The sequence below is a fragment of the Acinetobacter sp. 778_lipA genome (assembly GCF_058242985.1).
Window position 1 is genome coordinate 518,871 of the sequence record NZ_JBZAYT010000001.1, and the last position, 230,686, is coordinate 749,556.

The following is a 230,686-nucleotide window of genomic DNA, read 5'->3' on the forward strand; positions in this document are numbered from 1 at the left end:
TCCAATAAAGTATTGTTTTGATTTTGCTTAGGAAGAAGGGCTTAGGTTTAGATTAAGAGGAGAGGGGGCAGACTAAGCCAACTCATCGTCTTCTGGTCGCGGTGTTTTACCGTGTGGTAATGATTTTTCAGTGTGCTTATCACGAATAACAGAAGGATATGTCCAAGAAGCATATCTCACGATCAAAATTGCAATGGCTAAGATTAAAACTGACCCTGTGATAATCACTAAATCCATATCGGCTTTATGGTCATGCTGAATATCTGAAATTAGTAATCGCGTGAGTGCGGTGATTGCGATATAGATTAAGAAACGTACAGGCATGTGATTGGTCTTAAAATAGATCCCCACCATTGCGCCTAATTCCAAATAGATGAATAACAACAAAATATCATCAATACTGGCGTATTGTTTCATGGTTAAAATTTCAATAATTGTATGTACCGCTGACCAAGCGATCATACAGCCAATGATAAACAACGCAATATAATGAAATGCTTCTACTGCAATATTGCCCAATTTATCGAGGAAGTTTTCTATTTTTTCTATACGTGGATCTTTATTCATAACATCCTCCATTTGCGTGTGTTCTTTATCATTAAACACTATGCAAATTTCATGCACATGAAAAGTGAAGTAAAATGTTTATGGCGAATAAATAACAACTATTTAATTAAGAAATTGATCATTTCACCTGATTAGTCTATAGATAGATTATTTTCAATACAATTAAAGGAATAACAATGTATTTGTACCGACCAATTGGACTTTTTGAATATCAATTAATTGAAAAGAGTGGCTTTAAAAATTTCCCACCAAGATTGTATTGGCAACCTATTTTCTATCCTGTTTTAAATCAGAAGTATGCTGAAAAAATTGCTTTAGATTGGAATACCAAAGATCAAGCAAGTGGTTATATTGGCTATGTCACACGGTTTGAATTGAATGATGAGTATCTGGCTCAGTTTGAAGTACATACGGTTGGTGATGATTTTTGTCAGGAGTTATGGATCCCAGCTGAGCGACTAGACGAGTTTAATCAGCAAATTATAGGGGAAATTGAAGTGGTTAATATTTTTAAAGGTGAAGCTTTTACTGAAAATGCTGAATTACCTGAAATATTTAAAACCAGCCCAGATGGCTCGAAAGAGTATTAGGAAAAAACATGTATCTTCCTACTCATTTTAAACAAGAGAATCTCACTGAACTTTTCGATTTAATTGAACAGAATCCATTGGGAAGTTTGATGGTTACTTATGACGGTGAAATTGAAGCGAATCATATTCCTTTTGAATTGGATCGTTCAGCTGGCAAGTCTGGATTGTTACGTGGACATATCGCCAAAGCCAATCCTTTATTTAACTTGTTAGAACAGGTTGAATCGGCTTATGTGATTTTCCATGCTGAGCAAAGTTATATTTCACCGAATTGGTATCTAGGAAAATTTGAGCATCATCGGGAAGTACCGACATGGAATTATCGTGTTGTGCATGTGAAGGGAACAATTCGAAAAATAGATGATGAAAAATATTTGCGGGGTATTTTGGCGCGATTGACACGTCAGCATGAAGCACCACAGATTGTACCTTGGAAAATGGGGGATGCGCCGAATGATTATATCGAAGAGCAATTAGAAAAAATTGTGGCGATTGAGATCGAAATAGATTCAATCTTAGGAAAATTTAAAGTCAGTCAAAATCGCAGTGCTGTGGATGCCACAAGTGCAGCAAATGCTTTGCAAACCCAAACTCCAGAGATGGCTGAATCAATTCGGAAGTTTTATCCAAAGTAAGATTTTCTGATGCAACTTGATTTATATTGCGGTCAACTTTTATAGCCACACGATATAATTTTTCTTAATTAATATTTTTAATTAAATCAACTGTATGGAAAAATAAAATTGTTTGAGTATAAAAAGCTTGCAATGTCACATCTTACAACCAAAGTTTAAATTGCTTTGCGTAGGCGATGCCAAACCTTGCGCTGCAAACAAAGCAGTGCTTTGTTTTTGCTCATGGGCGAGGGGTACGTCCTGTACTCCCACCCAACAGCGACATCCATGTCGCTCCACGGTAGGATAATCATCTAGGATTCAAAAGTACAAAATTGAATCGATAATCAACAGTTTCTAAAAGTTTATACAAAAACGTAAATTTCATTTCTGATCAATGACTTGATAGAAATTACTTGTATGAATAATTAGGTGGTTTGACTATAGAGCAGTAAATGTTCTAAAAAAAAGCATTAGTTGTAAATAAAAAAACGCCCGAATGATCGGGCGTTTTAATGTCTTATTTCAGTTGATGATGAAATTAAGCCTGATTCGTAAAATAATCTTCGCTGAAATTCATAATAACTTCTGCCCCTGCTTTGATTTTAGCAACACGTGCATTTAAATCAGGCAAGAGGCGTTGGATGAAGTAATGAGTCAATGCAAGTTTGTCTTGGTAGAATTGACCTTGCTTATTTTTTGCAGCATTGGCAATACGAGCAAACATATAAGAGAAGCTTAATAACCCAACGACATGTAAATACTCTACTGCCGCAGCATTTGCGAAATCAGCATTTTCTTTAGCCCGTTCTAAAATATGCTGCGTAATCATATCTACTTCAGTTGCAATATCTAAAGTCGCATCTTTAATGAAGTTTAATTCTGTATCTAGACCATTAGCAAAATCACGGATTTCTTCAATATATTCAGCAATGAATTCACCATTACATTTAATTGTTTTACGACCAATTAAATCTTGTGACTGAACGCCATTGGTGCCTTCATAGATTTGTGCAATACGTAAGTCACGAACACATTGTTCCATACCCCATTCACGAATATAGCCATGGCCACCAAACACCATTTGCGCGTCAATCGTGGCATTAAAAGCTGTATCCGTTAAATAGGCTTTAGCAATTGGTGTTAATAACGCAACACGATTATTTGCCTTCGCTACAGCTTCAGGATCGGTTGAAAATTTAGTAATGTCAAGTTGTTGACCAACGTAAACAGCAAATGCACGAGAAGCTTCATTGTTGGCACGCGCATTGAGCAACATACGACGTACATCACCATGTACAAGGATGCTGTCAGCAGGTTTATTTGGTGATTTAACACCTGTTGCACTACGACCTTGTACACGATCAGTCGCATATTGTGCTGCATTTTGGTATGCATATTCAGAAGCACCTAGGCCCTGAATACCCATCGACAAACGTTCGTAATTCATCATCACGAACATCGCTGCTAGTCCTTCATTTTCTTTACCAACAAGGAAGCCTTTGGCTGCATCAAAGTTCATGACACATGTTGCAGACGCTTTGATTCCCATTTTGTGTTCAATTGAACCAGGACCCGCTGTATTACGTTCGCCCAATGAACCATCAGCATTAACAAGGAATTTAGGCACGATAAAGAGTGAGATCCCGCGTGAACCCGCAGGTGCATCAGGTGTTTTTGCTAAAACAAGGTGAATGATGTTGTCAGCAAGATCATGGTCACCACCAGTGATGAAGATTTTAGTACCAGTAATGTTGTACGTGCCATCTTGGTTGCGTTCAGCTTTAGTTTTGATAATCCCTAAATCTGTACCTGCATGAGGTTCAGTTAAACACATCGTTCCAGACCATTCACCTGAATAGATTTTAGGTAAATAGGTTTCTTTCTGCTCTTGAGATGCATAGCTGTTTAACGCCATACCAGCACCGACAGAGAGAAGCGGGTAGAGCATGAATGATGGATTGGTAGCAAATAACATTTCATCTGCAAGTACAGTCAGCATTTTTGGCATTGCCTGGCCGCCCCATTCCTCTTCAGCACCTAGGCCAATCCAACCGCCTTCAGCATATTGTTGGAATGCTTCTTTAAAACCAGCAGGTGTCGTGACTTTGCCATTTTCATAATGAGCGCCTTCTTCATCACCTGTACGGTTTAAAGGAAGCGTAACATTTTGTGCAAATTTAGCCATTTCTTCTAAAATTGCTTCAGCCGTTGCCGCATCAACATGTGCAAGCTTTTCGTTGGCTTGCCAGAATTGCTCTGCATTGAAAACGTCATTCAGAATGAATTTCATATCTGCAAGTGGCGCATTATAAATTGGCATGTTCGTTCACCTGTTTATTGTTTGAATCTGTAGACTTAGATCAGTTTAACCAACAAACATGTATGTTGTTAGATGGTCTAAGTAAATAACGCTCTATTTATAAAGAAAAAGGACTGCCAAAGCTATGACCGTCCTTTCTCTATTTCTGCACTCTTGAGTACAGTTTTTTAAATGCCTAACTCGACATTCTAATTAGAATGCAAAGTCTTCTGCGTCTAATGACATCAATGGATCTAAGCCACCCGCGATCACGTCAACATGTGAGCGAACACGTGGTAAGATTTTCTTGAAGTAGAAACGCGCAGTCTTAATTTTTGCATTATAGAAGCCAGTTTCAGTAGAACCTTCAGCAAGCTTTTGTTGTGCAACAAGCGCCATGCGAGCCCATAAGAATGCAAGTGTTACATAACCAGAGAAGTATAGGTAGTCAACCGCAGCTGCGCCAACTTCATCCGGGTTTTGCATTGCTTTCATACCGATTTGCATGGTTAAATCACCCCACTCTTTGTTTAGAGTAGCAAGTGGTTCAACAAATTCTTTCAGTTCAGCATTGTCTTTGTTTGCTTCAGCAAATTTATGGATGATCTTGGTGAAGTCTTTCAACATTGCACCTTGCGTGCCCAATACTTTACGGCCTAACAAATCAAGTGCTTGGATTTCAGTTGTACCTTCGTATAAGCAAGAGATACGTGTATCACGTACAATTTGCTCCATACCATGTTCAGAAATAAAGCCGTGACCACCAAATACTTGTACACCGTGTTTCGCTGATTCAGAACCTGTTTCAGTTAAGAACGCTTTCGCAATTGGTGTTAATAATGACAAGATGTTGTCAGCAAATTTACGATCTTCTTCAGTGACACCTTGCTCTACGATATCTGCATATTGAGATAAGAAGTAAACCAATGCACGACCACCTTCAGCAAATGCCTTTTGCGTCATCAACATGTTACGTACAGCTGGGTGAACAATGATTGGATCAGCTTCTTTCTCTGGTGCTTTAGGACCAGAAAGTGAACGCATTGCTAAACGATCTTTCGCATATGCAAGTGCGCCTTGGAAAGATGATTCAGATGCTGTTAAACCTTGAACAGCAGTACCAATACGTGCAGTGTTCATAAAGGTAAACATTGCATGTAAACCACGGTTTTCAGGTCCAATCAAGAAACCTTTTGCGTTATCAAAATTGATCACACACGTTGCGTTACCGTGGATACCCATTTTGTGTTCAATTGAACCACAACGAACTGCATTACGGTCTGCAATAGAACCATCTGCATTTACATTGAACTTAGGTACGATGAATAACGAGATACCTTTAGTACCTTTAGGAGCACCTGGTAAACGCGCCAAGACGATGTGAACGATGTTCTCCGCCATATCGTGTTCACCAGCAGAGATAAAGATTTTCTCGCCAGAGATTGCATAGCTACCATCTGCTTGTGGCTCAGCTTTAGAGCGGATAATTCCTAAGTCAGAACCTGCATGAGATTCTGTTAAGCACATAGTACCAGTCCACTCACCTGAAACAAGTTTAGGTAAATATGTTGCTTTTTGCTCAGCAGAACCATGATGCTCAATCGTACGAACCGCACCATGTGAAAGACCTGGGTACATACCCCACGCCCAGTTTGCCGCACCCACCATTTCAGAAATAGCTGTTGCTAAAGAACCAGGTAAACCTTGACCGCCATGCTCTTCTGGAACTGAAAGAGAAGGGAAGCCTAATTCTACATATTTGTCATAGGCTGCTTTAAAGCCTGTAGGTGTGGTGACTACACCATCATTCCATTTACAGCCTTCACTGTCACCGATTTGGTTAAGTGGAGATAATTCATTTTCACAGAAATCCGCGCCAGCTTCTAAATATTGATCAATCAATTCACGGCTTACGGTTTCTTGGAATGCAGGGAGTTTCGCGTAATGTTCTTCAGCATTTAATAACTCATGCAAAACGAAGTGCATATCACGTAAGGGTGCTTTGTATTGTGGCATATCGGTTTCCTCAATACTGGTTAAACCAGATTTATAATCTTCATAAATACGACGTGTGTCTTCTATGACACATATTTGTTCCGCTACATCGTGCAACATCTTATAGTGACGTACAAGTATTTCATGGTTAATTCTCTGTGACTGTAAAGTCAAAGAAAAAAGGCTTGAAAGCTGTAAGTATATTGAGTGTAAACACTTTTCATTGAAAAATAAGGATACAAATAGTCAAAATCGTAAAAACTTGTGTCCAATAAAATGCCAGTCAAAATATGCCTCTCAATGATTTAAACCAATAGACGAATTGCATGTTTTGTTGATGGTGATATTTTTATGGCAATCATTGACTCCAAAGCCGATCCACAATGTCTTCTACCGAATATTCAAAGTATCGTCCTGCTTGATCTTTATTACGTTGAAACAATTGATGTTTAAATGCTTTAAAATTGAGTTTTAAAAAGTTATAAAAATACCCGCCTGAGAAAATGGTGCGGAGGTAAAAAGCATTGATGAAATCATTTGCGTGTTGAGTATTAAAATCTGAGCTTTTAATCCGCTGGACAATTTCAGTAAGTTCTTGTTTTGAAATATTGTGGATGATTTTAGGCTCAGGTAGGCAAATATCAAAGCTTAAATTTTCAATACCTTCGGCTTCCCACCACTCCCAAAGTTCATATTGAGAAATGTCTTTACTGGTAATTTCTGTAAGTGTTTCACTGAGTTTTTGATATTCAAGCGAATCTTCATCACCAAACTCATCGCAATAGTCTATGTAATTGGTAATCAATTCGAACACAGTTGGATAAAGTTGTTGTGCTGTTTCAAAATCGGGTTCTATTTCTGTACGAAGTTTATTCATCGTTTACTATGTTTAAATGATCAAAAAGTTTTAATGATGCTATCAATAAGCGACAAGAAAAGCATAATTTCTAAAATGAAGTCGAGAAATGAGAAATTAAAGTTTTAAGCCCATTTTTACCAATTTATTTTATTCTTTCAGCAATTTACCTCTCTCTCCAGGATGACCTTCTAAATAAAAACAGTCGTTTATTTTTACTGGGAAGAGGAGGGTAAATTGGATGATTCAAACGGGTAGGCTAATTAAACTCGCCCACTGAGCGCTCTTTTGCCCAGTCACGTAAGATAAATTTTTGCAATTTACCTGTCGATGTTTTTGGAATCTCACAAATCACTACACTTTTAGGGACTTTAAAGCGTGCCAAATGCTGTTTACAGAATTCAATCACCTCTTGAGGTGTGGTCTCTGCACCTTGTTTAAGTTCTATAAAGGCACAAGGAACTTCTTGCCAACGCGGATCGGGTTGCGCAACCACTGCCGCTGTCATAATTGCAGGATGAGTATAAAGAACCTCTTCAACCTCTAAAGATGAGATATTTTCACCGCCTGAAATAATGATGTCTTTTGAACGGTCCATAATTTTTGCATAACCATCAGGTTGGCAAACCGCTAAATCACCGGTATGAAACCAGCCACCTTTAAAGGCTTCTTCTGTGGCTTTAGTATTTTTTAAATAACCTTTCATGACGATGTTGCCACGGAACATGATTTCTCCCATGGTCTTGCCATCATTAGGCACAGGTTGCATCGTTTCAGCATCCAACACACGCATACCATCTTGTAATGGATAAGGTACACCTTGGCGCGAGTGTAGTTGAGCTTGCTCTTGAATAGACAGTTCACTCCAACCTGCTTGAGATGCACACAATGCAGAAGGGCCATAAGTTTCAGTGAGACCATAGACATGATTGACTTGAATGCCGATATGATGCATTCCTTCAATAATTGCCGCAGGCGGTGCAGCCCCAGCCACCATTACTTCTACATGATGTTTAAATTTAATTTGTTGCTCTTTTGGAGTGTTGATCAACATTGAAAGGACAATCGGTGCACCACAGAAATAGTCAACTTTGTATTGATCAATGAGTTGATAAACCAACTTAGGATCAATTTTACGTAAACAGATATTGGTACCGCCATTGGCTGCAACAGTCCAAGCAAAACACCACCCATTGCAATGGAATAGCGGAAGTGTCCATAAATATTTACAACGTGGCGTCATACCGCAGGCAATGATATTACTGGCAGCATTGATATAAGCGCCACGATGGTGATAAACCACTCCTTTTGGATTGCCTGTGGTCCCTGAGGTATAATTTAGACTAATCGCATCCCATTCATCCTGAGGTAAATGCCACTCAAAATCTGCATTGCCACCTTTTAGCCATTCCTCATATTCAATTTGACCAATACGCGCTGTAGCCTCATTATTTTCGTATTCCTCATCTGCAACATCAATGATATAGATTTGTTGATCAATAAGCGCTACAGCTTCTTTAGCTAAAGCCGCAAACTCTGGATCAACCAAAAGGACTTTGGTTTCAGCATGTTCTAACATAAATGCAATGGTTTTGGCATCTAAACGAGTATTGAGGGTATTTAAAACAGCGCCAGCCATGGGTACTGCAAAATGTGCTTCGACCATCGCAGGGATATTGGGTAAAAGAACAGAAACAGTATCGTTTTTTTGAATCCCAAGATTTTGTAATTGATGGGCAAATTGACGACAACGGGTATAGGTATCACGCCAAGAGATATGACGAGCGCCATGTACAATCGCATCTTGATTTGGATAAATGTAGGCTGCACGTTCTAGATAACGTAAAGGTGATAATGCTACAAAGTTTGCAGGGGTACGTGGTAATTGATCATAGGCACTAACCATGTTTAGCTCCATCTATATTTGTTCTAATTTCCGTGTTTAAAAGATATGCATAAGCCTATAAGAATTCATTTAGGCTTTAGTCGAGTATTTCAGCTAAATATGCATCGTTAGACATCTTTACCATTGTTTAAATATTTTGTAATATTTAATTTATTGAATTAAATTAATATTTTGGACATTTGATGTAAATATTAATCCTGATTTTATTCAGAATCTTATTTAAAATCTCATCATTTAAATACGAATAACTGAACCCATCAGTTTCGCTTTTTTGTATTCCGTTGGCGAAGATCCAGTCCATTTTTTAAATGCACGACGAAATTCCCTTAACTCACTAAAACCAAGATTGAAACTGATTTCACTAATCGATTGATTTTCTTCAATCCACTGTTTGGCTTTTTTTTCTAACACCAGTTGCTTTAATAACTGAAAATTTAGCCCCTCATTGAGTAGTAAACGCCGTAAATGACGTTCGCTAAAATGAAAATATTGCGCTGCTAGTTGCATATCAAAGCGTTCAGGTAGATGGCTTTCAATCAAATGTGCTAATACCTTTGCCAAACTGTGCTGATTCATTTGATCAAATTGTTTTAAAGCTTGATCACAAATCAGAATTGCGCTTTGATAATTGACAGGGCTATAGTTTTTGAGTCTTCTCGACAAGAGTGTTTTGTTAAATCTGATAATATTTTTAGTCGATTTAAAATAAATTGGGCAATTGAAAATTCTTTTATAATCATTGAGGTATGCTGAATGATCGTAGCTAAGTTCCAGACTCACCAACTCATAGCTATCGTCTAGCATCATATTGACACAGGTAATAATACTGGCAAATACTTCATCACAGAAAAATGCTTTTAGCTCACCACAGTTACTTCGCTCAGAAAGTTCAATTTCACAATAATCATCAACAAGATTGACGGTTAAATCTAAGACACTACCTGAAATGGGATGATAGTGCAGTGCGGTCTCCAATGCTTCAGCTACTGTTTTGCAGGCTTGCATGGCAAAGCCCAAAATACCAATTGAAATCTGACCTTCACTACTGCCCAGCAATAAACCTAAATTTTGTTGCTGAGTATCTTTAACTGCGAGATGAATAACCTCACACAGTTCTGAAAAACCAACAAAACCATGCCCTTGGCGAATTTTTTCCAAATCTAAATTTTGTGCTGTAAACCAAATGTCATATTGCCAGTGTCGTTGTTCGGCATAATGAATCAAACTCGTCAATATCATTGGTGGAATATAAAATTGAGAATTGGCAATTTCCTTTTGCTGCAAGCTCATAAAGTCCGCTTCGCCCCCCATATTATTGTTGCTTTTACCCTAGTTGGTATCGCATATTTTTGATTAAGATTCAATCTACTTCTCGTGTTCGCTGATATAAAAAAGATAAAGGATGATCGCATATGTTTTTGGTGGGGTGGGATAAGCAAGAAATAAACATTCAGCCGCAAGGTTATGCCATGTTTGGTTATGGTATGTGGTCGCATCGTGCTTATGAAAAGCGTACAGCTTTGTTTGCTCGATCATTTAGTATCCGTAGTTTAGCTTTAGAACAGCCGATTATTTTTTGTTGTCTGGATTTTGGTTGTATTACATATGCGATAAGAAGCGCCGTTGTTGAGCGCTTAAAGCAAAAATTTACAGACCAATTTAATGAACAGCATTTGGTATTGATGGCAACGCATACTCACTCTGGGCCAGGCGGTTGTGCGTATGAAGCGTTATATAATATGCCGACTCCGGGTTTTGTAGCAGAGCATCTCGAAACTGTGATTAATGCGGTCATGCTCAGTATTTCCAATGCTATAGGCACAGAGAAAGAAACTGAAATTCGTTATCAATGTTGTCAATTTCCTCACGATATTCCTGTGGCATGGAATAGATCCTTGCAGGCTTATAATCGTAACCCAGATGTGATTCAAAGAACCGAAGCAGAAACTCATCTCGCCTTAAACCGTGAAATGCAATTAATAGGTTTTTATCGGGACGATCAATTATGTTCTTTTATTTCATTATTTGGGGTGCATGCAACATGTTTGAGTAGCCAACTCAAAGCACATGATGGTGATAATAAAGGCTATGCTTCGGCATTAAGTGAGCAATACTTATTAACACAAGGCATTCAACAACCTGTTGCAATTTTTGCACAAGCAACAGCAGGTGATGTATCGCCACATTTTCATGGTCCTAAACAAGATGCGATTCGCAAGAAAGTTAAGGGTGAAAAAGAATATCAATATGCTGAGCAAAATGGGCGTTTTCAAAGTGAAATTGCGCTTAAAGCACTGACTACACCGATTGAAAAAAATACCAACATAGTAATGGAAGCATGTTTACTCCAAGGTGGTATCGATGCTGTTTTATCCTATGTAGATCTGAGTCAAGTTGATGTGCCAAGTGAATTTAGTCAGGGAATCCAAGGGGCTAAAACCAGTGCAGCTTGTCATGGTGTCGGCTTCTTTGGGGGAACGCCTATAGATGGTAAGGGGACACCTAAAGCGATTCTTAAAGTGATGTCTTTACTGGCTAAGCGAGTACGTAAGCAACGTTTAGTAAACTCGAATTCTCCACATTACAGCAAATATAAAGCACTCTATGACTCACAATTCCCGAAAGAGATTGTTTTAGAAAGTCCTGACAATCAGTTGTTGGGTCAACATTTAGATTTTCCCCCAAGTATTTTTGATCCTTTAATTGCAGAAATGAATCGCCAAGTCAAAGCTGGTGCCATTCAAGATAGCCCACTGGTTCCGAGTGTTATTCCGCTACAGATAATCCAAATTGGTCAATTGGCCTTGATTTGTTGCCCCGGAGAAATAACTACAACAGCAGGGCAACGAGTGATTCAGACTGTGACAAAACAGTTTGCAATCTATCGGGGTATTTCAAAGGTTGGTTTGGTGTCTTATTGCAATGATTATATGGGCTATATCACCACCAATGAAGAATATCAGCAACAAGCTTATGAAGGTGCACATACCTTATATGGCCAATGGACACATGCTGCAATTCAGTACAAATTTTGGCAATTAGCAGCGCAGTTAGATCTAGATAAATCTCAACGCGAATATGATCAAGTCACACGCCCATCAACGATTCCACTACACGAAATAGAAAAAAGAACAAATCACGGCAATTTAAAAACTGCTGTACGCTAAAGGATGAGCATTATGAATCAGTTGATTAATCAAGCACCAAACAAGCACAAATCAAATCAGCAAAAATGGAACAATTGGTCGGGCTATCAACAGTCTCACCCTGAGCTGATTTTAAAGCCTGATAGTCTTGACGAGTTAAAACACATTGTCGAAACCCAAGCAAAGATTCGGGTGGTGGGAGCAGGTCATTCATTTACACCTTTGGTGTGTACTGATGCAACATTGCTGTCTTTGGATGGTCTTTCTGGTGTGGATCAAGTCAATACTGAATTTGCTCAAGCCAGTATTTGGGCGGGAACACGATTATTTAATTTAGGGCAATATTTAGAACCGATGCAACAGTCATTAATGCAACAGGGTGATATTGACCAGCAAAGTTTAGCTGGTGCTGTTTCAACAGGAACCCATGGTACTGGCATAGGCTTATATTGCATTTCCGGTTATGTACAAGCATTTGAATTACTCACAGCATCAGGAGAAACACTTCATTGTAATCACCATGAAAATCCAGATATTTTTGCTGCAGGACGAGTGTCTTTAGGGAGTTTAGGGATTTTGACTAAAATCACCATGCAAAATAAACCACGTTATAAACTCAAAGAGCAAGTTAGACTGTGCGCGGTCCAAGACTTTATTCAAAATATTGACCAATGGAAAGCACAATATCGGCATATTGAGTGTTTTGCATTTTCTCATGCAGATAAGTTGATTTTAAAAACCTTAGATATTACTGAAGATGAGATTCAACCAAGAACTGAATCATGGCCTTCTGAAGATACGTTATTAACCTTATGTTGCGAGTTAACCAAATCTTTTCCGGCATTGAATCCAAAACTACAAAAGCTCTTAGGCGTTTTTATTAAGCCAAGCACATTTGTTGATTGGTCAGGCAAGATTTTCCCGACACCGCGTGAAACGAAATTTAATGAAATGGAATATCAGGTTCCAGTTGAATTGGGTGTGGAATGTTTGCAAGCTGTTCTAGCAGCGCTAAAAAACTCAAAAATACAAACCTTTTTCCCTGTGGAGTTTCGATTTGTCAAAGGTGATGATATTTGGTTGAGTCCGTTTTATCAGCGGGACTCTATTTCCATCTCAGTACACCAATATCATAAGCAAGCACCTAGACAATTATTTGATGAAGTTGAGTCGATTTTGCAACATTATCAGGGACGACCACATTGGGGGAAAATGCATAGTATGACAGCAACACAACTTCAGACCTTATACCCTAAGTGGGATGCCTTTATGCAGTTGCGAGAACGACTTGATCCAAGCGGAAAGTTTTTAAATCCTTATTTAGAAAAGCTATTCTTATCTGAATAATGGATAAAATTAAGTGAATGGGTAAAACTAAAATAGACCATAAAGGTAGACTATGAACAACTTTTTTGAGCAATTAAATCGTGATTTAAAACAGTCAAATGGTGCATTACCTCGATTAATTGTTGATGATCAGGCGCTTGAACAAAATCTACAGTACGTTGCCAAAAAGCTTAAATACGCTAGCCATTTGCAACCACGCCTCGTGGTAAAGTCTTTGGCATGCTTAGCATTATTAAAAAACATTAGTCTAAAGCTTTCGACTCAACGATTTATGCTATTTCACATGCCACAGCTTTCCCCCATCCTTGAGAACTTTTCGGATGCAGATGTATTGTTTGGGAAACCGATGCCTGTGAGTATAGTTCAGCATTTTTATGCGATGAATCACAATTGCAGACAAGCCGATATACAATGGTTAATTGATTCTAAAGCACGTTTATTACAATATCTTGATGTTGCAAAACAGTTTAGTTTAAAGCTTAAAATCAATATTGAAATTGATGTGGGTTTACATCGCGGTGGTGTTCGTTCTGATTTTGCACTGATCGAAATATTAAGATTGATTGAGCAACATCCTGAGTATTTAGCACTTGCTGGCTTGATGGGGTATGATTCTCATGTGACGAAGCTGCCTTCAGTGATTAAAAAGATTGATGTTGCCTATCGAGAGTCACAAGACATTTATCAAAATTATAAAAATATTATTCAACAGCAATTTCCACATTTATGGCGAGCTAATCTTTGTTTTAACGGTGGCGGTAGCCCTACATTTTACCTCCACGTGGAGCAAAGTGTCTGTAATGATCTTTCTTTTGGCTCTATGTTACTCAAACCAAGTGACTTTGACAGTGATGGTTTAAGTGTTTTACAAGCTGCACTATGGATTTCAACCCCTGTTTTAAAAGTGCTGCCATTTACCCAGTTACCTGGATTAGCCGTTTTAGATAAATTACCACATAGCTCTAAAGCCTTATTTGTGTATGGTGGATATTGGATGGCCCATTATGTTTATCCGCGGGGGATTCATCCGCATGCACTTTATGGGCGAAGTACCAATCAAGAAATGGTTAATGTGCCTAAAAATACTGAAATAGCTGTTGATGATTTTGTATTTTTAAGACCCACGCAAAGCGAAGCGATTATTCCTCAATTTCATAAATTATATTGTTATAAAAATCGAGATTTTGAAGCGTGGGAAACCTTAAGAGAGTAATTTGCTAAAAAGGGAGAGTCGATGGATAATCAAAAGTACAATTTAAATCAGAATAAAGAATAATTTTAAGACAAAGGTTTATAAATATGCTGTAAAGGTGTAAAATTTGACACACTTTTATTTTGTTCCACCGATTTTATCTTGAGGATTTTCCTCGATCATAATCTCGCGGTGACATGCTCCATTGTACGGGGCATCACTCCTTAAGGATTTTTAAATATGCCTATTATCACATTGCCAAATGGCGATCAAAAAAGTTTTGATCAAGCTGTTTCCGTTATGGAAGTTGCTCAAAGTATTGGACCTGGACTGGCTAAAAATACAGTTGCTGGGAAAGTAAATGGTCGCTTAGTCGATGCAAGTGATTTAATTACCGAAGACTCAACCTTACAAATCATTACTCCAAAAGATCAAGACGGTGTAGAAATTATTCGTCACTCTTGTGCACATTTGGTGGGTCATGCGGTAAAACAACTCTTCCCTGAAGCAAAAATGGTGATTGGCCCTGTCATTGAAGAAGGTTTCTACTATGACATCTGGATGCCCCGTCCATTTACTTTAGATGATATGGCTGCAATCGAAGCGCGCATGAAAAAGCTCATCGATCAGGATTATGATGTCATTAAAAAAATGACACCTCGTGATGATGTGATTGCTGAATTCACTGCACGTGGTGAAGATTATAAGTTACGTTTGATTGCTGACATGCCTGAAGAAACTCAAATGGGCTTGTACTATCATCAAGATTATTTAGATATGTGTCGTGGTCCACACGTACCGAATACCAAATTTTTAAAATCATTCAAATTGACTAAAATCTCTGGCGCATATTGGCGCGGTGATGCGAAGAATGAACAATTACAGCGTATTTATGGTACTGCTTGGGCAGACAAAAAAGAATTAGCAGCTTATATCAAGCGCATTGAAGAAGCTGAAAAGCGTGATCATCGTAAAATTGGTAAAGCTTTAGATTTATTCCATATGCAAGAAGAAGCGCCAGGTATGGTGTTTTGGCATGCCAATGGTTGGACGATCTACCAAGTGCTTGAACAATACATGCGTAAAGTTCAACAAGACAATGGCTACCAAGAGATTAAAACACCACAAATTGTAGACTTCACTTTGTGGGAAAAATCGGGTCATGCTGCCAACTATGCAGAAAATATGTTTACGACACATTCAGAAAGTCGTAACTATGCGGTAAAACCAATGAACTGCCCATGTCACGTTCAAGTGTTTAACCAAGGTTTAAAATCTTACCGTGATCTTCCAATTCGTTTGGCAGAGTTTGGTTCATGTCACCGAAATGAGCCATCAGGTTCGTTACACGGGATTATGCGTGTACGCGGCTTTACTCAAGATGATGCACATATTTTCTGTACAACTGAACAAATTGGTAAAGAAGTTGCAGACTTTATTAAACTGACTTTAGATGTTTATAAAGATTTTGGCTTTGAAGAAGTACAAATGAAATTGTCTACACGTCCTGAAAAACGTGTGGGTGCGGATGAACTTTGGGATGTTGCAGAAAAATCTTTAGCAGATGCTTTAGATGCTGCAAATCTTAAATGGGAAGAACAACCTGGTGAAGGTGCTTTCTACGGTCCAAAGATTGAATTTTCATTAAAAGACTGTTTAGGACGTATCTGGCAGTGCGGTACAATCCAGTGTGATTTTAACTTACCGTTACGTTTAGACGCTTCATATGTAACAGAAGATAACGATCGTGACCATCCTGTGATGTTACATCGTGCAATTCTTGGCAGTTTTGAACGTTTTATTGGTATACTAATTGAACACTACGCAGGCTTTATGCCACCATGGTTGGCTCCAATCCAAACATGTGTCATGAATATTACGGATTCTCAAGCGCAAGCTTGTGAGCAAGTCGTCGCAAAACTCAAAGAAAATGGAATTCGAGCAATTTCAGACTTGAGAAATGAGAAAATCGGCTTTAAGATTCGTGAGCGTACACTAGAGCGTATTCCATACTTATTGGTACTTGGAGATCGAGAAGTAGAGGAAGGGACTGTGAATGTTCGTACTCGCTCTGGAAAAAATTTAGGTACTATGTCAATAGACGCATTTATTGACCTAGTGAAAGCAGCCGTAGCCGAACGCGGCCGGTATATTGTGGAGTAAGAAAGATTAAACAGCCTGACCGTAACCAACAACAAGGTGCTAAAAGTAATCGTCCTGCATTAAATGATGAGATCAAAGCGAAAGATGTGCGTCTCGTTGCTGCAGATGGAGAGCAAAAAGGCATCGTTTCACTTGCTGAAGCTTTGCGTGCTGCTGAAGAGGTTGATCTTGATCTTGTTGAGATCGTGGCGAATGCAGAGCCACCTGTTTGTAAAATCATGGATTTCAACAAACATTTATTTGATCTGAAGCAAAAGCAAAAAGATGCGAAAAAGAAACAGCATCAAGTTCAAGTGAAAGAAATCAAGTTGCGCCCTGGTACAGACATTGGTGATTACAATGTTAAGTTGCGTGCTATTCTGAAGTTTCTTGAAGAAGGCAACAAAGTCAAAATTACTCTACGTTTCCGTGGTCGTGAAATGGCTCACCAACAGTTGGGTCTTGCACAATTGCAAAAAATTGAAGCAGACGTAGCAGAGTTTGGTATTGTTGAACAAGCACCAAAAATGGAAGGCCGTCAAATGGGTATGTTACTTGGACCTAAAAAGAAAAAGTAATTATTCATCTGTTAAAAAAGCACTGCATTAAGCAGTGCTTTTTTACGTTAAAATGGTAGTAAATCAATCTGAATCGAGTGGAATTGATATGTCATCTATCCAAAATTCAAATGAATTATCGAGTATTAACCAAAAAATTATTCAAGCAGGTGAGGTCTTGCCTGTGGTTAAATTAAAGGATGGTAGTGCTGTACAAACTGGTACAGTGGCAACCATGTTGCATAATATCAATCTGTATAACTCAGGTTTACGTGGAGAGATTGAGCAAGAACTGATACTCGCTATCCCTACCTTAGTGAAAGTCGGTTTATTTGACTTATTTAATCCCGATGAGTGGATATTGGGAAACAATGCTGGGCGTAAATTTGTGGGTGAAAAGGCCAAAACATATATAGATGCAATTGCTGAAGTAGATATTTGAAATTAGTATCATAATATGAGAACGTGCTGTATTTTATAAAATGCAATAACATAATTTTAGAATAGATTATTAGAATAATCTCTTTTTATAGCATACTGAATTAAGCAAATTCATGTTATAAAAGTAACCGATTAACGCAATAAAATTCAGAAAATACGTGAAAACGCAGAAGGATGAAATATGATTGATCTCTATTATTGGGGTACGCCCAATGGCCATAAAATTACCATTGCACTTGAAGAAATGGGTTTGGATTATCAGATTTTCCCCATCAACATCTTAGAGAATGACCAATTCCAGCCCGATTTTCTTCGTATCTCACCGAACAATAAAATTCCCGCTATTGTCGATCAAGATGGCCCAAATGGTGAGCCGATTTCAGTATTTGAGTCAGGCGCAATCTTGCAATATCTTGGTCGTAAAACAGGCCTGTATTATCCAAGCGATGAGCAAGATCGTGTTGAAGTTGAACAATGGTTAATGTGGCAAATGGGCGGGCTGGGGCCGATGTTAGGGCAAAACCATCATTTTGGTAAATTTGCTAAAGAAAAAATTCCTTATGCAATTGATCGTTATGTTACGGAAACTCAACGTTTGTATGGTGTTTTAAATAAGCAGCTCATTGGACAAAAATATGTGGCTGGTGAATATTCGATTGCAGATATGGCCATTTTACCGTGGGTATTACGCTATGAGTGGCAGCAAATAGAGCTAGAGGATTATCCTTATGTTAAAGAATATATTGAGCGTTTAACTGCGCGCCCAGCGATACAAAGAGCGCTATCAATAAAAGTGTGAAATGTATTTTATGTTAAGATGAGAAACCACGTAACGTGGTTTTTTATTTTTTAAATGATCGATTTTTGGATGGTTGGTAGGCTTTAGTCATGAAAGATTTCTTTTTGAACTTTACGAAAATATTAGAAACGAATCCAAAAATTTACTGGAGTATCATTGTTGGTATTGCCGGTTGTTTAATGCTCTATATTGCGGAAATTGTGCATATTCAAAATATTTTAGAGGAATTAAATGGTCAAGCGTCAGCCCTGATTAGAAGTGTGATAGACCCGATTGCGCAACGTTATCAATGGTCTCGGATTATCTTTATGTTATTGGCGATTATTTGGGCACATTTTCAGTATCGTAAAACAAAAAAAATGCTAGATTTAGGATGATTGAATTGTAAGTAGTAAATCCAACAAGGAGGTGAGTATGAAGCAAAACTTTGTTTGGCATTTCCTCATCTCTTTTGCCGTGATGCTAATCACAGCAATGCTTTGTAGCATCTTGCAGTATCACTCCGCATATGATTACTTCTGGTTTATTATTTTGAGCATCGTGAGTGTTTCAGGCTTGGTTTTTGCTATGGTCTTTGGCATTTTTCAAAATAAATTACAGCAAAGCATTTTGAATACCATGATCTTAGTCATTTTGCTTTCACTTTATTTTATTGTTTTATTCTACGGCTTTATTCATATCAGAATCGATTGGCAAGCGATTTCAGAGGGTAAAGCTCAACTCACATTGTTGCAGAAGTTTTTTAAATCAGACCTTTCATTTTGGTTGGCTTTTCTTGCTCCCTTTATCCTGTCATTCTTGACTTATACCTTAAAACCTAAACCCAACTTTAGCTAATTTTATGGCTTATTTTTTACTATTCCTTTCAGCATTTGGTGCGGCTACTTTACTCCCGTTGCAGTCTGAAGCGGTATTGCTTGGATTATTGATACAACCCCAGCATTCTGAATATTTATTACTTGTTGTTGCAACGATTGGCAATGTTTTAGGCTCATGCGTGAATTGGTATTTGGGACTTAAAATCGAGCAGTTTAAAGATAAGAAATGGTTTCCTGTTTCTGAAAAGAATATGCTCAAAGCGGAAAAAATATATCAAAAGTATGGCTTTTGGTCTCTGTTATTAAGCTGGACACCTATTATCGGAGATCCAATCACACTGATTGCAGGGCTAATGAAAGAGAACTTTTGGCGTTTTCTTTTGATCGTAACCATTGCAAAAGCTGGTAGATATGTTTTTATCTATTTGGTGTATATCGGATTATTTTAATAGAAAGTTAGGGTCTGCTGGTAAGCCATTTATGAAATGTCAACAGACCCTAAAGACACAAAACTATCTTTAACCTTAAAAGACGTATCTTTATGAATTTATTTACATTCATTGATTTTAAATTGAATCGCATCATTGAAGCTGGATTGTTTATAAATCCATAAAGTCCGGTAAGAACGTTTTACATTGATTGATGCATGCTCTACGGCTGCAAGTACTTTTTGATCAAGTGCATTAATACCAGAACGTTGAGTTAGCTTAACATGGGTAATTTCGCCTTGTTTATTGGCTTTAAATTTAAACTTTACTGTACGATCTTTATTCTTTAATAGTGGTTGATCCAATGTAAGTTGTGGTTGTTTTAAATAAACAAAGGGAACCGACTTATCGAGTTGTTGTTTGCTCCAATTCTTTGAATTAAAACTATAGGTACATTGCTTATCGCGCTGAACATGATCCGTTGCATTCTCTAGTGTTAAAGTAAATGTTTGATAACCGACTAAAGCAATGGCTTTTCCATTTTTTGAATAGGGTTTAACTTTTGCATTTTCCACAGCATCTACAAGTTTCTGATCCAATGCACGGATGCCTGTACTCTCTTGGATATCAGCATCTGTGACTTCACCAACATTATTGGCTTTTACACGAATGATCGCTGAACGATCTTGATCTTTTAATTCAGCGATTTGATAGTGAATTTGGGGAAATTTGACCCATTGTATACGTGTAGTTAAATGCTGAGGATCATTTTGTTCAGATTGCTCCCCTTTGACCTTTATTGTAGGAAGTTTATCCGCACTATAGCTATAGGTTGAAAGGCACAATAAACAAGTGGTAAAAAGAGCTTTATTCATAGGTTTGGCAATCCATGCAGTTTAATACGCATGAGAGTAGTTTAATTGCGCAAAGTATTTATCGAATTTTGTATTCTCGCAATAGAAAATGCACCCGAAGGTGCATTTTTTTACTGTTTTTTATTCAGCCAAACACATTACTCTTGGCCTTTGGTAATGTCTACTTTAAATAAATCAGAGGTTTTTACCCAACTTATTGCGACGACGGCCAAGGTCATACATCCACCAAATACTGTGGCAGTGATTGTTCCTAAATATTTTGCAGCCAGCCCAGATTCAAATGCACCCAATTCATTACTCGATGAAACAAACATCCCATTCACTGCGGCGACACGGCCACGCATATTTTCAGGAGGGTAAACTTGTAAAATGGTTTGGCGTACAACCACTGAGATACTGTCACAAGCACCTGTCATAGCCAAAGCAAATAAAGAAAGCCATACGTTGCTTGAGAATGCAAAAATAATGGTAAACACCCCAAAACCTGCAACGGCAATCAGCATATTTCGCCAAGCATGATGTGTGGGTGGAAATTTGGTTAAAGCGATCATGGTTATTAACGCACCAATAGAAGGGGCTGCACGTAAATAACCTAAACCTTCAGGTCCTACTTTAAGAATATCTTCTGCAAAAATAGGAAGCAGGGCAATCACACCACCAAACAAGACTGAAACCAAATCTAATGATATGGCCCACAGTACAATTTTAGTTTTCCAAATAAAGCGAAAGCCTTCACTTAAACTGTCCCAAAGATTGTCTTGTTCCATGGTTGGAAAAGTACGCTTCTTTAACAAGTTAATCAGACAGAAGCAAATAAATAAAAGTACCGCTACCGAGAGTAAGCTGTTTTCACGACCGATTCCTGCCAGCATAAAACCACCCAGCATTGGGCCAATAATGACGCCACTTTGCCATCCAATCGTGGTCCATGTCGCTCCATTTGCATACAGTTCACGAGGAATTAAAAACGGTTTTAATGAGGTTGCTGATGGATTATAGAACCCCCGGATGGTCCCCAATCCAAAAATAACCGCATAAATCCCCCAAGATAGAGTAGTCACACCAATTTGCCCATGATCATAACTGTGAAATAACCACCAAAGCACCAATGGCAAAGGGAAGGAGAAGAATAAGCAAACTTTCATAATGGTTTGTTTATTCAACTTGTCTGCAAAATAACCACCCCAAAGCGACAGTGCAATAAAAGGGATTGCTTCTGCTAGCCCAATCAGACCCAAGGTGAGCGGGTCTTTGGTAATTTGATAGAGTGAATAGGCAACAATAATTTCTTGAATTAAAATTGCGAGGGTTAAACAAAATTGATTGATGGTAACAATTGAGAAATCTCGATAGCGAAGCGCAGCAAAAGCATCCTGTGCAGGGGTCATAACTGTCCAGTTTTATCATGATGTGATGATTATAAAGATTTAATCCTGATTTTTCTTATAAAACTAGGTGAAATTTATATCGAAAATTACATTGGAGAAATGTGAAATTGTTGGATGTTTTGCTTTTGTTTTGTACAGAGATGATTTAGAATACTGCCTCCCTTACCTGCAGGTCGTTGTCGCAATGGTGCGAACGTACCGAACAGGTGTTTAAAGAGGTTGTTATGGCTAAGTTAAAAACTCGCCGTGGTGCAGCTAAGCGTTTCAAAGCGACTGCTAACGGTTTCAAGCGTAAACAAGCGTTCAAACGCCACATTTTGACCAAAAAATCTGCTAAACGTATTCGTCAATTGCGCGGTTGTGTCATGGTTCACGTAAGTGACATGAATTCAGTTCGTCGTATGTGCCCATACATCTAAGGAGATTATAAATGGCTCGTGTAAAACGTGGTGTACAGGCTCATCGCCGTCATAAAAAAATTCTTGCTCGTGCTAAAGGTTACTATGGCGCGCGTTCACGTGTTTATCGTGTAGCGTTCCAAGCAGTAATTAAAGCAGGTCAATACGCTTACCGTGACCGTCGTCAAAAGAAACGTCAATTCCGTGCTTTATGGATTGCGCGTATCAATGCTGGTGCTCGTCAAAATGGTTTGTCGTACAGCCGTATGATCGATGGCTTGAAAAAAGCTCAAGTGATCATCGACCGTCGCGTACTTGCTGACATCGCTATGCATGACTCAGTTGCATTTGCTGCTTTAGCTGAAAAAGCTAAAGGTGCATTAGCTGCTTAATCATCTTTGATGATTAAAAAAAGACCGCTTTTATAGCGGTCTTTTTTATACCTAAAAGTTTGTTTTCAGACTATTGCAGGAACTTTTAGAGCTGAGTTTCCTTTGAGTTTGATTGTTGAAATACAGCACTAATCATTGAAATTTCTGTTGAAGTAAAATCTGTCATTATGAATGCTCTAACTATTTTGTTATGGCATTGAATTGACCAAATTGTGAATCTAGTCTTATGCGTAAACAATATCATTTTCGCCAAGTTGGTGAAGACACTTATATTTGGGATGTACATCATCTAGTTGAACTAAGCCGAGACATCCCAATCGATGAAGTTCTATTGTCTAATATACAAGAACTCAATGAAGCGTATTGGTTTCCAGATACACATCCAACAACACAGCAAATGATTGAACATTTTCAATTGATACAGCAGGCAGATTTAAGTTATCCAATTATTCTATCTGCTGATGGCAAGGTGATGGATGGTATGCATCGTGTGGCAAAAGCAAAATTACTCAATCATCTTACGATTAAAGCCATCAGGTTTGAAATTACACCACCAGCAAATTTTATCAATATTGATGAGGATAATTTGGATTATGATGATTGAGCAGGCCTTGTGAATGATTTAAACAATCAAATAACTTTGCATACACATTACACAATATCAACGTGAAAGCATTATTGTTTTAGAAATAGCTCGCATAGAGTAGAACAATGAACAATAGAAAATGGTGGAGCAGATATGCGTGTTGAGATTGAAGGTTTACAACAAGGTGCAATTGAAGTTGAGTTGCAATTATTACCCAGAGTTGGGGAAGTTTTAAAAGTGATGTATGGTGCAGATGCTGAAGTTAAAGGTGAAGTCACAGCAGTGGAGCATTATATCAATCAACATGCAAATGAACATAAAGTGATACTCACCATACGCCCCTTATTTTGATATACATCATCTAAAATGATTGAATCATGAGTGGGTTGTTGCGTGATTTAAAGTAGCTTGTTTGGCTACTTTTTATTTCTAGAGAGTTCTTAAATCTATGAAACGCATCAATGTCGTGGGGACTTCTGCGTCAGGAAAAACAACATTTTCAATAAAATTAGCTCAAAAATTAAAACTCATCTACATTGAAATGGATGATTTATTTTGGTTGGATGATTGGCAAGAGTCTACCGATACTATATTTTTTCAGAAAATTCAGACCAAATTAGATCAAGCTAAATCTGGCTTTGTCATCGATGGTAATTATACGCGAACCACGCATATCAAATGGCAAGATATCGATACCGTAATTTGGTTAGATATTCCTTTTTACATCAATCTTTACCAATCCATACAACGAGCTGTTCGCCGTGCTATTTTTAGAAACAGACTTTGGGAGAGTTCAAATAATCGTGAAAGTTTTAGTAAAATGTTTAGTCGTGACTCGATTATTTGGTGGATGATTAAAACGCATCAAAAAAATCGTCAGCAATATATAACGATGATGAATGATCCTCAATATTCACATATTCGATTTATCCATTTAAAATCGCGAAAAGATATTGATCAATTTTTAGCGTCTATTTGACGCGTCATAACTCACTAGTGCCTCTAAAAGTTAACTTATCTTGCTATACCATGTATTGATTGAATATATGTGTGTAGCTGATATCTTAAGTTGCTCTACAGAAAGCTGTGTTTTTACTTAGCATACAAAGTGATAAACATCTTGGATTGGGTGGGGTATGTGCAGTAATTTCCCCGTTGCTGATATCCATGACATCGCGCGACAGATACAAACATATAAGATTAAACAATATAAAAAAGTTTTTTACCTAATTTTTTGAAGGGTATAAAGTTTGGTTCCGAGGTAAGTCCCAATTAAATGAGGATGATATGATTCGATTAACTGTTATAGGTGATGCTCAGCAGATTGCTGAAGTACATTTGCAAAGCTGGAATGAAACCTATACTGGTATGATTAAGCAAGAAATTATAGATCGCGCAGATATCGAAAAGCGAGTACAGCTTTGGCAACAGATTTTTTCGCATCAAGATCACCATGTACTGGTATATGAGCAAGATGGCCAAATTGTTGGTTTTCTAAGTGGTTATTTTAATACAACGCATAATATCGCAGAAATTAATGCTTTTTATTTATTAAAGAAAATTCAAAAACAAGGTGTTGGTCGTGAGATGTTTGAGCGCTTTTATCAATATGCTCAAGCTAAGCATTATCAATTTATTCGCTTGGGCGTGATCAATAAAAATCCAAGCCGTCATTTCTATGAGAAATTAGGGGGAAATGTACTTGGAGAGGAGATTCTTTCTGATTATGGTGATGGCATAACAGAAGTATCGTATCAGTGGGATATTAATCATAGGACAATAAAATGAGTGATTCTCAATTTTTAACAACTTTACAAGAACAAGTAAAGAACGGGCAAAAGTATAGTTATTTGTGTTTTTGGGGGCATAGTCAAAAGACTTCTGGAAAAATAGACAAGAGCTGTTTAAGTCAATGGTTTCCTGCAAAATTTGAAATTGAAGGTGTCAATTATCAAAGTACAGAACAGTATATGATGGCGCAGAAAGCCAAACTATTTAATGACGAGAATATTTTTCAGAAAATTTTACAAACAGACGATCCTAAGAAAATAAAAGCATTAGGTCGTTTGGTCAAAAATTATCAAGATGAGATTTGGATTGCTCATCGTTATGAAATTGTGGTTCAAGGTAATTTGGCTAAGTTTTCTCAAGACAATGATCTTAAAGCGTTTCTACTGAGTACCTCAGATCAGATCATTGTTGAAGCCTCGCCTGTAGATCAAATTTGGGGGATTGGACTTGCAGCAGATCATGTTAATGCGACAAATCCAAACGCATGGCAAGGTTTAAATCTTTTGGGTTTCGCCTTAATGGAAGTGAGAAAGCAACTTTAATGTTGCTTTCTTTTTAAGATTCATTTTATCAAATAGATAAGACATTATAGTCCAAAATAATAAGCTGCAAGGCAGATTAAAATGGTCACAATAATTAATGCAAAAACACCTGTTTTACCTGGTTTATGCTCAGGATTTGTCTTGTTGCTAAAAGCCTGACGCTGCTCGATTTTGATATTGTCATGCATGTCAAAAGGCGAAGCAATTTGTTTTGGCGTTAAGCGTGCAGATTTATAATGATTTGCAACTTTAACAATAAATTTTGATTTTAAATCTTCAACTTTTTGGAGGAAATGGCGCAAATTCATTTGCTCTTCAGGACTAATGATTTGCTCATTTTCATCATAGGGATGCTTTAATTTTGCAGAAATAAAACATTCTAATGCATCGATACGACAGAAGGTTTCGTGTGCGTAATCAGCTTGATAGTCAGTGGGTAACAGCGCAAGTTTAAGACTTGTATCCTCGGTGGTATATAGCGTTTCATCTAATCCATAATAAGGTAAATCTTTATTTACAGGTTCTGGAAAACCTTTGGCATATTGGGTATCGAACAATTCACTGTCTGTATAAACTTGAATATCATCCCAATTGGGTTGAACTAAATCTTGTTCAATTCGTTTAATTAATTTTGCATTCAGATCATATCGCCAAAAAATCTCGGTACGTAAATTGGGACGTTGCGTTTCAGGTGCTTCGTAATCATTGTCTGCGCTATACCATTCAGCCAATTCTTTACCAAAAATCCATGCGGTTTTCTTTTGTTGATCATGGCTAACAATAAAGTGGGGGATGGCTAACAGTTCAACATTGGCATTTGGATTTTGTTCATCATTTAAAATACTAGAGCTATGTAGACTGAGTCGATACACGCCTTGTTTCTTCAGCCCTTCAAGCCAAATCTGAAAATGCTGTGCCAATAGGTGCTGGTTGGTTAAATCACGGAAGCCAAAAGCATGCTGATTAAAAATGGCATGATTGACCCAACGAGAAAAACTAATCCCTTGAGTGAGATACTCATTGCCATAAGTGACGAGTGTAAGTTGACGTTTCCAGATTTGATCGAGTGCCATTTTTTATAGATCTCAGCGACATTAAATCCATTTTATACTTTTTATAAATCAAAGTTCTAGCATTTCAACAGGAATCAAACAGGGAAATATACAAATTATTTAGAATAAGTTGTGACTAATCGTATTTTTTGTAAAGCGGAAACTTCATTCGACTGCATAAAAACTGTTAGAATATAGAGTTATATTATTTTTCTAAAATATTGCTTTGAGAGTTACTATGTCACTGGAAGCCCTGACCACTGAAGCGCTCGCTGCGATTGCAGCAGCTCAAGACCTGACTACACTCGACCAAGTACGAGTGCAATTTACAGGGAAAAAAAGCCAGCTTGCGGAACAATCTAAGGCACTTGGTAAAATGGACCCTGAAGAGCGTAAAGTTCAGGGTGCTGCAATTCATGCAGTACGTGAAGCGATCAGTACAGCGTTGATTGAACGCCAAACTGAATTACAGAAAGCTGAATTAGAATTAAAGCTAGCAAGTGAAACAATCGATATTACTTTGCCTGGACGTGGGCAAGCTGTAGGAAGTATTCATCCTGTTACTCAGGTTCAAGAACGTATTTGTCAATTCTTTACCAAAGCGGGTTTTACTGTTGCGACAGGGCCAGAAGTTGAAGATGATTATCACAATTTTGAAGCATTGAATATTCCAGGACATCATCCTGCACGTGCGATGCATGATACGTTTTACTTTGATGCAAACCATTTGCTACGTACCCATACCTCAGGTGTACAAGTACGCACAATGGAAAACTCGCAACCACCGATTCGTATCGTTTGTCCAGGGCGTGTCTATCGCTGTGACTCAGATCAAACCCATTCTCCAATGTTTCATCAAATCGAAGGTTTATACGTTGCTGAAAATACCAGCTTCGCAGAATTAAAAGGTTTGTTGATTAATCTGCTAAATGAATTTTTTGAGAAAGATTTAAAAGTACGCTTCCGTCCGTCTTATTTCCCATTCACAGAGCCAAGTGCTGAGGTGGATATTATGGATGAGCGTGGCCGTTGGTTAGAGGTTTTGGGTTGCGGTATGGTGCATCCAAATGTTCTACAAGCTGCGGGTATTGATCCTGAAAAATACAAAGGCTTTGCATTTGGTCTTGGTGTAGAGCGTTTCGCAATGTTGCGTTATGGCATCAATGATTTGCGTATGTTTTACCAAAATGATGTGCGTTTTTTACGCCAATTTGCTTAACAAATTTATACCTCTCCCTGACCTCTCCTAATGAGGAGAGGGGATGTCCAAGATAACGAGACGAAGGGTTCTGATTCTTTTTAAAAAAGAGTCAGAGAGGAATTCATAGATATTGAATATAGGTTTTAGAAATGAAAATTAGCGAAAATTGGCTTCGCACATGGGTCAACCCTGCAATTGATAGCGATACTTTGTCTGATCAACTGACCATGTTGGGACTCGAGGTTGATGAACTAGTTCCCGCAGCTAAACCATTTACAGGTGTGGTGGTTGGTGAGGTTTTAACTGTTGTACAGCATCCTGATGCAGATCGTTTACGTGTCACCACGGTGAATATTGGCTCGGGCGAACCTTTGCAAATCGTATGCGGTGCACCAAATGTACGTGTTGGTATGAAAGCACCAGTTGCAACCATTGGTGCAGTACTCCCAGGTGATTTTAAAATTAAAAAAGGCAAACTTCGTGGTGTTGAATCACAAGGAATGCTCTGTGGCGCTTCAGAAATTGACCTTGAAGATAAAATTGATGGACTGTTAGAACTTCCTGCTGATGCACCTGTAGGCACAAATATTCGAGAATATTTAAATCTTGATGATCATGTTATCGATATCAGCATCACGCCAAACCGTGGTGATTGCTTTAGTATTCGTGGGGTAGCACGTGAAATTGGTGTAATTAACCAATTACCTGTAACCGCACCTGAGATTCAAGACGTTGCTGCTACGCTTGCTGACCAGAAGCAAGTTGTTGTGACAACGGATGGTTGTCCTCGTTACTTAGGCCGTGTAATTAAAAATGTAAATACCAAAGCACCTACGCCAGAGTGGATGGAGCAAGCTTTAGCACGTTCAGGTATTCGTCAACACAGTATTCTTGTTGATATTACCAACTATGTACTTATGGAACTTGGTCAACCGTTGCATGCGTTTGATGGTGATGAGGTTCAAGGTTCAGTGCATGTGCGTCAGGCAAGTGCAAATGAAAAGCTTGTTTTGTTAAATGAACAAGAAATTGAATTGACCGAAGATGTTATGGTGATTGCAGATGATGTAAAAGCATTGGCGATCGCAGGCATCATGGGTGGTTTGTCTTCATCTGTTACAGATGAAACCACTGAGATTTTCCTTGAGTCTGCATTCTTTGCACCATTACATATCGCAGGTCGTGCACGCCGTTATGGTTTGCATACAGATGCGTCACAACGCTATGAACGTGGTGTGGATTTTGAATTGCCTATGATTGCAATGCAACGCGCTTCACAATTGATTCAAGCCCTTGCAGGTGGTGATTTCGGTCCAATTACCGTATCTGAAAAAACTGAATTATTGCCTAAACGTGAAGCAATTGAATTGAATCAAGCGCAAGTCGATCAATTGCTAGGTTATCAAGTTCCTACTGTATTTATTACAGATGCACTGCAACGTTTAGGTTGTAATGTGACTGTAAAAGCTGAAGGTGAATGGATTGTTGTTCCCCCATCACACCGTTACGATATGGCAATTTATCAAGATTTAATTGAAGAAGTTGCGCGTATACATGGTTATGACAATATTCAAATTAGTCTGCCAGTGATTGATGTAAAACTTGCTCAACATCAGGATCAATTTGAACTGACTCAATTACGTCAAACGTTAGTAACACTCGGTTATCAAGAGGCGATTAGTTTTAGTTTTGCAGATTTAAAACTTGAAAAACAATTGAATTCACAAGTAAATCCATTGGCGCTTGCAAATCCGATTTCAAGTGACTTGGCGGTAATGCGTTCAACTCTTCTTTCAAGCTTAATTCCGTGTGTTCAGTACAATATCAATCGTCAACAAAGTCGTGTACGTTTCTTTGAGCTAGGGCTACGTTTTGATTATCAAAACGCGAAAAGTATAGAAGATTTGAAACAGATTCCAACTTTGGCTATGATTGCCGTAGGATCAAAACAAATTGAATCTTGGCATGGAAAAGCTCAAGTTATGGATTTCTTTGATCTCAAAGGCGAGGTCGAAGAAATTTTAGCAGCTGGACGTGTTCAAGTTGAATATGTTCGTTCTGATCGTGAATGGTTACATCCAGGTCAGTCTGCGGAAATTCTCGTGGATGGTAAGTCAGTAGGTTATTTAGGTCGCCTACATCCATCTTTGGAAAATGCACTGGATTTGAGCACAACTTGGATCGCAGAGCTCGACCAATCGGCTGTTTTGCAAACTTATGTATCTAATTTTACAGAATTATCACGATTTCCATCGGTTAGACGTGATATTGCGCTTGTAATTAGTGATAAGATTAATGTTAGTGAAATTCAGCAACTTATCGAAAAAACGGGTGGAGAGCTTTTAGACTCTACTTGGTTATTTGATGTGTATACAGGGCAAGGTGTTGAACAAGGTAAACGCTCATTGGCATTTGCATTGTTATGGCAACATCCATCACGTACACTCGAAGATGCTGAGATTAAATCCGGTATGGATCATATTATTCAAGTGTTAGAAGACACTTATCAAGCGACATTGAGGGCCTCATGACAGCATTAACAAAAGCAGAAATGGCTGATCATTTAAGTGAGCTTACGAGTTTAAACCGTCGTGAAGCAAAACAAATGGTCGAGTTGTTCTTTGACGAGATTAGCCAAGCATTAATTGCAGGTGAACAAGTTAAACTTTCAGGTTTCGGAAATTTTGAGCTACGTGACAAACGTCAACGTCCAGGTCGAAATCCTAAAACTGGAGAAGAAATTCCAATCTCAGCACGCCGTGTTGTAACATTCCGTGCAGGTCAAAAATTTAGACAACGTGTGGGAACAGAACAAGAAGATTAATTGGTGCTCTTTATGTCGTAAGATGAAAGCTCTGTAATCTAAAAGTTTTGTAAGATAAAAACCCTGAGCAATATGCTTGGGGTTTTTTTATTGCAAAAATAAATGCCGCTAGAGTTGTATAAACTAGCTTTGTTGGAATGATTGTGACAAGGATTGATATCGTTTTATCATAATATTAAATGATCAACTGGATTTTTACGTAGACGAAGTTTTAGTTAAAACAAGGCGGGGGAATGTGTTGCAATTGTTGATAAGCAAAGCTCTTATGGCTAATAACTTTAATCTGAGAAAACTCTAAGCGTCTTTGTAAAAACACAAATAAGTAAAAATATTATAGTGTTGGCTAAGATTATCCGATTAGATCTGTTATTTTAAAGGATGATAATAAAAGTAAAATATAGTTCTAAGGGATTCGTGTTAGTACGGTCTAAAGAGGTTTAACTTGAAGGTGATATGGCTTGTTTCTGATTAATCCAATTTTAACAAAAAATATAGCAAAAAAAAGAGAACCTAAAAGGTTCTCTTTTCTTGATAACAATCTAAGCGATTATTATTGAGCAGCTGAAGCAGCAGCAGAAGCGTCTGCAGCAGCAGCAGTAGCATCAGATGCAGCAGCAGTAGCGTCAGCAGCAGCATCAGTAGCAGATGCAGCAGCAGCGTCAACAGCAGCAGTAGCTTCAGAAGCAGCTTCTACAGCTTGAGAAGCAGCAGCATTTGCGTCAGCAGCAGCTTCTTCAGTTTTTTTAGCACAACCAACGAAAGCTAAAGTAGTAGCAACTGCAGCAGCAATAGCGATTTTTTTGAATAACATGGCATCACTCTCATAAATTTAATTGAGACAAAAAACCCAAGTTAGCCTGTTTTTTGCTTTTTGCATGAGCAGTCTAACTGGTATGCGAATATGCTATCACTGCGCATTTTGAATTGCTACTGTTAATCTTAAAAAAACTGACCAAATTGATGAAAAAGTGATGTTTTTTTAACAGTATTTTACAATCAAGTTGCACTTTTAGATTGGTTTGTTGATAAATAAGCTATTAATAAATATAAAAAATATTGGTCAACAATTTATATATTTAAATATTTGCAATGTTCTGTAACGTTGAAGCTCGGTGATTGTATATTTATGTAAATAATGTCAACCAAATAAAAAGGCTACTATTAAAGTAGCCTTTTTAAATACTTATCGAATTAGTTCGCAGCTTTACGTTTCATTTGATCAAAGAAATCATCATTTGTTTTGGTTTCTTTCATTCGATCTAATAAGAATTCCATCGCCACTAATTCATCCATAGGATGAAGAAGTTTACGAAGAATCCATACTTTACGTAGATTTTCTTCATTCATGAGACGCTCTTCACGACGCGTACCCGATTTTTTGATATTCATTGCTGGGAAGACGCGTTTTTCAGCAATACGGCGATCAAGAATGATTTCTTGGTTACCTGTACCTTTGAATTCTTCGTAGATCACTTCATCCATTTTACTGCCTGTTTCAATCAAGGCGGTAGAAATAATGGTGAGAGAACCGCCTTCTTCGATATTACGTGCAGCACCAAAGAAACGTTTAGGGCGCTCTAAGGCATGTGCATCAACACCGCCCGTAAGTACCTTGCCAGATGAAGGAACAACCGTGTTATAAGCACGTGCTAAACGTGTAATTGAGTCAAGTAAGATTACAACATCTTTTTTGTGCTCTACCAGACGTTTGGCTTTTTCAATCACCATTTCAGCAACTTGGACATGGCGAGCTGGAGATTCATCAAATGTTGATGCAACAACTTCACCACGCACAGTACGTTCCATTTCGGTTACTTCTTCAGGACGTTCGTCGATCAAAAGTACAATCAAGAAGCATTCAGGATTATTACGCACAATAGATTGAGCAATGTTCTGTAATAACATTGTTTTACCCGCTTTTGGCGGTGCTACGATAATTGAACGTTGACCTTTACCAATGGGTGCAACTAAGTCCACTACACGCGCTGTCAAATCTTCAGAAGAACCATTACCCAATTCCATAACCAATTGCTCAGTTGGGAAAAGTGGTGTGAGGTTTTCAAATAAAATTTTATTGCGTGAGTTTTCAGGAGTGTCATAGTTAATTTGATTAACTTTTAATAATGCAAAGTAGCGTTCACCTTCTTTAGGTGGGCGAATCGTACCTGTAATCGTATCACCCGTTCGTAGATTGAAACGACGAATTTGTGAAGGACTAACATAGATATCATCCGGACCTGCAAGATAAGAACCTGCAGCGGAACGTAAAAAGCCGAAACCATCAGACAAAATTTCAAGAACACCATCACCAAAAATTTCTTCGCCATTCATTGCATGGCGTTTGAGGATGGCAAAAATGATGTCTTGCTTACGATTACGAGCCATTCCTTCAAGGCCCATAAACTCAGCAATTTTAATGAGTTCGCCGATCGGTTTTTTCTTGAGTTCAGTTAAATTCATAAATGGTCAGATTGAATAAGGATGTGTGGAACACAGATAAAGAGAAAAGAAGCAAAAGTCGCCAGCAGTGTAATAGGTGAGTTGAAGTTGTATAGACACAAAAACAAACTCAGAATCTATGTAGTTCTTTCGAGGAGAAATATGTAAAACAATTTCTGTTGCCGAACGGCGATCTTATGTGTTGTCCTTTAAGAAACAGGAAGAGAATCCTAATGTTCCTTGAGCATGGAATATAAGTTAGATCAACAAGTTTGTCAAATTATAGTCGAAAAAAAATACGCTAGAAAATCAAGCGTATTTCTCATTTTCCTAGATTTATACAAATAATGTATAAATTCAGCAAATTAAATATTTTCTTCAATGAATGCAGTTAATTTAGATTTTGGCACTGCACCAATCTGTTGAGCAACAACTTCACCATTTTTGAACATCAATAACGCTGGAATGTTACGAATGTTATAGTTGACAGCAGTTGCTTCACATGCAGTCACATCAACTTTAACGATTTTAACTTTACCTTCAAATTCAGTTGAAAGTACTTCAAGAACTGGTGCAATCGCTTTACACGGTGCACACCAGCCAGCCCAGAAATCTACGATTACAGGGATATCAGATTGAAGTACATCTGCATCAAAGTTGTCATCAGTGGTATTTACGATATTGCCAGACATGGATTTTGCTCCAAAATATTTTAAAGATGAATCTATCTATGGATATAAGTATTACATAGTCATCTTTAACAATGTAGGGGGATGCTTAAATTTTCATTCTAATTTGTGAGTTTGTCCAATTGATGCTCACGATATTTACAATCGGATCTTTAGAAAATCAGTGAAACTGTCACATAATTGTCATATATGCTGAAAAAATAATGACTCATCAAATTGTCTAAATAAATGGCTTTTAAAAAGCGTGTATGTGAATTAATCTAAGCAACAATTCAGTATGAGTTTGTATAAATAATGTCTGATTTTTTGATTGATGAAGAATTACTTGCCGCGATTGATATGGGGTCAAATAGTTTCCATTTGGCAATTGCTCGTGTGGATCATGGTGAAGTTAAGAAAGTTGCTTCTATGTCAGAAAAGGTTCAGCTTGCGGCTGGATTAGATGAAAATAAAAACTTAACTGAAGCTGCACAGCAACGAGGCTTGGCTTGCTTAGCGCGTTTTGTTGGACGTTTAAGTTCAGTACAGCCCACTCGCCTCAGAATTGTAGCGACAAATGCGCTACGTCAAGCTAAAAATGGGCATGAATTTATTCAAAAAGCAGCTGAGATCCTGCCAAAACCCATCGAAATTATTGCGGGACGAGAAGAAGCTCGACTTATTTACTTGGGTGTATCGCATACTATGGCTAATAGTGGTCGTCGTCTGGTGATCGATATTGGTGGTGGATCTACTGAATTGATTATTGGTGAAGAGTTTGAGCCGATTCATACCGAATCTTTACAAATGGGCTGTGTTGCTTTTACTAAAGCCTATTTTGCCGAGGGCGATATTAATAACAAGGCTTTTGATAAAGCTGTGGTTGCCGCACGAAAAGAATTGTCTTCGATTGCAAATACCTATAAAGCTGCGGGTTGGGATACTGTGGTCGGTTCTAGTGGAACCATCAAAGCGTGTCGTCAAATTGCTGTCAATATGGGCTGGAGTGATGAGCAAGAAAATCTTACTCGAGAAGGTTTAGAAAAGTTAAAAGATAAATTGCTGAAATTTAAAAATATTTCAGATATGGAGTTTGAAGGCTTAAAAGAAGACCGTCGAGCTGTATTACCTGCGGGTTTAGCGATCCTTTATGCTGTTTTTGAAGTCTTGAATATTGATAAGCTGGTATATTCTGATGGGGCATTACGTGAAGGTGTAATGTATGACTTATTAGGCCGTTTCCAACATGAAGATATTCGGGATCGTAGTGTACAGGCAATGATGGGGCGCTATGGTGCAGATGCAAAACAAGCTGAGCGTGTCGTAGAAACAGCACAACATTTGTTTAATGCCGTGGCTAGTACATTAAATTTAAACAGTGATGATAGTGATCTTTTGCGTCGAGCTGCTTATTTGCATGAGATGGGCTTAGCCATTAGCCATAGTGGTTATCAAAAACACAGTGCTTACTTATTACAACATTCAGACATTCCTGGTTTTTCACAAATTGATCAAAACCATTTGTCACATTTGGTCGCTCATCATCGTCGTAAATTGCGAGTAGATGCCAAATTAGAAGTGCTAAAAGTGGGCGGCAACAAGCTTGTGTACTTGTGTTTGTTACTCCGTCTTGCTGTTTTACTGAATCATAGTCGTAGCGATGAGATGCTTCCTGCCATTGAATTGGCGGTAGAGAATGAGCAACAATGGCAACTCAGCGTTTCTGGTGATGCCAAACAATGGCCATTGCTGGTTGCAGATTTGCATGATGAGCAAGTGCAATTTAAGCATTGGGACATTGAATTGAATATTCAGTCGGAACAGTTTATCGATTAACTTAAAGGTTTTGTGATGATGGAATGATCAATCATTTCATATCACTTAAACCTAAACTTCCGATGCGTAATCCATCGGTGAATTAGGGATAATACTCGACTTATGAAAAATAAAGCTGCTCAATCTCAAGCTTGGAAAACGGTTCAAATTGCACGTCACCCTGAGCGTCCGCAATTTTTGGATTACGTAGGCGAAATCTTTACTGAATTTGATACCTTGCATGGTGATCGTCTATATGGTGATGATGGTGCAATGGTGGGTGGTTTGGCCCGTTTTAACGGTCTACCAGTGATGGTTGTGGGTCAACACCGTGGTCGTAGTACGCGTGAAAAATTACAGCATAACTTTGGGATGTGTAATCCTGAAGGGTACAGAAAGTCTCAACGCTTACTTGATATGGCGGAACGCTTTAACCTTCCTGTATTTACTTTTATCGATACGATGGGGGCATACCCTGGTATTGGTGCTGAAGAGCGTGGTCAAGCGGAAGCAATTGCAACAAGTTTGGCGCAACTTTCAAGCCTTAAAGTGCCAGTGATTGCGACAGTTTTGGGTGAAGGCGGTTCTGGTGGTGCTTTGGGGATTGGTGTTGCTGATCGCGTCATTATGCTTTCGCACAGTATCTATTCTGTGATTTCTCCTGAGGGTTGTGCATCGATTCTATGGAAAACTGCGGATAAAGCTGAACAAGCCAGTGAAGCACTTGCATTAACTGCCAATAAACTGAAAGAAATTGGCATTGTTGAATATGTGGTTGATGAGGGTGATGGCGCTCATTTGCATCCTTTTGAGGTTATGGAAAAACTTAAGGATGTGTTAAAACAAGCGCTTGATGAATTACAGCCAATGACTGCGGAAGAACGATGCGAAGCACGTTATCAACGTTTAATGAAGTTTGGCAGCAACAATTTAGGTCTTGCTTCTTAAAACAGTATTCTCAATTTCCTGAAGATACCCGTTTCTTAATCGGATGTAGCGGTGGTATGGATTCCATGCTATTGCTACATCTGATGGCACAGCTTTTTCCTGAGCGAATTCGTGCAATTTATGTCAACCATCAACTGCAAAAAGTCAGTGATGAGTGGGCTGATTTTGTTGCTCAACAATGTACAGCGCTTAATATTCCTTATATTCTTCAGCCAGTTCAAGTCGCTCAAGGCAATCTTGAGAATCAAGCACGTGAAGTGCGTTATCAGGCTTATTTTCAGCATATAGATAAAAATGAGGTATTGGTTCTTGCTCACCATCAGCAAGATCAGGCCGAAACGTTAATGTTACGCTTGTTGTCAGGTGCGGGGGTTACAGGTCTATCAGCAATGCAATCCATCGATCAGCGCGATCAATTGCTGATCTGGCGGCCTTTACTTGATACTTCCCGTGAGCAGATTTGCCAATGGGTTGAGCAACTGAAAATCGATTATGTGGATGATCCTTCTAATTTAGATATACATTATGACCGTGCATGGTGTAGACATGAACTTTGGCATATTTTGCAAAGTCGTTATCCTAAAATGCAGCAAGCATTGGCACGTACTAGCTATTTAATGCAAGATGCTGATGAAATTCTCAATGAGGTAGTACAGCAGGATTTAAAGTTCTGTGGTCATCCTACACAATTGGATTTAGCCAAATTGGCATCACTTTCCCCTGCTAGACAGCGGCAACTTCTCTCAATGTGGATGAAAGGTGAAGGGACATATCGCCCAGCTTTGGACATGGTGCAAAGGCTACAAGATGAGGTAATTGAATCTAAGACAGATGCGCAAGCCGCTTTACATTGGAATCATTTTTATTATTTACGCTATCAAAATCAGCTTTACCGAATTGAGCAAAACCAATATTTAGCGTCAAAATCTAAACAATTGCCTCAAGAACAGGAAGTTCAATTTCAGCTTCATCAACAACTACAATTCACATCTGGTGTGTTTCAGATCGAAAGCTCTAAAATGGGCCTGGCTTTTGCACTGTTCAATCATAAGCTAACATTAAAGCCGCGTTTAGGTGGTGAAAAAATTCATCTTTATGGCAGAGTAGGTGCTTGGCCTTTGAAAAAAGCTATTCAAGAAGCACATATTTTTCCGTGGATGCGTCATACAATTCAAATATTAAGTGTAGATAATGTTATGCTTGGTGTGTTTACACCAAATGGTTTTTGGTTGGCGCAATCTGAATATTGTGAAGTGGGTGGATGGCAACCAAATTTAATCTCTGAGTTAAAAAACTAAGGTCGAGCGTGATTCATGAGTGCAGCGTTAAATTGTAATATTACTTTTATTGGTGGTGGGAATATGGCACAAGCCCTAATCGGTGGCTTGTTGAGTCGTGGATTACCTGCAACACGTATTACAGTTTCTGACCCCTTTGAAAATATTCGACAATTGCTACAAGAAAAAGATGTGCATGTGACTGACGATAATATCGCAGCAATTAAAAACGCCGATATCGTTGTTTTTGCTGTAAAACCTCAAGTTTTGGGTGGAGTGCTTAAACCATTAAAAGGTTTACTCGAAGATAAATTATTGATCTCAATTGTTGCAGGTGCTGAAATTCAAACAATTTCAGACTTAACGGGTAGTGAGCGTATTGTTCGTGTTATGCCGAATACACCTGCTTTGGTTCAAACTGGTGCACATGGTATTTTTGCTCAAGAAGAGGTCAGTGTTAAAGACCGCGAATTGGCAACACAAGTACTTGCTTCGACAGGTTTAACGATCTGGGTGACTTCTGAAGCGCAAATTGATGCTGTGACTGCTGTTTCTGGTTCAGGCCCTGCATATTTCTTCTATATGATGGAAAGCATGATTCGCGCTGGAAAAAATATGGGTTTAGATGAAAAGGTTGCGACCGCTTTAACTTTACAGACAGCACTTGGTGCAGCACAAATGGCAATTACCAGCTCAAATGCGCCATCGGAATTGCGTAAAAATGTGACTTCTCCAAACGGTACTACACAAGCTGCTTTAGAAGTATTTGATCGTGCTCAAATTTCTCAAAATATTCAGACAGCTTTAGCTGCTGCGCAGAAGCGTAGTCAGGAACTGGCTCAAGAATTAAGTGACAGCATTAAATAATTATTGATTTTTAGGAACGTTCCAGTATGGGTGCAAATTCTGCGCAAATTTTTGGCATTATTATTAACGTAGCGATTTTGCTCGTATTCTTTCGTTTTTTAATGCAATTGGCCATGGTGAGTCCATACAATCCAGTGGTGATGTCGACAGTCAAAGCGACAAAAATTGTGGATATGTTTGGTCGAATTTTTCCGCCTTTAGCCAAAGGGCGAGTAAATACAGCTGCATTAGTTTTGCTGGTGGTGTTATATCTGCTTAAGATTTTTGGAATGATGTACTTGCAAGGTGCAATACCTAATAGTCCTGTACATTTGATCATTCTAACTTTTGTAACCATGATCCAAGACCTGATTCGTTTTTGTCGCTATTTAATTTTTGCGACCATTATTCTTAGTTGGGTGGTGATGTTTACCCAGTCGAGATCACCTTATATTGAAGTGATTCAAGAGCTTGCCGAGCCATTATTGGCGCCGTTCCGCCGTATCATGCCAAATATGGGAATGATTGATCTTTCTCCAATTCTAGCGATTTTGGCATTGATCATTGCTGAAAAAGTTATGGATTATGCTGCGATTGCGTTGTTAACAGGCCTTTAACTTACCAGTTTAAATAGCAAAAGGACTCAATAGAGTCCTTTTTTTGTGAGTATTAAAAATATAATATTGAGTATGTTTTCAACAAAAGATGATCTCTCCCTAACTTTTTCTAGAAAGTTAGGGAATAGTCTAAAGGCTTAATGTGCTTCACCCCAATTCTTGCCTTGACCGACTTCAACAACTAAAGGTACCGATAAGGTAACGACCTTTTGCATCACATCTTTAATCTGTGCAGCCAATTTATCTGCAATAGCCTCATCAACTTCAAACACCAATTCATCGTGTACTTGAAGTAAAAGTTTCGCCTGATTTTGAGGTAAGATTTTATTGACTTCAATCATCGCCATTTTAATAATTTCAGCAGCAGAGCCTTGGAGTGGGGCATTAATCGCAGCACGTTCCGCACCTTTACGCACCATCATATTTCGAGCATCAATATCTGGTGTATATAAGCGACGACCTGTAATGGTTTCTACAAAACCTTGTTCCAGTGCGACTTGGCGGGTACGTTGCATATACTCATAGATACCCGGATAACGGTGGAAGTATTGCTTAATATAGTTTTGCGATTCTTCACGAGTAAAGCCCAGTTGACGAATCAAACCAAACTCAGACATACCGTACAATAAACCAAAGTTAACAGCTTTCGCTTGGCGGCGTTGATCAGAGGTCACATTTTCTAGCGCGACACCCAAGACCTCAGATGCTGTACGACGGTGTACATCTTGCCCATTTTGAAAAGCATCAACTAAAGCATCATCTTGTGAGAAATGCGCCATTAAACGTAATTCAATTTGTGAATAATCGGCTGCCAAAAGTACACGACCTTGAGGTGCGATAAAGGCTTTACGAATCTGACGACCAATTTCCTCACGTATCGGAATGTTCTGTAGGTTTGGATCGGTTGATGACAAGCGTCCTGTTGCTGTTAATGCTTGATGGTAACTGGTATGGACGCGGTGGGTATCGGGATTGGCTTGTTTCACTAAGGCTTCGGTATAGGTACTTCTAAGCTTAGTTAAACCACGATACTCAATGATTAGTTCAGTAATTGGATGATCGATTTTTTCTAAAACTGCTTCAGAGGTACTGTATTGTCCCGTTGCGGTTTTTTTGCCACCTTTTAAGCCTAATTTTTCAAATAAAACTTCACCGACTTGTTTGGGTGAACCGACATTAAAAGATTCGCCTGCAATTTCGATAATTTGATTTTCAAGATTTTGAATGGTATTGGCAAAGTCTACACTGAGCTGATCCAAGAAGCTTAGATCAAGTTCTATCCCATTTTCTTCCATGGTTGCCAAAACACTGGCTACAGGCATTTCAATGTGATGTAAAATATTGATCAGTTCAGGAATTTCTTTCAGCTTACGTTCCAGAACTTCATATAGGCGGTATGTGACATGTGCATCTTCTGCTGCATAATGTCCAGCGGTTTCAATCTCGATTTGATTAAAGGTCTTTTGTTTTGCACCTTTACCTGCAACTTGTTCAAAAGTTGTGGTCAAATGGCTCAGATAAACGCGCGCAACATCATCCATACCATGGCGTGTTGTCACTGCATTCAATACATAAGAGGCCAGCATGGTGTCAAAATACCAACCTTGTAAATGAATACCGTGATTTTCAAAAATATGCGCATCATATTTTAAATGATGTCCAATTTTTTCAATACTTGGATCTTCAAGAATCGGTTTGATTTGCTGAATAATCGCATCGCGATTGAGTTGCTCAGGAGCACCTTCATAATCATGTGCTAAGGGGATGTAATAAGCATCATTGGCATCAAAAGCTACTGAAAAACCAACCATTTCAGCGATACGATAATCTAAGCTTGTGGTTTCAGTGTCAATTGCAAAACGTTTTTCTGTGCTTAAGCGTTGGAAGAGCTTATCCCATGCTTCTTGACTTAAAATAGTATGATAAGTGGCTTCACCAAGACGGTCATCAACACTTGAACTTGTGGCTTGATCTGTAATTTCACTTTCAACAGGTTGTTCGGTTTTGCTAATACTTTGAGTTGTTTGTTTATAGGCGGGGCTATTTGGATTATTGGGATGATCAAGCGATTGTAATTGATTACGGAATTCAAGTTCAGTATACAAACTACGCAATGCTTCAACATCAGGTTCACACAGCTTTAAATCATCATAGGTCAAACTTAAATCGAGATCGATAACAATACTTGCTAATTGATGATCAAGCGTAATTCCTTCAACATTGTCTTTTAAACTTTGTCCAACTTTACCTTTGATATTATCAACATTTTCCAAAATACCAGCAATCGTACCATACTCATTTAACAGTTTAGCGGCAGTTTTTGCACCTACACCCGGTACGCCACGAATACCATCAGAGGCATCACCCATTAAGGTTAAATAATCAATAATTTGATCTGGGCGGACGCCAAATTTTTCGATTACACCATCGACATCCATCGGTTTGTCTTTAAAACTGTCTTCAAGGGTAACCTTATCAGTGACCAACTGGGCCATGTCTTTATCACCCGTAGAAATCAAAACTTGATGACCAGCTTTTTCAGCACGTTTTGCCAAGGTTCCAATAATGTCATCAGCTTCAGCACCAGGAAGCGTATGTAATGGAATACCTAAAGCACGGATCAAGGCATGCAAATAAGGAATTTGTTGTGACAATTCTTCTGGCATGCTTGGACGGTCACCTTTATATATCGGTGACAGCACATGACGAAAGGTGGGTTCAGGTGTGTCAAAAATAACCGCCATATGTGTTGGTTGCACACGACGCATCAGTTTTTGAATTGCAGAAATTGCCCCACGAATCGCATTGGTCTGTAATCCAGTTGATGTGGTTAAAGGTGGGAGTGCATGAAAAGCACGAAATAAAAAGTATGACCCATCGACCAATACAAATGGTGGCATTGATATTTTCCTAATTCAAATAACCGCTTTATTGTACGTGATTTTTTACGCTTGCGAAGATGCAACAGTCATCCTTGTGTTACTGAATATCTGATGAATTCACATAATCATCAAGCAAGGCTGTTGTATTATCGAGTTACTCAGGATCGAGAAAGATGAAATATGCTCAAAGGGCAGAGTGAAATTCGTATCATTTGGTTAATGATGTTGATCATTATTGCAGTCAGTGCATGGTTTTTGGATGCACGAATATTGACATACATCAGTGGTTTAGCATTTGTCATGAGTGTGATGCAGTATGTTGATGCGATTCAAGATCCATTGCAAGAGATTGCACAGCAGACATTATTTCCATTACAAAGCACTTCAAAAGTGCCTTTGTATATTTCTTCGATTGTTGCTGTTGTAGGGCTAACACTGCATTTGAGCTGGATGGTTGGTTTAGGTCTCACAGCTTGGATTTTCTTTTTCTTACGCTGGTTACGCCGTTTAGAGCGTTATTTAACTCAAGTACAATTACAAATTCAACATTTGAACTTTTCAGAACATACATCCCCAGATTTAAACCATCCGCTATCGATTAAACAAAGTATAGCGATGAATAAAGACTCTTCCCTGAACTTAATGGGACAAATTCGCCAATGGATTTTTCAAGGAAATCCTGTTTTAAAAGTTGCGATCTTGGTTTTGGTGATTGGCATTGTGTTATTGCTACGTTTTGCGACAGAGCATTGGCAATTAAGTTTAGCAGTCAAACTTTCAATCGTTGCTTTGTCCAGTGGAGCAATCACCACATTGGGAGTGTTGCTACAAAATAAAAATCGTAGTTTTGCCTTAGCAATAGAGGGGTTGGGGCTTGCTGGATTATTTTTAACCTTATTCTTTGCCTATTACAATCAGTTGCTTCCGAGTCTTTATCTGGCAAGTTTATGTTTTGCTGTAATTATGGCATTGACACTGAGTTTAAGCTTAAAGCAGCAAAGCGTGGAATTGGCATTGATGGCAGTCCTTATCGCATATATTGCGCCATTTACGTTGCCTGTGCGAAATGCAACGGTGGCGGAACTGATGGCTTATTATTTAGTGATTAACATTGCAATTGCTGTACTTAGTACCTTAAGACCTTGGAAATATTTAAATCAGATCGGATTTTTAGTGACAGTCATCATTGGTGGTGGTTATGCTTTCTATTATGGATATATTCAAGAAAAACAGTTACTCACAATACTCATTTTTGCACATCTCTCCGTATTCATTTGGCTTGGTTTTCGATTCAGTCAATTGATCGCCAAACAGGACCTGGAGCAATTTAAACTTAAACCCAGTTTAGATGTTGCGTTGATTTTTGGGGCACCGATAATTGGCTATTTATTTATATATTTAATGTATTTTCACCAAGAGCTTATCCTTGCTGGATTTAGCCTTGGTTTTGCTGTGGTGTTTGCAGGAATTTACCAACTTTCTAAACGTAATCAATCTATTCAACTGATTTCTCAAAGTTATTTTAGTTTGGCATTGATCTTTATTGCTTTAATTCCACCGATTCTTCTGCATGGTCAGTGGAGCGTGGTGGGTTGGGCTGTTGAAGGCTTATGTATTTTTGGCTTTGCTTTATATCGACAATCAGTGATCAGTCGTTATATGGCGATAGCCTTGTTGATTGTTGCAGGTTGTTCAAGCCTTTATTACTTATTTGAATTGCCTGATTTTCCAACCACGATGTATTGGTGCTTAAGTTTAAGCTATATCGCTGTGGTGTTATTGGCAAATAGTCGTGATGATTTTCGCAAACAGATCAGTTCAGTAACGACCTTGTTTTTAAGCCTGCTGATGATTTCTGCAACCACGATGATTCTTGCATTATTGCTTGATCACCTAGAGGGAGAAAATCGATATATATACACTGTATTGATTGTGGTTGTCGCTTATCTGTTGATGAATGAATTGATGTTATGGCTAAAGGCTCGATCAACATGGTTGATTCCAAAATGGATTGGGGTAATTCCTGTCTATGTATTTACACTCATTTTATTATTGGATATTAGTAAAGATGGCATGTTGCTATGGACTAGTGATATTGAACGATGGGGGATCGCAGTTTCAGGTTTAGTGCTAGCGGCAGTATGGTTAAGACCTGCAAAAGGGATACAGTTTGAAAGTGAATGGCTAAGTTTAGGTGTTTTAGTTAGTTTAAGTCTAAGCAGTCTTAGCTTGATTGCAACGATGCCTTATATCAGCGTAGTCATTTTACCTTTAGTGTTTTGTGGATGGTGTTTCTTTCAGAAAAAATCAGAATGGACGATGTTCTGGCAGACGCGAAGTAGTTTATTACTGATGCTGATTTGGATGATTTGTTCTCAGCTATTTTCACAGCAAGCATTTCAAGGATATTTATTACCAATCTTAAATCCATTTGATTTGGTTAGTATCGCCATGTTAATTGGTTTTTTCTGGATGCTGTATCTTCAATTTAAGCAAGGTATAAAGCAGGGAATAGACCATGGGATACTTGCTGTTCTGTGTGTTTTAAGTTTGTTGTGGCTGAGTAGCTATATTATTTTAAGAGCTTTACATGTGTATTTTGCTACACCTTATAATCAACTTAGTCTATGGCAAGATGCCACTACACAACTGAGCTTAACCTTGCTTTGGGTGAGCTTAGCTTTTATCGCAATGAGCTTTGCCAGTCGTAAGTTTTTACGTCCTTTATGGATTTTAGGGGGGAGTATTTTGGTGATTGTCACCTTAAAATTGGTGCTATTTGATTTATCACATATTGGAACATTAACTCGAGTGGTTTCTTTCTTGGGGGCGGGTTTTGTGATGCTGATTATTGCTTATATTGCCCCGATTCCTGATCAGAAAAATTTAAATCATTAATTATGGATTGAGTGATAATTTAGGTTGTTCAGTTGAAAGCAAAATAAAAGAGGCATTTACTATATAGTAAATGCCTCTTTTTAAGTTTAAGTATTGAGATACTTAAAGAATTTCAATTGCTAGAGCAGTCGCTTCACCACCACCAATACAAAGGGCCGCAATCCCTTTTTTACCGCCAGTACGTTTTAAAGCATGAATTAAGGTCAAAATAATGCGCGAACCTGTAGAACCAACAGGATGACCTAGGGCACATGCACCACCGTGAATGTTGACTTTTTCAGCGTCCAGTTTAAATTCATCGATTGGGCACATAGTGACCATCGCAAATGCTTCATTGATTTCCCATAAATCAACATCTTGAACATCCCAACCGGTTTTATTCAGGACCTTTTGGATTGCACCTACAGGAGCAATGGTAAACTCAGATGGATGCTGTGAGTTTGAAGCATATGCAACAATTTTTGCTAATGGTTGGAGCCCTTTTGCAGCAGCATGATCCGCAGAAGTTAATACAAGTGCAGATGCGCCATCTGAAATTGAGCTGGCATTCGCAGCCGTGATAGTTCCATCTTTGGCAAATGCAGGACGTAAGGTAGGAATTTTTTCGATATTGGCATTAAATGGTTGTTCATCTTGATCAATAACAACATCACCTTTACGGCTTGAAACCGTCACAGAAACGATTTCATCTTTAAACCAACCTTCAGTAATAGCTTTTTGTGCACGCTGTAAAGAACGAATCGCAAAATCATCCATTTGTTGACGTGTATAGCCTTTTGTATTTGCCATATCTTGTGCAAATGAACCCATTAGGCGACCCGTTTCAGCATCTTCTAAACCATCAAAGAACATATGGTCTTTTACTTCACCATGTCCCATGCGATATCCGCTGCGGGCTTTAGGAAGAAGATACGGTGCATTGGTCATAGATTCCATTCCGCCAGCAACAATGACGTCTGCCGAACCTGCTTTGATCGAATCCGCAGCTTGCATGACTGCTTTCATCCCTGAACCACACAGTTTGTTAATGGTTACAGCACCCGTTGTATCAGGTAAGCCAGCTTTGCGCATCGCTTGACGTGCAGGACCTTGTTTTAAACCAGCAGGTAATACACACCCCATAATGACTTCTTGTACATCGTTTGGTTGTAATCCAGCACGGGCAATGGCTTCTTTAATTGTCGCAGCACCTAAGTCAGGTGCAGTCAAACTGGTCAGACTTCCTTGAAAACCACCCATAGCTGTACGGGCACCATTAACAATTACGATGTCAGTCATTGTTCTATCTCCAAATGATTATTCTGTGAATATATCCAAAACCTAAGCAGTATATAAAAAATAGTGTAAGAATAAAGTCTAGGTATTGAATATATGCTGACCGTAGAGAACAGTTTTTAACATTCGGGTCGTGGTCCTAAATTTATAGCTCCCATTCGTCCGATTTTGTATCGTTTATTATTTTCGACATCATATTGACTGCAATAATAGAAACTTCCAGGTGAACCTCTGGGTAGGCCAGTATCACCTTGTAAAGTTAACGCATCTCTACTGCTTGCACTTCCAATCCATGTCAGTGTGCCATATTTAATTTTATTTTCAGTTTTTAGGAGTATGTGGTCTCCAGCATCAATCTGTTTATTTTTATTTTTATCTGTAAAAATAAGTAATCCTTTATTCCATTTGTCTTTTTCACATTGAATTAAATCTTCAGATGAACAAATGACCACAGTTGTATGTCGGACCAAAGCTTGACTTCTTGCATAAGAAACATGTTGCTGTATTTGTGCTGAAACAGCCCTAATCTCTTGTTTCTGCATCCAATTATGATAATGCGGTAAGCAGATTAAGCTGATAATTGCAATAATACAGATTATGGTAATTAGTTCGAATAAGGTAAGACCTTGCTCTTTACAATAAAAATACATCATTAGGTCTTCTGTTAAGTCTTGTTTTTTATTTGAAAAATAATGATTTTTCTATTAAATTTAATTGAAATGTTAACGTAGTAAAATATTTATTACTATCGGTTTCTTTTACTGCTAAAATGCATGTAGCAAAAAGATAAGCGATCCACGCAAAAAAATTGAGTAAAATGTTACCGAATTACAACGGAAATTGTAAGTAATTTTGTCAATAATTTACTTGATTAAAGTTATCAAGCACTTGGAAAAAGCCTCAAGTGTTTGTATGATTCAACGTGAGTAGCTTAAAAATAATACTGGGGTATTAAAATTTATCTCAGGATAGCCAATAAATTTTAGGCTAAGCTTGAACAACAATTGTTATCTCTGGAGGATATCCATGAAATTGAGTCGTATCGCACTTGCTATGCTTGTTGCTGCTCCATTCGCTGCTGCTAATGCTGGTGTAACTGTTACACCTTTACTACTTGGTTACACTTTCCAAGACTCTCAACACAACAATGGTGGTGATAAAGGCGAGTTAACTAACGGCCCTGAATTACAAGACGATTTATTCGTTGGTGCTGCACTTGGTGTAGAACTTACTCCATGGTTAGGTTTTGAAGCTGAATATAACCAAGTTAAAGGTGACCTTGACGGTACTGGCGTAGCTGGTTCTGAATACAAGCAAACTCAAATCAACGGTAACTTTTATGCTACTTCTGATTTGATCACTAAAAACTATGACAGCAAAATCAAACCGTATGTATTGTTAGGTGCTGGTCATTACAAGTATAAACTTGATGACATGTCTTACCATAACAACGAAGAAGGTACTTTAGGTAATGCTGGTGTTGGTGCTTTCTGGCGCTTAAACGATGCTTTATCTCTTCGTACTGAAGCTCGTGGTACTTATAACTTTGACGAAAAATTCTGGAACTATACTGCTCTTGCAGGTCTTAACGTAGTTCTTGGTGGTCACTTGAAGCCTGCTGCTCCTGTAGTAGAAGTTGCTCCAGTGGTTCCAGTTGCTCCAACTCCAGTTGAACCAGCTCCACAAGTTCTTACTGAAGATTTGAACATGGAACTTCGTGTGTTCTTTGATACAAACAAATCAAACATCAAAGATCAATACAAGCCAGAAGTTGCTAAAGTTGCTGATGCGTTAACTACATTCCCGAATGCGACTGCTCGTATTGAAGGTCATACAGATAACACTGGTCCACGTAAGTTAAACGAACGTTTATCTTTAGCTCGTGCTAACTCTGTTAAATCAGCGCTTGTAAGCGAGTACAACATTGATGCATCTCGTTTGTCTACTCAAGGTTTCGCTTGGGATCAACCGATTGCTGACAACAAAACTAAAGAAGGTCGTGCTATGAACCGTCGTGTATTCGCGACAATCACTGGTAGCCGTACTGTAACTAAATAATCCTTTATTTAGTGAATAAAAAAGCGACTCAATTGAGTCGCTTTTTTATTTAAAGTCCTTATAATTATAGAATATTTAAATAAAACTGAATCAGAAATTAATAATTACAGGTTAACGATGAAATATATCATTTTAGGACTGGTACTCATGGCATTAAATGCCTGTACGTCGACATCAATAAATCCAAATCGTGTCTCAATCCAAAAACAATATCCAAATGAAGTGAAGTCATTGAAAAATGGGCTGTCTATATATTTTCAACCGAAATCGATAGATATTGAAGCTGAGTATAAACCCGCTTTGTCTGTTGCTTCAAAATTATTGAAAGACAATAAAAATTTTGTTCTCTACATTGAAGGTCATACAGACAGTACAGGCTCTTTGGCTACAAATAATAAAGTATCGTTAACACGCGCAAATATTGTGAAAGATTTTCTATTAAATGAATATCAAGTGAATCCAGAGCAATTGATTACACTTGGTTTAGGACCAATAAAGCCAATTGCTGATAATAAAACGGCAGAAGGTCGAGTAAAAAATAGACGGGCAACAGTGACTTTAAAAATTAAGTAATTTTGATAAAGCATCATAATTCAATCTTATAACGTTATAATTGTTGATTGTGATTTCTACAAGTTTGAAAATTGAATGAGTGTACAACTGCCTAAAGCCTTATTAGACCTAGAATCAAATTGCGGTATTTTTGCTGTTTGGATGTTATTGCAAAATTACTCAATTCAGTTAGATACTCAACAGCTGGTTAAACTTTGTCATCACGATGCAGAAGATGGTACTTTTACGATTGGCTTAGCTGTTGGGTTGAAAAAATTAGGTTTTGATCTCGCTTTTTATACAGATGAAGACTCAAATATTCATGAAAAAGAAATAGTCCGTTATCAAGACGCGAAAAGGTTAGAGTTGCAGATCAGTCCAGCGCTAAGCTATGAAGAAATTCAAGACTATACTGAACAAGGGTGCAATATCATTGTTTTTTATGACACTTTAGAAGGCATTGGAAATCATTCGTTGGTTTATTCGATAAATGATCAGGAAATTTGTTTCTATGATAATTTTGAAGCCATGCCGAAAGTGGTCTTTGAGCAACAACGGCTAGCTGAGGGAATCTGTCAGCAAGTGATTGTGATTTATCCCGATATTCCACCTGTACGTTATTGTTAATCCAATTAAAAATGTGAATCTCAGTAAATCGAAATTTACTGAGATTTGTGATAAAAATTGAGGGCTATTTCGGCTTTAGCCTTTAATACACAATACTTGTTTTAGTGTATGGACCACATCAATCAAATCATTTTGATTGGCCATAACTTGATGAATATCCTTGTAGGCACTTGGAATCTCATCAACCACACCTTTATCTTTACGGCACTCAATGCCTGCTGTTTGTGCAATTAAATCTTGCTGATTAAACAAATGCTTGGCTTTAGAGCGACTCATTTTACGTCCTGCGCCATGTGAGCATGAACAAAACGAATCTGGATTACCTTTGCCTTTAACAATAAAAGATTGCGCGCCCATTGAACCGGGGATAATCCCATATTCATCGAGCCCTGCACGAATTGCACCTTTACGTGTAACAAAGACATCTTCACCAAAGTGAAGTTCTTTCTGTACATAATTATGATGACAATTAATCGCTTCTTTGGTCATTTGAAAACTTGGTAATAAAGGGCGGATCGCTTCTAAAATTAAACGCATCATCTCACGTCGGTTTTCAAAAGCATATTCTTGTGCCCATTCTACAGCTTCCACATAATCATCGAAATTCGTTGATCCTTCTGCAAAGTAGCTCAAGTCTTTATCAGGCACGTGACCAAAACGATGCTGCGCTTCTTTCTTGGCACGTTCGATAAAGTAAGTACCAATCACATTCCCTAAGCCACGACTACCTGAATGTAGCATGATCCAGATATCTTCATTTTCATCAAAACACAATTCAATAAAGTGATTACCACCACCTAGGGTACCGAGTTGCTTTTGCCATGTAACATCAAAACTGCGCAACATACGTTTTAAAGCAGGGTGTTTATCTGTAATTCGCTGGAGCTTTTTATCTAAGGGTGAAAGTGTAGAAGCTTTGGCTTTGATTTGTTTGTGCATTTCAAAGCCGACAGGTACTTTTCTTTCAATAGCATTGCGTAAAGTACTTAAATTATCGGGCAACTGATATGCTTTTAGACTAAGTCTTAATGCATTCATACCGCAACCGATATCCACGCCAACCGCAGCAGGAATGATGGCATTCTTGGTTGGAATAACACTTCCCACTGTTGCACCTTTACCTAAATGTACATCTGGCATGACTGCGATATGCGAATGAATAAATTGTAATTGTGCCATTTTTCGCAGTTGCGTTAAGCTTTCTTCATCCACATCTTTTGTATAAATTTTTACAGGAACGCCATATTCTGCTTTGGCGTTTAAAATCATTTGTATGCTCATTTTTTTTCTCGAAGCAAATTTTTTATTGTCCGAAGGTGGTTAAAATTCTATTGTCAAAGCAATGATCTATTCAGATTTTAAAGACAATAAAAAAACCTAGCGAATGCTAGGTTTGACTGACATTCGGACACTTTGATTAATTCAGTGCCCGTGAGTAGACGACTGCTTAATCTTACTTTAAAGTTTTCTCAAATTGATGCATGTCGTACTCCTATATTTTTTGATTTAAAATCAAGGGTGAAAATTCTGATTGAACACTATCCAATGGGCATCATTCTATAAATAAAAAAAACTTTGTCAATAAAACATAGTAAATTAATTTTTAGTTCAGGTGGAATTACTTATGTAAAAATAATAAAGCAGCTAGAAAGCTGCTTTATTCATATCAAATGATTTACTCTTTTTCGACTTGAATCGGTTGTACATCCATTTGATCATAAGCAATCAATTTGGATTTGTGTTTCCATTTATAACCAAGCCAAATAACAAGGAACAAGGGAATACTAATATAAGTAGACAATACACTCATCCATTTTCCATCAAGTACAGCTTCTGCATTTTGACCAAGAATAATAATGGCGCAAAGAACAAATGCAAACCACGGACCAAAAGGAAAGAATTTTGCACGATAAGCTAAATCTTCAAGTTTATAACCTTGTGCTAAATAGCCTTTACGGAAGCGATAATGTGAGATTGCGATACCTAACCAGACAATAAATCCGCACATACCTGACATGTTTAACAACCATGTAAATACGACACTTTCACCAATAAAGGTGGTTAAGAAGCACAGTGCTGCAATTGCAGTGGTTGCATACAGTGCATTCATGGGTACACCGCGAAGATCGAGTTTAGAGAAAACTCGTGGTGCTTTACCTTCACGTGCCATATCGAACAACATACGTGTTGATGAATACATACCTGAGTTACCAGCAGACATAATTGCAGTCAAAATCACGGCATTCATTAAGCCCGCTGCAAATGCTAAACCTGCTTTTTCATATAACAGGGTAAATGGTGACAGGGTAATGTTTCCATCACCTTCCGCAGCAAGTGCAAGGTTTGGATCTGTATAGGCAACCAATGTACCAATAATAAAGATACACAATATATAAAATAAAAGAATACGCCAAAAGATTTGTTTAATGGCGATAGGGATGGTTTTTTTCGGATCTTTAGATTCACCCGCTGCAACGCCTACCATCTCTGTTCCTTGGAAAGAGAATCCAGCGATCATTGCCACACCGACTAAGGCTTGAAAACCACCGACAAATGGCGCTTCACCAACAGTCCAATTTTTGCTAATTGAATCTGTTGGATCTAACATGATTTTACCAATCATGAATAAGCCAATGACAATAAAGAAGATGATGGCAATCACTTTAACCAGTGAAAATAAAAATTCACTTTCACCAAAACCTTTTACAGTTAATGCATTGATAAAGAAGATAATCGCAAGGAATAGCGCACTCCACCAAAATCCAGGGATATCGGGAAACCAAAATTTCATGATGAATTGAACGGCAACCAATTCAAATGCAACAGTAATGGCCCAGTTATACCAGTAGTTCCAGCCCAGTGCGAAACCAAAACCTTCTTCTACATATTTATTACCATAGGTAAAGAATGCACCTGATGTTGGATTATGGGTTGCAAGTTCACCTAAACTGGTCATCAAGAAATAAATCATGATACCAATCAGAACATAAGCAAGTAATGCACCACCAGGACCAGCTGTGGCAATCGTTTGACCAGAAGCAAGGAATAACCCTGTACCAATAGAACCGCCAATGGCGATCATGTTTAAATGTCGTGCTCCTAGCTTCCGCTGGAGTTGTTGGGGATGATCTGTTTCGCTCATCGTTATTCCTTACTACTTTTTTGAGTGTTGGCTAACAGCACTTTAAAGCCTTGTTGATCTGCTTTAGTCGTACATTGACTAAAACTCTGCTCAATGAGTAATGGGTAATTTAGGAAGCGGTTTGCCACAATCCATAATTCACCACCTGATTTTAAATGTCGTCTAGCAGTTTTACATAACGTTTCACTGGCATTGTAATCTGTTTGAATACCTTGGTGAAATGGAGGATTACTCACAATCGCATGTAAGAACAATGGTGCATCCTCAATCCCTGTGACTGCTTTTATTTCAAGTTGTTCTAAAGGTAAATTATTTTTTTCAAAGGTCATTCGTGTTGATGCTAAAGCAAAAGCATCGACATCTAAAGCAAAAATGCGATTTTTCGGATTAAGTTTACTGAGATAAGCACTGATGACGCCAGCACCACAGCCAAAGTCTGCAATTTTTCCAGAAGTGACCTGCTTGAGATAAGGTAAAAGAACCCCAGTTCCAATATCGAGACGATTTTGGCTAAACACACCCGGAAGTGCACAAATGCTAAGTTCTCCAGCAGGTGTTGGAACATTATAGACATGCGCCCATTCTGCTAATGGTTTTGCAGTTACAGTTTTATCTGTAGTGAGTTGCCACATTTGACAATGACGTGCACTATCAAGCTTGATGGCTTGACCATAAGGTTGGAGTTGCTTTGCTGCGCGTTCTACACCACCTTTTTTCTCTCCAACTAAGAAAATCGAAGCACCAACGGCTAAACGACTGACTAAATTGTGCAATATATAGTTGAGTAGTTCTTTTGACTTTGGAACAAAAACAACAGCTTGATCAAATTCAGCTTCTGGCAGGTCAGTACCAAAATGTACCTTTGCCTGCTGATTCTGAAAATATTGAAACTCATTGTAATTCCAAGTCCAAATGCTTGCTTCGATGTTATGAGCTAAATTTGAAAGTAGATCATCCTTTGCTGCATTTACAAATAGCACGCGTCCAGAAAGGTAGTCATGCTGTCGAATGACAACTTCGCTTTTTGGCTCCATATTCACCATCCATCAATAAAAATTAGAGCAATGCCCAGTCTAAGCTGGGCATTATAAAGAATAGATTTATTATTTTTTAGTTTCGGGTAAAACTAAATTCAAAATTAATGCAGCGAGTCCGCCAGTTGCGACACCAGAACTAAAAATATTACGCGGTAATTCTGGCAAATGTTCCAAAATTTGAGGAACTTGCGCAACCCCTAGGCCGAGACCCAAAGAGATAGCAATAATTAGTAGTGCACGACGGTCTAGTTGAATTCCCGATAAAATGTTAATGCCTGAAGCAGCAACTGCACCAAACATTACCATAACCGCACCGCCCAGTACCGCTTGCGGTACCGCCTGAATGATACCAGCCACAGCAGGGAATAACCCCAGAATGATAAGCAGGATTGCAATCCAAATCCCAACAAAACGACTTGCAACACCTGTCAACTGAATTACACCATTATTTTGTGCAAAGACAGAACTTGGGAATGTGTTGAAGATCCCTGCAAGGAAAGAGTTGGCACCATTGACCAATACACCACCTTTAATTCGTTCCATCCACACTGGGCCATCTACAGGCTGATTTGAAATTTTAGAGGTTGCGGTGACATCGCCAATTGCTTCTAATGACGTGACAAGATAAATAAACGCCATAGGAATAAATAAGCTCCATGAGAAGCTAATTCCAAAATGCATTGGTGTCGGAATTTGAATCAATGGGGCATCTTTTAAACCAGAAAAATCCAAATAGCCCATAAAGCCCGCAAGAATATAGCCGATCACTAAAGCAATGAGAATTGCAGAACTTTTCACCCAAACTACTTTGAAGCGATTGAGAAGAACGATAATTGCCAACACTGTACATGACATAATGAGATTGTCGGCACTGGCAAACGTATGACTTTCCATGGCTTGGTAGCCACCGCCCATGCTGATTAAGCCTTCTTTAATTAAGGTTAAACCAATTAACAGCACCACAATTCCTGTAACCAATGGTGTGATCAACTTTTTTACCCAAGGTAAAATACGAGAAACACCCATTTCAATAAATGAGCCTGCAATGACCACACCAAAAATAGATGCCATAACTGCCTCTACTGGTGTGCCGGCAGCAACCATGGCAGAACCAATCCCAATCATTGGACCAATAAAGTTAAAACTTGTACCTTGAACAATCAGTAGCCCTGCACCAAATGGTCCAATTTTTTTACATTGTAAGAATGTTGCCACTCCAGAAATCACCAATGACATGGAAAGAATCATATTGGTATCTTGAGGAGAAACACCTAAAGCTAAACAAATCAGTAAACCGGGTGTTACAATTGGGACAATAATCGCAAGTAAATGTTGCAAAGCCGCAAAAAAAGCGATGAGTGGTTTTGGACGATCATCTAGACCATAAACAAGATCGATTTGAGTCTGTTTCTGATTGGGAGAGGGGTTAGAATTGGACATGGCACAGCAATTGGAAGTGGCAAGATGGCGCTATTCTAATCGCTTTACACACTATTACAAAATAAAAAGCCTGCTGTTGTGAAAAAAACTTGTAACTGTCAATAAACTGTCACTACTAAAAGTTAAGATTTTTCTGTATAATTTGCCCTCAAATTTAAAGCGTATCGAATTTACATGTCTGATATTAAAACTCTCCGTAATATTGCCATCATCGCGCACGTCGACCATGGTAAAACGACTCTTGTCGACAAACTTTTACAACAATCAGGTGCACTCGGTGACCGCGCGGGTGAGATTGAGCGTGTTATGGATTCGAATGCGCTTGAGTCTGAACGCGGTATTACCATTCTTGCAAAAAACACTGCGATCAAATGGTTAGACAAGCGTACAAATACTGAATACCGCATCAACATCGTCGACACCCCAGGACATGCTGACTTTGGTGGTGAAGTAGAACGTGTAATGTCTATGGTTGACTGCGTACTTCTTCTTGTCGATTCACAAGAAGGCCCAATGCCACAAACTCGCTTTGTAACACAAAAAGCGTTTGCTCGTGGTTTGAAGCCAATTGTTATCATCAACAAAGTAGATAAGCCAAGCGCTCGTCCAGACTGGGTTATCGATCAAGTATTTGATTTGTTCGATAACTTAGGCGGTAGTGATGAACAGTTAGACTTCCCAATCGTATATGCTTCTGGCTTACGTGGTGTTGCTGGTCCTTCTCCTGAAGAATTAGCTGAAGATATGACACCGTTGTTTGAAACAATCGTAGATATCGTTGAACCACCAGCAGTTGATATTGATGGTCCATTCCAAATGCAAATTTCATCACTTGACTATAATAGTTTCGTGGGTGTAATTGGTGTTGGCCGTATTCAACGTGGTTCAGTAAAAACCAATACACCAGTGACTGTGATCGATAAAGATGGCAAGACACGTAATGGTCGTATCTTAAAAATTATGGGTTACCATGGTTTAGAGCGTGTAGATGTAGATTCTGCTCAAGCGGGTGATATCGTATGTATCACTGGTTTAGATGCATTGAACATTTCTGACACAATCTGTGATCCTAAAAATGTTGAAGCATTACCTGCATTGTCTGTAGATGAACCTACAGTTTCGATGACGTTCCAAGTAAACAATTCACCGTTTGCTGGTAAAGAAGGTAAATTTGTAACTTCACGTAATATCCGTGAGCGTTTAGATCGCGAATTGATCCATAACGTTGCTTTACGTGTTGAAGATACTGACAGTCCAGACCGTTTCAAAGTTTCTGGTCGTGGTGAACTTCACCTTTCAGTATTGATTGAAACAATGCGTCGTGAAGGCTTCGAGATGGGTGTTTCTCGTCCGCAAGTGATCATGAAAGAAGTGGATGGCGAAACTCAAGAACCATACGAAAACGTTACTTTTGATGTTGAAGAACAACATCAAGGTTCTGTTATGGAACAAATGGGTAACCGTAAAGGTGAGTTGACCAATATGGAAGTTGACGGTAAAGGCCGTATCCGTATTGAAGCAACTGTTCCATCACGTGGTTTGATTGGTTTCCGTTCTGAATTCTTAACCATTACCTCTGGTACTGGTATCATGACTTCTAGCTTCTCGCATTATGGGCCTGCTAAACAAGGTGCAGTTGCGAAACGTCAAAACGGTGTGTTGATCTCAATGGTTAACGGTACTTGCTTAGCGTTTGCATTGTTCACTTTACAAGACCGTGGTCGTCTATTTGCTGAACCACAGTTAGAAGTTTATGAAGGTATGATCGTGGGTATGAACTCTCGTTCAGACGACATGACTGTGAACCCAACGAAAGCGAAACAGTTAACTAATATGCGTGCATCTGGTACAGATGAAGCGTTAACGTTAACACCTGCAATTAAATTCACGCTTGAACAAGCATTAGAATTTATTGAAGATGACGAATTAGTTGAAGTAACACCTAAATCAGTTCGTATTCGTAAAAAATTCTTAACTGAAAATGAACGTAAACGTGCTTCACGTGGCTAAGCGTTCAAACTGGAAATAATTTAATTTCTAGAAAAAAAACCGCAATTTTTTAATAAATTGCGGTTTTTTTATATAAATGTAAAAGGATATTGGTTTTTAATAAAAAGCGAGTAAATTAGGCGGAAATATATGTTGAAACATAATGTATACTTCGTCACATAAAAAATACGCAAAATCGGCGTGGAGTTAAAGTATGAGTATTCTTTCAGAGTTCAGAGAATTTGCCATTAAAGGCAATATGATGGATTTGGCAATTGGTGTCATCATTGGTGGTGCTTTCAATAAAATTATCGACTCATTAGTGAAAGACGTGATTATGCCTTTAATCACAGTGATTACGGGTGGTGGTGTTGATTTTACTCAAAAATTTGTCGTACTGGGCGATAACCCAAATAACCTTTCATCATTGGATGAATTGACCAAAGCTGGGATTAACGTACTAACCTATGGTAATTTCATCACAATTGTATTGAACTTCCTGATCTTAATGTGGGTGGTTTTCTTGTTGGTTAAATTCCTCAATAAAATTCGTAAACCTGCTGAAGAAGCGCCTGCTGCTACACCAGAAGATATTGCATTACTGCGTGAAATTCGTGATGAATTAAAGAAACGCCCTGAAGCTTAATCTTCATTCAATTGATTCAAATTACAGTATTTTAATATGTCTAAAGCCTGATAAAGCTATTAAATCATTGTAAAAGAGTTGAATGAAACGGTACGATCTAGTACCGTTTTTTATGCAAGCAAGAAAATAGAGATGGGGCTGATGAAAAAAAACATAGGGATTATGGCAATACTTATCAGTTTGTATGCATGTTCAGAGCATCCAAAAGAGCAGCAATCTGCTGATACTCCAACATCTACGCAAGCGGACCAAAGCCGACCTGCTAGTGGTTTAACTTTTAATGAAATGCCAAATGAAGATACCCGCTACGTCACTATAGAAACCGACTCGGTAGATGAAAATGAAACATTACTGTTGGCACTACAAACACGTTTATTAAAAGCCAATTTTGAGTTTATAGAAAAAGACAGTGGTAGCTCTTGGTCTGAAAATGATTGTTCTCTGAATAGGGTGATTCAAGTAAAAGGTGAGGGCATCCGCTCTTATAAGGCAATCAGTAAAGTTAAGTTAGGTGATGAAAAACAATATCGCCCAGATTTTGTTTTGCTGGTTTTTGCTTTTAAGGATGAACAGCTTGCTGAGCAAAGTTTTCAAATGCTTAAGTCTGCTGTCTATTCAGCTGGGGGTTACTGTAATGGTAAATCTCCTGAAACCATCGTTAGAAATGGTAATGAAATATTTTACTTTACCACTCGCGAAGAAGCATTTAGATCATATATTGATGATTATGCGAAGTTTATCCATGAGTTTAAACCTGAGCAAATTGATTCAAAAATATAGGATGGTTTAAAGTGACTAGAACAGCTCAGATTTTTATTGTTTTGGCGAGTTTTCTAATCTATGGATGCCAAGCCCAAGTTAAAGTTGATGAAAATTTTATTAAGCAGTTCAGCCCAGAAATACGCCCTCAAGTGATCTCGATATGTGAACAATATGATTCTAATGATCAGGTTCAAGGGATTTATTTTAGTCGCTATGCATTTGGTTTATATACCTTTATTTGAATAAAAAACAACAGATTTGAAATATTAAGCTTTGATGATGTCAAGTACTCTCCTATAGATGAAGTTTCAGATATTGAATTGCAAACGGGTCAATATATAAAACGAAATGACCAAATCATTTTAAAAACGGAAAAATTGAATAAGTCAGACCCCTTGGCAAATCAAAGTGCAGATTTTGAAAACTTTATATATTTGCAAAACGCTCAGAGTGCATTTTTAATTAAAGATATTGAGGATGTAGCCAGTTCAATGTCATGGTCACAAACGATGGGAAGTGCACGTTCACAATTTAAGAAGATTCATTGTCATATTCAGGATTATCATCATTATAAAGGTGATGAAGAACCATCACCATCTTATCAAGCATTACCTGAACGCTTTAAAGCGCTTGTGTTTGAGCAACCTTTGCATTTGACAATAAAGTCTGCGGAAGACATTTCTAAGTCATTAGAGCGAAATGATGATTCCGAAACAGTAATAGAGCAAACAGTTCAAATTCTAAGTGGAAATACTCAGAAGTTATTTATGAATCAGCCAATCTGTATTATTCAAGGGCAAGGAAAAGGATTGTATGGATACATAAATCAACCGAGTCAGCCCCTTACTAAGGCATGGATGAGTTTTGAGCGAGGTGCGAGTATGGGAATTGCCAGACAAGGGGATATCATTTCAACTTCATACCAAGAATGTAAATCTTTAAACTAAAAATCCATGCGAAATTTAATCTCAACCAAGTGAAAGCCGAATTGGCTTTTTACTGGGCCATGGAGTACACGTTCAGCAGCGGTAAATACAAGTTTATCAATCACAGGAACAAGCTGTCCTTTTTTCACTTCACCCAGTTCACCACCACGTTTTGCTGAATTACATGTGGAATGCTGTTTGGCCACTTTGGCAAAATCAGCACCATCATGAATCTTCTTCTTAAGTTGTTCTGCCAAGTCCTTATCTTTGACGAGAATATGTCGAACGATTGCAGTTTTCATTTACTCTTTCCTCGTGGTTTTTGGGGGATGCTCTTCGCGATCTTTAATGGCTGGCATTGTGGGCAAAACACACTGGCTCTTTGTCCTAACTTTAAATTTTCTAAAGTGGTTTCACAGTTAATGCACATCTCACCCGCACGTCCATAAGCCAATAAGGTCTGCTGAAAGTAGCCATTCTCACCCATGGCATTGCTATAGTCTCTTAAGGTTGACCCACCCAAATCAATCGCTTGCTTTAAAATTCGTTTAATTTCGATGACCAATTTTTGAATTTGCGCTTTCGTCAAACTCGAAGCAGGCTGTGCAGGGTGAATCCCTAAATTAAATAAGCTTTCAGTTGCGTAAATATTACCTACACCCACAACAATATGATTATCCATGATTGCAACTTTTGTGCCGACATTTTTATTTTTAAACTTTTCTGCTAAATATTCGGCATGAAATTCATCACTCAATGGTTCAGGCCCTAAAGTATCAATCAATTTTGTTTGGCTTTCCTCATTCAGCCAAATGATACAACCAAAGCGTCGGGGATCATGATAGCGCAGCTGTGTGTCTTCAAATTGAATGATCAGATGGTCATGCTTTCTAAGCGCTTCATGTTCATCACAGATTCTAAAACTCCCTGACATACCCAAGTGCCATAACATGCTATGGGTTTCAAACTCTGCCAAAATATATTTTGAACGACGTGTTAAGCGAACGAGTTTCTGACCTTGAAGTTGTTGAATATCTTCGGGAATTGGCCAGCGTAACCGTGACTCACGTACTTGAACATGAAGAACTTTCTGGTCAATCAGGGGGAGTAAACTGTTTTTTGTTGTTTCAACTTCTGGTAATTCAGGCATGCACTTGTCACATTGGTGTGAGGACTGAATATTGTATGCAAGAATTGGATTGCATTAAAGGGCGGTTCTGTTGAGCCTACGACTTTAGGTTGAAATTATAGAGATGATCGTTGAATAAGATTGAAATGTTATTCCTAAGCCATTGTTATATAATATAAAGTTTATTAATAAAATAAAGTTTTCCAATTGATAAAAAATATCTGATAGTTATATGTAAAAAAATGTGTAAATTTCTAGTGAATTGTTTCCTGAAATAATTCTTTTTATCTCGATATTTCAGGAAAAATAGTCATTTTAAAGCTGGAACTTTCTATTAAATTTAGACAGTTAAAGTGATTGAGAGTTGGCTGGTTTATCTTTATTCGTTTTGTTCCTGATTAGGCTTTCCCATGAAAAAAATTGCTTATCCTTTATTGGCAATCTCTGTATATAGCATAATGTCTTTTGCCTCAGCTGAAGATGCGTTTAATTTACATGGCTCGACCATGACGGGTGACTGGAATGGGAGTCGGACTGAATTTGCAGAAAAGGGAATCAAATTTGATGGCACGATTGCCATGGACAGTTCATATCTCGCTGAGGGTGGTTATGATGCGCACCAAGCGCCAACATTTGCGACACAATTCGGACTGGGTACAACTTTAGATATGGGGAAGCTGGCGGGTTGGAATGATGTGACTATTCGTGCTTTAGTTACAGCACGTCAAGGTGAAAGTACTTCACTCAGAGGTATCCAAGCACCAGATGCACCTCAGTGGGCAAACTCGCAAGCCAATTGGGGCCGTGGTAATTCGGGGAGCCGTCTCAGCGAATTATATATAGAAAAGAATTTTAAGGATCAAGGACTAAGCCTGCGTTTAGGTCGTATGGGTTTAGGTACTGAATTCAATACCATGGCTTGTGATTTCCAAGGCAATGCATTTTGTGCAGCACAGATGGGGAAATGGCAAGGTAAGCTTTGGTATAACACACCAGTCTCACAATGGGGCGCACGCTTAAAATATCACATCAATCCTGAACTATTTGCACAAGTGGGGGTGTTTGAATACAACCCTGATAATGCTTTAGAGCGACAAGGCTGGAATTTGGATACAAAGCATGCCGATGGTGTAAATATTCTGTCTGAAGTGGTGTGGTCACCTAAGCAGGGTGTGAATGATTTACCAGGCAGTTATCGTATTGGTACGCTATACAATACTGCTGATGAGGCTCAAAATCAGTACGATGTTGCTTATAAAGCAGGAACTAAGGCTGAAGATCGTACATACGGCGGTTGGTTTGCGTTTGAACAGCAGTTGACTTCAACTGGGATAGGAAAACGTGGTTTACACAGTTTTGGTAACTTCACCATTCATGATCGTACGACGACAGCCGTAAATGATTCACAGCAACTTGGTCTAAAATACTATGGTCTGTTTGATAGTCAACCAAACGATATTCTAGGTCTAGCTGTAAATCGAGTACATTTGAACGATCGGTATACTAACTATGTGAATAGTGCTCGTTCAGGAACAAATTTAAGACAGTTGAATGAAGATGCAGAGTATAATGTTGAGTTGAACTACTCATATTACCCTGCCAAATGGTTCATGCTTCGTCCTTTAGTGCAGTATGTGGTACATCCTGGTGCAACCAATCAGGTGGACAATGCATTTGTCGTTGGCTTGGGGTCTAAAATTATTTTTTAATACAACTCGAGGACACCTTTATGCAAAGAGTGAAACATCTAAAAATTAATACAACACTACTTTGCTTAACGGTATGTATCACACAGAGCTTATATGCTGAAGTGGAATCTCAAGATTCCACTCAGCAGCATTCTACTCAGCAACTTCCAACCATCAAAATTGAAGCTACACGTTCTGATACCAACATATTAAATACCCCGGCATCGGTATATAGAGTCGATCAACAACAAAATCAAAATAATATTGGGGTAAACCTCACTGAAACACTCAAGGGAATCCCAGGGTTACAGCTCAATAATCGTGAAAATTATGCCCAAGACTTACAACTGTCTATGCGCGGTTTTGGCGCACGCTCAACTTTTGGAGTCCGTGGGATACGTCTTTATGTCGATGGGATTCCTGCGACGATGCCAGACGGACAAGGCCAAACCTCAAATATTGATTTAACGAGTTTAGATCATATTGAAGTGCTAGGTGGGCCATTTTCATCACTGTATGGAAACTCCTCTGGGGGCACGATTCTCACCACGACCAAAGAAGGAACAGGCCGTGATTCGGTAGAGTTAGGTTATTCAGGTGGAAGTAACAATAAAGGCCGTGCTGACATCACCTTACAAGGTGGTGCAGATAAAGCCAATGAACCAAGCTATGTGATCAGTTCTTCTTATTTTGATACTGATGGCTATCGTGATCACAGTGCCGCAAGAAAAGTGTTGAGTAATGCCAAACTCACATGGGACTTAGATGATGGTTCTAAGATCAATTGGCTGATCAATCATGTGGATATTTCCGCTGATGATCCACAAGGTTTGACACGCGAGCAATGGAAGCAAAATCCTAAACAGGTCAATGACAGTAAAAATATCTATGACGTTCGTAAAGATATTAATCAAACACAAACAGGTATCAATTGGACTAAGCCCCTGAATGATCATCAAGAGCTTTATAGTATGGCTTATATTGGTCATCGTGAAGTGACTCAATACCAGTCCATTCCAAGTTCTGCTCAAAAGAATCCACGTCATGCTGGTGGGGTGATTGATTTCGAACGAGACTTTTATGGCACTGATTTACGTTGGACTGGCAAAGACTTATTACCGAATACACGGATCAGTGTAGGCGTGGCTTATGATGCAATGAATGAAGACCGCCAAGGGTATGAGAATTTTAATGCCAATGGCCAATACGGGGTAAAAGGCAACTTGCGCCGTGATGAACGAAATACTTTATGGAATTTAGATCCTTATCTTCAGGCATCTTGGCAGTTTTTGCCGACTGTACGTCTAGATACAGGGTTACGCTATAGCAATGTTCATTATGAGTCAAAAGATCACTATATTATTGGTTTGAATGGCGATGATAGTGGTCAAACCGATTATAACAAATTGCTTCCATCGGCTGCTTTGACATGGGAAATTACTCCTGAGATCAGCAGTTATCTCAGTTATGCTAAAGGCTTTGAAACACCAACCTTTACCGAAATGGCCTATCCAACACAAGGCACGGCAGGGATTAATTTTGCGCTTAAACCTTCAACCAGTGATAACTATGAGCTTGGTTTAAAAGCACAAAATCGCCTAGGTAATTTTACTGCTGCAGTTTTCCAAAGTAATACTCAAGATGATATCGTTTCTGCGGGGACACTCAATGGACGTGCAACCTATCAAAATGCAGATAAAACACTGCGCCAAGGTGTAGAGCTGTCATGGAATAAAAAGCTGTGGAAGAATTTAACGGCTCAAGCTAGTTATAGCTTGCTTGATGCTACATTTGATGCAGACATTACCAACAGTGATCCTAAAAAAGTCATCCAAAGTGGCAATTACATTCCTGGTATTGCAAAAAATCAAGCCTTTGTATCTTTCGGTTGGTTGCCTGAGCAGGGCTTTAACGCAGGTGTAGATGTTCGTTATATGGATAAAATCTATGTAGACGATCTCAATACAGATACTGCACCAAGTTATACAGTAACCAGTATGAATGTCGGTTATATCTGGAAAAACAATGATTGGAAAGTGCATAGTTTTGCTCGAGTCGATAATTTATTCGATAAAAATTATGTTGGTTCAGTCATTGTAAATGATGGTAATAGTCGATTCTTTGAACCTGCTGATGGTATTAACTGGAGTGCAGGACTTAGTATCACTAAACAGTTCTAATTCATTGGGAAAATAATTTATGTCTGCTCAACCAAAGTTATTTGAATCTATTCAATTTGGTTCACTCTCCCTCAGCAATAAAATTATTATTGCACCAATGTGTCAATACTCAGCAACAGATCAGGGTGAAGTGACTTATTGGCATGAACAACAATGGGCAAGTTACGCTTTGTCAGGTGCGAGCTTATGTATTATTGAGGCGACAGCGGTTCAAGCCGAAGGGCGGATCAGTTATGCTGATGTGGGACTTTGGAATGATACCCAACGAGATCAAATCAAAGCTTTACTCAATAAGGTAAAAAGCATTGCTCCAACACCTTTTGCTATTCAGCTTGCGCATGCAGGTCGTAAAGCTTCGACTGAAAAGCCTTGGTTGGTGAAGCAGGGGAAAGGTCAGATTGCGCCTGACCATGAACACGGATGGCAAACTGTATCAGCCAGCGGTATTGCTTTTAGCCCGAATGATATTGCACCGCATGAATTAACCATTGATGAAATTAAAACAATTATTCAAGACTTTGCGCAAGCGGCGATTCGTGCAGTAGATGCTGGTTTTTCATTGATTGAAATTCATGCGGCGCATGGGTATTTACTACATCAATTTATGTCACCACTGTCTAACCAGCGAACTGATGAATATGGTGGAAGTTTTGAAAATCGTATTCGTTTTACATTAGAAGTTTTTCAAGCCATTCGAGCAGTTGTGCCAACTGACTACCCTGTAGGTGTACGTATTTCTGCAACTGACTGGATGGATGCAGAAAATAGCTGGAATGTTGAATCAAGCATTGGCTTATCAAAAGCTTTAGCGCAACTTGGTGCTGCTTATATCCATGTATCTTCTGCGGGATTGCATATTCAACAAGATATTAAAGTGGCTGCAAATTACCAAGTGCCTTTTGCAAATGCGATTAAAAAGCAGGTGAATATTCCTGTAATAACAGTGGGCTTAATTACCGAAGCTGAGCAAGCTGAACAGATTCTTCAAGATGCTGAAGCAGATGCAATTGCATTGGCAAGAGCGATTTTATATGACCCACGCTGGCCTTGGCATGCTGCAGCAAAATTGGGTGCAAAAATCTCGATTGCACCACAATATTTACGTTGTCAGCCGCATGGAATCAAAGATCTGTTCTCAGCATATTGATGGCATAACAGTTTTGATTCACTCATTATTCTTTAAACGTATTTAAACTTAATAAAGATATATTCTAGGATATATCTTTATTTGTATGATCTGGAAAAGGAACGGCTTGAATGATTTTTTCGGTAATTTTTCCAGTATTTTTCCTGTTATTTTTGGGTTTTATATCTGTCAAAATCCAATTGATCTCTAAAGAGCAAATTACTGCAATTGGTGCTTTTGTAATCAAAATTGCATTGCCTGCTTTATTACTTCATGCACTGGCTGCAAAAGATTTACATGAGATTTGGTATCCTGCCTATTTCTTTGTTTATACAGGGGTTACTTTTACTCTATTTATTTTGGCCTTTATTTTAGGGCAAAAGCTTTTTAACAATCATTTTACCCATGCTTCTGTGTTTTCACTTGGCGCATCAATGTCCAATACTGGGTTACTGGGCGCAGCAATTTTGACTTTGCTGATGGGTAGTGAAGCCATGATTTATATTTCACTGATTGTGATCATTGAAAGCGTATTTCTTGTACCGCTGATGTTAACCTTGGCAGAAATAGGGCGACAAAGACAAGCCAATTTAGCCGCTATTTTAAAAACAACATTTCTGGCTTTATTAAAAAATCCATTGTTCTTGTCAGTGATGATTGGCATGAGCTGTACGATCTTCGAAATTCAAATTCCACATGTATTAGACCAAGTATTTACCTTGTTAGGTCAGACGGCTTCACCTTTAGCGTTATTTATTATTGGTGGTGGAATGGTTGGGATTACGATTCAATCACTTAATCTACAAACCATTTATTTGGTGGTTTCTAAAAATATCTGTATGCCGATATTGGTCTATTTAGGCTTGACTCATTTAACCGACTTGGATCAAAAGACGATTTATGCAGGTACCTTGATTGCTGCTTTGCCTATGCCCTCTATATTTGGAATTTTTGGGCAAGTCTATGGTTTAAATGAAAAAGCACTGACACCATTGATGATTAGTACTTTACTGAGTTTTATTGTGGTGAGTGTTTTGATTGGTGTTTGGTGGTAAAAAAATACTCTCTTGCGAGAGTATTTTTTAAGAGCTGCTTATTTTTTTGCTGGTGCTTTGGGAGCAGGTGTTTTGCCTTTTTCAGCAATTAGTTTGTTTACAACATCCAAAGACTCTTTTGCCTTAGGCACATTATTTTTAGCAAGTTCTGAGAAAATCTTTTGTGCTTCTGGCAGATTTTGATCAATGATATTGCCATTGGTCAGCATATTTCCGACAGCCATCAATGCTGGAATATATCCTTTTTTAGCTAAATCTTGGATTGATTTTAAACCTTGATTAACTGCTGATGCATTTTTCTTCTTTAAGCCATCGGTGATGTCATACAGCGCTTTCGCATGAATTGCAGGTGCAAAATCTTTTTTCACTAAAGGATCAAGTTTTTGTAAGCCGAGTTTATCAGATGCAGGTGTACCTTCAGAAAATAATAAAACAGCCAATTCCACGGTAGCATCATCAAATCCTTGAGCAGAGGACTTCTCTAAGTATTCACGGACTTTCTTTTCATCTTTGGCTAAGCCCAATTGACCTACTGCATAGCTTTGCGCCAAGACATAGCTTGCAACAGAATAGCCTTTTGCTGAAGCATCTTGATAATATTTCAAAGCTTTCTTATCGTCTTTGGTTGTACCTTGTCCCGTTTGGGTTAAATAGCCTAAGTTATATAATGCTTGCGCATTGCCAGCCTTTGCAAGACGTTCAAGTTCTTGATACGCCGCAGGATAGTTTTTTGCTTGAATTAGCTCTTGTGCTTTGGCAAATGTAGGGTCAATGTTCGCTTTAGCTGTATCTGCTGCAAATGCAGAAATACATGAAAAGCTGAGTAGTGTAGCGAATAGAATTTTTTTCATTTTGACGATATACCTTGTTTTAATTTCAACATAATTCCATTTATGGTGTGAGAACATTGTTGAGGACGTTTTTATCATAATTTGAAAATTATAAATGTAAACATGCCTATTGTATAAGTTAGTGTATTTAAATTTTAATTTATTTATAAATAAGAAAGAATTAAGGATATTTTAACAACATTAAAGCCTAGAGAAATTTTTTATTCTCTAGGCTTTGGGCTGTTATTTTACTGCTTTGAGGAGTAATTCAATTTCGCCTGCTTCACGTGCCCCTGAAATACGGGTGCCATCTTGTAAGAAGAATGTTGGTGTACCATCGACTTCGAGTGATTTTGCTAAAGCAATATTTTTCTCAATTGGGTTCGTACATGACTTGTTTGAAGTCGGTTGTTTCTTATCAATTAAATAGTCTTCCCACGCTTGGTACTGGTTTTTAGAGCACCAGATTTGCTGTGAAATACTTTCAGCATTTGGATGTAAACGGGTAATTGGGTATAAAAATAAGTAAACGGTTAAGTTGTCGATATTTTTTAATTCTTTTTCAAGATGTTGGCAATATGGACAGTCAGGATCACTAAATACGTAGATTACACGTTCACCTTTACCTTTGACATGCTTAATGGCTTGTTTCAAAGGTAATGATTTTACATCAATACTTTTTAGCGCTTGCATACGTTCTTCAGTCAGATTTTTTTGTTCTTTAAGATCAATTAAATTGCCGACAAAGAAATATTTTGCTTCTTCATTGGTATAAACAATACGCCCACCCATATAGACTTCATAAACATCTTTAATTGGTGAGTTTTGTACCGATTTCACCTGAATCTCAGGATATTTGGTTTTTAAGTTTTGCTGTAAAGTCTGAATATCTGCATGTGCAGAAGAAAAGGTAAAAAGACCCAAAGTCAGAAGAGATAACCAGATTTTCATGTTAAAGCTCAAAATAATAATGTGGATATTGTGCACTCAATAAAGATCAAAAATATATTGAGATCATGTAATTGCCAATGCGATATTCAGTTGATACCACGCTTAATTTCGTATTGTATTCTGGATACCATGGCGTGTTAACTCATTTCTGAGTTGTTGGATATATTGATTTAATTCTACTTGTGAGTCACTCCGTAAGCGTAATTGCGTACTAAAATTAAAGATTCTGCTGCGTTTTCCATTACGCTGTAAAATTTGAAAGTGCCCAATATGACTACCATTCGCTGTTGTCCTATGGGTACTAAATTCAACGCATGTGACCTGATCTAATGGGTAAGAGGTCATCATCAAATTACTGACGATCAGTTTATGATTGCATATATAAAATGGGGAAAAATTTAAATTAAACCGTTTAAATATCCACATCAGCATACTCAAAAATGCTATGAAAATGATTGGAACCAACAAGCCCCAATATTTGTCTGAGCGGTTAGTTGTCTCTACTTCGAGTAATTCTACATGTTTGGCTTCAACCATTTTTTGCTCTTCAATCCATTGTCGAATATCGTCAGTGCGTGGTTGAGTTCTCAGTAAATTTTGAATCGTTTGTGGGTCGCGAATATGATAAATCGTGGCCTTAACCAGTTGGCTATTTCCTAACTGATCAAAATAGTAAAATGCATTGCCATTTTTCCATACACTGCCATAGTTGTAATTTACATCCCCAAGTTTTTGCCATGAGGAATGAAGTGGTTCAGCTAATTTTAGAATATGGGTGGATTTGGAAGAGGCTGATCCTTTATTGCTGCGATATTCACTGGCTTGTAGATAGAGAAGCTGTGTGCCATCAGAAAAAATCAGCGGTGCGATTTCTTTAAATGCTTTGCCTAAAAATGGACTATCACCTGCGCGACGCATTTTTTTCTTATTCAGATCAAAATAATAAATCCCTGTGTCGTTATAAAACAAAGCATGGTTAATATGATCGCCATGTTTGCTTAAGAGATGATAAGGCGCATATTGAGGATCAAAGGCAAATTCGTTGACATAGACCATACCATCGACAGGATTGAGCAAATAATATTGGTTATTTAAACCGTCTATTTCAATACTATAAAGCTTTCCATTGTCTTTTAAATCGAGCAGGGTGTTATTGTAATAGACGTTTTTTCCATCCGCTCGATAGGCATAGTTACGTTCACCTAAGACAAGTTTGAGTTGGTCTGGATTGGCTCCTGAAAGTAATTTCCCTTGAAAATAGGTGAATGTCCCATTACTTGCCGTATCATTTCCGGAATTGACACGATAAGGCAGATTGCCTGATCCAAGTTTAAAATAGGGGTAGAGATAACTTTGTGGTTTTGAAGCTAGGGCAAAATTTTGTTGCATGATTTGCCATACTTCTCGAAGCGCACTTAAATCTTTATTTCGTTCGGTGGAGGGGGAGCAATACCAAGTGTCTTTTCCAGCAGTAAAATAACCATCCCCAATAGTTTTCACCTGTTGAGGTTGCACACCCTTTAGGATGATATTGCCACAATAGACATGCAGTTTATCTGCACCTAGTTGTCGGTATTGGTAATTATCATTGGGTAAATAAAAACTTTGAACATCTGCTTCTGGGATCAAATAATCACCATTGCTGGGTACAGCGGCATAGATTTGGTTGTTATATTTTTGAAATATTCCCAGTTTTTCTGTAGTCGCCGTAAAAGGAATCTCATCTGAATTTGAGTCAGAAAATCTAAATATAAAACTAAAGCTGAATAGAAGCGCGCATATCACCAAGATAAGCGTGAAGGTTTTAAGGATAGAAAATACTTTTAGTGGATTCTGCATCATTTATTTTATTGTTAAATATTGATCGGGTTGAGTTATGGCAATTTAAGGTTGTTTCGTCATCATTTTGATTATGAATTGGTCATACAGATTGATGGCAAGGTCTTTAGCATTTAAGGCAAATAGGGTTGCATAGCCTCTGTTAAAATTTCGATTAACTCTTCATCCATATAGTGATAATCGTCTGGAATATCCAATACCATGACTTTTTTATGTTGTAACTGGTTGGGGAATTTCTCTTTGATATTTTGTTTATGCTTTTGCTCCATGACAAAAATCATATCTGCCCACGCAATATCTTTGGCAGAAATACGGTGTTTGGCGTGTTTACTTGTTCCAGCAGAACGTGTGGAAATGCCATAGCCCACTGCAAAGACACGCTCGGCAGTGGGGCTACGCCATTGGTTACGACTACAAATAAAAAGGGTGTTCAATGAGCAGTCTTCCAAAAATCATATTGTGCTTGTTTTCGTCTTTTGGCAGAAGAAATACGTGGATATTCAATTCTTAATTGTTTAGAACGAGATCTTTTTAACGATCTGTTCCAAAGTAATTTCCAGTCTTTTTCTGGTTTCCAAAGGCTTGAAGTATGTCTGCAATCTCGACCACGGTGTAAATAATTTACCTTACGTCTCCAAGCGCGATTGCGGTTTAATTCATTTTCAAAATATTGTTGTGTAATGTCCATAGATAAAACTCATGAGTTGATCGGGTTCAGCAGCCGCGATAACACATGATTGGGCTATTTTATAAGTATTTATCTGGGTAAACAAGCTGAATGATTTTGATAATGTTTATTTAGGGCCATTTTAAAGGCACTGAAAAGGGTATAATTCTGGCTAAATAGAACACGTGAGTAGACAATGTTTATTAAAGGCATTAGACGTAATTATGACAAAGTCAGCCAAGATGACAGTATTGCTGATGAAGATAAGATAGATGCCTTGTTGATCAAACTAGGTGGTGAGTTTCTTATCAGTAAGGATGACCGTGTTTATATTTTTGAAAAAGATGGTCAGACGGCAAAGTTTGATGCAAAACATGCACGAGCATTTCATTTTAAGGATTATTTGTGTAAAGACATGAATAAATTATTTCATGGGTTTTGATACTCCTTGAAAATTAGTGAACTGTTCAATTGTGCTATAAAAATACTTTAAGCATTTGGATGAGCCCTCTACCGATGTATTGATGGTGGTTAGGGCTTTCTAAAGTAATAATTTTTGATGTTGTCATTGTTTATTTTCTTAGTTCTGTTTTTTGATGCGCTGTGTGCCATAAAACGAGAGTGAATGCATTAATCCACTACAACAATACTTTCGGCGTTTGGCTAAAAACAATATAAGATAATGGCTTGTATCTGGATGGTCTTTGTATTTTCTAGCAAAATTATTTGACTATATACTCGTGCTTCAAGTTATATAATATAAAAAAGAAGGCTGTTTTTGCTAAGATTAATCGAGACGTATCTATGATGAAAGTACTGTCAATCTTATTCATAAGTTTAGTTTGTTCAATGGGGATTTTAGCCCAACAGCCAAATCTTGTGCCTCATCAGGTAAACTTAAAAAATGGGAAGCGCTTTTCTTTAAATCTTCCCGTAAATTACGAAATTATTCCAGCGGCTGAGGGCTTAAAGCGAGTTCGTTTTTTTAGTAAAGCTCCCGATGGCAGAATGTTTGTAACAGATATGCACGATTTGACTGATAATAAAAAAGGCATCATTTATATTTTAGATGAATGGAATCCTGAAACGGGGAAATTCGGCAAAATTATTCCTTATATGACGGGGTTGAAGAATCCTAATTCAGTTCAATTTTATACAGACTCTTCAGGACAAGATTGGTTGTATTTAGCGGAAACTAATCAACTGACCCGACGAAAATTTACCAAAGGTGAAATTAAACCAACCGATAAAGCCGAAGTTTTAGTGACTTTTCCTGACTATGGTTTAAGTTATAAATATGGTGGTTGGCATCTAACGCGAACAATTGCTGTGGGTGGGAACGGGAAAATTTATGTTTCAGTCGGCTCAAGTTGCAATGCTTGTACTGAGAAAGAAAAAGTTCGGGCAACAGTATTAGAAATGAATCCCGATGGTTCGCAACAAAAGATTTTTGCTACAGGTTTACGCAATGCAGTCGGTTTGAAATGGGTTGGTAATTTTTTATTTGCCACCAATCAAGGTGTGGACCATTTGGGTAAAAATAAGCCTGATGAAACTTTTTATGCACTCAAACGTGATGCAGATTATGGCTGGGCATCATGTTATTCGTCGAATGGAAAAATTTTGGCAGATCCAAAATTTAAACGTCCGTCAGGTTGCAAAAATGTATTGCCTCCTTATGCCTATTTCCCTGCGCATTCATCTGCACTTGGTTTTGACTATTTTGATCATCCCAATACAGATGACACCATCAAAAATTCTTTTTTAGTTGCTTTACATGGTTCTACTGATGCCAATATTGGTCATGGTTATAAAATTGTGATTATGCGTAAAGGGCAAAAACTACAGACGTTTATGGATGGCTTTTTAGTGGGCAAAAATGTCTATGGTCGCCCTTGTGATATTTTTCGAGTAGATGAAAATTCATTTTATTTTTCCGATGATAAGAGTGGTGTGATTTATTATGTGAGGCATAAAGCATCCTCCTAAATTTTGAACTTTTCTAAAAATTTAGGCGTTAGTAAAAAGAGCATGGCTGAGGATACAAAATTCAGGTGAAAGTAAAAATATAAATTGTCGATAAATCTTTGGAAGCAGTACTAAATTAGCAAAGTATCCATCTATGAAAATGAAGCTAACCAATTGCTATTATTAAAGTTGTTGTAATTGACTTAATCATTTAATTCTCTAAATAAACCTACAAGGTTGTAGGTTTATTATTGTAGACAATTTTGAGAAATTAATGCGGTCTCGCCACATCACCACTTAAGCTTTCAGGTAATGCTAAAACAGTCACATCTAACTCTTCTAAAGCATCAGGACGGGCAACCACAAGCGCAATATAACCATTTTCAAATGCTGCACTATTTACCACTTGAACACCTTTATTCAATTGTTCAGCTTGAGCAGGGGCAGGACCTGTACCTTGAATGACATGTAACCATGCTTTTGGTTTTGCCTTAAACCAGAGGCGTGCAATCACTTCCTGACCAAGATAACAGCCTTTGTCATAATTGATTCCTTCACGTTGGTGTAAGCGTAATTCTTGTGGTTGAAATACATGTTCAATAGCTTGATTTATATAAGCCTGACCAGTTTGAATTGCAGCAATTTGCCATACTGAAATATCCGTTTCTGTAGCAGAAAAATCAGTCGTTGAGCCATTCAATGTTGGAAAAACTCGTCCAGTTTCTTCAAGCTTCATTTTAGAAAAAGCGCCGTATTTTTTAATATGTTTGGCAAATTCTTCGGCTTGATCTTGAGTCGTAACAATCTCTAAATGTTCAGGATTAATTTTTTTAAGCCATAAGCCAAAATGGATACGACCTTTAAGATCACAAATCGCAGTGTATTGGGTGATATTTTCAGCCAAAGCTTCAACGTTTACAGTCACTTGACCTTGTAGAAATTTGATTGCATCAACACCAATCAAGGTAAATGAGGAGAAAGCTAGATCGCTCATGAATTGCTCGCTTATCTTAAATCTAATACTAAAGAATTAATCTTATTTTCCGCTATTTTTCAAAAAAAAGCAGTTTTAGTGCAAATATTTTAATGAAGATGTTACTAAATATTTCCAAAACCCCTATTTTTATATCTAAGCTTATGAAATATAAACGATTTGGGAAATAGGTTTTCGACAGTGTACTATGCCAATCATTAGACACGCAGTACAAAATGATGCAAGAGGCACAAAACTAATGAATAACAACTATCGTAAACCACTGCAAGGTACCCAGCTCGAATACTTCGATGTGCGTCAAGCCGTAGAAGACATCCAGCAAGGCGCATATGCAAAACTTCCATACACTTCAAAAGTATTGGCTGAACAGCTGGTACGCCGTTGTGATCCAGCCATTCTCGAACAGTCTTTAAAAGAACTGATTAACCGTAAACAAGACCATGATTTTCCTTGGTATCCAGCACGTGTGGTATGTCATGACATCCTTGGGCAGACAGCATTAGTCGACCTTGCAGGTTTACGTGATGCGATTGCAGATCAAGGCGGTGACCCTGCTAAAGTTAATCCTGTTGTACCAACGCAGTTGATCGTTGACCACTCTCTAGCAGTGGAATACGGTGGCTTTGACCCAGATGCATTTGAAAAAAACCGTGCTGTAGAAGACCGTCGTAATGAAGACCGTTTTCACTTTATTGAATGGACCAAAACAGCATTTGAAAATGTCGATGTGATCCCAGCTGGCAACGGCATCATGCACCAAATCAACTTGGAGAAAATGTCTCCAGTGATTCAAAACCGTGAAGGTATCGCATTTCCAGATACTTGTGTCGGTACCGATTCACATACGCCACATACAGATGCGTTGGGTGTAATTTCTATTGGTGTTGGTGGTTTGGAAGCTGAAAATGTCATGCTTGGTCGTGCATCTTGGATGCGTCTTCCAGACATTATCGGTGTGGAATTGGTGGGACAGCGTAAAGCGGGTATCACTGCAACAGATATCGTTTTAGCACTTACAGAATTCTTGCGTAAAGAACGTGTAGTGGGTGCATATTTAGAATTCTTTGGTGAAGGCGCGGACAGTATGTCTGTAGGGGATCGTGCAACGATTTCCAATATGACCCCTGAATATGGCGCAACTGCGGCAATGTTCTATATCGACCAGAACACCATTGATTATTTAACCTTGACTGGTCGTGAATCAGACCAAATCAAATTGGTAGAAAGTTATGCCAAAGAAATTGGTCTTTGGGCATCGGATATGCAACAAGCAGAATATCCTCGCGTACTTCGTTTCGATCTTTCAACGGTAACACGTAATATTGCAGGTCCATCAAACCCACATGCACGTGTATCAACAGCAGATTTAAAAGAGAAAGGTATTGCAGGCGTAGTTGAAAACCGTACTGATGGTTTAATGCCTGATGGTGCAATCATTATTGCTGCGATTACCTCTTGTACCAATACCTCAAACCCTCGTAATACAGTTGCTGCGGGTTTGTTGGCGCGTAAAGCAAATGAATTGGGCTTAGTGCGTAAACCTTGGGTGAAATCATCATTTGCACCAGGTTCTAAAGCTGCTGCACTTTACCTTGAAGAAGCTGGCGTACTGGAAGATTTAGAAAAGCTTGGTTTTGGTATCGTGGCCTACGCATGTACGACGTGTAACGGTATGTCTGGTGCTTTAGATCCAAAGATTCAGCAAGAAATTATTGATCGTGATTTGTATGCCACTGCGGTACTTTCAGGTAACCGTAACTTTGATGGTCGTATTCATCCTTATGCAAAACAAGCATTCTTGGCTTCACCCCCATTGGTGGTGGCTTATGCAATTGCAGGCACAATTCGTTTTGATATTGAAACGGATTCATTGGGCAATGACAAAGACGGTAATCCAGTTTATCTAAAAGACGTTTGGCCATCTGATGCTGAAATTGATGCGTTGGTTAAAGAGTCTGTAAAACCAGAACAGTTCCGTAAAGTGTATATCCCGATGTTTGATTTGGGTGTGACAGAAAAATCAGAAAGCCCGTTATACGATTGGCGTCCGCAAAGTACTTATATTCGCCGTCCACCATATTGGGAAGGGGCTTTGGCTGCACCACGTACATTGTCAAATATGCGTCCACTTGCAATCTTACCTGACAACATTACCACGGATCATTTATCACCTTCGAATGCAATTATGATGGATTCGGCAGCAGGTGAATATCTGCATAAAATGGGCGTACCTGAAGAAGACTTTAACTCGTATGCAACGCATCGTGGTGACCATTTGACCGCGCAACGTGCAACTTTTGCCAACCCAAAACTGTTTAATGAAATGGTGGTTCGTTCTGACGGTACCATTAAGCAAGGTTCTAAAGCGCGTGTTGAGCCAGAAGGCGAAGTGATGCGTATGTGGGAAGCGATTGAGATTTATATGAATCGTAAGCAACCACTGATCATCATTGCTGGTAAGGATTATGGTCAAGGCTCTAGCCGTGACTGGGCTGCGAAAGGTGTTCGTCTTGCTGGGGTTGAAGCGATTGTGGCTGAAGGCTTTGAACGTATCCACCGTACTAACCTTGTTGGTATGGGAGTGTTACCACTTGAGTTTAAAGCGGGCACCGACCGTAAAACCTTAAAGCTTGATGGTACTGAGCTGTATAGTGTGATTGGTAATATTGCACCACGTACAGACTTAACTTTGGTGATTGAGCGTGCCACGGTTGATGGTAAGAATGAAGTGATTGAAGTTCCTGTAACTTGTCGTTTGGATACTGAAGAAGAAGTGCATGTGTATGAAGCGGGTGGGGTATTACAACGCTTTGCACAGGATTTCTTGGAAGGGCAAGTGGCTTAATTGAATTCTATTCTTTAAATCCTCCCCCAACCCTCCTTTGAAAAAGGAGGGAGTTCTTCTCTTTTTAAAGATGAGAAGTATTACTTCGCAAGGGGGGCGATTAAGGAAAAAAGGAATTGAAATTGTTGAAAAAAATCCCTACTGTTCAGTGGGGTTTTTATTTGGGGAATAAAATGTCTTTATTACGAAAAACTCAAAGTGATACGGTAAATTCTGATGAATCAATCACAGCTGAGCGTCTTTTAAACGTATTGTCACAGATGCCTGATGATTTTTATGAGGAAGAAAGAACAGATGAACCACCTCAAGAAAGAGAAGAGCTTTAAATGGTTTGCGCTATTTAATGATTAAGCAGTAGCTCTCAAAAACCATAAATTTCTCTTTTGAAATCATTTCTTGCAAAAATGACACCATCATTTTTAGAAATAGACAGTAGACATACATCAAAATATGGCTATACTTTATTCACCATTTCTAAAACCTATGGAGAACAAAAATGGTTACTGCTGGCGAAAAACCCGGAACAGGCTTCTATTTTTGTGTCCAATGCGGACATCGCACTTACTTAGAAATTGGTACAGATCGTTTACCCCAGTGTACCAAATGCCTTGGCAATCAATTTAAAAAATAAGATTGCTAAGCCGCACAGATAAAACAGATACTCCCTGTTTTAAGCAAAAGCCCTATCCAGTGATAGGGCTTTTTGTTAATTTAATAATAGTTGAAAAGATAACGAGAAAAAGGCAGATAAATCATTATGGAAACAATCCTGAGTTTATGTATTGGCATTGGTTTAAGTGCCGCCTGCGGTTTTCGTGTATTTGTACCGTTATTGGTGATGAGTGTTGCATCACTGATGGGCTGGTTTGAGCCAATGAAAGGTTTTGAGTGGTTAGCGATACCATCGGTATGTATTGGTTTAGCTGTCGCGACTATTTGTGAAATTGGCGCGTACTATATTCCTTGGGTCGACAATGCTTTAGATACTATTGCCACGCCAGCAGCGATGGTGGCTGGAACATTAACCACCATGGCGGTCAGTACAGGTGAAATGTCACAGTTTGCAAGTTGGGCGGCTGCGATTATCGTTGGTGGTGGTACAGCAACAGCTGTACAAATGGGCACGGTTGCGGTTCGTGGTGTATCTACTGCAACGACAGGTGGAATAGCCAATCCTTTGGTGTCTACAGGTGAATGGATTGGGGCAATCGTGGTATCGGTATTATCACTTATCGTTCCTGTATTGGTGGTGATTGTTGGTATTATTTTGATGGTGCTAGCGGTTCGCTGGTTAAGAAAGAAAAAACAAGAAAGCGTTGTTCATCCATTGTAGTTAGTGTGTTTTAGCATTTGTGAAACAAGTGTTTATCAAGATTAAAAGAGGATAATGACTCAATTCAATTGGGTTGAGTCATTAAATTGGATTAAGTGTTTTCTGTTTTTTGACATAAAATTTGATTCACTCTAAATCGAATACAAAGACAAATTTCCCCAACAATAAATCAATAAAAGAGAGATTGATTTTTGCACCTTAAAGGCATATTTTTGTTATGGGATTGATAAAAACATCGTTTTTATGGATTTAATCTCAAGGTCTTTTTAAGAGTATTGGGGGAAACTTTTATGATGGACAAATTTATTATCAATGTAAATGCGCAAGTCAATGGTGTATACGAGGTACACAATGCAAGCAAAGCTTGTGAGCATTTACCTAAGGCGGAAAATCAAAATCTACTGGGATTTTTTGCGACAAGTGAGCTGGCAATTAAACGAGCAAAGATGAATTGGCCTCGTGAAAAAATCAAGGGATGTATTTGCTGTTGTTAAGAAGCTCATAGCCTTTAACCATCACCAATTTTACCTGCAGTTCCATCTTTATGTGGTGGAACTGCATAACATTAAAAGGAATAGAGCGTATATCTATTCAATTGAAATGTATATTTTAAACGTCAATTGTTTGAAGTCACGATGAAAGCTTATGCTGACTCATCGTTTTAAAAATAACTTGGGGATTAAAAGTATGCTGATACTTTTTACTGTTTGATATAAAAATTGAAAAATTAATAAAAACTTCATCAATAAATAATCTGATTTTTGTGATGTGTATTTGATAAAAAGTAATAAATTTTAATGATTTAACATAAATATTTGTTTTAAAACAAAAATATAAATGCTATTAATAGCTCATAATATAAACATCACATGGATAGGTGAGAACAATGAGAAAGTTCGAGGTCGAGATCAATTTGCCTGCACAAGATATCGTATCATTTGAGGTAGAGGACATTGAGCAAATTCGTGCAAAATTTTATGCGATCAATTGGCGCCGTTTATTCCTGACGCAGGGGCAAGTTGAAAATTCTGATATTTCCTTTGCTGTACAGGACACGGAGACAGAACTTTATTTACATATCCAGTTAAATACACACTCGAGTAAAGCAGACCCTGTTTTTCAGATCGATAGCAATATTCAACTGGTTGTTGAAAGTAAAGAATTTTTGGGGCTTTTAACACGTAAAAAGAAATATGATGTGGTGTATAAAAACTTAAACCAATCACAAGTTTCAGAACAGCTCAGCTTATTCCTAAACGGTCAAATCGACGAGATGACAGAACAATATCGACAATTGATGCATAAAAAAATGCTACAAGAGCATCGTTTGGCATAACGACTAGAGATTGACATCTTCTATATAAAATAAGGAAGCTTGAGCTTCCTTCTTGATCTGTAAAAAAGAATAAACGAGCTTGATTGTTTGACCAAGAGATAAAATACACCTAGTGCATATAAAAATTAAATATAGTGATAAATTTTACAATTTGTAATTTAAAATCAATGATTAATTTATAATTTTTTTATTGGAGTCGCTATTAATTTTAAAGAGTGTTGTTACACTACAAATAGATTTTAAGGGTATGCGTTATAAAATAATGAACAAGTTTGAAATTCAAATTCAGTATCCTAATCACGCCGATGAGCGTGAGATGGAGCAAGAGAGCGATTTAGACATTGCGGAGATATTGGCGAAATTTGAAAGTATCAGTTGGCGCCGTCAACGCGTTTTGCAATTACAATTGGATGGTCGAAACACTATTTTTACAGTGTTGAACTCAGCGTCAGAAGCATTTTTAAAAATTACATTAAATGCTTATGCAAAAAGTGAGAATTTTGAATTTAAGATAGAAAGCAATATCAAATTGATTTTCCCACAACGCGAATTGTTTGGCTTGATGACACGAAAAAATAAAGAAGTATTTGCAATTAAACACAGTACACTTGAACAGGTAAAAGCGAGTTTAACCGCATTTTTAAATCAGGATACCCAAGGCTTGGAAGATATTTTGCGTGATAGTAAAACAACCTCGCTAAAAGATGCGCCTTAAGTTAGCAGATTAAAGCGTGTGATCATTGAAATAGAATGACTAAAATGCAAATTTATAAATTTGCATTTTTTTTTAAATTTATGCAATAAAAAATCATTAAATAAGCTTTGTTGAAAAATTTTCTTTATTAAGTAACTTTTAAAGGAAAATTTTCCTAAAAAATAAAAAAATTAATCTATCTTAGGAAAATAATCCCGAGTCGATTTGGCTAATATTTATCTCAAGGATGTAAGGGATCGAAAAGAGTAGATTGCTGCCAGTTGCGTACAACGTGAGTGCAGTACTTACCCACAAGGTCTCGATTCGGCTTAGGACGCTATAAACCATAAGTTTATAGGCAATAGGATTAAAACTTACCAAGTTTTAATAGTTGAAGTAAACCAGAGTTGTTTTCCCACTCATCCTGAAAAATTCGATAAAAATAATGTGAAAATCTCAAATTAGATTCATCAATTAAGCCTATTCAAAACATCAGAAAAATACATTAAAGCAAAATGATTTCATCCCAGCACCCATTAAAATAAGTTCTATACTTTATTCAAATAATGAAAGATATTGAAACCAAACAATGATAAAGAGTAGTGTAATGAATGATAAAAATGAAAATCATATTTGCTTGATATGTAATCAAACTTTTTCACATGCGAATGTTGTTCCGCTCGGGGCTATACGTAAGGTTATTACTGAAGAAATTGCACGAGATTTTCCCAATTGTTCTGCGCAGGATTATATTTGTAAAGTAGATTTAATCAAATATCGTATGCAGTATGTGCAATCTTTGCTTCAATCGGAGCAGGGGGAGGTGTCAAACCTAGAGTATGAAGTGCTTAATAGTATGCAACAGCATGAATTAATAACAAAAAATACTAAAACACAACTTGAAAAAAATGGACCATTGGGGAAAGGCTCGCAGATAAAATTGCAACTTTTGGCGGAAGTTGGACGTTTTTAATTTGTTTTATGCTCTTTTTAGTTGTTTGGATTTTATTAAACACAGTTGTGATCGTAAAACAACCTGCTGATCCTTATCCGTTTATTCTATTAAATCTTATTTTATCTTGTCTTGCTGCAGTACAAGCACCAATTATTATGATGAGTCAAAACCGTCAAGAAGCCAAAGATCGTATACGCTCCCAAAATGATTATCAAGTCAATTTAAAAGCTGAATTAGAAATCCGTCATTTACATGAAAAAATAGATCATTTACTCATTCATCAGTGGGACAAACTGGCAAAAATTCAGGAAATTCAATTGGATTTATTATCAGAAATGAATAAAAGAGAAGTAAAAAAAGGCGAGGGAAAGATTAAAAATACAGAAAAAGCTTTTGAGCGTTACGGCTCTTTTGAGTTGGTGGCTTTGTTGATAAGAACAGAAATATATTCTCGATTTTTTAAATGAGTTTGCAATAAAAAATCATTTTAGAAATATAAAAGATAAAAAATCCTGAGATTGTGATTGATTTCGGAAAATAATTCTAAATTTCACGAGAAAATCTTAATCTTAGGAAAATAATTCCGAACCGATTTCGTTAATATTTATCTCAAGGATGTAAGGGATCGAAAAGAGTAGATTGCTACCAGTTACGTACAACGTGAGTGTAGTACTTACCCACAAGGTCTCGATTCGGCTTAGGACGCTATAAATCAGAAGTTTATAGGCAATAGGATTAAAACTTACAAAGTTTTAATAGTTGAAGTAAACCAGAGTTGTTTTCCCGCTCATCCTGAAAAATTCCATAAAAATTATACCGTAAAATTCCATTTATTTGATCTCATTAACTTACCGACAAAGCAATTAAGAAATTATCGATAAGAAGCTAAAAATCATATAGATTGTTAAGATGCCGCAGTATAGGTATGCATTAATGTACCGACCTAGAGCAAGCCATAAATGGCAATTCATACAATTGTATGAATGGAGATAAGTTTCAATATTTTATTCGCTCACGGCAGAATTTTAATCTGTAATTATTTCATTACTTAAATAACTTCTTTTGAGGATTCCATTAGTAGATCTGCTGCAAGTGAATACTGATCAATAGCCTATAAATATTTTACTTCTAATGTGGTGATCAAGGTTTCTAACAGCAATAACACATCAGATTTCTTGCGTGCATCAATAAAAAAAACTGGTAAATTTAGGTTGCGTTCCATCAACCATTGACGGTATTGGTGCGTTGGCTTATTCATATCGTCATCGATATGGGTGACTCCAATTACAATGTTTTCACCATATTGTTTAAAAATATTGAGGTAATATTCTAGTTCATCTAAGGGTGTTGCTAAGCTATGATCAATCAGCAAAATTGTACCAATCGCGCCTTTGCATATTACCCCCCACATAAAGTCAAAGCGGCCTTGTCCTGGTGTGCCATACAGCCCAACTTTACTGCCATCATCTAGTGTTACTTCGCCATAATCGATTCCGACTGTTGTGTTTAGTTTTTTATGGCTACGATCATCTGTGTTAAATGCTTCTGTTGCTAATACAGGTATTTCTGATAAAGATTTAATCGCTTCAGTTTTACCTGCCCCCATTGAACCAGCAAAAACAATTTTGTACTTCTGAATAATCATCGTAGATTTATCCCTTAAAATTTAAATCGACTTTTTAATTTGTTAAAAAAGCTTTTTAAAATCCCTTTTTCTTCCGTTTGCTCAGTATCACTTGGTGTTTTATCAAATCGACTTTCTTTTGCTGAAATCAGTTCAGCGTTATGGATGGCTAAATTCGCAGCAACAAAGTGTTGCACGGTTGCGACTGGAATGTTGAGTTTGTCTGAGACATGTTGGATTTCTGCCCCAGAAATAAAGCATGCACTTAGTTGTAGCAGTAATTTCTTATCCAACTCATTGGGTTGAATCCAAAATTTGAGACGATAATATTTATCAGCTGCAGGTACAGTAATTAAATTGGGATTTGTCCAAATCAGGTTAAATAACCAATTTTCTAAATTGAATTGTCGTTTACGTGAAACTTTTATAAAATCCGCAGTGACTGCTGCCGTATAGTGTATCGAGCGATCTGTTTGGTATTCTTCACGAGTTGCTTCAAGCCATGCCAGATGCGCATGATGGTCGATAATCGCAATCGTGCCGAGATGATCATTTAAAATGACTTTACGACTGTCGTGATGGAAAAGCGCTGCAAAAAAATCAATTTCTTTGATTTCAAGTTGATCATCAGCTTCATCATCTGAAATTTGGCTAAGTTCAGATTGTTCTATTTCAGTCTTATGCAGTAATTTGATTTTGACCCAGTTTTTCAGTGTGAATTCGTCATAAATAGGGATGCAGAGTAAATTATCTTCAGCACTTTCTTTATGTTCACTATGTTTTGAAATTTTCAAATAAGGAATATTTTTATTTTGGATAATATTCTGGATATTATTATTTTCAAAAAACTGCTCATTGATCAAAATACAATTTATATTTTGATCTGAAACACTTGTCCAATTTATACCAATATTGGTTGGTAAAATTTTTCTAAGCCTTATTTTAAGATCGTCAGAGGTGGTTAAACCTAAGCCTGAAATTGCGATATTGATACATTGATTGTTCATAATATCACTTATCTAATATTAAAAAATTAAAGTGTAAACTGTTTTTTAACGGTCGTAATTAGTTTAAGTTAACGCTAGATTTGTTCTTTTTCCAGTAAAATCATTTTTTTAATGTTTAATTGCTTGGCATTTAATCAGTATATTTCTTACATTATTATCCTCCTGTGTAAACTGTTAATTTTTCTTAAAGTTTAGAGAGTTTCATTGCTTTAAATTAACATTAGTTATTATAAAAAATCTATCTCAAAGTTAAATAAATTGCTTAGTTATTTTTATCAATAAAAGCTTAACTTAATAGTTAATTAAATATTTATTATGTTTGTGCATGTTTTATCATTTATAATATTATTACTGTGATTTTAATCACATGAAATGATTAAAATTACTAAAGTATTTTTTACATGAAAAAAAGCGATCATTTCGATCGCTTTTTATAATTTTTGATTATCAAACTAAATTAAGCAAAAAGCTTTGTCGCTGCTTCAAAAAGAATATATAAAACCACAAGTGCTACCACAGGTTCTGCAATTTTAGCCCAGGTTGGATTTGCGGTTTCGGTTACTATGACTTCTTTGTGATCAGCATGAAGATCTACTTTTTGAACATTGACCATTTGATTAAACTCCTTCATCGTTTCATCTAATGATATCTCTTCTTCAGGCACAGGTTGAGAGCCAATCAGTTCGGTTAGTTCGTTTGTTGACCAAACCCAATCTTTTGCCTGACCCGATAGGTGCTCAATTTGCCCCATCACCAATTCTCGAAGACCTCGCTTACCTAAACTTCCTGCTGTTTCAAGTTGCTTTAATTCAGCAAGCTGTAGTTCAAGAATTTCCGTTGTTACAGGTTCAAGTATAGATTTATCTAAACTGGATTTATTCTGAGTAGAGGTGGTGAGGTGTCGAGAAATTTCTTGGCTGTATAACTGATCTTGCGAAAGAATTTCTTGATATAAAGCATCATCATCCTTACGCCATAGCGTAATGAGTTTACCCAAGGTTAAAGCATTGAGTTCTTCAATATGTGCAATACGTTGGGCAGGCTCTAATTGAGATAATAGCTGAGGCTTTTGAATCTTTATCTGCTCAGCAAAGTATTGTACGAGATCAAAAGCCATTCAGTTCTCCTTGTTCTATTCTAAAATTCTTAAACTTGGTTTTTTCTTTGGTGCCTCAGTTTTAGTTTCTACTTCTTCACTTGTATTTGATTCTAAAACATCTTCATCAATTTGCACATTGGCATATTCATCTGGATCAAAGAATAATCCTTGTCCATTTTCACGTGCATACAAGCCTAATACCGCATTTATAGGCACATAAATATCTTTGGATGCGCCGCTAAAACGAGCAGAGAAGGTAATTGCTTCATTGGTCATATTTAACATATGTACAGAATGTGGTGCGATGTTCAATACAATTTGTCCATCTTGTACAAATTGTTGTGGTACATCGGTATAGGGTTTAGTTGCGTCAACAAGTAAGTATGGCGTTAAATTGTTGTCGCAAATCCATTCATATATTGCGCGTGCAAGGTATGGTCGAGTTGGGGTTAAGTTCAATTCTTGTTCAGACATTAAAAAATACTCTATTGATTTGCGATCTAGAATTTTGCCAAAAATTCACTATATCTGTTTTTCTCTTTAAAAGTCATCGACTTTAAAAAAGCAGGGCGGCTAAAAATCCGTTGGCAATATAATAAAATTGGACGAGATTGCTGTTTCGGTAATTCAATTCCCATATGTTTTAACCGTATGAAAATTGGCGCTAACATGCAATCTAAAATTGTAAAGTTTTCAGACATAAAATAAGGATAATGTTGAAACAGTGGGGTCAGGGATACCAAAGTATCTTTTAATTGTTTTTGTGCATTCTTTTTTGCAGCTTCATTAAGTGTATCTGGGTGGCGTAGCATAATGTCTGCAAGTTTAAGCCAATCTTGTTCAAAGCGCCAAATATACTGTCTTTGCTCTGCGCGTGGTGCTGGGGCATCCGCATAAAGTTTGTTTTGTCGATAACGGTCATCTAAGTATTCAGAAATAATACTAGTATTAAACAGCTTTAAATCGTTTTCAATCAGCATAGGTAGTTGATTATATGGATTTAAACTGGCTAAATCTTCATCATCTTCTTCGACAATGATTAAGGTATGTTTAATTTGTTTTTCTGCAAGAAGAAATCTAATCCAATGTGAACGAAAGTCATCCTCGTGGCTATACAATGTAATCCCTTGTTGAGGCGCATTTTCGACAGGCATATTCCAAAAACTAAGTGAAGTGAATAGAGTAGAATACTAAAAATAGACAATAAAATCATCTTAACTTTAATAAGCTTATGGTGGTTATTGCTATCAAATAGATAGGAAACAAGGATAAACCTATGAATTTAATAAATAAGCACAGTAAATTGGCGTTGGCATTGCTGTTAATGATGGGTATTTCAAATACATATGCAAAGATGCAACCTTTGGATACTCAAGTACAAGAGGCTGCCACTGAAGCAATCGAAGCTGCAGGAGCAGAAGTGGCTGGAGAAGGAACCTTATGTAGTGCTGATGAGGCCTGTGATGTTGCGTCTGCTGCTTCTGAAGAAGAAATGTATGGTGGGATCAAACAAGAATATGTCGTAAAAGGTTGTAAGGTGACGATCTACAATGATGGACCCGTGAAAATGGTCAATGTAAAGACCGATAAGCCGTGTAATGCACCGCTTCCGAAAGATCATAAGTTCTCTAAGGAAACTCGAACTTATCAGGAAAATGGCTGTACGATTACAGAATCAAAAGCTGCCGATGGGATTTCTGACGCTGTCATGGACTGCTCTAAACGAGATAAAACAAAATAACTTCAAATAGTTAACCCATAAAAAAACCTCGGCAAATGCCGAGGTTTTTTGTCCGATTCGGTAAACGAATTAACGTTTAGAGAATTGAGGACGTTTACGAGCTTTACGTAAACCAAGTTTCTTACGTTCAACTTCACGAGCATCACGAGTAACGAAACCAGCTTGACGAAGAGCAGGTTTTAAAGTCTCATCAGAAGCGATCAATGCACGAGTAATACCGTGACGGATAGCGCCTGCTTGACCACCGATACCACCACCAGCAACAGTGATGTAAAGGTCAAATTTTTCAGTAACTTCTAAAAGCTCAAGTGGTTGACGAACAACCATACGAGCAGTTTCACGACCGAAATACTGTTCAAGAGTGCGGTTGTTGATTACGAGTTTACCAGTACCAGCTGATAGGAAAACACGTGCAGTTGCGGTCTTACGGCGACCTGTACCATAGTTAGTAGCCATGTGCTGTATCCCTTAGATGTCCAAAACTTGTGGCTGTTGAGCAGTATGAGGATGCTCAGTACCAGCGTACACTTTCATTTTCTTGATCATCGCGTAACCAAGAGGACCTTTTGGCAACATGCCTTTTACAGCACGTTCGAAGATTTCTTCTGGTTTGTGAGCAACTAATTTTTCAAAATTAGTTTCACGAATACCACCAGGGAAACCAGTGTGGCGATAGTATTTCTTATCAAGTGATTTTTTACCAGTCACTTGTACTTGTTCAGCATTGATCACAACGATGTAGTCACCAGTGTCAACGTGAGGCGTATAAGAAGTTTTGTGTTTACCGCGTAAACGACGAGCGATTTCAGTCGCAAGGCGACCTAAAGTTTTGCCAGAAGCATCAACAACATACCAGTCGTGTTGAACTTCAGCTGGCTTAGCGCTGAGAGTTTTCATTAAACCACTACCTATTATAGTTGGTTTGGACTATGGAATCTGTCCAAACAAAAAGGAGTGCGAATTCTATCTGAAAAGAGTTAGAGTCGCAATTGAAATATTGAATTTCAAGCGCATCATTATATTGATAAACGTAGCCAAAAGCAAAGCTTAGTTTGGATAAAATGTTGTAAGGTTTTCTGATTTATATTGGAATTGTGACAGACTTTATGAATAATAAAAGTGATATAAAGAAAATAAGTCAGGCAAAAATGAAAATAATAAATTCAATAAAATTCCTTCTACTGATAGTGGGTGGAGGCAACTTAAACCTTAGTTTTGCTCAAGCTGATTTTCTGGATTAGGCCTCATCTTTACCGGAACTTCATCCAACTGCTCCTGTGCATTATCAAAATCAAGCTGATCTTGGAGACAGGATTATCTCTGTTCAATGGATGACGGTCGATTTTAGTGAAGAAATTCAATCCGCATATCCTTGCCAAGCGGTTGGATTACTTATTCAAACACAACATATCCCTATTGGTGAGGAAGTCGATGCTGTCGTGCAATGGGGGGATGATGATGATAAAAGCCGAAGTGGCGAATATACAGTCTATGGAAAAGTTGAACCAGACCATCGAGTCAGAATAATCTTTGATCAACATATTGCCCCAGCCAAGTGTGGGAAAGAGGTTGAAACGATGTTTGATTTCTCTGATATTGATCAACAGCAAGCTCAACCAGAAACTCGGCCAGCGCCTAAAAGTCAGCTCTAAAGCATTTTAAGTTTCCATCATCTAAGTCTGATGAAATATAAAAATTGTTTGCAATGGTCTTATATAGGTGGTTTTAGAAATATTTTTTGGTTCATTTTTTACGTGATTTAGTTATATTCGATATAAAAATGAACTTGAATTGGAAATGATAATTTAGAACCGATGTATACTGTCTATGCAAGGTCTATTAAAAGAGTTCTAAATGCTTCCTTTATATATAACCAGTGGTGAGCCTGCTGGCATTGGCCCAGATATTTGTTTAGATTTGGCAGATCGTATTGATGATCGTCCAGTTGTTGTATTGGCTGATATCAATATGTTGAGGGATCGTGCCAAAATTTTAAACAAAAGTGTTCAGCTCATTGAGTATAAAGGACAGACGGAGCGTTTGGCTCAAGATCAAGTCTATGTTGAACATGTTCCTTTAGCTGTAGATGTTATTTTAGGGGAGTTAAACCCACAAAACTCTGCATATGTGATCGAGCAATTGCGTCGAACTGCGTACTATGCGATGCGCGGGCTGAGTGTTGGTGTTGCTACAGCGCCAGTACAAAAGTCAATTATCAATGATGCAGGGATCCACTTCAGTGGCCATACAGAATATTACCAAGAGTTTGCGGGTGTGGAGCGTGTGGTTATGATGCTTGCAACAAAAACGTTAAGAGTCGCTTTAGTGACCACCCATTTACCATTGCGGGATGTTGCAGATGCCATTACCAAACAACGTCTCCATCAGGTGATTGATATTCTGATTCATGATTTAAAAACAAAATTTAAAATTAATCATCCGCGTATTTTGGTGTGTGGTTTAAATCCTCATGCAGGTGAAGGTGGTTATTTAGGTCATGAAGAAATTGATACGATTAATCCTGTACTTGAAAGTTATCGAGCGCAAGGCATAGACATGAGTTTAAGTATGCCTGCTGATACTTTATTTACTGTGGATCATTTAAAAGGTACTGATGCTGTTTTAGCGATGTATCACGATCAGGGGTTACCTGTGTTAAAATCGCAGGGATTTGGCGAAGCCATTAATATTACTTTAGGTTTACCTTTTATTCGGACCTCGGTCGATCATGGTACTGCGCTCTCCCTTGCAGGTACAGGCCTTGCAAAAAGTTCAAGTTTGCATGTCGCTGTCGATTTAGCACTTGATCTAGCTCGTTCGAATTAAGTTGTAAACAACCTTATTTATCACGTTGGATATTTTTTATGTATCAAATTAATGCCTTAAACCCAAAAGATGAAGGGCATCATACGCGCAAGCGTTTTGGACAAAACTTCTTACATGACCAACGTGTGATTGCCAAAATTGTTCGTTCTGTCGCCCCGCGAGCAGGAGAAAATATTGTTGAAATTGGGCCAGGTTTAGCTGCTTTAACTTCGCCTTTAAATGGTGAATGTGATGCTTTGACTGTGCTAGAGCTGGATCGTGACTTGGCAGCAGGCTTACCGGGTCGAGTACCACATCCTGAACGTCTAACTATCATTGAAACTGATGCATTAAAATATGATTTTACTGAATTATTTCAGGAAGGTCGTCCTTTACGTGTAGTCGGAAACCTACCTTATAATATTTCAACACCTTTGCTTTTTCATCTCTTGGAATTTGGTGACAAAGTCAAAGACATGCATTTTATGTTGCAAAAAGAAGTGGTTGATCGTATTACAGCATCTCCAAACACCAAAGAGTATGGTCGTTTGTCAGTCATGATTCAATACTTTTGCAAACCTACTTTCTTGTTTGAAGTACCACCGGGATCATTCAATCCACCACCAAAAGTAACGTCTGCGGTATTTCGTTTAGAGCCATATGCAACTAAACCGATTGTTGCTAAAAGTGAAAAAGCTTTGGCACGTTTAGTATCGCATGTGTTTACACAACGCCGAAAAACATTACGTAATAGCTTAAAAGGCATGTTAGTTGAAGACGGTTTTGAAAATGCTGGTGTAGATCCAATGGCACGTCCAGAAACCTTAATATTGGCTCAGTTTGTTGCATTATCTGACCAAATGGTGGCTTAAATGGCACTGGAAAAAGTTAGATATAATTATGTGATTGGCGACGTACAAGGGTGTTTTGAAGCACTGAAAGCACTACTCAAAGAAATCCAATTCGATGCTGATCAAGATTTTATTTGGTTTGCGGGCGATTTAATCGCCCGTGGTGAAAATTCAGTGGGTGCAATACGTTTTATCAAAAAATTATGCGAACAAGGCAATGCTGCAACAGTCCTTGGTAATCATGATTTAAATCTGCTGGCGGTTGCACGTGGGATTAAAAAGCTCAAAGAAAAAGACCATATTGCTGATGTCATTCATGCTTTAGAAAGTGATGAATTGATTGATTGGTTACGTAAACAGCCTTTGTGCTTATTTCCCAATGAAAAGACGATTTTGACTCATGCGGGTATTCCGAATATTTGGGATGCGGAAAAGACCGTAGCGTTGGCCAAAGAAGTGGAAGCAGTCTTAGCGCATGATGACTTTACTGTGCTTGATTCATTTCTGAAAGAGATGTATGGCACTGAGCCAGATTTATGGGTAGATGATTTACAAGGTCATGCTCGCTTACGCTGTATTACCAATTATTTAACCCGTATGCGTTTGACCGATGCCCAAGGTCGTTTAGAGTTTAGCTTTAAAGATGCTTTAGATGAGCTGATGCCAGTCGGTTTTCAGCCATGGTTCAAATTTGAATCGCAGACAGCAAAAACTCATCAGATCGTTTTTGGACATTGGGCAGCGTTGCAAGGTGAGCGCATCAATGCTCAAATCCAAAATGTCGATGGTGGGTGTGTTTGGGGGCATCAACTGCTGGCTTATCGACTAGAGGATCAAAAACTTTTCAGTGTAGATAACCCTTTTTTTTGATATGAATAAAGCCACAAGATGTGGCTTTATTTTTTGGCAATGTCACGAGATTCAAGCATAATGTCAATGCGCCATTTTAAATGATTTTAATCTTTTAACTGGCGAATTCATCTACCAATTGAAAAGTAAATTATTCTTGTCGAATCCAAGTCTGACTTCGACCAATGAGTGAAATACCAAGATAGCCACGTAAGGTCAGGCGGTTTCCACTTGCATTTAAGCGGGCTTTACCGTGATAAATTTTTCCTCCGCGAGGATCCAGAACTTCGCCACCAATATAGTTGTTTGGGTTATTTGGATCAGCTTTTAACTTTTGTAAAATGGTTAAGCCAATAATCGGTTTATTGGTAAAGGGTGCGGGGCAATTACGGCATTGTGTTAAAACCGTTTCACCGGGTGCTGGAAAATCTTTAATGATTTTACCGACATAAGTATCATCTTTTTGTTTCTCGATTTGAATATGTGCACGCACATAACCTGTTTTATCATCGACAGTGCGCCATGTGCCAGTAATGTCAGCTGCATGTGTCCAGCTGATCATTCCCAGTAGCATACAACTGAAAATTCCTTTTTTCATAAGCATACCTATTTTCTTTTAAGTTTAAATGTTGTGATCTGTGAATAAGGCCTTATTCACGAATCCAAGTTTGACTACGGCCGAGTGCAGACACTCCAACATAACCTCTTAACATCAAGCGATTACCGTTTGAGTTGAGTTTGGCTTTCATGGAATAAATTTTACCTGTAAGTGGATCGATAATTTTTCCACCGACATAGTCTTCATCACTGGTTTGTTTGAGATTTTTAAGAACATCCATACCTAAAATGGGTTTATTGGTATAAGGCGCTGGACAGTCTATACAGGTTTCTTTTGGGGTATAACCAGGACGCGGGGTAATTTTGATGATTTTACCAGTATATGTGCCATTGGCTTCTTTGCGTATTTCAAGCACAGCTTTAGATGAGCCAGTTTTATCATCGATATTTTTCCAAATACCAGTGATATCTTTTGCCATACTGCTACAGCTTAAAACAGAAAATAATGTCCCTAAGATGAACTTATTAAACCTCATTTATTGATTCCTTATCAAAATGGGGGAAAGAATAGTTCATCTTAAGCTGAATAATTACTCTAGGCAATCATGTGAAAAGTAAAATAAATCACATTTATTTTATAAAAAGTATAAAAGTTGGCAACCAGATGGCTGTGAACACCGCATTTACTGCCATTCCAAAGGCTGCATAACGACCTGCAACCGCTCCACGTTGCCAAGCTTGGGCCGTTCCGATGGCATGTGCAGCCAGTCCTAAAGCCAAGCCAGATGCGCGTTCATCATTAATATTACGTAAAATAATCGATGAAAATGCTGCCCCAATCACGCCCGATAAAATTACGATCAAAATCACTAATGTGACTGGTGAGTGCAGTAAAGTTGCAATATTAATTGCAATTGGCGTTGTCACAGCACGTGTGGCAAAGGCCATAATGGTCGGTTCTGACATATGCAGTAAATAAGCTAAGCTCATAGGTAATGCAACAGCACTGATACTGGCAAAGACCAAGATCCCTACGACAGATTTCAGTGGTAAATCATCATAACGCATTGCGGCTAATGGAATAGCCAATGCCACAGTGACATAACCGAGTAGGTGGCTAAATAGACCATTCATATCGGTATTGTATTTTTCGTAAGGAATTTTAAAGATCATTAAAATTCCAATCACAAAAAACATGCCAATAACCAGAAGCGGAATTTGAGGAAAGCGTTTATTAATTGGTTTCGCTGCCAAGTAGGCAATTAGTGTGATTAAAAAACCAGTGATTACACTTAACATATCAGCCTCCTATAGCCACTTCTTCGCCATTTTTGCATAAATCCAGAGTGGAATCAGTGTACTGACAAACATCACAACCAAGAATAAGGGGATCTCTTTTCCCATACTGACCAGCATGATTAATGAACCCGCACATATCGGTAGGAAAGCAAATCCGCTTTCTCTCATTAATTTATTGTTGGTATCGACCAGACGGGCAGGGATTTTCTTGAATCTACGCCATAAAACCAACACAAATAGTAGGCTGAGTAGACCTGTTAAATTGCCCAATTCAGGATGATTAAATTGTGACATCACTAACACAGAAGCTTCACGAAAGAAGATGATAAGTCCTATTGTGAAGATCCATGCTTGCCAATCGATACCTTTTAACTGATCCATGTGTGTTTATTTATAAAAATTGATCTTTCACGTTTTAACCGATTTAGCGCTTTATTTCAAACTCTTCTAACGGTCTTTTAAATTGTTCTGCCTTATTTCCAAGTATTTCAACGAGTGGTATATGTGCCTGATTGATGAGCTGTTCCAGTTTTTGTGGTGCCATGGCAACCACCAATTGTAGGTTGCCTTCATCGTCATAATGTTCAGATTCGATGACGTTAAGATCGTAAAGTTGATTTTTTAACTTACCATAAGCGGGTTTTAATTGTAGTTCAAAACGTTGAATTTGGCCCATCAAACATTCATGTACCGCTTTACGTAACAGGTCTAAACCTTGTTGTGTATGGGCTGAAACATAAACACGCTCAGGTTGGTGCGGTTTGGCATAAATGATTTTGGCTTCTTCTCCGCTTTGATCGATCTTGTTATAAACTCTTAATATTGGAACATCTGCGCCAATTTCATTTAACACCGTTTCTACGGCATCAATTTGTTCCATGACATCAGGACTACTCGAATCGATGATATGTAGCAGTAAAGTGGCTTCTAAAGTTTCTTCCAAAGTTGCCTTAAAGGATTCGACTAAAGAATGAGCTAGATTGCGCACAAAACCAACAGTGTCTGCAAGAACAAGCGTGCCAATACCATCCCAATCTAAACGGCGTAAGGTTGGATCAAGTGTGGCAAATAATTGATCTGCTGCATAAACATCACTATTTGCCAAAATATTAAAAAGTGTTGATTTGCCTGCGTTGGTATAACCGACTAAAGACACAGTTGGAATATTGGCTTTTTGGCGAGCAGCACGGCCTTGAATACGTGTTTTTCGGACTTTTTCTAGACGATCTTTGAGCTGTTCCATACGGATGCGTAATAGACGTCGATCTGTTTCAAGTAAGGTTTCACCTGGTCCACGTAGACCAATACCACCTTTCTGACTGTCTAGATTGCTACGACTGCGGACTAAACGTGATGAAAGGTGATCTAACTGAGCCAATTCAACTTGTAGTTTACCTTCATGGGTACGGGCACGTTGCGCAAAAATATCAAGAATCAAACCTGTACGGTCGATCACACGACATTTTAAAATACGTTCTAAATTGCGTTCCTGAGCGGGCGATAGTGCTTGGTCAAAAATGACCAATTCCACTTCATCTGCCTCAACTTGCTCAGCAATTTCTTCTGCTTTACCTGAACCAATAAAAAACTTAGGGTCGGGTTTAATCCGTTGTACGCTTAAATGCTCTAATATATCCGCGCCCGCAGATTTAGCCAGTAATCGAAATTCTTCTGCATCAAGATCTTCTAAGATTTGAACATTCACACTGACTAAAATGGTTTTTTCACCACCTTGATTTTGATCAAAGTATTCCACAGATTGTAAAACTCAGACATTAGATTAGAAAAATCATTCTAAAGGATATTCTGTGTTAAATCCTTAGCCGTATGCAAAGTATTGGAATAAATTTATAACCATTTGAATTTGTTTTAAAATGTTTATTTATATTTCTCTAGTGATTTTTTAGATGTTCTGAAAAAGCTAGCTGCGTGATTGATACTCCATCTTCTTATAATTTAGGATTGTGCTTATCTGAATATTCATTTAGCAAAGTTAATCAGGGTTAATGTCATCTATGATGAATGCAAGTTGGTTTAGATATGTATACAATAGTGCCAGTTTAATATGAAATACATTTTGTTTAGTGAATATCTATGACTCAACAACAAGCAATCAAAAAGTCAAAACCATCGAAATTAAGCGCTTTATCTAAAGTCTTTTTGTACAGTAAAAAACTGGTATCAGGAACATCTGCTGTTGCAGAAGGCTTTTATCTGGTTTACCGCCATCAACTCTATAAAGATCCCAATAATCCTAAAAATACCCGTTATGTTCAATATTTTTGTCGCCGGCTAAGTGAAGTATTTAATGTTGATGTACGTGTACATGGCGATATTCCTCGTGAACCTGCATTGTGGGTGAGTAACCATATTTCATGGTTGGATATTGCTGTTTTAGGTTCTGGGGCAAGGGTATTCTTTTTAGCGAAAGCTGAAATTGAAAAATGGCCAGTTTTTGGCAATTTGGCTAAAGGTGGTGGAACCCTATTTATTAAACGTGGTTCAGGGGATTCGGTGCGTATTCGAGAGCAAATCGCTGAGTTCTTAAGTAAAGATATTCCAGTTTTGTTTTTCCCTGAAGCAACGACCACCGATGGTTCAAAAGTCAAAAAAGTACATGGTCGGATCTTAGGTGCAGCGATTGAAGCTAAGAAACCCGTACAAGTGTGTGTGATTTGCTATGTAAATCAACATGGGAAATTAGATACCGTGGTGCCTTTTATTGGCGAAACCACATTTGTTGAACATGTTCAAGCTGTGCTGGAAATGCCAAAGGTTGTGGCGCATCTCAAAACCTTTCCTGCGATTGCAACAGAAGGGCATACAGTTGAAAGCCTGACTCAACAAGTGCAAGTGATGATGCAAAAAGGCTTGGAAGATCTACAGAAAGAAGTCCTAACAGATTGACGATCTATTCAAAATGATGTTTCTGACTGTTTTGAATAGCTCAAAAGCTGTCTGCAAGAGTGTGTAGGTTTATAAAATATCTTTATTTTTTATCAGAATAGATAATCATGATTTTTACTCAGCAAGCCAACATATTTGTCTCTGGAGCAGATTCACAACGAGGATTGTTCGAAAAAGCAAAAAATAATAAGTGAGGACGATTGATTCTAGATTCAAAAATACAGTGAAGGCATTATTGTTTCTCAACGATTTTACCAGAGATGGCTATCGCATTTGTCGGCATGGATGCCGCCGTTGGTCAAGGGCGATAAGGATTGCCCCTTTGACAAACATGAGCAAAAACAAAGCACGGCTTTGTTTGCAGCGTAAGTTTTGGCATTGCCCGAGAAAAGTAGAGCATCGCTTATGCAAATTGATCGAAACTTTTCTCAAAATATAAGGCAGTGAATACACCTTATATTATGCGATTTTTCATGAATTGTATTACTTTGCTTATTCAGTGCTTATACCATATCTATGAAACTATTCAGGATTACATAAAGCCCTCAATCGGCAACCAAGAAATCACCTTAATTCCTGCTTTTTGCCACCACTTCATTTTTGGTTCTTTTCTTAAAGTGACAATACCTTGAGGTGTTTCTTTGAGCCAATTGATTTTATTCTGTGAATCTAGAACCAACTTATAAGCATATTTTTTTAAATTATCGTCCATGGTTTTATGTACAGCAATTGCCAACGGTGGACTGTTGATAATGACGCCAATTTCAGTATTTAAGTTGGCTGAACGTGGGTCGAAATTAAATGAACCAATAAATACTTGCTTATTATCCACAGCCATCAGTTTGGCATGCAAGCTAGAACGGCTTAAGCCCTTTAAACTGACTTTGGCTTTCTTTGAGATTTCTTCTGAATTGGCATAGAGATTCTCCTCAGAAACGGCAGGCAGGAACTCATAAAGCTCGACACCATTTTTTAATAAGTTATCTCGATATTTTGCATAAAATGCATGCACCAATGCGACATCATTGGCTTTAAATGAATTGGTCAGGATACGTACTTTGACGCCCTCATCTGCCAGCTCAACCAGTTTCTTTGCGCCTTTTTTTTGCGGAACAAAATAAGCAGAGATCAGATCGACATTTTGAGTTGGGATATCTAAGCGTTTCACCATTTGGAAGTTGAGATGCTGTTCTTTTTTTGCCTTGGCCTGAATTTTATCAGGGGCATCTTTGACCACCTCTGCTTTGACCCAATCAAGTTGAATATTCTGATTGAGCCACTGATCAAAAGCATGCGTACGATTACTTAAATTTAAATAATTTTGAACCGTAATTTCTTGGTAATGGTGGGTTAATTGTTCTTTTAGGCTGTCATAACGTAAGGTGTAGGTACTGTGATTGACAATATTTCTTACCGGATAAGCATAGCTATGATTCCAATATTCATCAAAAGAATGGGTAATATCATCTACCGCTTGGCCTACAAGCATGACATCAACATCTGAAAATTGATAATTGTCACTAACATTGTAATATTGATTACTCATATTACGTCCGCCAATTAATGAAATCTGATTATCAGCAGTAAATGTTTTATTATGCATACGACGATTAATACGTTTTAAATCCAGCACCATATCGATTGGACGAATACTTCTAAAACGGTAAGGGTTAAATAATTTTACTTCTATGTTTGGGTGTTGATCTAAGGCGAGATAAACCCCTTCCATTTGTTTAGCATTATTATCATCGATCAGTAAACGAACTTTAACACCGCGATCTGCGGCTTCAATAATTTTGTATAAAGCCAATGAGCCAATTTTGTCATTGTCCCAAATGTAATATTGCAAATCTAATGTTTTTTGTGCTTTTTCAATCAAATTGATGCGTGCTGCGATTGCTTCCAGCGGATCATACAGAACGTGATAACCAGTTAACTCTGGATTTTGCGCTTTTAATGGGGAAATAATTTGTGCTAAAGGGGTGTCTTTGGTTTCTATATCGTAAGCATATTCGGGTTTAATATTTTCTTGTCGAGGTAGAGTTGAACAGGCAGAAAGGCTGAGTAAGAGGCAAGAACCGATCATCACCCAAAATTTTGACACATGGTGATTGTGAGCTTTTTGCTGTAATTGGGTATTACGATTGATCGTTCTTTGCATAATATTTTCTAAGATTTCTCAGAGCTAGAGTATAATTGCCTGAGGATATATTGACAATTCATTGATGTTTGCTGAAATGCAATCCATTTATGAAATGCCAATATCCCCTTTTCAAAAGATAAATAGAGAGATGACAAGTACATACACAGTACTTGAGAGATTGAATATGTTTCCAACCCTAACCGTTACATCAATTTTTTATCTCTGCTTCATTGTGCTTGCAATATGGGGAATGAGCCAAGCATGGTTAAGTCAATCTAGAACTGAAACGATCCATCCTTTTAAGTCTTTCGTCCATTTACTCGCATTCTACCTATCTTATTTATTAATTCCGTTGTTATTTTTTAGCATTTATGCAGGTTACATCGGAAAATTCTCATTACATGAAAGTATTTTTGTTTTTTTGCTCAGTGCATTACTGATTTATGCTCGTTTTATTGAACCACATACAGTTCATGTTCAGCATATAGGTTATTGTTTGGGACAAGAGAAAACATTTACTCAACCGATTAAAGTTGCGCTGCTTGCTGATTTACATATCGGACTATTTTCTGGACATGAGCGTCAGCTGAAAACAATTGTCAAAAAAATTAATTTAGCTCAACCCGATTTTGTTGTAGTTGCGGGAGATTGGACCTATGAGCCTGAAAATAAATTGGTTGAAGAGTTGGCGATCTTAAAAGAGATTGAAGCTCCTATTTATTCAGTGAATGGCAATCATGATGAGCAATATCCGGGACCACCGATTCAAGGGTTATTGGCAAAAGCTTTAGCAGCCAATAATGTTATGGATATTGAAGGTAAAATTGTTGAATTTGATGATTTTCGTTTAATCGGTGTGGGTGATTTATGGGCAGGTAAAGCGGATATGCGCTATATGCCTGACTTACCTCAAGACAAACCGTGGTTAATTTTGTCACATAACCCCGATACGGTAGATATGGTTCCGCAATTACCTACACGTCCGCTGATGCTGTCTGGGCATACACATGGCGGGCAAGTTGAATTGCCGTGGTTGACCAGCTATGTGATGAAAAAAGTGTCTATCCTCGGTCATAAACGTGGTTTATATCAGCATGAAAATGCCGATGTATTTGTCAGTGTCGGTACCGGTATGGTGGGTGTACCTTTTCGGTTTAGAGTACCACCAACTATTGATATTATTGAGCTGAGTTAATTTTCATACTGATCAATCATGTTTTAAAATCGTAAAAGGCTGCAATCCCAATCAAAACAAGAAACCCAATCAATAACAGCATGCTGCTGGATATATTCTGATGACTCAAGTCTTCCACCCCTGAGGTTTGAACCGAAGCGTAAGTAGGGCTTGTTGAATCATAAGATGAAGACTTTGCTTGTGATGAGGTATTTTGCGTCTGTCCTTGTATAAAGTTTTCGGCAAATTTGGATAAAGCATCTGGTTGAGTCAAATCGATTTGGAATTGTTTTTTGATCTCTTGCCAGTCGGGATGTTGATCATTGATTTCAATGGTTTTACCATCCTGATGGGGCATTTTCACCGTACTAGATAAAAAGTTGAATTGAAAAGATTTGCTTTCATTTTTTATATTTGGTATTTCGCCCGATAAAATTTGAGGGTTTGCTTTAAAAGCATGAAACGCATCGGGTGATTCATGTAGGATGCGGACTAAATTTTGTGCTGCGGTAGGATCTAGTTGAAGTTGTGCAATAAGGAATTGTTCTGTTGGTTCTATTTAATGGTATTTAAGTAGATCAAGCAATGCTTGTAATTATATTTGATTCAATGGGTAGATGCTTACCCCGAATAATTTAAGTGATCAGAACAAGAGCTTTTAGTCGAAAGGCTTTCTTTTGACTGTTTTAAACTTTATTAGACATTTTGCATTGCATATTCAATCTTATTGCTGTGTTAAATTTTATCGCGGCGTTGCATTTTATTGCTTGATAAAAAATTGATATGCAAGCACAGCAACAATCGCAATAACAATAAGCATAAAAATAGGTAAGCCTTTTTTCTGGGTTTGATCTTCAATACCGACCGGTTGTGTTGTCACGCTGGATGGGCGGGGAATTGAATGAATATTATGTGTCGAATTGACAGCGCTATCACGTGCTTTGGCTTTCATTGCAGCAATGTAGTCAGCAGCCGAATCATATGTTTCACCTTGCGTAAAATGATGCATAATTTCATTCCAGTCAGGATGATGTTCATTTATCAACACTTTTTGATGATCTTGATCTAACACATAGATTTCGCCAGTTTCAAAATTCGACTGAATTGCCTTATAGCGTGGATGCTGACTATCATAAAAATCATCATCGAACTGAAATTGATTGATTGCTAAATGAGGATTTTCAGTGAGCTGTTCTACAAAGTCTTTGGAATCTTTTAGCCCAAGGTTTGAATTTTCCATGACCAGTTTAATCGCTTCAATTTTACGATTTTGTTGAATCAGGACAAGAATGTCTTGTTGTGGAGTTTGCAAGTGTATATCACGAGAAATAACACTTTGGGCAGTATCTGAAAATGCAAAGTCGTATGAGTTTTCTGTCAGGTTTTCTACATAATCCTTCGCGTCTTTCAAGCCTAAGTCTGAGTGGTCTTTGACCCATTTAACTGCTTCAACTTTACGACCTTGTTGAATCAGTAAAAGAATTTCTTGTCGTTGTTGTTGGCTAAAGTCTGGCATCATGCACCTGTCATTATTAGTTTAATCGTCAATGAATATAGGTTAACAATAGATATGAGTTTTATTAATCATAGAATTAATTCAATTTTTATTACAAATTGACGTCAAATAAAAGTAGTAATTTGTGTGCGAATGGGCAATATTTTAAAACTGTCATAAAACTTTGATATTGTAAACTCATAATATTTATAACCTTAAAAGAGGGCTTAGCCATGACTCGTGATTTTGAAAAATTCCCAGAAGATGATAACGGTAATCTACTTTGGCAAATGCACGAAGATGGTGATGATTTGGAAGAGGTACATGAAATCGAGTTTTCTGTGTATTTTAAAACACAAGAACTTGCTGAAAAATGTGCAATTTATCTTTTACACGAAGAGCAAAAAGTTTCACTGTATTTGGACGAAGAAGTACAGCCAAATGAATGGGTGATTACAATTTATGTTCATCTTCTTCCAGACTACGAAGACATTGTGGATTTAGAGCAATGGTTTACTAAAATTGCTGAGCAGTTTGAAGGTGAGTATGATGGTTGGGGATGCACAACCTATATATTTGATGATGAAGACGATGAGGAATAGATGACTGATATTGTTTTAAAAGCATATCCTTGTTGATCTGCTTTTTTAAGTTTCAGACTACTCAAACCATACATATGAAAGCTTTATACAGCGCTAAACTTGATTTTCAACAAGAATAATAGTCAAGGATATGAGTATGAGTAACACGGTAAAATTGCATCGCGTTTTTAGTGCACCACCAGAGCGAGTCTATAAAGCATTCTTAGACCCAGACGCGATTGTAAAATGGATGCCACCCCATGGATTTACCGCAAAACTTTACCAAATGGATGCGAAAGTTGGCGGTTCTTATCGGATGTCTTTTACCAATTTTTCTACAGGTTCAACTCATTCATTTGGTGGAACTTACGCGGAGCTTATTCCAAACCAGCGCATACGATATTTTGATCGCTTTGATAATCCCGAATTAGCTGGAGATATTGAAGTGATCATTGAAATAAAAGGGGTGCTTGTCGGAACTGAAGTCAATATTACCCAGTCAGGCATCCCCAAAGTGATTCCTGTTGAAGCCTGTTACTTGGGATGGCAAGAGTCTTTGCAGTTACTTGGGTTATTGGTCAATCCAACCATTCCAGACCAATAAAATAGTGCTAGTGAAATAATGAAAATAATCGTTTTCGTGAGCAAATGGTGCACCGCTATCCTCAACAATAAGTGGGCAATTCAATCATCGATTGTCTAGATTGCGTAAGCAAGTATAAGATAGTGCTATGTTTTTAGTGCAACAGCTAAGGTGGGGCGTGCATATTTATTGTTACTCCAGTATTACCTTGTGAAAGGATATTTCTCATTATTTAGAATCACTTCGGTTAAGTACAACTCCAGTTTGGAAAAATAATGACGATTTATAGTAAGCGGATTTATGATGCTGTTTCAGAAACAGATGGTAAAAGGATTCTCGTTGATCGCTTATGGCCACGCGGTATCAAAAAAGAAGATGCTAAGATTGACTTATGGCCAAAAGACGTTACACCATCTAATCAACTGAGAAAATGGTATCACGAGGATATAGAAAGCCGTTGGGATGAATTTCAAAAACGATATCGGGTTGAATTATCTCAGGTTACAGTATCGTTAGATGAATTGCGGAAACTTACAGCACAAGGTCCTATAACCTTATTAACGGCGGCCAAAAATCAAGGTCGAAATCATGTCAGTGTTTTGCTTGATGTGTTAAATCCTAAAGCTTAGTTTAATGATCGCGGTTGATTTTTAAATTATTCCTTATATTTATTATGGTTTTTAAGTTGATGAAAAATCTTAAAATGCTATGATTGTGATTTGATCCTAAGCTGAGCTTATTATGTCGTTGCCCCATTGTCCGAAATGTAATTCAGAATACACCTATCAAGATAGTGATTTATTGATTTGCCCAGAATGTAGCTATGAATGGAAAGATGGTGAGCAAGTAACAGCAGATGACAACGTGACGATTAAAGATGCTGTTGGAAATATCTTGGCAGATGGCGACTCAGTGACGGTGATTAAAGATTTAAAAATTAAAGGTTCTTCTTCAGTGGTTAAGGTAGGAACGAAAGTCAAAAGTATTCGGTTACTTGTAGACAGTAATGATGGTCATGATATTGATTGTAAAATCGATGGGATTGGTCCAATGAAATTGAAATCAGAATTTGTGAAAAAAGCTTAATTTCTTAGGCTCATACATGATCACAGTATAATGACTGTGATCATTTTTAGTAGCTATCATTTTCTCGAATAATAATTTTTGAGGTTAGTTCTGCTTTGGAGCGAACGCCCAACTTTTTCATTAAATTTGCTTTATGTACTTCTATGGTCCGGTGTGATAGCTCTAATTTCCGGGCAATTTCTTTACAGGTAAACCCATTGACAATCAATTGGGTAATTTCAGATTCACGTTTTGTGAGTTTTTGCTTAGAAGATAACACCTGATCTTTTCGTTCAAAATGCCAGACCATTAATTTAAATGGATCTTCAGGCGTCAATGTTTGCCCATGAGTATGTGTCCAAAAGATTTCGCCATTTTTGTGCTGCATAAAACGCTGATCGGAATAGTAATGGCTTTTTTTTAACAGTAAACTTTGTAATGCATCATTGCCAACTTTTTCATAATCCTCAAGGCTAGGAAAAATTTTCACAATAGATTGCTCGATCAATTCCCCACGCTCATAGCCAAACAAAGTGGCAAATGCAGAATTCATTTCCATCATATGTCTATAACTTAATACAACGATCGGTGCAGGGCTAAAATCAAATGCGATTTTATTATAGTTCATAATAAGCATCCTTACTTAGTATAATAATAAATATAGCGAGCTAGATGGAAATAACAAGTATTAAACCGTTATTTTTTTATAATATGATGAAAATTAAATAGATTATTTTTATATGACTATGTATATAAATTTAGTATTTTAAATACTATGCAATGTATCACATTTTTTATATTTAACTTTAGTCTATATTTAGGTTTTTAATATAACTAGTTGTATTTGCTTTATTTGTTTTATTTTTAAAACTACTTAAGTAATTAAGGGTGTTGACTGAAAAAAGCAATTGATTCACATTGATGATGAGAAGCCTGTAGGTTATTTAGAATTTTTTATCAAAATAAATCAATATTAATCTTGGCTGCTTATTTTAACTTGTTTATGTAAAAAGAATGAGCTCACCTTAATTAATATAATCAGGATAGATTATCTCTAAGGTGATGAATGGATGACAATACTAAAAATTGGGCGAGGTAGCGATGGAGCACATACAAGGATCAGGTCCTCAACAACAGAAAAAATCTTCACACCGTTTAGCGGGTATATCCAGCATGGTGGGAACGACAATTGAATGGTATGACTTTTTTATTTACGGTGCAGCCGCAGCGTTGATTTTCAATAAATTGTTTTTCCCAAATCTTGATCCATTAACAGGCGTACTGGCTGCATTTGCCACATACGCAGTTGGTTTTATTGGACGTCCCTTGGGAGGTATTATCTTTGGTCATTTCGGGGACAAAATTGGTCGAAAAACAATGTTGCTCACTACCCTAATTATGATGGGGATTCCTACCGTTTTAATTGGCCTATTGCCAACCTACGAAAGTATTGGATATTGGGCGACCTTTTTTCTGGTGATTTTACGCTTTGTTCAAGGTATGGCAATGGGTGGCGAGTGGGGTGGTGCCGTGTTGATGGCTGTGGAGCATGCACCTGAAGGCGGTAAAGGCTTTTGGGGGAGTTTACCGCAAGCGAGTGCCGGTGGTGGTTTAATGTTGGCCTCTATCGCACTGGGGTTGGTTTCACTTTTACCCGAAGCAAGTCTATTTAGTTGGGGCTGGCGTTTGCCTTTCCTTGCCAGCATTTTATTGTTAGGTGTGGGGTGGTATATCCGTGTCAAAGTACCTGAGTCACCAGATTTTGAAAAAGTAAAACAACAAGCACAAGAAGTTAAAGTTCCAGCAATGCAGGTCTTTAAACATCATCCGCGTGAATTACTCACGATTATCTTTGCCCGTGCTGCTGAAAATGCATGGTTCTATATTGCTTCAACTTTTGCCTTAGCCTATACCACAACCAAGTTAGGTATTCCTCGCCAAGACATTTTGTTTGCAACGATTTGTGGTGCAGGCTTAATCATGGTGATGACGCCATTGTGTGGACATTTATCCGACAAAGTGGGGCAGCGGAATATGTTTATGTTTGGTCTAGTGGTCCTTGCATTGTATTGCTATCCGTTCTTTAGCATGCTGGATACCAAAGATCCTGTGTTGGTCTGGACCGCAATTGTTTTAGCAATCGGCGTGGTGTTTCCGATTATGTATGCGCCACAGTCTCAGTTGTTTGCTCGACAGTTCCCTGCCGAAATTCGCTACAGTGGCATCTCGATTTCAGTTCAATTTGCAGGCGTGTTAGGCGGTGGATTAGCGCCATTGATCGCCACCAAACTACTCAGTATTGGTAATGGTAGTCCTCATTTGATTGTTATCTACATCGTAAGTATGGCGATTTTCGCAATCTTCTGTAGCTTGTTTATGAAGCGTGATGATCTCAGCCTAGCGCGACATCGTAAAACGGTTAAAAGCAAATTGTCTGTTTAGAGTAGATGATTGATTTAAAGAAAATCATTGCAATCAATGATCAAATTTACAACACTTAATTTTTAGGAATAAATATGAATATTTCCTTTATTGGTCTTGGGAATATGGGGCTTCCTATGGCTAAAAATTTGCTCAGTGCACAGTGGAAGGTGACAGGCTTAGATTTATCCCCCGAGGCTGTTGCAGCATTTAAATCCTTGGGTGGTGTAGCCGTAGATCACAAGCACGTTCTTCAAGATGCAGATGTTGTGATCACCATGTTACCCAACTCAGAAAGTGTCAGAAATTTTTATCTTGGTGATCAAGGTATTTTAAAAAGTTTAAAAAAGGGTTCGTTGATTATTGATTGTTCGTCGATTGCAGCTTTAACCAGCCGAGAAGTCTCAAAGTTTGCAGAATCTATGGGAGTCGACTGTGTAGATGCACCTGTTTCAGGTGGAACTTTAGCTGCCCAAGCAGCAAGCTTGACCTTTATGGTGGGTGGTTCAAAGCTGCAGTTTGAGCGAGCGAAATCTATTTTAGAGAAAATGGGTAAAAATATTTTTCATGCTGGAGAACATGGTGCAGGGCAGATTGCCAAAGCCAGTAATAACATGCTGCTGGCAATCAATATGATTGGTACCAGTGAAGCTTTGAATCTGGCAATGCGACATGGTTTAGATCCCAAAGTCATGTCTGAGATTATTCAAAACAGTTCCGGGGCAAATTGGTGTGTGGAGAAATATAATCCTGTCCCAGATGTTTTGGAAAATGTGCCTTCAAGTCAAGGTTATATTGCGGGCTTTATGACCGATTTAATGATGAAAGATTTGGGATTATCCCTAGATGCAGCATCCGAAGTCGATGCACAGGTGAGTTTAGGAACATTGGCTCAAACGATTTATAGTAAGCATAGTCAAAGTGGTCATGGAAAGACCGACTTCAGTAGTATTTTTAATTTAGTTTCAGTCGCAACGTGAAGGAAAAATCAGGATGAGTACTTTAATCGGACATTATATTTCAGGTCGTCATATCACAGAAACTCAACATTCAGGCCCAGTATTTAATCCCTCTACAGGTGAAGAAATAGCACGTTGTGCTTATGGCGATGCAACAGTGATTGATACTGCCGTAAAAGCTGCGACATCAGCAAATGCAAAAAAATGGGCAAAAGCTTCACATGCTACACGCTTGCAAGTTCTTTTTAAATTACGTGAGTTAATGATTGCCAAAACATCTGAATTAGCAGAAATCATTGGTCGTGAACATGGCAAAACTATTGCCGATGCAATCGGTGAAATTGGCCGTGCGATTGAAGGAATTGAATTTGCTTGTAATGCCCCACAGATTACTAAGGGCGAATATGCACGTAATGTTGCTGGCGACATCGATGTGTTTTCTGTACGTGTTCCTGTGGGTGTGGTGGGCTGTATTACCCCGTTTAATTTCCCCATCATGATTCCTGCTGTTATGATGGCAATGGCTGTGTCTGTGGGTAATTCAATTGTTTGGAAACCATCTGAAAAAGTGCCTTCGGCTGCATTATTTTTTGCAGAGTTATGGAAAGAAGCTGGTCTTCCAGATGATGTATTTAATGTTGTACAAGGGGATAAAACCGCAGTCGATGCATTACTTGAACATCCTGAAATCGCAGCTGTGAGCTTTGTGGGTTCTACACAGATTGGTGAATATGTTTACCAAAAAGGCACCTCACATAACAAACGTGTTGCCGCATTTACAGGCGGGAAAAATCACATGGTGGTGATGCCTGATGCCGATCTTGAAGCGGCTGCAAATGCCTTTGTTTCAGCAGGGTTTGGATCAGCAAGTCAACGTTGTATGGCGGTGTCATTGCTCATTCCCGTCGGTGCTGAAACGGCAGATCGCTTACGTCAACGTATCGTGGAAAAAATCAATGCATTGAAAGTTGGCGCATATAATGATCCAACTGCAGATTTTGGTGCGGTGATTAGTGCGCAATCGCAACAGTCTGTTTTAAAGGCGATTGATCAATGTATTACAGATGGTGCTGAGTTGGTATTAGATGGTCGTGATTTTAAACATCCAGAGTATTCAAATGGCTATTATATTGGGCCAACTCTATTTGATTATTTGTCTACAGATATGGATTTTTATCAACAAGAGGTTTTTGGCCCAGCGCGAGGAATTTTACGCGTCAATAGTTTAGATGAGGCAATTGCTGTGACCAATAGCCATGAATATGGCAATGGTTCGGTGATTTTTACCCGTGATGGAAAGTCAGCACATCGCTTCTTTATGGAAGTTGAGTCGGGCATGATTGGTGTTAATGTGCCTGTACCACTCCCAGTGAGTTATTTTAACTTTGGTGGTTTGCGACGTTCAAAATTTGGTGAGTCGCATTTATATGGTCCAGATGCCGCTCGTTTCTATACGAAGTTAAAATCTGTTTCACAAAAATGGCCTGATCCTGAAGAACAAGATCAAGCCATTTCTTTGGCATTTAAAATCACTTAATTGATTGAATGCTTATGATCAGCCAGCAGATGCTGGCTTGTTTAGATGTGAGTGAAAGTCAGATATATTGAGTATTGTGTTCTTTATAATGTCGCACTATGAATAAAACGTCTTGAAACATTGCATAGATCAAGGGCTCAAAGCTGCAAGTCGATTGTACTGTGCAGCTTTGTTCATCCCTTAAATATTATTGGCTTGCTGCAATTCCGATTTTTTTAACATTTAATCGTTGTGCGGCTGCCATCACCATTGCTACATCCTTATATTCAGTGAGTTTATCTGGCTGGACTTTAATCGGATCTTGATCTGATTTCTGTGCAACACCAGCAAATAAAACGTCTAGCGCTTGTTTATTTTCAACAGCTTGATCATTCCAAAAGATTTTACCTTGAGGGTCAATACGTAAGGTGACTGGCTCAGGTGGCTTCTCATTGGTAGGTGGTGGTGCACCATTGGGCAAGTCAATATTGATCGCATTATTTGGAATTGGGATGGTGATAATAAACATAATCAACAACACCAGCATCACATCAATAAGTGGTGTCATATTGACATCTAACATCACATCATCATCGTCTTTATTGGCACCGACATTCATAGCCATAAGCTGTTCCTTTTCTCGATTATGGTGCGGCAACTGGTGTCGTGACAAAAGCGATTTTGCCGATACCTGCTTGCTTGGTAGCACTGATTACTTCATCAATCGCTTCAAATTTTGTTACTTGATCACCACGAATATGTACTTCTGGTTGTGGGCGTTTTGCTGCTTCAGCCTGTAAACGATTGATCAATGTATTTTTATCTGCGATATACTTTTCGTTCCAAAAAATATCTCCCGCTTTATTGACAGCGATTTGCACATTAATTGGTTTAGTGACATAAGGTGTATTTTTTTCCTCAGGCAATTTGACTGGAACCGTGTGAATTGCAACAGGGACAGTGATTAAAAATATAATCAGTAAAACCAGCATAATATCCACCAAAGGTGTGGTATTAATCGCAGAAATCACATCATCTTCGTCACTGTCTGAATTGACTGTCATGCTCATAACTGATCCCTCATTTATTTAGCATCACTACTGTTTTTGATCTCACCACTGAGTAAAACAGTATGTAAGTCAGAACCAAAAGTACGTACATTATCCAATACTGCTTTATTGCGGCGGGTGAGCCAGTTATAACCAAGTACCGCAGGCACTGCTACAGCGAGACCGATTGCTGTCATGATCAGTGCTTCGCCTACAGGTCCAGCAACTTTATCAATAGAAGCCTGACCCGAAATCCCAATTGCAGTAAGTGCATGATAGATTCCCCAAACTGTACCGAATAAACCTACGAATGGTGCGGTAGAACCAACCGTTGCAAGAAATGCTAAACCACCACTTAAGTGGCTTTGAATTTTATCAATTGCCCGTTGAATCGACATTGTGACCCAAGTGTTAAAGTCGATACGCTCAAGTAGGTTTCCACCATGTTTTTTGGTTGAGTTAATGCCTTTTTCAGCAATAAAACGGTAGGCACTTGCTTCGCCTAGTGTTCCCGCAGCGCCGTCAATTGATGCAGCATCCCAAAATTTGGCTTCAACCTCTTTACCCTGACGTTTAATTTTTGCCTGCTGAATAAACTTGGTTACCATGATGTACCATGTTCCAATCGACATCAGGACCAAGATAAATAGGGTTGATTTAGCAACAATATCACCTTCGCGCCATAGTGCTTCTAAACCGTAAGGGTTGTGTACAGCTTGTGTTGTTGCTGGTTTAGGTGGTGGTGTATGGGCTTCACTTGTTGTTGTATTTGTTGCCGTTACAGTCGCAGGTGTTGCAGTGGTTTCTTCTGCAAATACACCAGATACAGGCAGTAGGGTGCTTACAGTTAAAATGCCAACTGAAGCAAATAGTCGTACAGATTTGAGCGCTTTATTCATCATTTATCTCCAAATTTTTATTTAATTGATTAATTCAGTACAAATTCATAAGGTATGTCATACCAAGAATCTTGAGGTTCACCATTCTTTAATGCAGGTTTAAACTTACATAAACTAAAAGCTTTCGAGGCAGCTTTATCTAAGCTTTTACTCCCACTCGATTTTTTTACTTTAGCCTCTTTAACCTTTCCATCACTACCCACAAATACCGAAATAAGGACCTCACCTTGTTCTTCGTTTTGTAAAGATTCACGTGGGTAATCAGGGGTTTTACAACCCGCTTCTCCACTCGACACACCGCGTGTTTCACCTGTTGGTTTTGCTTTTGCAGGCTCAGGTTTTGGTGTTGTTTCTGGCTTTGGCGTCGGGGTTGGTGTCGGCTCAGGACTTTCTGAGGTCTTAGGCGTTGCTGTGGGTGTAGCCGGCTGCTTTGGTGTTGCTGTCGGTTTTTCCATTGGTTTTTCAGTCGGCTTTGGATCTGGCGTTTTCAAAACTTTCTGCACCAACTTTGGTAGTTCTGGTGGTTTTTCAATGGGTTTAGGTTTTTCTGGTTCAGGTTTTTTGTCCTGAATAATCAGTAATTCAACAGGTTCATCCGCTGGTTTTTCAACTGTTTTAGATAAACCCGTAATCAAGCCATAGAGAATGATTAGATGCAGTAAGATGACTGCTCCAATCCCGATCAGGCGTTTGGAAGAATTATTTTCTAATTCTGAAAAATTCTTGCCCATTGCTACTCCTGAAATGAGAGACAAACAATAAATAGTAAAAGAGAGACGATAAAAAATTCTGTTCAATTCTTTTGTTTGGCTAAGTGAATGAATCAATTACGCAAACACCATGACAAGGCTTAGATAATGTTTGCGAAATGCCCAATTAGAATTTGTAAGTTGCTCTGACGTAATATGCGCGACCTGTTGGGTCTGCATAGCTAGAGTCATAACCGTATTGGAAGTTATCAGTCACGTTGGATGCAGGTGGATCTTGGTCAAAAATATTTTTGATCCCGCCAGTGAGTTCTAAGTTCTTAAATCCGCTATAAGTGCCCGCAATGTTATAAAGGATGTAATCACTGACTCGATGGTTATCATATTTGGCTTCACCAATAGAATTTGAGTCTTTATAACCACGGCTAAATTGTTGCTCAAAGATCATTTTCCAGTTGTCATAACTCCAATTGACATTGGCAACATGTTTCCAGCGAGAATAGACTTGCTGGTTATAATAGCTACCTGTACGGCTGACCCATTCCCCGCCTTTTTCTTCTTGTTTGTCATATTTAATGACATAGGTTCCATCAATACCAAAACCAAAACGCCCTGTTTTAGTTACAGGCGTGAGATAGTTCAAACTTAAATCAACTCCTTGGGTTTTAATTCCACCCATATTGATCAAAGTGGTACTCACATATTTGATCCGCCCATCTGCATCACGGACAAATAAACTTGAATATTTGCTTGGGTCAGCAAAAATAATTGAATCGGTAATTGCATCAATCAGGTTGTCTACTTTGATGTTGTAGTAATCTGCTGTAAATACTAGATTTTTGATTGGCTCAAACACCAGTCCAGCAGTATAAGATGTTGACTCTTCAGCTTTTAAGTCGGGATTCCCACCTTGCATACGCTTAAATTGGACATTACATTCAGTTTGGTATTGTGGTGAAGTTGCAGTACCACCGGGGCAGAGCACAGGGTCATTGTATTTCGAACCTGTAAAGGTTTGGCTTTGCGGTGAGTTGATGTCATATAAGCTGGGTGCACGAAAACCTGTGCTGTATGAGGTACGGAACATCAATTGCTTTAACGGTTCCCAACGTAAAGCAACTTTTGGATTGAAGGTATCGCCAAAATCACTATAGTCATCATAACGTGCTGCGAGCTGCGCTTCTAAATTGGCTAAAATCGGGATATGTAATTCTGTGAATACTGCAGATATATCTCGATCACCCTTACTCACAGGTTTATCTGGATCTATACCGCTACCAGGCACTTGTCTGACGATCTCAGCATTAATTTTTTGATCCCAATTTTGTTTGGTAAAACTACCACCTAAGGCAAATCCAACGTCACCCGCAGGCAGTGTATAGATTGGACGAGATACAGTGACATCAAAAGAGGTTGAGTCTAAGCTGGCTTTATTGGTATCCCCATTGACTTCAAAAGATTTCCAAATATTAGCATCGGCTGAAGGGCCAAATGGATTGAGTGAACCGTCGTTTAAAGCAGCTTGAACTTTACTTTGATTGAGGTAACCCGCATTAAAGCTATCGGTTGCTTCACTTTTTGCATAGGTTAAGCCTGCATTGATATCCCAACCATAGGCTTCACCCTCAATTCCTGCAAATGCACGATGTGAGTCATTGGTTGTTTTGCCTGAACGGTTTCCCCCTTGTGAACGCAGATAGAGTTGTAAATCTCCATTGCTGAGTCCATTCACTGCGGGGACAATACCTTTGCCTGGATAATATTGACTTGTCGAAGGAAGCGTGACTGAACGGCTATATACATCAGGCGCAATCGAAGTAGTAACTTCGTTACGTGAGAAGATATATTCTCCAATCAGATTAAATTTATCTGAAAGTTTAAAGGTTCCGCGGCCAAGTGCTGAAATTGTTTCAACTTCTGGAGTAATTCCAATCAGTGCTTGGGTATTGAGATAACATAAGCCGCCATCTGCAGCGACATTTGGTGTGTTATTACAATTTGTATTGCCGTATGGATTTGCCAAAATATTGTTTTTGGGATCAAAAATATTTGCTGGGAAAGCATTTGCTGAGCTGGCATCTAAACCGAGCTCAGGAATTACACCACCACGGCGACTGATCTTGCGGTCTTTTGCCATGATATTGTTGCTTCTACGATAATCGACCACACCGTAAACATTAAAGCCTTGTTCATCTAGATTGCCATAGCCCCCAAAGATGGAAATATCTTGTTTATCACCACCACTGGCTTCGGGCTGAGTCGCTCCCACACTGATGTTGAGACCTTCAAAGGATTTTTTGGTAATAAAATTGATGACACCACCAATTGCATCGGCACCATAAACCGCTGATGCGCCATCACGGAGGACTTCGATACGTTCAACCATTGCCATTGGAATAATATTAAGGTTGGTGGTTGATGTACTAAATGGGCTATAAGCCAGACGACGACCATTCAATAAGACCAGAGTTTTATCTGTGCCTAATCCACGTAAATTGGCTGATGAACCCTCGGTATTACTTGCACCCACATTTTGAGATGTAGAAAAACCAGCTTGGTTAGAACTGACTTTGGTCAGTGCTTCTTCGACAGTGGTTACCCCTTGTTTGGCTAGATCTTCACCTTTAATAATCGTAATGGGTGAAGCACTTTGAGCTGCAACACCTTTAATTGAAGACCCTGTAACTGTGACTTTGGCTACTTTTGTTGGCTGTGTTTTTTCTTCAGTTTCTGCTGCATGCGCTAGCGATAGCCACATCATACTTAGACTAAGCGTACTCAACTTTAGTAAGGTTTTCCCCATCGTTGGCGATCCCAAAGTGCAAACATTTTTGTTTACTTTCATATTTTCAGACATCCGTTTTTTTTTGTACTTAGCGATATTGCTGCATTGCTTTCTAGCAATTCAAGTGCCAACTATCTAATTATATGTTTTAAAAATATACAAAAAAATGATAAGAATTTACGTGACTAGTGTTTAATCTTCTTATTCATCCGTGACTTGATGGTAGAAAAATAAGTTTGGAAGTCGTCTTAATTAATGTTAATACAATATGAAGTTGTGATTAAAAAACACGCTGATGGCTTTAATTATTCTTTATATTTATTTGTTATTTAAAGACTTTAACTAGATCTAATGAATCGTATAACTATTAATTATGACTTTGTTTTTGATATTAATTATTTTAAATCAAAAGATTAAGTGAGTATTTAAAGTGTTTGATAAAATAAGTGATCAATTTTGGAACGTGTGTGTACTTAAATTGTGCATTATGAGTAGTTCTGATAAATGATATCTGAATTTAATATTTAGGCTGGGGTGGAAGATGACGATAGGATGTCAATCATAGATATTCATAGAATTAATGTGATTTTATTACGGTAAAAATAAATAAAATTTAGAAGGGGTAATCGTAGTGGCATGATATTCGCTTTGCATTTAATACTGTTATATCGTTCAATTTTTCACTATTGTTAATTTAACGTTCTGGTTCGGCACCAAAGCAGCAATCTACAGGATGATGGTGTTGCCAGTATTCTGTTTAAATAATTTGATGAATAAAAATACATAGGTGTGAATTTGGAATTCAAGCTTTTACAATTTGCGTTGTTGGTCGGTGCAATGAGTTACGGGGAAATGGCGATCGCGAAAACGCCTGCGCAACCGAATAAAATCCTGAATTTGGCTTTTGAAGCACCAGATGATGGTTTCGATATGGTGAAAACCTATAATTTTTATAGTGGGAATATCGCAGAGGCGATATTTGAACCTTTATTAAAATATGATTATCTGGCTCGTCCTGTGGTATTGGTGCCCAATACGGCACAAGCATTGCCAAAAATAGAACAAGAGGGCAAGGTCTATACTTTTAAAATTAAGCCAGGCATTTATTTTACCGATGATGCTGCGTTCAAAGGCAAACGACGTGAGCTGACTGCTCAGGATTATATTTACTCTATTCAACGTGTGAGTGATCCGAAAAACCATTCGCCTACCTATTCTTTTATTGATGGCAAAATTCAAGGTTTAGAGCAAGTAGTTGCCAATGCGAAAAAGACAGGCAAGTTTAATTATGATGCGCCCATTTCAGGGCTTAAAGCTTTAGACAAATACACTCTACAATTCACCTTAACCCGTGCAGATTATAATTTCCCTTATATTTTGGCCTATGTCACTTTTAGCGGAACAGCGCGTGAAGTTGTTGAGTTTTATGGTGATCGTATCGGGCAGCATCCTGTAGGTACAGGTGCTTACCAACTGAGTAAATACGTGCCACGTAGTAAAATTGAGCTGGTGGCAAACCCTGACTATCGTGGCTTTATTTGGAATTATAAATCGACAGGTACGGCATGGGATAACCAACTTGTCAAAGAGATGTCGGGTAAAAAAATGCCTCAAGTCGGTAAGGTTGTCGTGAGTATTATTGAGGAAGAACAGTCAAGGTGGTTGGCGTTTAAGTCAGGCCAATTGGATTTTGACAAATTAACCTCAAATGCGGTTCCTCAGGCTTTAAACGGCACACAATTAAAACCAGAACTTAAACAACAGGGCATTCAACATTTTCCCAATAAAGACCCTGAAATCACCTATACCATGTTCAATATGAAAGATCCGATTGTGGGAGGTTATAGTCTAGACAAAATAGCGCTACGTCGAGCCATTACGCTGGCATACAACCAACAAGAAGCGATTAAGCAACTTTATAAAGGTCAAGCGGTTAGGGCTGAAATGTTGGTGCCAGATGGGGTGCAAGGGCACAATGCTCAATATAGAAGTAGTATTGCCTATAACCCGTTATTGGCCAATAAATTACTGGATCGATTTGGTTATAAGAAAGGCAAAGATGGTTATCGAACTTTACCCAACGGGCAGCCGTTTACCCTGAAATATAATACGGAAAATAGCTCAAGCTCAGTCATTCATTCTGAGTTATGGAAGAAAAACTTAGATGCTATTGGAGTGCGTGTAGAATTTAAGGTCAGTAATTTTGCCGATAACTTAAAAGAAGCCATGCAGTGTAAACATATGATTTGGGGTGGGGCATGGATTGCTGATTTTCCTGAAGGAGAAAATTTTGCCCAATTGCTTTATGGTCCGAACTCAGGCAAAGGAAATTTAAGTTGCTATCAATCTAAAGCTTATGATGCACTGTATCAGCAAGCTTTAACTTTACCGCCACAACAACGAACGCCATTTTATGAAAAAATCAGTCGGCAGATAGAGGCAGATAACCCTTGGATTATTCATAGTACCCGTATTCGTAATTGGCTGTTGCAACCACAAGTTCAAGGCTATAAAGCACATCCAATGATCAATACCGTTTGGCAATACCTTGATGTTCAGCCAGCTAAAAAATAACCTGATGAAGTTGAATAAAATGATGAAGGATGATTTAAATCAAAAGTTAAAGCAGATTGGGGTTAGTGCATTATTGGGGGGCATGCTCCTGACAGTCACAATGAATGTATTTGCCAAAAGTCCAGCGGATCCAAATAAAGTTTTACGTTATGTTTTCCCAGTTGCAGAAACGGGTTTTGACCCAGCAGGTACCCAAGATCTTTATTCTGCACATGTACATAATTCAATATTTGAAGGCTTATATACCTATGATTATTTGGCATCACCCGCCAAATTAGTACCACGTACCGCGGTGGGCCTGCCTGAAGTCAGTGCTGATGGTTTAACCTATACTTTTAAAATTCAAAAAGGTATTTATTTTGCCAAAGATCCTGTATTTAAAGGCAAAGCCCGTGAATTAACCGCGCAAGACTATGTTTATTCTTATAAGCGTTTGTTAGACCCAAGTTTGCACTCGCCCAATAGTTGGTTGTTTGATGACAAAATTCTAGGCATGGACAAAGTGCTTGAGCAAGCTAAAAAAACAGGGAAGTTTAATTATGATCTATCAGTTGCAGGGCTTCAGGCGACAGATCGTTATACCTTGGTGATTAAACTGAAACAAGTTGATCAAAACTTCCCAATGCTGTTGGCACATCAACCAGCTGGCGCAGTTGCACGAGAAGTGATTGAACATTATCGTGATCGGTCTGGTTTTGCCATGGCACATCCTGTGGGAACAGGTCCCTATGCCTTGACAAAATGGACACCCGGCTCACGGATTATCCTGAAAGCCAATCCAGATTATCGTGGTTATATTTGGGATTTCAAAGCATCCACACCAGAAGATCAAAAAATTGTAGATGCCATGAAAGGCAAAAAAATGCCGCAAATCGGTGTGGTCGATATTCAAGTGATGGAAGAATCACAATCACGCTGGTTATCATTTAGTAAAGATGAAACTGATTTATTTGTGTTGGATGGTGATCTCAGTGTTCAAGCCATCCAAGACGGTCAGCTTAAACCCGAACTTGCCAAAAAAGGGATTCAACTTTCCCGTATTGCCGATCCTTCAATTGATTATTATTACTGGAATATGCAAAACCCTGTTGTTGGTGGTTTGAGTAAAGAAAAAATTGCTTTACGTCGTGCCATGGCAATGGCCTTTTCACCTGATAATCAAATTAAGATTTTGATGAAAGGTGATGCACAACGATTACAATTCCCCATTCCTTATGGAGTGATTGGGCATGATCCAAACTATAAAACCAGTATTCCTTATTCTGTCAAAGCCGCCAATTTACTGTTAGATCGTTATCATTATAAGGTTGCTGCCGATGGTTGGCGTACCTTGCCGAATGGTAAACCTTTGCTAATTGAATTAACTGTTTATGGAAATAGTACACGTAGTCAGCAAAGTGCTGAATTTTGGAAAAAGACTTTAGACAATATCAAGGTCAAAATGACCACCAAATCCTTGCCTTTTGCGGAAGGTTTAAAAGCAGAAAAACAATGTAAAACCATGTTTAAGGGATCAGCTTGGATTGCAGATTATCCCGATGCAGATAACTTTATGCAGCTATTTTATGGAAAGAATATCCATTCAACCAATAGTGCCTGCATGAAAATTCCTGAATATGATCGCTTATATGAACAAACGCAAAAATTGAAACCGGGTCCTGAGCGTGATGCTTTATACCATAAGATGGCGCGAATATTAGAAGTGTATATGCCGGTACAAATGGCATCGACCCGTTATCGCAATGCTTTGGCGCAACCGCGTGTCATTGGCTTTAAAAAGCATCCGATTATTCCATCGGAATGGATGTATTTTGATATGAAAAAATAAACTCTATCAAAAGCTTAAAAATAAACAGATTGAAATTTGAAAATGAATAAATGAAAGATTGGAGAAAATGAAAATGAAGCGATTTAAATTAACTACACTCTGTATGTTGTCAATGGGTATGGGGCAATGGGCCTTTGCAGAAACTGAGCGCAGTACTTTACCCAAGTTTCAGGCCAAAGATATCCCTGCCCAATGTGATGCAAAAATTACAGACGTTAAAACCAAGTTGGCTGAATTTGCCAAAGTTAAACTCAAAAATAATGCACCTGCTGGAGCAGTATTGGCAAAGTGGGATGAAATTTTTGCAGAGTTTGAAGATTTTTATGGACCAATTAATTTAGCCAGTAATGTTGACCCAAGCGCGGATTTACGTAAAGCCGCAGAAGACTGTGAAGTTAAAATCAGTCAGTTTCAAACTGAAGTATATCAAGATGGAAAGCTTTATCAGCAAATTAAAAAAATCAAAGCCAGTGATGAGATTGACCGTAAATATCGCCAAGATATTTTAGATGGTTTTGAAGATACAGGGGTACAACTTCCCGCAGAAAAACAAGCACGTTTAAAAGTGATTTTAGATGAATTGACCAAGATTCAACAAGAATATGCCCGTAACATTCGAGACAATCCTGAAAAATTAGAATTTACTCCAGCCGAATTAAAAGGCTTACCAGAAAGCTATATTGCCAATCTAAAGAAAAATGAAAAAGGCAATTACCTGTTGGGTTTTGACTACCCAGAATACCGTCCTTTTATGGAATTGGCAGACAGTGATGATGCGCGTAAACGTTATCAAATTGCTTATACCCGCCGTGGTACTGAAAAGAATTTAGTGTTGCTTAAACAAGCGATTGATTTACGGCATGAACTTGCACAATTATTCGGTAAAGCCAGTTATGCCGATTGGGCATTGAAAAATCGTATGGCCAAAAATCCTGAAACGGTCAATAAATTCCTCAATGAGGTACATAGTACGGTTGCGCCATTAGAGAAAAAAGAAGTGCAAACACTGCGTGAATTTAAGGCTAAAACCTTAAATATTCCTGTGGAAAAAGCGGAAATTAACCGTTGGAGTGAGGGCTATTGGAGCGAAAAATTACGCCAAGAAAAGTACAAAATTGACCAAGAAAAAATGCGGGAATATTTCCCGACCCAAGCATCACAAGATTGGTTATTTGCAATTTCTTCAAATCTATATGGGATTGAATTTAAGCCTGCCAAGGTTGATGTCTGGCAAGATGAAGTTGAATATTACGATGTAACAGATCAGAAAACAGGTCAGCTTTTAGGTGGTTTATATATCGATAAATTTCCACGCGAAGGAAAGTATGGTCATGCAGCGGTGTGGGGCGTTAAGGGGGGCAGTACCCTAACCCAGCGTAAACCGATTTCAGCCTTAGTCACCAACTTTAACCGTAAAGGTTTAAACAGTGATGAACTGGAAACCTTTGTACATGAGTTTGGGCATGCTTTACACGGAATTTTATCAAACACCCGTTATGCCTCACAATCTGGCACCTCAGTCGAGCGAGATTTTGTTGAAGCACCGTCACAGATGTATGAAGAATGGGCACGCCGTAAAGAAACGCTGTCGACCTTAGCCAATTATTGCAAACCCGCCTGTCCGCGTGTCGACGATGAATTGATTGGCAAATTAAAAGCCGTTAAAAACTACGGTCGTGGCTTATTTTATTCTCGTCAAACTTTATATGCGCAATACGATATGGCACTGCATACCGCAGATGCTTTAAAAACCCAGCCTTTAGAGGTATGGAAAAAACTCGAAAATCAAACCGCCTTAGGGTATGTGCCAACTACAGAATTCCCAGGGCAATTTGGTCATATTATGGGCGGATACCAAGTCGGCTATTATGGCTATATGTGGTCTGAAGTGATGGCCTTAGACATGCTTTCTGCTTTTGGCGATAACTTAAATAATCCAGAGGTTGGAGCACGTTATCGTAAAGCAATTTTGTCACAAGGTGGACAAAAGAAAGCAGAGCAGTTGGTGGTTGATTTCTTGGGCAGAGAACCGGATAACAAGGCATTCTTTCAAGAAATTACCGGTCAACGTGATTAAAAGGAATTAGAACTATGCTGGCATATATCACGCGCCGTATATGGCAAATGATTCCCACCATGTTGGGAGTCGTGTTGCTGATTTTCTTTCTATTTAACTGGGTAGGCGGAGATCCTGCTTATATCCTTGCTGGAAAAATGGCAAATCCTGAACAGATTGAAAATATTCGTCAGCAACTTGGGGTAGACCAACCATATTACGTTCAATTGTGGATTTTTATTAAGCAAATCCTGACTTTTGATTATGGCAATAGTTGGAGTACTGGGGAATCAGTTTCAAACATTATTCTGACCCGTTTGGGTCCATCACTGACCATCATCATTCCACTGACAATTTTACAAACTGTAATTTCAATCATTCTGGCTTTGGCTGTTGCTTCGGTACGTGGTTCGCTGACGGATCGTATGGTGATGTTGTTATGTACCATTGGGATGTCGATCAGTATTTTGGTCTATATCATCGTATTTCAATACGGTCTTGCCTATAAGCTGGGATGGTTCCCTGTACAAGGTTGGAGCGATAGTCTCAGTGAAAATCTATTGCAATACGCACTATTGCCAATCTTAATCATGTTGGTGGTGAGTATTGCACCGACTTTACGTCTATACCGTAGCTTTGTCTTAGATGAAGTCAATCAGGACTATGTGCGTACTGCACGGGCAAAAGGGGTCGGTGAGGGACGTATTTTGGGCGTGCATGTGCTGCGTAATGCATCTATTCCGATTATTACCGATGTGATGTCGAGCCTGCCAGCGTTATTGATTGGAGCATTTTTAATTGAGCGATTTTTTGGTATTCCGGGGATTGGACGAGAAGTCATTATTGCAGTAGAACGAAGCGACTTTCCAGTGATTAAAGCAATCACCGTATATGTTGCTGCTGCGACCATGATTTTTAACCTCATTGCCGATTTGATTTATAAAGTGGTTGATCCACGCGTACAGTTGAAGTAGGTGGGATGATGCTCGGAATTTTATCTAAAAAAGTAGACGTCCAAGACCAACAGACTTCTCCTGGTTTATGGCGATTGGCGATGCGACGTTTAAAAGCAGATCGTATTGCTATGTTGTCGTTATTGGTGTTGCTGTGTTATTTCATCATATTGGTACTCTCCATGACGGGTGTGATTGCATCAAATTGGAATAAAGAAGTCGCCGTGAGTTATGCGCCACCTACATTTATAGGGGCAGATCAAAACACGCAAGATTCTGAAAAAAAAGCCACACCTGTAGCAGCTTTACCTGAAAATCCTGTTGATCCTTTAAAAGATGTGATCAAAGAACTAAATACTGAAATTGCAACAGAACAAACTTCAGGTGGTGAGATTGACTACTACGGTATTCAAGATCCGCTTGCAGAAGATATGAAAGCCATTGATCAGCAATTGGGTGGGCATTTACTTGATCAGCAAAGCGAACTCAAACAAACCTTGCCTTTTGGTGCGGATAAATGGGGACAGGATGTAGTACTAAAAACCATTAAAGGTGCAGAAACGTCTATTATTGTGGGCTTGATCTCGGCATTGCTGGCAGTGGTAATCGGCACATTCTTAGGGGCAATCGCTGGTTATTTTGGTGGTTGGGTCGATGATGTTCTGAACTGGTTTTATAACATTTTTACCTCGATACCTTATCTATTGTTGGTGTTGGCGATTGCTGCTGTACTGCAACAAAAGGGTATTCTTTCCATTGTTTTAATTCTTGGATTAACGGGTTGGACGGGGGTATTTCGTTTAATTCGTGCCGAATATATGAAACATAATTCACGCGAGTATGTACTGGCAGCCAAAGCAATTGGTGTCAGTAATACCCGAAGGATGTTCGTGCATATTTTCCCAAATGTAAGTCATATTGCTTTGGTTCAGATGTCGATCTTGGTGGTTGCATTTATTAAGTCTGAAGTAATTCTAAGCTTCTTGGGCTTTGGTGTACCTGTGGGAGTGGTGTCATGGGGTAGTATGTTGAATGAAGCACAAAGTGAGCTAATTTTAGGCAAATGGTGGCAATTGGTGGCAGCTTCAGTAGCGATGGCCGTGCTTGTGACCGCATTTTCAATGTTTACAGATGCATTGCGTGATGCATTAGACCCTAAACTAAAATAAGGAGCATAAAGATGTCAGAACAACAAGCGACACCTCCTGTGCTACTCAGTGTTGAAAATCTGAGTGTGAGTTTTAAGGGTGAAAATAAGCAATTTATTGAAACTGTAAAAGGCATTTCATTTCAGATTCCTACCAATACCACCGTGGCCTTGGTTGGCGAATCTGGCAGTGGCAAATCTGTAACTTCCCTAGCAACCATGGGTTTATTACCTAAAGGCCAATCTCGTATTGCTGAAAACAGTAAAATTCTTTTTGAAGGCAAAGATTTACTCAGTTTAAACAGCAAACAAATGCGTGCAATATGTGGTAAAGACATTGCCATGATTTTTCAGGAACCGATGTCATCACTTAATCCTGTTTTTACGGTGGGTGATCAAATTGCTGAAATTATGCGTATTCATTTAAACATGGGGCGTAAACAAGCCCGACAACGCACTTTGGAGTTACTCACTGAAGTTGGAATTCCATCCCCTGAAAGCAAGATTGATGCTTATCCCAGTCAACTGTCTGGCGGTCAACAGCAACGGGTCATGATTGCCATGGCAATCGCCTGTGAACCTAAATTACTGATTGCTGATGAACCGACTACAGCATTAGATGTCACCATCCAAAAACAAATATTGGATTTATTGGAGGCTTTACGTAAGCGCCGTCAAATGTCGATGTTGTTTATTACCCATGACTTGGCATTGGTGAGTGAAATTGCTGATGAAGTGATTGTGATGCGTCATGGTGAAATTCGTGAACAAGGTTTAGCAAAGGCTGTTTTAGAACAGCCACAAGATGCCTATACCAAAGCATTATTATTATGCCGTCCGCAACTTTCGCATCGTCCATATCGCTTACCAGTCATTAGTGATTTTATGCAAGTTCAAGATGTACCTGAGACTGAGGCGGTGAGTTTGCCTGAGGTGGATTTTGCGGAGCGTAAGCGAGGTCTTGTTGGCGGTGAAGAAATTATTTTAGATGTACGTGATTTAAAAAAATCATTTTTTAGTCGTAAAGGGCTATTTGGCAAAGATGAATTTCAGGCAGTCAAAGGGGCATCTTTCCAACTGGCGAAAGGTAAAACTTTAGGGCTCGTTGGGGAGTCAGGCTCAGGTAAAACCACCATTGGTTTATTGTTGATGCGCTTGCAACAAGCTTCTGGTGGCCAAGCTTTGTTTCAAGGTAAAGATATTTTGGCAATGTCTGAAAAAGAGTTTGCTCAGTATCAACGTAAGATTCAAATTATCTTTCAGAATCCTTATGCCTCACTTAATCCGCGTTTTACCGTGGGGCAAATTTTGATGGAGCCGATGCAAGTTCATAAAATTGGTGCAAATGATACTGAACGTAAAAAGATGGCTTTGGAATTACTGGAAAGAGTAAGCTTACCTGCGCAAGCCTTTGATCGTTATCCGCATGAGTTTTCTGGGGGACAACGTCAACGTATTGCAATAGCACGCTGTTTAACTTTAAAACCTGAAATTTTAATCTGTGATGAATCAGTCTCGGCACTTGATGTATCGGTTCAAGCACAAGTCCTGAACTTACTTCAAGATCTGCAAGATGAATTTGGCTTAAGTTATATTTTTATCTCACATGATTTGTCTGTGGTGAAATATATTTCGGATCAAATTATGGTGATGAACCACGGTGATATCGTTGAAATCGCCAATTCGGATGAGTTATATCAGTCACCACAGCATGACTATACCAAACGCTTATTGAGTTCAATTCCGCAAGGAACCAGACAGGTGATTTAGATTTTTACTGTGTAAAAAGCCACTCGATTGAGTGGCTTTTTAGGGTCAATAAATAAGTGTTAAAGACTTAGAATTTTTTAAAACCTTTTGTCACAACAAACGGTTTTTTCTTTTCAGGTTGTTCGCTACGTTCTTGGCGATCTGAACGATCTAAACGTTCGTTTGGATTATAGCGACCTTCTGAACGGTTACGGTTTTGTTGATTGCCATAACGGTTTTCAGAACGGTTGCTATTAAAACTATTACCACGGTTGTCCGCACGGTCATTGTTGTAGCTGTTGCCACCAGAACGTGCTTTATTAAAGCGGTTGTCTGAGCGTTCATTGCGATTGTCAGTACGGTTTTCAGTGCGGTTTTGACCATATTGGTTTGCACTTGGCTGAGAATCACGACGATCATTTTGATGGTTGTGAGCTTCTTCACCTTCGCTATCACGACGTTGTTGACGCAGGAATCCACCGCGACGCGCAGCCATAGGTTTGTCTTGCATACGTTCGGTACGACGTTTTGCCATACCAAATAAACCTGTACCTTGACGTGGTTTAAGTTCAACAGCTTTGGTTAAATTATCGATATCAGTTTTATCAAGTTCCATCCAACGACCTGTACGAAGTTCACGAGGCAAAATCACAGTGCCGTAACGAGTACGGAGCAAGCGACTTACTTTTAGACCTTGTGATTCAAAAATACGGCGAACCTCACGGTTACGACCTTCTTTTACAACGACTTGGTACCAGCGATTGATTCCTTCACCACCAATTTCAGAGAAAGATTCAAATTTTGCTGGACCATCATCTAAAACAACGCCATTTGTCATGTTGTTTTTGATTTGAGGCGTTACTTCACCCATGACTCGAACTGCATATTCACGTTCGATTTCATTTGAGGGATGCATTAAACGATTGGCAAGTTCACCATCATTTGTAAAAAGTAATAAACCTGTTGAGTTGATATCTAGACGACCTACCATCACCCAACGGTCATTGGAAATCGGGGGTAAGTTATCAAACACAGTCGGGCGAGATTCTGGGTCATTACGAGAACAGATTTCACCTTCAGGTTTGTAGTAAATCAATACACGACGACGAATTTCGTCTTCAATTTGGAACTGAACTTTACGACCATCGATGCGAAGCTCATCACCTGGTTCAATACGTTCGCCCACTTGAGCAACCTGCCCATTGACACTTACACGACCAGCGGCAATGACCTCTTCCATATAACGGCGAGAGCCCAAACCCACTCGTGCGAGTACCTTTTGCAATTTTTCACTCATGACAGCATAACCTTAGAAATAATCATCAACAGTGCACCTATTTAAGACTTGGCAGCTTGCGCATCCAAAATCATAAAAGCTTCCTTGGCATCCTGTAGGGGAGGCAATTGATCTAAAGACACTAGACCAAAAGCATTTAAAAATTGTGGCGTTGTCACTAACAACGCGGGTCTACCTGGGAGTTCTCGGTAACCAGATTCTTTAATCCAGTTCCAATCAAACAAAGTCCTGAGTATTTGACTATTATTTGTAACCCCTCGTATTTGCTCAATATCAGCACGGGTTACTGGCTGATGATAAGCGATCACTGCAACAGTTTCTAACAGTGATGGCGATAATCGAGTCGGTCGATCTGGCCAAACTTGCGCAATCACGTTGCGGTATTTTGCCCGCACTTGAAAACGATAACCTTGAGCTGTTTCGACAAGTTCGATTGAACGACCATGTTGTAACACAGACAATTGCTGTAAATACTGTTGCAACTGTTGTTTAGAATACTGATTTTGAAATGCTTCTCTTAAGCGAGCAAGCGATACAGGGGCATCACTTGCAAAGATAATCGCTTCAAGTTGCATCAGAACTTCGTGATGTAATTCATCAACATTAAAGGCATTATTTTGATCAATGGTCATGCCGTTGCTCCTTGAATTGCAAGCGGGGCTTCAACACCAGAAGAAATAATTTGGACTTTTTGCTGACGAGTCAGCTCCAAGATTGCCATAAATGTAACCACCATGCCCATTCGACCTTGGTTTGGCTTGAGTAATTCTTGGAAACTGAGAACTTCTCCAGATTCAATCATATATTCGATATAAGCAATGCGTTCTTCAAGAAGTACAGGTTCTTGTTCAATCTTATGGGTTACGGGTTCAGGACGGTTAAAAATGCAATATAAGGCATCTTTTAGCATCTCAACGTCATAACCTTCATACACTTTTGGAATATGACCAATCGCAATATGTGTCGCAAAAGTGTCTCGGTCTAAAACTGGCATCTGGCCTAAACGTTCAGCTGCTTTTTTAATCCGTAAATAGGTTTCTAAGCGATCGATTAGTTCCTGTTTTGGATCTTTTTCAATATGCATGGTTTTTGGTTTTGGCAATAACAAGCGAGATTTTAAATCTGCCAATAATGCTGCCATCACCATATAGTCTGCGGTTAGCTCGATATTTAACGATTTCATACTGTCCATATAAGACAAATATTGTGTTGCAATCGGAGCAATATCTAACTGTAAAAGATCGAAACCATTTTTTTGAATCAGATAAATTAAAAAGTCGAGTGGTCCTTCGAAATGTTCAAGCAGAATTTCGAATGCAGCAGGAGGAATATATAAATCCTCTGGAATTTCTTCTTGCCATTCATCCAATACACGGATGTTGGAAATGGATTCCATAGGATGCTGAGTTGCTTGAGTCATTACAGTTTATTAGCCACGCGAATTTTCAAAGGCATGTTTTATTCGTGTTACCACTCAATAGGCACATAGGAGAGGGTGGTGACGAATTACAAAAAGATATTTGGCTTATTTTAATGGAAAAGTTAAGAGGAATACATTGTTTAATTATAAAAACCATAAAAAAACCTGAAAATAAATAGGGAATATTTTGTTTTATGATGATTAAACTAAGCTAAGTTTATAATTTTTAATGTAAATTTTTATATGCTTTTAATAGAAAATTTATCCATATTTTAATAGCATAATGTGAAGTGGATCAACTTTATATGTTGGGTGGGTTTGAATACTAAGGAGCTTTGTTACTTAGGACTGTCTATAAAGGCTGAGATAGAAATATAATTTTCAATTAATAAAACTGTATTTAAAATGAATTGAGTAAAGGAAATATTCTGTATGAGTACAATTGATTTCAAAGCAGTTCAAATATGAATATCAATAAATATTGAAGTAAGTAGCTAATAAAAAATTGAACGGAATTTTAAAAATTATTAAGTAAAAATTAATAGAATAATGTTATTAAGTTGATTTTTATAGTTATATACTTAAAGATATATATTAATTATTAAGATTATGTATAAAAAATATGTCTAACAATATTTACTCTGCTTTGGAGCAGCTTGGATTATCAGCACAAAAACGTGCGATCCACGTACAATTTTCTAATTCGGCATTGAGCCAACAAGTATTCCTACAACGTATTGATGGAACACATCAAATCAATGAAGGTGTTCGACTTCAGCTCATCTGTCTTTCAACGTCAGCAAGCATTCCTTTAAAAAGCTTTATTGGAACGCAAGCTGCAATTGATATTGTCACAGATAAATCTGAATTAACCCGTATTTCAGGAATTGTGACCCAAGCCGATATTGGCGCATCTGATGGTTCTCTTACCATCTATCGTTTGACTGTAGAAGACCCAACAGCACTTTGGAAACACCGTAGAAACTCTAGAGTATTTATGAATAAGTCGGTTGTGGATGTGATCCAGACCGTGTTCCAAGAATGGGTACAACGCAGCCCACTATTTGCTTCAAGTCTGACATTAGATAAGAGTGGACTGAGCAAAGACTATGATGTGCGCCCATTCATTATGCAAGCATCTGAAAGTGATTTTGACTTCCTGACCCGTTTGATGAGAAGTGAAGGGATTAACTGGTTGATCGATGAAGCTCAGCTTAAAGTATCGAGCTCAACAGAACAAATCCAAGCACAAAAGCTTCGTTTAATTGATGATAATTCGCAATTCAGTGCCTTAGAACGCCGCAATATTCGCTTTCATAGAAGCAGCGCCGTAGAAAAAACTGATTCAATTACCAATTTTATTGGTCAGCGTTCCATTCAACCGACTTCGGTGCATATCCAACGTTGGCAAGCTGATGTATTGGATATTGATGAAGGTGCTGGCAGTGTCCAAAGTAAACACAGTCATAGTGAAAATTATGACAATGCCAGTCTAGCTTTAGAACAAGCCTGGCACTTTAGCCCTGCATGGATTCAAGACTTGAATGGCGAAGATGGTGCAATGCCATCGGGCAACAGTCAGATTGAAAAGTTTAATCAAAACCTCAGCAACTATTATGATTCACAAGCCAAACAATTTACAGCAACGTCAACAGTGCGCGATGCACATGTTGGCTATTGGTTTGAACTGAATGAACATCCTGAGATAGATCAACACTCAGGTGCAGACAAAGAATTTTTAATCACGGCTAAAAGCTTTTATAACCAAAATAACTTACCTAAAGATCTCACCGATCAAGTCACCGCTTTAGTCCAACAAAGCAATTGGCAAACAAGTCAAATCACCAGCAACACGAGTGATGAACGTCAAGCCAGTAATTTAACCATTCAACGTCGTAATATCAGCACGGTTCCAGCCTATAACCCATTACAACACCGACCGATTGCATCACCGCAACGGGCCAAAGTAGTAGGGCCAAGTGGAGAAGAAATTCATGTCGATGAATGGGGGCGTATCAAAGTTCGTTTCCTGTTTAGCCGTACTGAAGACAATACCCATGATGGCGGTGCGGGTTCTAATGACAATGATACAGATTCAGCTTGGGTCGATGTCCTGACCCCATGGGCAGGTGAAGGCTATGGTGCACGATTCTTACCGAGAATCGGTGAAATTGTTGTGATTGATTTCTTTGATGGCAACATTGACCGTCCCTTTGTGGTTGGGCGTATCCATGAAGCACAACGTCATCCAAGCAAGTTTGATGACAAAGGCAAACTGCCTGATACCAAGAAACTGGCAGGAATCAAAAGCCGAGAGTATCAAGGCAGTGGCTACAATCAACTGAGGTTTGACGATACTACAGGCCAAATCAGCAGCCAGTTACAGAGTAGTCATGGGGCCAGCCAACTCAACTTGGGCAAACTGAGTCATCCAAAAGACAAAGCAGAAAGTGATGATCGTGGAGAAGGTTTTGAGCTGAGAACTGACCAATGGGGAGCCATTCGCGCAGGGCAAGGTTTACTGCTTTCGACCTACAAACAAGACCAAGCCAAAGGTGATCACCTTGATTCAGAGTTTGCCAAAAAGCAACTTGAGGGTAGTCAGACCAACAGTAAAGCTTTAAGTGATATTGCCAAGAACCAAAAGACTGATCCTTTAGAAAACTTAGATCATTTGAAATCGTTTATTTCTGCTTTGGAAAAAGATGACTCAGATGAAGCTAAGAACCAAGCCGAGGCGTTTAAACAGGCGTTAATGATATTGGCTTCACCAAACTCAATTGCGCTTACCAGTAATGAAGATATTCATCTTTCAGCAGATGGGCAAATTAGTCATAGCGCAGGCGACAGTATTAATCTAAGCACTCAAAAGAGCTTCTTAGCGCATGCACAAAACAAGATCAGTTTGTTTGCAGCACAAGAAGGCGCAAGGTTATTTGCAGGAAAAGGTAAAGTTGAAATTCAAGCTCAGGGTGATGGTGCTGATGTCATTGCACGTAAAGACATCCAAATTATTTCAACTGAAGATGCAGTTTATATCATAAGCCCTAAAGAGATTCGACTGGTTGGGGACACTTCTGAGGTAAGGATCAATGGTTCAGGTGTGTTTGCGACAACATCAGGATTGTTTGAGGTGAAGTCGGGGCAGCAGAAGTTTGAAGGAGGAGTACATGTACCTAATTTTAAAGTAAGTTTACCAACACCTAGAACACTTTACAGTAATAAAATTGATTATAACTGGAGTGACAATATTGGTAATGACAAGGAAATTTTTGTTCTAAATAAACATAATAATTATTTAATAAAATCTAAAATTGATAAATTGAATGATAAAAATAATATGAGTTCTTTACGCTTTTATACACCTGAAGAAACTGATTTTATTGCATTAGGGTTTGATTCATCATATGTTTCTTTAGTGCAAAAACGATTAGATGGAGAAAATATAGATGAATTATTAGATGAAGCATTATCGAACGGTGATGATGTTTATTCTGAAGAGGATTTTTAGTAATGTCTGAATTAAAAACAATTACAGTAAAATTCTTTGATAGTTCTGGGAAATATGTAGTCAATTTAAGTGTCAAATCTAAATATAAGGGGTCATCTAAAGAGAATCTTCAGAAAACGAATTCGCATGGCTTGTTTGTATTTCAAGCTTCACCAAATAGAACGATTGAAATTCTTGTTCAACCACCTAATCAGCAAAGTTATACTGTTTTTAAAACAATCAATTCTTCTGTAATATCATCTGAAGATAATCCTATTAGAATTCAATTGCCAAAGACGATTGACGAATATAAACAAAGCAATAGGTCTTCTACGAACAAAGGAATAGTTAGTACTTTATTTAAAGTTGTTGATAGTAATGGAAAAGTTATGGTTAATTTTCCGATTCAATCTAGACCAAAAGGAAAAGGAAACTCTCCAGATAAATATACAAATAGCCAAGGAATAGTAGAAGTTCTATCATCTGCGAATCGAGATATTGAAGTTTTAGTACTTACATCAACTGATCAATTTCAGCTTAAGTTTTCTGGGAACTCAGGAAATGGGATAAAGCAACCAATATTACTCAAACTAAATGAACCATATGATCGCTTTAAAGGTGTTACATTAATAAAAGTATTAGATAAATCAGGACAGCGTTATGCAGTTAATGATGTCGATGTTGAGATGATTTTTAACAATAATCAAAAAAAGAATCTTAAAGTTAAAAATGGACAATTAAAGTTAATTAACTGGGTTGGTCAAAAAATTAAATTAATCATTTTAAAACCAGATGGAACTCCTTTAGATTCTGTTAGCTTTATGGTCAGAAGAGTTAAAGAGGAATTTATTGATTTACAATTAAGTGTAGATATTTTGAATGGAAGAACAGCAACAAATGATCCTAATATTCCTAGACGTATAGAGGACAGTATTTCAGGAGAAATAATTTCTTTAAGCTTTTTTAAGGAGGTATATGGTTCTCGAAAGTTATTTTGGAAAGAAGGAATGAACGGTAAACCGACACAGAATACAACTCCTGAACAATTTGTACTCGCCTTAAATAAGGGATTACTAAAATATAAAATGACAGACAAGCTTATGCTTTGTCATTTTCTTGCTCAGATCTACCATGAATGTGATCATTTTTATACATTAATCGAGTATGCGAGTGGGAGAGATTACGACATTTCAACTTTTCCTCCATCTGTATGTGATATTCCAAAAAGTAGAGCGTGTAGAAGGCGTAAACAAATAATAAAAGAAGGTAATACTACGCCGGGTGATGGACCAAAATATAGAGGGCGAGGTTTAATTCAATTAACGTGGAAAAGTGCATATATTTTATATAAAAACTATTCAGGACTTGATGTGGTAACAAATCCGGATTTACTTTGTAACGATCTTTTTCATGCTGTTGAAAGTGCTGTATGGGCTTTTAATGAATTTAAAAATGCGGATAATTTGGTTCGGAAAGGATATAGTGACTTAAATGGGACTTATACCAATTCTCATCATTTACAAGTTGTAGATAAAGTAAGCAGAAGGATTAATGGTGGTACAGTAGGTTTAGCTGAGCGGAAAAGTTTATTTTTGAAAATATTAAGAGAAGTTGAGAAAAGAAATGGGTTTAAGTAAAAAAATCTTTTTAACAGTAGCTCTTTTATGTCCACCACTAACTTTTGCTGATAGTGATAGCCTAGTAAAGGATAATCATAAAGTTTATTTTAAACAGGGTTCCCTGAAAATTTTCCTATTTGATGATGCTAATTATTGTTTTGATAAAGATGCTTTTTCTGTGGAGAGTTTAACGAATGATAAAAGGAAATATTTGTTTGTAAACTATACAGATGATTGCAATCCTAGTGGAAAGTATCAAATATTCGATATATCAAATAATAAAGCTCATAAGTTTTATTTGAGTCCATTATACGATCCAGAAGTTATAAATGATAAAAAACAAATTATTGAAAGGTTTAAAGATGGCTCTATAAGTTACACACGTATATACAAGTTGAAAAATGATAGATATTCTTTGCAAGAAGAACTAAAAACATTAAGTGATAATCTTAACCTAAGTGTTATTTATTATAATAAATCAACTATTTACTCTCTAAAAGACAATTCAAATCAAACAGTAAAAAATATAAAAATAAATTTACCTAAAGTGTTTTTTCTTGATAAAAATTATATAAAAACAAAGGCTTATATTGTAAAAAATGATAAAGTAACAATAAAGAATATTATTAAAAATAGTGACTCATTATACCTTCATGTTGAATATTATGGAAAAACTAAGACAACAGAAGGATATATTAAATTATCTGATATTTTTTAGGAGTTTAGTCATAATTACGTTTGAGATTCATCATCAAAAAATATTTACCATAACCATATAATTTTAATTGATATTTATCGAGCTGGCTGCTTTTAAGAAATTTAATATTTATAAAGAGGCTATTAAATGATGAGTATAAGTCATTATTAGATGATGATTTTTTGCCAACGGCAGTTACCCAACAGTCCAACAATAGAAAAACTTAACTGATCAATCTAAATAAATACTTTCGATCTTCATTTCTTCTCAATTTCCTAAGCCAAGTAAAAAGCCCAATAGCAACCAACACAATAAAGCCAAACACATTGGCAATCAGATCAGTTTGTTTATATACACTTTTAACAGCATTTTTGATTACTCATCTATTGAGTTTTGATCAAACATCCAAGCCTCACAATCCATTTATTCATGTTACTCACTCTTAAACATGAATTTGGTTCACTTTTTTGTGAAATTATATCATTTTTATTCATTTGCGGATTGCGGTATAAATTACACCAAGCGCTTCACGATAGACAAAATTATCGTTGATTCTGAATTGAACGACTAAGTACAAATCAGAAAATACGGAAAATACTATTGACTGGATAGATCCAAAGATAAATTGGATGGTTCAGAAAGAGCATGAAAAAAATTCAGGTTTATTTCAGAAAATAGGGTATCAGATCATCATGAGTAAAGATTTTACATTTACGATTAAGAGCATTAGTTTCGACGAAAACTATCATCCCTCTAATAATACGCGTATCACAACCAACTTTGCCAATTTAGCAAGAGGTGAGAGTCGCCATGACAATCTGCGCAATACCCTAACGATGATTGACAATCGTTTTAATGCCTTAGCGCATTGGGATAATCCAGAAGCAGATCGTTATTCTGTTGAGTTAGAAATCATTTCAGTTGATATTGATATCGAAGGCAACGGTGAGACTTTCCCTACGATTGAAATATTGAAAACCAATATTGTTGATCACAAAAATAATCAACGTATTGAAGGTATTGTGGGCAACAATTTTTCTTCTTATGTGCGTGATTATGATTTTAGTGTATTGCTGTTAGAACATAATAAAAATAAAGATCAATTTAGCCTGCCAGAAAACTATGGCGAGCTTCATGGGAAGATTTTCAACGCATTTGTAAATTCAAATGCGTATAAAGAAAACTTTAAAAAATCACCTGTGATTTGTCTTAGTGTTTCAAGTAGCAAGGTGTATCACCGTACTGCAAATGTGCATCCAGTATTGGGTGTTGAATATCTACAAGATGAATATTCGTTAACAGATGAATACTTCGGAAAAATGGGTTTGCAGGTTCGTTATTTTATGCCGCCTAATAGTGTTGCGCCTTTGGCATTTTACTTCCGTGGTGATTTGTTGAGTGATTACACTAACCTTGAGTTGATCGGTACTATCAGCACCATGGAAACTTTCCAGAAGATTTACCGACCTGAGATTTACAACGCGAATTCTGTGGCAGGTAAATCTTACCAACCAAGTTTAAAGCATCAGGATTATTCACTAACTCGTATTGTGTATGACCGAGAAGAGCGTGGCCAGTTGGCGATTAAGCAAGGGAAATTTACTGAAGAGCAGTTCATCAAGCCATACAAACATATCCTTGAGCAGTGGTCTGCAAATTACGTTGCTTAATTTACCTAGATAGACAAGATTATTGATTATGAAAATATTATTACCGACTTCAACTGCTGGCAGCTTACCAAAACCTTCTTGGCTTGCTGAGCCTGAAAAACTTTGGTCACCTTGGAAATTACAAGATGAGCAATTAATTGAAGGCAAACAAGATGCTTTACGCTTGTCATTGCAAGAGCAACAACACGCTGGGATCGATATTGTCAGTGATGGTGAACAAACGCGCCAACACTTTGTCACCACGTTTATTGAACATCTGAATGGTGTTGATTTTGAGAAACGTGAGACTGTACGCATTCGTAATCGCTATGATGCAAGCGTACCAACTGTTGTCGGTGCGGTATCTCGTCAAAAGCCTGTTTTTGTTGATGATGCCAAGTTTTTACGTCAACAAACCAATCAACCGATTAAATGGGCGTTGCCTGGTCCAATGACCATGATTGATACGTTGTATGATGCGCATTATAAAAGTCGTGAAAAACTTGCTTGGGAATTTGCCAAAATCCTCAATGAAGAAGCCAAAGAGTTAGAAGCTGCGGGTGTGGATATTATCCAATTTGATGAACCTGCATTTAATGTGTTTTTTGATGAAGTCAACGACTGGGGTGTTGCGACGTTAGAAAGAGCGCTTGAAGGGCTTAAATGTGAAACTGCGGTGCATATTTGCTATGGCTATGGTATCAAAGCCAATACAGATTGGAAAAAGACTTTAGGTTCAGAATGGCGCCAATATGAAGAAGCATTCCCTAAACTTCAACAATCTAAAATTGATATCGTGTCTTTAGAATGCCAAAACTCTCGTGTGCCAATGGATCTGATCGAATTGATCCGTGGTAAGAAAGTAATGGTTGGTGCTATTGATGTGGCAACCAATACCATTGAGACAGCAGAAGAAGTTGCCAACACATTACGAAAAGCACTTCAGTTTGTCGATGCGGATAAGCTTTATCCATCGACTAACTGTGGTATGGCTCCTTTATCTCGTGAAGTTGCAAGAGGCAAACTTAATGCTTTAAGTGCTGGCGCAGAAATCGTTCGTCAAGAACTTAGCCGCTAGTATTCAACGATATTGTGGTGTAAAAAGGGTGACCTGTTTGGGTGAATGGATATCCAAGACCCAACTGGAAACCCTGATCACAATTTAGAGAACGTCAGTTCTACTGAGAAACTCATCCAGATGCAGTGCCTACATGACGGAATAGCAGGGTAATGCTAAATCTAAAAAAGTACGGTTCAATTTAGGAACAATGAAATGATTGAAGCAACAGACTTTAGAAATGCAATGTCTTTGTTGACCAGTGCAGTCAGTGTCATTACCACGACAGGTTTGTCTGGTCGTTATGGATTTACTGCGTCTGCCGTATGTAGTGTGACGGATTCGCCTCCGACTTTATTGGTCTGTATGAATAAAGCGGCGAGTTCTCATGTGCATTTTGTTGAAAATAAAATTTTAACTGTAAATGTTTTAAGTGCACATCATCAGCATATTTCTAAAGCGTTTTCGTCTAAATTAAGCCCAGAAGAACGATTTAAACATGGCGTTTGGACAGAATTAGAAACTGGCGCACCGGTTTTAGATGATGCTTTGGTGAATTTTGATTGTGAGATTGAGCAAATTCAGGAAGTTGGAACACATACGATTTTTATTTGTCGTATCGTGGCGATTCAACAAAGTGAACATGATCAAAGCTTAGTTTATTTTAATCGTTCTTATCATCATGTTGGGCAGACCGAGGTTGCTTAAAGCCAGTTTGCTTTTGCGTTTACCCCTTATGCCAGAGCTAAAAAATAATAAGGCGTGTTGATCTGTTGAATTGACCGAATAGGCTTGTTTAAAGCAATCATAATCAATTATTTAATTACTTGAAAAATAATAATAATTTTAATTTTTTGCACAAAATATGACATTGACACCCTAAAAATCTCCGATTATTCTTTGCTGGCTGGCCTACATTGCCAGTCGGTTTTAGCAGACCGCTGCCTAAGTGCATTGAAAAAACTTGTTTTTTTGATGTAGACTCGTTCGTCCCCCTTTTGTTGCGGTTGGACGGGAGGGGGACACCTTCGGGTGTACTGATTCTTAGGTTCAGTCTGCTAACCCTCTTTCGTTCTGCCACCATAATTTTTATACATTGGCAGAATTTTGAATTGTTCAGGAGTTGGCCATGTATTTTATTCATACCCCATCAGATTAGTGTTTAGTACGGTTGAACAGCCTTTGGGTTTTTTGGCATTGGCTGGTTATACCTCAAAATATCAACAATAAAACTTGAGATTCATTCTGGTTACCTTTTGAAGCCGTTGCATGCTTTTTTGCTTATAACAAGATCGAGAGTGACTTTATCTTATTTAATTAAAAAAATGATTTATATGGAAAATATATGTCAAATTTATATATTTCATTTCTAGCTTTAAGGGTGCTCGAGTCCTCCCGAAAACTCTTTAATACATACGGTTTTCATCATGTCGGGATAAACCGTATTGTTGAATCTGCTAAAACTACCAAAGCAACGTTTTATAAATACTTTCATTCTAAAGAAAGTTTGATTGAGAGGAGTTTAACCTTTCAAAAAGCCACACTGAAAGAAGAAGTGTTTGTGCTAATTTATAGGCGGAAAGACCTTACTGTTTTTGAAAAACTTAAGCGAATTTTCTTTTTACATGCCGATGTTGAAGGGCTGTACCATTTATTATTTAAGGCTATTTTTGAAATTGAAAAACGCTATCCCAATGCTTATCAAATCGTGGTTGAATACCGAAGCTGGTTAATTGATGAAATTTATAAATTGCTTTTAACCAGCAATACAAATGCCTCAAAACAAGATGCACATATGTTTTTGTTTGTGATTGATGGGGCAATGGTTCAGCTTCAGGGTGAGAACAGTGTAGATGATCGAGAGAGGTTAGTGGGGTGTTTTTTGGATGGGTTGGGGTAGCCATTTTAGATTTTGTGTAAATAATATTTAAAATCATTTCATTATTTATTAATAAATTCTCTGTAAGCACTTAAGATGATAAGTTAGTGAAACTGAAAGGCTGTTTTTTGTACGACAAATTTTGTCGTTGAACTGGAATTTTCATCCTATAAAAATGTGCTTAATGTTAATATTTCAGAACTAACTTTACTAAAACTTAAAAGAGGAAAATATGTCTAATAATGTATGGACAACAACGATAATGTTTGATGAAAACTATCGGGTATTTGATTTATCTTTTCCAGGAATATTTGACTACGCTGAACTTTATAAAATCAAAGGAGATTCAGAGGAGGAAAAAAATAAAAGAAAAAAAATGCGTCAAGCTAAAATAGAAATAGTTGACAAATACCATTTAAGTGAAAAGATAGCACCTGTGAATGCGCCTACTATTCTATATGCACATGGTTTTGGAAAAACAGTTAAATTACCTAGCTTTTTCCGCACTCAAGATGGCTTTGTTATTCTCACTGAAGAGTGCGCCAATGTACTTAAAAAGTTTCGCTTAGGCGAAAGCAAACTCTATCCTTTATCTTTTTTTGATATTCAGCTCAATGAGTTGGTTAATGATCAAACCTATTATTTTTTCAATATTGCTGAATTAAGAAGTTATTTACGCCCTGAATCTTCTATAAGAAAACTACGTAAAGCTTCTTATACCAAACATGAAGGTTATCAACTTTTCAATTTGTATGAAGCTTTTTATACAGATCACGCTATTGCCATTGCAAAAGATGCAGTAGCTTGTGATGTCGATTTATGGCAAGACCCAGAATTGGATGATTCAATTTTTATGTCAGATGCACTGAAGAAAGCTTTAGATGAAGCTCAATTGAGTGATGCATGGCAATTATTCTTATGTGATCTTAAATAAAAACTAGAAAATAAATAAAATTAGGAACAATCAACATGGCTACTTCTTCTTTCCAAGTCCATCATATTTTACCCGTTCAGCTTTTTAATAGTGTGTTTAAAGAAAAACTAAATGATATTTTAGGAAATGATATACCTGAAGATAAAACCAAAAATTTAGCTTTACAGTCCTATAATAATCGTATTGCCTTATATTCGGATGCAGATCGTGCAGAGATGGCGAAAGCTTTACAAGACAGTGGACACCCTATATCTGATATTCCGATTGGTACTTCGCAACATTATACCAGTCATCCTGATTATAATGATGCTGTTATTGATTGGGTGAGAAATAAAGTTTTTGATAATACATTGACAATTGAACAAAAAAAAATAGCAATTATTGATTTACAAGCAACGCTCAAAGAGGGGTTAATAAAAGGTGAAATTGTTTTACATGGTGTAGATGCAGAGCAAAGTATCAATAATTATTTAGATCAACATGCTATAACAGTTGAGCAATTAAAAAATGTCGATTCAGAGCGTTTTAAACAGGCAGAAACACGATTAGAAACATTTGCTGAAAATGACATAAAATATGCGAAAGTGGCAAATGAAACTGTAACTGTTAATAACGAAGGTAAGACAAGTGCTGGAAATGTAGAGTTTACCAAAACAGCTATAGCTGAAGCTACTGAGATTATAAAAACCCAATCTTATGATTCAATTCCTTTAACGGAAGCGATGAGAAATGACTTGGAAAAATTAATTAATGGAGATCGCAGTCTTAGTGACGCTAATAAAAAAATAATTATAGAAAACTATACCCATGCCAAAGCTTATGTAAATGGGATAACAGACAAACCACCTTCTGTTATTTATGAAAAGTTGGTGAATTCATCTGCTGATTTCATACAAAATATTCAAAAAACAAATCAACTCACAGAATCTTTAAAAAATAATGTACTTTCTGATGCTGAAAAATCAAATATTCAAAATGAAATTTCTAGGCTACAAGCAGAAAAAGTCATTATTGATGCAGAAATTACAAAAATTCAGGGAACTAAAGAATCTATAATAGTAGATACAAAGATTGGTACTAAGTTTGGATCACAAGGTGGATATGTCAATGTGGATTTACAACCGCTAGCAGATGCTTTAGATAAATCAATGCGTGTTGTAAATGGAGCTCTTGAAACGATTCGACAAGATACACAGCAAATTATTAAAAATAACATGCTCCAAGTCGAAAATGGGCAAATTAAACTTAATCCTGAAATGGCGAACAATTTAGGAAAATATTTAAGTGACAGCTTAATTGGTGGAAAGGTTGGCGCAAGTGTTATGGCAGCCGATTTTCTGAATAATACCTTTGAAGGATTAGTTGTTGGTCTAGAGACTGGTAATTGGAAACCATTTCAAGAACAAGCACAAGAATATGGACCTCAAGCCGTCATTGGAACAGTCATATTTGCTGCTGGGGCAGAGTTAGTGCCTGTGATCGCTGGGTTGCTTGGTGTTCCAGTATTGGGCGAGGTGGTTTTAGCGGGTATTCTCTTATACGGTGCTTATCAGGGAGGGAAAGCTGTAGGGGAACTTTTATATAAACTTTATAATCATATTGCTGAAAATGGTATCGACTTACCTTTTGGGTTAGATAAATTATTCGATCCAAATAATATTTCAAAATGGGTTGATGACGTAACTCCTGATTTTATAAAAGATTGGTTTGGTCTAAACCGTGAAGGGCATCATTACTACTATGACCCTCTTATCTTGGATTTAGATGGCGATGGTATTGAAACAGTTGCACACAATAAGCTGAATGGTGCATTGTTTGATAATGATGCTGATGGGCTTAAGACTGCTACGGGTTGGGTAAGTCCACATGATGGATTACTGGTTTTAGACCGTAATGGAGATGGTATCATTAATGATGGCACAGAAGTCTTTGGTGATAACACAAGTCTTAAAAATGGTGAAAAAGCGAAACATGGATTTGATGCTTTAGCTGATTTAGATACAGATAAGAATGGAAAAGTTGATGCTACTGACGAAGATTTTAATAAACTGAAAGTTTGGAGAGATCTAAATCAAGATGGTAAAAGCCAAGAAAATGAATTGTTTAGTCTAACCGATTTAGGGATTAAGTCTTTAAATGTAAATTATAAGGATACAAATACAACTTTGGCAGGAAACAACATCCTTACTCAAGTTGGCTCTTATGAGAAAATGGATGGCACTACCCATACTATGGGAGATGTTAATTTTAGTTTTGATTCAATTTATAGTGAGTTCACAAATAAAGTAGAAGTAAGCAAAGAAATCGAAGATCTGCCAGATTTAAAAGGGTATGGTCGAGTTCGTGATCTCCACGAAGCAATGGCTCAATCATCTAATCTCGAACAACTTGTAAGACAGTATGAGTCTGCACAAACAACGGAAGCACAAAGAGAATTATTACCTGCCATATTAAAAGCATGGGCTAAAACTGATCCTTCATACCATGAATATACAGAAGGATTATGGGAGTCAATGGTAAGTTCGAATGGGCAAGGTGTAGGTATTGCTGGTGGAAACAGAGGCCCAACGATTAGTTTTGATAAGGTTGATCCAGCAACTCAATCTGCTTTTAATGCAGCTAAATCTAAAGTTGGTGTTATTGATTCCTTTATGGGAACTAAGACAGAAAAGCTTTTTTATATCCGCGAAGACGATATTATCAAGACAACTAAAGCAATTAATAATATTTATGATGATATTACTTTCTCTATTTATAAAGGTCTTTATGGGCAAACTGCAATTTATCAGAATTATGCTGATCAAATAGAAAAAGAATGGATTTTAAAAGATAACGGTGACATTGGATATATTCAGAATTTTAAAAATGTTGAGCCATTATTTGAGACAAAATTCTCATCTGATACTAAGAATACTTTTATTGAATTAATTGAATTTACTGATCATATTTCGAATGTGTATAGTGATATTCCTAAGAAAGGATTCGATGGTCTTCAATCACTTATTTTTGAGAATTATGAAAAATTTGATGATAGTACATTAGTTGAAATCAATAGTTTCCTTGCTAAATATTCAACAGCATTTGTATATCTTGCTGGCACTAATGGTATAGATGTTATAAATGGAACATCTAAGTCAGAAATCCTGTTAGGTGGTGCAGGTGATGATACTCTAAATGGTGCTGATGGGGTTGATACACTATCTGGAGGTTCAGGTAATGACAAGCTTTATGGTGGTTCAGGTGCAGACACTTTAATTGGTGGAACGGGGAATGACTATTTAGATGGAGGGTATCAAGGTGATACCTACATCCTCTCGAAAGGACATGGTCAAGATACAGTTTCAGATTATAGTGCAGGCCTAGTAGGTGAAGACATTCTGAAGTTCACTGATGTTAACTTTGCAGATGTTAAATTCACAAAAGACAGTGATGATCTATTGTTATGGGGCTATTCGGAAGGCGATAGTGTTCGTATAAAGAACTTCTTTAATAGCAGTAACTATGAGATAGAACAATTTGTATTTGCAGATCAAACGATCACGATGCAGGATTTCCGTAATAATGGTATGACGTTCCATGGTACATCAGGGGATGACACGATTAATGTGTGGACAGGAAAGAGCTATGCATTAGGTGGTGCTGGCAACGACACCTTAAATGGTAATAGTGGTATTGATTACTTAGACGGTGGTGCTGGTAATGACAAGCTTTATGGTGGTTCAGGTGCAGACACTTTAATTGGTGGAACGGGGAATGACTATTTAGATGGAGGGTATCAAGGTGATACCTACATCCTCTCGAAAGGACATGGTCAAGATACAGTTTCAGATTATAGTGCAGGCCTAGTAGGTGAAGACATTCTGAAGTTCACTGATGTTAACTTTGCAGATGTTAAATTCACAAAAGACAGTGATGATCTATTGTTATGGGGCTATTCGGAAGGCGATAGTGTTCGTATAAAGAACTTCTTTAATAGCAGTAACTATGAGATAGAACAATTTGTATTTGCAGATCAAACGATCACGATGCAGGATTTCCGTAATAATGGTATGACGTTCCATGGTACATCAGGGGATGACACGATTAATGTGTGGACAGGAAAGAGCTATGCATTAGGTGGTGCTGGCAACGACACCTTAAATGGTAATAGTGGTATTGATTACTTAGACGGTGGTGCTGGTAATGACAAGCTTTATGGTGGTTCAGGTGCAGACACTTTAATTGGTGGAACGGGGAATGACTATTTAGATGGAGGGTATCAAGGTGATACCTACATCCTCTCGAAAGGACATGGTCAAGATACAGTTTCAGATTATAGTGCAGGCCTAGTAGGTGAAGACATTCTGAAGTTCACTGATGTTAACTTTGCAGATGTTAAATTCACAAAAGACAGTGATGATCTATTGTTATGGGGCTATTCGGAAGGCGATAGTGTTCGTATAAAGAACTTCTTTAATAGCAGTAACTATGAGATAGAACAATTTGTATTTGCAGATCAAACGATCACGATGCAGGATTTCCGTAATAATGGTATGACGTTCCATGGTACATCAGGGGATGACACGATTAATGTGTGGACAGGAAAGAGCTATGCATTAGGTGGTGCTGGCAACGACACCTTAAATGGTAATAGTGGTATTGATTACTTAGACGGTGGTGCTGGTAATGACAAGCTTTATGGTGGTTCAGGTGCAGACACTTTAATTGGTGGAACGGGGAATGACTATTTAGATGGAGGGTATCAAGGTGATACCTACATCCTCTCGAAAGGACATGGTCAAGATACAGTTTCAGATTATAGTGCAGGCCTAGTAGGTGAAGACATTCTGAAGTTCACTGATGTTAACTTTGCAGATGTTAAATTCACAAAAGACAGTGATGATCTATTGTTATGGGGCTATTCGGAAGGCGATAGTGTTCGTATAAAGAACTTCTTTAATAGCAGTAACTATGAGATAGAACAATTTGTATTTGCAGATCAAACGATCACGATGCAGGATTTCCGTAATAATGGTATGACGTTCCATGGTACATCAGGGGATGACACGATTAATGTGTGGACAGGAAAGAGCTATGCATTAGGTGGTGCTGGCAACGACACCTTAAATGGTAATAGTGGTATTGATTACTTAGACGGTGGTGCTGGTAATGACAAGCTTTATGGTGGTTCAGGTGCAGACACTTTAATTGGTGGAACGGGGAATGACTATTTAGATGGAGGGTATCAAGGTGATACCTACATCCTCTCGAAAGGACATGGTCAAGATACAGTTTCAGATTATAGTGCAGGCCTAGTAGGTGAAGACATTCTGAAGTTCACTGATGTTAACTTTGCAGATGTTAAATTCACAAAAGACAGTGATGATCTATTGTTATGGGGCTATTCGGAAGGCGATAGTGTTCGTATAAAGAACTTCTTTAATAGCAGTAACTATGAGATAGAACAATTTGTATTTGCAGATCAAACGATCACGATGCAGGATTTCCGTAATAATGGTATGACGTTCCATGGTACATCAGGGGATGACACGATTAATGTGTGGACAGGAAAGAGCTATGCATTAGGTGGTGCTGGCAACGACACCTTAAATGGTAATAGTGGTATTGATTACTTAGACGGTGGTGCTGGTAATGACAAGCTTTATGGTGGTTCAGGTGCAGACACTTTAATTGGTGGAACGGGGAATGACTATTTAGATGGAGGGTATCAAGGTGATACCTACATCCTCTCGAAAGGACATGGTCAAGATACAGTTTCAGATTATAGTGCAGGCCTAGTAGGTGAAGACATTCTGAAGTTCACTGATGTTAACTTTGCAGATGTTAAATTCACAAAAGACAGTGATGATCTATTGTTATGGGGCTATTCGGAAGGCGATAGTGTTCGTATAAAGAACTTCTTTAATAGCAGTAACTATGAGATAGAACAATTTGTATTTGCAGATCAAACGATCACGATGCAGGATTTCCGTAATAATGGTATGACGTTCCATGGTACATCAGGGGATGACACGATTAATGTGTGGACAGGAAAGAGCTATGCATTAGGTGGTGCTGGCAACGACACCTTAAATGGTAATAGTGGTATTGATTACTTAGACGGTGGTGCTGGTAATGACAAGCTTTATGGTGGTTCAGGTGCAGACACTTTAATTGGTGGAACGGGGAATGACTATTTAGATGGAGGGTATCAAGGTGATACCTACATCCTCTCGAAAGGACATGGTCAAGATACAGTTTCAGATTATAGTGCAGGCCTAGTAGGTGAAGACATTCTGAAGTTCACTGATGTTAACTTTGCAGATGTTAAATTCACAAAAGACAGTGATGATCTATTGTTATGGGGCTATTCGGAAGGCGATAGTGTTCGTATAAAGAACTTCTTTAATAGCAGTAACTATGAGATAGAACAATTTGTATTTGCAGATCAAACGATCACGATGCAGGATTTCCGTAATAATGGTATGACGTTCCATGGTACATCAGGGGATGACACGATTAATGTGTGGACAGGAAAGAGCTATGCATTAGGTGGTGCTGGCAACGACACCTTAAATGGTAATAGTGGTATTGATTACTTAGACGGTGGTGCTGGTAATGACAAGCTTTATGGTGGTTCAGGTGCAGACACTTTAATTGGTGGAACGGGGAATGACTATTTAGATGGAGGGTATCAAGGTGATACCTACATCCTCTCGAAAGGACATGGTCAAGATACAGTTTCAGATTATAGTGCAGGCCTAGTAGGTGAAGACATTCTGAAGTTCACTGATGTTAACTTTGCAGATGTTAAATTCACAAAAGACAGTGATGATCTATTGTTATGGGGCTATTCGGAAGGCGATAGTGTTCGTATAAAGAACTTCTTTAATAGCAGTAACTATGAGATAGAACAATTTGTATTTGCAGATCAAACGATCACGATGCAGGATTTCCGTAATAATGGTATGACATTTCATGGTACTTCAGGGGATGACACGATTAATGTATGGACAGGAAAGAGCTATGCATTAGGTGGTGCTGGCAATGATACCTTAAATGGAAATAGCGGTATTGATTACTTAGATGGAGGTGCTGGTAATGACAAGCTTTATGGTGGCTTAGGTACAGATACAGCGATATTTAAACTCTTACAAGGATTTGAAAGTGATGGAACAGGCGGAAATGGCTTTGATACTTGGACTGACTTTAATACCAGTCAAGGCGATAAAATTGATATATCAGACTTATTAATTGGTGAAGTTAGTAAGGAAAATTTAAACCAATATTTATTGTTTGAAAAAAATGGTTCAACCATTACATTAAGTCTTGATCGAGATGGTAGTGAAATTAACTATTCAAGCAATAAAATATTAATCCTTAATAATCAAAAAAATTTGAATAGTTTGGATGACTTAATTAAAGTGGATGCATTTTTAATTTAGTGAAGTTTTAGGAAGCAAAAAAACCGCCATTAATGGCGGTTTTCATATCAATTGCAACTCAAGTGTTGTGACAGTTGGACACCTTACCAGCTCAACGCACCGCCAGTTTGATAATCAGTTACACGCGTTTCAAAGAAGTTCTTCTCTTTACGCAAGTCCATCATTTCAGACATCCACTGGAATGGGTTATTTACACCAGCAAACTGTTCAGGTAAACCTAACTGCGCTAAACGACGGTTACAGATGAATTTCAAATATTCTTCCATCATCGCTGCGTTCATACCCAATACACCACGTGGCATTGTGTCACGCGCATATTCGATTTCAAGCATGGTACCTTCAAGAATCATTTGAATGATTTCTTCTTGGAATTCAGCAGTCCACAAGTTTGGATTTTCGATCTTGATTTGGTTAATCATGTCGATACCAAAGTTCAAGTGCATAGACTCATCACGTAAGATGTATTGGAATTGCTCAGCAACACCATTCATCTTGTTACGACGACCCATAGACAAGATCTGGCTGAAACCACAGTAGAAGAAGATCCCTTCAAGTACGCAATAGAATGCGATCAAGTTACGCAATAAGATTTGATCGTTTTCAGGTGTACCTGTTTGGAAGGTTGGATCACATAAAGACTGAGTATATTTCAAGCCCCACGCTGCTTTACGAGCAACTGACGGAACTTCACGGTACATGTTGAAGACTTCGCCTTCATCCATACCTAAAGATTCGATACAGTATTGGTAAGCATGCGTGTGAATCGCTTCTTCAAATGCTTGACGCAAGATATATTGACGGCATTCAGGGTTGGTAATGTGACGGTAAATTGCCAACACTAAGTTGTTTGCAACCAAAGAATCCGCAGTAGAGAAGAAACCTAATGAACGCATCACGATGGTACGCTCATCTTCGGTTAAGCCATTTTCAGACTTCCAAAGTGCGATATCGTGGTTCATGTTAACTTCTTGCGGCATCCAGTGGTTTGCACACCCGTCTAGATACTTTTGCCAAGCCCACTCGTATTTGAATGGTACAAGTTGGTTTAAGTCAGCGCGACAGTTGATCATGGCTTTATCATCAACTTGTACACGTTGTGCACCCATTTCAAGCTCTTCTAAGCCAGGTGCAACGTCTAACTTTTCTAAGGCGTGAGATGCTCTTGCCAACGAATCGGTTGGATTTGTTGATCTTGCTGTATAGGTTCCAGCGGATTGTGTAGTTGCCACATTCTGCGATGACTGCTTTGTATCAGATACCACTTGCGAATCAGTCGTTTTTTTCTGTTCGACGGGCGCAGGCTGGTGAGCTTGTGCAGCTTGTTTCTGTTCATCATCTTCAAAATCGTCCCAACTTAGGATAGACATCGTTGTTCTCTCTTCGTTGTTAATATCTATGTTCGACATCTCACAATGGAAGATGTCACTACTATACGCTTATTCTGTGCAAGCAAAATTAAGTTTTGCCGATAGTTGTTTTGTTCTTGTTCGAAAGAACAGATATCCACACTACTTATTTTGCTTACGCTTTTGCTGCTTACGGATCGCAAAGAATGCATAGACCGCAGGCACGTAAAAAACTAAAAAGGCTAAGATCAGCACGATTACGCCTAACTCATAGTTATGACTTAAATGGAACATTTCTTCGCCTTTTATAATTTCAGATTTTTTGAATCCCCCTAAGTCCCCCTTTTTTAAAAGGGGGACTTTATTCCCCTTGAGGATTGGGAAGGATTACTTACTGACAAGCTTCACAATCTGGATTATCGATTGAACATGCTTGTGGTACTGGTGCTGCCTGAGCGAAACCATCTTCTTCAGCAGGCGCTTCAGGTTTAGTTTCTTGAGCAACCGTAGCCACTGGTGCAGCAACAGTTGTTGCTTTTACTGCGTTTAAAGCGCCCGTGTTAATGGTTGATTTTTCCGCAGAGGTTGCACCTAATGCACGGAGGTAATAAGTGGTTTTAAGACCACGTAACCAAGCCATCTTATAAGTGATGTCTAGTTTCTTACCATTTGCACCAGAGATATAAAGGTTCAATGACTGCGCTTGGTCGATCCATTTTTGACGACGTGATGCAGCATCTACGATCCAACGTGTATCGACTTCAAATGCAGTCGCAAAAATTGCTTTTAACTCTTCAGGAATACGTGCAATTTTTTGTACTGAACCCTCGAAATGTTTCAAGTCGTTAACCATCACAGAGTCCCAAAGACCACGATCTTTTAACGCACGTACCAAGTACGGGTTGATCACTGTAAATTCACCAGAAAGGTTAGATTTTACATAAAGGTTTTGGAAGGTCGGTTCGATAGACTGCGAAACGCCACAAATATTTGAAATGGTTGCTGTAGGTGCAATCGCCATTACATTTGAGTTACGCATACCGTCTTTTTGAACTTTAGTACGTAATGTATCCCAGTCCAAACGTTGAGTGCGGTCAACTTCAAACATACGCTCTGGACGTGATTTTGCAACGATATCTAAAGAGTCGATTGGCAAGATACCTTGATCCCACAATGAACCTTTAAATGTTGAATACACACCACGTTCAACAGCAAGGTCGCTTGATGTTTGAATCGCGTAGTAGCTGATCACTTCCATTGATTCATCAGCAAAATCTACCGCTGCATCAGAACCATAACCCATACCCAATTCATATAAAGCATCTTGGAAGCCCATGATACCCATACCGACAGGGCGGTGTTTCATATTTGAATTACGTGCTTGTTCAACTGCGTAGTAGTTGATGTCAATCACGTTGTCGAGCATACGAACAGCAGTTTTAACTGTACGCGCTAATTTTTCACGGTCTAATGCGCCACCTTGAACATGTTGTACAAGGTTGATCGAACCTAAGTTACATACTGCGATTTCATCTTTATTGGTATTTAAAGTGATTTCAGTACATAAGTTAGATGAATGCACTACACCTACGTGTTGTTGTGGTGAACGTAAGTTACATACGTCTTTGAATGTGATCCAAGGATGACCTGTTTCAAACAACATTGATAACATTTTGCGCCATAAGTCTTTCGCACGGATTTTCTTATGCAGCATGTTGTTTTCTTTTGCAATGCCTTCGTAGTAAGCATAGCGTTCAGCAAATTCACCGCCAGTTAAATCATGCAAATCAGGTGTTTCAGATGGCGTGAACAATGTCCACTCAGCATCTTCAATCACACGTTGCATAAACAAATCTGGAACCCAGTTAGCCGTGTTCATATCGTGGGTACGACGACGGTCATCACCAGTGTTTTTACGAAGCTCTAGGAATTCTTCAATGTCCAAGTGCCAAGTTTCAAGGTATGCACATACTGCACCTTTACGTTTACCACCTTGGTTTACTGCAACAGCAGTATCGTTGGCAACTTTAAGGAAAGGTACAACACCTTGTGACTTACCATTGGTACCTTTGATATATGAGTTCAAGGCACGTACTGGTGTCCAGTCATTACCTAAACCGCCTGCCCATTTAGAAAGAAGGGCATTGTCACGCATCGCACCATAGATGTCATAAAGATCATCTTGAATCGTAGTTAAGTAACAGCTTGACAATTGTGGACGTAATGTACCTGAGTTAAACAGGGTCGGTGTAGACGCCATATAATCGAAGCTAGACAATAAGTCATAGAACTCGATTGCACGATCTTCACGCTGTTCTTCATTTAATGCAAGTCCCATTGAAACACGCATAAAGAACAATTGCGGAAGTTCGAAACGTACATCATTTGAGTGAATGAAGTAACGGTCAAATAAAGTCTGTAAACCTAAATAGGTAAATTGGTTTGAGCGTTCTGGTTTGATTGCAGCTGCCAATTTTGCAAGGTCAAAGTTTAAAAGCTCAGGAGAGAGAAGCTCAAGCTCGATACCTTTGTTTAAATAAGTTTCGAGCGCATCGCCTTCGATAGTATCTGTAGCTAAACCTAAGAATTTTAAACCTGTCGCAACCAAGTCATCACGTAATAGACGTGCAGTTACATAAGTATAGTTTGGTTCTTGTTCGATACGGGTACGTGTCGCCATCATCATCGTGGTTGAGATGTCTGACTGTTTTACACCGTTATATAAGTTTTTAACTGTTTCATCGACAATGGCTTGAACATTGATGCCTTCTAAGCCTTCACTTGCTTTTTCAATCGTGGCTTGAAGTTTGCTCAAATCTAGAGGCTGAAGCTGACCGTTCGCATCTGTGATTTGTAAGGTTGGGTGATGATGAGCACCAGTTTGTTTACGTGCATCAGAACGTTGTTCACGATAGATTACATATGCACGTGCAACTTTTTGTTCACCTGTACGCATAAGCGCCAATTCAACTTGGTCTTGAATTTCTTCAATATGAATTGTTCCGCCAGAAGGTAAACGACGATTAAAAGTATTCATCACCATCTCTGTGAGCTGAGTGATGCGATCATGAATACGGCTTGAATCTGCACTTTGTTGACCTTCTACAGCCAAAAAAGCTTTACCAATTGCTACAGAGATTTTATCTGCATCAAAAGCGGCAACATCACCAGTGCGTTTAATCACTTGTAGTTGACCTGGGGTTGTAATGGCGTTCATTGTCAGCGTAGCTCCATTGTCATCATTGTTATGTTTATGGACCATTTGAATCGTACAAACTGCAAAATTTGTTGTCACGATGTTTGAGGACTAAACACAATACTTAGTGGTTTAATTTAATTTAGAACACAAGATACGGTAATTTTAAGGGTAGATCAATATTGACATTTCAAGAATATTTTATCCGTGAAAAGTAAATTTTTATTTGCATCTTTTTGCCTCAAAGTGTCATTTTTGTTATATGCCTTATGAGACAAGCACATAGCATAGCAAAGACTCAGTAGAGTGCTTATAGATAAGTGTGTGGATAACTAAAAAAACGATAAACTGATGAGACAGAATATGAACAATGAAATATTTTGTATAAAAATTAGTCCAGCTATTGATTGTCTTAGAGAAATTTAAAAATGATGTGTATTGAATTTATAAAACTGCCTACAATTCAATAGTTAATAAAAATATAACAAATTGATACGCTCATGTATCAGTTTGGTGAATGAGGTCTTGTTTACATTGTAAACGTGTGTATATTGCAAAACATAGTGTGTTGAATCTGCGAGCTTTGTAGCAGACTCCAAAATCAAATATAGGGGCAAATAGATGAGCCAAGAAGAAAAGTTACCAAAGATTCTGATTGTTGAAGATGACGAGCGCCTAGCTCGCTTAACTCAGGAATACTTAATTCGTAATGGATTAGAAGTTGGGGTGGAACCAGATGGTAACCGTGCGATTCGTCGCATTATTGCTGAACAACCAGACTTGGTTGTATTGGATGTGATGTTGCCGGGTGCGGATGGTTTAACCGTTTGTCGTGAAGTTCGTCCACATTATCATCAACCGATTTTGATGTTGACTGCACGTACCGAAGATATGGACCAAGTTCTTGGTCTAGAAATGGGTGCAGATGACTACGTTGCAAAACCTGTTCAACCGCGTGTACTGCTTGCGCGTATCCGTGCGCTATTACGTCGTACAGATAAAGCGCCTGAAGATGAAGTTGCACAACGTATTGAATTTGACGATCTTGTGATCGACAATGGCGGTCGTTCAGTGACACTCAATGGTGAGTTGGTTGATTTCACCAGTGCTGAATATGATTTACTTTGGTTGTTGGCATCCAATGCAGGCCGTATCTTATCGCGTGAAGACATCTTTGAACGTCTCCGTGGTATTGAATATGATGGTCAAGACCGTTCGATTGACGTACGTATTTCACGTATTCGTCCAAAAATTGGTGATGATCCTGAAAACCCGAAACGTATTAAAACTGTACGTAGTAAAGGTTATTTGTTTGTTAAAGAGACTGGTCTATAAACGATGGGTCGGTCATCCAAGATGCTTGTCCATCACCGGACAAGCATAAAGAAGGTTAGTTTGCGTGTCTAAACACAGTATATTTTTGCGCATCTATGCAGGATTAGTCATTCTTGTTGTGTTGGTTGCCTTGTTTGGATATTTACTTGTCCAAATAATTAATTATCAACGTGCGCAGGAATATCGTGAGTCTCTCACAGATGGAATTTCATTTGTGATTAGTGAGGGTGTGGCACGTCAGCAAACTGAGCAGCAGCGTCTAGATTGGATTTCAGATGCTTCTGATTTGTTAGAGCTTCCCATTTATTATCTCGAAGCAAGAAAGGTTGATTTATCTCGTACTGAAGAAAAACGCATAGAAAATCAAAAAGCGGTGGTGCGTTATGATGCAGAACAAGGGATTGCTTATCTAGTTTTAGGGATCAGAAACGATCCAAAGCATTATTTATATATCAAAGTCGACCAAATCGGCGAACGCCAAATGAAGGCGCTTCCTGTGTTCATTCTGGATTATTTGGTTTATTATCCCGGTCAAGAACAAGAATATCTTAAAAAAATTCAACAACATTTTTCCTATCATGTAGGTGTTGAAAAGATTTCTCAACTCAATCTCGATTCAGAGCAAATTGGACGTTTAAGATCAGATCAAAGTGTAATTTTATGGCGTGACAGTGCAACTGTACGTGGTACAACCATTTCGATTGTTTCTCCATTGCCAAATTCGCCTACAGATGTCTTGGTGCTGGGACCTGTTCCAATGTTTAACTGGATGCCTGTTAAATTGGCTGCTGGAATAACATTGTTGAGTATGTTCTTGCTGTGTTTGGGGGTGTATGGCTTGATTGTGCCAATGCAACGCAAGTTGAAACAGGTGAATGAAGCCTTGGATGTGATGAGAACAGGGAATATGTCGCAACGTGTACCTGTTGAAGGTTATGACGAGATGGCAAGTCTGGCCACCAGTTATAACAGCATGTCTGATCATATACAGCGTTTGATTGAAGCACAGCGTGAGTTAATGCGTGCCGTATCGCATGAGTTACGTACACCTGTAGCGCGAATCCGTTTTGGTATGGAAATGCTGGCAGACGAAGATGACCATGAGTATCGTTTGCAACAGGTCGAGATGATTGATAAAGACATCGAAGCGTTAAATACACTGATTGATGAAATCATGACTTATGCGAAATTAGAGCAAGGTACACCTTCTTTAGATTTTGAAAAAATTGTATTGATTGATGTATTAAAGCAGGTTGCAGTAGAAACAGAAGCATTAAAAACCCAAAAGATTATCCACCTCAACCCACTTTCATCTGATGTGATTGTCGATGCAGAACGTCGTTATTTACATCGAGTTGTACAAAACTTGGTGGGGAATGCGATACGTTATTGTGATCATCAGGTCAATATTAGTGGTGGTGTTAATCACCAGACTAGTATGGCTTATGTCTGTGTGGAAGATGATGGCCCCGGGATTCCAGAGGAAGACCGTAAACGTGTATTTGAGGCATTTGCACGTTTAGATGATAGCCGTACCCGTGCTTCAGGTGGTTATGGTTTAGGACTTTCAATTGTGAGTCGTATTGCGTATTGGTTTGGTGGGACGATTGAAGTCGATCAAAGCTCAGATTTGGGTGGTGCAAGATTTACCATGTCTTGGCCGGTAGAGCGCTTTAAAAAGAAAAAAGTTTAGACGTTAAATCGTGCCATTAAAATATATGATTAAGATCCATTCGATTTATTTTATCAGTCATCTTTAAAGCCATCATTTAAGATAAAACCACTTTCATCCTTTCCTTTATTGAGAGGAAGGGATGGGGCTTTCAATATGATTTAATTTCCTATAATTATTTTTGATTTATAGTTAAACCACCTAATTATTTATACCAGTGATTTTTATCGGCTGATTGATCAGAAATGAAGCTTATGTTTTTGTATATACTTTTAGAAACTATTGGTTATCAATTGGTTTGCTGTACTTTTGAATCATAGATGGTTGTTCTATCGTGTGGCGACATGGATGTCTCTCCTTGTGCCGAGGAATACGGGGGGTATAGGACGAACCCCTTGCTTATGAGCAAAAACAAAGCACTGCTTTGTTTGTGGCGTAAGGTTTGGCATCCCCTACGCAAAGGTATTTAAACTTTGAATGTAATATGAGGTATTGCAAGCTTTTTTATAATTAAAAAAAATTTTTATGTAATTGATTTATTTAGAAAATATTAATTAATAGAAATTCTATTCTAGTGCTTGAGTTTTTTGACAGGCTGACTATATAAAAAAATCTATTGTTAAACTCAATAAAAAAACCACCGAAAATTTTCGGTGGTTTTTTATGTCTGGCTGTTGCTCAGTCTAGATCCTATTGTTGAAGCGTTGCATCAGGCGCAATGATTGGCTTGCTGTCTCGCAATGCTTGTAATGCATCATGATTAAAATCAATCAATAAGCTGTTTTGTTCAGCGTCAATTTTATAACTGCTAATGATTTTTTGATCACCTTGAATGGTGTCAATACGATATTCATCCGCGATATTTAAAATCCCTTCTAGATTTGTCGTGGTTGCGGCAAGATCTTGGCGGAAAAGCTCATACACATCTCTTAGATCAAAAATGGCATTTTGTGCATCAACGTGTTTTTTGACATAATTTTCAATATGACGAATCAGTAATTGTGCAAATAAAAAATAGTTTGGCTTGCTGCTGAATTCCATCTTGTTTTACCCCTAAATTTTTGATTTAAAGTTGTTCATATTGAATAGCATATACATAAAAGTGGTTCAATGTGTATAGGCTCTGTAGACAATTCGTCTAAGTTTGCGACAACGAACACCTTTTTCTGTAATTGGGTGCTAAATATACAATTTACTGATTTAAGCGACGATAAGTTATTCACCTTTCAAATGGCTTTAGTTTTGGAAAACTTGGGTTTGTTGTATATGCGAAAAATGACATGATCGACAGTGCTGACTGTTTTGAAAATTCAAATCAGAAAATCATAAGAGGGCACAAGGTAGGTCAAAAGTAGGCATTGGGCATTTGGCGTTGGATGGTTTAAAGCGGGTTATTTCATTGAAATAAGTTGGTTTTGATAATAGTGAAGTATAAAAAATTATAAATAACTTTGTAATATTTAAAAATTATCACAATAAGATAATTTTTATCACTTGATTGATCTAATGTGACTATTTTACCACATAGAATGTAACAAAATATTTTAGATGGTAAATCCTTATATTTGTAGAAATTAGCCAATTAAATCGCAGAAATACATGCATAAATCATGGCTTTTACTTGGGCTGAATCGGATTAAGCTACTGATTTGTCATTTTTAATTCATGATTAAAAAATAAACTTCGGAAAAACTAATAAGAATAGGGATAGAAATTTGATAAAACGATAAGTCAGCGCTGTATCGCTGTGAATCAGGAAAAAATATGGTTTTTGTCTAAAAAATCATCCGAAAGACTTAGAGCTATTAACTAGCAACAGATGACATCAATCGGGTACAATTGACCAGATTTATTTTGTGTTTGGTGTATTTGCAAGGCCAATACATACATTCTTTGTTAAATAATAGGCCTGCCAGGAGTTATCCCCGCATGAGTGCCATTACTCCATACGATTGGGCAATCATTGCCTTCGTGATCGGCGTGACATTTTTATGTGTCTTTATGCTCACCGTTCCTTTGCTCCTTGGGGGTAAATCATGGGGACGTGCGAAGCAAGAGCAATTTGAATCAGGTGTGGTTAGTGCTGGTGGTGCACGTATCCGCTTGTCTGCGAAGTTCTACCTTGTTGCAATCTTCTTTGTTGTATTCGATTTGGAAGCCCTCTATTTATATGCATGGGCGACATCTGTACGTGAAGTAGGTTGGGTTGGGTTTTCAGCTGCAGCTGTATTTATTTTAGTTTTACTCGTTGGTTTGATTTATGAATTATCTACAGGTGCATTGAACTGGTCACCTTCAGATAAACGTAAAATCGCAGGGATTAAACCTAAAATTGGTTCACCAAATATGGACCTTGCAGAAATTACTCGCTTCAATTCAATTGAAGAGTTGGTGATGGATCCTACAGGAACTATTCCAGCTCAATCTTCTGGTCGTGTGAAAGATAAAACACCGACCATGTCTCTGAACAAGGAGTAACTCGGGAATGAAATATACTTTAACCCGTGCGAATCCAGAAGCTGAACAATATCCGCTTCAAGATCGTCAAATTGTGACAGATCCACTTGAAGAAGAAGTGAATAAAAATGTGTTCATGACTCGCTTAGAGGATGTGGTACACACAGCTGTAAACTGGGGCCGTAAAAACTCAATATGGCCTTTTAACTTTGGTACATCTTGCTGCTACGTTGAATATGCAACCACGTTAACCGGTGTGCATGACTTGTCGCGCTTTGGTGCCGAGGTTATTCGTGCTTCGCCACGTCAGGCAGATTTGATGATTGTTGCAGGGACTTGCTTTGTTAAAATGGCGCCTGTAATTCAACGTTTGTATGAACAAATGCTTGAGCCTAAATGGGTGATTTCAATGGGTGCTTGTGCAAACTCTGGTGGTATGTACGACATCTATTCTGTTGTACAAGGTGTGGATAAAATCATTCCTGTTGACGTGTACGTTCCAGGTTGCCCACCACGTCCAGAAGCATTGATTCAAGCCTTGATGTTATTGCAAGACCAAATTCAATTAGAACGTCGTCCGCTCTCTGCGGTAATCGGTGATGATCTTCAGCCAGTGTATAAGCCAAAGATGATGCCAGAACGCGACCGTAAGAACGCTGAACGTATTGCAGTGAAAAACTTACGCTCTATGGATGAAATTGAGTAATTTTTTCTGATGAATATTTGACATATCTGATGGATATGGTCATCAGGGAATTTGACAGAATTTGTATTAAATAGGAAGCCAAGCCAATGGCTGAAACTGAAATTGCTATGCCAGAATCGACTCCAGTTGATTCCCGCCCAGCATTTGCAATTGTAGAAGATCTCAAAGCCAAATTTGGCGAGAACTTTTACGTGCAACCGACGTTTGAAGATTTTCCGACGGTCTGGGTTGAGCGCGCACGTGTACAAGAAGTTCTAATGTACTTGCGTAAAGTACCACGTCCTTATGTGATGCTGTTTGACTTATCTGCGGTCGATGAACGTTTGCGTAACAACCGTGATGGTTTACCTGCATCTGATTTCACAGTGTTCTATCACTTACTTTCATTAGAACGTAATAGTGATATTCGTATCAAAGTGGCGTTGAGTGAGAACGATATTAACGTTCCAACGGCGACCAATATTTGGCCAAATGCCAATTGGTACGAGCGTGAAGCTTACGATATGTTTGGGATCAATTTCGAAGGGCATCCAATGCTTCGTCGTATCTTGTTGCCAACCTATTGGGAAGGTCATCCACTGCGTAAAGAATATTCTGCACGTGCGACTGAATATACACCGTATATGCAAGACAAGGCTAAACAAGATTTCGAACAAGAACATCTTCGTTTCGTTCCAGAAGATTGGGGTCTAACACGCGGTAACGCGGATGAAGACTTTATGTTCTTGAACTTAGGTCCTAACCATCCATCTGCGCATGGTGCATTCCGTGTGATTTTGCAGCTTGATGGCGAAGAAGTGAAAGATTGTGTGCCTGATATTGGCTATCACCACCGTGGTGTGGAAAAGATGGCTGAACGTCAAACTTGGCATTCATTTATTCCATATACAGACCGCGTTGACTACTTAGGTGGTTGTGCGCAAAACATGCCTTATGTCATGGGTGTGGAACAACTTGCAGGGATTACCGTTCCTGATCGTGCACAATGTATCCGTGTCATGATGTCTGAATTATTCCGTATCAATAACCATTTATTGTATATCGGTACTGCGATTCAGGATGCTGGTGGTATGACACCAGTATTCTATATGTTTGCGGATCGTCAAAAAATCTATGACGCAATTGAAGCGATCACAGGTTTCCGTATGCACCCAGCATGGTTCCGTATTGGCGGGACAGCACATGACCTTCCAAACAACTGGCAAAAACTGATTCGTGAAATTCTCGAATGGATGCCAAAACGTTTGAAGGAATATCATACTGCTGCGCTGAAAAACTCAGTATTTGTGGGGCGTACCCGTAATGTTGCGCAATACGATGCTAAATCGGCATTGGCTTGGGGTGTAACAGGTACAGGTTTACGCGCGACAGGTATTGATTTTGATGTTCGTAAATATCGTCCATACAGTGGTTATGAAAATTACGACTTTGAAGTGCCGTTAGAGTATGAAGGCGATGCTTACGCACGTGTGATGGTTCACTATCGCGAAATCGAAGAGTCATTAAAAATCGTCAAACAGTGTTTGGATAATATGCCTTCTGGTCCTTATAAAGCGGATCATCCATTGGCAGTTCCACCACCAAAAGATAAGACTTTACAAGATATTGAAACTTTGATTACGCATTTCTTGAGCGTGTCATGGGGTCCTGTAATGCCAGCTGGTGAAGCCTCTGTAATGGCAGAAGTGGTGAAAGGTGCATCTAACTATTACTTGACTTCAGATAAGTCAACGATGAGTTACCGTACACGTATTCGTACACCTACTTTTACCCACTTGCAGCAAATTCCTTCCGTGATTAACGGCAGTCTTGTATCTGACTTGATCATTTATTTAGCGACAATTGACGTCGTTATGGCTGACGTGGATCGCTAAGGGGTAAACGCATTATGATGATTTTGACTGATAAAAAGCCACGTGTGAATGTTGAAGGGATTCTGACTAGCGAAGAAATCCATGAAATTGAACATCACATGGGTCACTACCCATACCCACGTGCAGCGTCTTTGGATGCTTTAAAGTGTGTACAGCGCCGTAATGGTTGGGTGGATGACGCGCAGTTACATGCAATTGCTCAATTATTGACAATTACAACTGCGGATTTAGAAGGTGTTGCAACATTCTATAACCGTATATACCGTCAGCCTGTAGGTCGTCACGTAATTTTATTATGTGATTCGATTGCATGTTTCTTGATGGGTGCGGAAACTTTAGCAGAAGCTTTCCAACGTGAACTGGGTATCCAATTTGGTCAAACGACAGCTGATGGTCGTTTTACTTTATTGCCGATCTGCTGTCTAGGGAACTGTGACAAAGGTCCAACCCTGATGATCGATGAAGATACACACGGTTTGGTTGAAGTGACTTCTGTGAAACAGTTATTGGAGAAGTATGTATGAATACCGAACCAAGACCAATTTATGGCGAAGGAAACCCTGAAACTCACCCATTAACATGGCGTTTGAGTAAACAGGAATTTGTTCGTAGTGCTGATGACTATGAAGCTTTAGAAGGCTATGCAGGCTTTAAAAAAGCGCTTTCTATGCCACCTAAAGACGTTCTTGAAGTCATTAAAGCAGCGACTGTAAAAGGTCGTGGTGGTGCAGGTTTCCCAGCAGGGATTAAATGGTCATTGATGGCACCCAATGATGGTGGTCCTCGTTACCTAATCTGTAATGCCGATGAAATGGAACCGGGAACATTCAAAGACCGTTTATTGATGGAAAAACTTCCACATCAATTGATCGAAGGGATGTTGATTGCAGGTTATACCCTCGAAGCGACTCAGGGTTATATCTTCATTCGCGGTGAATACATTGAAGCTGCACAATACTTAAATGAAGCTTTAGAACAAGTGCGTGCTAAAGGTTATTTGGGTGACAACATCTTAGGCACAGGTTGGAATTTTGACCTGCATGTGCATACCGGCGCGGGTCGTTATATCTGTGGTGAAGAAACTGCATTGATTAACTCACTCGAAGGTCGTCGTGCAAACCCACGTACTAAGCCGCCATTCCCACAAGTTGCAGGTGCATGGGGCCGTCCGACTATCGTAAACAACGTAGAAACCTATAACAACTTACCAGCAATTATGTTGCGTGGGCCTGAGTGGTATATCGGTTTGTCTGCGGGTAAATCTAAAGATCCAGGCACTAAAATTTATGGTGCATCAGGTAAAGTGACTTTCCCTGGTCTTTGGGAATTACCGTTTGGTACGACTGCACGTGAAGTGATTGAAGACTATGCTGGCGGTATGCGCGATGGTCTTAAACTGAAAGCATGGTTACCGGGTGGGGCATCGACTGACTTCTTGGCTGCTGAACACATTGATCTTCCAATGGATTCAGAAAGCATTATGAAAGCTGGTTCTCGTCTAGGTACATGTTTGTTAATGGTCGTTGATGAAACCCAGTGTATGGTTTCTGCAACGCGTAACTTAGAAGAATTCTTTGCACGTGAATCATGTGGATTCTGTACGCCATGCCGTGATGGTTTACCTTGGGCGGTCAAAGCACTTGTCGCAATTGAGAAAGGTGAAGGGAAGATGGAAGACATTCAACATCTTCAAGAACTGACTCGCAAATTGTGGATTGGTAAAACATTCTGTGCTCACGCACCAGGTGCGATGGAACCATTGATGGGTGCACTCAAATATTTCCGTAGCGAGTTTGAAGCTAAAGTGACAGATCGTCCTGTAGCCCAAGCCAGCCACGTAGAACAAGTTTAAGGAATTCGACTATGGCTACAATTCATGTCGATGGAAAATCGTATGAAGTCAATGGCTCGGAAAACTTGCTACAAGCATGTTTGAGTCTTGGCATCGACATCCCATATTTTTGTTGGCATCCAGCTTTAGGTTCTGTCGGTTCTTGCCGTCAATGTGCTGTTACTCAATATGCGAATCCAGAAGATACTCGTGGTCGCTTAGTAATGTCATGTATGACTCCTGCATCTGACAATACCTTTATTTCGATTGAAGACAAAGAAGCAAAAGATTTCCGTGAATCGATTGTGGAATTCTTAATGACCAACCACCCACACGACTGTCCAGTCTGTGAAGAGGGTGGTCACTGTCATTTACAAGATATGACAGTAATGACGCAACATGATCGTCGTCGTTATCGTTTTACCAAACGTACGCATCACAACCAAGAGTTGGGTTCTTTCATTGCACATGAGATGAACCGTTGTATCGCATGTTACCGTTGTGTTCGTTACTACAACGATTATGCCGGTGGTACAGACTTTGGTGTTTATGCCAATGCATCACGTGTCTACTTCGGTCGTCCAGAATCAGGCACTTTAGAGTCTGAGTTCTCTGGTAACTTGACTGAAGTGTGCCCAACAGGTGTATTTACCGATAAAACTCATTCGGCACGTTATAACCGTAAGTGGGACATGCAGTATGCGCCTAGCGTATGCCAAGGCTGTTCTTCTGGTTGTAATATCTCTCCGGGTGAGCGTTATGGCGAATTACGTCGTGTAGAAAACCGTTTCAATGGTGACGTTAACCAATATTTCCTTTGCGATAAAGGTCGTTTTGGTACGGGTTATGTGAACCGTGAAGATCGTCCACGTCAGCCGCAATTCCGTGCTGCAACAGAAGTTAAAACTGTTTCTGTTGATGTGGCACTGGATTCAGTAATTGAAAATGTTCAAGGCAAAAAAGTCTTGGGTATTGGTTCTCCACGTGCATCATTAGAATCAAACTACGCGTTGCGTGAGTTGGTTGGCCAAGAAAATTATTCAACAGGTCTTTCTCAAAAAGAACAGAGCTTGGTTGAACTTGCTGCATCGATTATGCAAGCTGAGGGCGTTTACAACCCGAGTATGCGTGAAATCGAAAGCTATGATGCAGTCTTGATCTTGGGTGAAGACTTAACACAAACTGCACCACGTATGGCATTGTCTGTTCGCCAAGCTGCGAAAAATAAAGCCAAACAAATGGCTGCAGACCGCCGTACCCAAGATTGGTTGGCTGAACCGGTAAAACGTATTGGTCAGGATGCAAATTCTCCAATCTATATCTTGGCTGCAACGCAAACACGTTTAGCCGATATTGCTGAGGGTGAAGTTGTTGCTTCTCCAAATGATATTGCACGTTTAGGCTTTGCAATTGCTGCGGGTGTAAACGGTGATGCGATTCTTGGTTTAGATGATGATGCTAAAGCATTTGCACAAACCATTGCGGATACGTTAAAAGCTGCGAAAAAACCATTAATCATCTCGGGTACGAGCTTACAAGATGCTGCCATCATGGAAGCTGCTGCACAAGTTGCACAAAACCTAGGTGGAAATGCAGGCTTAACCTTGACAGTTCCAGAAGTGAACTCAATGGGTATGGCTTTGTTTGGTGGTTTAAGCCTAGAACAAGCATTTGCTCAAGATTATGAGTCAATCATTATCGTTGAAAATGATTTGTTCCGCCGTTTACCTGCTGTACAAGTTCAGGCTGCTCTAGACAAAGCGCAAAGCGTGATTGTGCTTGATCACTCTGAAACTGAAACCGTAAAAGCGGCTGATGTCGTCTTGTCTGCTGCAAGCTTTGCAGAAGGCGATGGGACAGTGGTCAGCCAAGAAGGTCGTGCGCAACGCTTCTATCAAGTTTATGACCCAAGCTATTACAAACCAGAATATGCCATCAAAGAATCTTGGCGCTGGTTACATGCCATTGAAACGGGTGTGAAAGGTAAAGCGATCTCATGGACATTGCTTGATGATGTAATTGAGTCTGTGGTCAAAAATGTTCCAGTTCTTGAAGCAATTCAAGATGTTGCACCTGATGCGGGTTACCGTGTTCATGGCTTGAAAATTGCTCGTGAACCACGTCGTTATTCGGGTCGTACTGCAATGCGTGCACCATTAAACGTACATGAACCGAAACAACCTGTCGATGTCGATTCCGCATTAACATTCTCTATGGAAGGTTATGTTGGACCGCAAAATGCATCGTCATTGGTTCCATTTGCATGGGCACCGGGTTGGAACTCACCACAAGCTTGGAATAAATACCAGGATGAAGTGGGTGGTCACCTTAAAGGTGGTGATTCAGGCGTCCGTTTATTTGATCGCTTAGTAAAACGTCCTGCACGTAGCTATGTGGCGCCAACTGCGGTTGTGGCAAATCCAGAGAGTTTCCGTCTAGTTCCAATGCATCATATTTTCGCTTCAGGTGAATTTACGATTAAAACGCCGGTGATGGAATCGCGTATTCCAGAAGCGACTTTTGCCGTGGGCGAGCAAGATGCAGCACGTTTAAATGTTCAAGATGGTCAACAACTGACAGTTAAAGCAGGCGAAACGACAATTAGTCTTCCTGTGCATGTAATTGAATATTTACCAACAGGTTATATCGGTTATCCAGTCGGCCAAGCACCAACAGTTTCACTTGCTGAACCTGTATCTGTAACGGTAGGAGTGTAATCATGAATGAATCTTTACGCGCACTACCGACATGGGCACAAGACTGGCCAATCGCTTATTCAGTGATTCAAGCCATCGTAATTTTGTTGGTTGTGGTTTTACTGGCCGCTTTGATGTCATTTATTGAGCGTCGTTTGCTGGGTTTATGGCAAGACCGTTATGGACCAAACCGTGTTGGTCCTGGCGGGATGTTCCAGATCGTTGCTGACATGTTGAAAATCATGTTCAAAGAAGACTGGACACCAAAGTTTGTAGATAAGTTAACCTTCCGTTTAGCTCCAGCAGTAGCAATGGCGACTGCAGTATTGTCATTCATGGTTATTCCTGTTTCACCTTACTTAGGTGTTTCAGACATGAGTATCGGTCTATTGTTTTTTATGGCAATGGCAGGTATTGCAGTATATGCGGTGTTATTTGGTGGTTGGGCATCCAACAACAAATATGCACTATTAGGTGGTCTACGTTCAGCAGCACAAACCATTTCTTATGAAGTCTTTTTAGGGATTTCATTGATGGGTGTGGTGGCAATTGCGGGTTCATTTAACTTGCGTGAAATCGTAGAAGCACAACGTGATGTATGGTTTGTGATTCCACAATTCATTGGTTTCATGATCTTCGTGGTTGCGGGTGTTGCGGTAACGCATCGTCATCCATTTGACCAACCAGAAGCTGAACAAGAATTGGCAGAAGGTTACCATGTCGAATATGGTGGTATGAAATGGGGGATGTTCTTCGTTGCTGAATACGTCAACATCATTCTAATTTCTGCACTGATCGTGACTTTATTCTTTGGCGGTTGGTTAGCACCATTTAATTTAAATATTCCATTCATTCCAGATGCATTCTGGTTCATTGCGAAAACAGCATTCTTTGTAATGATGTTTGTCTTGGCACGTGGTTCTTTAATGCGTCCACGTTATGACCAAGTGATGAATTTTGGTTGGAAAGTGTGTTTACCACTTGCATTGGTCAACCTTTTGGTGACTGGTGCTGTGATTCTGATGAATCAGGCCTAGGACAGCAGGGAGTACAAAATGTATAAAATTCTAGCTGGCGTAGGATCAATTGTTCGTTCGTTGTGGATGGTGTTTAGCCATGTCACACGCAAACGCGATACGATTTTATATCCAGAAGTGCCAGCCGAACAAATCGTACCTCCACGCTATCGTGGTCGTATCGTATTAACACGTGACCCAGACGGTGAAGAGCGTTGTGTTGCGTGTAACTTATGTGCGGTTGCATGTCCTGTTGGTTGTATTTCATTGCAGAAAGCTGAAAAAGATGATGGACGTTGGTATCCAGAATTTTTCCGCATTAACTTCTCACGTTGCATTTTCTGCGGTATGTGTGAAGAAGCATGTCCAACAACTGCCATTCAGTTAACACCAGATTTTGAGTTAGGCGAATATGTCCGTCAGGATCTTGTTTATGAGAAAGAAAACTTACTCATTTCAGGACCAGGTAAATACCCAGACTACAATTTCTACCGTGTAAGTGGTATGGCAATTGATGGTAAAGAAAAAGGTCAAGCGCAACGTGAAAGTGCGCCTGTAGATGTACGGAGCTTATTACCATGATGTGGCCATTTTATTTAATGGCTCTTGTGGCCATTGTTTCGACGATTCGTGTTGTGACCAACACCAATCCAGTACATGCTTTATTAAGTTTGATCGTTTCTTTACTTGCTGTTGCAGGGATCTTCTTAATCATTGGTGCACCATTTGCAGCTGCACTTGAAGTGATTGTTTATGCGGGTGCGATCATGGTGTTGTTCGTATTCGTAGTAATGATGCTCAACCTTGGTCAACATACAGTTGATCAAGAGCGTAAATGGTTGACTTCAGATGCTTGGGCTTATCCAGCACTCATGAGCTTCTTAATCGGCTTATGTTTGGTTTGGGTATTAGGTTCAGACTACACGCAATCTGGTGCAGTACTTGGAACTCAAGTGATTGGACCTAAAGCAATTGGTCAAGCACTCTTTACCCACTATTTATTATTGGTTGAAGTTGCCGCAATGTTATTGCTTGCAGCATTGGTTGCAGCATTCCACTTAGGCAAACGTGAACCGAGTGCAGCAGAGGATAAACAGTAATGGGCAACATTCCTTTAGAACATGGTTTGATCGTCGCAACTATCCTTTTTGCACTGGGTTTTTACGGTGTAATGGTGCGACGCAACCTATTATTTATGTTAATGAGCCTTGAGATCATGATGAATGCAGCAGCATTGGCATTCGTTGTGGCAGGAAGTGCATGGGCACAACCTGATGGTCAAATTATGTTTATTTTGATCCTCACACTTGCTGCGGCAGAGGCTTGTATCGGTCTAGCGATCGTCCTCCAGTTCTATCATCGCTTCCATCATCTGGATGTAGATGCTGCTAGTGAGATGCGCGGATGAGTTATTTATATTTAACGATTTTATTTCCGCTGATTGGCTTTGCACTTTTAGCGGCAGGACGTAATAAACTTCCTGAAAATGTAGCAGCAATTATTGGTGCGGGTTCTGTTGGCCTTTCTGCTTTATTTGCATTGATTGCAGGCATGGACTTTGTTAAGCAGGGTTCAGTTGCGCAAGCACAGCATTTATGGACTTGGTTCAATGTAGGCGGTTTTGCACCGGGTGTAAGTTTGCATCTTGACGGCTTGTCATTATTAATGATGGGCATGGTGACAGGTGTAGGTTTCCTGATTCACATCTTTGCAACTTGGTACATGCGTGGTGAAGAAGACTTCGCACGTTTCTTCTCATACTTCAACTTATTCGTTGCAAGCATGTTGGTGCTTGTATTGGGTGACAACTTAGCGTTGTTATTCTTAGGTTGGGAAGGCGTAGGTCTATGTTCTTACCTGTTGATTGGTTATTACTACCAAAACCCTGCAAATGGTTTTGCGGCAATTAAAGCATTTACAGTAACGCGTGTTGGTGATGTATTCTTACTGATCGCATTGTTCTTGCTTTACCAACAATTTGGTACTTTACACATCGGCACGATTGTTGCCAATGCTTCACAAGTTCTGGCACTTGATCATAACTTGGCATTGATCACGTCATTGATGTTGTTCTTGGGTGCAGCTGGTAAATCTGCGCAAATCCCATTACAAACATGGTTGGCAGATGCAATGGCTGGTCCGACACCAGTATCTGCATTGATCCATGCTGCAACAATGGTTACCGCTGGTATCTACTTATGTTGCCGTATGTTCTCTGTATTTGAAATGACACCAGAAGTGATGCAGTTCATTTCGATTACAGGTGCTGTAACATTGTTGGTTGCTGGCTTTGCGGCTTTGGTTCAAACAGATATCAAACGTATTCTGGCTTACTCTACCATGAGTCAGCTCGGTTATATGTTTATGGCTGTGGGTGCAGAAGCGTATCAAGCAGGTCTGTTCCATATGCTTGCACATGCATTCTTTAAGGCATTATTGTTCTTGTCCTCGGGTGCAGTGATCTTGGCTTACCATCATGAACAAAACATCTTTAAAATGGGTGGCTTGTTCTACAAAAACAAATTCTTATTTGCTTGCTTCGCGATTGGTGGTGGTGCACTTGCTGCAATTCCATTTATTACGATCGGCTTCTTCTCAAAAGATGCAATCTTGGGTGCTGTTTGGGCGCAAGGTCAATCTGTCGCATTGTATAACTCATTGTATTGGGTGGGTGTTGCGGGTGCATTCTTAACTTCGATTTATACATTCCGTTTAATTTGGGTTGTATTCTTTGGTGAAGAAAAAACACATTATCACGAAATCAAAGGTGCAACGTATTGGGCGCCTTTAGGTATCTTGGCTGTTCTTTCAACAGGTTTGGCTTACTTCTTAAAAGCGCCAGTGATGAACATTTTAAATGCAGCACATATCCCAGCATTTGAAGTTTCTCAAGCGATTGAAGAAGGGATGCATGGTGCAGAACACCTTGCAGTCGGTATCGCATTGGTCGGTTTAGCTGTAGGTGTGGTGTTATTTGCTTTCGCTTATAAAGCGGTGCAAGGTTTTGCAGCCACTTCATTTGGTGCTGGACTTGCAAATATCTGCCGTAATGCATTTGGTTTCGATTCTTTATACAACCTTGTATTTGTTCAACCTTATTTACTCATTGCGAAAATTTTAGGTCGTGACCCAGTTGATGGTTTATGGCTGTTATTACCTGCAATCGTAAATAGTGGAAATAAATTTACAAGTACCCGTCAAACAGGTTCATTACGTGAATATGCATCAAGTATGTCACTCGGTGTGGTGGTATTGCTGATGATCTTGATCGTGATTCAGGTAGTGGGGAAATAAGATGGAAATCACAAACAATTGGATTTTACCCGCACTGATTCTTGTACCTTTTATTGCAGGTTTCGTGTGTTGGTTGGTCGATAAACTTGATAAACATTTGCCACGTTATATCGCATTAGTCGGTATGCTCGTTACATTGGGCTTAACACTGATTTTGTGGAAACAAGGTGGCTTTAGCTATGAGTTGGGGGCGAAGGCTCCAACTTGGGCAGCAGAATTTTATTTACCTTGGATTAAATCACTCGGTATTAACATTCATTTGGCTGTAGATGGTCTTTCATTGCTGATGGTGGGCTTGACTGCATTACTGGGTGTACTTGCAGTGGGCTGTTCATGGGGTGAAATTCAAAAGAATGTCGGCTTCTTCCATTTAAACCTTTTATGGTCTTTGGGTGGGGTAATCGGGGTTTTCCTTGCAATTGATATGTTCTTGTTCTTCTTCTTCTGGGAGATGATGCTGGTCCCTATCTACTTCTTGATCGCACTTTGGGGTCATAAAGGCGCAGACGGTAAATCACGTGTTTATGCTGCAACCAAGTTCTTTATCTACACCCAAGTCGCTGGCTTAATCATGCTCATCGGTATCTTAGGCTTAGTGGTCTATGGTTCTCAGATGTCAGGTACGATTAGCTTCGACTATAACTACTTACTTGCTGTTGCAAATACTTTAGATGCTCAGGCACCACATATTGCCTATGCGTTGATGATCTGTTTCTTTATTGGTTTTGCAGTCAAGTTGCCAGTATTCCCATTACACGGTTGGTTACCAGATGCCCATGCACAAGCACCTACAGCAGGTTCTGTAGACTTAGCGGGGATCTTGATTAAAACTGCTGCGTACGGTTTATTGCGCTTTGTATTGCCATTCTTCCCAGCAGCATCTGCACAATTTGCCGATATTGCGATTATTTTAGGTTTGATTGGTATTTTCTACGGCGCTTGGTGTGCTTTCCAGCAAACAGATATGAAACGCCTGCTTGCTTATACTTCTATTTCGCATATGGGTTTCGTATTACTTGCACTTTATGCCGGTAATATTCTGACATTCCAAGGCTTAATGATCATGATGTTGGCACATGGCTTGTCATCTGCTGCATTGTTCATTATGTGTGGTCAAGTGTATGAACGCTTACATACCCGTGACTTACGTTTGATGGGTGGTATTCGTGGTCAATTCCAGTATTTACCATTCTTCTTGATGTTCTTTGTCTCTGCACTTGTGGGCATTCCAGGTTTAGGTAACTTTATTGGTGAATTCCTGATCTTGATGGGTTCATTCGCTAAGTTCCCTACATTTACCATCATTGCTGCTATTAGCTTGGTCTTTGCTGGTCTTTATGGCTTGATTCTGATCCACAAAGCTTTATTTGGTACGCCAAATGAAGAACAGAAAAAGCATTATGAAAGTCCATTAAAAGACTTGAATGTACGTGAAACAGTAATTCTATTGATCTGTGCATTTGGCTTATTATGGTTAGGTGTATATCCACAAAGCTTCCTTGATATTTCTCACTCAAGTATGGCGTGGTTATCAAATAGCTATATTCCAGTTCAAGAAGTTGTTGATGCGGCACAACAAGTCGTATCTCAACAAAATGTGGAGATCCAATAGTCATGAACTTCACTATGTCATTTTCGGGTCTCATGCCTTTAGCACCAGTTTTTATTGTTGCTTTAACCGCTGTAGTGGTGATGATCCTAACCTCGATCAAGCGTAATCATAATTTGATTGCAACTGCATCGGTGGTGGGTTTAAACCTTGCTGCAATTGATATTTTATTCATGATGTTTGGTGGTTCATTTGCACCATCAAATGTAATGAACATGTTTGTGGTTGATCCATTTACATTGTTTTATCAATTTATTGCAGTAGTTGCTGCACTCGCATGCTGTACGTTATCTCACGCTTATATTGAAACTTATAAAGATAATCGTGAAGAGCTTTATATCTTGATGTTGATCTCTGTAACAGGGGCAATGTTAATGGTGGCAAGTTCTCACTATGCGTCGTTCTTTATTAGTTTGGAGCTTTTGTCAATTCCTGTGTATGGCTTATTGGCATATACGCATCAGCGTGGAAAATCGCTAGAAGCTGGCGTAAAGTATTTGGTACTTTCTGCAACCGCTTCAGCAATTTTGTTGATGGGTATGGCATACGTTTATGCTTATACAGGTACATTGTCATTTACTGACTTCCCAGGTTTGTATGGAAATCAGTTAGCACAAGTGCAACAAATTGCATCTTTGGCTGACTTTATTGAACAGTTAAAAGGTTTCCTTGCTCAACCAATGATTTTGTTGGGTTCAGGATTAATCGTGATTGCGATTGCGTTTAAATTATCATTGGCGCCATTTCATAAATGGACACCAGATGTTTATCAAGGTGCGCCTGCGCCAATCGCTACTTATCTTGCAACTGTTGCTAAAGTCGCAACGATTGGTTTATTAGTACGCTTTATTTTAAGTTCAGGTTTCATTCTTGTACCGTCTATCGTGACTGTATTAACAGTGATCGCTGTGCTTTCGATTTTAGTCGGGAACTTCCTTGCATTACGCCAAGTCAACTTAAAACGAATTTTAGGTTATTCATCAATCGCCCATTTTGGTTATTTATTGATTGCTTTGATTAGTTTAGGTTATGCAAGTTTAGGCAGCGTAAGCGTCTATGTGGTGACTTATACCTTAACTACGATTGGTGCTTTTGGTGCTGTCGCGTTAATGTCGAGCCCATATAACAATGTTGATGAAGCTGAGTCTCTTGCGGATTACCGTGGTTTATTCTGGCGTCGTCCAGTACTGACTGCGACATTAACAGTGATGATGCTTTCTCTTGCAGGGATTCCATTAACCGCTGGTTTCATTGGTAAGTTTATGGTGGTGATTGCTGCTGTAACCACAGAACATTGGTTCTTGGCTGCTATGGTAGTGGTGGGTAGTGGTATTGGTTTGTATTACTACTTACGTGTGATGATCGTGATGTATATGACGCCACCAGATAATCCTCGTATTGATGCTGTTAATCACTGGGGACAAAAAGTGGGTGGTCTTATGGTGCTCGGTGCTGCTGCTTTGGTATTGATCATTGGTGTTTATCCAGATCCAATCATCAGCTTGGCGTTGAAATCAGAAATTTTATCTCCTTTACATTTCTTGATGAGCCAGCAACACTAATCGCAATAAAATCCTGCTATTAACAAAAAAAGCCTTCATTCATTGAGGGCTTTTCTTATCTCAGATATAAAAAACATTTATAATAATGGAAATTTACTTTTATCCTTTTAGGTGTCCTCCCGTGTCTATTCAAGAAATTCGTCATCCACTTATTCGTCATAAATTAGGTTTATTACGCCGTGCTGACATTAGTACTAAGAATTTCCGTGAACTTGCTCAAGAAGTAACTATGCTTTTAACTTATGAAGCAACCAAAGATTTACCTGTGTGTGATCACGAAATTGATGGTTGGAACGGTAAAGTCACAGTGGACAGAATTGCGGGTAAAAAAATCACTGTAGTGCCGATTTTACGTGCTGGTATTGGCATGTTAGAAGGTTTTTTAAATCTTATTCCAAGTGCAAAAGTTTCAGTTCTCGGTTTAGAACGGGATGAAGAAACCTTGGAAGCACGTACTTATTATAAAAAATTGGTTCCAGATGTACAAAATCGTTTAGCTATGATTATTGACCCGATGTTGGCAACTGGTTCATCTTTGGTTGCTGCGATTGACGTGTTGAAAGCAAGTGGTTGTAAAGATATCCGTGTTATGGTGTTAGTTGCAGCACCTGAAGGCATTAAACGTGTGGAAGCAGCTCACCCAGATGTGACGATTTTTACTGCTTCAATTGATCAAGGTTTAAATGAACAGGGATATATCGTGCCAGGTCTAGGAGATGCTGGTGATAAAATTTTTGGCAGTGTGCAAAAAGATTAAAATTTAGTATGATCAAAGGAGGCTATAGGGGCCTCCTTTTTTAATTATAAGAGAATAAAAAATGTTCAGAAAAGGGACAGTAACCTTTTTCGATAATGATTTAGGGCAAGGTCTAATTGAATTAAATGATAATCATCAACAAGTTGTTTTTAAATTAGAAGATTTTTCAAATCAATCCATTCTTCCTCAAATTGGCGAGCGGATTAAGTGTGTTGTTTTAGAACAATATGGTGCAACCTTAGCTAAATTTATTGTGCGGTTTGATTATAAAAATTATGAGAACGATCAAAATAAGTTACCTATTACGCGTCTCCATTCAGAAAATGGCTATGAACAAATTAGAACTATTCGAAAAGCGCTTAAAAAGAGAAGGCTGGTAGCTGATAACGATTTAGCTATTATCAAAACACAAACTCAAACAGAGCAATTGGTTTCAGTAGAAGCTATTCCAGCTATTGACTTAGTTGTAGAGGAGCAACAAGTAATCTTTGTCGAGCCCATACAAACTCTAATTAGTAATCCTATGATAGAAGAAGGTAGCATAAATTTATACCAAAACAATCAAATTGAGCCTGTAGCGCAAACACAAGTTGACCTTTCTATTAAAGTTATCCAAAATACTGAATCCGAAGACGAAATTCATACAGTTAATAACATTAAAACCACTGAAGGAATTTGTGAGGTTATGCTTTTTGATTTGGGAGAGGCGTATCAAAATATTGAAATTGCAGGGGACTCTAAGAAACAAGAGTTGGTTAAGCCTGTAGAGATGTTGGTAGAGGGGCAATGTTTTAAAGAACAAGATTTATATTTTGATAGGCAAATGAATCAGCAGTTGCTTGAAAAAAATATGCGTTTAACTGCGATCCAAAGTTTAATTCAAAAGTTAAAAGTTAAATTTTTATACTCAAAACGCAAACAGCCTATAAAGAAAATTAGACTTGAAAAACGTCTAGCATTGAATCCTTGGGTGGTGACCGTTGCTGTAGTGATATTCATTGGGGTAAGTTCTGTAATGTATGCAAGAGATCGTTATAAGCAGTACAAAATCGAAACTGAAATGAGATTTCAACAATATCAACAACAACAAAAGGACAAGATTAAACAGCAAAAACGCAAGGCATATTCACACTAAACATCTGAAACGAGTTGAATTTATTGTGGTTCAAACTTATTTTAAAAGAGAAGTTTTATGTTTTATTTGGGGCAAATCATTGAATATCATCATGATAAAGGTTACGGACTTTTATTGGATCATAATTCAGCGCAATCTGTCGTATTCTACATCGCTGATTTTCCAAAACTAGGTGGTCAACCGAAAAAAGGGGAAACTATAAAGTATGTAATTATCAATGAGCAAGGAACATTAAAAGCACATCAAATGATTCGTTTGGATGTAGCGATGAGTAATGAATTAAAAAATAAAAACATCAATATTGATAAGCAAAAAAATATATTAAGACGAAGTAAAAGTGAAGGACAGAAATTTGGTTTTATGTCTGTGGTAATTTTAGTGATTGTTTTTGGCTTCGTTTATTTTAGTTTTGCGACATGGAATCAATACCAAACCTATCAGGATGAACAGCATAATAAACTTACCTTGTTAGAACACCAGCAGCAACAAATTATTGAGCAACAACGCAAAGAAATTGGTTATGTCAAACCAGTAAAGTTTAGTGAAAAATCGCAAAATGCTTTAATAAATGGTGATCATAACCTAGTAAGGACTGAACATGCTCAGGTAACAGTGCAATCTAACGCAACTGTAGCGACATCATCAATGGTAAAATCGCCTTATCAATGTGATGGGCGGACACATTGCAGTCAAATGACATCCTATGATGAAGCTGTATTTTTTATTAAAAATTGTCCTAATACGCAAATGGATGGCGATCATGATGGTCAGCCATGCGAAAGACAATTTGGTAAATAACTTTATTAAGCTAAAAATTATATAAAAGCTCCAAGAGGAGCTTTAGTTTTATCCGTGTTCACAGAATTTTAAGAAGGCTCTTAAACCAGGACCTTGGTACTTTTGACGATGTACAAGCATGTACAAAGGACGTGCAAGTTGCCAAAAAGGAGTCTTTAAAATTACCAATTGCCCTTTGTCCAGCAAAGGCTGAATGGCTAATTTAGAAATACATGACATTCCTAAACCACCTGCGACAATTTTTAAAATCGCTTCATTATGACCCAAAGTTAAGCGGATATTGGCATCTTCTAGGTCTTTTAGAATGGCATTGTCAAAAACTTCACGTGTGCCAGAACCTTCTTCACGCAAAATCCATTCAACATGTTGAAAGTCAGACTGTTTTAATTCACGATGTAAATTTGCAAGTGGATGATTAGGTGAACAACATACCGCAAGTTCGTCATCTCGCCAGTGAATACATTGAAGTTGTGGTAAGAAGCATGAACCTTCAATCAATGCTAAATCCAGTTGGAATTGGTTGACGGCTTCAATCATTTGGCGGGTATTGCCAACTTGGAGTTGCAAATGTGCTTGAGGTTGAACTTGTAAAAAGTTTGCCATTAAGTCGGGCATTAAATAATCACTGATAGTCAGTGTTGCACCAATGCGTAAATCAATACTTTGTAATTCGCCTTTGGCTGCTTGTTCAAAAGCTTCACAGCGGCCTAAAATTTCTAAAGCTTGGGGAAGTAAGAAGCGACCAAGATCATTGAGCTGTAAGCGCTTACCAAGACGATCGAAAAGGGGGGCTCCCAGCCCATCTTCTAAATCTGCCAAAGCCATACTTGCCGCACTTTGAGTCAACCGAACCGCATCACTTGCTTTAGTCACGGTGCCTTCTTGAGCGACAGCAACAAAAACCGCCAACTGGCGTAAAGTCATTCGCATAAGTAGAGCCTTAACATTTTAATATTCATAGATTATATAGTCATGCTACCATGAGGACTATGTTTCATGCCACGAAGAAATCATGTCAATTGAAAAATTTAGCATAGAAAAGGTTTTGTCTGTTCAGCGTTGGACCAATACACTTTTCAGTTTCACCATGACTCGACCTGCTCATTTTAAGTTTACCGCTGGGCAATTTGCTCGCATTGGTTTAAAAGTGGGTGATGAATTGGTGGTAAGGGCATATTCCGTGGTTTCATCCCCGTTTGATGAAACACTCGAATTTTTTTCAATCGTTGTTCCTGATGGTGCATTTACCTCCAATTTACAACATTTACAAGTCGGTGATGAGCTTTATTTGGAAAAAATCCCCTATGGATTCTTAACTTTAGCACGTTATCAATTGCCGTTGCCTAAAGATTTGTGGTTGTTGGCAACGGGCACAGGTTTAGCGCCTTTTATTTCGATGCTACAAGATTTTGAAACTTGGTCAAAGTACGAAAAAATCAACTTGGTGTATAGCGTAAGAACTGAATCTGAATTGGCTTATGTCGATCGGATCCAAGAGATTGCCCAGCTTTTTGGGGAGGGACATACAGGTTTTAAATTTATCCCGATTGTTACGCGTGATCCCAATGCCACCTTGCATGATCGCTTACCAATTTTGATTGAAAATGGTGAATTGGAAAAAGCCGCTGATTTAAAATTCAATGCAGATACCACTCATGTCATGCTATGTGGAAACCCACAAATGGTGGATGACACCAAAGCCGCATTAAAATCCCGTGGTTTAACGATGAATCGTCGGGGTGAAGGTAATATTGCTGTAGAGAATTATTGGTAAATCACTTGTCGGCATCAGCAATTTTATCAATCGTTTTCGATGAGAGAAGTGGCTAAGCGTCTTCTCTTTGATTGTTTCATGCCAGAACCTAACACTTTTTAGCTAAAAGATGATTACTGAGTGAGAGGTGTATATGCAGTTAATCGCTCGGTTGAATAAGCTGTTGAATCAACATGTGTATCTTGATTGAGCATCAATTGTCTTAATAACTGTGCAGAAGCAGGCCCCATACATAAGCCATTACGGTAATGTCCAAAATTTGCCCATAAATTGTTCAGTTTAGGCATTTTTCCTATATATGGAATGCCTGTCGGTGAACTTGGACGTAATCCTGCCCATTGCTTAACAATAGGGAAGTTTGTCAATTCAGGGACCATCTCGATACAGGCTTTATAAATATTTTGCTGTGTTTGTACATTTGGACGCTTATCAAACCCGATATTGTCCATGCTTGAACCACATACGATATGACCATCTAGGCGTGGGATCAAATACATGACATTGTTCATACACATGGTGGGTAGCCAGTTTTCAGGGGTTTTAAATAACATCATTTGTCCTTGAACTGGCTCTACTGGGATCGAAAGCTGTAATTGTTCTGCCCAGCAATTTGACCATGCGCCTGTGGTAATCACAAATTGATCTGCGAAAAAACGTCGCCCATTGGTACTTTCAACAGACTGAATTTTTTGATTTTGAATATTAAATTTTTCGATCCATGTATTTTCATACACTTCAACTTGAGGGTGTTGTTTGAGATAGCTGATCAGTGATTTAAGAAGTCTTGGATTTCTAACATTGGCTAAATGTGGAAAATAAATTGCATGTTGAAATTGTGCTGAAATATGTGGGTTGATGGTTTCAAGCTGCTCTCTTTGCAGGTATTCACAATGCTGCATCGGTTCTTGATGTTGGTCTTTATAACCGAGTCCAAGCTCAAAATCTGCTTCGTCAAAAATTAGCATTCCAGTTTCATGGATTTGAAAGTCTATCCCTGTTTTAGGCTGTAGTTTCTCATTCCATTGTTGGTAAAGTTGTTTGCCATGTTGTGCCAGATGATTGACTTCATTTGGATATCTCCATGGATACATGGGTGACAAAATACCGCCACCCGCCCATGAAGCAGCATGTCCAGCATGTTGTTGATCGAACAGAGTGATGGTGCAACCTTGTTCAACAAGTTCAAGCGCGCTGAGTAAGCCACTTACTCCTGCACCGATAATGGCGATATGCATTGTGTATTCTGTACCAATTTAGAATTTTAATCCCCACCTACAAAAGCAATACTGCTTATCTTTTGAAAGAGGGGACTTTCCTTCCACGACCGAATCAGTAATGGACACTTCCCTTTCTAAAAGGTAAGGAACCATGAATTCAGTAAGGGAGGAATTTTTTACTTCATCTCTTTTAATTGACGTGCTGCATCTTCTGCATAATAGGTCCAAATACCATCTGCACCTGCACGACGGAAGCACATCAATGATTCCATGATCACGCTTTCTGATAACCAGCCATTTTGGATGGCTGCAGCAAGCATGGCATATTCACCACTGACTTGATAAACAAAGGTTGGGACACCAAAGGTATCTTTAACTTCACGTACCACATCCAAATATGGCATACCTGGTTTAACAATCACCATGTCTGCGCCTTCTTGAATATCGAGGGCGATTTCATGCAGTGCTTCAGCACGATTACCGACATCCATTTGGTAGTTATACTTATTACCACCTTTTAGGTTGGATGATGAGCCAACTGCATCGCGGAAAGGACCGTAGAAACTAGACGCATATTTTGCAGAGTACGCCATGATACTGGTATAAATAAAATCGTTACTTTCTAAAGCTTGGCGGATTGCACCAATACGGCCGTCCATCATGTCACTTGGCGCGATCACATCTGCACCTGCTTCAGCATGGCTTAAGGCTTGTTTGATCAGGCATTGGACTGTTTCATCATTTAACACATAACCTGTATTGTCAATAATACCGTCCTGACCATGGGTGGTATAAGGATCTAATGCACCATCCGTGATGAGCACCATCTCAGGCAATTCTTTTTTTAGCAAACGTAAAGTATTTTGAACTAAACCGTCTTCATGCCACGCTGCTTCTGCTGTTAAACTTTTGTCTTGTTGTGGTGTAACGGGGAATAAGGCAAGTTTTGATACACCAAGTTCTAATAGTGTTTCTGCTTTTTTCAACAATAAGTCTGCTGACAATCGTTGAACATTTGGCATACTTGGTACATCTTGGCTTTGGTTTTGTCCCGGAAGCACAAATACTGGATAAATGAGATGATCTGCTGTGAGTTGAGTCTCTCTTACCATTGCTCGAAGCTTATCGTTTTTACGGATACGGCGCATACGTGTAGCTGGAAAAGCAGGACGATTGAACGTATAAGTCATAACAATCTCGATGTTCAGTATTAAACTAGGCATATATTGTAGCCCTTTCATATATTTTTTGGGAAAAAGCTGAAAATTTTTCTCAATATTGGTTTCGAAATGATGATGAGTGATTCTTCTAAAATTGATTCTGCGCCTAGCGAATCGCAAAAAAAGTGGACTGGTAATTTACATTTAGGCGCGAAAGCAGATCTAAATGTGGTGCTTAACCAACTCACTAAAGCGTTTAATGGTTCGCCTTATTTTTCACATAACAATATGCAAATGCGTGTTGTCAATGATGAGATTGAAGGCTACATCGAAATGAAACCGTATTTGATTGGCAATGTCGCATTTCAAATTTTACATGGTGGTGTGGCCGCGACATTGCTGGATAGTATTGGTGGAATTGTGGCAATGGGGGAGCTATATAAACGTGCAGAGCCAGATCAATTGCCAGACACGTTAAAGAAAGTTTCTCGTTTAGCGACAGTTGATATGCGTGTGGATTATCTTGCACCTGGGCGCGGTGAATACTTTATTGCCAAAGCTGAAACCTTGAGAATGGGGCGTAAAGGTTGCACCATGCGTATGACCATGCTCAACAATGAAGGTAAGGCGATTGCGACAGCTATTGCTTCTTATGCTTATTGATTAAGCTGAAAAGTGTACTAATCAGTACACTTTTGTATTCTTTGTGTCAATATAAGCCAGCAAAATAGATATTTTGTTGGCTTTTTTTTTTCAAAAAAATATGAATATCAATAAGATCATCCTATTTTATAAAGATAAACTATAGAGTAATATTTTTATTCTCATAATATGATTTTTACCTGTAAAATTGAGCACCACAATTTTAAGAAGTTGACTTATTCAACCATCAAGCAATGTCATATAGATATGATTAAGCAGTTTTTCAGTTTATATCTCCAAAATGCAAAGATGTTTTGACAAGTCCAAGTAAGCTAGGAACATGCGATGACTGACGCGCAAACGACGAATGCCTCTCCAAATGATGAAAATCAAGCGCAAGCGGATTTGGAAGCCAAACAAAAACGTAAAAAAATGCTGAAGATTTTTGCCATTATTGTTGTTGTAGCTGCAATTCTATATGCAATCTGGGCTTTTATTTTTGGCAATATTGTTGAAACAGACAATGCCTATGTCGGTGCTGAAACTGCTGAAATCACTTCGATGGTCAGCGGACAAGTTGCTGAGGTTTTGGTCAGTGATACTCAACAAGTGAAAAAAGGCGATGTGCTTGCAATTATTGATAATCGTGATGCAAAAATCGCTGTTGCAGAAGCTGAAGCAGCGTTGACCAAAGCCAAGCGTCAATATACGCAAAGCTCGGCAAATAGCAGTTCATTGTCCTCACAGATTTTAGTCAGTGCAGATGATATTAACAGTGCTAAAGCACAAGTGGCACAAGCCGATGTGGCGTATCAACAAGCACAACAAGAGTTTGCACGCCGTCAGCAGTTAAGCGCGACAGGTGCAATTTCTAAAGAAGAATTTAGCAAAGCACAAAGTGCTTTAAACAATGCCAAAGCAAATGTCGATGTGGCAAAAGCAGCATTGGCGCAAACGGAATCTAAACGTAAAGCTGCACAAAGTAATTTAGATGCCAATGAAGCTTTAATTCGGGGTACCTCACAAAGTTCAACCCCTGATGTATTGGTGGCTCAAGCCAAACTTGATCAAGCACTTTTAGATTTACAACGTACAGAAATTAAAGCGCCGTTAGATGGTGTGATTGCCCGCCGTAGTATTCAAGTCGGTCAGCGTATTGCACCAGGGACAAGTCTGATGAAAGTGGTTCCTTTGGCTGAACTTTATGTGGATGCAAACTTTAAAGAAAGTCAGTTGCAAAACGTGAAAGTTGGTCAGAAGGCAACCCTCACTTCAGACCTCTATGGGAAGAAAGTAGAGTATCACGGTACGGTGATCGGCTTTTCTGGTGGTACAGGTTCAGCATTTGCGTTGATTCCTGCACAAAATGCGACAGGTAACTGGATTAAAGTGGTTCAACGTCTACCTGTACGTATCAAACTCGATCCTAAAGAGTTGGCTGAGCATCCATTACGTGTGGGTTTATCCATGAATGCTGAGGTTGATACCTCTTCAGCGAAGTAATCACTTATGAATACAGCAACGTTTCAAAGTGAGCTTAAAGGTGGGCGTTTACTTCTTGCCGCCTTCTTTTTAGCACTTGCCAATTTTATGGTCGTACTGGATATGACCATTGCCAATGTTTCTGTGCCTCATATTACTGGAAGTTTAGCAGTATCAAGTTCTCAAGGGACTTGGGTGATTACTTCCTATGCTGTTGCTGAAGCCATCTGTGTACCTTTAACGGGGTGGCTCGCAGGACGTTTTGGTGCTGTTCGGGTATTTACCATCAGTCTGATTGGCTTTACCACATTTTCAATTCTTTGTGGCTTATCCAATAGCTTGGCGATGTTAGTGATCTGCCGGATCGGACAGGGTTTATTTGGTGGTCCAATCATGCCACTCAGTCAAACTTTGTTGATGCGTATTTTCCCACCCGAAAAGCATTCTCAAGCAATGGGGATGTGGGCAATGACGACCGTTGTTGGACCGATTCTAGGTCCTATTTTAGGCGGTACGATCAGTGATAACTGGTCATGGCATTGGATTTTCTTTATCAATATTCCAGTGGGTGTGATCTGTGCTGTTGGGGTGATGCGTCTATTAAAAGTTGCTGAAACACCGATTGCTAAACTCCCGATTGATACCATTGGCTTAACGCTGCTGATCATTTGGATTGGCGCATTACAGTTAATGCTCGATTTGGGGCATGAGCGAGATTGGTTTAATAACAGCTTTATTTGTATTTTGGCTGTGATTTTGGTAGTTGGATTTATCGCCTTTTTCATCTGGGAATATTATGAAAAACATCCTATCGTCAATATACAAATTTTCCGATACCGTGGTTTTACTATAGCAACAATCTCATTGGCTTTTGCCTTTGCAGCATTCTTTGGCAGTATTGTGCTCATTCCACAATGGTTACAGATTAACTTGGGCTATACCGCATCTTGGGCAGGTTATCTGACTGCGACGATGGGCTTTGGTAGTTTGATGATGTCGCCAGTGGTTGCCAAACTTGCGACTAAATACGACCCCAGAGCCTTGTCGAGTTTTGGTCTGATGATTTTAGGTGGCGTTACATTAATGCGTTCATTTTGGACCAGTGATGCTGACTTTATGGCGCTGGCGTTACCACAGATTATTCAAGGTTTCGCGGTACCGTTCTTCTTTATCCCACTGTCTAATATTGCTTTAGGTGTGGTACGTCCAGATGAAGTGGCTTCTGCTGCAGGTTTGATGAACTTTATGCGAACTATGGCAGGGGCTATTGGTGCATCTATTGCGGTGACCATTTGGGATGATCATACCAAGCTGGCACGTAGTGAAATCGTGTCGACTATGCATGTTGAGGAAACTCAACGTAACTTGGTCAACAGTGGCTTTAGTCCTGAAATGGCGTTGGGTACCATTTCAAATTTGGTCGATAAAGAGGCTTTAACGCTTTCGGTTAATCATGTGTTTTTAATTTTTGCGATGATTTTTATTTTCGCAGGATTGATTATTTGGTTATGTCCAAAACCGAAAGGGAATGTCGGCGCAGGACATGCGCATTAGAACTCAAGTTGTATAGAAGCCTGCTGAAAAGTGGGCTTTTTTATCGCTGCAATTAGGATGAAGCAAGACTATTTTTTGCTATTTTATCTATTGATCAAGATCAGGGTATAATACAGCGATTGTGTACCGCGATGAGTAATATGTATGAAGCCTGAATTCCAACAAGGAAAAATTAAACAATACGATGCCGATAGAGGCTTTGGCTTTATTGGTGGACTTGAACAAGATATTTTCTTTCATATTTCGGATTTTCCGCTTGCAGAGGGTGAGCCAAAGCGAAATGAAAGAGTTAAATTTATCGTTGTTGAAAATAACGGCAAGTTAAAAGCAACCAAAATTGAACGCGTTGAAGATCAATCAGCAAAGGCCAAAAAGACCAGAATCGTTGAAAATAATAAGTCGATTACCAATAATTTGTTGTCTAATTTTAGAAAGTAATAGGTATAGATTCAGGCCATTTTTTTTTGGGGGGTTATTGGATCGTAGTTTTTTTAGATAAATCCCTTTAATTGACGGGATTTTGTATGAGGGAATTGGTTTTTTAATATAAAAATATTCCTTTGTGCTGCTAAAATCGCAGTTTCCCTCTTTTTTGAAGAGGGGAATGTTGCGAATTTTATGATGGTATTGGATTTGCAATATTGCTTGCTGAAAATGAAGTGTAAGAACGGGCAATTGGAAAAGATTAAATAAATTTAAAAAGAAGAACAGCAATGCAACCCGATAACAAAAACTTAAAATAACTGTCTCGTGATCTTAGGAATAATATGACGGATGCAGAATTATTGCTTTGGTTAAAGTTACGACACAAGCAAATTTTAGGTTTACAGTTTTATCGTCAGAAACCGATTTTAAATTACATCGTCGATTTTTACTGTCCTGCTATAAATTTGGTGATTGAATGCGATGGTGGGCAGCATTATACGGATGAGGGTTTAGAAGCTGATCGTATCCGTGATGAAGCATTGACTCAGCAAGGCTTAGTTATTTTAAGATTTGATAATGGAAAAATTTTGCTGGAAATTGATAGGGGGATTTCGAAGGTTTTTGATGTGGCGAGTCAGCATTTGGAATCCCCCTAAATCTCCCTTTGATAAAGGGGGACCTGCCGTGAATTGGATGATGGTCTTCGATTCGAGCTATTCCCTCCTTCTTGAACTTCGTTTTAAAGTAATACTTTAAACTTGTTCAGGGACGAGCTTTCACGTAATTCAATCGAGACGTGCAGTTCCCCTCTTTGAAAAGAGGGGTTAGGGGAGATTTAAATAAATCTAAGCAATCGAATCATCCAAATTCGGTGCTAACCAACGTTTGGCTTCATCCAAAGTCCAATTCTTACGCTTTGCATAATCTTCTAGCTGATCCAACGCAATTTTACCCACGTTAAAGTATTCAGACTGTGGGTTGGCATAGTAGAAACCACTGACACTTGATGGTGGCCACATTGCAAAACTGCTGGTCAATTGCGTACCAATCTTATCCGTGGTGCCTAACCAATCAAACAAAGATGCTTTTTCAGAATGCTCAGGACAAGCTGGGTAGCCCGGTGCAGGGCGAATACCGACATACTTTTCTTTAATTAATTCTTCATTCGACAGTTGCTCATCGGCTTGATAGCCCCAGAACTCTTTACGAATACGCTCATGCAAATGTTCAGCAAATGCTTCAGCAAAACGGTCACCTAAGGACTGAGCAAGAATGGCAGAATAATCATCACCTTTGGCTTTGTACTCATGCGCCATTTCTTCCGCACCAAAAATTGAAACGGTAAAACCACCCAAGTAGTCTTCGGCTTGTGCTTTGGTTGCAACAAAATCAGCCAAAGACAAATTAGGTTTACCTGTAACTTTATCTGATTGCTGACGAATATGATGGAAGGTATGGGTTACAGATTGACCATCTTCATTAAAGACCTCAACAGAGTCTGCGGCTGAACGGTTTGCAGGATAAATCCCAAAAACGGCACGCGCATCGAAACGCTTATTGTCAATAATGTCTTTGAGCATCGCTTGAGCTTGATTATACAAATCAGTCGCAGCTTCACCGACCACGTCATCTTGTAAAATTTTCGGGAATTTACCCGCCAAACTCCAAGAAATAAAGAATGGCGTCCAGTCAAAATATTCTACTAACGTATCAAGAGGGTAATGGGTTAAGGTTTGCAAACCAATAAAGTTAGGTTTTACTGGTGGATTGGCGGCAAAGTCAATTTTTAGACCATTTTCAATGGATTCTGTATACGACAATTTAGCTGCTTTCGGTTGCTTGTTGGCAATACGTTCACGTACTTTTTCATATTCAGCACGATGTTCATCCACAAATTTAGGCTTCATTTCGGGAGACAACAGGGTGGTTGCAACACCCACCGCACGAGAAGCATCGGCAACATAGATCACTGCATCATTTGAGTATTGAGGATCAATTTTTACTGCAGTGTGTGCTTTCGATGTAGTTGCGCCACCAATCAACAGTGGAATTTTAAAACCCTTGCGCTGCATTTCTTTTGCAACAAACACCATTTCATCAAGCGATGGGGTAATCAAACCTGATAAGCCGATAATATCGACTTTTTCATCAATTGCAGTCTGTAAAATTTTCTCGCAAGACACCATGACACCAAGGTCAACAATGTCATAACCATTACACCCCAGTACAACACCAACAATGTTTTTACCAATATCGTGTACATCGCCTTTTACAGTCGCCATCAACACTTTACCTTTGGATTGGCTGCCTGTTTTTTCGGCTTCAATGTACGGGTTTAACCATGCTACAGCTTGTTTCATCACCCGTGCAGATTTAACCACTTGAGGTAAGAACATTTTACCTGAGCCGAATAAGTCACCGACCACATTCATACCGTCCATCAATGGACCTTCAATCACATCAAGTGGACGTTTGGACTTTAAGCGGGCTTCTTCAGTATCTTCATCGATAAAGCTGGTAATCCCTTTGACCAATGCATATTCAAGACGCTTTTCAACAGGTTCATTACGCCATTCAAGGTTTTCAACCTGTTTTTGGGCAGCACTTTGACCACGGTACTGTTCAGCAACTTCAAGCAATTTTTCTGTTGCATCTTGACCGCTGTCACCTTGATTCTGGTTGAGAATGACATCTTCAACAGCGGCTTTCAGCTCCTTAGGAATATCATCATAGATGGCCATTTGACCCGCATTGACAATTCCCATGGTCATGCCTTGTTTGATGGCATAGTAAAGGAATACAGAGTGAATGGCTTCACGGACAGGTTCATTGCCACGGAAAGAGAACGACACGTTAGACACACCACCAGAAATCATGGCATGTGGTAAGTTTTGTTTAATCCAGCCGGTTGCTTCAATAAAGTCCACAGCATAGTTATTGTGTTCTTCAATCCCCGTTGCAACAGCAAAAACGTTCGGATCAAAAATAATGTCTTCCGCAGGAAAACCAACTTCATTGACCAACACATCATAAGAGCGCTTACAGATTTCACGTTTACGTGCGGCAGTATCTGCCTGACCTGTTTCATCAAATGCCATCACAATGACAGCTGCACCATATTGGCGACACAAACGTGCTTTATGGACAAACTCATCATAACCTTCTTTTAAGGAAATGGAGTTAACAACAGGTTTACCTTGTACACATTTTAGACCTGCTTCAATGATTTCCCATTTAGAGGAGTCAATCATGATTGGTACTTTAGAGATTTCAGGCTCAGATGCAACCAGATTTAAGAAATGTACCATCGCGTTTTGCGAATCGAGCATTCCTTCATCCATATTGATGTCAATGATTTGTGCGCCTGAAACTACTTGTTGTAATGCAACATCGAGTGCTTCTGCAAAGTTTTCTTCACGGATTAAACGGAGGAATTTTTTAGAACCAGTGACATTGGTACGTTCACCAACATTGACAAACAATGAGTCGTCATAAATATTAAATGGCTCTAAACCACTCAGGCGACATGCAGGTTTGATGTCTGGAATTTTACGCGGTGGGATGTCTTTGACCGCATTATAAATGGCACGAATATGGTCAGGTGTGGTACCACAACATCCACCAGTGATATTGATTAAGCCACTTTCAGCAAATTCTTTTAAGAAGGCAGCTGTTTCTTCTGGTGTTTCATCATAGCCACCAAATGCGTTTGGTAAGCCAGCGTTTGGATGCGCTGAAACAAAAACATCCGCAACATCTGATACAGTTTTGACATGTGGACGCATGGCATCTGCACCTAAGGCGCAGTTAAATCCAATTGACAATAAATCGCCGTGACGAACAGAGTTCCAAAATGCTTCTGCAGTTTGTCCTGTTAAGGTACGACCAGAAGCATCCGTAATTGTGCCTGAAATCATCAGCGGTAATTCACAGCCAAGTTGTTTAAAGACTTCTTTTACCGCAAAAATTGCTGCTTTACAGTTTAAAGTATCAAACACAGTTTCAATGAGAAGGATGTCTGCACCACCTTCAATTAAAGCATGTGTGGCTTCAATATAATTTTCTTTGAGTTCATCAAAGGTAATGTTGCGAAACGCTGGATCATTCACATTCGGTGAGATCGAGCAGGTACGTGATGTAGGCCCCAATACTCCAGCAACAAAACGTGGTTTGTCAGGGGTTGAGTATTTTTCACAAGCAGCTTTGGCAAGTCGGGCTGCTTCAAAGTTGATCTCATGGACTAAATCTTCCATGTGATAGTCAGACATTGAAACACGTGTACCGTTAAAGCTATTGGTTTCAATAATGTCAGCACCAGCATCTAGGTAAGCTTCATGGATGCCTTGAATAATTTGGGGTTGAGTTAACACTAAAAGGTCATTGTTACCTTTTAAGTCAGATGCCCAATCAGCAAAACGCTCACCACGATAATCAGCTTCTTCCAGTTTATGGCGTTGGATCATAGTTCCCATCGCACCATCAATAATTAGGATGCGTTGGGCAAGAAGCTCTTTTAACGTGGTAAGCGTGGACATTAAAACTCTCAATAAAATCGGATTTTAAAAATAGCCGATATGTTATCAGAATGTAGACTTTCAAGGTACCAGTCTTGATGTACTTCCTGATTATAGATTTTTGATCTGTAAAATTATAAAAAATCATTGGGTTAGGTTTCTTTTTGATCTTTTTATATCATTGGTATTTACAATATACTAGGTTTTGTTCGTAATCATTTTATGTATCGATTGAAAAGTAAATGATTGATCGGCGTGTTAGCGCAAGGTTTTTAAAATGTGTGGGATATTGTTCAGATGATCTATTTATTGGTCTGGCACATTTAATTTAAGACGATTCGTTGAAGATATAGGATACTTTTTTAGTGTAGGGCAATTGTTGGCGTTAAACTTGCTTGGATTAGGTAAGCGGGATTTATTGGAACATATGTAAAAATAAAGTTAAAAGTATGTTTGTTTTTTCATCAATTTGTCATAAATTTCATGAAAAATAGCAATACCAAATGATAAATAGTTCAAATTGATCTGAAATATTACAAATATTATTTCAGATTAAAATAAAATATTTTGCTCAAGTTATATTGGTTTTATTGGTTTAAGATACTAATTATAAATAATAAAAATATTAATTTAGTCGCTTATGTAGCGAAACACTGAGGTGAAATAATTATAAATTTCACTTCATATGACCTCTATTTGTCATATAATTGTCACAATTTAATTGAACAATAAGCGCATTCTAATATTCGCTAACTTTCTGCATGAATTCGAATTTACCTCCCGTCACAGATTCTGCACAGTCACCTAAACCCGTTCAATCGACGAATGTGCACGTCCCTACACCGAAATTTTTTATGCCGGTGTTTCTGACGATTATCATTGCTACCTTAATCTACATTGGGGTGCAAGTTAGTGCAGATTTAGCACATGTTCCACCGTTAAGCCTCTACTCAGTGATTCTTTTAGCGACAGCGTTGTTTATCGCTTTGGGTTTTGAGTTTGTAAATGGTTTTCATGATACAGCCAATGCTGTAGCAACCGTGATTTATACCAATGCATTGCCTGCGCCTGTAGCAGTCATGTGGGCAGGCTTTTGTAACTTCCTTGGGGTAATGGTTGCCAGTGGTGCAGTTGCGTATGGAATTATTGCATTGCTTCCTGTTGAACTGATCATGAATGTAGGCAGTGGCGCTGGTTTTGCTATGGTTTTTGCCATGCTAATTGCGGCGATTCTGTGGAATTTAGGCACTTGGTTCTTAGGTATTCCAGCATCAAGCTCTCACACCTTGATTGGCTCAATTTTGGGTGTAGGCATCATGAACTACATTTTGCATGCTTCAACTGGTGCAAGTGGTGTAGACATGGATCAAGTGCTTAAAGTGGGTAAAGCATTACTGTTTTCTCCTTTGATTGGTTTTGCATTTGCAGCAATTGTATTTTTGATTGTTAAAAAAATATTTAAAAAGCAACTTGAGTTGTTCCAACCCCCTGAAGGCAATAAACCACCACCACCATTGATTCGTGCGGTTCTGATTTTCACCTGTACAGGTGTGAGCTTTGCACATGGTTCAAATGATGGTCAAAAAGGTATGGGGTTAATCATGTTGATTTTGATTGGTATTGTGCCTTTGGCTTATTCGTTGAATAGAGGATTAGACCAACAGCATTTACAGTCATTCTCACAATTGTCTGGTCAAACTGCGACGGCAATTTATGCACAGCATGCCGATATTCCAGATGAACAAGCGCGTGTAACCATCACTAAATTTATCCAAACCAAAGAAATGAATCCTGAAGTTGTTCCAGCATTGGCCAGTTTGACTGATCATTTGGGCGAGCGTGTTGGTAAATTTGGTGATCTCAAAGATATTCCAGAAGCTGAAGTATCTTCATTACGTAATGATATGTACTTAAGCACCACGGCTTTTAAACGCTTGGATAAAGCGGATCAACTTCCAAAAATGGATGAAGCTCAAGGCAAAGTGGTAAAAGAGTATCGCAAAAACTTAGATTCTTTCCTCCAATATATTCCAAACTGGGTAAAAGTTGCTGTGGCATTGGCATTGGGTTTAGGAACAATGGTGGGATGGAAACGTATTGTGGTTACTGTGGGCGAGCGTATTGGTAAACATCATATGACCTACGGTCAAGGGATGTCTGCTGAGCTTGTGGCAATGTCGACAATCGCTGCTGCAGATGGCTTTGGTTTACCCGTTTCAACGACTCATGTACTCAACAGTGCGGTTGCAGGAACCATGGTCGCCAATAAAACTGGATTGAATTTTGCAACAGTCAAAACGATTCTTTCTGCATGGATTTTTACCTTACCTGCAACGATTTGTTTATCAGGTGGTTTATTCTGGCTATTTTTAAAAGTATTTTAATTTAAAAGTTAGAGATGGCGATTTTTTAAAAATTGAATGATCGTTATTATCTGAATTTAAAAGAAAAAGAGTGCACTTTGGTGCACTCTTTTTCTTTTGGATAATGGAATTTTAAAATATGAATAACACAATTTCACCATTGAAAAAAACTTATAAAAAAATTAAGGTGTGTTTGTAAATCAAACTTGAGAACAATGAGCATGTATTTAAGAAAATCACTTTGTGCTGCTGTATTACTTGGAATGTCTTTACCTGTATTTGCACAGGGAATCGTATTAAATAATGAAGATCTTCGCACAGATTTGAACTGGTTAAATCAACAAGGTGTGATACAAATCAGTACATCGACTTGGCCGATGAGTGGGGATGAAATTCAACGTGCCTTATCTCAAGCAAAAGTTTTAAACAATACTCAACAAAAAGTTATTGATTCAATTCAAAATGCCTTAAAAGCAGATAATCAAACTGCAAAATTAGGTTTATTTGCCGAAACTGATCAAAAAAATATTCCTCAAGCTTTTGGGGATAGTGCAAAAGCACAATATGTGGGTTCATTAGAATTCAATGCGGGTGGCGAGAATTGGGATGCAAAGCTTCGTGTCAATGGTGAAAAAGATCCGCAAATTGACAATGGTCAAGATGTCAATGTGGAAGGTTCATATATTGCTGGGAAGTTATGGAATCAATGGGTTATTGCGGGTCAAATCCCAACATATTGGGGGCCGGGACATGATGGTAGTTTGATTCGTGGTGATGCCAGCCGTCCTGTGTATGGCTTTACTGTACAGCGTGCTGAACAAAAGGCTTTTGAATCTAAATGGTTGTCTTGGATTGGTCCTTGGCAATATCAAGCATTTGCTGGACAGTTAAATGATTATACGGCTGTACCTGATGCACGTTTAATGGGATTGCGCTTAACTGCTCAACCTTTACCTTATTTGGAAATCGGTGCATCACGCGCTTTCCAAATTGATGGAGAGGGTCAACCAGGAAGTGCAAAAGCTTATTGGAATGCTTTTATTGGAAAAGACAATGAGTGTGCAGATAGCACTTGTACGGGGGTGGGTAATCCATCCAATCAGCTTGCTGGATTTGATGCGCGTTTAAATCTTCAGTCTTTGCTGAATGTTCCTATGAGTTTTTATGGGCAATATATTGGTGAAGATGAAGCGGGTCTATTACCATCTAAAAAAATGTATTTAGCTGGTGCTGACTATTCATCAAGCTTTAAAAATTTACCATATCAGCTTTATGTTGAATGGGCGAATACAGAAACAAATGGTGATCCATTAGGTGTTTCTTATAGTCACCATGTCTATAAAGATGGTTATTACCAACAAGGTTTCCCATTGGGACATGCGATGGGTGGTGATGGAGAAATGATTTCTGTCGGTGGTGATATTCGCTTTGATGTGATGAATCGTTTATCTGGACGAGCAATCTATGCCAAAGTTAACCAATCGGCAGGAGTATTCGGAGATCGTGAAATTAATTTAGCATTCCCAGAAAAAGACAAAATTAAAGCGTTAGATTTAACTTGGACACATTATATTAAACCGACCATGCCATTAAAAATTAATGGTTGGGTCAGTGATTCTGATCTACATGGCAATGATGCAGGTGCTTCTGTAGGAATCGAAATTCCTTTAGATAAAGCATTATTCGGCCATTAAGCCCTGAGTTATCGGCTGTATATATCTAATTTTAAGCATATACAGTTTGATAAGTTGGGACTAAGCTAAAATCGCTTCTTTAAAATTTTTACAAAAGAGGCGATTTTTAGTTTTTGATTGTTGGTTGAATTATTTGATATGCAGATCTTCAATTTTTTAAAGGCTGACTTGACAACGGTGAGCCTTTTTTATGTTTAGGCTTGATCTTTTTCAAGCGTGAGCATTTGACGGTCATTATTAAATGAATTACATCTATTAGGGTCTGTTGACATTTCATAAATGGCTTGCGTTGTAGGTTAAAATTGAGCAGGCAAGGCATGAAACGAAGAGAATAGCGAGACTATTTACGAGTTTCATAACGCAGACTGAGATAATTTTAGCCACAACCCTGAGCAAGAACAAAGCACTGCTTTGTTTCCAGCGCAAGGCGCAGCGGGGGGACTAGAGTGTTTTTTGCTGCTACATCGTTACGAACTATTTATTTAGAATGACTAAATTTCATATTTCGTGCCTTGTATCATCTAAAAATCACTCGTAGTCGCAAACGTAGACGAATTGTCAACAGACCCTAGTTATGTTAATACCTTTTTATATTGGATAAATCCTGTTTTACTCGCAATACGATCATAAAGGTGTTGGGCGCTAATATTGTATTCTTGAGTGAGCCAATAAACACGGTCAAACTTTGTTGCGCAGACCAGATAACAATGCTCAATTAATTGTCGTGCTAAACCTCGATTCCTAAAAGCTTCATCCACAAATAAATCTTGTAGATAACAATAGGGTAAATCTGTCCACATGCTCATATGTGCAATCAAATGTACAAAGCCAACTACTTGACCATTTACTTTGATGGCAAAACCAAACATATCAGCTTGTTCAGGATTTGTGATTCGCTTCCAAGATAATCTTATTTGTTCATCACTGAGTTGTGATTTATAAAATGTTAAATAGCTGCGCCAAAGTGGAAGCCATTGCTCAAAATCAATCTGTTCTAGTGCAATAATTTGTGTGGTCATGCCGATCTCTTGTTGTTGCTTATGATGTTTTTATATATGAATATAAAAAAACAAGCAAAAGGGTTGAGGTGTAAATCACTATAATGAATATAAATTTTAATATGTGTAATAAGTACACGTTTTTGTGAGCTGGTGCTGTCAATGCCTATATCTGAGGAAAGACTTACTCATCTAAAACAGCTTGAAGCTGAGAGTATTCATATCATCCGTGAAGTTGCTGCTGAGTTTGAAAATCCAGTGATGCTTTACTCAATCGGGAAAGACTCAGCTGTCATGCTGCATCTTGCTTTAAAAGCATTTTATCCTGCTAAACTTCCTTTCCCACTGTTGCATGTTGACACAGGCTGGAAATTTAAGGATATGATTAAATTCCGTGACAACATGGCAAAAGAACACGGTTTTGATCTGATCGTGCATCAAAACAAAGAAGGTAAAGATGCAGGCGTAAATCCATTTGATTATGGTAGTTCAAAATATACCGATATTATGAAAACCCAAGGCTTAAAACAGGCTTTGGATAAGTATCAGTTTGATGCTGCATTTGGTGGTGCACGCCGTGATGAAGAAAAGTCACGTGCAAAAGAACGTGTTTATTCTTTTCGTGATTCTAAGCACCGTTGGGATCCTAAAAACCAACGTCCAGAGCTTTGGAATCTTTATAACGGTAAAGTCAATAAAGGCGAGAGTATCCGTGTATTCCCATTGTCAAACTGGACTGAGTTAGACATTTGGCAATATATCTACCAAGAAAGTATTCCTTTGGTGCCTTTGTATTTAGCAGCTGAACGTCCAGTTGTTGAACGTAGTGGTACGTTGATCATGGTGGATGATGAACGTATGCGTTTAAAAGAAGGTGAAGTTCCACAAATGAAATCGGTACGTTTCCGTACTTTGGGCTGTTACCCGTTGACAGGTGCGGTTGAATCAACGGCAACAACACTGCCTGAAATTATCCAAGAAATGCTTTTAGCCACAAGCTCTGAACGTCAAGGTCGTATGATTGACCATGATGAAGCGGGTTCGATGGAAAAGAAAAAGCAAGAAGGCTATTTCTAAGGATTTTTTATATGAATCCCCCCTAATCCCTCTTTATAAAAGAGGAGGGAACTCCAGCAACAAAATGGAGGAAAATCCTCTGCTATCAAAGGAGCTTTTAGGAGGATTTAAAGATATAGCAAGAGATTTCAAAATATTGTGGAGCTTTGAGCAATGTCTCATCAATCAGAATTAATTAGTCAAGATATCTTGGCATATTTAAAACAGCATGAAAATAAAGACCTATTACGTTTTTTGACATGCGGTAATGTGGATGATGGTAAATCAACGTTAATTGGTCGTTTACTTTACGATTCAAAATTGATTTACGAAGATCAATTACAAGCAGTAACCCGTGATTCGAAAAAAGTGGGTACAACAGGTGATGCACCTGACTTGGCCTTGCTTGTCGATGGTTTACAAGCTGAACGTGAGCAAGGTATTACCATTGATGTGGCATACCGTTATTTTTCTACTGAAAAGCGTAAGTTCATTATTGCTGATACACCAGGACATGAACAATATACCCGTAACATGGCCACAGGTGCATCTACCGCAGATCTTGCAATCATCTTGATTGATGCCCGTTATGGTGTACAAACGCAAACTCGTCGTCATACTTTTATTGCGAGCCTATTAGGTATTCGTAATATTGTGGTTGCGATTAACAAAATGGACTTGGTTGAATTCTCTGAAGAACGTTTCAATGAAATTCAAGTTGAGTACAATAATTTTGTCAATCAATTGGGTGAGCGTAAACCTGCCAATATCATCTTCTCGCCAATTTCTGCATTGAATGGCGATAACGTTGTAAATAAATCCGCAAATACGCCGTGGTATCAGGGTAAAACCTTGATGGAAACATTGGAAACTGTTGAAATTACACATGATGTAAGCAAACATGAGTTCCGTTTTCCAGTGCAATATGTGAACCGTCCTAACCTCGATTTTCGCGGTTTCTGCGGTACAATTGCTTTAGGTGAAGTGAAAGTTGGCGATGAAATTGTGGCTTTACCTTCGGGCAAGAAATCAACAGTGAAAGAAATAGTCACTTTTGATGGTAACTTAGCGCATGCTATAGCAGGTCAGGCTGTAACTCTAACGTTAAATGATGAAATTGATATTTCGCGTGGTAATGTCTTGGTCAAAGCAGGTGAGCAACCGCTCATTTCACGTTCTGCTCGTGCGACAGTCGTATGGATGACTGATCAGCCATTAGTGTTGGGCAAACTTTATAATGTGAAGTTTGGTACACAAACCATTCCGGCTAAGGTTGCGAAGATTAACTATCGTACCAATGTCAACACATTGGAAAAAATGCAAGTTGAACAGCTTGATTTAAATGCCATTGCAGATGTAACGATTGAGTTTGATGCACCAGTGGTATTTGACCGTTATCATGACAGTCGTTATACGGGTTCTTTTATCTTCATTGACCGTTTAAGTAATGTGACTGTTGGTGCGGGTATGGTTGAAGCTGCGGTTGAATGGACTGCACACAATGAACCTGTCACTGCTGAAGCACGTGCTGCACGTTTAGGTCAAAAACCTGCTGTGGTTGCTGTATCTGCTCAAGTACTTGAACATTCGCAAGCTCTTGAAAGCTTGCTGATTCAACAAGGTGTTGTTGCGATTGCAAAAGCAGGTTTATCAAGCGATCAAGTTGCATTGCTTCGTCAAACTGGTGTTGTGGTGGTGACGAATGTTGAACAAGGTGCTGATGTAGTATTTGCTCAAGAAGCAGTTGAAGAATTGGCTGAAAAAATTGTGGAATTGGTTCGTCTTTAACAGATTGGATTGATTGAGAGAAACCCACCATAAGGTGGGTTTTTTCATGCAAAAAATTTAATATATATAAGATAATACTAATCAACATTATATAGATTAAAGCATTTTGAATTTTGTGTTATTTAATACTTAGAGCGTGTGTTTTGCTATAAATAAAGGGATTTTTAAATTACTATTCTCAGCAACAGTCGATGAGTACTTTTTGCAACGCTCAGCTAAATTTATTTAAAACTAATGAGCGGCACGGCTGTGTAAGCTGTAAGATAAGAAGAATTAACATTTATGGAATGTGATCAAAACAGACTTACAACAGCACAAGCAATAAAATTTAGTTTTAAATCAAGTTAAGATTTAATAGTAGGTCATGTAATGAAAATATTTTTCCTGATAGGAATGACAAGCGTGTTGACAGCATGTGCTTCAAACCCACCGAAGAAAATACCTGAGCCGACCAAAGAATGCCATAATTATCATGCAATGATGACGGCACCTATGGATCCGATGGCAATGCAACGTTTAAAACAAACTTGTGAAGAGTCCGAACAACAAAAATAATTTAATGATCAATCATGTGCCGATCATTATAAAAAATGCGCTAATTCTATAGGCTTAGCGCATTTAATTTTTATATAGTTGCGAATATTATAGTTAAAAAGCATGTTGCGTTTTTAAAGTCAAATACGCTCGTAAATCTTTTGGATAGTCTTGAATTAGTGCTAAAAACAGCGCTTGATTACCTTGATATAAAGCACGAGTGGCTTCCTCATAATTTGGCATATTGCCTGACATTGCTGACATAAAACGATCAGTTGCCTGTTTTGCCAACATTTTATTGCTTGCTGAATTAGGGTTATTTAACTCTTGGTCAATCAATTTTCGAATCACAGCAGATGCACTAGAACTTTGTTGATCTAACCAATCCCAATGCTTTTGCTGCAAAGTGATTTCACGAGAAATCACCCCTAATTTAGGACGGCCAACTTTTTTAACCGCTTCAGGTTTAGCATAACGTTGTTGAATATCTGCTGTAGATCCGATGGTATTAACATCAATGGCTTGGCCCGTTTGATCATTAAAAATCAACACAGGTGTGGAGGTGTTTTGTTGAGTCTTAATGGTTAATGCTACGTTTAACAAAGAATCAGTGATTAAACGCTCATTGCCAACAAAGGCAGAGTAGGTGTTTTCAGTATTCATTTTAAAACCTTTGAATATTTTTATCAGGGTAAAACTAATTCGTGTTTGAATATTATCAGGGTAAAATTAAATTAGCAAACAAAAAATGATCAATATAGTTTTTTGATGCCTAAAAACGGTAATAAAAAAGCATGTAAATCTTTAAGAATTAAATGCTTAATTGTCAAAAATATAACGATTAAAAGCGATAACCTATTTTTAAATCATAAGTGAGCGCATGGTGATCTGTAATTAACAACATAGTTTGTTTTTTTCATCTTTGTTTTTATGTCTTTATCCGTTTGGTGCCATTTGTATAAATATTTGAAAATTATATTTTTGTAAGGATACCCACGATATTTTGTAGACATTGGTGGTGAAATATTTGCACATGCACTGGTTTATGTTCAAATACAGAAAACATGAAAAGTAATGAATGGAATAGGAAAGAAATTATGTCTACAAATAATATGCAACAGGTCATTATTACAGAACCTGGTGGTATAGAAAAACTGGCTTATGAAACGGTAGAAATTCCTCAACCCAAAGCAGATGAAGTTTTGATCAAAGTCCATGCATTTGGGATTAATCGCCCCGATATTTTACAGCGTCAAGGCTTATATCCTATGCCAAAAGGGGTGACACCTGTTCCTGGTTTGGAAGTTGCTGGAGAAGTGATTGCGGTGGGCGAAGATGTTACTTTATTTACTGTGGGCGATAAAATTTGTGGATTAACCAATGGTGGTGGCTACGCAGAATATTGTGTCGTGCCAGAATCTCAAACCATTCATATTCCTGAAGCTGTAAGTTTTGTTCAAGCTGCAGCAATACCTGAAACTTTCTTTACGGTATGGGCCAATGTTTTTCAAATGGCACATGCCAAAGCAGGTGAAACACTATTGGTACATGGTGGTACAAGTGGTATTGGTACAACCGCATTAATGTTAGCGCAATCATTCGGTTTGAAAAGCTTTGCAACTGTAGGTTCAGATGAGAAAGTTCAAGCTATTCGCAATTTGACTGATGCAATTAATTATAAAACTCAGGACTTTGAACAGGTCATTACTGAAAAGACCCAAAATGAGGGTGTTGATATTATTCTTGACATGGTTGGGGCGCCTTATCTAGATCAAAATCTAAACCTACTCCGTAGAGATGGGCGTTTGGTCTATATCGCATTTTTGGGCGGTGCAAAGGCCAAAGAGGTAAAATTGGGACAGATTATGATGAAACGCCTCACTATTACCGGTTCAACTATGCGTGCACGCACAACTGCTGAAAAAGCTGAAATTGCCAAAGGTTTGATGCAACATGTCGTCCCATTGTGGGCAAAAGGGGAATGTTTACCAATGATTTATAAAACATTTAAGTTTGATCAAATTCAGGCTGCGCATGCATGTATGGATACAGGTGAGCATATTGGTAAAGTTGTGGTGGAAGTGATTTAAGATAAGTTTTCTATTTAACTTTGTGATTAAACTATTTCTCTAAAAGTTGATTCTCATTATTAAAGAATTAGCACTACCTCGTATTAGCTTGAAAAGTTTACATAGTTTTGCGTAGGCGATGGCTCGCTTTTCGTAGGGATTGTCAAACCTTGCGCTGCAAACAAAGCAGTGCTTTGTTTTTGCTCATGTTGAGCGAGGGGTATAGGGCGTACCCCTCGCTCAACCGCGACATCCATGTCGCTAAGCTATCGATACACTATGTATGATTAAATGATGAAAAAATGTTCAATTTATATTTAATTCATTAAATTAATTGATATTCATAGGGTCATTTAAATCTTTTTATAAACCTTTAAGCGATTCTTAAAAATTAAATTTTATTCGAGTGGTTAAAAGCCTGCTAATACGATCTTACCAATGCTTTTACCTGACTCAATCAGTGTATGAGCTTGGGATATATGTTCAACATTGATTTGACCGAGGTTTTGTCCCAAAGTGGTTTTGAGTCTTTGGTCATCAACTAATTTTGAAACTTTATTTAAGATATCACCTTGTCGGCTGAGATCTTTGGTCAGGAATGTAGAGCGAGTAAACATCGATTCCCAATGAACTGAAACAGACTTAACTTTAAACGGGTTAATGATAAAGTTTTCAGGATCATCAATTAAACCAAAATGACCTTGGGGTGCGATCAAATTGGCAATGGCTTGTGTATATCGCCCTGTACCGTTAATTGAAAAAATATAATGAGGTAGCCCAATATTCAAGTCTAGGATTTGCTGTTCTAAAGGTTGGCTATGATCCACAATATAATCTGCGCCAATTTCAGTCAGCCATGCTTTAGATTCAGGGCGGGAAGCTGTAGCAATCACTGTAAATTCAGTCAGTACTTTTAACAATTGAACTGTAATAGAGCCAACACCTCCTGCAGCGCCAATGACTAAAATCACAGGTTTTTCAACTTTGGTGTCTTGGATTTTTAAACGGTCAAATAACATTTCATATGCGGTGAGCGACGTTAAAGGCAACGCTGCGGCTTCTGCATCACTCAATGATTTCGGTTTTAATCCAACGATACGTTCATCAACCAATTGGAATTCAGCATAAGAGCCTTGTCTTTGGTTTGAACCCGCATAAAAAACTTCATCACCCACTTTAAAATTTTGAACATTTTCTCCGATTGCTTTCACAATTCCAACCGCATCATGACCCAAAATTTTCCAAGTATCATTTTCTGGCGAAGTACGCTGTCGCATTTTGATATCGACTGGGTTGATTGAAATGGCTTTAACCTCAATCAGTAAGTCATGACCAGTTGCAACTGGCTGTTCGATTTCGATTTCGGAAAAAACATGGGCTTCTGAAATTGCGAATGGTTTTTTATAAGCAATAGCTTTCATAAGGTTTCACTTTTTATTGGCATATCAAATCAATAGCAAAAAATCCTCAATTAAGAAAGAAAAAAATTGTCAGTTTATGCTTATTGATAAGATTTTATCAAATGATCTTAATTAAGAAATTTGGACAGTAACAAGCGTATACGCAAGATAAACAATTGCCAGTATATGTAAAACGGTAGAGTCAACCAATTTTCATGATTCAAGGTGCGGTTAAATGTTTGTCGTCCCTTTTGATAAGCCGCAGGGTAGCAAAATATATTCAAACCACCTAATTATTTATACAGGCGATTTCTATTAAGTCATAGATCATAAATGATGCTTATGTTTTTATATGAACTATTAGAAACCAATGATTATCGATTCATTTTTTGTACTTTTGAATCCTAGATGATTATCCTAGCGCGGGGCGACAGGGATGTCGCCATTGAGCGGTGGTGTAGGATGTACCCTCGCCCAATATGAGCAAATACAAAGCACTGCTTTGTTTGCAGCGCAAGGTTTGACAATCCCTACGAAAAGCGAGCCCTCGCCTACGCAAAACTATTTAAACATTGATTTAATTAAAAATATTATTTAAGAGCAATTATATTCTTTTGGCTGAGCTTTTGACAGGTTGACTATATGAGTAAAACTGTTGCCAGCACAAGGACAGAGGTTAAGGTTGTTGAGCAAAATAAAAATAGATAAGATATAAGGCAGAATAAAAACTAATACAGGCAAGTAGGGCTAAAACAGCATTAAAATATTATCCTTTATTGTTATTTGATCAGCTAGAGATACATCGCCACAGATTAACATTATCTCTGACTTAATTTTAAAATTGTGCGAAAATAGGATTTCTATTTATTTTTGTTTTAGGACTCCCATGACAGATTCTTCTGCTTCATTAAGTGATATTGAAATTTTAGACATTCTTCAGTCGATGAAATCGGATGAATTGAATGTTGAAGCACAAAAAATCATTCGTGATGGTGGAAAAGCTGGGCGTCAAGAAGCACATAAACAGGCATTGGTTGCTTTACATCAAAGCTTTGAAGACAAATTTGTTGAAGCTGTGACTTTGGCTTTAAATTTAAATGAAGCGCAGGCCAAGAAAATTCGTTATAAGAAAGATCGAATCCGTATTTTAAAAGCAAAAGGTATCGATTATTTAGCTCTTGATGGGGCAGAAACCGCTCAAGTGTTATCACAAGTTGCTCAAGCGATTATTCGTGAAGATGCAATCGTGACGCGTGACCTGCATAATATTTTTCCTTTCTGGAAAGAAGGCTGGCCAATGGTGCAGTTTGATAGCGCTTATAAAATTTTAGAAGATGATATTTCAATTCATTATCAAGCATTGCTTGATGTATTGATTCATGCTTAATTGGATTTGATTCTAAATAAATCATTATTTTAAATAGATGATGAAAATAATCTATTTAAAATGAAAAAAGCCGATATTTATATCGGCTTTTTTCTATTAGTGTAGTGTTGAATAGAGTGGGAATACACCGAGCAGCATGGCTGCAACAAGCATTACCAAACAGGTCAGAATCGCCCATTTAATAGTGAACTTTTGATGCTGTCCAAATTCGATACCAGCCAATCCACATAATAAATATGTTGAAGGAACCAATGGTGAAAGTAAGTGTACAGGTTGGCCGACAATTGAAGCACGCGCCATTTCTACAGGTGTAATACCATAATGACTTGCCGCTTCAGAAAGAATCGGTAACACTCCATAATAGAAAGCATCATTCGACATAAAGAAGGTCAAAGGCATACTAATCACAGCAGTAATGGGCGCTAAAAAAGGACCCATACTTTGTGGAATAATCGCCACCAATTCTTTAGACATCGCATCAACCATGCCTGTCCCTGAAAGAATCCCAGTAAAAATCCCTGCAGCAAAAATAATACCCACAACGTTTAGAGCACTACCTGCATGATGAGCAACTAAAGATTTTTGCATATCGACATCTTTATAGTTGACCACCAATGCAATACAAAGTGCAATCATAAATAAGATCGGTAAAGGCAACACGCCTTTCACCAAACAAATCATAAGGACAACTGTCAATAAACCATTGAACCATCTTAAATGTGCACGATTTGCTTCTGGATTACTTGAAATTTGAATGTCATCACCATGACTGACATCAAGTTCAATAATACCTAAGCGTTTACGTTCCATACGGCCATACATAAAACCGACAAAGTAGAGCCAAAGAATAGCAGCGAGCATTGGTAAAACCATTGGCACAAAGATTTCACTGGCTTCTACATGCAGCGCACTTGCAGCACGTGCCGTTGGTCCACCCCACGGGGTAAGGTTCATGATTCCGCTTGCCAGCATCATTAAACAAGCCATGATCAATGGGCTCATACCTAACTTTTTATAAAGTGGGAGCATTGCTGCTACACAAATCATGTAGGTGGTAGAACCATCGCCATCAAGAGAGACGATGAGTGTCAGGGTAATGGTACCAATAACCACTTTAAGTGGATCACCTTTGACCAGCTTCAAGATAAATTTTACAGAAGGATCAAACAATCCCGTATCAATCATGATGGCAAAATAAAGAATTGCAAAAAGTAGCATTACGCCTGTTGGTGCAAGTTTTTTTACACCATCAAGCATCATTTCACCGAGCTGTTTGATTTCTAAATGCCCAAGGCTGTCGAAATAGAAGCTAAGACCGTAAGCGATTAATGCAAATAAAATTGGAATAAGTGTGAGTGCTGCAAGAGCAGTCATTCGTCTAGACATAATTAAGTACATAAAGCACAAAATCATGCCCAAACCTAATACGGTTAGCATAGTTCGATCCTTGAATGAGACTTGGGTAACAGAAGTCTTTTAATTTTTTAAGCAGAAGCATGCTAATAGTTATTGGATTAAATTAAAATATCCTTGTAGAAATACTGAATTCAGTACTATTTTTTAAATAAATAGAGTATTCAAAACAGATATTTAAAAATGAATATTATAATTGCACCAAAATGGTTATAAAATTTAAGATATTGATTTATATGTTTATTATATTTTATGATTTTAAAAACTGTATTCATGTTAATTTTCATATTTTTAAAATTTATAAATCAAAAGGCTATAATCTAATCAATAGCGTTCTGGATCTTGCAATATTAAAGCGCCACTTTTCATAAAAAAAGCTTAGCAAGGTGATTGCTAAGCTTTAAATGAGCTAAAGAAGCTTATTGCTAAGCTTTAAATGAGCTAAAGAAGCTTATTGTGAAGAGTCTTCTGATGTCGAGGGTTCTGCTTTTTCAAGTAAGCGTGTGACAAGTAGCTGGTCAATTTTAAAATGATCAACATCGACCACTTCAAATTTATAACCACCAAAAATCACGGTGTCAGCTGGTTTAGGAATTTTTCTTAACTGATACATCATAAAGCCTGCCAGTGTCTCGTAGTTCTCTTCATCTGGCATCTCATCAATTGCTAAAGCATGCTTCATGTCTTCAATTGGTGTACTACCATCAATTAACCATGAGTTGTTATCACGTTTAATAATTTGTAGTTCTTCATCCATTGGTGTAACCCAGTCACCCATCACAGTGATCATGATATCTGACAGGGTAATAACGCCAACGACAAGGGCATATTCATTAAATACGACTGCAAATTTTTCTTTGCTAGATCTGAAGCGATCAAGGACTTCAGATAGTGTTAATGTGTCAGGAATGGTCAATACTGTACGAATAGTTGACTCATGTAACTGATTAATTTTCTGGTTATTGAGAATACGAACTAGAATATCTTTGGCATCGACATAACCAATCACTTGGTCAATGGTTTCGTTGCAAACAAGGAACTTAGAATAAGGGTATTCAGCTAGCTTTTGGCGAATACTTTCTTCTGGTTCTTTTAAAGTAAAAAACACTACGTTTTCACGTGGGGTCATACTGGATGGAACATTACGTTCTTCAAGTTCAAATACATTTTCAATAAAGTGATGTTCTTGCTTTTGTAAAACACCCGCTTGTGCACCTGCATCCATCACCGCTGAAATATCATCAAAGGTAATATTGTCTTCACGCGTTGTATTGACTTTAAACAAGCGGAATAACAAGTTAGCAACAGCATTGATAAACCAAGCTAATGGTTTACATACCACGATAAAGATCTGGATGGGATTGATGACTGAAACTGCAATTTTTTCGGGTGCAATCATCGCCATACGTTTTGGCATTAAATCGGCAAAAAGAATAAAAAGTGAGGTGACTAAAGTAAATGAGAGGACAAAACTGATGGTTTCAGTCCAATTTCCGACATAGAAACGAGAAACAAATTCAAGAAAATAAGGGCGAAATGCACCTTCACCTAAAATACCGCCAAGAATAGCAACAGCATTTAAACCGATTTGGGATGCGGCAAAGAAATCGGCAGAGTTTTGCTGTAAGTCTAGGACTTTTTGTGCTCGCTCATCGCCAGATTCGGCAAGAATTTTGAGTTTAACTTTACGCGCACCCGCAAGTGCGATTTCAGTTAAAGATAAAAAACCAGCTCCTGCGATGAGGACAGCGATGATTAGGATATTCTGGAACAGGCTCACGAATCCACCTATGGATCATCATTATTATGAGATATTTTTAACACATAAAAGGGGGTGGTAGTGAGTAACACACTACCGATCTAGAATTAGTATAAGCTTGAAATGATAAGAATTTAACAAAATTCCTATTAATATTGAGAAAAATGCGAATTATTTTGCATAAATTCACGATTTTCTTCTTCAATCATTTGACGTGCAACATAAAGAATCAATTGGCGTAACCAACGATGTGCAGGATGATGATGAAGTAAAGGACACCATGCCATTTTTAATTCAAATTCAGGAATATAAAATGGCGGATCTTTAATGAGTAAATTTTGGCTTTTGGCTTGTAAACGTGCGATACGGGTTGGTAAGGTCGCAATTAAATCGACATTTGAAGCCAATAATGCAGGCATTTGATAATGACGCGTAAAGACTGAAATTTTACGCTTTTGACCAATCCGCTCTAAAGCTTGATCAATCCAACCTAATCCTGCTTGTTTTTCAGGATTCACACCAAAACCAACACCCATCCCTGTTTTTGATACCCAGATATGTTGTGCATCTAAATAACTTTTAAGATTTAAAGTACTTGAAGCTGGATGTTTGTTATTGAGTAGACAAGAGAAACTGTCACGCCACACTAAAACTTGGTGAAAACTTTGTGGAATTTCATTAAACCGGTTGATGGCTAAATCAACTTTTCCTTGTTCCATGTCACGATATGACACGTCACTTGGTGTTAAAAAGTCGAGAACAACATTCGGTGCTTCAGAGCGCAAGGCTTTGACTAGACGAGGAACAAGTGTTGCTTCGGCATAATCAGAGGTCATAATACGGAATACACGGTTTGACGTATAAGGTCGGAACTCAGTACGAGGTTCCAAAATCATGGATAAATCAGACAGTGCGTCACGGATGCGGGGTTGTAATTCTAAAGCACGTTCTGTTGGTGTCATACCTTCAGAAGAACGAATTAAAAGAGGGTCATTAAATAAATTACGAAGACGACGTAAAATATTACTCATTGCGGGTTGGGTAACGCCAAGCTGTTCAGCAGCACGAGTCACATTTTTTTCACGTAAAAGAACGTCAAGGTAAATTAAGAGGTTGAGATCGACCCGCTCCAGATTCATAAAAAAAATACCGAAAATAAAATTTAGAAATCACAGAGGATTATGCCATAAGGAAATGCTTTTGTGTAAAAAGTAGATAAAAAAACAGCAGACGATTTATTGTTGTAGAGGAATCAAGAATTGTTGTCTTAGTTTTAAATTGAGATGCATGTTTGAATAAATCCTCATTTTGCTATTATATGTGAAGATAAGCAGATTTTTAAGCAACAACATTGTTTATCAATCGATGAATCACCCAATTATGCTTTGTCCGATTCTTGATCATTCAGGGTGTTTTTATATTAAAAAAATGCAGTTTTGGTTTTTTTGTTACAAGCTCAGACTTAAGTCTAATAGAGATAAAATTATCAAATTGACTGATATTTAAGCAATGTATAGGTAGTTGTTAATTATTAAAAATTATATAAATTAATTGTTTATCGATTTTTGGTTTAATTATAATATGACTTTGATCTACATATTTTTTAAATAAATACTGAAAATTAACTCAGAATATTGGATTAATTTGAGGACTCAATCTAAGCTAAGACCATAACAACGAAGTGTTCTAAATCTGAACAAACAAATACCGAGTGGATTTAGCTCTTCGATTGATGAAATCCTAATATTATTACAGGAACATATCATGACTACATACCAAACAGCGATTGATGCAATCCGTGAATTAAAAGCAAAATTCGGAAGCACATGGCGCGATATTAGCCCAGAAGATGCTGCGCGTATGCAACTGCAAAACCAATTTAAAACTGGTTTAGATATCGCTAAATATACAGCTGCGATCATGCGTCGTGATATGGCTGAATATGATGCTGATTCTAGTAAATACACTCAATCTTTAGGTTGCTGGCATGGTTTCATTGCGCAACAAAAAATGATTGCAAACAAAAAATATTTCGGTACTACAAGTAAACGTTATATCTACCTTTCTGGTTGGATGGTTGCTGCACTTCGTTCAGAATTTGGTCCACTTCCTGACCAATCTATGCACGAAAAAACTTCTGTACCTGCTCTAATCGCTGAAATCTATACATTCTTACGTCAAGCTGATGCGAAAGAACTTAATGATTTATTCCGTGCGCTTAAAAAAGCAAACGAAGCTGGTGATACAGCTAAAGCTGCTGAAATCACTGCACAAATCGATGGTTTCCAAACTCACGTTGTGCCAATTATTGCGGACATCGATGCAGGTTTCGGTAACGAAGAAGCAACTTATTTACTTGCGCGTAAAATGATTGAAGCCGGTGCATGTGCACTTCAAATCGAAAACCAAGTATCTGATGCTAAACAATGTGGTCACCAAGCTGGTAAAGTAACAGTTCCACATGAAGACTTTATCTCTAAAATCCATGCATTACGTTATGCATTCTTAGAAATGGGTCTTGATGACGGTATTATCGTTGCGCGTACTGACTCTGAAGGCGCTGACTTGACTCAAAAAATCCCAGTGGTTAAAGAGCCAGGTGATATTGCTTCTCAATATATTAGCTACTTAGATACAACTGAAATTGACATTGCAGATGCTCAAGAAGATGAAATCTTGATTAAACGTGATGGTAAATTACACCGTCCTAAGCGTTTAGCTTCAGGCCTATATCAGTTCCGTGAAGGTACTCAAATTGACCGTGTTGTACTTGACTGTGTGTCTAGCTTACAAAACGGTGCAGATCTTCTTTGGATCGAGACTGCGACTCCAAACGTTGAAGAAATTGCACACATGGTTAACCGTGTACGTGAAACAGTTCCAAATGCGAAGCTTGTTTATAACAACAGCCCATCATTCAACTGGACTTTAAACTTCCGTCAACAAGCTTACGATCGTTGGGTTGCTGAAGGTAAAGATGTTTCTGCTTACGACCGTGCTAAATTAATGAGCGCTGAGTACGATGCTTCTGAATTGGCTGCTGATGCTGACTCGAAAATCCGTACATTCCAAGCAGATGCTTCTCGTGAAGCGGGTGTATTCCATCACTTGATTACACTTCCGACTTACCATACTGCTGCGCTTTCTACTCATGAGCTTGCACAAGGTTACTTCGGTACTGAAGGTATGTTGGCTTATGTTGCTGGTGTACAACGTAAAGAAATCCGTGGTGGTATCGCTTGTGTTAAACACCAAGCGATGGCGGGTTCTGACATCGGTGATGATCACAAAGAAATCTTCTCTGGTGACAATGCACTTAAAGCGCATGACGATGCTAAAAACACAATGAACCAATTTGCTGCTCACTAAGCATTGACTTGATTCAAAAACCCAGCGCAAGCTGGGTTTTTTTATGAAAGGTTATTAGAGTCTTTAGAATTAAATACTTCAACTTCAGACATATCAAACAGGAACTACATTTAAATATAATTATCCAGTGCTGATATACAGGAGTGATTTAAAGTAAATCATAAAAGCAATGCGTATTTACAAAGCATATGGTTGTTTGACATAAATAAAATTAAATGATGTTTAAACGTGATTAAAGATCAAATAAAATAGTGTAATTTTAGAAAAGTTAATTTGTTCATATGAAATTATGCTGACTGACTTAATTGTTTATATGGATGTTTTTAATATTTTTTTGTAGGAAATAGTATAGAACATTGAGATATAGACATTGATAAAATGGGATATATAAACTAAAAAACGCCCAATGAAGTTCATTAGGCGTTTATAGATCAGCAATATTTCAAGACTACATTGCTCGTTGGTTGAAGTGCTTAAGCAAACTTCGCTAATACTTCTAAGAAACCTTCTTTTTGACGCGGGTACTCTGCAATCACATCATGAATACGTAGACCTTCTGGATTAGTTGCGTTGATATTTCGACCAGCAGCAACAAACTTAGTCAATAAGCGTTCATAGTCAAAAGGACGCATATGTTTAAAGGCATGATAAAGTACATGAAAATCAGTATTAGTACCTTCAGGAGGAAGTTGATCTAAGTAGGCAAAAACACGCTCGTCTGACCATTCTTCATTGAACGTTGCTGGCTGTGAAAGTGCCATAACAGCATCTCCTCAAATAAAATAATTCTAAATTAAATGATTAATTTACAACATTATATCAACCTTATTTATCTTTCATTTTATAAGGATAAATACAATCTTTAGCTGAAAAAAATCTAAAACAAAAAGGGCAAAATATATTGCACGAGAAAAAGTAACCCTTTTTAACTCTGCCCTATATTTTGCCCTGAATCAATCCGCTTGACTAATCAATAATGAAATTATCGTTCTTCAGGTAAATTGATATTCATTTCCAACATTTCAATGTTGGCTTCAGAACGAACTTGCATTTGAATATGCTGTTCATCCACGCCACGGACATAACGATTAACCACTTGCATGATTTCTTTTTTCATTTGGTCAATCTTGTCTTGGCTTAAACGTTTGCCCAAACCGTTTTCAGAAGCAACAATAACTTTTAAGCGATCTTTAGCAGTTTGGGCGCTAGATGGTTTGTCATCATTGCTAAAAAGTTTACTCCAAAATCCTGCCATTTCTACGCTCCAAATAACCGTGCTAACCAACCCTTAGGTTTCACTGTAATATGTCGATAAGGACGTTCCTCACCCAAGAAACGCGCAACTAAATCATCATATGCTTGCCCAGCAGATGCTTCTTGGTAAAGAATGACAGGTTTACCTTCATTCGATGCCTGAAGTACGCTAGGGCATTCTGGAATGACGCCTAAAGTTGGTACACGTAAGATATCTTTTGAGATATCATCAATGGTCAACATTTCTTGTTTATCGGCACGTTCAGGGTTAAAACGCGTAATACATAAATGTTTACGAATACGCCCTTCGTTGTTTTCTACTTTTTTCGTCTTACTGTCGAGCATACCAATAATACGGTCTGAATCTCGAACAGAAGAGATTTCTGGGTTTGTTACAATAATCGCTTCATCTGCATGATACATGGCTAAAATTGCACCACGCTCAATCCCTGCAGGTGAGTCACAGATAATATAATCGAATTCTTGTGCAAGCTCATCGATTACACGAGCAACACCATCATCGCTCAGTGCATCTTTATCACGGGTTTGCGATGCAGGTAAAATATATAAATTTTCAATATCTTTATCGCGAATTAGCGCTTGCTGTAAGCGCGCTTCGTTATTGATGACATTTACAAAATCATATACGACACGGCGTTCACAGCCCATGATCAAATCTAAATTACGCAAACCCACATCGAAATCAATCACAACAGTTTTATGACCTCGTAGGGCTAATCCTGTTGCAAAAGATGCACTCGTCGTAGTTTTACCTACGCCACCTTTGCCTGATGTAACGACAACAATTTTGGCCACCGAATCCACTCCTGTTATGGTCATTTTACCCGATTAAACGAGTTTTATATGGTGTTTAATTTATACCTTAAAATTGCAAAGCTTCAAACACTAGCTCTTGCTGGTCATTCAAGTAAATATGTACAGCTTTTTTAATTACATCTTGAGGAATGTCATCTGCTACACAATATGTTCCCGCAATAGAAACCAATTCGGCTTCTAGTGAATGACAAAAAATTCTTGCACTGGTGTTACCACCTGCGCCTGCAATGACTCTACCACGAACACTGCCATAGATATGTATATTTCCTGAAGCAATCACTTCTGAACCACTGTTAATACCAGCATTCAGTATGATGTCTCCATGATCTTGAACCAAACATTGCCCAGTTCTTAAAATTTCATCATGATATGAAGTGACATGACTCAATGTTTTAGACGCATCTACGCTTACATTTGGTGTCGCTACAGCGGGTGCTTTTACTGGAGTTTCAACCACTTGTTCTTTCGTCGGTTTAATCCGTTGCAATGGACGATCGGCAGGCAAGACTGGGAATTGAATTGCACGTGCTTGGTCACCCAATAAACCATCAATCACAGCCATAGGCTGTAAATCTAGGCTGATAATGAGTTGAATCAGGGCAATAAGCTCTTGTTCAACTGTGGTATCAATAATGACCAAAGCCCCTTGATAAGAGGTCTCACTCATCATTGAAGTTAATTCCTGGCGGATGGCATCATGATCATTAGTATCGAAGGTTAATCGGGTAAAATTAACCATTCTGCCTGTAATCCGTATATCAGCCATAATTATTCCTTAAAAGGCATGTGACCTAAATTTTTCTATCTAAGCGTCAAAAATTGTGAAATAGGGCAAATGCTAGAACATATTGAATGATTTCTCTAGCAAAGATACAAATATTTTCAATGAATTGCTTATTCTTTGAATCACTCATCTTTTACTTGATCATTTTTTTCTAATTCAAGCTGCCATTGTTTTACTTTCACTTGTTTCCTTAACGATTCTAAACTTTCATAGACTATAGATTCAACTAGTTCTTCAAGTTTTTGATTTTCAATATTTAATTGGCTTAATTTGGTTGAAATTAATTGATAGGTCGCGTTTGGATTTTGTAGATTGCCTTGAGTAAACGGTTGCACCAATCCTTGCGTAATATTCTCACCTAGCTGTTGCCCAATATTTTGAATCTGATTTTCAATCATACTGCCTGCAATTGGGATCATGCGCAATAACTGGGTCAATTGCGGGGTGTCCTCAATCGCTTGACGTACAATCTGTCCGACATTATGGGTAATCACATGACTTTGTGCTTTTAGTTCAGTGGCCAAAGATTCTTGTAAGACTTCAGCTAAAGTTTGTGCAAAACGATCTCTATGGTGATCAATTAAATCATGAATGATTTTTTTATGGCTTGAGCTGGTGTCTAATTCTTGTTTAATTCCATCAATGACGGTAATCACAACACGATCTGATAATTCTTCCATCAGTACTCGATAATAAAACAGCACACGTTTTAGAATGTTATCGGGAATAACCTTATAACCTAACTCATGAAAATGATAAGCAATAATACCGACGCGAATTAAACGTAAAAAACGTAAATAAGGAATAATCGCTAAAATCTCATACCAGTGAATAAATGGAAAGAAGAACCAACGCGCATGGTGTTTGTTGATAATAGCGATGAGCCAGCGAATGCCTAATTCAACAATCAAAAAGGTAATAAACCAGCTTTCAGTTTTAATCACCCACGGATGCAGATCTGTTTTGTAATACTGTAAAACTTGCGGTAGATGAATTTCATTGAAAAGCCAGTCACCAAAATTACTCATTAAAAAAGCATTGGCACATAAACAGAATAGGTTGAAGACGATGATAAACATCATAAAGATGTCATAACCAAAAGCGATCCACCATCCTCGTGACATATCGTTTTTCGTTTCTGTACTGTTTTCGAGTGGTGGAACTTGCTCTGTCATATCCATCCTATTCTGTAGTTTTTTCTTCAATTGAAAGTTAGTGATTATATTTTTGTTTTATGGTGCTAATCAGTTGATCTTTTTCACTCCATAAATCATCAACCCAGTTTTGAAAGCGTTCGCGATATTCTGCATCATCTTCATAATTGCCGCCCAGTACCCATTCAGGAATCTCAATTTTACGCATATTAACTGCAATTCGAGGTACTTCACCTAACCAAAACTCACCATAACCGGGTGCACCATCTGGATACACAATGGTCATATCCACCAAAGCGTCAATCTTATCACCTAAGATATTTAAGGCGAGAGCAAGTCCACCGGCCTTAGGTTTAAGTAAATTGGTAAAAGGGGATTGCTGTTGAGCATGTTTTTTTGGGGTAAAACGTGTTCCTTCAAGGTAGTTGAGCAATGTAAAAGGCTGGCTTAATAACTGTTCACAGGCTTTACGTGCTTCTTCCATATCACGTGTTTTGAGATCAGGGTTCTTTGCGATCTGCTCTTTTGTATGGCGTTTCATCATCGGAAAGCCAAGAATTTTAAATGCTTGCCCGACAAATGGTATAAAGATCAGTTCCCATTTGGTGAAAAAGCGGGTGAGAGGCATGCGTGTTAGACCAAAATATTGGTTTACGGTAGTATCGACCCAACTTTGATGGTTACAGGTCATTAAATAACGACCTTGCATATTTAAATCCAAGTTGTCATCAACAGTAATGTCCCATTGTGTTTCGGGAAGAACATGATCAATCAACCAATTATTTACACTTAACCAACTATTGGTGATATTGATATTGGTTTCATCCACCTTTTTTGACTTTTTAAATAATTTGGTCAAGCCTAAAGCTAAAACAGGTGGGCCGTGAAAAAAAGTACTGCCAGTAATCACTGAGCCAACGGTTAAACCTTTCGTAATTTTTTTTAAAATAGGTTGCTTCTGCTGTTGAGATGACATAGAACAGTCCTAATGATTTATTGTGAGTGCCAGTTCAAGCGACTAGATATTTTTTACTGCTACGTTGCGAAATAATGTTTATCATTATTTAGAATGAATAAATTTCGTATTTCTTGCCTCGTATCACCTAGAAATATACATAATCGCAAACATAGACGAATTGTCCACAGCCCTTAAATATAATCGTTACAATGCAATTTAAAAAGACACATTTAATGACTATGTACAAATTATGATGATCACTTTTGTAAATTTCATTGTAAATATTACAAAATGTAAAAAAATACGTGATTGTTAACAAAACGCCTATAGTGGTGCTTTGTTTTTTATACCAAAATTAAGCTAACAAAAAACACAACTTGGAGGCATGCAATGCGTGCACTATTAATTACAACACTTACAGCAGGGGCTTTAGTACTTTCTGGCTGTCAATCAACTGGTAATAACATTGGTGGTATGGAGTACGACAAATCTGCTATTGGCGGTTTGATCGGTGCAGCAGCGGGCTATGGTTTGTCTCGTGGTAATGCAAACTCATCTGCACAAAACAATCGTGCAGCAGCAATAGGTGCGCTTTTAGGTGCTGGTACTGGTCTTTATTTAGACAATAAAGAGAAGAAATTACGTCAGCAAATGCAGGGTACTGGTGTAGAAGTTAACCGTAATCCAGATGGTTCTGTAGCTTTAGTTATGCCAGGTAGCATTACATTTGATACTAACAAGTCATCAATTAAACCGAACTTCTACGGTACGTTGAATAAAGTTGCACAAACTTTAATGGAAGACAACAAGAGTGTAATTCTTGTGACTGGTTATACGGATAATACAGGGAATGACTCAATTAACATTCCATTATCTCAAAACCGCGCATACTCAGTTGCTAACTACCTTAAAGGTAAAGGCGTACAAAGCCGTATTGATACCCAAGGTTATGGTTCGCAAAATCCAATCGCAGATAACTCAACTGCTGCGGGTCGTGAACAGAACCGTCGTGTAGAAATTAGTATTTATGCGACAAACTAAGAAATCGTAATAAAAGTAGCGAATTTTTTAGCTAAAAGTGTTGAAGAGGAATCATAGTTCGCTATGATTCCTTTTTTTATTTTCCAAATTTTTGCTTAAATTTTATTAATCTTTTTAAGTATGAGATTAAGGTTTTTATCATTAATACGAGCGTTGATTCGAGGATAGTCTCTCTTCTTGCTGCAGTGTGTTAACCGTTATTATGGCTTTGGGTGATAGCTTTTGGTTATGCTTTCGCCATTTGATCACAGGTTAACTGAATAACAACAGCTCAGAGCAAAATAGAGTATTGAAACAAGACGGTTTGAAACTAAAGCATAATTTAACTGAAATTATTTTTATCTGGTTTTTATATTTGAAAAATTCAAATTAAGCATTTTGCAACTCTACTTTAGATGACTATAATCGAGCTCGAAGTTTTTAGAGGATGAACAATGTCGAAAGCAAGTCAACTAAATGACAAGCAACTTGAAGCCATGAAATATACTCAAGGACCCTTGTTAGTACTTGCAGGGGCGGGTTCAGGTAAAACCTCAGTAATTACAAGAAAAATTGCGTATTTGGTTCAACAGTGTGGGATTCCTGCACATCGAATTACTGCAATGACCTTTACCAATAAAGCTGCACGTGAAATGAAAGAACGTGTCGGTAAGTTGTTGGGTAAAGAAGAAGGGAAAGGGCTTTCGGTTTCAACCTTTCATACCTTTGGTTTAAATTTATTACGAATTGAGCTGAAAAATACCCCACTGAAAAATAATTTCTCAATCCTTGATGCCGATGACTGTAAGCGTATTCTTATGGATTTGATGCATCGTGATAATTTATCGGGCGCTGAAAGCAAAGAATTGATTGCTAAAGCCATGAAAAAGATTTCAGATTGGAAAAATGATTTGATTGTGCCTGAACAAGCACATACGACTTGTGAAACACCAGAAGATGTGCAGTTTGCCCACTTGTATCAATTATATGAGCGAAATTTACGTGCTTATAATGCCGTAGATTTTGATGATCTGATCGTGATGCCAACACGCCTCTTACAAGACAATGCAGAAGTTCGTGATCGTTGGCAAAACCGAGTTCGCTATCTACTTGTGGATGAGTATCAAGACACCAATACCGCGCAATATATTTTGGTGAAATTATTGGTCGGTGTGATGGGGCAGTTCACCGCTGTTGGTGATGATGACCAATCCATTTATGCATGGCGTGGTGCAAAGCCTGAAAATATGGCATTGCTCAAAGAAGATTTCCGCAATTTAAAAGTAATTAAGCTGGAGCAAAACTACCGCTCTACCAGTCGTATTTTAAAAGCCGCGAACCATGTCATTGAAAATAACCCACACATTTTTGATAAAAAGTTGTGGAGTGATAAAGGCCATGGTGAAGTCATTCGAATCATCACCTGTCGTAATGATGATGATGAATCTGAACGCGTAGTAAAAGACCTGCTCACGCATAAATTGATGAATGGCAAAAACTGGAAAGATTATGCGGTGTTGTATCGCGGAAATTTCCAAGCACGTGTATTGGAAACTCAGCTACGTCAAATGCAGATTCCATACAAGCTCTCTGGTGGTCAATCTTTCTTTGGTCGTGCAGAAATTAAAGATGTGATGAGCTACTTGCGTATCATCATTAACCCTGAAGATGACAGTGCTTTCCTACGTATTATCAATACGCCTAAACGTGCAATTGGCCCAGTAACACTTGAAAAGTTAGGTCTTTTTGCCCAAGAAAATCATTTATCACTGTTGGCTGCGGCAAGTGATCAACGCTTAACTATGGTGATGCCAAAAAAGGCCACCACACAATTGGCTGAGTTTGCTGGCTTTATCAATGATTTCACTCGTGAATTGTTAGATGACGATGAACCTGTTCCTAAAATTCGTCAAATGATGAATGATGCAGGCTATATCGATTATTTACGTGAAACTGCGGCAACGCCTGCACAAGAAAAAACCAAGATTGATAATGTGGAGATGCTCTATACCAGTATTCAAAGCTTAATCAACCGTGCTGAAGATGTAGATGAAAAGAACATTGAAAGTGTGATTCGTAAAATGGTGTTGTTGGATATGCTTGAGCAACAACAGGAAGATGAAGACACCGATAAGGTCAATCTGCTGACATTACATGCATCTAAAGGTCTGGAATTTCCATTTGTTTATATTATGGGCTTAGAAGAAGAGCTTCTGCCACATAAGAACTCCATTGCTGCGGAAACGATCGAAGAAGAACGCCGTTTAATGTACGTGGGGATTACTCGTGCACAACAAGGTTTGACCTTGACTTTGGCTGAGCAGCGTAAAAATGGTGGACAAATGAAGCAAATGACGCCAAGTCGCTTCTTAGATGAATTGCCACAAGATGAGCTTGATTGGCTAGGGCGTAAGAAAAAAATAGCTGAACATGTCGATCCAAAGCAACAAGCACAGCAATATTTACAAAACTTAAAAGCGTTATTAAAACGTTAATTTTTAAACCAGTTCTTTTTTTTCTTTCGATTTGATTTTGAACAGATCGAAAAAAATAAAAAAACTTTTAACAGCTTTATTTAACCAAGGATTTCAATATGAAAGTTCAAGTAAAAGTACTTGATCAACGTTTAGGTCAAGAATGGCCAATGCCAACATATGCAACATCAGGTTCAGCAGGTTTGGACTTACGTGCATGTGTAGAAGAAGCGATTCAGATTGAACCTGGTCAAACTGTTTTAGTTAAAACAGGCATGGCCATTTATATTGAAGATACTAATTTTGCTGGTCTAGTTTTACCACGTTCGGGCTTGGGCCATAAGCATGGGATCGTATTGGGCAATTTGGTTGGGTTAATTGATTCAGATTATCAAGGTGAATTAATGGTTTCTGTATGGAATCGTGGTCAAACCAGCTTTACTTTAGAGCCTGGTGAGCGTTTAGCGCAATATGTATTAGTGCCTGTAGTTCAAGCGCAATTTGATATTGTAAATGAATTTGAAGCGACTGAACGTGGTGCTGGTGGTTTTGGTCATACTGGGAAAAACTAGATTTTTCTATAATTTTTTAAGCCTGATTTATCAGGCTTTTTTAATATTATATTGATTTGTAACAAAAAGTATGTATAAAGCCTTGTATGAAATTGAATATATTATCAAGAGTTTTTAGTATATTGCATTTGACCTGATATAAATATTTTCATATAAATGAATTGACTGCTAATCATTAGAGAGATGAAGCTAACAAAATAAAGGGTTGAGCAAATAGAAGTTTTGCTTATGAAAAAGATGAATGATTTTCCTTTTCAACTTTTCCGCGCCTATGATATCCGTGGAAAAGTTGAAATGATGCCCCCAGAATTGATTCAGGCAGTGGCATATGCTTTAGTTAATCAACTGATTGAAAAGGGTCAATCAAAAATAACCTTGGGTTATGATGCACGATTAAGTAGTCCTGCGTATGCTCAAATTATCAAACAGGTATTTCAAAATAACCACATTGAAGTTACTGAAATAGGCTGCTGTGCGACCCCACAATTGTACTTTGCCGCAAGAAATACGCAGGGCAATGGCATTATGGTGACAGCAAGTCATAATCCAAAAACTGACAATGGTATTAAATGGATTATGCAGTTTGAGCCACCTTCTCCTGAAATGATTCAAAACATTGGAATTCAAGCAAAAAATTATCTGCAAAATAAGCAGTCAGCATGGATTGATACAGGAGCTATTGTTGAAAGGGCAACTCATCAAATAAAGTCTGAATTTTGTTTATCCTATCAGTCCGCGTTATTAACAGATATTCAATTAACCCGACCACTCAAAGTCGTGATTGATGGTTTAAACGGTTCCGCAGGCTTTTGTGCCAATCTTGTTTTAAAAAAATTGGGCTGTGAGGTGATTGCATTACGTTGTAATGCTGATGGAAACTTCCCTGATCATGCACCAGATCCTTCACAAGCTTCACATTTAGAATTACTACGACAAAATGTACTCAATCATCAGGCAGACATTGGTATTGCTTTAGATGGTGATGGTGATCGTGTGGTTTTGTTGGATGAAAATGCACATATTATTTCAGCGGATCGACTTTTAGCACTGTTCGCGCAAATCTGTTTGAAAGATCATCCACAGCATGAAATCGTGTTTGATGTGAAATGTTCATCTATGGTGCGTCAAGTGGTTGAGCGTTTAGGCGGTCAAGCCAAGATGATTCGAACTGGCAGCAGTTTTTTACGCAAATACATGTCGCAATCTAAAGGCCAAGCTGTCTTTGGTGGTGAGTACGCAGGTCATTATGTCTTTAATGATGGGCGAGGATTTGGCTATGATGATGGGTTATATGCTGCTTTACGTGTGATGGAGTACTTATGTTATTTTCCTCAAGCCACATTGTCTGAAATCTTAGCGTGTTATCCCGATCGTTTCTATACCGAAGATACCTATATCAGTACCCATTGTACTGATCCGAAAATTGTTTTGAATGAGATTGAATATCTCAGTCAACAGTTTGGTGCTGAACTGAGTAAAATTGATGGCATACGCCTTGATTTTGAACACGGGTTTGGCATTATTCGAGCATCAAATACGGGTGAATATTTTACAGTACGGTTTGATGCTGATGACCCAATTTGTTTAAATGAAATTCGTCAGACATTTGCGTCTATGCTTCGTGACCGTTATCCTATGATCGCCAAAGATATTCTACAGGCACACTGATTTCTTAATTTATCCATATTCATCAGTCTAATTCCTACAGCTCACTAAGGAGAGGCGAATGCCACATCAGCATACTGGCATCGACAAAGCGCAAATATTGACAGAGGCTTTGCCATATATTCAACGATTTACAGGTAAAACACTCGTTGTAAAATATGGTGGCAATGCAATGACTGATCCTGCTTTGGAAAGTTCATTTGCTCGTGATATCGTTTTACTCAAGACTGTAGGTTTAAATCCGATTGTCGTACATGGGGGTGGTCCACAAGTAGATTCATTACTTAAACAGTTAGGTCGTGAGTCTGATCGAATTGATGGAATGCGGGTGACGGATCCAGCAACCATGGAAGTAGTCGAGATGGTTTTAGGCGGCAGTGTCAATAAATCCATCGTTAACTTGATTAATCAACACGGTGGACGTGCTATTGGTTTAACAGGGAAAGACGGTAATTTATTACGTGCTCAAAAGCTCTTGATGGAAAAAACGCTTGCAGATGGTACAGTCACACAAATTGACTTAGGTCTTGTGGGAGAAGTGATCGGGGTTAAAACTGATGTCTTGGAAATGTTTACCCAGAGTGATTTTATTCCAGTGATAGCGCCTTTAGGTGTAGATGAAGATGGTCAAACTTATAATATCAATGCTGATTTAGTTGCTGGTAAAGTGGCAGAAGCTTTAGGGGCGGAAAAATTGATTCTATTGACCAATATCTCGGGTGTTTTAGATGAAAATAAAAACCTCCTTACTGGTTTGAGTACTCAAGAAGTGGATCGTCTTATTGAAACCGGAGTGATTTACGGGGGGATGATCCCCAAAGTGGGGTGTGCGTTAGATGCGGTTAAAGGTGGGGTTGTTAGTGCACATATTGTGGATGGGCGTGTACCCCATGCAACGCTCTTAGAAATCTTTACAGATCATGGTGTAGGAACATTAATTACCAACCGTGGCAAGCCTCATAAATAATTTTTAATTTATACGTTAATTTCTTTGAAAGCCAATGTGAAAGCATTGGCTTTTTATTTTACCGACACTGTTTCAAATTAACTACTCATTGCGTGTTTTTAAACGGTCATTTTTTCGTCATATAAGTGTCATCGGGATTGCCTAGTGTAAGTAAAAGCTCAAGGAGTCGAAAATATGTTCGCAAAATTAAATCAGTATCGTCAGAACTTCCAGAACTTAAATTTACCTTTACCAAAATCTAAAAAAGCACAATCACAATATAAATTTGAATGGGTCGAAGACCTGAAACAACTCAAAGAAGTACAAAAATTTCGTGCAGTACAGTTCGCAGATCAATTTGGCATTACATTTGAAAATGGGTTAGATCAAGACTTATATGATCTTGATTGTGAACATGCAGTATTACGTGATAAATGGAGCAATGAAATTGTTGCTTATACACGCTTGAAGTTAATTCAAGGGCATGAGCTTGCACGTAGTTATAGTGCACAAGAGTTTGATCTTTCTCAGCTTTCACATTTATCTAATATTGTAGAAATTGGTCGTACTTGTGTGCATCCGCGCTATCGTAATGGGCGTGCCTTGTCGATGTTATGGTTAAATCTAGTTCCGACAGTGCTGTGGAAAATGAAAGCAAAACATTTAATAGGGTGTGTCAGTATTCGTCTAGAAGACAATAAGGCCCGTGCTTATTATACGCATCAGCATTTGAAGAAAATGACTAGCAAACAGTCGATTGATATAAAGGCAAATTCTGCTTTTGAACCGTGTCATCCAGAGTACAGCTTTCCACAAGATGAACGAATTCCGAAGTTATTTGATGTCTATTTGAAAATGAATGCTCGTTTATCTAAACAGGCTTATCATGATGAGGCATTTAATTGTTTAGATTATTTTGTCTTTTTAGATGTCAATGAAATTGCCAAAAACTTTGTTTTAAAGAAAATGGTTAATCGCTGAGTGTCCGAAAAAATAAGGATACTTTGACTTAGATATCCTAAAATTATCCCAAGCATTTTGTTGTTCTGTGTGAAGTCATTAGTCTAATATGCATCTGTTTGCAGTTATTTTCAGTTATTGAGATTTGCAAGCAGGTGCGTAGTCATGCACAATATTCTTATAAATAAAATGCTGTATGAATACACTATGTGCCAATTGCTTGGAATGAACTGCGCTGCTCCCACTGATATTACCTTTTCGTTTCGTGGGTTTTCTCAACGCGCAGGAATAACCTCTGATCATTCTGATGGGTTTGGTATTGCTTTTTTTGAAGATAAAGCATGCCGTTTATTTGTTGATAATCAATCTGCTGTCTTGTCACCAATTGCTGAACTGGTGCGTAACTATCCGATCAAATCTCGTAATGTTATTGCGCATATTCGCAAAGCAACCCAAGGTAAAATCACCTTAGAAAACTCTCATCCATTTATTCGTGAGCTATGGGGGAGACAGTGGATTTTTGCACATAATGGTGATTTACATAACTTTCATCCGCATTTATCGGGGCGTTTTACCCCTGTAGGCAGTACAGATAGTGAGTTGGCATTTTGTTATTTGCTTGAACAATTAGTTTTAAGATTTGGTTATTTTGAACCGAGTTTAAATGATGTTTTTGCCTTGCTTGAAGAAATCTCACCTAAAATTGCAGAATATGGCACTTTTAATTTTTGCCTCTCCAATGGACAAGCATTGTTTAGTTATGCGACAACTAAGCTGCATTGGATTGTACGTGAGTATCCATTTACATATGCACGCTTAGTCGATATTGATGTTGATATTGATTTTAGTCAATTTACAACAAAAGAAGATCGTGTTGCCGTGATTACCACAGAGCCGTTGACTCAAAATGAAGTTTGGACCGCATATCAGCCTGGTGAGATGATTTTATTTAAAGATGGTCAAGCGATAAAAGCAGCAACAACCCATGTCGAAAGACTTGCTCGTGAGGCCGCTGATCCAAGTTTGGTTAGAGTCACCAAGGCAGATCAATATTAGTTTGATCTGAATGAATTCATGTGAAAATTGGGGGAGGCGTAATTCGTTAACTCCATATTTTTTAGAATCTAAGTCATTGTAAAAATAAATTTAATTTATAGTCAACCTGTCAAAAACTCAGACACAAGAATATAATTTCTCTTAAATAATACTTTTAATTAAATCGACTGTATGAGTAAATAAAATTGTTTGATTATAAAAAGCTTACACTGCCACATCTTACATTCAAAGTTTAAATACCTTTGCTTAGGTGATGCCTCGCTTTTCGTAGGGATTATCAAACCTTGCACTACAAACAAAGCAGTGCTTTGTTATTGCTTATGTTAGGCGAGGGGTACGTCCTGTACCTCGCCCAATGGCGACATCCATGTTGCCATACGGTAGGATCACGATCTAAGATTCAAAAAAAATGAATTGATAACCAACATTTTCTAAATGTTCATACAATACATAAGCTTCATTTATGATCAATGGCTTGATGCAAAACACTTGTATGAATAATGAGGTGGTTGACTATATGGGATTGTCATCTTTGATAATTAACTAAGTATTTTGATGTTGTTACAATAAACAGAGGACGATTAAATAATAATATTTAATTATATTCTTTATATAATTTTTGATGTAATGATACCGTTATAATTATTTAAATATCATATTAAATAGTCTTAATAAAATTTATATTTCAACTCTTTTAAAGTGAGTCATGAAATAAGAGGAATAATAATAGTATCTATAAAATATTTTTACTTGAATAAAGAAAGTATTTAAAAATACAACAAAATCACAAAAGAATATTTATTCTGATTTTGACAAAATTATCTTAGTTTTTTAACGAGAAATCGTATAAAAATAAAATTTGAAGTGATTGTAAGAAAAATCGATTACACAATTATAATCATTTATTCATGCTTAATAATAAATATAGACAATCAATAAAATCATTTAAATTTAATAATTGGTTAAAAAATATCTTACTCTTTTAGTGCGGATTAAAATATTATCCAAGTATAAACAATAACTTAATTTATTTCATAGTTTTTTTAATGAATCCCGACTAATACAGTTTATTTTTATTTAGAGAGATAGCCGTTAATATGGTTGCTTAAGGTCAAGACATTATTTTAGGGTGATCGTATGAAGATGAGATGGATTCCAGAATATAATACGGGTATCGATGTGATCGACGATCAACATAAAAGGATTTTGGATTACATCAATGAAATTGATGAAATCGGTATGGCAACGGATCGTGCTCGTATCAAGCAAATTCTTGATAATATTATTGACTATACGCAATCACATTTTACCTTTGAAGAAAGCTTACAAGAAGAGGCTGGTTATAAATATCGTGTTCCTCATAAGCGTGTACATGACCTGTTTATTAAACGTATAGAAAGTTATCGTACCAGTTTTGAAGAAGGGCATTCTATAGAAAAAGAATTACATGAGGTGTTGTCTAAATGGTTAATTAATCATATTCAACACGATGATGCAGATTATGTGGGGGCTGTAAAATTAAATATGATGGGGATCATTAAAGAAAACGAAAAGAAAAAAGGAAAAAATTGGTTTGCAAGATTTTTTTCGTAATTTACAGACATTTTATGATTGTGAAATTATGGAAATCACCAGCTCTCTAACTAAAAAAATTCAGAGGGGATAAAAAGAAATAACAAAGATTATAACAATATCTAGCGCAGCAAATCATCGAGGGGTGATTTGCTTTTTTCTTTTAAACTTTGATTTTCAGCATCGACAAAGGCAAAATAGTAGAACTTTTTACGAAACACCTCATGCAGGATTATTCTATGTCACGATGGTTATCGCCGCTCATGGCATTTTGTTTATCATTTATAATTATCGCAGGCTTAGCACCAAGTCTGGATATTCAAATTGATCGACAAATTGATTTTTGGATATTGTGGTTAGTGTCAATGCTCGTGTTGGCATTGCCGATTACTTATTTAGAAGTTGCATTAGCAAAGCGTTCTAAAACAACTGCACTCAATGCCTTGTCTAGCTTAACTCGTGATGCTGATGCATCACAATCGTGGCGTATTGTTGGCTGGCTGGCTGTTATTTTTATTCCGTTCTTAGCGGGTGGGATTTTATCGAATATCAGTCAAAGTACTGTGCAAATGGTGAATTTACCGAAACAAAGTCATCTATTGTTTGCTGGTGCCGCTGTCATGGCTTTTGCTTTGTCATTTGCACCTCGTCAAATTTTAGTGGGTTTGATCACGGTAGGCGTGCTGCTTTCTTTAATTCTTGCACAAGTCTTTGGTACCCATTTACAGACTTGGCATGTTACCCCTTTAGAATTTAAAGAGTGGGGCAATGCTACGATTTTAGCCCTTGTGGCCACAGGGCTCGGTTTAGGTTTGTATTGGCAAACCAGCTTGTTAAATGTCCAACAGAATAATGAGGCGTCTAAAACAGCTTTACCTATTTGGATTGCGCAACTGGTTGCTGTGATTGCCTTTAGTTTTTTTGCAGCTTCAGCACAAATCCCTGCGTATACTTTATTATTTACTGCAGTCATTTCAGCCGCGCTATTATTACAACTAGGCAAAGAACAGTTAGCTCAACGCCAAGTCGCAATACTTATTCAATTTGTAGTGTTATTGGTGGCATTATTCATTTGGGCAATTCCAAATATGGTCGTGGTGTTTAATCCATTACTGATGATTTGGGGCTTGGTCATTTGCTTGATTTATTCAATCTTTGTGGGTTGGATTATGAAAATCAGCCATCTACGTAAAGCGATCAATTTTAGTTCTGAAGCGTTTTATAATATTTGGCGTATTGCGGTACGAATTATTTTACCTTTGAGCATTGTGTTGGCATTGGTATCCTATATTGGACAGTTAATTTAAGGGTCAAGGTGAATCTCGTGGCAAAAATTTGGGTGGCATATGCTGCCGAAAAGCAACAATTTCACATTGAGTTACAATTTTCTCAAGGCATGACGATTGCTGATGCAATTGCGCAAAGTGGATTGGTGCAACAAGTAGAACTGCCTGAAAATTTTAGTTTTGGTATCTTTGGAGTGAAAATAAAACAACAATCACATGTATTACAAGCAGGTGATCGTGTTGAAATTTATAGACCTTTAACGATTAATCCAAAAGATATTCGTCGCAATCGCGCAAAAGCAAATCCTGTCGGACGTTACTGCCGTGGAAATCGCTATCAACAATTGTTATTTAAATAAGGCGTTATTTACAATAATCGCTTTAAACAATTGAATGCATATGAAAAACCCCTCACTGAGGGGTTTCTTTTTATCGCAAAGTGTCTATAGTGGGGGCGCATTCAATATTGCTTCTTTAGAAGCAGGTAAACCAGGTTGAGACTCAGGAATGGTTTCTAAACCTTCAATTTTGTTTACGACACCTGATTGATCAAAATAAACCTTTAAATGTTGGCCATGTGCTGCGGGAATCTTCGCTTTTTTCGCGTAAGTTCCTGGGATATAGTTGTAAATGTAATCCCATCGTCCTGGATTCAATGGATCTGAGACTGTTGGGCTACCCAACAAGAATTGTACTTGTTGGTAGGTCATACCGACTTGAATTTTTGAAGCTTGAGCTTGGGTTAACGGTGTTCCTTGAGGAATATCGACTTTGTATACTCCAAATACAGAACAACCACCAAGTAAAGAAGCGACGAATAACGTCAGCATGATTTTTTGCATTTTGCTACACTATCCCAAATTAATTATGATGCAATTGATCCAAGGATAGATCATACTGCATCTCAACTCTGTTGCATATTCCAACTTAAAATTTGTTGAGAGACCTTTTTATATGCCTATTTCAAATCAAGATTTACGCAAAGCTGGACTTAAAGTTACCCTACCACGAATCAAGATTTTGGAATTATTAGAAAATTCAAGACAACACCACTTGAGCGCGGAAGACATTTATAAAACATTACTCGAACAAGGTGAAGATGTCGGTCTAGCGACCGTATATCGTGTGTTAACACAATTTGAAGCTGCTGGAATCATTCAGCGCCATCATTTCGAAAACAATCATTCTGTTTTTGAAATAATGCAAGAAGATCATCATGATCATTTGGTTTGTCAAAATTGTAATAAAGTCGTTGAATTTACTAATGAAACCATTGAACAAGAGCAACATTCAGTAGCTGAGAAACACGGCTTTCAGTTGACTGGACATTCTTTGAATCTTTACGGTTATTGTGATGAACCTGGATGTCAGGAAGCTTATCGTAAGCGCTAGAATCACATAAATACAACAAATGAAGGGGGGCTTATTTAAGCCCCCCTTTTTTTATACGCTCTTTTTTTGATTTGGGACTATTGTCCATCAAAGGTGAGTTTACTATTTGCATTAAGTAGTTGTGCACCACCTTCTTCATCCAATTTGATTTGTAGACGTAAATCATTTGGAGAGTCAGCATGTTTAAGTGCATCTTTATAGGTAATTTGTCCTGCTTTATAAAGGTCAAATAAAGCTTGGTCAAAAGTTTGCATACCCAATTCACGAGAGCGTTTCATCAAATCCTTAATCTCATGCACATCACCTTTACGGATTAAGTCTGAAACCAATGGTGAGTTGATTAGAATTTCAATTGCAGCACGACGTGAATTACCATCAGGTGTTGGGATTAATTGCTGTGCTACCATCGCTTTTAAATTGAGCGATAGATCCATAAACAACTGGCTATGACGATCAGACTCAAAGAAGTGAATAATCCGATCAATTGCTTGGTTTGCGTTGTTGGCATGCAGTGTGGCAAATACTAAGTGTCCCGTTTCAGCAAAGGCTATGGCATAGTCCATGGTTTCACGAGAACGAATTTCACCAATCAAGATCACATCTGGCGCTTGACGCAAAGTATTTTTTAGCGCAATTTCAAAAGAATCTGTATCGATTCCCACTTCACGTTGCGTAATAATGCATCCTGCATGTTCATGCACAAATTCAATCGGGTCTTCAATGGTGATGATATGACCTTTAGAGTTTTGATTACGATAACCAATGATAGACGCAAGCGAAGTTGATTTACCTGTCCCTGTTGCTCCGACAAAGATGATAATTCCACGTTTGGTCATTGCCAGATCTTTGAGGATAGGTGGTAATTTAAGCTCATCCATAGTTGGAATTTGAGTTTCAATACGACGCAAAACCATACCTGGCATATCACGCTGCTGAAAGGCACTCACACGGAAACGAGCAGTTTTATCGCGATTGGTAATGGCAAAGTTACATTCACGCGTCTCAGCAAATTCTTTACGCTGCTTTTCACTCATAATTGAGTTAAGCAGTTGCATAATAATTTCGCCGTTTAACTTGGTTTTTACTACAGGAACAATTTGACCATTAATTTTCATTGATGGTTCAACATCGGCAGTAATAAATAAGTCTGATGCTTTTTGCTCAATCATCATATTGAGCAAGTCATTAAAATCCATCTTTTTTAAACCTCAATAATCCATTTTATAAAAATGATTCTGGTTGTTTTGCTACATTTCTTGCAACTTGAGGACTAATAATACCTTTGGCAACCAGTGTTTTTAAACTTTGATCTAAGGTAGTCATACCATAGTTTGCACCCGTTTGAATTGCTGAATACATCTGTGCAACTTTGTTTTCACGGATTAAGTTACGAATTGCAGGAATACCAATCATAATTTCATGTGCGGCAACCCGTCCTCCACCATTCTTTTTAAGCAGTGTTTGCGAAATGACGGCTTGTAATGATTCTGACAACATGGCGCGTACCATATCTTTTTCTTCAGCAGGGAATACGTCAATGACACGGTCAATGGTTTTTGCCGCAGATGTGGTATGTAGCGTGCCGAAAACCAAGTGACCTGTTTCTGCAGCAGTTAATGCAAGGCGAATGGTTTCAAGGTCTCGCATCTCACCGACCAAGATAATGTCAGGGTCTTCACGTAACGCAGAACGCAGTGCTTCATTAAAGCCATGTGTATCACGATGCACTTCACGCTGGTTGATGAGGCACTTCTTAGATTGGTGTACAAATTCGATTGGGTCTTCGACTGTTAAAATATGGTCATAGCGACTGTCATTGATAAAGTCAATCATAGAGGCCAATGTGGTTGACTTCCCCGAACCTGTTGGGCCTGTTACAAGAATCAAACCACGTGGTAATTCACAAAGATCTTTGAAGATTTGTCCTAAACCTAAATCTTCCATGGTCAGAACTTTGGACGGAATGGTACGGAATACAGCACCAGCACCGCGATTTTGATTGAATGCGTTTACACGAAAACGGGCAATACTTGGAACTTCAAATGAGAAGTCTGTTTCTAATTGTTCTTCAAAATCACGACGTTGTTTATCATTCATGATGTCATAAACCAGTCTGTGAACTTCTTTATGTTCCAATGCTGGTAAATTGATACGACGGACTTCCCCATCGACACGAATCATCGGTGGCATACCGGCTGAAAGGTGTAAGTCAGATGCACCATTTTTGACGGAAAACGCCAATAATTCTGTAATATCCATAATGTCCCCGAATAAAAATCTATTTGCCTAGGGTGTAGATTATTCATCATGCTTGTGCTTAAGCGTGTTTTCTGGGTTACTAGGCGCGAAGTACGAAATTTAGTTATTCTAAATGATGAGATACATCGTTTCGCAAGCTAACACGTAGCAGTCAAAAACATCAAAGTCCCACAGAGTTGTAGTTAAAATTATTTCAAACTGTGTTGTGAAATTTGAAAATAGGCTTACTATTCTCTTCATTTCATTCCTTGTTTGCTCAATTTTAGCCTACAACGCAAGCTATTTATAAACGATCTACACACCCTCATTATTTTGTAGAATAATAAGGCCTTTCACTCAGCATAACCAACAATTTCATTGCTTGGAAGCTGAAATTTTTATGAAATGAGAACCTTGTCAATGAATGATCTAAATCAAGCTCGAAATCATATACTCACGCAAATTCAGCAGGCCTGTTTGACAGCAAATCGAGATGTGAGTCAGGTACAGTTGTTGGCAGTTTCCAAGACACATCCAAGTATGCTCTTAAAAGAAATGTATGCTACGGGGCAGCGGGCTTTTGGCGAGAATTATTTACAAGAAGCGCTCGAAAAAATTGAAGATTTAAAAGATTTAGAGATTGAATGGCATTTTATTGGTCATGTGCAGCGCAATAAAACCAAGCATCTTGCAGAAAAGTTTGCATGGGTGCATGGTGTTGATCGTTTTATCATTGCAGAGCGTCTCTCAAATCAACGAGAAGTTACTCAAAAGCCATTAAATATTTGCTTACAAGTGAATATTGATGCACAAGACAGTAAAGACGGTTGTCAGCCTGATGAAGTTGCAGATCTGGTAAAACAAATTAGTCAATTAAAGAATTTAAAGTTGCGTGGTTTAATGGTGATTCCTGCACCTGATCATCCGCAAGCATTTAGTGATACAAAGCAATTATTTGATCAGGTTAAAGTTCATCATGCGCATGCTGAAGATTGGGATACGTTAAGCATGGGGATGTCTGGAGATATGGTGGAAGCCATTGCCGCAGGGTCAACCATGGTACGTATCGGGACAGCTTTGTTTGGTGCACGAGATTATTCAAATAAACATTAATCATGGTATGACGTATTTTGAAAGATTATTGCGCTTACCCTAATTTATAGCATTTCATAAAAGCTAATTTATAGGATTATAGGGTTGGTATAGCCGCACCTTACCTTGAAAATTTAAATAAATTTATGTAGGCGATGCCTCTCTTTTCAGGGATGGATGCCAAATCTTGCGCTGCAAACAAAGCCCTGCTTTGTTTTTGCTCATGTTGGGTAGGGTACGCTCCACTCAACAGCTGCATCCATGTCGCCACACGATAGATCGCCCATGTATGACTCAACAAGACAAAAAAGCAGCTAAATTTGTATGAAGCTTACTATAATGAGTGGTTTAAGTTTATTTTAATTTTGATTTAATGCTGTAAACGTATAAGGCATCGATAATTCTAATCCGTAGAGATTGTTGATGACTATTTTTCATGTACTTATTCTTGCCATCATACAAGGGTTTGCAGAACTGCTGCCTGTATCCAGTTCAGCGCACGTGATTGTGGCTGAAAAATTGATGGGTTTTGACCCATCAGCGCCCGATATGACGTTTTTATTGGTGATGCTACATACAGGAACCATGTTTGCGGTCATTGTGTATTTTTGGAAGTCTTGGCGCACAACCTATTTTTCGTCATGGGATCGTTTTAAAAAACAAGCATGGTTTGTGATTGTTGCAACATGCATCACGGGCGTACTTGGATTAGCGTTGCAATCGATGATCAAACATGTATTTTTTGCTGGGGCAAACCACTTTGAAATTGAGCAATTGTTTAGCAACTCAAAATTAATGGCTGCTGCTTTAGCTTCTGCTGGTGTATTGATTATTTTATCTTCTCGATTAGATCGTGGACAGGTTGGTGATGTGACGATGAAAAGTGCGGCATGGATTGGCGCTGTTCAGGCTTTATGTTTGCCGTTTCGTGGTTTTTCACGTTCAGGTGCAACAATTTCAACAGGATTATTTTTAGGTGTCGCTCGCCAAAAAGCGGAAGAGTTTAGTTTTGCCTTGGCAGTGGTGTTAACCCCAGCGGTGATTGTAAAAGAACTTTATCGATTGCTACATGCCGAAAATTTTCAAAATATCCATTTAGCTCAACTGCTTTTACCCAGTATGTTTGGGATGCTGTTTAGCTTTATTGCAGGTCTTGTTGCTTTAAAATGGCTATCGAGTTGGCTTGAACATGGTCGTTGGCATTTCTTTGGTATTTATTGTCTGATTTTCTCTGGTGTCGTTTTACTCATTGGTTAAATCTAGGCTTTCAAACACTGACTTTTCAATATGTCACTTTAAATCTAAGCGTTCAATCCCATGTAAAATATTGAACGCTATGGGTCATTTTTCCTATTAATATTAGACTTCTTTGCTTAAGTCGAGTACAAAAATAATGCGGGATTATATGTATAGCGAATGATTTTTAAGAGTGATAGGGAAGTTTATGTCTGCATATTATCAATTGATTCAGCGTCATATCGATAAACAGGGTGTAGTGACTGCACATTATCAATCGACAGATCATGCTCAAGGGGCTTGGAATGCACATGAGCAACATATGGCACCAGCGACAGGGGTTATTTGTGCTGAATTAGAGCAGTTTTCACCTCGAAATGATGTTCGAATTGGTCGTATAAGTTTAGATATTCTTGGATTAATTGCAGGTGGCGAATTTTATATTCGGACAAAAGTAATTCGAGCTGGCAAGACCATTGAACTGATTGAATCCGAAATGGTCACACAAGGTAAAATAAGTATTGTGGCGAGAAGTTGGCGCATGATGATCAGCAATAGTCAAAGTGTTGCAGGCTTAGAGGATCAATCTATTGGTACACCGGAACAGTTACCGATTTGGCATGAAATACGTCAATGGCCTGGTGGATATATTCATTCGATTGAAGCAAGGACTGAGCAACGTCGACAGGGAGCTGGTATTGTATGGCTTAGCAATACTTTGGATATGGTTGAAGGTCGACCGACATCGGCATTTGTGAAGTTAATGGGAATGATCGATACTGCAAATGGTGTCGTGGCGAGACAAACAGCACCTTTTAATTGGGGCTTTCCAAATCTAGATTTACAAATTCATTTATATCGTTTGCCCCAAGGTCAATGGCTAGGCTTAGAAACCGTACAACAGTATGGTGAAGATGGTATTGGTTTAACCAGTTCCATCTTACATGATATTTATGGGCCATTTGGACGTAGTGAACAGATTCTCACTTTAAGACCCATACACGTTGAGTAATTGCATGGATGAAATCAAAAACTATATTTCTACATACCGTTTTTGATTTCTGTTGGTATTTATTGAATAGTAATTAGATTTTTTACATTGGCTTAGATAAATCGCTATAAAAAACAATTCTATGTGTAGGTAAAATGAAGCTGATGAGTATCCGTTTAGGCATTTGGAATTTACTTTAAGGCAAATTATTCAGTTAAATTTTTTAAAATATACTCAACAATATTAGATGTAATATGATTGTCGATTTGACTATACTGATTTGAATAAAATTTAAAAACTGGAAATAGAATATGTATAAATCCAAACTATTATTATGGTTATGTCTTTGTGCTTTAATCAGCGCTTGTAGTACTGCAAAATATTCTTCAACGCAGGATGCTACTTCACAAGAAATCGAATCTGCACCATCACCTACCTCAGCAACAGCTAAAGCTGCACCAGCGCCTATCTCCAATCAAAATCGAGTAAAGTCAGAAGAGCGTTTGGGAACGAAATGGGGAGATGATGTGAGTTCATATGTGACTCAGGTTGATTTAAAACGTTTGAGTAGTAATTCTATTGATGAAACTCAAATTCGTTATGCCAGTAAGCAATTTTCAGGACGCAGTATTAATAGCATTTCTTTAGCTGCTGGAAAAATTAGCTTTTCTGTTGTGGATGATCGTGGGCGAATTTTACCATTGTATCGCGATGGAGAGCGTTATTATCTCTCTGCCCGTGATGGACAAAGCTATCAATTGCGTTATGCCAATACCAGTAGCCAAACCTTTGAAGTTGTTGCAAGTGTCGATGGTTTAGATGTTCTTAATGGAAGTAAAGCTTCACGTTCAAATAGTGGTTATGTGTTAAGACCATATAGCTCATTCGCGATTGAAGGTTTTAGGAAGAGTAATTCATCTGTAGCTTCATTTATTTTTAGTAAGCCAAATGATGCTTATGCTGCCAACACTACCAGTGGTTCTATTCAAAATACTGGTGTGATTGGTACAGTGGTGTATGAGTTAAAAGCACCAAAATACGATCTACCCAAAAAATCTAAGGATAATTACGCACCTGCGCCTAATGCCTTTCCTGCGGATTAATTAAAAATATTAAGACGAAAGGGGGGATGTTATTATCCCTCTTTTTAGATGTTATAATGTTACATAATTGCAATAATTTAAAAATAGCACAGTCAAAATAGCTACGATATTATGACTTTGATAATAATCTACGTAACTTATAAACTTTAAAATAGGTTTTATAATGAAAAATATAAATATATTTCTCTGCCTTTTTTTGTGTATTTTTCTAGCTGCATGTTCGAAAAAAACAGATGAAAGCGTATCTCAATCCCAAACTGAAGCGACCAGTGCAGATGCTGCCGCTGAAGCAGCCAACAATCAAGTTGCTGCTGATGAAAAGTTAGGCACAAAGTGGGGTGATGAAATTGATTCCCATGTGACCGAAGTGCAATTAAAGCGCAAATCTGATTCACCTCTTGCTGAAACTATCGTGCAATATGCAGATAAAAGCTACAAAGGTAAAACGGTCAATTCAATTTCTATTGCCGCAGGAAAAGTGAGTTTTTCTGTTGTAGATGATCGTGGAAACCGAATTCCAATGTATCGTGTTGGACAAAGCTACTATTTGTCAGGGCGTGAAGGGCAAAGCTATCAACTTCATTATGAAAATAACACAGCTAAAACGTTTGAAGTGGTTGCCAGTGTTGATGGTGTAGATGTCATTGATGGCAGTGAGGCTTCCAGAAGCAATTCTGGTTATGTATTACATGCACATGATTCATTGAAAATTGAAGGTTTCCGTAAGAGTGAATCTGCTGTTGCTTCCTTTACATTTAGTAAGCCTAAAGATGCGTATGCTGCGAACTCAGAGAATGGTTCAATTCAGAACGCTGGTGTAATTGGTACGGTTTTATATGAGTTGGAAGCACCAGAAGACGAGTCTAAACCCGTGAATAAATATGCACCTCCACCAAATGCATTTCCCGCAGATCGTTAATTTATTCGTTTGTAATAATAGGCATTCTTAAAATAAAGAATGCCTATTATTAAACTTAATGAAATTAAATGAAAAATATAAAGAGTTTTAATCCAATGAAATTACTAAAAATATACACTGTAATCTTAATGGGCATGGTGTCTACGCAAGTATTTGCAAATCCTATTGAAGATCAATATAAAGTCCTTATTAAACCTCAGCCCAGTTATGCCAAATTTCAA

At 38.3% G+C, this 230,686-nt stretch carries 201 protein-coding genes and 2 pseudogenes (1 of these 203 running past the window's edge); 129 read left to right on the top strand and 74 right to left on the bottom strand.

Translation table 11 applies throughout. The annotated features are described in order from the left end of the window. Positions 1-72 precede the first annotated feature (72 nt). Positions 73-567, bottom strand: a complete 495-nt coding sequence (locus AC4CUY_RS02500) for a phosphate-starvation-inducible protein PsiE (RefSeq protein ID WP_490773628.1) — start codon at positions 565-567, stop codon at positions 73-75. Between the two features lie 176 nt (positions 568-743). Here AC4CUY_RS02500 and AC4CUY_RS02505 point away from each other — a divergent pair, with 176 nt between their 5' ends. Further along, positions 744-1,157, top strand: coding sequence for an ADP-ribosylation/crystallin J1 (locus AC4CUY_RS02505; RefSeq protein WP_336953391.1), 414 nt, complete (start codon positions 744-746; stop codon positions 1,155-1,157). Positions 1,158-1,165: 8 nt separating this feature from the next. Continuing rightward, on the top strand, positions 1,166-1,792 hold the full coding sequence (locus AC4CUY_RS02510; RefSeq protein ID WP_419359075.1) for an FMN-binding negative transcriptional regulator: 627 nt from the start codon (positions 1,166-1,168) through the stop codon (positions 1,790-1,792). A 520-nt stretch (positions 1,793-2,312) separates the two neighbouring features. Here AC4CUY_RS02510 and AC4CUY_RS02515 read toward each other — a convergent pair. From AC4CUY_RS02515 to AC4CUY_RS02535, 5 genes are all read right to left on the bottom strand, one after another. After that, positions 2,313-4,094 (bottom strand): acyl-CoA dehydrogenase C-terminal domain-containing protein, encoded by a 1,782-nt coding sequence (locus AC4CUY_RS02515; RefSeq protein WP_490773629.1) that lies wholly within the window; start codon positions 4,092-4,094, stop codon positions 2,313-2,315. 192 nt (positions 4,095-4,286) lie between these two features. After that, on the bottom strand, positions 4,287-6,089 hold the full coding sequence (locus AC4CUY_RS02520; RefSeq protein WP_490774652.1) for an acyl-CoA dehydrogenase C-terminal domain-containing protein: 1,803 nt from the start codon (positions 6,087-6,089) through the stop codon (positions 4,287-4,289). Between the two features lie 337 nt (positions 6,090-6,426). After that, on the bottom strand, positions 6,427-6,945 hold the full coding sequence (locus tag AC4CUY_RS02525; RefSeq protein ID WP_490773630.1) for a hypothetical protein: 519 nt from the start codon (positions 6,943-6,945) through the stop codon (positions 6,427-6,429). Positions 6,946-7,183: 238 nt separating this feature from the next. Beyond that, entirely contained in the window at positions 7,184-8,830 is a 1,647-nt protein-coding gene (locus tag AC4CUY_RS02530; RefSeq protein WP_419819603.1) for an acyl-CoA synthetase, read from the bottom strand. 234 nt (positions 8,831-9,064) lie between these two features. Then, positions 9,065-10,120, bottom strand: coding sequence for an AraC family transcriptional regulator (locus tag AC4CUY_RS02535; protein ID WP_336953386.1), 1,056 nt, complete (start codon positions 10,118-10,120; stop codon positions 9,065-9,067). Between the two features lie 122 nt (positions 10,121-10,242). On the opposite strand from AC4CUY_RS02535, the gene AC4CUY_RS02540 reads away from it, so the two are divergent. The 10 genes from AC4CUY_RS02540 (at position 10,243) to AC4CUY_RS02585 (ending at position 19,721) form a co-directional block, all read left to right on the top strand. Then, positions 10,243-11,997: a neutral/alkaline non-lysosomal ceramidase N-terminal domain-containing protein gene (locus AC4CUY_RS02540; RefSeq protein ID WP_490773631.1), complete on the top strand. Its 1,755-nt coding sequence runs from the start codon at positions 10,243-10,245 to the stop codon at positions 11,995-11,997. 12 nt (positions 11,998-12,009) lie between these two features. Continuing rightward, a complete protein-coding gene (locus AC4CUY_RS02545; protein WP_419328081.1) occupies positions 12,010-13,323 on the top strand; it encodes a D-arabinono-1,4-lactone oxidase in 1,314 nt (437 codons plus the stop codon). Positions 13,324-13,375: 52 nt separating this feature from the next. After that, positions 13,376-14,536 carry an alanine racemase gene (locus AC4CUY_RS02550; protein WP_490773632.1) on the top strand — a complete coding sequence of 387 codons (1,161 nt, stop codon included), beginning with the start codon at positions 13,376-13,378 and terminating at the stop codon, positions 14,534-14,536. Positions 14,537-14,755: 219 nt separating this feature from the next. Then, complete coding sequence (gene thrS, locus AC4CUY_RS02555; protein ID WP_336953382.1) at positions 14,756-16,678, top strand: threonine--tRNA ligase; 1,923 nt, start codon at positions 14,756-14,758, stop codon at positions 16,676-16,678. 5 nt (positions 16,679-16,683) lie between these two features. Continuing rightward, the gene (infC, locus tag AC4CUY_RS02560) at positions 16,684-17,235 is read left to right on the top strand and encodes a translation initiation factor IF-3 (protein WP_336953452.1); all 552 of its coding nucleotides are present in this window, start codon (positions 16,684-16,686) and stop codon (positions 17,233-17,235) included. An 88-nt stretch (positions 17,236-17,323) separates the two neighbouring features. Beyond that, on the top strand, positions 17,324-17,656 hold the full coding sequence (locus AC4CUY_RS02565; RefSeq protein WP_336953381.1) for a DUF7709 family protein: 333 nt from the start codon (positions 17,324-17,326) through the stop codon (positions 17,654-17,656). A gap of 180 nt (positions 17,657-17,836) precedes the next feature. Continuing rightward, entirely contained in the window at positions 17,837-18,454 is a 618-nt protein-coding gene (locus AC4CUY_RS02570) for a glutathione S-transferase N-terminal domain-containing protein (RefSeq protein ID WP_336953380.1), read from the top strand. An 89-nt stretch (positions 18,455-18,543) separates the two neighbouring features. After that, positions 18,544-18,831, top strand: coding sequence for a hypothetical protein (locus AC4CUY_RS02575; RefSeq protein ID WP_336953379.1), 288 nt, complete (start codon positions 18,544-18,546; stop codon positions 18,829-18,831). A gap of 37 nt (positions 18,832-18,868) precedes the next feature. Continuing rightward, positions 18,869-19,291, top strand: coding sequence for an LTA synthase family protein (locus AC4CUY_RS02580; RefSeq protein ID WP_419819601.1), 423 nt, complete (start codon positions 18,869-18,871; stop codon positions 19,289-19,291). A gap of 4 nt (positions 19,292-19,295) precedes the next feature. After that, on the top strand, positions 19,296-19,721 hold the full coding sequence (locus AC4CUY_RS02585; RefSeq protein WP_490773633.1) for a YqaA family protein: 426 nt from the start codon (positions 19,296-19,298) through the stop codon (positions 19,719-19,721). A 98-nt stretch (positions 19,722-19,819) separates the two neighbouring features. Here the strand turns inward: AC4CUY_RS02585 and AC4CUY_RS02590 are convergent, their stop codons facing one another. Further along, positions 19,820-20,575 carry a TonB family protein gene (locus tag AC4CUY_RS02590; RefSeq protein WP_490773634.1) on the bottom strand — a complete coding sequence of 252 codons (756 nt, stop codon included), beginning with the start codon at positions 20,573-20,575 and terminating at the stop codon, positions 19,820-19,822. 137 nt (positions 20,576-20,712) lie between these two features. After that, positions 20,713-21,963: an MFS transporter gene (locus AC4CUY_RS02595; RefSeq protein ID WP_004819112.1), complete on the bottom strand. Its 1,251-nt coding sequence runs from the start codon at positions 21,961-21,963 to the stop codon at positions 20,713-20,715. Positions 21,964-22,187: 224 nt separating this feature from the next. Between AC4CUY_RS02595 and rpmI the strand changes: the two genes are divergently transcribed. The 7 genes from rpmI (at position 22,188) to ybiA (ending at position 25,672) form a co-directional block, all read left to right on the top strand. After that, complete coding sequence (gene rpmI, locus AC4CUY_RS02600) at positions 22,188-22,382, top strand: 50S ribosomal protein L35 (protein ID WP_002054552.1); 195 nt, start codon at positions 22,188-22,190, stop codon at positions 22,380-22,382. An 11-nt stretch (positions 22,383-22,393) separates the two neighbouring features. Next, positions 22,394-22,753, top strand: a complete 360-nt coding sequence (rplT, locus tag AC4CUY_RS02605) for a 50S ribosomal protein L20 (RefSeq protein WP_004723060.1) — start codon at positions 22,394-22,396, stop codon at positions 22,751-22,753. 226 nt (positions 22,754-22,979) lie between these two features. Beyond that, entirely contained in the window at positions 22,980-23,357 is a 378-nt protein-coding gene (locus AC4CUY_RS02610; RefSeq protein ID WP_336953374.1) for a hypothetical protein, read from the top strand. A gap of 135 nt (positions 23,358-23,492) precedes the next feature. After that, positions 23,493-23,690 (top strand): hypothetical protein, encoded by a 198-nt coding sequence (locus AC4CUY_RS02615; RefSeq protein ID WP_336953373.1) that lies wholly within the window; start codon positions 23,493-23,495, stop codon positions 23,688-23,690. A 97-nt stretch (positions 23,691-23,787) separates the two neighbouring features. After that, on the top strand, positions 23,788-24,318 hold the full coding sequence (locus AC4CUY_RS02620) for a P-loop NTPase family protein (protein ID WP_490773635.1): 531 nt from the start codon (positions 23,788-23,790) through the stop codon (positions 24,316-24,318). A 308-nt stretch (positions 24,319-24,626) separates the two neighbouring features. Beyond that, positions 24,627-25,127: a GNAT family N-acetyltransferase gene (locus tag AC4CUY_RS02625; protein ID WP_490773636.1), complete on the top strand. Its 501-nt coding sequence runs from the start codon at positions 24,627-24,629 to the stop codon at positions 25,125-25,127. Beyond that, positions 25,124-25,672: a riboflavin biosynthesis intermediates N-glycosidase gene (gene ybiA, locus AC4CUY_RS02630; protein WP_419328073.1), complete on the top strand. Its 549-nt coding sequence runs from the start codon at positions 25,124-25,126 to the stop codon at positions 25,670-25,672. Before AC4CUY_RS02625 ends, ybiA begins: the two co-directional genes overlap by 4 nt. A 44-nt stretch (positions 25,673-25,716) precedes the next feature. On the opposite strand, the gene AC4CUY_RS02635 is transcribed toward ybiA, so the two are convergent. Further along, entirely contained in the window at positions 25,717-26,745 is a 1,029-nt protein-coding gene (locus AC4CUY_RS02635) for a hypothetical protein (RefSeq protein WP_419359098.1), read from the bottom strand. Between the two features lie 217 nt (positions 26,746-26,962). Between AC4CUY_RS02635 and pheS the strand changes: the two genes are divergently transcribed. From pheS to AC4CUY_RS02650, 3 genes are all read left to right on the top strand, one after another. Beyond that, a complete protein-coding gene (pheS, locus tag AC4CUY_RS02640; RefSeq protein WP_419328071.1) occupies positions 26,963-27,943 on the top strand; it encodes a phenylalanine--tRNA ligase subunit alpha in 981 nt (326 codons plus the stop codon). A gap of 131 nt (positions 27,944-28,074) precedes the next feature. Beyond that, complete coding sequence (pheT, locus tag AC4CUY_RS02645; protein WP_490773637.1) at positions 28,075-30,456, top strand: phenylalanine--tRNA ligase subunit beta; 2,382 nt, start codon at positions 28,075-28,077, stop codon at positions 30,454-30,456. Beyond that, the gene (locus AC4CUY_RS02650) at positions 30,453-30,749 is read left to right on the top strand and encodes an integration host factor subunit alpha (RefSeq protein WP_004723042.1); all 297 of its coding nucleotides are present in this window, start codon (positions 30,453-30,455) and stop codon (positions 30,747-30,749) included. The genes pheT and AC4CUY_RS02650 overlap by 4 nt, the downstream gene beginning before the upstream one ends. A gap of 550 nt (positions 30,750-31,299) precedes the next feature. Here AC4CUY_RS02650 and AC4CUY_RS02655 read toward each other — a convergent pair. The 3 genes from AC4CUY_RS02655 to trxA all read right to left on the bottom strand — a co-directional run bounded on the left by AC4CUY_RS02655 (position 31,300) and on the right by trxA (position 33,880). Continuing rightward, complete coding sequence (locus AC4CUY_RS02655) at positions 31,300-31,560, bottom strand: hypothetical protein (RefSeq protein WP_034609976.1); 261 nt, start codon at positions 31,558-31,560, stop codon at positions 31,300-31,302. Between the two features lie 380 nt (positions 31,561-31,940). Then, the gene (gene rho, locus AC4CUY_RS02660; protein WP_336953367.1) at positions 31,941-33,209 is read right to left on the bottom strand and encodes a transcription termination factor Rho; all 1,269 of its coding nucleotides are present in this window, start codon (positions 33,207-33,209) and stop codon (positions 31,941-31,943) included. Positions 33,210-33,553: 344 nt separating this feature from the next. Continuing rightward, on the bottom strand, positions 33,554-33,880 hold the full coding sequence (gene trxA, locus AC4CUY_RS02665) for a thioredoxin (protein ID WP_004723035.1): 327 nt from the start codon (positions 33,878-33,880) through the stop codon (positions 33,554-33,556). 291 nt (positions 33,881-34,171) lie between these two features. On the opposite strand from trxA, the gene ppx reads away from it, so the two are divergent. The 5 genes from ppx (at position 34,172) to AC4CUY_RS02690 (ending at position 39,359) form a co-directional block, all read left to right on the top strand. After that, positions 34,172-35,692 carry an exopolyphosphatase gene (gene ppx, locus AC4CUY_RS02670; RefSeq protein WP_419359104.1) on the top strand — a complete coding sequence of 507 codons (1,521 nt, stop codon included), beginning with the start codon at positions 34,172-34,174 and terminating at the stop codon, positions 35,690-35,692. Positions 35,693-35,794: 102 nt separating this feature from the next. Then, the gene (locus AC4CUY_RS02675; protein ID WP_336953365.1) at positions 35,795-36,619 is read left to right on the top strand and encodes an acetyl-CoA carboxylase carboxyltransferase subunit alpha; all 825 of its coding nucleotides are present in this window, start codon (positions 35,795-35,797) and stop codon (positions 36,617-36,619) included. Next, a complete protein-coding gene (tilS, locus tag AC4CUY_RS02680) occupies positions 36,556-37,917 on the top strand; it encodes a tRNA lysidine(34) synthetase TilS (protein WP_419359106.1) in 1,362 nt (453 codons plus the stop codon). Before AC4CUY_RS02675 ends, tilS begins: the two co-directional genes overlap by 64 nt. 15 nt (positions 37,918-37,932) lie before the next feature. Then, a complete protein-coding gene (gene proC, locus AC4CUY_RS02685; RefSeq protein ID WP_336953363.1) occupies positions 37,933-38,763 on the top strand; it encodes a pyrroline-5-carboxylate reductase in 831 nt (276 codons plus the stop codon). A gap of 26 nt (positions 38,764-38,789) precedes the next feature. After that, complete coding sequence (locus AC4CUY_RS02690; protein ID WP_004723028.1) at positions 38,790-39,359, top strand: YggT family protein; 570 nt, start codon at positions 38,790-38,792, stop codon at positions 39,357-39,359. Positions 39,360-39,496: 137 nt separating this feature from the next. On the opposite strand, the gene polA is transcribed toward AC4CUY_RS02690, so the two are convergent. After that, positions 39,497-42,259 carry a DNA polymerase I gene (gene polA / locus AC4CUY_RS02695; protein WP_336953362.1) on the bottom strand — a complete coding sequence of 921 codons (2,763 nt, stop codon included), beginning with the start codon at positions 42,257-42,259 and terminating at the stop codon, positions 39,497-39,499. A gap of 162 nt (positions 42,260-42,421) precedes the next feature. On the opposite strand from polA, the gene AC4CUY_RS02700 reads away from it, so the two are divergent. Beyond that, on the top strand, positions 42,422-45,139 hold the full coding sequence (locus AC4CUY_RS02700; RefSeq protein ID WP_490773638.1) for a DUF2339 domain-containing protein: 2,718 nt from the start codon (positions 42,422-42,424) through the stop codon (positions 45,137-45,139). 102 nt (positions 45,140-45,241) lie between these two features. Here AC4CUY_RS02700 and AC4CUY_RS02705 read toward each other — a convergent pair whose 3' ends face one another. Next, the gene (locus AC4CUY_RS02705) at positions 45,242-46,417 is read right to left on the bottom strand and encodes a thiolase family protein (RefSeq protein WP_419359111.1); all 1,176 of its coding nucleotides are present in this window, start codon (positions 46,415-46,417) and stop codon (positions 45,242-45,244) included. A gap of 116 nt (positions 46,418-46,533) precedes the next feature. After that, entirely contained in the window at positions 46,534-46,956 is a 423-nt protein-coding gene (locus tag AC4CUY_RS02710; protein ID WP_490773639.1) for a GspH/FimT family protein, read from the bottom strand. Between the two features lie 484 nt (positions 46,957-47,440). On the opposite strand from AC4CUY_RS02710, the gene omp38 reads away from it, so the two are divergent. The 3 genes from omp38 to AC4CUY_RS02725 all read left to right on the top strand — a co-directional run bounded on the left by omp38 (position 47,441) and on the right by AC4CUY_RS02725 (position 49,651). After that, a complete protein-coding gene (gene omp38 / locus AC4CUY_RS02715; protein ID WP_056514838.1) occupies positions 47,441-48,472 on the top strand; it encodes an outer membrane protein Omp38 in 1,032 nt (343 codons plus the stop codon). A gap of 117 nt (positions 48,473-48,589) precedes the next feature. Next, a complete protein-coding gene (locus tag AC4CUY_RS02720) occupies positions 48,590-49,045 on the top strand; it encodes an OmpA family protein (protein WP_490773640.1) in 456 nt (151 codons plus the stop codon). A 75-nt stretch (positions 49,046-49,120) separates the two neighbouring features. Continuing rightward, complete coding sequence (locus AC4CUY_RS02725) at positions 49,121-49,651, top strand: cysteine peptidase family C39 domain-containing protein (protein ID WP_490773641.1); 531 nt, start codon at positions 49,121-49,123, stop codon at positions 49,649-49,651. 75 nt (positions 49,652-49,726) lie between these two features. Here AC4CUY_RS02725 and AC4CUY_RS02730 read toward each other — a convergent pair whose 3' ends face one another. From AC4CUY_RS02730 to AC4CUY_RS02745, 4 genes are all read right to left on the bottom strand, one after another. Then, the gene (locus AC4CUY_RS02730) at positions 49,727-50,932 is read right to left on the bottom strand and encodes an RtcB family protein (RefSeq protein ID WP_490773642.1); all 1,206 of its coding nucleotides are present in this window, start codon (positions 50,930-50,932) and stop codon (positions 49,727-49,729) included. Between the two features lie 394 nt (positions 50,933-51,326). Next, on the bottom strand, positions 51,327-52,793 hold the full coding sequence (locus tag AC4CUY_RS02735) for an amino acid permease (protein ID WP_419328062.1): 1,467 nt from the start codon (positions 52,791-52,793) through the stop codon (positions 51,327-51,329). A gap of 2 nt (positions 52,794-52,795) precedes the next feature. Beyond that, on the bottom strand, positions 52,796-53,827 hold the full coding sequence (locus tag AC4CUY_RS02740; RefSeq protein WP_490773643.1) for a methyltransferase: 1,032 nt from the start codon (positions 53,825-53,827) through the stop codon (positions 52,796-52,798). A gap of 69 nt (positions 53,828-53,896) precedes the next feature. Then, positions 53,897-55,270: a uracil-xanthine permease family protein gene (locus AC4CUY_RS02745; protein WP_419328061.1), complete on the bottom strand. Its 1,374-nt coding sequence runs from the start codon at positions 55,268-55,270 to the stop codon at positions 53,897-53,899. Between the two features lie 174 nt (positions 55,271-55,444). Here AC4CUY_RS02745 and typA point away from each other — a divergent pair, with 174 nt between their 5' ends. From typA to AC4CUY_RS02770, 5 genes are all read left to right on the top strand, one after another. Further along, positions 55,445-57,280, top strand: a complete 1,836-nt coding sequence (gene typA, locus AC4CUY_RS02750) for a translational GTPase TypA (protein ID WP_336953352.1) — start codon at positions 55,445-55,447, stop codon at positions 57,278-57,280. Between the two features lie 193 nt (positions 57,281-57,473). Beyond that, on the top strand, positions 57,474-57,905 hold the full coding sequence (gene mscL, locus AC4CUY_RS02755; protein ID WP_004723003.1) for a large conductance mechanosensitive channel protein MscL: 432 nt from the start codon (positions 57,474-57,476) through the stop codon (positions 57,903-57,905). 141 nt (positions 57,906-58,046) lie between these two features. Further along, positions 58,047-58,685: a hypothetical protein gene (locus tag AC4CUY_RS02760; protein WP_336953351.1), complete on the top strand. Its 639-nt coding sequence runs from the start codon at positions 58,047-58,049 to the stop codon at positions 58,683-58,685. Positions 58,686-58,696: 11 nt separating this feature from the next. Continuing rightward, entirely contained in the window at positions 58,697-58,909 is a 213-nt protein-coding gene (locus tag AC4CUY_RS02765; RefSeq protein ID WP_490773644.1) for a hypothetical protein, read from the top strand. A gap of 135 nt (positions 58,910-59,044) precedes the next feature. Next, positions 59,045-59,614, top strand: a complete 570-nt coding sequence (locus AC4CUY_RS02770; protein WP_490773645.1) for a hypothetical protein — start codon at positions 59,045-59,047, stop codon at positions 59,612-59,614. Here the strand turns inward: AC4CUY_RS02770 and AC4CUY_RS02775 are convergent. Together AC4CUY_RS02775 and mutM are read right to left on the bottom strand one after the other, a co-directional pair. Beyond that, complete coding sequence (locus AC4CUY_RS02775; RefSeq protein WP_004819160.1) at positions 59,611-59,895, bottom strand: peptidylprolyl isomerase; 285 nt, start codon at positions 59,893-59,895, stop codon at positions 59,611-59,613. The two genes, AC4CUY_RS02770 and AC4CUY_RS02775, sit on opposite strands and share 4 nt — an antisense overlap. Beyond that, positions 59,892-60,743: a bifunctional DNA-formamidopyrimidine glycosylase/DNA-(apurinic or apyrimidinic site) lyase gene (gene mutM, locus AC4CUY_RS02780; RefSeq protein WP_336953349.1), complete on the bottom strand. Its 852-nt coding sequence runs from the start codon at positions 60,741-60,743 to the stop codon at positions 59,892-59,894. The genes AC4CUY_RS02775 and mutM overlap by 4 nt, the downstream gene beginning before the upstream one ends. Positions 60,744-61,132: 389 nt before the next feature. Here mutM and AC4CUY_RS02785 point away from each other — a divergent pair, with 389 nt between their 5' ends. The 4 genes from AC4CUY_RS02785 to AC4CUY_RS02800 all read left to right on the top strand — a co-directional run bounded on the left by AC4CUY_RS02785 (position 61,133) and on the right by AC4CUY_RS02800 (position 66,771). Next, entirely contained in the window at positions 61,133-62,431 is a 1,299-nt protein-coding gene (locus tag AC4CUY_RS02785) for a carbohydrate porin (RefSeq protein WP_419359122.1), read from the top strand. Between the two features lie 20 nt (positions 62,432-62,451). After that, positions 62,452-64,590 carry a TonB-dependent receptor domain-containing protein gene (locus AC4CUY_RS02790; RefSeq protein ID WP_490773646.1) on the top strand — a complete coding sequence of 713 codons (2,139 nt, stop codon included), beginning with the start codon at positions 62,452-62,454 and terminating at the stop codon, positions 64,588-64,590. A 19-nt stretch (positions 64,591-64,609) separates the two neighbouring features. After that, positions 64,610-65,737 (top strand): NADH:flavin oxidoreductase/NADH oxidase, encoded by a 1,128-nt coding sequence (locus tag AC4CUY_RS02795; protein ID WP_419328057.1) that lies wholly within the window; start codon positions 64,610-64,612, stop codon positions 65,735-65,737. 110 nt (positions 65,738-65,847) lie between these two features. Next, on the top strand, positions 65,848-66,771 hold the full coding sequence (locus AC4CUY_RS02800; protein WP_490773647.1) for an AEC family transporter: 924 nt from the start codon (positions 65,848-65,850) through the stop codon (positions 66,769-66,771). A 38-nt stretch (positions 66,772-66,809) separates the two neighbouring features. Here the strand turns inward: AC4CUY_RS02800 and AC4CUY_RS02805 are convergent, their stop codons facing one another. The 5 genes from AC4CUY_RS02805 to AC4CUY_RS02825 form a co-directional block, all read right to left on the bottom strand. Continuing rightward, complete coding sequence (locus tag AC4CUY_RS02805) at positions 66,810-67,622, bottom strand: tetratricopeptide repeat protein (RefSeq protein ID WP_336953344.1); 813 nt, start codon at positions 67,620-67,622, stop codon at positions 66,810-66,812. A gap of 222 nt (positions 67,623-67,844) precedes the next feature. Further along, positions 67,845-68,552: a DsbC family protein gene (locus tag AC4CUY_RS02810; RefSeq protein WP_004819173.1), complete on the bottom strand. Its 708-nt coding sequence runs from the start codon at positions 68,550-68,552 to the stop codon at positions 67,845-67,847. Between the two features lie 102 nt (positions 68,553-68,654). Next, the gene (locus AC4CUY_RS02815; protein WP_490773648.1) at positions 68,655-70,394 is read right to left on the bottom strand and encodes a DKNYY domain-containing protein; all 1,740 of its coding nucleotides are present in this window, start codon (positions 70,392-70,394) and stop codon (positions 68,655-68,657) included. Positions 70,395-70,504: 110 nt separating this feature from the next. Further along, entirely contained in the window at positions 70,505-70,825 is a 321-nt protein-coding gene (locus AC4CUY_RS02820; RefSeq protein WP_353161165.1) for a low molecular weight protein tyrosine phosphatase family protein, read from the bottom strand. Then, the gene (locus tag AC4CUY_RS02825; protein ID WP_336953340.1) at positions 70,822-71,079 is read right to left on the bottom strand and encodes a hypothetical protein; all 258 of its coding nucleotides are present in this window, start codon (positions 71,077-71,079) and stop codon (positions 70,822-70,824) included. Before AC4CUY_RS02825 ends, AC4CUY_RS02820 begins: the two co-directional genes overlap by 4 nt. 175 nt (positions 71,080-71,254) lie before the next feature. Here AC4CUY_RS02825 and AC4CUY_RS02830 point away from each other — a divergent pair, with 175 nt between their 5' ends. Then, positions 71,255-71,500, top strand: coding sequence for a hypothetical protein (locus AC4CUY_RS02830; RefSeq protein WP_314336771.1), 246 nt, complete (start codon positions 71,255-71,257; stop codon positions 71,498-71,500). A gap of 362 nt (positions 71,501-71,862) precedes the next feature. Then, the gene (locus AC4CUY_RS02835; RefSeq protein WP_490773649.1) at positions 71,863-73,047 is read left to right on the top strand and encodes a PQQ-dependent sugar dehydrogenase; all 1,185 of its coding nucleotides are present in this window, start codon (positions 71,863-71,865) and stop codon (positions 73,045-73,047) included. A 250-nt stretch (positions 73,048-73,297) separates the two neighbouring features. On the opposite strand, the gene ygfZ is transcribed toward AC4CUY_RS02835, so the two are convergent. Next, positions 73,298-74,020: a CAF17-like 4Fe-4S cluster assembly/insertion protein YgfZ gene (ygfZ, locus tag AC4CUY_RS02840; protein WP_490773650.1), complete on the bottom strand. Its 723-nt coding sequence runs from the start codon at positions 74,018-74,020 to the stop codon at positions 73,298-73,300. A gap of 238 nt (positions 74,021-74,258) precedes the next feature. Between ygfZ and acnD the strand changes: the two genes are divergently transcribed. From acnD to AC4CUY_RS02880, 8 genes and pseudogenes are all read left to right on the top strand, one after another. Further along, positions 74,259-76,865: a Fe/S-dependent 2-methylisocitrate dehydratase AcnD gene (gene acnD, locus AC4CUY_RS02845; protein WP_490773651.1), complete on the top strand. Its 2,607-nt coding sequence runs from the start codon at positions 74,259-74,261 to the stop codon at positions 76,863-76,865. Between the two features lie 122 nt (positions 76,866-76,987). Then, positions 76,988-77,191, top strand: a complete 204-nt coding sequence (locus AC4CUY_RS02850) for a hypothetical protein (RefSeq protein ID WP_419328051.1) — start codon at positions 76,988-76,990, stop codon at positions 77,189-77,191. A 170-nt stretch (positions 77,192-77,361) separates the two neighbouring features. After that, complete coding sequence (locus tag AC4CUY_RS02855) at positions 77,362-77,496, top strand: zinc ribbon-containing protein (RefSeq protein WP_004722968.1); 135 nt, start codon at positions 77,362-77,364, stop codon at positions 77,494-77,496. Positions 77,497-77,622: 126 nt separating this feature from the next. Next, a complete protein-coding gene (locus AC4CUY_RS02860; protein ID WP_151956807.1) occupies positions 77,623-78,198 on the top strand; it encodes a DUF4126 domain-containing protein in 576 nt (191 codons plus the stop codon). Between the two features lie 290 nt (positions 78,199-78,488). Next, positions 78,489-78,692, top strand: a complete 204-nt coding sequence (locus tag AC4CUY_RS02865; protein WP_419328050.1) for a hypothetical protein — start codon at positions 78,489-78,491, stop codon at positions 78,690-78,692. A gap of 392 nt (positions 78,693-79,084) precedes the next feature. Further along, positions 79,085-79,534: a hypothetical protein gene (locus AC4CUY_RS02870; RefSeq protein ID WP_419328049.1), complete on the top strand. Its 450-nt coding sequence runs from the start codon at positions 79,085-79,087 to the stop codon at positions 79,532-79,534. 247 nt (positions 79,535-79,781) lie between these two features. Beyond that, on the top strand, positions 79,782-80,249 hold the full coding sequence (locus AC4CUY_RS02875) for a hypothetical protein (protein ID WP_419328048.1): 468 nt from the start codon (positions 79,782-79,784) through the stop codon (positions 80,247-80,249). Between the two features lie 586 nt (positions 80,250-80,835). Further along, positions 80,836-81,533: pseudogene (locus AC4CUY_RS02880) on the top strand (DUF1003 domain-containing protein); the annotation flags it as partial. A 761-nt stretch (positions 81,534-82,294) separates the two neighbouring features. Here the strand turns inward: AC4CUY_RS02880 and AC4CUY_RS02885 are convergent. The 5 genes from AC4CUY_RS02885 to AC4CUY_RS02905 all read right to left on the bottom strand — a co-directional run bounded on the left by AC4CUY_RS02885 (position 82,295) and on the right by AC4CUY_RS02905 (position 86,067). Next, positions 82,295-82,828, bottom strand: a complete 534-nt coding sequence (locus tag AC4CUY_RS02885; RefSeq protein ID WP_419359141.1) for a GTP-binding protein — start codon at positions 82,826-82,828, stop codon at positions 82,295-82,297. Positions 82,829-82,842: 14 nt separating this feature from the next. Further along, entirely contained in the window at positions 82,843-83,814 is a 972-nt protein-coding gene (locus tag AC4CUY_RS02890) for a hypothetical protein (RefSeq protein ID WP_490773652.1), read from the bottom strand. A 457-nt stretch (positions 83,815-84,271) separates the two neighbouring features. Then, positions 84,272-84,931: a hypothetical protein gene (locus AC4CUY_RS02895; protein WP_336953328.1), complete on the bottom strand. Its 660-nt coding sequence runs from the start codon at positions 84,929-84,931 to the stop codon at positions 84,272-84,274. Between the two features lie 15 nt (positions 84,932-84,946). Continuing rightward, complete coding sequence (locus tag AC4CUY_RS02900; protein WP_004722950.1) at positions 84,947-85,387, bottom strand: ClpXP protease specificity-enhancing factor; 441 nt, start codon at positions 85,385-85,387, stop codon at positions 84,947-84,949. A 26-nt stretch (positions 85,388-85,413) separates the two neighbouring features. Then, positions 85,414-86,067 carry a glutathione S-transferase N-terminal domain-containing protein gene (locus tag AC4CUY_RS02905; protein ID WP_004722947.1) on the bottom strand — a complete coding sequence of 218 codons (654 nt, stop codon included), beginning with the start codon at positions 86,065-86,067 and terminating at the stop codon, positions 85,414-85,416. A gap of 122 nt (positions 86,068-86,189) precedes the next feature. Here AC4CUY_RS02905 and AC4CUY_RS02910 point away from each other — a divergent pair, with 122 nt between their 5' ends. Beyond that, positions 86,190-86,654 (top strand): hypothetical protein, encoded by a 465-nt coding sequence (locus AC4CUY_RS02910; protein WP_419359145.1) that lies wholly within the window; start codon positions 86,190-86,192, stop codon positions 86,652-86,654. 69 nt (positions 86,655-86,723) lie between these two features. Here the strand turns inward: AC4CUY_RS02910 and rpsI are convergent, their stop codons facing one another. Beyond that, positions 86,724-87,110, bottom strand: a complete 387-nt coding sequence (rpsI, locus tag AC4CUY_RS02915) for a 30S ribosomal protein S9 (RefSeq protein WP_004647927.1) — start codon at positions 87,108-87,110, stop codon at positions 86,724-86,726. 12 nt (positions 87,111-87,122) lie between these two features. Further along, entirely contained in the window at positions 87,123-87,551 is a 429-nt protein-coding gene (rplM, locus tag AC4CUY_RS02920) for a 50S ribosomal protein L13 (protein ID WP_004722943.1), read from the bottom strand. Between the two features lie 380 nt (positions 87,552-87,931). Between rplM and AC4CUY_RS02925 the strand changes: the two genes are divergently transcribed. The 4 genes from AC4CUY_RS02925 (at position 87,932) to AC4CUY_RS02940 (ending at position 91,180) form a co-directional block, all read left to right on the top strand. Next, a complete protein-coding gene (locus tag AC4CUY_RS02925) occupies positions 87,932-88,306 on the top strand; it encodes a hypothetical protein (RefSeq protein WP_490773653.1) in 375 nt (124 codons plus the stop codon). Between the two features lie 202 nt (positions 88,307-88,508). Then, the gene (gene pdxA / locus AC4CUY_RS02930; protein WP_490773654.1) at positions 88,509-89,480 is read left to right on the top strand and encodes a 4-hydroxythreonine-4-phosphate dehydrogenase PdxA; all 972 of its coding nucleotides are present in this window, start codon (positions 88,509-88,511) and stop codon (positions 89,478-89,480) included. A 38-nt stretch (positions 89,481-89,518) separates the two neighbouring features. Continuing rightward, a complete protein-coding gene (gene rsmA / locus AC4CUY_RS02935) occupies positions 89,519-90,331 on the top strand; it encodes a 16S rRNA (adenine(1518)-N(6)/adenine(1519)-N(6))-dimethyltransferase RsmA (protein WP_490773655.1) in 813 nt (270 codons plus the stop codon). Next, the gene (locus AC4CUY_RS02940; RefSeq protein ID WP_490773656.1) at positions 90,332-91,180 is read left to right on the top strand and encodes a symmetrical bis(5'-nucleosyl)-tetraphosphatase; all 849 of its coding nucleotides are present in this window, start codon (positions 90,332-90,334) and stop codon (positions 91,178-91,180) included. 130 nt (positions 91,181-91,310) lie between these two features. Here the strand turns inward: AC4CUY_RS02940 and AC4CUY_RS02945 are convergent, their stop codons facing one another. From AC4CUY_RS02945 to hflX, 5 genes are all read right to left on the bottom strand, one after another. Beyond that, positions 91,311-91,757: a DUF2147 domain-containing protein gene (locus AC4CUY_RS02945; protein WP_336953316.1), complete on the bottom strand. Its 447-nt coding sequence runs from the start codon at positions 91,755-91,757 to the stop codon at positions 91,311-91,313. Positions 91,758-91,809: 52 nt separating this feature from the next. After that, a complete protein-coding gene (locus AC4CUY_RS02950) occupies positions 91,810-92,253 on the bottom strand; it encodes a DUF2147 domain-containing protein (protein WP_336953314.1) in 444 nt (147 codons plus the stop codon). Between the two features lie 94 nt (positions 92,254-92,347). Then, positions 92,348-93,016 (bottom strand): LrgB family protein, encoded by a 669-nt coding sequence (locus AC4CUY_RS02955; RefSeq protein ID WP_336953312.1) that lies wholly within the window; start codon positions 93,014-93,016, stop codon positions 92,348-92,350. Between the two features lie 9 nt (positions 93,017-93,025). After that, entirely contained in the window at positions 93,026-93,397 is a 372-nt protein-coding gene (locus AC4CUY_RS02960; RefSeq protein WP_034610058.1) for a hypothetical protein, read from the bottom strand. A gap of 43 nt (positions 93,398-93,440) precedes the next feature. Further along, the gene (gene hflX, locus AC4CUY_RS02965) at positions 93,441-94,772 is read right to left on the bottom strand and encodes a ribosome rescue GTPase HflX (RefSeq protein WP_336953311.1); all 1,332 of its coding nucleotides are present in this window, start codon (positions 94,770-94,772) and stop codon (positions 93,441-93,443) included. A gap of 338 nt (positions 94,773-95,110) precedes the next feature. Here hflX and AC4CUY_RS02970 point away from each other — a divergent pair, with 338 nt between their 5' ends. Beyond that, the gene (locus tag AC4CUY_RS02970) at positions 95,111-95,923 is read left to right on the top strand and encodes a lysophospholipid acyltransferase family protein (RefSeq protein WP_336953310.1); all 813 of its coding nucleotides are present in this window, start codon (positions 95,111-95,113) and stop codon (positions 95,921-95,923) included. A gap of 532 nt (positions 95,924-96,455) precedes the next feature. Here the strand turns inward: AC4CUY_RS02970 and AC4CUY_RS02975 are convergent. Further along, a complete protein-coding gene (locus AC4CUY_RS02975) occupies positions 96,456-98,084 on the bottom strand; it encodes a phospholipase D family protein (RefSeq protein WP_336953309.1) in 1,629 nt (542 codons plus the stop codon). Between the two features lie 166 nt (positions 98,085-98,250). Here AC4CUY_RS02975 and AC4CUY_RS02980 point away from each other — a divergent pair, with 166 nt between their 5' ends. After that, on the top strand, positions 98,251-99,261 hold the full coding sequence (locus AC4CUY_RS02980) for a metallophosphoesterase (RefSeq protein WP_336953308.1): 1,011 nt from the start codon (positions 98,251-98,253) through the stop codon (positions 99,259-99,261). 16 nt (positions 99,262-99,277) lie between these two features. Here the strand turns inward: AC4CUY_RS02980 and AC4CUY_RS02985 are convergent, their stop codons facing one another. Both AC4CUY_RS02985 and AC4CUY_RS02990 read right to left on the bottom strand, forming a co-directional pair. After that, positions 99,278-99,598: a hypothetical protein gene (locus AC4CUY_RS02985; RefSeq protein WP_336953306.1), complete on the bottom strand. Its 321-nt coding sequence runs from the start codon at positions 99,596-99,598 to the stop codon at positions 99,278-99,280. A 402-nt stretch (positions 99,599-100,000) separates the two neighbouring features. Then, entirely contained in the window at positions 100,001-100,759 is a 759-nt protein-coding gene (locus tag AC4CUY_RS02990; RefSeq protein WP_490773657.1) for a 50S ribosomal protein L7/L12, read from the bottom strand. Positions 100,760-100,968: 209 nt separating this feature from the next. Here AC4CUY_RS02990 and AC4CUY_RS02995 point away from each other — a divergent pair, with 209 nt between their 5' ends. From AC4CUY_RS02995 to AC4CUY_RS03010, 4 genes are all read left to right on the top strand, one after another. Then, a complete protein-coding gene (locus tag AC4CUY_RS02995; protein ID WP_336953304.1) occupies positions 100,969-101,337 on the top strand; it encodes a ribonuclease E inhibitor RraB in 369 nt (122 codons plus the stop codon). A gap of 136 nt (positions 101,338-101,473) precedes the next feature. After that, positions 101,474-101,920: an SRPBCC family protein gene (locus tag AC4CUY_RS03000; RefSeq protein ID WP_336953303.1), complete on the top strand. Its 447-nt coding sequence runs from the start codon at positions 101,474-101,476 to the stop codon at positions 101,918-101,920. 254 nt (positions 101,921-102,174) lie between these two features. Next, positions 102,175-102,528: a DUF488 domain-containing protein gene (locus AC4CUY_RS03005; RefSeq protein ID WP_419819585.1), complete on the top strand. Its 354-nt coding sequence runs from the start codon at positions 102,175-102,177 to the stop codon at positions 102,526-102,528. A 112-nt stretch (positions 102,529-102,640) separates the two neighbouring features. Beyond that, the gene (locus tag AC4CUY_RS03010) at positions 102,641-102,985 is read left to right on the top strand and encodes a zinc ribbon domain-containing protein YjdM (RefSeq protein WP_336953300.1); all 345 of its coding nucleotides are present in this window, start codon (positions 102,641-102,643) and stop codon (positions 102,983-102,985) included. 46 nt (positions 102,986-103,031) lie between these two features. On the opposite strand, the gene AC4CUY_RS03015 is transcribed toward AC4CUY_RS03010, so the two are convergent. Continuing rightward, on the bottom strand, positions 103,032-103,592 hold the full coding sequence (locus tag AC4CUY_RS03015; protein ID WP_336953299.1) for a LuxR C-terminal-related transcriptional regulator: 561 nt from the start codon (positions 103,590-103,592) through the stop codon (positions 103,032-103,034). A gap of 473 nt (positions 103,593-104,065) precedes the next feature. On the opposite strand from AC4CUY_RS03015, the gene AC4CUY_RS03020 reads away from it, so the two are divergent. From AC4CUY_RS03020 to AC4CUY_RS03030, 3 genes are all read left to right on the top strand, one after another. Then, a complete protein-coding gene (locus AC4CUY_RS03020) occupies positions 104,066-105,406 on the top strand; it encodes an MFS transporter (protein ID WP_490773658.1) in 1,341 nt (446 codons plus the stop codon). Positions 105,407-105,480: 74 nt separating this feature from the next. After that, a complete protein-coding gene (gene mmsB, locus AC4CUY_RS03025; protein ID WP_419359158.1) occupies positions 105,481-106,365 on the top strand; it encodes a 3-hydroxyisobutyrate dehydrogenase in 885 nt (294 codons plus the stop codon). A gap of 13 nt (positions 106,366-106,378) precedes the next feature. Beyond that, the gene (locus AC4CUY_RS03030; RefSeq protein ID WP_419359159.1) at positions 106,379-107,881 is read left to right on the top strand and encodes a CoA-acylating methylmalonate-semialdehyde dehydrogenase; all 1,503 of its coding nucleotides are present in this window, start codon (positions 106,379-106,381) and stop codon (positions 107,879-107,881) included. Between the two features lie 187 nt (positions 107,882-108,068). Here AC4CUY_RS03030 and AC4CUY_RS03035 read toward each other — a convergent pair whose 3' ends face one another. The 5 genes from AC4CUY_RS03035 to AC4CUY_RS03055 form a co-directional block, all read right to left on the bottom strand. Continuing rightward, positions 108,069-108,485: an ExbD/TolR family protein gene (locus AC4CUY_RS03035; protein WP_419359160.1), complete on the bottom strand. Its 417-nt coding sequence runs from the start codon at positions 108,483-108,485 to the stop codon at positions 108,069-108,071. A gap of 19 nt (positions 108,486-108,504) precedes the next feature. Next, on the bottom strand, positions 108,505-108,930 hold the full coding sequence (locus tag AC4CUY_RS03040; RefSeq protein WP_336953294.1) for an ExbD/TolR family protein: 426 nt from the start codon (positions 108,928-108,930) through the stop codon (positions 108,505-108,507). A gap of 14 nt (positions 108,931-108,944) precedes the next feature. Continuing rightward, positions 108,945-109,811, bottom strand: a complete 867-nt coding sequence (locus AC4CUY_RS03045; RefSeq protein WP_419328033.1) for a MotA/TolQ/ExbB proton channel family protein — start codon at positions 109,809-109,811, stop codon at positions 108,945-108,947. 26 nt (positions 109,812-109,837) lie between these two features. After that, positions 109,838-110,539 (bottom strand): energy transducer TonB, encoded by a 702-nt coding sequence (locus AC4CUY_RS03050; protein ID WP_419359162.1) that lies wholly within the window; start codon positions 110,537-110,539, stop codon positions 109,838-109,840. A 145-nt stretch (positions 110,540-110,684) separates the two neighbouring features. Beyond that, positions 110,685-113,360, bottom strand: coding sequence for a TonB-dependent receptor (locus AC4CUY_RS03055; RefSeq protein ID WP_419359164.1), 2,676 nt, complete (start codon positions 113,358-113,360; stop codon positions 110,685-110,687). 723 nt (positions 113,361-114,083) lie between these two features. On the opposite strand from AC4CUY_RS03055, the gene AC4CUY_RS03060 reads away from it, so the two are divergent. From AC4CUY_RS03060 to AC4CUY_RS03085, 6 genes are all read left to right on the top strand, one after another. Then, positions 114,084-115,874, top strand: coding sequence for an ABC transporter substrate-binding protein (locus AC4CUY_RS03060; protein ID WP_419820733.1), 1,791 nt, complete (start codon positions 114,084-114,086; stop codon positions 115,872-115,874). A gap of 82 nt (positions 115,875-115,956) precedes the next feature. Beyond that, on the top strand, positions 115,957-117,702 hold the full coding sequence (locus AC4CUY_RS03065; protein ID WP_490774653.1) for an ABC transporter substrate-binding protein: 1,746 nt from the start codon (positions 115,957-115,959) through the stop codon (positions 117,700-117,702). Between the two features lie 67 nt (positions 117,703-117,769). After that, positions 117,770-119,779 carry a M3 family metallopeptidase gene (locus AC4CUY_RS03070; protein WP_336953287.1) on the top strand — a complete coding sequence of 670 codons (2,010 nt, stop codon included), beginning with the start codon at positions 117,770-117,772 and terminating at the stop codon, positions 119,777-119,779. A gap of 14 nt (positions 119,780-119,793) precedes the next feature. Next, positions 119,794-120,732, top strand: coding sequence for an ABC transporter permease (locus AC4CUY_RS03075; RefSeq protein WP_004722891.1), 939 nt, complete (start codon positions 119,794-119,796; stop codon positions 120,730-120,732). An 8-nt stretch (positions 120,733-120,740) separates the two neighbouring features. Next, entirely contained in the window at positions 120,741-121,880 is a 1,140-nt protein-coding gene (locus AC4CUY_RS03080) for an ABC transporter permease (protein ID WP_419328030.1), read from the top strand. An 11-nt stretch (positions 121,881-121,891) separates the two neighbouring features. Continuing rightward, positions 121,892-123,628 (top strand): ABC transporter ATP-binding protein, encoded by a 1,737-nt coding sequence (locus AC4CUY_RS03085; RefSeq protein ID WP_419328029.1) that lies wholly within the window; start codon positions 121,892-121,894, stop codon positions 123,626-123,628. A 382-nt stretch (positions 123,629-124,010) separates the two neighbouring features. Here the strand turns inward: AC4CUY_RS03085 and rluB are convergent. The 3 genes and pseudogenes from rluB to AC4CUY_RS03100 all read right to left on the bottom strand — a co-directional run. After that, positions 124,011-124,904, bottom strand: a pseudogene (gene rluB / locus AC4CUY_RS03090) (23S rRNA pseudouridine(2605) synthase RluB); the annotation flags it as partial. A 41-nt stretch (positions 124,905-124,945) separates the two neighbouring features. Beyond that, complete coding sequence (gene scpB, locus AC4CUY_RS03095; RefSeq protein ID WP_336953283.1) at positions 124,946-125,536, bottom strand: SMC-Scp complex subunit ScpB; 591 nt, start codon at positions 125,534-125,536, stop codon at positions 124,946-124,948. Beyond that, the gene (locus tag AC4CUY_RS03100) at positions 125,533-126,324 is read right to left on the bottom strand and encodes a segregation and condensation protein A (RefSeq protein WP_419819579.1); all 792 of its coding nucleotides are present in this window, start codon (positions 126,322-126,324) and stop codon (positions 125,533-125,535) included. The genes scpB and AC4CUY_RS03100 overlap by 4 nt, the downstream gene beginning before the upstream one ends. Positions 126,325-126,946: 622 nt before the next feature. Here AC4CUY_RS03100 and AC4CUY_RS03105 point away from each other — a divergent pair. The 9 genes from AC4CUY_RS03105 to AC4CUY_RS03145 all read left to right on the top strand — a co-directional run bounded on the left by AC4CUY_RS03105 (position 126,947) and on the right by AC4CUY_RS03145 (position 145,073). Next, positions 126,947-129,835, top strand: a complete 2,889-nt coding sequence (locus tag AC4CUY_RS03105) for a type VI secretion system Vgr family protein (RefSeq protein WP_490773659.1) — start codon at positions 126,947-126,949, stop codon at positions 129,833-129,835. A 2-nt stretch (positions 129,836-129,837) separates the two neighbouring features. After that, complete coding sequence (locus AC4CUY_RS03110; protein WP_336953277.1) at positions 129,838-131,451, top strand: glycoside hydrolase family 19 protein; 1,614 nt, start codon at positions 129,838-129,840, stop codon at positions 131,449-131,451. Further along, a complete protein-coding gene (locus tag AC4CUY_RS03115; RefSeq protein ID WP_336953276.1) occupies positions 131,438-132,151 on the top strand; it encodes a hypothetical protein in 714 nt (237 codons plus the stop codon). Before AC4CUY_RS03110 ends, AC4CUY_RS03115 begins: the two co-directional genes overlap by 14 nt. Before the next feature lie 671 nt (positions 132,152-132,822). Continuing rightward, on the top strand, positions 132,823-133,800 hold the full coding sequence (locus tag AC4CUY_RS03120; protein WP_034610135.1) for a DUF1852 domain-containing protein: 978 nt from the start codon (positions 132,823-132,825) through the stop codon (positions 133,798-133,800). A gap of 28 nt (positions 133,801-133,828) precedes the next feature. Next, positions 133,829-134,857, top strand: a complete 1,029-nt coding sequence (locus AC4CUY_RS03125; protein WP_336953273.1) for a methionine synthase — start codon at positions 133,829-133,831, stop codon at positions 134,855-134,857. 195 nt (positions 134,858-135,052) lie between these two features. Then, positions 135,053-135,544 (top strand): flavin reductase, encoded by a 492-nt coding sequence (locus tag AC4CUY_RS03130; RefSeq protein WP_004722874.1) that lies wholly within the window; start codon positions 135,053-135,055, stop codon positions 135,542-135,544. Positions 135,545-136,181: 637 nt separating this feature from the next. Next, on the top strand, positions 136,182-136,736 hold the full coding sequence (locus AC4CUY_RS03135; protein ID WP_490773660.1) for a TetR/AcrR family transcriptional regulator: 555 nt from the start codon (positions 136,182-136,184) through the stop codon (positions 136,734-136,736). Between the two features lie 211 nt (positions 136,737-136,947). Then, on the top strand, positions 136,948-137,649 hold the full coding sequence (locus tag AC4CUY_RS03140) for a hypothetical protein (protein WP_490773661.1): 702 nt from the start codon (positions 136,948-136,950) through the stop codon (positions 137,647-137,649). Between the two features lie 35 nt (positions 137,650-137,684). Beyond that, positions 137,685-145,073, top strand: coding sequence for a calcium-binding protein (locus AC4CUY_RS03145; RefSeq protein ID WP_490773662.1), 7,389 nt, complete (start codon positions 137,685-137,687; stop codon positions 145,071-145,073). An 83-nt stretch (positions 145,074-145,156) separates the two neighbouring features. Here AC4CUY_RS03145 and AC4CUY_RS03150 read toward each other — a convergent pair whose 3' ends face one another. The 3 genes from AC4CUY_RS03150 to AC4CUY_RS03160 all read right to left on the bottom strand — a co-directional run bounded on the left by AC4CUY_RS03150 (position 145,157) and on the right by AC4CUY_RS03160 (position 149,681). Beyond that, complete coding sequence (locus tag AC4CUY_RS03150; protein ID WP_004722861.1) at positions 145,157-146,440, bottom strand: ribonucleotide-diphosphate reductase subunit beta; 1,284 nt, start codon at positions 146,438-146,440, stop codon at positions 145,157-145,159. Between the two features lie 141 nt (positions 146,441-146,581). Next, positions 146,582-146,713 carry a preprotein translocase subunit YajC gene (locus tag AC4CUY_RS03155; protein ID WP_004722859.1) on the bottom strand — a complete coding sequence of 44 codons (132 nt, stop codon included), beginning with the start codon at positions 146,711-146,713 and terminating at the stop codon, positions 146,582-146,584. Between the two features lie 97 nt (positions 146,714-146,810). Continuing rightward, positions 146,811-149,681 (bottom strand): ribonucleoside-diphosphate reductase subunit alpha, encoded by a 2,871-nt coding sequence (locus tag AC4CUY_RS03160; protein ID WP_490774654.1) that lies wholly within the window; start codon positions 149,679-149,681, stop codon positions 146,811-146,813. Between the two features lie 555 nt (positions 149,682-150,236). Between AC4CUY_RS03160 and bfmR the strand changes: the two genes are divergently transcribed. Both bfmR and bfmS read left to right on the top strand, forming a co-directional pair. Then, positions 150,237-150,950, top strand: a complete 714-nt coding sequence (gene bfmR, locus AC4CUY_RS03165) for a response regulator transcription factor BfmR (protein WP_004722855.1) — start codon at positions 150,237-150,239, stop codon at positions 150,948-150,950. A 64-nt stretch (positions 150,951-151,014) separates the two neighbouring features. After that, on the top strand, positions 151,015-152,643 hold the full coding sequence (gene bfmS / locus AC4CUY_RS03170; RefSeq protein WP_490773663.1) for a sensor histidine kinase BfmS: 1,629 nt from the start codon (positions 151,015-151,017) through the stop codon (positions 152,641-152,643). 669 nt (positions 152,644-153,312) lie between these two features. Here the strand turns inward: bfmS and AC4CUY_RS03175 are convergent. Then, a complete protein-coding gene (locus tag AC4CUY_RS03175) occupies positions 153,313-153,663 on the bottom strand; it encodes a hypothetical protein (RefSeq protein WP_336952954.1) in 351 nt (116 codons plus the stop codon). An 888-nt stretch (positions 153,664-154,551) separates the two neighbouring features. Here AC4CUY_RS03175 and AC4CUY_RS03180 point away from each other — a divergent pair. From AC4CUY_RS03180 to AC4CUY_RS03255, 16 genes are all read left to right on the top strand, one after another. After that, a complete protein-coding gene (locus AC4CUY_RS03180; RefSeq protein WP_004722844.1) occupies positions 154,552-155,100 on the top strand; it encodes an NADH-quinone oxidoreductase subunit A in 549 nt (182 codons plus the stop codon). 7 nt (positions 155,101-155,107) lie between these two features. Next, entirely contained in the window at positions 155,108-155,785 is a 678-nt protein-coding gene (locus tag AC4CUY_RS03185; RefSeq protein ID WP_004722842.1) for a NuoB/complex I 20 kDa subunit family protein, read from the top strand. Positions 155,786-155,871: 86 nt separating this feature from the next. Further along, positions 155,872-157,659: an NADH-quinone oxidoreductase subunit C/D gene (gene nuoC, locus AC4CUY_RS03190; protein ID WP_336952953.1), complete on the top strand. Its 1,788-nt coding sequence runs from the start codon at positions 155,872-155,874 to the stop codon at positions 157,657-157,659. A 14-nt stretch (positions 157,660-157,673) separates the two neighbouring features. Then, positions 157,674-158,183 carry an NADH-quinone oxidoreductase subunit NuoE gene (gene nuoE / locus AC4CUY_RS03195; RefSeq protein WP_004722839.1) on the top strand — a complete coding sequence of 170 codons (510 nt, stop codon included), beginning with the start codon at positions 157,674-157,676 and terminating at the stop codon, positions 158,181-158,183. Next, on the top strand, positions 158,180-159,511 hold the full coding sequence (gene nuoF / locus AC4CUY_RS03200) for an NADH-quinone oxidoreductase subunit NuoF (protein WP_004722838.1): 1,332 nt from the start codon (positions 158,180-158,182) through the stop codon (positions 159,509-159,511). The genes nuoE and nuoF overlap by 4 nt, the downstream gene beginning before the upstream one ends. An 11-nt stretch (positions 159,512-159,522) precedes the next feature. Beyond that, complete coding sequence (nuoG, locus tag AC4CUY_RS03205; protein ID WP_419359183.1) at positions 159,523-162,207, top strand: NADH-quinone oxidoreductase subunit NuoG; 2,685 nt, start codon at positions 159,523-159,525, stop codon at positions 162,205-162,207. Between the two features lie 2 nt (positions 162,208-162,209). Continuing rightward, entirely contained in the window at positions 162,210-163,223 is a 1,014-nt protein-coding gene (gene nuoH, locus AC4CUY_RS03210) for an NADH-quinone oxidoreductase subunit NuoH (RefSeq protein ID WP_336952951.1), read from the top strand. Positions 163,224-163,241: 18 nt separating this feature from the next. Beyond that, positions 163,242-163,784: an NADH-quinone oxidoreductase subunit NuoI gene (nuoI, locus tag AC4CUY_RS03215; protein ID WP_004722835.1), complete on the top strand. Its 543-nt coding sequence runs from the start codon at positions 163,242-163,244 to the stop codon at positions 163,782-163,784. Beyond that, the gene (nuoJ, locus tag AC4CUY_RS03220) at positions 163,784-164,302 is read left to right on the top strand and encodes an NADH-quinone oxidoreductase subunit J (protein ID WP_336952992.1); all 519 of its coding nucleotides are present in this window, start codon (positions 163,784-163,786) and stop codon (positions 164,300-164,302) included. Before nuoI ends, nuoJ begins: the two co-directional genes overlap by 1 nt. Then, entirely contained in the window at positions 164,302-164,610 is a 309-nt protein-coding gene (nuoK, locus tag AC4CUY_RS03225) for an NADH-quinone oxidoreductase subunit NuoK (protein WP_004722831.1), read from the top strand. Before nuoJ ends, nuoK begins: the two co-directional genes overlap by 1 nt. Next, the gene (gene nuoL / locus AC4CUY_RS03230; protein WP_336952950.1) at positions 164,607-166,496 is read left to right on the top strand and encodes an NADH-quinone oxidoreductase subunit L; all 1,890 of its coding nucleotides are present in this window, start codon (positions 164,607-164,609) and stop codon (positions 166,494-166,496) included. The genes nuoK and nuoL overlap by 4 nt, the downstream gene beginning before the upstream one ends. A 7-nt stretch (positions 166,497-166,503) precedes the next feature. Continuing rightward, the gene (gene nuoM, locus AC4CUY_RS03235; protein WP_419820731.1) at positions 166,504-168,108 is read left to right on the top strand and encodes an NADH-quinone oxidoreductase subunit M; all 1,605 of its coding nucleotides are present in this window, start codon (positions 166,504-166,506) and stop codon (positions 168,106-168,108) included. 2 nt (positions 168,109-168,110) lie between these two features. After that, positions 168,111-169,667 (top strand): NADH-quinone oxidoreductase subunit NuoN, encoded by a 1,557-nt coding sequence (nuoN, locus tag AC4CUY_RS03240; RefSeq protein ID WP_490773664.1) that lies wholly within the window; start codon positions 168,111-168,113, stop codon positions 169,665-169,667. 121 nt (positions 169,668-169,788) lie between these two features. After that, positions 169,789-170,424 (top strand): uracil phosphoribosyltransferase, encoded by a 636-nt coding sequence (gene upp, locus AC4CUY_RS03245; protein ID WP_004722821.1) that lies wholly within the window; start codon positions 169,789-169,791, stop codon positions 170,422-170,424. A gap of 61 nt (positions 170,425-170,485) precedes the next feature. Next, a complete protein-coding gene (locus tag AC4CUY_RS03250; protein ID WP_419819572.1) occupies positions 170,486-171,559 on the top strand; it encodes a hypothetical protein in 1,074 nt (357 codons plus the stop codon). Positions 171,560-171,616: 57 nt separating this feature from the next. Continuing rightward, complete coding sequence (locus AC4CUY_RS03255; RefSeq protein ID WP_336952946.1) at positions 171,617-172,357, top strand: excalibur calcium-binding domain-containing protein; 741 nt, start codon at positions 171,617-171,619, stop codon at positions 172,355-172,357. A gap of 48 nt (positions 172,358-172,405) precedes the next feature. Here the strand turns inward: AC4CUY_RS03255 and gigC are convergent, their stop codons facing one another. Then, complete coding sequence (gigC, locus tag AC4CUY_RS03260) at positions 172,406-173,287, bottom strand: LysR family transcriptional regulator GigC (protein WP_336952945.1); 882 nt, start codon at positions 173,285-173,287, stop codon at positions 172,406-172,408. Between the two features lie 82 nt (positions 173,288-173,369). Between gigC and AC4CUY_RS03265 the strand changes: the two genes are divergently transcribed. After that, positions 173,370-174,131 (top strand): ferredoxin--NADP reductase, encoded by a 762-nt coding sequence (locus AC4CUY_RS03265; protein ID WP_419359191.1) that lies wholly within the window; start codon positions 173,370-173,372, stop codon positions 174,129-174,131. A 113-nt stretch (positions 174,132-174,244) separates the two neighbouring features. Here AC4CUY_RS03265 and thiO read toward each other — a convergent pair whose 3' ends face one another. Both thiO and hemB read right to left on the bottom strand, forming a co-directional pair. Beyond that, entirely contained in the window at positions 174,245-175,366 is a 1,122-nt protein-coding gene (gene thiO, locus AC4CUY_RS03270) for a glycine oxidase ThiO (protein WP_419327556.1), read from the bottom strand. Positions 175,367-175,524: 158 nt separating this feature from the next. After that, positions 175,525-176,538, bottom strand: coding sequence for a porphobilinogen synthase (gene hemB / locus AC4CUY_RS03275; RefSeq protein ID WP_171500326.1), 1,014 nt, complete (start codon positions 176,536-176,538; stop codon positions 175,525-175,527). 99 nt (positions 176,539-176,637) lie between these two features. Between hemB and AC4CUY_RS03280 the strand changes: the two genes are divergently transcribed. From AC4CUY_RS03280 to AC4CUY_RS03300, 5 genes are all read left to right on the top strand, one after another. Continuing rightward, positions 176,638-177,171: a thioesterase family protein gene (locus AC4CUY_RS03280; RefSeq protein ID WP_419327557.1), complete on the top strand. Its 534-nt coding sequence runs from the start codon at positions 176,638-176,640 to the stop codon at positions 177,169-177,171. 324 nt (positions 177,172-177,495) lie between these two features. Continuing rightward, positions 177,496-178,653 carry an HlyD family secretion protein gene (locus AC4CUY_RS03285; protein ID WP_004819348.1) on the top strand — a complete coding sequence of 386 codons (1,158 nt, stop codon included), beginning with the start codon at positions 177,496-177,498 and terminating at the stop codon, positions 178,651-178,653. 6 nt (positions 178,654-178,659) lie between these two features. Next, the gene (locus AC4CUY_RS03290) at positions 178,660-180,186 is read left to right on the top strand and encodes a DHA2 family efflux MFS transporter permease subunit (RefSeq protein WP_419327558.1); all 1,527 of its coding nucleotides are present in this window, start codon (positions 178,660-178,662) and stop codon (positions 180,184-180,186) included. A gap of 144 nt (positions 180,187-180,330) precedes the next feature. After that, positions 180,331-180,624 (top strand): cold-shock protein, encoded by a 294-nt coding sequence (locus tag AC4CUY_RS03295; protein ID WP_004819352.1) that lies wholly within the window; start codon positions 180,331-180,333, stop codon positions 180,622-180,624. 305 nt (positions 180,625-180,929) lie between these two features. Then, complete coding sequence (locus tag AC4CUY_RS03300; protein WP_419359210.1) at positions 180,930-181,268, top strand: endonuclease domain-containing protein; 339 nt, start codon at positions 180,930-180,932, stop codon at positions 181,266-181,268. Positions 181,269-181,457: 189 nt separating this feature from the next. On the opposite strand, the gene metH is transcribed toward AC4CUY_RS03300, so the two are convergent. Continuing rightward, positions 181,458-185,147, bottom strand: coding sequence for a methionine synthase (metH, locus tag AC4CUY_RS03305; RefSeq protein ID WP_490773665.1), 3,690 nt, complete (start codon positions 185,145-185,147; stop codon positions 181,458-181,460). Positions 185,148-185,887: 740 nt separating this feature from the next. Between metH and AC4CUY_RS03310 the strand changes: the two genes are divergently transcribed. Together AC4CUY_RS03310 and AC4CUY_RS03315 are read left to right on the top strand one after the other, a co-directional pair. Beyond that, positions 185,888-187,510: an inorganic phosphate transporter gene (locus AC4CUY_RS03310; RefSeq protein ID WP_336952934.1), complete on the top strand. Its 1,623-nt coding sequence runs from the start codon at positions 185,888-185,890 to the stop codon at positions 187,508-187,510. 200 nt (positions 187,511-187,710) lie between these two features. Then, positions 187,711-189,183 carry a capsule assembly Wzi family protein gene (locus AC4CUY_RS03315; protein ID WP_490774655.1) on the top strand — a complete coding sequence of 491 codons (1,473 nt, stop codon included), beginning with the start codon at positions 187,711-187,713 and terminating at the stop codon, positions 189,181-189,183. Between the two features lie 572 nt (positions 189,184-189,755). Here AC4CUY_RS03315 and AC4CUY_RS03320 read toward each other — a convergent pair. Continuing rightward, complete coding sequence (locus tag AC4CUY_RS03320) at positions 189,756-190,202, bottom strand: GNAT family N-acetyltransferase (RefSeq protein WP_483770253.1); 447 nt, start codon at positions 190,200-190,202, stop codon at positions 189,756-189,758. A gap of 147 nt (positions 190,203-190,349) precedes the next feature. Here AC4CUY_RS03320 and cysD point away from each other — a divergent pair, with 147 nt between their 5' ends. The 3 genes from cysD (at position 190,350) to AC4CUY_RS03335 (ending at position 193,580) form a co-directional block, all read left to right on the top strand. Next, entirely contained in the window at positions 190,350-191,258 is a 909-nt protein-coding gene (gene cysD / locus AC4CUY_RS03325) for a sulfate adenylyltransferase subunit CysD (protein WP_026040334.1), read from the top strand. Positions 191,259-191,411: 153 nt separating this feature from the next. Then, positions 191,412-193,025 (top strand): sulfate adenylyltransferase subunit CysN, encoded by a 1,614-nt coding sequence (gene cysN / locus AC4CUY_RS03330; RefSeq protein ID WP_419359196.1) that lies wholly within the window; start codon positions 191,412-191,414, stop codon positions 193,023-193,025. A gap of 402 nt (positions 193,026-193,427) precedes the next feature. Next, positions 193,428-193,580: a hypothetical protein gene (locus AC4CUY_RS03335; protein ID WP_419327635.1), complete on the top strand. Its 153-nt coding sequence runs from the start codon at positions 193,428-193,430 to the stop codon at positions 193,578-193,580. Positions 193,581-193,673: 93 nt separating this feature from the next. Here AC4CUY_RS03335 and AC4CUY_RS03340 read toward each other — a convergent pair whose 3' ends face one another. After that, entirely contained in the window at positions 193,674-194,222 is a 549-nt protein-coding gene (locus tag AC4CUY_RS03340; protein WP_336952928.1) for a DUF2239 family protein, read from the bottom strand. Between the two features lie 434 nt (positions 194,223-194,656). On the opposite strand from AC4CUY_RS03340, the gene AC4CUY_RS03345 reads away from it, so the two are divergent. Next, positions 194,657-195,649 (top strand): NAD(P)H-quinone oxidoreductase, encoded by a 993-nt coding sequence (locus AC4CUY_RS03345; protein WP_336952927.1) that lies wholly within the window; start codon positions 194,657-194,659, stop codon positions 195,647-195,649. 389 nt (positions 195,650-196,038) lie between these two features. Here the strand turns inward: AC4CUY_RS03345 and AC4CUY_RS03350 are convergent, their stop codons facing one another. After that, a complete protein-coding gene (locus AC4CUY_RS03350) occupies positions 196,039-197,049 on the bottom strand; it encodes a zinc-binding alcohol dehydrogenase family protein (RefSeq protein ID WP_419327564.1) in 1,011 nt (336 codons plus the stop codon). 415 nt (positions 197,050-197,464) lie between these two features. Between AC4CUY_RS03350 and AC4CUY_RS03355 the strand changes: the two genes are divergently transcribed. Then, entirely contained in the window at positions 197,465-197,626 is a 162-nt protein-coding gene (locus tag AC4CUY_RS03355; RefSeq protein ID WP_419819568.1) for a hypothetical protein, read from the top strand. 288 nt (positions 197,627-197,914) lie between these two features. After that, positions 197,915-198,415 (top strand): hypothetical protein, encoded by a 501-nt coding sequence (locus tag AC4CUY_RS03360; RefSeq protein WP_336952925.1) that lies wholly within the window; start codon positions 197,915-197,917, stop codon positions 198,413-198,415. Between the two features lie 96 nt (positions 198,416-198,511). Here AC4CUY_RS03360 and AC4CUY_RS03365 read toward each other — a convergent pair whose 3' ends face one another. The 3 genes from AC4CUY_RS03365 to AC4CUY_RS03375 all read right to left on the bottom strand — a co-directional run bounded on the left by AC4CUY_RS03365 (position 198,512) and on the right by AC4CUY_RS03375 (position 202,726). Further along, positions 198,512-199,852, bottom strand: coding sequence for a CitMHS family transporter (locus AC4CUY_RS03365; RefSeq protein ID WP_004722773.1), 1,341 nt, complete (start codon positions 199,850-199,852; stop codon positions 198,512-198,514). Between the two features lie 427 nt (positions 199,853-200,279). Continuing rightward, positions 200,280-201,608: a polyamine export protein PaeA gene (paeA, locus tag AC4CUY_RS03370; RefSeq protein WP_336952922.1), complete on the bottom strand. Its 1,329-nt coding sequence runs from the start codon at positions 201,606-201,608 to the stop codon at positions 200,280-200,282. Between the two features lie 128 nt (positions 201,609-201,736). Further along, the gene (locus tag AC4CUY_RS03375) at positions 201,737-202,726 is read right to left on the bottom strand and encodes a LysR family transcriptional regulator (protein WP_336952920.1); all 990 of its coding nucleotides are present in this window, start codon (positions 202,724-202,726) and stop codon (positions 201,737-201,739) included. A 625-nt stretch (positions 202,727-203,351) separates the two neighbouring features. Here AC4CUY_RS03375 and AC4CUY_RS03380 point away from each other — a divergent pair. After that, positions 203,352-204,956, top strand: a complete 1,605-nt coding sequence (locus tag AC4CUY_RS03380) for an isocitrate lyase (protein ID WP_056514634.1) — start codon at positions 203,352-203,354, stop codon at positions 204,954-204,956. Between the two features lie 473 nt (positions 204,957-205,429). On the opposite strand, the gene AC4CUY_RS03385 is transcribed toward AC4CUY_RS03380, so the two are convergent. From AC4CUY_RS03385 to yihG, 6 genes are all read right to left on the bottom strand, one after another. Further along, positions 205,430-205,717 (bottom strand): PA4642 family protein, encoded by a 288-nt coding sequence (locus AC4CUY_RS03385; RefSeq protein WP_336952916.1) that lies wholly within the window; start codon positions 205,715-205,717, stop codon positions 205,430-205,432. 221 nt (positions 205,718-205,938) lie between these two features. Further along, complete coding sequence (gene minE / locus AC4CUY_RS03390; RefSeq protein WP_004722763.1) at positions 205,939-206,211, bottom strand: cell division topological specificity factor MinE; 273 nt, start codon at positions 206,209-206,211, stop codon at positions 205,939-205,941. Positions 206,212-206,213: 2 nt separating this feature from the next. Continuing rightward, positions 206,214-207,026: a septum site-determining protein MinD gene (gene minD, locus AC4CUY_RS03395; protein WP_336952914.1), complete on the bottom strand. Its 813-nt coding sequence runs from the start codon at positions 207,024-207,026 to the stop codon at positions 206,214-206,216. A gap of 67 nt (positions 207,027-207,093) precedes the next feature. Continuing rightward, the gene (minC, locus tag AC4CUY_RS03400; RefSeq protein ID WP_490773666.1) at positions 207,094-207,813 is read right to left on the bottom strand and encodes a septum site-determining protein MinC; all 720 of its coding nucleotides are present in this window, start codon (positions 207,811-207,813) and stop codon (positions 207,094-207,096) included. 140 nt (positions 207,814-207,953) lie between these two features. Further along, entirely contained in the window at positions 207,954-209,006 is a 1,053-nt protein-coding gene (locus AC4CUY_RS03405; RefSeq protein ID WP_419327566.1) for a preprotein translocase subunit SecA, read from the bottom strand. A 37-nt stretch (positions 209,007-209,043) separates the two neighbouring features. Continuing rightward, a complete protein-coding gene (gene yihG / locus AC4CUY_RS03410; RefSeq protein ID WP_336952910.1) occupies positions 209,044-209,961 on the bottom strand; it encodes a 1-acylglycerol-3-phosphate O-acyltransferase, YihG family in 918 nt (305 codons plus the stop codon). A gap of 372 nt (positions 209,962-210,333) precedes the next feature. On the opposite strand from yihG, the gene AC4CUY_RS03415 reads away from it, so the two are divergent. From AC4CUY_RS03415 to AC4CUY_RS03460, 10 genes are all read left to right on the top strand, one after another. Next, positions 210,334-210,984: a YiaD family glycine zipper/OmpA-like lipoprotein gene (locus AC4CUY_RS03415; RefSeq protein ID WP_336952908.1), complete on the top strand. Its 651-nt coding sequence runs from the start codon at positions 210,334-210,336 to the stop codon at positions 210,982-210,984. 434 nt (positions 210,985-211,418) lie between these two features. After that, complete coding sequence (locus AC4CUY_RS03420) at positions 211,419-213,458, top strand: UvrD-helicase domain-containing protein (RefSeq protein ID WP_336952905.1); 2,040 nt, start codon at positions 211,419-211,421, stop codon at positions 213,456-213,458. 98 nt (positions 213,459-213,556) lie between these two features. Beyond that, on the top strand, positions 213,557-214,009 hold the full coding sequence (gene dut / locus AC4CUY_RS03425; RefSeq protein ID WP_336952904.1) for a dUTP diphosphatase: 453 nt from the start codon (positions 213,557-213,559) through the stop codon (positions 214,007-214,009). 228 nt (positions 214,010-214,237) lie between these two features. Further along, positions 214,238-215,677, top strand: a complete 1,440-nt coding sequence (locus AC4CUY_RS03430; protein WP_336952903.1) for a phosphomannomutase/phosphoglucomutase — start codon at positions 214,238-214,240, stop codon at positions 215,675-215,677. A 58-nt stretch (positions 215,678-215,735) separates the two neighbouring features. Beyond that, on the top strand, positions 215,736-216,641 hold the full coding sequence (gene argB / locus AC4CUY_RS03435; RefSeq protein ID WP_336952902.1) for an acetylglutamate kinase: 906 nt from the start codon (positions 215,736-215,738) through the stop codon (positions 216,639-216,641). Between the two features lie 174 nt (positions 216,642-216,815). Then, a complete protein-coding gene (locus tag AC4CUY_RS03440; protein ID WP_419327568.1) occupies positions 216,816-217,601 on the top strand; it encodes a GNAT family N-acetyltransferase in 786 nt (261 codons plus the stop codon). Between the two features lie 186 nt (positions 217,602-217,787). After that, entirely contained in the window at positions 217,788-218,636 is an 849-nt protein-coding gene (locus tag AC4CUY_RS03445) for a class II glutamine amidotransferase (protein ID WP_336952988.1), read from the top strand. 1,137 nt (positions 218,637-219,773) lie between these two features. Then, the gene (locus AC4CUY_RS03450; RefSeq protein ID WP_004819397.1) at positions 219,774-220,229 is read left to right on the top strand and encodes a bacteriohemerythrin; all 456 of its coding nucleotides are present in this window, start codon (positions 219,774-219,776) and stop codon (positions 220,227-220,229) included. A gap of 218 nt (positions 220,230-220,447) precedes the next feature. Further along, a complete protein-coding gene (locus AC4CUY_RS03455; RefSeq protein ID WP_490773667.1) occupies positions 220,448-221,515 on the top strand; it encodes a hypothetical protein in 1,068 nt (355 codons plus the stop codon). A gap of 8 nt (positions 221,516-221,523) precedes the next feature. Next, positions 221,524-221,853: an RnfH family protein gene (locus AC4CUY_RS03460; protein WP_336952898.1), complete on the top strand. Its 330-nt coding sequence runs from the start codon at positions 221,524-221,526 to the stop codon at positions 221,851-221,853. An 84-nt stretch (positions 221,854-221,937) separates the two neighbouring features. Here AC4CUY_RS03460 and AC4CUY_RS03465 read toward each other — a convergent pair whose 3' ends face one another. Next, positions 221,938-222,336: an outer membrane protein assembly factor BamE gene (locus tag AC4CUY_RS03465; protein WP_004722739.1), complete on the bottom strand. Its 399-nt coding sequence runs from the start codon at positions 222,334-222,336 to the stop codon at positions 221,938-221,940. Positions 222,337-222,448: 112 nt separating this feature from the next. On the opposite strand from AC4CUY_RS03465, the gene fur reads away from it, so the two are divergent. Further along, complete coding sequence (gene fur, locus AC4CUY_RS03470) at positions 222,449-222,886, top strand: ferric iron uptake transcriptional regulator (RefSeq protein WP_336952896.1); 438 nt, start codon at positions 222,449-222,451, stop codon at positions 222,884-222,886. A gap of 77 nt (positions 222,887-222,963) precedes the next feature. Here fur and AC4CUY_RS03475 read toward each other — a convergent pair whose 3' ends face one another. Beyond that, positions 222,964-224,082, bottom strand: a complete 1,119-nt coding sequence (locus AC4CUY_RS03475) for a PilT/PilU family type 4a pilus ATPase (RefSeq protein WP_336952895.1) — start codon at positions 224,080-224,082, stop codon at positions 222,964-222,966. Positions 224,083-224,107: 25 nt separating this feature from the next. Further along, on the bottom strand, positions 224,108-225,145 hold the full coding sequence (locus AC4CUY_RS03480) for a type IV pilus twitching motility protein PilT (RefSeq protein WP_336952893.1): 1,038 nt from the start codon (positions 225,143-225,145) through the stop codon (positions 224,108-224,110). A 399-nt stretch (positions 225,146-225,544) separates the two neighbouring features. Between AC4CUY_RS03480 and AC4CUY_RS03485 the strand changes: the two genes are divergently transcribed. From AC4CUY_RS03485 to AC4CUY_RS03510, 6 genes are all read left to right on the top strand, one after another. Continuing rightward, positions 225,545-226,237 (top strand): YggS family pyridoxal phosphate-dependent enzyme, encoded by a 693-nt coding sequence (locus AC4CUY_RS03485; protein ID WP_336952892.1) that lies wholly within the window; start codon positions 225,545-225,547, stop codon positions 226,235-226,237. 402 nt (positions 226,238-226,639) lie between these two features. Next, complete coding sequence (locus AC4CUY_RS03490; protein ID WP_419327569.1) at positions 226,640-227,473, top strand: undecaprenyl-diphosphate phosphatase; 834 nt, start codon at positions 226,640-226,642, stop codon at positions 227,471-227,473. Positions 227,474-227,660: 187 nt separating this feature from the next. After that, positions 227,661-228,464: a thioesterase family protein gene (locus AC4CUY_RS03495; RefSeq protein WP_336952888.1), complete on the top strand. Its 804-nt coding sequence runs from the start codon at positions 227,661-227,663 to the stop codon at positions 228,462-228,464. A 290-nt stretch (positions 228,465-228,754) separates the two neighbouring features. Then, positions 228,755-229,546 carry a hypothetical protein gene (locus AC4CUY_RS03500; RefSeq protein ID WP_490773668.1) on the top strand — a complete coding sequence of 264 codons (792 nt, stop codon included), beginning with the start codon at positions 228,755-228,757 and terminating at the stop codon, positions 229,544-229,546. Between the two features lie 163 nt (positions 229,547-229,709). Then, positions 229,710-230,465 carry a hypothetical protein gene (locus AC4CUY_RS03505; RefSeq protein WP_336952886.1) on the top strand — a complete coding sequence of 252 codons (756 nt, stop codon included), beginning with the start codon at positions 229,710-229,712 and terminating at the stop codon, positions 230,463-230,465. A 68-nt stretch (positions 230,466-230,533) separates the two neighbouring features. Next, positions 230,534-230,686, top strand: partial view of a hypothetical protein gene (locus tag AC4CUY_RS03510; protein ID WP_490773669.1) — the 5' portion only. Its footprint extends 273 nt past the window's final position; 153 of the gene's 426 nt are visible here — the first part of the coding sequence; it begins with the start codon at positions 230,534-230,536; its stop codon lies off the right edge, out of view.

Excerpts from the sequence above, each read along its gene's own strand:
- AC4CUY_RS03075 (WP_004722891.1), top strand. The coding sequence starts at position 119,794 with ATGCTGGCATATATCACGCGCCGTATATGGCAAATGATTCCCACCATG.
- AC4CUY_RS02705 (WP_419359111.1), bottom strand. The coding sequence starts at position 46,417 with ATGACTGACATCGTAATTGTTAATGGTGCCCGTACAGCTATGGGTGGT.
- pdxA (WP_490773654.1), top strand. The coding sequence starts at position 88,509 with ATGCTTCCTTTATATATAACCAGTGGTGAGCCTGCTGGCATTGGCCCA.
- AC4CUY_RS03295 (WP_004819352.1), top strand. The coding sequence starts at position 180,331 with ATGAAGCCTGAATTCCAACAAGGAAAAATTAAACAATACGATGCCGAT.
- AC4CUY_RS02910 (WP_419359145.1), top strand. The coding sequence starts at position 86,190 with ATGAATTTAATAAATAAGCACAGTAAATTGGCGTTGGCATTGCTGTTA.
- AC4CUY_RS02710 (WP_490773639.1), bottom strand. The coding sequence starts at position 46,956 with ATGCAGAAACAAGAGATTAGGGCTGTTTCAGCACAAATACAGCAACAT.
- AC4CUY_RS02620 (WP_490773635.1), top strand. The coding sequence starts at position 23,788 with ATGAAACGCATCAATGTCGTGGGGACTTCTGCGTCAGGAAAAACAACA.
- AC4CUY_RS02980 (WP_336953308.1), top strand. The coding sequence starts at position 98,251 with ATGTTTCCAACCCTAACCGTTACATCAATTTTTTATCTCTGCTTCATT.
- AC4CUY_RS03490 (WP_419327569.1), top strand. The coding sequence starts at position 226,640 with ATGACTATTTTTCATGTACTTATTCTTGCCATCATACAAGGGTTTGCA.
- AC4CUY_RS02760 (WP_336953351.1), top strand. The coding sequence starts at position 58,047 with ATGAAAAAAAACATAGGGATTATGGCAATACTTATCAGTTTGTATGCA.
- omp38 (WP_056514838.1), top strand. The coding sequence starts at position 47,441 with ATGAAATTGAGTCGTATCGCACTTGCTATGCTTGTTGCTGCTCCATTC.
- AC4CUY_RS03105 (WP_490773659.1), top strand. The coding sequence starts at position 126,947 with ATGTCTAACAATATTTACTCTGCTTTGGAGCAGCTTGGATTATCAGCA.
- AC4CUY_RS03290 (WP_419327558.1), top strand. The coding sequence starts at position 178,660 with ATGAATACAGCAACGTTTCAAAGTGAGCTTAAAGGTGGGCGTTTACTT.
- AC4CUY_RS03100 (WP_419819579.1), bottom strand. The coding sequence starts at position 126,324 with ATGACTCAAGCAACTCAGCATCCTATGGAATCCATTTCCAACATCCGT.
- AC4CUY_RS03500 (WP_490773668.1), top strand. The coding sequence starts at position 228,755 with ATGTATAAATCCAAACTATTATTATGGTTATGTCTTTGTGCTTTAATC.
- proC (WP_336953363.1), top strand. The coding sequence starts at position 37,933 with ATGAGTGCAGCGTTAAATTGTAATATTACTTTTATTGGTGGTGGGAAT.
- AC4CUY_RS02535 (WP_336953386.1), bottom strand. The coding sequence starts at position 10,120 with ATGAGCTTGCAGCAAAAGGAAATTGCCAATTCTCAATTTTATATTCCA.
- AC4CUY_RS03020 (WP_490773658.1), top strand. The coding sequence starts at position 104,066 with ATGGAGCACATACAAGGATCAGGTCCTCAACAACAGAAAAAATCTTCA.
- AC4CUY_RS03495 (WP_336952888.1), top strand. The coding sequence starts at position 227,661 with ATGTCTGCATATTATCAATTGATTCAGCGTCATATCGATAAACAGGGT.
- AC4CUY_RS03125 (WP_336953273.1), top strand. The coding sequence starts at position 133,829 with ATGAAAATATTATTACCGACTTCAACTGCTGGCAGCTTACCAAAACCT.
- AC4CUY_RS02520 (WP_490774652.1), bottom strand. The coding sequence starts at position 6,089 with ATGCCACAATACAAAGCACCCTTACGTGATATGCACTTCGTTTTGCAT.
- AC4CUY_RS02950 (WP_336953314.1), bottom strand. The coding sequence starts at position 92,253 with ATGAGGTTTAATAAGTTCATCTTAGGGACATTATTTTCTGTTTTAAGC.
- nuoN (WP_490773664.1), top strand. The coding sequence starts at position 168,111 with ATGAACTTCACTATGTCATTTTCGGGTCTCATGCCTTTAGCACCAGTT.
- AC4CUY_RS03085 (WP_419328029.1), top strand. The coding sequence starts at position 121,892 with ATGTCAGAACAACAAGCGACACCTCCTGTGCTACTCAGTGTTGAAAAT.
- tilS (WP_419359106.1), top strand. The coding sequence starts at position 36,556 with ATGCGAAGCACGTTATCAACGTTTAATGAAGTTTGGCAGCAACAATTT.
- AC4CUY_RS03005 (WP_419819585.1), top strand. The coding sequence starts at position 102,175 with ATGACGATTTATAGTAAGCGGATTTATGATGCTGTTTCAGAAACAGAT.
- AC4CUY_RS02740 (WP_490773643.1), bottom strand. The coding sequence starts at position 53,827 with ATGGAGCCAAAAAGCGAAGTTGTCATTCGACAGCATGACTACCTTTCT.
- AC4CUY_RS02975 (WP_336953309.1), bottom strand. The coding sequence starts at position 98,084 with ATGCAAAGAACGATCAATCGTAATACCCAATTACAGCAAAAAGCTCAC.
- AC4CUY_RS02575 (WP_336953379.1), top strand. The coding sequence starts at position 18,544 with ATGAAAGATTTCTTTTTGAACTTTACGAAAATATTAGAAACGAATCCA.
- AC4CUY_RS02825 (WP_336953340.1), bottom strand. The coding sequence starts at position 71,079 with ATGGACATTACACAACAATATTTTGAAAATGAATTAAACCGCAATCGC.
- AC4CUY_RS03010 (WP_336953300.1), top strand. The coding sequence starts at position 102,641 with ATGTCGTTGCCCCATTGTCCGAAATGTAATTCAGAATACACCTATCAA.
- AC4CUY_RS03135 (WP_490773660.1), top strand. The coding sequence starts at position 136,182 with ATGTCAAATTTATATATTTCATTTCTAGCTTTAAGGGTGCTCGAGTCC.
- AC4CUY_RS02790 (WP_490773646.1), top strand. The coding sequence starts at position 62,452 with ATGCAAAGAGTGAAACATCTAAAAATTAATACAACACTACTTTGCTTA.
- AC4CUY_RS02725 (WP_490773641.1), top strand. The coding sequence starts at position 49,121 with ATGAGTGTACAACTGCCTAAAGCCTTATTAGACCTAGAATCAAATTGC.
- AC4CUY_RS02860 (WP_151956807.1), top strand. The coding sequence starts at position 77,623 with ATGGAAACAATCCTGAGTTTATGTATTGGCATTGGTTTAAGTGCCGCC.
- AC4CUY_RS02530 (WP_419819603.1), bottom strand. The coding sequence starts at position 8,830 with ATGGTTAGTGCCTATGATCAATTACCACGTACCCCTGCAAACTTTGTA.
- AC4CUY_RS03310 (WP_336952934.1), top strand. The coding sequence starts at position 185,888 with ATGAATTCGAATTTACCTCCCGTCACAGATTCTGCACAGTCACCTAAA.
- nuoC (WP_336952953.1), top strand. The coding sequence starts at position 155,872 with ATGGCTGAAACTGAAATTGCTATGCCAGAATCGACTCCAGTTGATTCC.
- nuoH (WP_336952951.1), top strand. The coding sequence starts at position 162,210 with ATGAATGAATCTTTACGCGCACTACCGACATGGGCACAAGACTGGCCA.
- AC4CUY_RS03365 (WP_004722773.1), bottom strand. The coding sequence starts at position 199,852 with ATGCTAACCGTATTAGGTTTGGGCATGATTTTGTGCTTTATGTACTTA.
- AC4CUY_RS03505 (WP_336952886.1), top strand. The coding sequence starts at position 229,710 with ATGAAAAATATAAATATATTTCTCTGCCTTTTTTTGTGTATTTTTCTA.
- rplM (WP_004722943.1), bottom strand. The coding sequence starts at position 87,551 with ATGAAAACTCTCAGCGCTAAGCCAGCTGAAGTTCAACACGACTGGTAT.
- AC4CUY_RS03070 (WP_336953287.1), top strand. The coding sequence starts at position 117,770 with ATGAAAATGAAGCGATTTAAATTAACTACACTCTGTATGTTGTCAATG.
- AC4CUY_RS02735 (WP_419328062.1), bottom strand. The coding sequence starts at position 52,793 with ATGAGCGAAACAGATCATCCCCAACAACTCCAGCGGAAGCTAGGAGCA.
- AC4CUY_RS02970 (WP_336953310.1), top strand. The coding sequence starts at position 95,111 with ATGACTCAACAACAAGCAATCAAAAAGTCAAAACCATCGAAATTAAGC.
- minE (WP_004722763.1), bottom strand. The coding sequence starts at position 206,211 with ATGGCAGGATTTTGGAGTAAACTTTTTAGCAATGATGACAAACCATCT.
- AC4CUY_RS02610 (WP_336953374.1), top strand. The coding sequence starts at position 22,980 with ATGCGTAAACAATATCATTTTCGCCAAGTTGGTGAAGACACTTATATT.
- AC4CUY_RS03030 (WP_419359159.1), top strand. The coding sequence starts at position 106,379 with ATGAGTACTTTAATCGGACATTATATTTCAGGTCGTCATATCACAGAA.
- AC4CUY_RS03455 (WP_490773667.1), top strand. The coding sequence starts at position 220,448 with ATGTCACGATGGTTATCGCCGCTCATGGCATTTTGTTTATCATTTATA.
- AC4CUY_RS03420 (WP_336952905.1), top strand. The coding sequence starts at position 211,419 with ATGTCGAAAGCAAGTCAACTAAATGACAAGCAACTTGAAGCCATGAAA.
- AC4CUY_RS02855 (WP_004722968.1), top strand. The coding sequence starts at position 77,362 with ATGGTTACTGCTGGCGAAAAACCCGGAACAGGCTTCTATTTTTGTGTC.
- AC4CUY_RS03345 (WP_336952927.1), top strand. The coding sequence starts at position 194,657 with ATGTCTACAAATAATATGCAACAGGTCATTATTACAGAACCTGGTGGT.
- nuoF (WP_004722838.1), top strand. The coding sequence starts at position 158,180 with ATGAATACCGAACCAAGACCAATTTATGGCGAAGGAAACCCTGAAACT.
- AC4CUY_RS02815 (WP_490773648.1), bottom strand. The coding sequence starts at position 70,394 with ATGATGCAGAATCCACTAAAAGTATTTTCTATCCTTAAAACCTTCACG.
- AC4CUY_RS03265 (WP_419359191.1), top strand. The coding sequence starts at position 173,370 with ATGTCAATTGAAAAATTTAGCATAGAAAAGGTTTTGTCTGTTCAGCGT.
- AC4CUY_RS02800 (WP_490773647.1), top strand. The coding sequence starts at position 65,848 with ATGATTTTTTCGGTAATTTTTCCAGTATTTTTCCTGTTATTTTTGGGT.
- AC4CUY_RS03385 (WP_336952916.1), bottom strand. The coding sequence starts at position 205,717 with ATGGCACTTTCACAGCCAGCAACGTTCAATGAAGAATGGTCAGACGAG.
- ygfZ (WP_490773650.1), bottom strand. The coding sequence starts at position 74,020 with ATGAGCGATCTAGCTTTCTCCTCATTTACCTTGATTGGTGTTGATGCA.
- AC4CUY_RS03405 (WP_419327566.1), bottom strand. The coding sequence starts at position 209,006 with ATGACAGAGCAAGTTCCACCACTCGAAAACAGTACAGAAACGAAAAAC.
- AC4CUY_RS03155 (WP_004722859.1), bottom strand. The coding sequence starts at position 146,713 with ATGTTCCATTTAAGTCATAACTATGAGTTAGGCGTAATCGTGCTGATC.
- AC4CUY_RS02960 (WP_034610058.1), bottom strand. The coding sequence starts at position 93,397 with ATGGATCAGTTAAAAGGTATCGATTGGCAAGCATGGATCTTCACAATA.
- AC4CUY_RS03250 (WP_419819572.1), top strand. The coding sequence starts at position 170,486 with ATGTTCAGAAAAGGGACAGTAACCTTTTTCGATAATGATTTAGGGCAA.
- pheT (WP_490773637.1), top strand. The coding sequence starts at position 28,075 with ATGAAAATTAGCGAAAATTGGCTTCGCACATGGGTCAACCCTGCAATT.
- AC4CUY_RS03445 (WP_336952988.1), top strand. The coding sequence starts at position 217,788 with ATGTGCCAATTGCTTGGAATGAACTGCGCTGCTCCCACTGATATTACC.
- AC4CUY_RS02775 (WP_004819160.1), bottom strand. The coding sequence starts at position 59,895 with ATGAAAACTGCAATCGTTCGACATATTCTCGTCAAAGATAAGGACTTG.
- AC4CUY_RS03180 (WP_004722844.1), top strand. The coding sequence starts at position 154,552 with ATGAGTGCCATTACTCCATACGATTGGGCAATCATTGCCTTCGTGATC.
- AC4CUY_RS02615 (WP_336953373.1), top strand. The coding sequence starts at position 23,493 with ATGCGTGTTGAGATTGAAGGTTTACAACAAGGTGCAATTGAAGTTGAG.
- AC4CUY_RS02580 (WP_419819601.1), top strand. The coding sequence starts at position 18,869 with ATGAAGCAAAACTTTGTTTGGCATTTCCTCATCTCTTTTGCCGTGATG.
- dut (WP_336952904.1), top strand. The coding sequence starts at position 213,557 with ATGAAAGTTCAAGTAAAAGTACTTGATCAACGTTTAGGTCAAGAATGG.
- rpsI (WP_004647927.1), bottom strand. The coding sequence starts at position 87,110 with ATGGCTACTAACTATGGTACAGGTCGCCGTAAGACCGCAACTGCACGT.
- AC4CUY_RS03255 (WP_336952946.1), top strand. The coding sequence starts at position 171,617 with ATGTTTTATTTGGGGCAAATCATTGAATATCATCATGATAAAGGTTAC.
- AC4CUY_RS02810 (WP_004819173.1), bottom strand. The coding sequence starts at position 68,552 with ATGAAAATCTGGTTATCTCTTCTGACTTTGGGTCTTTTTACCTTTTCT.
- typA (WP_336953352.1), top strand. The coding sequence starts at position 55,445 with ATGTCTGATATTAAAACTCTCCGTAATATTGCCATCATCGCGCACGTC.
- nuoE (WP_004722839.1), top strand. The coding sequence starts at position 157,674 with ATGATGATTTTGACTGATAAAAAGCCACGTGTGAATGTTGAAGGGATT.
- AC4CUY_RS02510 (WP_419359075.1), top strand. The coding sequence starts at position 1,166 with ATGTATCTTCCTACTCATTTTAAACAAGAGAATCTCACTGAACTTTTC.
- cysN (WP_419359196.1), top strand. The coding sequence starts at position 191,412 with ATGTCTCATCAATCAGAATTAATTAGTCAAGATATCTTGGCATATTTA.
- AC4CUY_RS03340 (WP_336952928.1), bottom strand. The coding sequence starts at position 194,222 with ATGAATACTGAAAACACCTACTCTGCCTTTGTTGGCAATGAGCGTTTA.
- AC4CUY_RS03080 (WP_419328030.1), top strand. The coding sequence starts at position 120,741 with ATGCTCGGAATTTTATCTAAAAAAGTAGACGTCCAAGACCAACAGACT.
- nuoK (WP_004722831.1), top strand. The coding sequence starts at position 164,302 with ATGGGCAACATTCCTTTAGAACATGGTTTGATCGTCGCAACTATCCTT.
- AC4CUY_RS03160 (WP_490774654.1), bottom strand. The coding sequence starts at position 149,681 with ATGGTCCATAAACATAACAATGATGACAATGGAGCTACGCTGACAATG.
- AC4CUY_RS03110 (WP_336953277.1), top strand. The coding sequence starts at position 129,838 with ATGTCTGAATTAAAAACAATTACAGTAAAATTCTTTGATAGTTCTGGG.
- AC4CUY_RS03040 (WP_336953294.1), bottom strand. The coding sequence starts at position 108,930 with ATGAGCATGACAGTCAATTCAGACAGTGACGAAGATGATGTGATTTCT.
- AC4CUY_RS02545 (WP_419328081.1), top strand. The coding sequence starts at position 12,010 with ATGAATCAGTTGATTAATCAAGCACCAAACAAGCACAAATCAAATCAG.
- gigC (WP_336952945.1), bottom strand. The coding sequence starts at position 173,287 with ATGCGAATGACTTTACGCCAGTTGGCGGTTTTTGTTGCTGTCGCTCAA.
- AC4CUY_RS03415 (WP_336952908.1), top strand. The coding sequence starts at position 210,334 with ATGCGTGCACTATTAATTACAACACTTACAGCAGGGGCTTTAGTACTT.
- AC4CUY_RS02720 (WP_490773640.1), top strand. The coding sequence starts at position 48,590 with ATGAAATATATCATTTTAGGACTGGTACTCATGGCATTAAATGCCTGT.
- AC4CUY_RS02785 (WP_419359122.1), top strand. The coding sequence starts at position 61,133 with ATGAAAAAAATTGCTTATCCTTTATTGGCAATCTCTGTATATAGCATA.
- fur (WP_336952896.1), top strand. The coding sequence starts at position 222,449 with ATGCCTATTTCAAATCAAGATTTACGCAAAGCTGGACTTAAAGTTACC.
- AC4CUY_RS02500 (WP_490773628.1), bottom strand. The coding sequence starts at position 567 with ATGAATAAAGATCCACGTATAGAAAAAATAGAAAACTTCCTCGATAAA.
- metH (WP_490773665.1), bottom strand. The coding sequence starts at position 185,147 with ATGTCCACGCTTACCACGTTAAAAGAGCTTCTTGCCCAACGCATCCTA.
- polA (WP_336953362.1), bottom strand. The coding sequence starts at position 42,259 with ATGCCACCATTTGTATTGGTCGATGGGTCATACTTTTTATTTCGTGCT.
- AC4CUY_RS02565 (WP_336953381.1), top strand. The coding sequence starts at position 17,324 with ATGTCATCTATCCAAAATTCAAATGAATTATCGAGTATTAACCAAAAA.
- AC4CUY_RS03355 (WP_419819568.1), top strand. The coding sequence starts at position 197,465 with ATGTCGCCATTGAGCGGTGGTGTAGGATGTACCCTCGCCCAATATGAG.
- AC4CUY_RS02745 (WP_419328061.1), bottom strand. The coding sequence starts at position 55,270 with ATGTCCAATTCTAACCCCTCTCCCAATCAGAAACAGACTCAAATCGAT.
- AC4CUY_RS03130 (WP_004722874.1), top strand. The coding sequence starts at position 135,053 with ATGATTGAAGCAACAGACTTTAGAAATGCAATGTCTTTGTTGACCAGT.
- rsmA (WP_490773655.1), top strand. The coding sequence starts at position 89,519 with ATGTATCAAATTAATGCCTTAAACCCAAAAGATGAAGGGCATCATACG.
- AC4CUY_RS02590 (WP_490773634.1), bottom strand. The coding sequence starts at position 20,575 with ATGAATAAAGCTCTTTTTACCACTTGTTTATTGTGCCTTTCAACCTAT.
- mmsB (WP_419359158.1), top strand. The coding sequence starts at position 105,481 with ATGAATATTTCCTTTATTGGTCTTGGGAATATGGGGCTTCCTATGGCT.
- AC4CUY_RS02945 (WP_336953316.1), bottom strand. The coding sequence starts at position 91,757 with ATGAAAAAAGGAATTTTCAGTTGTATGCTACTGGGAATGATCAGCTGG.
- nuoI (WP_004722835.1), top strand. The coding sequence starts at position 163,242 with ATGTATAAAATTCTAGCTGGCGTAGGATCAATTGTTCGTTCGTTGTGG.
- AC4CUY_RS02940 (WP_490773656.1), top strand. The coding sequence starts at position 90,332 with ATGGCACTGGAAAAAGTTAGATATAATTATGTGATTGGCGACGTACAA.
- AC4CUY_RS03440 (WP_419327568.1), top strand. The coding sequence starts at position 216,816 with ATGTTCGCAAAATTAAATCAGTATCGTCAGAACTTCCAGAACTTAAAT.
- AC4CUY_RS03360 (WP_336952925.1), top strand. The coding sequence starts at position 197,915 with ATGACAGATTCTTCTGCTTCATTAAGTGATATTGAAATTTTAGACATT.
- AC4CUY_RS03315 (WP_490774655.1), top strand. The coding sequence starts at position 187,711 with ATGTATTTAAGAAAATCACTTTGTGCTGCTGTATTACTTGGAATGTCT.
- AC4CUY_RS02635 (WP_419359098.1), bottom strand. The coding sequence starts at position 26,745 with ATGGCACTCGATCAAATCTGGAAACGTCAACTTACACTCGTCACTTAT.
- AC4CUY_RS02700 (WP_490773638.1), top strand. The coding sequence starts at position 42,422 with ATGCTCAAAGGGCAGAGTGAAATTCGTATCATTTGGTTAATGATGTTG.
- AC4CUY_RS02795 (WP_419328057.1), top strand. The coding sequence starts at position 64,610 with ATGTCTGCTCAACCAAAGTTATTTGAATCTATTCAATTTGGTTCACTC.
- AC4CUY_RS03375 (WP_336952920.1), bottom strand. The coding sequence starts at position 202,726 with ATGAATCTGGAGCGGGTCGATCTCAACCTCTTAATTTACCTTGACGTT.
- AC4CUY_RS02690 (WP_004723028.1), top strand. The coding sequence starts at position 38,790 with ATGGGTGCAAATTCTGCGCAAATTTTTGGCATTATTATTAACGTAGCG.
- AC4CUY_RS03055 (WP_419359164.1), bottom strand. The coding sequence starts at position 113,360 with ATGAAAGTAAACAAAAATGTTTGCACTTTGGGATCGCCAACGATGGGG.
- AC4CUY_RS02650 (WP_004723042.1), top strand. The coding sequence starts at position 30,453 with ATGACAGCATTAACAAAAGCAGAAATGGCTGATCATTTAAGTGAGCTT.
- AC4CUY_RS02985 (WP_336953306.1), bottom strand. The coding sequence starts at position 99,598 with ATGCCCCATCAGGATGGTAAAACCATTGAAATCAATGATCAACATCCC.
- AC4CUY_RS03475 (WP_336952895.1), bottom strand. The coding sequence starts at position 224,082 with ATGGATTTTAATGACTTGCTCAATATGATGATTGAGCAAAAAGCATCA.
- AC4CUY_RS02595 (WP_004819112.1), bottom strand. The coding sequence starts at position 21,963 with ATGACCCCTGCACAGGATGCTTTTGCTGCGCTTCGCTATCGAGATTTC.
- AC4CUY_RS03150 (WP_004722861.1), bottom strand. The coding sequence starts at position 146,440 with ATGTCTATCCTAAGTTGGGACGATTTTGAAGATGATGAACAGAAACAA.
- AC4CUY_RS02900 (WP_004722950.1), bottom strand. The coding sequence starts at position 85,387 with ATGTCTGAACAAGAATTGAACTTAACCCCAACTCGACCATACCTTGCA.
- AC4CUY_RS02890 (WP_490773652.1), bottom strand. The coding sequence starts at position 83,814 with ATGAACAATCAATGTATCAATATCGCAATTTCAGGCTTAGGTTTAACC.
- AC4CUY_RS02550 (WP_490773632.1), top strand. The coding sequence starts at position 13,376 with ATGAACAACTTTTTTGAGCAATTAAATCGTGATTTAAAACAGTCAAAT.
- AC4CUY_RS03485 (WP_336952892.1), top strand. The coding sequence starts at position 225,545 with ATGAATGATCTAAATCAAGCTCGAAATCATATACTCACGCAAATTCAG.
- AC4CUY_RS02895 (WP_336953328.1), bottom strand. The coding sequence starts at position 84,931 with ATGGCTTTTGATCTCGTACAATACTTTGCTGAGCAGATAAAGATTCAA.
- mutM (WP_336953349.1), bottom strand. The coding sequence starts at position 60,743 with ATGCCTGAATTACCAGAAGTTGAAACAACAAAAAACAGTTTACTCCCC.
- AC4CUY_RS02870 (WP_419328049.1), top strand. The coding sequence starts at position 79,085 with ATGAGAAAGTTCGAGGTCGAGATCAATTTGCCTGCACAAGATATCGTA.
- AC4CUY_RS02505 (WP_336953391.1), top strand. The coding sequence starts at position 744 with ATGTATTTGTACCGACCAATTGGACTTTTTGAATATCAATTAATTGAA.
- AC4CUY_RS02835 (WP_490773649.1), top strand. The coding sequence starts at position 71,863 with ATGATGAAAGTACTGTCAATCTTATTCATAAGTTTAGTTTGTTCAATG.
- bfmR (WP_004722855.1), top strand. The coding sequence starts at position 150,237 with ATGAGCCAAGAAGAAAAGTTACCAAAGATTCTGATTGTTGAAGATGAC.
- AC4CUY_RS02525 (WP_490773630.1), bottom strand. The coding sequence starts at position 6,945 with ATGAATAAACTTCGTACAGAAATAGAACCCGATTTTGAAACAGCACAA.
- AC4CUY_RS03465 (WP_004722739.1), bottom strand. The coding sequence starts at position 222,336 with ATGCAAAAAATCATGCTGACGTTATTCGTCGCTTCTTTACTTGGTGGT.
- AC4CUY_RS03430 (WP_336952903.1), top strand. The coding sequence starts at position 214,238 with ATGAAAAAGATGAATGATTTTCCTTTTCAACTTTTCCGCGCCTATGAT.
- ybiA (WP_419328073.1), top strand. The coding sequence starts at position 25,124 with ATGAGTGATTCTCAATTTTTAACAACTTTACAAGAACAAGTAAAGAAC.
- AC4CUY_RS03175 (WP_336952954.1), bottom strand. The coding sequence starts at position 153,663 with ATGGAATTCAGCAGCAAGCCAAACTATTTTTTATTTGCACAATTACTG.
- acnD (WP_490773651.1), top strand. The coding sequence starts at position 74,259 with ATGAATAACAACTATCGTAAACCACTGCAAGGTACCCAGCTCGAATAC.
- rpmI (WP_002054552.1), top strand. The coding sequence starts at position 22,188 with ATGGCTAAGTTAAAAACTCGCCGTGGTGCAGCTAAGCGTTTCAAAGCG.
- AC4CUY_RS02730 (WP_490773642.1), bottom strand. The coding sequence starts at position 50,932 with ATGAGCATACAAATGATTTTAAACGCCAAAGCAGAATATGGCGTTCCT.
- AC4CUY_RS03145 (WP_490773662.1), top strand. The coding sequence starts at position 137,685 with ATGGCTACTTCTTCTTTCCAAGTCCATCATATTTTACCCGTTCAGCTT.
- thrS (WP_336953382.1), top strand. The coding sequence starts at position 14,756 with ATGCCTATTATCACATTGCCAAATGGCGATCAAAAAAGTTTTGATCAA.
- AC4CUY_RS03285 (WP_004819348.1), top strand. The coding sequence starts at position 177,496 with ATGACTGACGCGCAAACGACGAATGCCTCTCCAAATGATGAAAATCAA.
- AC4CUY_RS02885 (WP_419359141.1), bottom strand. The coding sequence starts at position 82,828 with ATGATTATTCAGAAGTACAAAATTGTTTTTGCTGGTTCAATGGGGGCA.
- AC4CUY_RS02875 (WP_419328048.1), top strand. The coding sequence starts at position 79,782 with ATGCGTTATAAAATAATGAACAAGTTTGAAATTCAAATTCAGTATCCT.
- mscL (WP_004723003.1), top strand. The coding sequence starts at position 57,474 with ATGAGTATTCTTTCAGAGTTCAGAGAATTTGCCATTAAAGGCAATATG.
- AC4CUY_RS03320 (WP_483770253.1), bottom strand. The coding sequence starts at position 190,202 with ATGACCACACAAATTATTGCACTAGAACAGATTGATTTTGAGCAATGG.
- AC4CUY_RS03035 (WP_419359160.1), bottom strand. The coding sequence starts at position 108,485 with ATGGCTATGAATGTCGGTGCCAATAAAGACGATGATGATGTGATGTTA.
- nuoJ (WP_336952992.1), top strand. The coding sequence starts at position 163,784 with ATGTGGCCATTTTATTTAATGGCTCTTGTGGCCATTGTTTCGACGATT.
- AC4CUY_RS03350 (WP_419327564.1), bottom strand. The coding sequence starts at position 197,049 with ATGAAAGCTATTGCTTATAAAAAACCATTCGCAATTTCAGAAGCCCAT.
- AC4CUY_RS03045 (WP_419328033.1), bottom strand. The coding sequence starts at position 109,811 with ATGATGAATAAAGCGCTCAAATCTGTACGACTATTTGCTTCAGTTGGC.
- AC4CUY_RS02995 (WP_336953304.1), top strand. The coding sequence starts at position 100,969 with ATGACTCGTGATTTTGAAAAATTCCCAGAAGATGATAACGGTAATCTA.
- AC4CUY_RS02905 (WP_004722947.1), bottom strand. The coding sequence starts at position 86,067 with ATGCCTGTCGAAAATGCGCCTCAACAAGGGATTACATTGTATAGCCAC.
- nuoG (WP_419359183.1), top strand. The coding sequence starts at position 159,523 with ATGGCTACAATTCATGTCGATGGAAAATCGTATGAAGTCAATGGCTCG.
- AC4CUY_RS03050 (WP_419359162.1), bottom strand. The coding sequence starts at position 110,539 with ATGGGCAAGAATTTTTCAGAATTAGAAAATAATTCTTCCAAACGCCTG.
- AC4CUY_RS03000 (WP_336953303.1), top strand. The coding sequence starts at position 101,474 with ATGAGTAACACGGTAAAATTGCATCGCGTTTTTAGTGCACCACCAGAG.
- AC4CUY_RS02865 (WP_419328050.1), top strand. The coding sequence starts at position 78,489 with ATGATGGACAAATTTATTATCAATGTAAATGCGCAAGTCAATGGTGTA.
- AC4CUY_RS02540 (WP_490773631.1), top strand. The coding sequence starts at position 10,243 with ATGTTTTTGGTGGGGTGGGATAAGCAAGAAATAAACATTCAGCCGCAA.
- hemB (WP_171500326.1), bottom strand. The coding sequence starts at position 176,538 with ATGACTTATACGTTCAATCGTCCTGCTTTTCCAGCTACACGTATGCGC.
- AC4CUY_RS02515 (WP_490773629.1), bottom strand. The coding sequence starts at position 4,094 with ATGCCAATTTATAATGCGCCACTTGCAGATATGAAATTCATTCTGAAT.
- ppx (WP_419359104.1), top strand. The coding sequence starts at position 34,172 with ATGTCTGATTTTTTGATTGATGAAGAATTACTTGCCGCGATTGATATG.
- AC4CUY_RS02955 (WP_336953312.1), bottom strand. The coding sequence starts at position 93,016 with ATGTTAAGTGTAATCACTGGTTTTTTAATCACACTAATTGCCTACTTG.
- AC4CUY_RS03480 (WP_336952893.1), bottom strand. The coding sequence starts at position 225,145 with ATGGATATTACAGAATTATTGGCGTTTTCCGTCAAAAATGGTGCATCT.
- AC4CUY_RS03120 (WP_034610135.1), top strand. The coding sequence starts at position 132,823 with ATGAGTAAAGATTTTACATTTACGATTAAGAGCATTAGTTTCGACGAA.
- AC4CUY_RS02585 (WP_490773633.1), top strand. The coding sequence starts at position 19,296 with ATGGCTTATTTTTTACTATTCCTTTCAGCATTTGGTGCGGCTACTTTA.
- AC4CUY_RS02830 (WP_314336771.1), top strand. The coding sequence starts at position 71,255 with ATGTTTATTAAAGGCATTAGACGTAATTATGACAAAGTCAGCCAAGAT.
- AC4CUY_RS02990 (WP_490773657.1), bottom strand. The coding sequence starts at position 100,759 with ATGATGCCAGACTTTAGCCAACAACAACGACAAGAAATTCTTTTACTG.
- AC4CUY_RS03065 (WP_490774653.1), top strand. The coding sequence starts at position 115,957 with ATGCTCCTGACAGTCACAATGAATGTATTTGCCAAAAGTCCAGCGGAT.
- trxA (WP_004723035.1), bottom strand. The coding sequence starts at position 33,880 with ATGTCTGGCAATATCGTAAATACCACTGATGACAACTTTGATGCAGAT.
- thiO (WP_419327556.1), bottom strand. The coding sequence starts at position 175,366 with ATGCATATCGCCATTATCGGTGCAGGAGTAAGTGGCTTACTCAGCGCG.
- AC4CUY_RS03450 (WP_004819397.1), top strand. The coding sequence starts at position 219,774 with ATGAAGATGAGATGGATTCCAGAATATAATACGGGTATCGATGTGATC.
- nuoL (WP_336952950.1), top strand. The coding sequence starts at position 164,607 with ATGAGTTATTTATATTTAACGATTTTATTTCCGCTGATTGGCTTTGCA.
- yihG (WP_336952910.1), bottom strand. The coding sequence starts at position 209,961 with ATGTCATCTCAACAGCAGAAGCAACCTATTTTAAAAAAAATTACGAAA.
- argB (WP_336952902.1), top strand. The coding sequence starts at position 215,736 with ATGCCACATCAGCATACTGGCATCGACAAAGCGCAAATATTGACAGAG.
- AC4CUY_RS02570 (WP_336953380.1), top strand. The coding sequence starts at position 17,837 with ATGATTGATCTCTATTATTGGGGTACGCCCAATGGCCATAAAATTACC.
- AC4CUY_RS03280 (WP_419327557.1), top strand. The coding sequence starts at position 176,638 with ATGATGATGAGTGATTCTTCTAAAATTGATTCTGCGCCTAGCGAATCG.
- pheS (WP_419328071.1), top strand. The coding sequence starts at position 26,963 with ATGTCACTGGAAGCCCTGACCACTGAAGCGCTCGCTGCGATTGCAGCA.
- rplT (WP_004723060.1), top strand. The coding sequence starts at position 22,394 with ATGGCTCGTGTAAAACGTGGTGTACAGGCTCATCGCCGTCATAAAAAA.
- AC4CUY_RS03015 (WP_336953299.1), bottom strand. The coding sequence starts at position 103,592 with ATGAACTATAATAAAATCGCATTTGATTTTAGCCCTGCACCGATCGTT.
- AC4CUY_RS02655 (WP_034609976.1), bottom strand. The coding sequence starts at position 31,560 with ATGTTATTCAAAAAAATCGCTATTGCTGCTGCAGTTGCTACTACTTTA.
- minC (WP_490773666.1), bottom strand. The coding sequence starts at position 207,813 with ATGGCTGATATACGGATTACAGGCAGAATGGTTAATTTTACCCGATTA.
- rho (WP_336953367.1), bottom strand. The coding sequence starts at position 33,209 with ATGAATTTAACTGAACTCAAGAAAAAACCGATCGGCGAACTCATTAAA.
- AC4CUY_RS02805 (WP_336953344.1), bottom strand. The coding sequence starts at position 67,622 with ATGAAAAAAATTCTATTCGCTACACTACTCAGCTTTTCATGTATTTCT.
- AC4CUY_RS02625 (WP_490773636.1), top strand. The coding sequence starts at position 24,627 with ATGATTCGATTAACTGTTATAGGTGATGCTCAGCAGATTGCTGAAGTA.
- AC4CUY_RS03140 (WP_490773661.1), top strand. The coding sequence starts at position 136,948 with ATGTCTAATAATGTATGGACAACAACGATAATGTTTGATGAAAACTAT.
- AC4CUY_RS03115 (WP_336953276.1), top strand. The coding sequence starts at position 131,438 with ATGGGTTTAAGTAAAAAAATCTTTTTAACAGTAGCTCTTTTATGTCCA.
- AC4CUY_RS02675 (WP_336953365.1), top strand. The coding sequence starts at position 35,795 with ATGAAAAATAAAGCTGCTCAATCTCAAGCTTGGAAAACGGTTCAAATT.
- AC4CUY_RS03380 (WP_056514634.1), top strand. The coding sequence starts at position 203,352 with ATGACTACATACCAAACAGCGATTGATGCAATCCGTGAATTAAAAGCA.
- AC4CUY_RS03185 (WP_004722842.1), top strand. The coding sequence starts at position 155,108 with ATGAAATATACTTTAACCCGTGCGAATCCAGAAGCTGAACAATATCCG.
- scpB (WP_336953283.1), bottom strand. The coding sequence starts at position 125,536 with ATGACCATTGATCAAAATAATGCCTTTAATGTTGATGAATTACATCAC.